The following is a 225726-nucleotide window of genomic DNA, read 5'->3' on the forward strand; positions in this document are numbered from 1 at the left end:
ATGGCACCGTTCGGGTACCTGCCCGTCGACGCCTCGCGGTACTGGTTCATCACGTTCAACACGATCGCGATCGTGCTGGCCGCCTACTTCCTGATCCGGCTGTTCGATTTCGACCACCGCTCGGTGGCGCTGCCCGCGCTGCTGGCGGCGATGTTCTGCACCGAAAGCGTGATCAACACACTGGTTTTCGGCAATATCAACGGCTGCATCCTGCTGGCCGAGGTGCTGTTCTTCCGCTGGCTGCTCGACGGCAAACGCAACCACGAGTGGCTGGCCGGTGCGGCGATCGGGTTGACGCTGGTGGTCAAACCGCTGCTGGCCCCGCTGCTGTTGCTGCCGCTGCTGAACCGGCAGTGGCGCGCGCTCGTCGGCGCCGTCGCGGTGCCGCTGGTGTTCAACGTCGCGGCGTGGCCGCTGATCAGCGACCCGATGAGCTTCTTCACCCGCACCGTGCCCTACATCATGACGACCCGTGACTATTTCAACAGCTCCATCGTCGGCAACGGCACCTACTACGGGTTGCCGACCTGGCTGATGCTGTTGCTGCGCATCGCTTTTGCGGTGATCGCGATCATCTCGCTGTGGCTGCTGTACAAGTACTACCGCACCCGCGACCCCCTGTTCTGGATGGCGACGTCGTCGGGCGTGCTGCTGATCACGTCGTTCCTGGTGCTCTCGCTGGGCCAGGGCTACTACTCGATGATGCTGTTCCCGTTCCTGATGACGGTGGTGCTGAAGAATTCGGTGCTGCGCAACTGGCCGGCGTGGCTGGCGATCTACGGGTTCATGAGCGCGGACCGCTGGCTGCTCGGCCACTGGCCGTCGACCGGGCGGTTCCTCGAGTACATGAAGTTCACCTACGGGTGGAGTTTGATGCTCGTGGTCGTGTTCTCGGTGCTGTACTTCCGCTATCTGGACGCCAAGGCCGAGGGCCGGCTCGACGGCGGCATCGACCCGGTATGGATGACGACGAAGGCGCCGCCCGAGCCGGAGGCGTCGACCGCGCCGGCGAAGCCCACCGCACCGCCGATTAGCTAACCGCGCACCCCGGCGTCGTCAAATCCGGCGCAACCCCGCTTCTTCCTCGTAGGATTGTTTCGCTCGAGGGGAGGCGAGTCCGTGCCGAAGATTCCGGTCGACCCGTCGTCGATCACTGCCGACTGGCTCAGCCAGGCCCTACGCGCCGACGTGCGCACCGCCGACATCGAGCAGATAGCGGTCGGGGTCGGGCTGTTGGGTCGGCTGTTCCGGGTCCGGCTCACCGGCATCGATGTGCCGGAGTCCGTCGTGATCAAGATGCCGACACTCGACGCACGCGCCCGGTCGGTGCTGTGCGAGGACCTGGGGCTGTACCAGCGCGAGATCCGCTTCTACCAGGAGATCGGCCTGTCGAATCCGCTGCGCCCGGCGCGGCCCTACTTCGCGGCGATCGACGAGACGACGCACGATTTCGTGCTGGTCCTCGAAGACGTCGGGCACCGTCGGCGCGCTGATCAGATCACGGGTTGCGCGGCGTCCGACGCGGAGACAGTGATCGACGCGATCGCCGCTCACCACGCTCACTGGTGGAACAGCGACCAGTTGGCCTCCCTGACATGGTTGACGACACTGTGCGAGCCGCCGTTCTCAGGCAGCACCGTGGCCAGTTACCAGGCCTCATGGCCCGAGTTCCTCGGCCGTTTCGGCGACGAGCTCTCGCCCGAGACGCGGGCGTTCGGCGAACGTTTTCTCTCGCTGATGCCGTGGTTGATGGCCGAGATATCGCGTCCCCCAAACACTTTCCTCCACGGCGACTTGCGTCTGGACCAGCTGTTCTTCGCCGCCGAGCCCGGCGATCCGCCGTTGACCGCTCTCGACTGGCAGCTCAGCACGAAGGGACGCGGCGCCTACGACCTCGCCTATTTCATCAGCCAGAGTTTGACGACCGACACACGCCGCGCCTGCGAACGGCAGTTGCTCTCGCGGTACGCCGAACGGCTGGTCGAAGCTGGAATCGATTACGCCCATGAGAAGTTGAGCCGCGACTACCGGCTGGCCACCGCCTGGTGTTTCGCATACCCAGTGCTGGCTGTCGGCCAGATCGACGTCGTCAACGATCGACAGCGCGACCTGCTCCGCGCCATGACGCACAATGCCGCGGCCGCCGCCGAAGACCACGACGCGTTCTCGCTGCGACCGGACTGACGATGACCGAGCACCGCCGAGTCTGCTCCGGCTGCGGCACCGCGAACGAGGAGGATGCACGCTTCTGTGAAGGATGCGGCGCCTCGCTCGCGCAGGTCTGCGCGACGTGCGGAGTCGAGGCACGTGCCACCGCCCGGTTCTGCCGCGCCTGTGGCGCGCCGCTGCAGGCGGGTGCCGCCACCGACGTCTCCGCCACGCCGGTCCGCAAGACCGTCACCGTCCTGTTCGCCGACCTGGCCGGGTCGACGAGCTTCGAAGAGCAGGTGGACGCCGAGACCGCACGTGAGATCATCGGCCGCTACCACGACCTGCTACGCGCAACCGCCGACCGGCACCGGGCCGGCGTGGTCAAGTACATCGGTGACGGGTTCATGGCGGTTTGGGGAGTGCCCGACGTCGGGCCGCACGACGCCGTTCGCGCCGTCGAAGCGGCTGTCGCACTGCAGGAGTCGTTCGTCGACTTCGCCGCCATGGTCAACCGCCGGTACGCCGTAGAGCTGGCGTTGCGAGTGTCGGTCAACACCGGCGAGGTCGTCGTCGGCGCCGACGACGCCGATCTCGTCAGTGATGCGCTCAACGTCGGCGCACGACTGGAGTCGGAGTGCCCGCGGGGGCAGGTCGTCGTCGGCGAGGAGACGTGGCGCGCCACTCGCGGCCGATACCGGTACGAATCACTGGGACGTGTGCAGGTCAAAGGCCGCAGCGCGGCGGTGGCGGTTTACCAGTGCCTCGGGACCGCGGCCGAGGTCACCGACGCCACTCCCCTCGTCGGACGCACCGACGAGATCCGGCGCCTGCAAGCGGTCCTGGACGACGCCGTGACCGGCGGCGGGGCCCGGTTGGTCACCCTCATCGGGGATCCCGGCGTCGGCAAGACGCGGCTCGCGAACGAATTCGGTGCCCGCTCGTCGCATGCGTCGGTGTTGCAGGCCCGGTGCGACACCGAGGGGACGGTGGCACTGGCGCCGCTCGTGGAGATGTTGCGCGGTATCGACCTCCATGTAGCCGTGCCCACGGGCACTCCCGAACGCGACCGGCTACTGCGTGACCTCGACGGATTGACCACCGGTGTCCCCGGCTCGGTCGAGGAGAACTTCTGGGCGCTGCGCCGTTTCGTCGAGGTGTCGGCGACATCGGGCCCCGTCGTACTCGTCCTCGACGACATCCAGTGGGCCGACACGCTGTTGCTCGACTTCATCGAGCACCTGCTGGAATGGGTGCGCGGCGTGCCGGTGCTCGTGCTCGCACTGGCGCGTCCCGAATTGCGGCAGCTGCGGCCCGATCTCGTCACGGCGAGCCGGTGGGTGGCCGAGGCGATCCACCTCGACGGACTCGACGCCGCCGCGACCGCCGAACTCGCCGCCACCGTGCTCGGCGCCAACCGCCTGCCCGACGACCTGCTGCACCGATTACCGGCGTCGACGGGCGGCAACCCGCTTTTCGTCAGGGAGTTCATCGGGATGTTGGCGCACGACGGCGTGCTCGTCGAACAACCGAACGGATGGCGACTCACCATCGACGTGGACGCCATCTCGATACCACCCACCATTCATGCGCTGCTGGCGTCGCGGCTGGAACGGCTCGACACCGTGGATCGGCGGGTCCTCGAAATCGCCTCGGTGGTCGGCAGCGACTTCTCCCCCTCCGCCATTCGCGCCCTGACCACCCTTGACGAGCCAGCGATCAACCTGGCGCTCAACAGGCTTCGCAGGGGCGATCTTGCGCAGCCCAGCGGCAGCTACCTGGGCAACGAGCCGGTGTGGCGGTTTCATCACGTGCTGATCCGCGATGTCGCCTACCGCCGGCTGCTGAAGTCGGAGCGCGCAGAACTGCATCAGCGGCTGGCCGACTGGCTGCGGACCGGCGGCGGCGCGACGTTTGAATCCGACGAACTCATCGCACGCCACCTCGAGGCGGCGCATACCTACCGTGTCGACCTCGGCGAGCCCGCCGACGATCTGGCTCTGCGCGCCGCGCGCTATTACGCCGCGTCGGCCCGGCGCGCACTCGACCGCGACGAGCTGGTGTCGGCGGGCGCGCAGGCGGCTCGGGGAGCGGTACTCGCCGGCGACGACCCGGCGGTGCACGCCGACCTGCTGCTCATCGGGTGTGAGGCGTTCCTGTCTGCCGGCGACGTCGCGTCGGGGACACCGCTGGTCGAGGATTTGGAGCGAATCGCCGGAAACATGTTGCGGCCGTGGGCCATCTGTTATCGCTGCCAGCTGCAGGTTTACACCGAACCCTCCCGCCTGCCGGATGTCGATGCGCGGCTGCAGGAGGCCATCGACGAATTCTCCCGTCGCCAGGATCCAGCGGGTCTGGCCAAGGCGCACCGGGTGCGGGCCAGTGCCCGGTCCCGACTCGGCCGGATCGGTGACTGCGAGGCAGACCTGTTTGAAGCCCTCATCGCCGCGCGGCGCAGTGGAGACCACCGCCAGATCACCGCGGCGCTGGGTGCCGCGCCCAGCGCCGCACTGTGGGGGCCGAGTCCGGTACCCAAGGCGGGCGGCCGCTGTCTCGATGTGGTGCGCATGCAACGGATGACGACGGCCGCACCGTCGCTCGAGGCCACGTCGCTGCGCTGCCTGGCCGTGCTGGAGCTGTTGCGCGGCCGACCCGACAGGGCCCGGTCGATGCTGGCCGACGCCCGTCAGGTGGTGGCCGATCTCGGCCTGCGGCATGGACTGATGGAGACCGAGTTGTTCGCCGGGATCATCGAGTCCATGGACGGCGACCCGGTTGCCGCCGAACCGCATTTCCGCGCCGCGCTGGAAGGACTCGAGGCGTTGGGGGTCGGCGCTGACGCAGGCCAGGCGGCCGCACTGCTGGCCCGCTCGCTACTGGCCCAGGGGCGAGTCGAGGAGGCCGACCGCTACGCGGACATCAGCGAACACCTTGCGGGTCAGAACTTGAAGACGGCAATCGCTTGGCGCGCAGTACGGGCGGAGATCATTTCGGCGCAGGGTAGCCACGACGAGGCCGTCGCGATCGCGCGGGACGCGGCCGAGGTGGCCCGCGGCACCGATCTCATCCTCGACCATGCCGACGCGTGCCTGGCGTTGAGCCGAGTGCTGTCGGCGGCCGGTGATCCCCGCGGAGCAGGCGACGCCCGGGCGGACGCCGAGCGCCTGTATGCGGCGAAGGAGGTGGCCGCCGCCATCTCTCGCCCGGTCGAATCGCTCACGACGGCAGTGGCCGGCACCGGGTCGAGGCTGGCTAGGGCCAACCGCGCAACTGACACCATGGGCGCGGTGGTCGACGCACTGCGGGCCCACGACCTCGAGTCGGCGATGGCCCGGTTCAGCGATCGCATCGTGTTCGATGACCACCGCCGCCTGAGCGGTGATGCGATCGTCGACATGCGCGCGGCGACAGCTCGAGTGCTGCAGCACTACAGCAACTTCGAGTGGGGCGTGCTGGCCGTGCGCGGGGAGCGACTGCAGATGAGCTGGAGCCGCTGGTCCGACGACTCCGGCAACGAGACCACCCACCTGCACATACAGCAGATCGACGTCGGCGACCACATCGTGTACGAGGGCCGCTTCGACGAGGACGACTTCGAGGACGCCTACCGCGAGCTCGATCGCCGGTACTACGCCGGGGAGGGTGCGACGTACGCGCTCAACGGGCTACCAGCCAGCGAGGCTCCGCTACTTATGGCGCACAGTGAGTTCGACCGCCTCGTCGGCGAGCTCAGCGTCCCGGAACTACGCGTGGAGAGCCGGTCCAGCCGGGCTTTCCCCGATCGGACCGGTGCGGATTTGCGCGACAGCCTCGTGGAACTCAACACATTTGTCGCGTCGAAGAAGGCGTGGATGTCGGTGGTGCAGTGGCTTTCGCCGACGGTGACCGTGTCACGCCTGGAACGCGAGGCCGTCGGCGCCGACGGCGAACGCTACACCTGGACGATGCTGCTTGCGACTGAACACCGCGACGGACGGTTCGTCACGATGTGCGAGTTCGACGCCGACGACGAGGAGGGTGCGTTCGCCTACGCCGAGGATCGAGTGCGCGGCGCGTCCACCCGCATGGCCGTCACCAATACGTCGTGCGCGCATATCCCGGAAATCATCGCGGCGTTGCGGGCGCGCGATATCGAGGGCGCACTGGCGGTGTTCGCCGAGGACTTCGTCTACGACGATCGCCGCCGCCTCGGAGGTGACCCGATCGCAGGGCGCGACGGGATGCGCGCGGCCATCGAGCGCGTGTTCGCCCAGTACGCCGACTTCGAATTCCGCGTACTCGCGGTACGTGGCGACCGATTGCACCTAGCGTGGAGCCGCTGGTCGGATGACGACGGTAACGAGGCGATCACCCACTACGTCAACGAGATCGACGAGCGGGGTCGCGTCTGCTATCAGGGCCGTTTCGACGAACACGACTTCGAGGGCGCCTACCGCGAGCTCGAACGCCGGTTCTACGACGGCGAAGGTGCGGCGTTCGCGACCTCGGGCGCGGTCGCGACCGAATACATGGCTGCGTTGATCAACGGTGAAATCGACCGGGCGCTCGGGCACCTCACCACGCCCGACTTCCGCTTGACCAACCATTCGAGAGCCGCATTTCCCGACCCCTCGGTCAGTGATCTGCGGACGAGCTACGCGGACCTCAGCGAGATGGTCGACTCCGCGCGGATGTGGCCGTCGGTCGGACTGTGGCTCTCGGCGAACCTGTGCGTCAGCCGCCTTGAGCAGGAGGCCGTCGGCCGCGACGGCGAACGATATGCGTGGACGTGGATCGCGGTCAGCGAGATCCGCGAGGGCAAGTTCGCGTCGGCATCCCTATTCGATCTCGATGACGAAGAGGCGGCGTTCGCGTACGCCGAGGAACGCACACGCGCGAACGATACTCGCTTGGCGACGACCAATAGGTGCTGCACCAGCGTCGCGACGCTGCAGCGAGCGATGCAGGCGGGCGACCTCGACGGCGGTGTCGCCTGCTACGCGAACCCGTCGGTGTACGCCGACCATCGACGGATACGGGGCGACCCGGTCCGCAACGCCGCGGGCCTGCGCGCCGCTGGCCAACGAATCCTCGCCCAGTACAGCACATTCCAGTGGCGCACCCTCGCCGTACGCGGTGAGACGCTCAGTCTGCAGGCGAGCACGTGGTCCGACAAGGCCGGGAACCGGACGGACTACCTCCATGTCTACGAAGTCGGCGACGACGGACTGTTCGTGTACGAAGGCCGCTTCGACAGCGACGACTTCGAAGCCGCGTACCGGGACCTCGATCGTCGGTTCTATACCGGTGAAGGCGCACCCTACGCGGAGTGCGGCCAGGTGGCGACGGACTGGGTGCTCGCGTTGTCCAACGGTGATTTCGACCAGGCCTTCGGAGACCTGAGTACGCCAGATCTTCGGATCGTCAACAGATCTCATGCGCTTTTCCCCGATCGGTCTGCCGCCGACCTTCGCGCGAGCTTCGAGGAGTTGTCGGCGATGGTCAGCTCGTCGCGATCATGGGTGGCCGCGCTGCGGTGGGTGTCGCCTTCGGTGCTCGTCATTCGCTTGGAACGCGAAGCCACCGGTCACGACGGTGAGGGGTACCGGTGGACGAGGTTGCACGTCTGCCAGTTCCGCGACCTGCGCCTGGCATCGGTCGCCCAGTTCGAGATCGATGACGAGCAGGCCGCATTCGCGTACGCCGCGGAGCAGACGACGGCGCGAGCGAGCCGGCTTCGGGTACAGAACCGAGCCAGCGAGAAAACCGAAGAACTCATGAGAGCGATGGCGGCTCGCGACGTCGATGCGGCGATGGCCTGCACCGCGGCCGGGTACATCTACAACGATCACCGACGACTCGCGGGCGGCCCCGTCGCCGGCGGGGCTGAATTGCGCACCGCCTTGGAGCGGATCCTCGCGCAGTACCAGCAGTCCGAATGGCGGACGCTTGCGGTGCGTGGTGACCGGTTGAGCCTGCACTGGAGCCGCTGGTCCGATGATGCTGGCAACGAGACCGCATACCTGCACCTGTTCGAGATCGACGACGCGGGTCTGTTGTCGTCCGAAAGCCGTTTCGATGAGGACGATTTCAACAGCGCTTACCGGGAACTCACGCGACGCTATTGTGCGGGCGAGGGAGCGGCCGTCGCCGCTGCCACGTCGATTGCGACGGAGGTGATGGTCGCTCTCAACGACGGTGATGTACACCGCGCGTTCGGCGAGCTTCATGACCCCGCGCTACGGGTGACGAATCGGTCCAGTTCCGTGTTCTCAGATCGCACGGTAGCTGAGTTCCGGTCCGCCTTCGAAGGCCTCGCCGAGTTTGTGGTGTCGGTGCGATCGTGGAACTCGCAGGAGCACTGGATTTCTCCAACATGCTGCGTAGCAACCTTCCAGCGCGAGGCGGCCGGGCCTGACGGCGAGCAGTACGCGTGGACGCGACTAGTGGTTGGCGAGTTCGCGGCCGGGCGCTGCTCGGCGTTGTGCGAGTTCGAAATCGATGATGAAGAGGCCGCCTTCGCCTACGCCGAGGAGCGGGTGCGCAGCTCCGCCAGTCGGCTTGAGGTCGCCAACCGAGCAAGTAGCGCCTGGCACAAGGTGGGCCAGGCGATGCAAGCCCACGACCCCTCCGCAGCAGCAGCTTTGTTCGCTGACTGGTACGACTACGACGACCGGTGGAAGATGGCCGCAGAACCCCCCAGCGATGTCTACACGGCATGCGTCCAAATCCTCGACCAGTACTCGTCGTTCGAGGGCGACACCCTGGCGGTGCGCGGTGACACGCTGCAGTTGTCGCGCACCCGGTGGTCCAACGACTCTGGTTACGAGACCCGTTATCTGTATGTGATCGAGACTGACGCCGAAGACCGTATTTGCTACTACGGCCGCTTTGGGGAGGACGACTTCGACGCGGCGTACCGGGAACTGGACCACCGTTTCTACCGCGGCGCGGGTGCCGCGTTCGCGGAGGCGGGTACGACGGTCACGGAGTACGCGGTCGCCCTGAACAACAACGACTACGACCGCGCGCTCGGCGTCCTCAGCACTGCAGACTTCCGCTTGCATGATCGAACGCGGTCAGGCTTCGGGGACCGCTCCGCCGCCGATCTGCGCGTCACCTACGAAGACCTCACGGCGATGATGGAATCCACGCGCATATGGCACTCGTCGATCCACTGGCTGTCGCCGACGGTGGCGATCGGCCGGTTCGAGGGGGAAGCGGTCGGACGCGATGGGAAGCGGCACGCGTGGTCGTTCGTCGATGTGGCCGGAGTTCTTGACGGGCGTCTGGACTGGGCCTGCCAATTCGACCTCGACGACGAGGCGGCGGCCTTCGCGTATGCCGAGCAGCGGGTGCGTGCGGCAGAGGATCGCTAGTAGCGTGGAGTGATGACCATTCCGGCTCCCAAACTGCAGCTGACCGACGACGAGTGGCGCCAGAAGCTGACCCCCGAGGAGTTCCACGTCCTGCGTGAGGCCGGCACCGAGCGCCCGTTCACCGGCGAGTACACCGACACCAAGACCGAGGGCATCTACGAGTGCCGCGCCTGCGGCGCCGAACTGTTCCGCAGCACCGAGAAGTTCGAGTCGCACTGCGGCTGGCCGTCGTTCTTCGACCCCGCGGACTCCGATGCGGTGATCCTGCGGGCCGACGACTCGCTGGGCATGCACCGCGTCGAGGTGCTGTGCGCCAACTGCCACAGCCACCTGGGCCACGTCTTCGAGGGCGAGGGCTACCCCACCCCGACCGACCAGCGCTACTGCATCAACTCGATCTCACTGCGGCTCAAGCCGAACTCCTGACGCGAAGATTGCGAGCAGGGTCGTGATCGGATTCGCATCACGACCCTGAGCGCAATCTTGACGCGAGAGGCAAACTCAGGGCAGCCGGTCGACCAGCTGCTCGGCGCTGATCCGCGGCCCGGTGAAGAACGGCGTCTCCTCGCGCACGTGCCGCCGCGCGTCGGTGGCCCGCAAATCGCGCATCAGGTCCACGATCCGGTGCAGTTCGGGCGCCTCGAACGCCAGGATCCATTCGTAGTCGCCCAGCGCGAACGCCGGCACCGTGTTCGCGCGGACGTCCTTGTAGTCGCGGGCGGCCATGCCGTGCTCGGCCAGCATGCGGCGGCGCTCCTCGTCGGGCAGCAGGTACCAGTCCAGCGACCGCACGAACGGATACACGCAGATGTAGTTGCCCGGTTCCTCACCGGCGAGGAACGCCGGGATGTGGCTCTTGTTGAACTCCGCGGGGCGGTGCAACGCCACGTTGCTCCACACCGGGTCGCTCGCGCGGCCCAGCGTGGTGGTGCGGCGGAAATCGGCGTAGGTCGCCTGCAGCGCCTCGACGTTGTCGGCGTGCGTCCAGATCATGAAGTCGGCGTCGGCGCGCATGCCCGCGATGTCGTACAGGCCGCGGACCACGACCCCGCGCTCCTCCTGCTGCTTGATGAACGTCGCGGTCTCGTCGGCGACCGCCGCACGCTCGTCGCCGAGCTCCCCCGGTCGCACCGAGAACACCGAGAACATCAGGTAGCGGATCGTCGAGTTGAGCGCGTCGAAGTCGAGCTTGGCCATAGCCCTATCGTGCCACGCGGGCGGTCACCAGCGACGCGGCCGCCCTGGTGGCCGCCGCCACACATGCGGGCACGCCGATCCCGTCGAGGAAGGCGCCCGCCACCGCGATCGTCGGCGGCAGTCCGGACCGCAGCTCGCCGATCAGCTCGCCGTGGCCGGGACCGTACTGCGGCATCGCGTCGATCCACCGCTGCACGTGGCAGTCGACCGGTTCGGTGTGCACCCCGAACAGCGTCGCCAGGTCCTCCGCCGCCCAGCCGAGCAGATCCTCGTCGCCGGCGCCGCGAGTCAGGTTGTCGCCGAACCGGCCGAACGACAGCCGCACCAGTTCCACGTTGCCGCGCGGCCCCCACTTGCGCGACGTCAGCGTCACGGCCTTGGCCCGCAGCCGCTGCTCCCCCGACGCGACCAGCACACCGGACTGCTGCGGCAGCGGCGTGCCGCCGGGCAGCGCCAGCGCCACCAGCGCCGTCGACGCCACCGGGATGCGCCGCGCGGCCGCCGCCGTGCGCGGCGCGACGTCGGCGACCATGCGCGCCAGCACCGGCGCAGGCACCGCCAGCACCATTGCGTCGGCGTGGTGGCGGGTCCCTTCGTCGTCGACCAGGTCCCAGCCGGCCGCCGCCCGGGCCACCCGCTCGATGCCGACCTGCACCCACTGCGCCCGAGCCCGGCGGATCAGCTCGTCGACCAGCACCCGGTAACCGCCGTCGACGGCCCCGAACACCGATCCGGTGACCGGCGGCGGCACCGCCTCGCGCACGGCGTCGGTGAGGCTGCGCGCGCCGCGATCCAACGCCCCGGCCAGCGTCGGCACCGCCGAGCGCACCCCGATCGTCGCCGCCGAACCCGCGTACACGCCGGCCAGCAGAGGTTCGACCGATCGGGTGACGACCTGGTCACCGAAGCGGTCGCCGACCAGTTCGGCCACCGACGGGTCCGCACCGTGCCGCCAGCGCAGCGGGCGGTTGCGCTCGTCGTGCATGCGGGCGATCGTCGCGTCGTCGACGAGTCCGGCCAGCGCCGACGGCTGCGCCGGGATCCCCTGCAAGGTGCCCGCCGGCAGCGGGTGCAGCCGGTCCTGGCTGTAGATCAGCGGCCGCGCGCCGGTGGTGCCGACCTGGCGGTTCGCCAGACCCAGCTCGGCCAGCAGCGCCGGCACCTCCGGCCGGCGGGCGACGAACGCCTCCGCGCCGACGTCCATCGCCTGGCCGCCGATGCGTTCGGTGCGCAGCGCGCCGCCGAGCCGGTCGGCCGGGTCGAACAGCGTGATCGAGGCCTGCGGACCGGCCGCGACCCGCAGCCGGTAGGCGGCGACCAGACCGGAGATCCCCCCGCCGACGACGCAGTACGCCGGGCTCATAGCGAGTGCACCAACGTCACCACCTCGGTGATCACGCCGGGATCAGTGCCGGGCAGCACGCCGTGGCCGAGGTTGAACACATGGCCCGCGGCCCCGGCGTCGACGGCGCGCCGGCCGTCCTCGACGACGGCCCGCGCGGCCCGTTCGGCGACCGGGTAGCCGGCCAGCAGCACCACCGGATCGAGGTTGCCCTGCAGCGCGGTGCCGGGCACCACCCGGGTTGCGGCGTCGGCCAGTGCGGTGCGCCAGTCGACGCCGGTGACCGCCGGGGCGCCGTGACCCGACGCGGCCTGCGACATCGCGCCGAGCAGTTCGGCGGTGCCCACCCCGAAGTGCGTCATCGGCACACCGGCGGCGGCCAGCGTCTCGAACACCCGGGTGCTGTGCGGTTGCACGTATTTGCGGTAGTCAGCCAGCGACAGCGTCCCGGCCCACGAGTCGAACACCTGGATCGCGTCGACGCCGGCGTCCACCTGCATCTGCAGGAACCCGATCGTGACGTCGGTCAGCGCGCTCATCAGCGCGTGCCAGGTGTCGGTGTCGCCGAGCATCATCGCCTTGGTGCGCTCGTGGTTGCGGCTGGGGCCGCCCTCCACCAGATACGACGCCAGCGTGAACGGCGCCCCGGCGAACCCGATCAGCGGGACGTCACCGAGCTCGGAGACCAACATGCCGACGGCTTCGGCGACCGGCGCGACCTGTTGCGACTCAAGCGGTTTGACCGCGGCCACGTCGGCGGCCGTGCGGATCGGGTGCTCGATCACCGGGCCGACGTCGGGCACGATGTCGAGCGCGATGCCCGACGCGCGCAACGGCACCACGATGTCGGAGAACAGAATCGCGGCGTCGACACCGTGCCTGCGGATCGGCTGCAGCGTGATCTCGGTGATGAGTTCGGCGTCGAAGCACGCCTGCATCATGGTGTTCTTGGCGCGCAGCTCGCGGTACTCGGGCAGCGAGCGACCGGCCTGCCGCATGAACCACACGGGCACACGACTGGGTTTGCGGCCGCTCGCGGCGGCCAGATACGGCGACTCGGGCAGCTCACGGCGGTTGTTCATCGCTTTCAATGCTGCCATGCGGACGCGCGGGAGCCGCCCTCGCCTCAACCGGACGCGTTGCTCTGACGAATCGGCGCGCCACGCGCACAGACCTGCCCAGATGGGCTAGCGTCAATCGTCGTGACCACCGCCGAACCGGCTCAGTTCCGCGAAGCGGTGGCGGCGATGAATGCCACCACCGTCCGACCGGAAATCGAGCTGGGCCCGATCCGCCCGCCGCAGCGGCTGGCGCCGTTCAGCTATGCGCTGGGCGCCGAGGTCCGCCACCCCGAGACGGCGATCGTGCCGGAACGCTCCGAGGGCGATGCGTTCGGCCGCCTGATCCTGCTGCACGACCCCGAGGGCGCGGAGGCCTGGGACGGCACGATGCGCCTGGTCGCCTACATCCAGGCCGACCTCGACTCCAGCGAGGCCGTCGACCCGCTGCTGCCCGAGGTCGCGTGGAGCTGGCTCGTCGACGCGCTCGCGCAGCGCGAGGAGCACGTCACCGCACTGGGCGGCACGGTCACCGCCACGACCTCCGTGCGCTACGGCGACATCTCGGGGCCCCCGCGGGCGCATCAGCTCGAGCTGCGCGCCTCATGGACGGCGACGACGCTGGACCTCGGGCCCCATGTCGAGGCGTTCTGCGAGGTACTCGAGCACGCCGCCGGGTTGCCGCCGCAGGGCGTCACCGATCTGAGCTCCCGCACCCGCGCCTGACGATGGTCGACCGCGAACCAGCCGACTCGTCCGAGGTGGCCGCCGAACCGAGCGAACCGGCCGAGCCCGACGCCACCCCGCTGCTGGCGCCCCGCGACGGGGTGCCGGACCTGTCGATCAGCGTCAGCGAGATCCGCAGGGCCGCAGAGCTTTTGGCGACCGGGCACGGACCGTTCGCCGTCGACGCCGAGCGGGCGTCGGGGTTCCGGTACTCGAATCGGGCCTACCTCATTCAGATTCGGCGTGACGGCGCGGGTACGGTGCTGATCGACCCGGTCAGCCACGGCGCCGATCCGGTCGCGACGCTGGCGCCGGTCGCCGAGGTGCTCGGCACCGACGAGTGGGTGCTGCACGCCGCCGACCAGGACCTGCCGTGCCTGGCCGAACTCGGCATCCGGCCGCTGCGGCTCTACGACACCGAACTGGCGGGCCGGCTGGCCGGCTACGACAAGGTCAACCTCGCCGCGATGGTGCAACGGCTGCTGGGGCTGCAGTTGATGAAGGGCCACGGCGCCGCGGACTGGTCGCAACGTCCGCTGCCCGACGAGTGGCTCAATTACGCCGCACTCGACGTCGAAGTGCTCATCGACCTGCGCCACGCCATCGCCGGTGTGCTCGAGGAGCAGGGCAAAACCGAATGGGCGGCACAGGAATTCGAGCATCTGCGCACCTTCGAGGCCTCGCCCACCCGGCGGGAAAGGTGGCGGCGCACGTCAGGTATCCACAAGATCCGCGACCCGCGCGCGCTGGCCGCGGTCCGCGAGTTGTGGACCGCCCGCGACCAAATCGCCCAGCGCCGCGACATCGCGCCCGGACGCATCCTGCCCGACGCGGCGATCATCAATGCCGCGACCACCGACCCCGACACCGTCGACAAGCTCACCGCGCTGCCCGTGTTCGGCGGCAACCGCCAGCGGCGCAGCGCCAAGGTGTGGCTGGACGCGCTGGCGCGCGCACGCAGCACCGACGACCCGCCCCGCTCGCAGGAGCCGTCGAACGGTCCCCCGCCGGCGTCGCGGTGGGCCAGGCGCAAGCCCGAGGCCGCTGCCCGGCTGGAGGCGGTCCGCGCCGGGTTGGCCACTGTGTCGCAACGGGTTTCGGTGCCGACGGAGAATCTGATCTCCCCCGACGTGGTGCGCCGGCTGTGCTGGGACTGGGAGCTCCGTGCGGATACCGACGACATCGCGGCCACGGTCGATGAGTTCCTGCGCGACGCGCGGGCGCGGCCCTGGCAGCGGGAGTTGACGGTGCCGGTGCTGGCCGAGGCGCTCAAGCACTGAGCACCTTGTCCACGTGGGCGAAGAAGTGCGTCAGCACCTTATCGGGCGCCTCGAGTTGCGGCCAGTGACCGATGCGGTCCGAGAGCATCACCACATCGGCGTCGGGAATGACCTCGGCGTATCGGCGGGCCATGTGCGCGCCGGAGTTCGGGTCGACCGGGCCGTCGATGAGGCGCATCGGGACCGCCGTCTGCCGCATCGCGCGCACCCACCGGTTGCGGTGGGTGTAGCGGTCGCCGATGAACCGGCCGACCTTGTGCAGCACCTTCTTGCCGTCGTTGTACTCGAGGATCTCGTGGAACCGGTCCATCAGTTCGCGTGACGGTTTGGTGTCGGGGCCGAACATCTCGTTGACCGTGGGTTCGAGGATCCGGCGCGACAGCGGACTGCCTTGAAGCGCGCTCAGCACATCACCCAGCGGGGTGCCCGACATGAGCTTCTGCATCGTCCGCGGCGTGTAAACCTCGTTGAACAGCCCACCGTTGAGCCAGGTGATCGACTCGTAGCGCACCGTCCCGTACGCGTGCTGGCCGAACTCGCTGCGCGCCAACAGTTCCTGGCCCACCGAATCACCGAGATCGTGGGCCAGCAGATGGCAGCGGTCGACCTGCAGGTGGTCGAGCAGCGCCTCGTGCATATCGGCGTGGTCGGGCACCGAGTACCCGTACGCGGACGGTTTGGCCGAAAAGCCCATCCCGATCATGTCGGGGGCAATGACGGTGAAGCGTTCGGTGAGCGCCGGCCAGATCATAGACCAGTCCCACGAGTTGAACGGGTAGCCGTGCACGGCCAGCAGGATCGGTGCAGTGCCCAGCGGCGGCCCGTCGACCCGGTAGAAGATCTCGAAGCCCAGATAGTCGAAGAACTGGCCCGCGGCCTTCCAGCGCTGCAACTCGGCGTCCATCCGCCGCAGCCTACCCGCGGCGGTCAGCCGAACTGGCGCGCCAGAAACGGCGTCGAGTCCGCCAGCGACGCGAGCACGGTGCCGGAGTGGTCTTCGTCGGGATAGACCCGCAGCGTGACGTCCTGATCGTGGGCCGACAGTTGCTCGCTGAACCGCAGCGTGAGATCCGGTGGCACGTCGCGGTCGCGCAGGCCGACGCCGAGGAAGATCGGCCGGTCGTAGCCGTCGGCCGGGATGCCCATGTACGCATCGACGGCCTGCGCGGCGCCGGGTATCGAGGTCAACGGCGCAGTGAAGAAACCCGGGACGGTCGCGTCGGCCAGGGCCGCGGAAAGATCTGCCAGACATTGGGTTTCGGCCTGGTCGGCGGCTCGGCGACCGGCCGGGCTGAGGATGCGGTTCAGGTCGAGGTCGGGGCGCGCCTCGCGCAGCGCGGCGACGATGTAGGCGGTGTAGGCGTTGGCCACCGGGCCGAGCGCCGCCGGCACCGCCATGTCGGGGCCGGCCTGTTTGACGATGGTCTCGACGTGGGCCGGGGTGCCGGTGGCAACCACGCCGCGGTAGTCCAGTCCCGCGCCGGCGCTGAACTCGCTGGCCCACCGCGCGGTCGCGACCGCCGCCGCCCCGCCCTGCGATTGGCCGACGACGGCCCATTTCGGTGACAGCGCCAACCCCATCCGGCGGGCAGCGATGACCGAGTCCACGACGCCGCGTGCCGTGGTGACGCTGTTGAGGTAGCTCATCAGGCCCGGGGTCCCCAGCCCGGCGTAGTCGCTGCCCACCACCGCGTAGCCCTGGTCGAGCCAGTGCGTCAGGTACTCGTTGTCGCGGTCGCTGCGGGCCCGTGCCGACGGTGTGCAGTCGTCCCCGAGGCCGACGGTGCCGTGCGCCCAGGCCACGACGGGCCAACCGCCGGGCGGCGGCGGTGTTTTCGGCGTGAAGACGACCGCCGTGCTGACCGCCGGACGGTCGTGCTGGTCGATGGTGGCGTAGAGGATGCGGTAGGCCGCGCCCGCTCCGGCCACCGACAGCGCGGGATCCAGCGGAACCGATTCGATCAACCCGCCGGGCGCCGGGATCGGCCCGTCATAGTGGCGGACGTCGAGATCCGACCACTGTGGCGCCGCCGCCGACGCCACCGGAATCCCCGCGACCGCGCCCGCCAACAGCAGCGCGGTGAGCAGAATACGAACGACGCCAACCGATTTCATGCGTCAACCCTATCGTTTGCCTGGCGAGCCTCAGCACGCGCCCGCGGTGAACCGCCCCGAAGTGCCCGTGTCCGCGCACGAAACCGCATAGCGTGAGCGGATGGCGGAGCAGGACGAGACCGAACACGAAGAGGACCGGCAACGGTTCGCCGACCGCGTGTTGAGCTTCGCCGAGGACGCGGTCTACTGGGCGATCGCCGTCGTTCTGCTCGCCGGGTCCGTGGCGCTGCTGGTCGCGCAGGTCAACACGATCATCCGCGGCCTCGGCTCGAGCCCCACCAGCACGGTGATGCTCGAGGTGCTCGACGGCCTGCTGCTGATCTTCATCTTCGTCGAACTGCTCTACGCCGTGCGGACCTCGCTGCGCTCACACGAGATCGTCGCCGAACCGTTCCTCATCGTCGGAATCCTGGCGTGCATCAAGGAGATCGTCGTGATGTCCGTCGAGGCCGCCAAACTCGTGCCCAACGGGCCGGAGTTCGCGCGCGCCATCGTGCAGGTCGGCGTGCTCGGCGGCCTGGTGCTGATCCTGACGGTGTCGATCTTCGTGCTGCGGGTGCAGCGCCGCGGCGCCAGCGACGAGGCCGCCGAGGTGGCCGACGAGAACTAGTCCAGGCGCTCGCTGACCTCGGCCTCGGTGACGGCTGCGCCCTGCGCGGCGACCCAGCCGGTGATCTGGCGCGCCACCGTGCGGTCGGTCAGCCCGACCTCGGCGAGCACCTCACCGCGCGACGCCTGCGCGAAGAACTCCTGCGGCAGGCCGACATCGCGGCACGGCACGTCGATCTCCCTGCGCCGCAACGCCGCCGACACCGCCGAGCCGATACCGCCGTTGACGCCGTTGTCCTCGAGCGTGACGACGAGCTTGTGCCCGCGGGCCAGCTCGGCGATCACCTCGGGCACCGGCAGCACCCAGCGCGGGTCGACGACGGTGACGCCGATGCCCTGGTTGCGCAGCAGGTCGGCGATCGACAGCGCCATCGCCGCGAACGGCCCGACCGCGACGATCAGCACGTCGTCGGACAGATCCTCGGCGGGCACGCCGAGCACGTCGACACCGTCGCGGCGCTCCAGCGCCGGGATGTCTTCGCCCACATCGCCCTTCGGGAACCGGATCGCGGTCGGCCCGTCGTTGATCTCGAGCGCCTCGCCGAGTTCCTCACGCAGCCGGGCACCGTCGCGCGGCGCGGCCACCCGCATCCCGGGCACGATGCCCAGCATCGACAGGTCCCACATGCCGTTGTGGCTGGCGCCGTCGGGACCGGTGATACCCGAGCGGTCCAGCACCATCGTCACCGGGAGTTTGTGCAGCGCGACGTCCATCATCAGCTGGTCGAACGCGCGGTTCAGGAACGTCGAGTAGATCGCGACGACGGGATGCAGCCCGCCCATCGCCAGGCCCGCCGCCGACGTCATGGCGTGCTGTTCGGCGATGCCGACGTCGAAGAACCGGTCGGGGAACCGCTGCCGGAACGCGGTCAGGCCGGTCGGCCCGGGCATGGCGGCGGTGATGGCCACCACATCGCGGCGGCGGGCGGCCAGCGCGATCAGCGCCTCGGAGAACGTCGACGTCCAGCCGGGACCCGGCACCGACGTCGCCAGCCCCGTCTCGGGGTCGATGACGCCGCAGGCATGCATCTGGTCGGCCTCGTCGTTCTCGGCGGGCGCGTAGCCCATGCCTTTGCGGGTGACGACGTGCACGATCACCGGCATGTTGAACCCGCGGGCGTGACGCAGCGCGGACTCCACGGCCTGCTCGTCGTGGCCGTCGATCGGCCCGACGTACTTGAGGCCGAGGTCGGTGAACATCACCTGCGGCGACAGGGCGTCCTTGATGCCGGCCTTGATGGAGTGCATGCACTGGTAGCAGAACTCGCCGATGACCGGGACGCCGCGCACCGCCTTGCGGCCCTCTTCGAGGACGCGCTCGTAGCCCGGCTGCAACCGCAGCCCGGCCAGGTGCTCGGCGAACCCGCCGATCGTCGGCGCGTAGCTGCGGCCGTTGTCGTTGACGACGATCACGACCGGGCGTCGCGAAGCGGCGATGTTGTTGAGCGCCTCCCAGCACATGCCGCCGGTGAGCGCACCGTCGCCGACGACGGCGACCACATGCCGGTTGCGGTGCCCGGACAGCTCGAAGGCCTTGGCCAGCCCGTCGGCGTAGGACAGCGCCGCACTGGCGTGGCTGGATTCCACCCAGTCGTGCTCGCTCTCCTCGCGCGACGGATAACCCGACAACCCGCCCTTTTTGCGCAGCGAGCCGAACTCGTGGCTACGCCCGGTCAGCATCTTGTGCACGTAGGACTGATGCCCGGTGTCGAAGATGATCGGGTCGTGCGGCGAGTCGAAGACGCGGTGCAGCGCCAGGGTGAGCTCGACGACGCCGAGGTTGGGGCCGAGATGCCCGCCGGTTGCAGCGACCTTGTGGATCAGGAATTCACGGATCTCGCGCGCCAGATCGCTCAGCTGCGGCTGGCTAAGGTGCTGCAGATCGGCGGGACCGCGGATCTGTTCAAGCATTCCGTCAGTCTACGCAACCCCGTCGTAGTCAGTCCTGCCGAGACTGGTAGATGTCGGGCACACCGTCGTCGTCGGAGTCGGCGGTCTCCTCCTCCCATATGGCCCGGTACTGGCGGTTTCGCAGCCGCAACAGGACAGCCGCCAACGCGGCGGAACACACCGACCCGACCAGGACGCCGATCTTCACGAAATCGTCACGATCGCTGCCCAGCCCGTAGGCGAGGTCGCCGATCAGCAGCGAAACCGTGAACCCGATCCCGGCCAGCATCGAGATGCCGAGCACGTCGACCCAACGAAGCTCGGCGTCGAGGTTGGCGCGGGTCACACCGGCCAACACCCGGGTCGTCGTGAAGATGCCGACCGGTTTTCCGACGATCAACCCGAATACGATGCCCAGCGCGATGGGGTCGGTCAATGCCTCGCCCAGACCCGAGAACCCGCCGATGTTCACGCCTGCGGCGAAGAACGCGAACACCGGAACCGCGATGCCAGCCGAGATCGGTCGGATGCGGTGCTCGAAGTGTTCGGCCAGGCCCGGGCCGGCGTCCGGGCCGCCCGTGGCCTCGGAGCGCTTCACCGGAACCGCGAAGCCGAGCAGCACGCCGGCCACCGTCGCATGCACGCCGGACTCGTGCATCAGCACCCACGTGCAGACCGCCAGCGGGATCAGCAGCCACCAGGAGCGGATGCGGCGCTGCACGCACAGCGTGAACAGCGCCAGCGGGACGAGCATCGACGAGAGCGCAATCACGTTGATCTGTTCGGTGTAGAACACCGCGATCACCAGGACGGCCAGCAGGTCGTCGACCACGGCCAGCGTCAGCAGGAAGATGCGCAGCGCCGACGGCAGATGCGTCGAGATCACCGCCAACACCGCGACCGCGAACGCGATGTCGGTGGCCGTGGGGATCGCCCAACCGCGCAGCGCCCCGTCCCCGACATGGGCAGTCACCGCGGCGAAGATCAGCGCAGGCACGATCATGCCGCCGACGGCGGCTGCGATGGGCAGCGACGCGCGGGCCGGATCGCGCAGGTCACCGGCGACGAATTCGCGTTTGAGTTCCAGCCCGACGACGAAGAAGAAGATGGCCAGCAGGCCGTCGGCCGCCCACGCCCCGACCGTGAGGGTCAGGTGCAGGCCGAAGGGGTCGCCGCCGAGTTCGAGGTCGCGCAGCGCGAAGTAGGCGCCCGACCACGGCGAATTGGCCCAGATCAGCGCGACCGCGGCGGCGACGAGCAGCACCGCGCCGCCGACTGTCTCCCGGCGCAGGACCTCGGCGAGCCGTTTGGTCTCCGGCCAGGAGCCGCGGGTCAGCAGTCGCCGGGTCGGGCGGGGCTCGGTCATCGGTTCTCCCGGTAGGCAGTGTCCATCGAACGCCGACCAGACTTCCCGGCACACCGCGACTGAACCTATCAACGCGACAAGAGACCCGCAGACGATGGCGGCTCGGTTACGTTGACACGACGATGATCATCGAACGTGCCGGCACCGTCGACGCGCCGGTTGCGCGCGTCTGGGAGCGCATCGTCACCCCCGAGGGCATCAACGACGAGATGCGGCCGTGGATGACGATGTCGATGCCGCGCGGCGCCCGCGACCTGACGGTCGACACCGTCCCGGTCGGCACGCCGGTCGGCCGGTGCTGGCTGCGGTTGTTCGGGGTGCTGCCGTTCGACTACGACGACCTGATGATCGCCGAGCTGTGGCCGGGCCGCGGCTTCCACGAGGAGTCGACGATGCTGAGCATGCGGTTGTGGCGCCACGAACGCACGCTCGACCCCGTCGACGAGGCGCGCACGGTGGTGCGCGACCGCCTGACCTTCGAACTGCGTGGCCCGCTGCGAGTGCTGACACCGGTGATCGCGGCGGGCATCGGCGCGCTGTTCAGCCATCGGCAACGACGTCTCGCGCGCCATTTCGGCGGCTGAATCAGATCGCGACGCGGCGCGGCCGGTCCGATCCCGGCCAGACGTACTCCAAGTCGTCGGGAACGTCGGGGAAGAACGTGCGGTAGTGGCCGGGGTCCTTGCGCACCAGCACCGACTGGTGGCTGCGGTGAAACGCCGCGTCGCCCAGCCACGGCGGCAACTCCCCCGCCGCGGCCAGTTCGTCCTGGGTGCGCGGCGTGCCGATACCGATGTTCTGGGTGAGGTCGGTGACCATCGTCGTCGCGCAGGTGTCGGCGTGCCCGAGCAGACACCACGCCGCGCAGATGTCGAGCCCGTAGCGGACCAGCGCCTCCTCGTAGCCGGCCCACATCGCGGCGGCCGGGTGGTGGCGCCACCCATAGCCGGGCACCGTCAGCGCCCGCACCACCTGGATGGCCTCCACCCGCTGCTTGCCGAGGCGTTTCGTGTCCAGCACACGCGCGGTCTCGTCGAACCGCGGGCAGGGCAGGAAGGTCTGCATCCCTTGCGGGATACCCGTTTCTGTCGGAGTCAGCGGCTCAGGATCGCGACGCACTCGACGTGGTGGGTGAGCGGGAACGAGTCGAACACCCGCACCTCCTCGACGTCGTAGCCGTGCTGCCGGTAGAGCCCGACGTCGCGGGCGAACGCCGCGGCCTCACAGCCGATGTGGATCACCCGCGGCACGCCGGCCGCGGCGAGCAGGTCGACCACCTCGCGGCCGGCACCGGTGCGCGGCGGATCGAGCACCGCGACGTCGGCGCGGCGGCGCCGGGTGCTCAGGGCGCGGCGCACCGAGTCGGTGACGACCGACACCCAGCCCAGGTCGGCCAGCGCGGTGCGCGCGGCGCGGGCTGAGCCCCGCGAGGTGTCGACGGTGACGACTTCACCCGTCTCGCCCACCGCATCGGCCAGCACCGCCGCGAAAACCCCTGCGCCGCCGTACAAGTCCCATGCCGTCATGCCCGCGCTGAGCTGCGCCCAGCCGGCCACCAGCTCGCTGTAGACCCGCGCGGCGTCGCGGTGCGCCTGCCAGAACGCGGTGACCGGCACCCGCCAGGTCCGGCCGCCGACGCGCTGGACCGCCTCGTAGTCGCCCTCGATCACCTCGGTGAGCGCCTTGCGCGCGGTCTTGGTGGCCGGCTGCGGACCGGACTGCACGACGTGGCGACGGCCATCGTCGTCGAGCGCGATGTGCAGGTGCGCGCCCGGCGGCCAGGCGCGCGTGTCGAGCTCGTCGAGCATCCCGGCGGGCAACTGCGCGCAGGACAGGTCGGTGACCAGTTCGTCGCTGTGGAAGCGGTGAAACCCGGCCCGCCCGTCGGCGGCGGTGTCCAGCCGGACCCGGGTGCGCCATCCGGTGGCGCCGGTGTCGCCGACGGGTTCGGCGGCGGCGTCGGACTCGTCGCGCCAGTGGTAGCCACCCAACCGCGACAGCTGGTTGGCCACGACTGCGCCCTTGAGCCGGCGCACCGCGTCGGGCGTGGCGAACGCCATGTCGCAGCAACCCGAACCGTGCACGCCGGCGATCGGGCAGAGTGACGGAACGCGGTCCGGCGACGGTTCGACAACCTCGATTGTCTCTGCGTGCCAATAGGATCCGCGGTCGCTGACCACCCGGGCCCGGACGGTCTCGCCGGGCAGCGCGTAGCGCACGAACACCACCCGGCCCTCGTGGCGGGCCACACAGCTGCCGCCGTTGGCGGGCGGCCCGACGGTCAGGGTCAGTTCGGCGGGCTGATCGCTCACTCGAGGAAGCCCCTGCGCGCGTCACCGGGCGCCGACTGCGGCTGCAGCGTCTTGAGCCGCTCCGACGAATTGAGTTGCCACGGAACCGAAGTCACCATGACGTTCGGTTCGAACAGCAGGCGGCCCTTGAGCCGCAGCGCGCTCTGGTTGTGCAGGATCTGCTCCCACCAGTGGCCGACGACGTACTCGGGGATGAACACCGTGACGACGGTGCGCGGGGACTCCTTGCTGATCCGCTTGACGTAATCGAGGACCGGGCGGGTGATCTCGCGGTACGGCGAGGCGATGACCTTGAGCGGGACGCTGATGTCGCTGTTCTCCCACTTGTGCACCAGCGCGCGGGTTTCGCCGTCGTCCACGCTGACGGTGATCGCCTCGAGCGTGTCGGGTCGGGTCGCTCTGGCGTAGGCCAGCGCGCGCATGGTCGGCAGGTGCAGTTTGGACACCAGCACGACGGCGTGGTTACGGCTCGGCAGCACCATGTCGGTTTCCTCGGCGGCCTGCTCCTCGAGTTCGCGCGCCACGGTGTCGTAGTGCTTGCGGATCAACTTCATGATGACGAACATCGCGCCCATCGCCAGGATCGCGATCCACGCTCCGGCAACGAATTTCGTGACGACTACGATGACCAGCACGGTGCCCGTGCACGCGCAGCCGATCGTGTTGATCACCCGTGACCGCACCATCCGGCGCCGGATCACCGGTTCGGTCTCGGTGCGCAGCAACCGCGTCCAGTGCCGCACCATGCCGACCTGGCTGAGCGTGAACGAGACGAACACACCGACGATGTAGAGCTGGATCAGCGCGGTGACCTCGGCGCGGAACGCCACCACGAACGCGATCGCCGCGAGCGCGAGGAACAGGATGCCGTTGGAGAACGCGAGCCGGTCACCGCGCGTGTGCAACTGACGCGGTAGGTACCGGTCCTGCGCGAGGATCGAACCCAGCACCGGGAAACCGTTGAACGCGGTGTTGGCCGCCAGCACCAGGATCAGCGCCGTGACGCCGGCTATGAGGAACAGCCCGATCGTGAAGTCGTGGAACACCGCGTCGGCCAGCTGCGCGATGAGCGTCTTCTGGTGGTAGTCCGCGGGAGCGCCGACCAGCTGCTCGTGCGGCCGCTCGGCGATCTGCACGCCGGTTTCCTTGGCCAGCATGATGATTCCCATGAACAACGTCACCGCGATCAGGCCCAGCAGCGCCAGCGTCGTCGCGGCGTTGCGCGACTTCGGCTTGCGGAACGCCGGCACACCGTTGCTGATGGCCTCCACCCCGGTCAACGCCGCGCTGCCCGACGAAAACGCCCGCGCGACGAGGAACACCAGCGCGAAGCCCAGGATCTCCCCGTGTTCGGAATGCATCTCGAAGCCGGCGGATTCGGCCCGGATCTGTTCGTCGAGCACGAAGATCTGGAAGAACCCCCAGCCCAGCATCGCGAAGATGCCGATCATGAACGCGTAGGTGGGGATCGCGAACGCGATCCCGGATTCGCGGATGCCGCGCAGGTTCATCGACGCCAGCAGCAGGATCGCGATCACCGCGAACAGCACCTTGTGCTGGTTGATGAACGGCACCGCCGACCCGATGTTCGACATCGCCGACGACATCGACACCGCAACGGTGAGCACGTAGTCGACCAGCAGCGCGCTGGCCACCGTCAGTCCCGCGGTCGGGCCCAGATTGGTGGTGACCACCTCGTAGTCGCCGCCGCCGGACGGATAGGCGTGCACGTTCTGCCGGTAGCTCGCGATGACCACCACCATCACCCCGGCCACGGCCAATCCGATCCACGGCGTCATCGAGTACGCGGCCAGACCGGCCACCGACAGCACCAGGAAGATCTCCTCCGGCGCATACGCCACCGAGGACAGCGCGTCGGAGGCGAACACGGGAAGGGCGATGCGTTTCGGCAGCAGCGTGTGCGAAAGCGTGTCGCTGCGGAACGGCCTGCCTAGAACCAACCGCCGCGCGACGGTGGAAAGCTTGGACACGACTGCCAAGAGTAAGCCCGAAGGCAAACAGCCGTCAGAAAGCTGTAGCGTTCCGACTGCGCGGGTTCGACAGAAAGGACCGTGGAGTGCGTGTAGTGGTGATGGGCTGCGGCCGGGTGGGCGCGTCGCTATCGGACAGCTTGGCCCGGATCGGCCACGACGTCGCGGTCATCGACCGGGACAGCACCGCGTTCCACCGGCTCTCGCCGGAGTTTTCCGGCGAGCGGGTCCTCGGGATGGGGTTCGACCGCGACGTGTTGCTGCGGGCGGGCATCGAGGAGGCGGGCGCCTTCGCGGCGGTGTCCTCGGGCGACAACTCCAACATCATCTCGGCGCGGGTCGCCCGCGAGACCTTCGGCGTGGAGCGGGTGGTGGCCCGCATCTACGACGCCAAGCGCGCAGCGGTCTACGAACGGCTGGGCATCCCGACGGTGGCGACCGTGCCGTGGACCACCGACCGCCTGCTCAACGTGTTGACCCGCGAGACCGAGACCGCCAAATGGCGGGACCCCACGGGCAACGTCGGGGTGACCGAACTGGCGATCCACGAATCGTGGGTGGGCCGGCGGATCACCGACCTCGAAGCGGCCACCGGCGGCCGCGTGGCGTTTCTGATCCGGTTCGGCGCCGGCCTGCTGCCCGACCCCAAGACCGTCATCCAGGCCAGCGATCAGGTGTTCCTGGCCGCGATCGCCGGGCACATCGCCGAAGCGCTGGCCATCGCGGCGCTGCCGCCGAGCGAGGACATTGAGAGCTGACATGAAGGTCGCCATCGCCGGGGCCGGCGCCGTCGGCCGCTCCATCGCCCGCGAACTCGTCGACACCCACGACGTCACGCTGCTGGAACGCAACCCCGACCACATCGACGTCGACGCGATCCCCGCCGCGCAGTGGCGGCTCGGCGACGCCTGCGAGCTGACCGTGCTGGAGTCGATCGGGCTCGAGGAGTTCGACGTGGTGATCGCCGCCACCGGCGACGACAAGGTCAACGTCGTGGTCAGCCTGCTGGCCAAGACCGAGTTCGCGGTGTCGCGGGTGGTGGCCCGCGTCAACGACCCGCGCAACGAGTGGCTGTTCGACGAGAACTGGGGTGTGGACGTCGCGGTGTCCACCCCGCGCATGCTGGCCTCCCTGGTCGAGGAGGCCGTCGCGGTCGGAGATCTGGTGCGGCTGATGGAGTTCCGCAAGGGGCAGGCCAACCTCGTGGAGATCACGCTGCCCGACGACACCCCGTGGGGCGGCAAGCCGGTCAAGCGCCTCGAACTGCCCCGCGACTGTGCGCTGGTGACGATCCTGCGGGGGCCGCGGGTCATCGTGCCCGAATCCGATGAACCGCTCGAGGGCGGCGACGAGTTGCTGTTCGTCGCGGTGGCCGAGGTCGAGGACCAGTTGCAGGACCTGCTGCTGCATCCGCAGCAGCGCTGAGGTCAGCGGGCGGCGGCCGGCGGCGGAGTGGCCCGGTCGTGACACCCGGCGACCGACTCGGCCGGTATGCGGGTGACGTCGCACTGCGCGTTGCGGATCCCGACCGCGGCCACCGCACCCGCCGTCGCGAACAGCGCCGCGGTGACCAACGCGCCCTGCCGGAAACCGTCGAAATCGACTCTGCTGCCGACGATCACACCGGTGAACGCCACCGCGATCAGACCGGCGATCCGCGAGATCGCGTTGTTGACCGCCGACCCGACACCGCTCTGTGACGGTTCGACCGCGGCCAGCACGGCCGCCGTCAACGGCGACACGGTGATCGTCAGGCCGAGGCCGAACACCACCAGGCCGGGCAGCAGCTGGGTCCACACATCGACCGGCTCGTGCACCCCCGCCATCAGCACGAAGCCGGCCGCGGCCACCACCGGGCCCACCGCCATGAACAGCCGCGGACCGTGCACACCCGCCAGCGTGCCGAACCAGCGGGCCAGCAGAAACGACAGCACCGGGATCGGCAGCGTCACCAGCCCCGCCTCGGTCGCGCCGAGGCCGACCGTCTCCTGCAGGAACAGCGCCACGATCAGCATGCCGAGCGACACCGCCGCGTACAGGAACACCGTCGCGAGGTTGCCGACCGCGAAGTTGCGCGCGGCGAAGATCTGCAGCGGCATCATCGGGTGCGCGACCCGACGCTCCCACAGCGGGAACGCGGCCAGGCACGCCGCGCCCAGCACCAGTCCCGCGAGCACACCGAGGTGGGCGAAACCGAGCCGCTGGCCCTCGATCAGCGCGTAGACGACGGCGGTGAGACCGACCGCGTTGAGCGTCGCGCCGACCCCGTCGACGCGGCCGTCGCGCCCGGCGCCGCGCTCGTCGGCAGGCAGCCGGGTGGTCAGCGCCAGGGTCACGGCGAGCGGCAGCAGGTTGACCCCGAAGATCCAGCGCCAGTCGAGTGCGTCGACCAGGATCCCGCCCAGCAGGGGGCCGATCACGAACGCGGTCCCGGTCCACGCCGTCCAGGTGCCGATCGCGCGGGCTTGCGCGGCGCCGGTGAATCGGGCGTTGATCATCGCCAGCGAGCTGGGCACCAGGAACGCCGCCCCCACCCCCTGCAGCACGCGCGCGGCGACCAGCACCGCGCCGGTGGGCGCGAGCGCACACAGCACCGAGGCGACCGCGAACACGACCAGGCCCGCGCGCAGCACGGCGAGGCGCCCGAACTGGTCGGACACCGCGCCGGCCACCAGGATCAGCGCGCCCAGCGCCAGCAGGTACCCGTCGAGCACCCACTGCTGAAGCGCGAGACCGGCGTCGAACTCGCGGCTGATCGCCGGCAACGCGAGATTGACCACCGAGCCGTCGAGGAACGCCACGAACGACGCGAGGACCGCGACCGCGATCAGCGGTCGATCGGAGTCCTCAGCGCGCATCCGGCTGGGCCGGGACCTCGTCGGGCGACGCGTCCTGCACCGGCGGCAGCGCGCGCTGCGCCGTGCGGATCGCCAGATAGGTCACCAGCGCGGCGACGGCGGTCAGCGGCCAGCCCATCGCGATGCGCGCCACCCCCAGCCACCCGGTCTGGTCGGCGTCGTAGAGGTGGTGCTGAACGACGAAGCGGGAGGCGAACACCAGCACCCAGACCAGGGTCGCGATGTCGAAGGCCCGCACCGCCTTGCGGACTGCGCGCCAGTCACGGCCGTGGCCGTTGACCCAGCTCCAGACATAACCCACGACCGGGCGGCGGATCAGCACCGAGACGCCGAACACCACCGCCCAGAACAGCGACGTCCAGATGCCGAGCAGGAAGTAGCCCTTGGACTCGCCCATCACGTAGGCGATCAGCGCGCAGATCCCGACGCCGAAGAAACCCGAGATCGCGGGCTGGGCGGACTCGCGGCGGACCAGCCGCCAGATCAGCACGAGCGCCGCCGCACCGAGCGCCGAGATGATGGCCGGCATCAGGCCGGCGAGTTGGGAGACGGGAACGAAGACCAGAACGGGCAGCGACGAATAGATCAGGCCGCTGATGCCGCCCATCTGCTCGAGGACGGCGTTCGCCTTGTGGTTGTTCGGGGTGCCCGGCGCGGATCCGGGGCCGCTCACTTCTGAATCTCGTAGTGCGGGTTGTAAATCGCCTTGGCGCCGGTGTCGAGTTTGCCGACGCGACCGTGCACCTTGAGCGTGCGCCCCGACTCGATGCCGGGGATCCGGCGCTGACCGAGCCACACCAGCATCACGGTGTCGGTGCCGTCGAACAGCTCCGCCTTCACACCGCCCGCGCAGCCCTTGCCGTTGCACTCGACGCTGCGCAGGGTGCCGATCATGGTCACTTCCTGGCCGCGCTGACAATCGATCGCCTTCTGGGCGCCAGTCATGGCGGCTTCGTCGCTGAGCTCTTCGACGTCAAGTTGCTCGGGGTCTTCGGTCAACCGCCGAGTCAGCCGGCGCAGATACCCTTCGGCCGTAGCCATGGCCTCTCCTGACTATCGCAGATCCACCGTGGATCTACCCCAATCAACGCCACGGTAGACCTGTTGGTTCCAAGATGCCACGTGGGGTCACCTCGCCACGCCGGGCCGTTTCGGGCCAAGGCACGATCAAGGCATGACGGTCACTCTGCGCGGCGTCACGACGGTCCTGCTGCCGGGCACCGGGTCCGACGACGACTTCGTCTACCGGGCGTTTTCGGCGGCCCTGCACGCGCACGGCGCCACCGTCGTGACCCCACCGCCCCAACCACACCGGCTCGTCGCCGGCTACCGCGAGGCGCTCGATGAGGCCGCGCGCGGGGGTCCCGTGGCGGTCGGCGGTGTCTCGATCGGCGCGGCGGTCGCCACGGCGTGGGCGCTGGCCCATCCGAGTCGCGCGGTCGGGGTGCTGGCCGCCCTGCCCGCCTGGACCGGATCCCCGCAGTGGGCGCCTGCGGCGGCCGCCGCGCGTCACTCGGCGGAGTTGCTGCGCCGCGACGGGATCGCCGCGGCGACCGCGACGATGCGGGCCTCGAGCCCGCCGTGGCTGGCCGACGAGCTGAGCCGGTCTTGGCTGGGCCAGTGGCCTGCGCTGCCCGACGCGATGGACGAGGCGGCCGGCTACGTCGCTCCGACCCTCGACGAGCTGGGCCGGATGGCGGTCCCGATGGGCATCGCCGGGGCGGTCGACGATCCGGTCCACCCGATCGAGGTCGCCGCCGAATGGGTGGCGGCGGTCCCGCGCGCGGCGCTGCGCACACTCACCCTCGACGAACTGGGCGCCGACCCGGCGGCGCTGGGCGCGGCGTGCGTCGCGGCCCTGCTGGAGGCGTGAGCGTCAGCCGCCGGTGATCGTGCGCAGCTGCTGCATCGCCGACCCCTGCTCGCTGCGACGCGCCGCCGGCTGAGGGGGCGGCGGCTGCTGCAGACCGGCCTGTTGCGCCTGCTGGGCGGCGGCCTGTTCGGCGGCGGCGCGCAGCTGGTTGGCCATCGGTTCGGGCAGTTCAACGGGCAGCGGCGTGCGCACCGGCAGCGGGGTGTCGCCGCGGCGGACGACGGTGTCGGACAACGCTTCTCGCGCCTCCTCGGCGAGCGCGTCGATCTGGTCCTGCGGACCGTTGACTACGCAGCGGAGCATCCAGCGGTAACCGTCGACGCCGATGAACCGCACGACGCCGGGCTGCCCCTGCTGGGCGGCCTGCCCCTGCGGCGCCTGCGCCAGCCCGATGACCTCCCGGCTCCACGGGCCGTCCTGGATCGACACCTGGGCGCCGTCCTTGCGCAGCGAGTCGGCCAGCTCGGTGGCGATCTCGCGCCACAGGCCCGCGGTCTTGGGGGCGGCGTAGGCCGCGATGGTGAACCGCCCGTGCGGCGTGACCACCCAGATGGCGCTCGGCACGCCCTGCTGGCTCAGCTCGACCTGGACCTGACCGGCGGCGGGCAGCGGGATCAGCACCGACCCCAGATCCAGCCGGCCGGTGGCCGCGGCCGCCGCGTCGTCGAAGTCCTCGATGTCGAAGGGACCGTCGAGGTCATCACCCCCGGCGGGATCGACGGCCTGCTCGACCTGGTCCTCGCCGGCCGGTTCGACCCTGTCGTCCTTGTTTCGTCTTCCGAATGCCATCTCACAAACTCGCATGTCCGCCGGAGGAACCGTGGCCGCCATCGCCACGGGTGGTCTCACCCAAGCCTGCCTCGTCGAACGACGTGACCTCGACAAGCTCGGGCAACTCGACCCGCTGAACCAGTAGCTGCGCGATGCGGTCTCCGCGACGCACGACGATCGGTTCGGCGGGATCGAGGTTGATCAGCGCCACCTTGATCTCACCGCGGTAGCCGGCGTCGATCGTCCCTGGGCTGTTGACGATCGAAAGGCCAACGCGGGCAGCCAAACCCGAACGCGGATGGACAAGACCGACCATCTCGTGCGGAATGGCCACCGCGATGCCGGTCGGCACGAGCGCCCGGTGACCGGGCGCCAGCTCGACGTCGAGCGCGCTGTAGAGATCGACACCGGCGTCGCCGTCGTGGGCACGGCTCGGCATCGGCAGATCCGGGTCCAGTCGCACGACCGCCAGAGAGGTGGGCACGACGTCAGAGATTACTCTTGGCCCCGTGACCGACACGCGCGCCACGGCGCAATCCGTGCGCTACCGAGAGCGGCTCTGGGTGCCGTGGTGGTGGTGGCTGCCCGGGATGGGCCTGGCTGCGCTGATCGCGTTCGAGATCACGATGGGCGTGCCGACGCTGCCCGAATGGTTGCCCTACGCGCTGCTGCTGCCCGTTGCGGCCGTCGCGCTGCTGTGGCTGGGCCGCACCGAGGTGCGCGTGGTCGGCGGGGCCGACGACACCGAGCTGTGGGTCGGACCGGCACACCTGCCGGTCGGCGTGGTCTCGCGGTCGGCCGAAGTGCCGCGCACCGCGAAATCGGCCGCATTGGGCCGACAGCTCGACCCGGCGGCCTACGTCGTGCACCGGGCATGGGTGGGCCCGATGGTTCTGCTGGTTCTCGACGATCCCGAGGATCCGACGCCGTACTGGCTGATCAGCTCGCGGCACCCGGATCGGGTGTTGGCCGCGCTACGCAGTTGACCTGACTCAGGCCGCGCAGTCCGAGCAGATCATCATCCCGTTCTTCTCGCTGGCCAGCCGGCTGCGGTGATGTACCAGGAAGCAACTCGAGCAGGTGAATTCGTCGGCCTGCTTGGGAATCACCCGCACCGACAGTTCCTCGCCGGACAGGTCGGCGCCCGGCAATTCGAAGTTCTCGGCGGACTCCGACTCGTCGACGTCGACCACCGCCGACTGGGCCTCGTTACGCCGCGCCTTGAGCTCCTCGAGCGAATCTTCCGAGACGTCGTCCGTCTCGGTGCGCCGCGGGGCGTCGTAATCGGTAGCCATCTTCGTCCCCTCCGGACAACCCTTGTTTGAACCTTGTGCGACAGAGCTTTGTACCAGCGTCGAACGCATCCACCAAATGATTCGTGCCCGTATTGGTACCCGTTCCACTGTGATTTATGTCACAGCTCGTATCCTGCCACCCGAAGAGCCCGGCAGCAGGGGCTTTAGAGTGCATTCCGTGGTCGCGCAAATCACCGAGGGCACGGCGTTCGACAAGCACGGGCGTCCGTTCCGCCGGCGGAACTACCTGCCGGGAGCTTTGCTGTTCGTCGCGCTGTCGGTCGTGACGCTGCTGGTGTGGGTCATCGCCCTCAACCGTCCCGCCGATGTCCCGCAGGCGGTGATCTGCAACCCGCCGCCCGCGCCCGCGGATGCCGCCGCGCCGCCTCCGGCCCTGGGCACGCAGGTGTCGCGCGCCGACATGGTCGAGGTGACGCCGGCCCGGCTCGCCGACACCCGGATCCAGGTGCTCAACGCCAGCGGGCAGGGCGGTCAGGCCGCCGAGGTGGCGGGCGCGCTCAAGGACCTGGGTTTCGCGGAGCCGACGGCGGCCAACGACCCGATCTACACCACCGCCCGCCTGGAGTGCCAGGGCCAGATCCGGTTCGGCGAGGCGGGCCGGGCGGCCGCGGCTGCGGTCTGGCTCGTCGCGCCGTGCGCCGAACTGTTCCAGGACGAACGCCCCGACGACAGCGTCGACCTCGCGCTGGGCACCGACTTCACCGAGCTGAGCAGCAGCGACGACATCGAGGCCGTCCTGGCAAGCCTGCGCCCGGACGCGACCCAGGCCGCCGATCCCGCGCTGCTGTCGAAGGTCCACTCAGGCGTATGCTGACGTAACCCGTTGTAACGCAATCAGTTTCAGCTAGGGAACGCCGGCTGCGCGCAGCAACTCCCCCAGCGCGGCGGCAACTCCCGGCGCCGCGGCGACGATGAAGCCGGGACCGCCCGCCGTGCCCTGACCCGTCGGCAACTGCAGCACCGCGCCGGCCTCGGCGGCGATCAGCGCCCCGGCCGCCCAGTCCCACACGTGCACCCCGTCCTCGTAGTAGGCGTCGAGCTGACCCGCGGCGACCATGCACAGGTCCAGCGCGCAGGATCCGATTCGGCGCAGGTCGCGTACCTCGGGCAGTACTCGGGGAAGGACGGCCGCCTGCCGGGCCCGGTGGTCGCGGTCGTACGAGAAGCCGGTGCCCAGCAGCGATTGCGACAGCTCGACGGCACCGCTGGTGCGCAGCGGCGTGGTGCCGTCGCCGTCGTGCAGATGAGCGCCGTGACCGACGGCCGCCGAGTACAGCGCCCCGGTCGGCACGTTGGCGACCGCACCCGCCACCGACGCACCATCGCGCTGCACGGCCACCGACACCGCATAGGCGTCGAGGCCGTAGACGAAGTTCACCGTGCCGTCGATGGGGTCGAGCACCCAGGTCAGCTCGCCGACTCGGGTGGCGGTGCTGCCGCCCTCCTCCTCGCCGAGCACGTGGTCGTCGGGCCGCAGTGCGGCGAGCCGGTCCCGCAGCAGCCGCTCGGTCTCGGTGTCGACGACCGTGACGGGGTCGGTGGGCGAGCTCTTGGTCCGGACGTCCGACACGCTCGCCGACTCGGGTCCGAAGACCTCGGCGCGGCGGCGACGGGCGAACTCCGCGGCCTCGGTGGCCAGTTGTTCGGCGACCGAGCGGAGCGTGACGGGATCGGCGGTTTCAGACACCCACCCATCGCAACACGTTCGGCCCGCGTTGTCGCGAATAGCTTGCGCGACAGCGCCGCATTGTTTTTCTCGAGCCACTAAGGTGTGGCGCATGACCTGGCCGGACAGTCGGGCCGGAGCTAAGGAGCGCACATGACCGCGACCGATTCACCCGCCGTCGCGCCGGACGCCGGGCAAGGTCAGCGCCGCGGCTTCGGCATCGACGTCGGGGGTAGCGGCATCAAGGGCGGCATCGTCGACCTGGACACCGGGCAGCTGATCGGTGACCGGTTCAAACTGCCCACCCCGCAACCGGCCACGCCGGACGCGGTCGCCAAGACCGTCGCCGCGGTGGCGCGCGAGTTCGGCTGGACCGACAAGCTCGGCGTGACCTATCCCGGCGTGGTGACCGACGGGATCGTGCGCACCGCGGCCAACGTAGACAAGGCGTGGATCGGCGTGAACGCCCGCGACGCGATATCCGCCGAACTGGACGGTCAGCAGGTCACGGTGCTCAACGACGCCGACGCCGCGGGGCTGGCCGAGGAGAAGTTCGGCGCCGGCCGCGACAACACCGGCCTGATCGTGCTGCTGACGTTCGGCACCGGCATCGGCTCGGCGGTCATCCACAACGGGGTGCTGCTGCCGAACACCGAGTTCGGGCACCTCGAGGTCGGCGGCAAAGAGGCCGAACACCGCGCCGCGTCCTCGGTCAAGGAACGCAAGGACTGGAGCTACGACCGGTGGACGGTCGAGGTGACCAAGGTGCTGGTGGCCATCGAGAACGCGATCTGGCCCGACCTGTTCATCGCCGGCGGCGGCATCAGCCGCAAGGCCGACAAGTGGATCCCGCTGCTGAAGAACCGCACGCCGGTGGTGGCCGCGGCGCTGCAGAACACCGCCGGCATCGTCGGCGCCGCGATGGCCTCCGACGTCGACGTCACAGCTACTGCCAAGTAGCCACGCCGACGACCAGCAATTTGCCGCTCGGGGCGGCGCTACCCCACACTGTCGTTACAATGGTCGTCGGCGGCCGCAGCCCGGATAAGCGGAGATCTCAACCGCCAACATTCGATAGCCGACGCTTTTCGATGGCGCACAACCACCCCCGCTTCGCGGTGGGCCCAGCCCGCGATGAGCAGTACCACTAGAAAGGGTGTTCGTGGCAGCGACAAAAGCAAGCCCGGCAACCGACGAGCCGGTGAAGCGCACCGCCACCAAGGCCCCCGCCAAGAAGGCGACCGCAGCCAAGGCCGCCAACGGCACGGCGCCCGCGAAGAAGGCCGCCAAGTCGGCCGCGCCGGCCAAGAAGGCCGCCAAGGCCCCGGCGAAGCGCGCGACCAAGGCGAAGGCGCCCGCGACCCGCGCGAAGAAGGCCACCTCTGCCGATCCGGACGCCACCAAGGCTGAGGGCGACACCGACGAGCTCGACAACGACGACCTCGAAGCCGAGCCCGGCGACGAGCTGGAGGTCGAGGACACCGACATCGACCTGGAGGATCTCGAGGTCGAGGAAGCCGGCGACGACGCCGCCGAGGAGACCGCCGAGGGTGACACCGCGGCCGCCGCCACCGGGGACGCCGCCGCCGAGGACGACGAGATCGCCGAACCGTCCGAGAAGGACAAGGCCTCCGGCGACTTCGTCTGGGACGAGGAGGAATCCGAGGCGCTGCGGCAGGCCCGCAAGGACGCCGAGCTCACCGCGTCCGCCGACTCGGTGCGCGCGTACCTCAAGCAGATCGGCAAGGTGGCGCTGCTCAACGCCGAGGAAGAGGTCGAGCTGGCCAAGCGCATCGAGGCCGGCCTGTACGCCACCCAGCTGATGGCCGAGAAGGCCGCCAAGGGCGAGAAGTTCACCCCGACCGAGCGTCGCGACATGACGTGGATCTGCCGTGACGGCGACCGCGCGAAGAACCACCTGCTGGAGGCCAACCTGCGCCTGGTGGTGTCGCTGGCCAAGCGCTACACCGGTCGTGGGATGGCGTTCCTGGACCTCATCCAGGAAGGCAACCTGGGCCTGATCCGCGCGGTCGAGAAGTTCGACTACACCAAGGGCTACAAGTTCTCGACCTACGCCACCTGGTGGATCCGGCAGGCGATCACCCGTGCGATGGCCGACCAGGCGCGCACCATCCGCATCCCGGTGCACATGGTCGAGGTGATCAACAAGCTCGGCCGCATCCAGCGCGAGCTGCTGCAGGACCTGGGCCGCGAGCCCACTCCTGAAGAGCTGGCCAAGGAGATGGACATCACGCCGGAGAAGGTGCTGGAGATCCAGCAGTACGCGCGTGAGCCGATCTCGCTGGACCAGACCATCGGCGACGAGGGCGACAGCCAGCTCGGCGACTTCATCGAGGACTCCGAGGCCGTGGTGGCCGTCGATGCGGTGAGCTTCACGCTGCTGCAGGACCAGCTGCAGTCGGTGCTCGAGACGCTCTCCGAGCGCGAGGCGGGTGTGGTGCGGCTGCGGTTCGGCCTCACCGACGGTCAGCCGCGCACGCTCGACGAGATCGGCCAGGTATACGGCGTGACCCGCGAGCGCATCCGGCAGATCGAGTCGAAGACGATGTCGAAGTTGCGCCACCCCAGCCGCTCTCAGGTGCTGCGCGACTACCTGGACTGACCGCGAACAGACGCAAAAGTGCCCCTTTGCCCACGCAGAGGGGCACTTTTGCGTCTGCTCGCCATGAGACTGATGAGACGCCTATCTTGCGGTGAGACTGATGTCTCATTATGATCTTGACGTCTTGATCCCGCCGACTCCGGAGCCGATGGTGCCGCTCACCCGCGCCGACATGGACAGAAAGCTCGACGAGCACTTCGCCTACGAGGCGAGTGACGACGTGGAGGGCGTGCTGGACACGCTGGCCGCCGACGTCGAGCACGACGTGGTCGGCGCGCCGACGGGGCCGACCGGCCGCGACGGCGCCCGCGACTTCTACGAGGGCCTGTTCGCCGACCTGTCCGACGGCACCTTCACCACGATCCGCCGGCTCTACGGCGAGGACTTCATCGTCGACGAATCCCATTGGCGGGGAACAGCATCGGGAAAGCCGTTCGGTCTCGACGGGCGGGACCGGCCGCTGGAGTTCCGGCTGCTGCACGTCATGCAGTTCACCGCCGACGGGGACATCGGCCGCGAGAACGTGTGGGTGGACCGCGCCGCGATCATCGCGCAACTCCCCCAGGACTGACCGTGACCACCCGGCCGAACCAGAAGAGCCGCACGCGAAAAGATCTGCTGCAGGCCGCTTCTCGGCTGCTGCGCGAGGGACGCACGCCGACGCTCGAGCAGGTCGCCGAGGAGGCGATGGTCTCACGCGCGACGGCGTACCGGTACTTCCCCAGCGTCGACGCACTGCTCATCGAGGCCCCGCTCGACGACGAACTCCCCGAGCCCGCCGAACTGTTCCGCGACGTCGCCACCACCGATCCGATCGAACGGATGCTCCTCGTGGACGATGCGATGCAGCAACTGATCTCGGCCAACGAGCGTCCCCTGCGGCTGATGCTGGCCCAGTCGCTTCAGCGCGACAGCGGCGAGATACCCGCGCGCCAGAACCGGCGCACCGCGCTCATCGAGGCGGCCCTGGCACCGGCCCGCGGGGACTTCTCCCCCGACGCGCTCGACACCGTGACCGAGGCGCTGGCGGTGTTCATCGGCACCGAGTCCATGGTCGTGTTCAGCGACGTGCTGCGGGTCGACGCCGAGCGGGCCCGCAGCGTCCGCCGGTTCGCGATTCAGGCTCTCATCGAGGCTGCCCGCAAACATTGATCGGCGCGGAACCTGTAGTGTTCCAGGCCGTGCCCGACAAACCCGCAAAAGTTCCGCCGATGCCGGTGGTCCGCGCCGTCAACCGACTCCGTGCCGGATTGCAACGGCTGCACCGCTCCACGGTGCCCAGCAGCGTCGCGATTCTCGAGATGGCCACCGGCGCCTGGACGACCCAGACCATGTACGCCGCCGCGAGACTGGGCCTCGCCGACCAACTGGCGGCCGGGCCCGCCTCGGCTGCCGTGCTCGCCGATCGGGTGGGAGCCCACCCCGATGCGCTCTACCGGCTGATGCGGGCGCTGGCGTCGAACGGGTTACTCACTCACCGCCCCGACGACACGTTCGCCCTGACCAAAGTCGGTGAGGCGCTGCGCTCCGATGCGCCCGAGTCGATGCACGACATGGTGTTGTTCATCGGACACCAGGCCCGCTGGGAGGACTGGGGCAACCTGCTGCACTCGGTGCAGACCGGCGAGCCGTCGGTGCTCAAGCTCCGCGGGATGTCGTATTGGGATTACCTCGAGCAAGACAGCGAACTGGCGCAGGTCTTCAACGACGCGATGACCGCGACGAGCGGGATCACCAACGAGGTCGCGCTGAGCCAGTACGACTTCACGAACTTCAAGCTGATCGTCGACGTGGGCGGCGGCCACGGGTTGCTGCTGTCGACGATCCTGCGCCGAGCGCCGAAGGCGCGCGGTCTGGTCTACGACCTGCCGTCAGTGGTCAGCGGCGCTGACGCGACCTTTGAGGCGGCGGGCCTGGCCGAGCGCTGCTCGGCCGAAGGGGGCTCGTTCTTCGACCGGGTGCCCGGGGGCGGCGACGCCTACGTGCTCAAGAACATCATCCACGACTGGAACGACGACGACTCCGTCAGGATCCTGCGCAACATCCGGACCGCGATCGCGCCCGACGGCAAACTGCTGCTGCTGGAGATGGTGCTGCCCGACCGGGCCGACGCGTTCATCGGCTTCCAGTTGGACCTCGAGATGCTCGTGACCGTCGGCGGCCGCGAGCGCACCCGCGACGACTTCGCGAACTTGTTGCGCCAGGCCGGGTTCCGGCTGGACCGCGTCATCGACACCGTCGCACCCGTCTCGATCATCGAGGCCTCGCCGGCCTGACGGGGCGCTGACACCGGTTCGGACGAACCTGCCCCATTTCGCGGTGATCTTGTAGATCGCGGCGCTAGCGTACGACGCTGTGAGCCTCGTCGCCGAAATACGTGCCCGCCACCGCGTCAACCGTGAACTCAACACAGGCGAACCCGAACTCAAACTCATTCCGCTGCTGGCCGATCCCGAACGGGACTTCCTCGATGTCGGCGCCAATACCGGCGTCTACTCGTTCATGGCGCTCGGGAGGTTCCGCAGGGTGCTTGCCGCAGAGGCACATCCGGGTCTGGTCGGCGGGCTGCGCCGCATGCTCAGAAACGACGATCAGGTGCTCGCCGTGGCGCTGTCCGACGAAGTCGGCAGCACCACGTTGCATGTGCCGGTGCGGCGCGGCCGCGACGTCACCACGCGCTGTTCACTGCAGGCCGATGCCAATCCCGGCTTCTCGCTGCGCACGGTGACGGTGCCGACGACGACCGTCGACCATCTCGGACTGGACCGGCTCGCGCTGATCAAGATCGACGTGGAGGGGCACGAACTGAAGGTGCTGCGCGGCGCGGCACAGACGTTGGCCGCGTCCAAGCCGGTCTGCATCGTCGAATGCGAGGAGCGGCACAACGCCGGCGGCGTCGCGCAGGCGTTCGCGTTCTTCGACGGCCTGGGTTACCGCGGCTACTACCTGCATCGCGGAGTGCTGCACGACGGTGCGGGATTCGACGCCGCCGAACTGCAGCGTCCGGAGAACGCGAAGGCCGTCGGCGGGGGCCGCAGCGCCGACTACGTGAACAACTTCCTGTTCGTGCACCCGGACAACGCCGAGCCCCTGACCCGGATCAGGCGGGGCCTGACCGGGTAGCTACCGCCGCTTGTCGCGCACCTTATAGGTCGAGGGCCACGACTCGCGGGTCTCGTCGCCGGTCAGCGGGATGCCCTTGCTGCCGATCTTGATGTCGTAGGCCTCCTTGCCGGGCCCGACCTCCCGGTTGGCGTGCTCGGTGGCCAGATAGATCAGCTGGTCGATCTCGGCCTCGGCGAACGCGACGAACGACGTCTTGCGCACGATGTCGTCGGCGCCGGCGGCGATCCGGTCCGGCAGCACCCGGGTGGCGAACGCGGCACCGGCCAGCAACGCGAACGGGATGACCCAGTAGCAGACGAACGACAGCGGGGTCCTGGTGTCGAGGATGGTGGCGTCGCCGTACACGATCGGCGGGATCGCCGACGACACCGTCATCCCGCCGAAGGCGCCCACCCAGATCCACGTCAGCAGCGAGGTGACCTTGGCGAACAGTTCGCTCTTGACGACGTGCGCCGGCTGCCCGACTTCCGCGAACTCCCGGATGAACGGCTTGCCGATCAGCACCCCGGTGAGCGCGACCAGGAAAATCCCGGCGTTGCTCAGTGGCTGCATCCACCGCTCAATGACCGCCTGGTCGAGCGTGAACGTCAACACCGTGAGCACCAAAAAGGTTGCCAGGGCGCCGATTTCGAGGACACGGCCCGGACCGCCGCGGACCCGGCCGAGCACGAACGCCGCGACCGCCACGGCGAGTGCGATCAGCACGGCCACGGTGAACGGGACGTTCCCGACGAGCACCCAGTAGACGATCCACGGCGCAAGACCTAACAAAATGCCCACGATTTGTAATTGTAGAGACGCGCGGTGGCGGCTTGTCGGTGATCTAGTTTTGTCCCCATGTCGCAGCGCCGGAACGTGTCGTCGGACTCGCCCTACGAAGAGACGGTCGGCTACTCGCGGGCGGTGCGCACCGGCCCGTTCGTCGCGGTGTCCGGCACGACCGGGGCCGGCGACGACGTCACCAGTCAGGCCCGCGACGCGCTGCGCCGCATCGAGACCGCGCTACGAGACGCGGGCGCGTCGCTGGCGGACGTGGTCCGCACCCGCATGTACGTCACCGACATCTCCCACTGGCGAGACGTCGGCGCCGTGCACGCCGAGGTGTTCGGCAGCATCCGTCCCGCCGCCACGATGGTGGAGGTGTCGGCGCTGATCGCCCCCGGCCTCCTCGTCGAGATCGAGGCGGACGCGTACGTCGCCGAACCTCAGCCCGACAGCGGGGCGAACCGGCCGTCGGCGCCGGGCAGGTAAGAAGTGACGCGGATCACAGCCGCCGTTGGCAAAGGCCCGTACAGATGCGGGAACACCATCTCCGCGGGATCGGTGGGAACACCGGCCTCCCAGCGAATCGGAGAGGACAGTCGTGCGGAGTCGATGCGCAGCAGCACCAGGTCGGTGCGCCCGGCGTAGAGCCGGTTGGCCGGCAGGTGAACCTGCTCGGGCGTCGACAGGTGCACGAAGCCGTTCGCGGTCAGCGAAACGGGGCGATGCTCGCCGTCGGCCAGCGCTGCTCGCCATTCGTCTTTGCTACACAGGTGTACGAGCACCGGCGGTGACGGAGTCATACCGTCAGCCTGCCGGGTCGGCAATTCGGCGTAACGGTGAGACACGACACACCGGTAAACCCCTTGGGAACAACGCCGGAAGCCAAAACGTCTGAGACAGTGGATGCACGCGAACAGTACGGAGGTCGCCATGACAAACGCAACGCTCACCAGTCCCCAGCTGACCCGGGCTGACCGCTGCGACCGTTGCGGCGCCGCGGCCCGCGTACGCGCGAAGCTGCCTTCGGGCGCCGAGTTGCTGTTCTGCCAACACCACGCCAACGAACACGAGGCCAAGCTGATCGAGCTGGCCGCGGTGCTCGAAGTCAGCCCGGTGGAGGCATAGCAGCCCGACACGGCCAGCCGCCCGGCTGGGCGCGGCGCATTCCGTCAGGAATGCTGGACTGGTCATGACCGACCAGTCCCAACCGCTCCCGACGCGGCCGTCGCGGCACCACGTTCGGCACATCGTCAAGAGGACGCTGTCCAAGAGTTGGGACGACTCGATCTTCTCGGAGTCGGCGCAAGCCGCCTTCTGGTCGGCGCTGTCGTTACCGCCGCTGCTGCTGGGAATGCTCGGCAGCCTCGCCTACATCGCGCCGTTGTTCGGCCCGGACACGCTGCCGACGATCCAGGAACAGATCATCGACACCGCGGCGAGGTTCTTCTCGTCCAACGTCGTCACCGAGATCATCGAGCCGACGATCCGCGACATCGTCAAGGGTGCGCGCGGTGAGGTGGTCTCGGTAGGGTTCGTGATCTCGCTGTGGGCCGGGTCCTCGGCGATCTCGGCGTTCGTCGACTCGATCACCGAGGCACACGACCAGACCCCGCTGCGGCACCCGGTGCGCCAACGCTTCTACGCGCTCGGGCTCTACGTGGTGATGCTGGTCGGCGTGATCATCAGCGCGCCGTTCATCGCGCTGGGCCCGCGTAAGGTCGCCGAGTTCATCCCGGACAGCTGGGACCACGTGCTGCAGTTCGGCTACTACCCGGTGTTGATCGTCGGGCTGATCGTGGCGGTCAACGTGCTCTATCGGGTGTCGCTGCCCAAACCGCTGCCCTCGCACCGGCTGCTGTTCGGCTCGGTGCTGGCCACGGTGGTGTTCCTGCTCGCGACGTTCGGGCTGCGGTTCTACCTGACGTGGATCACCGCGACCGGCTACACCTACGGTGCGCTCGCGACGCCGATCGCCTTCCTGCTGTTCGCGTTCTTCCTGGGGTTCGCGATCATGATCGGCGCCGAACTGAACGCGGCGATCCAGGAGGAGTGGCCGGCGGCGGCCACCCACGCCAACCGGTTCCGCTGGTGGCTCAAGGAAAAGGCCGAGACGCGCAACGGCGTCTCGGCCAACCGGACCAGGCCGGTGCCTGCGAGCCCGGCCGCGGACGCGCCCCCGCCGCCCGCGGCCCAGGCCGACAGCGCTACTTCTTGAGCTGTTCGTAGATGCGCTTGCAGTCCGGGCACACCGGGGAGCCGGGCTTGGCCGCCTTGGTCACCGGGAACACCTCGCCGCACAGCGCGACGACGTGCGTGCCCATCACCGCACTCTCGGCGATCTTGTCCTTCTTGACATAGTGGAAGAACTTCGGGGTATCGCTATCGGTCCCGTCGTCGACGCGTTCGTCGGTGTCGGTGCGCTCGATCGTCTGGGTCTGCATGGAGACCATTTTGCCTGTAATAAATCCGACCCGTACAGCGGAGCGACAATGTGGAACAGTGAAGGTATGAAACAAAGCCGTGAGCTGAGTTTCGACGACGAGGGCCGGCCCGTCCTCATCACACGCGCCGCTCCCGCCTACGAGGAACAGCACCGCCAGCGGGTCCGCAAGTACTTGACGCTCATGTCGTTCCGGATCCCGGCGCTCATCCTGGCCGCGATCGCCTACGGCATCTGGCACAACGGGTTGATCTCGCTGGCGATCCTGGTTGTGTCGATCCCGCTGCCGTGGATGGCCGTCCTGATCGCCAACGACCGGCCCCCGCGGCGCCGCGACGAACCGCGCCGCTACGCCGCCGAACATCGCATCCCGTTGTTCCCGACCGCCGAACGCCCGGCGCTGGAAGCCAGGATCGTGCGACCGTCGCAACCCGAGGATCGCGGCCAGGCCGGCGATGTTCCCAGCTGAGACGCCTCTAGCGCTTTTCTAAGGACATTCTCAGGTCGTCGACGAAAAACCGCTGATCAGAACGTGTGAACCGGCGAACTGCTGGGAACTCTTTGAACCTCGTGGGCGTTGTAGCTCATGACAGTTCGACTTGATCAGGAGGCCGTCATGGCAAATGCCACCATTCGCGTCGACCAGGACCTGGACGCTCAGAGTCCGGCCGCTGACCTCGTGCGTGTGTACCTCAATGGCATTGGCAAAACGGCCTTGCTCAACGCAGCGGACGAGGTGGAACTCGCAAAGCGCATCGAGGCCGGGCTTTATGCCCAGCACCTGCTCGACACGCGGAAGCGCTTGGGAGAGAACCGCAAACGTGATCTTGCTGCGGTCGTCCGCGACGGTGAGGCCGCCCGCCGCCACCTGCTGGAGGCCAACCTGCGCCTCGTGGTGTCGCTGGCGAAGCGCTACACCGGCCGCGGCATGCCGCTGCTCGATCTGATCCAGGAGGGCAACCTCGGGCTGATCCGCGCCATGGAAAAGTTCGACTACGCCAAGGGTTTCAAGTTCTCCACCTACGCCACCTGGTGGATCCGGCAGGCGATCACCCGCGGGATGGCCGATCAGAGCCGCACGATCCGGCTCCCGGTGCACCTGGTGGAGCAGGTCAACAAGCTCGCCCGCATCAAGCGCGAGATGCACCAGAACCTCGGCCGCGAGGCCACCGATGAGGAACTGGCCGCCGAGTCGGGCATCCCGGTGGAGAAGATCACCGATCTGCTCGAGCACAGCCGCGACCCGGTGAGCCTGGACATGCCGGTCGGCAGCGACGAGGAGGCCCCGCTGGGCGACTTCATCGAGGACGCCGAGGCGATGTCCGCGGAGAACGCGGTGATCTCCGAGCTCCTGCACACCGACATCCGGCACGTGCTGGCCACGCTCGACGAACGCGAGCAGCAGGTGATCCGCCTGCGGTTCGGCCTGGACGACGGGCAGCCCCGCACGCTCGATCAGATCGGCAAGCTGTTCGGCCTGTCCCGCGAGCGCGTCCGCCAGATCGAACGCGAGGTCATGGCCAAGCTCCGCAACGGTGAACGCGCCGACCGGTTGCGTTCCTACGCCAGCTAGACCCCCCCTTACGATCCCCGCCGGACCCCCCGCCGGCGGGGATCGTGCCGTCTGCGGGGCGCTGTGTCGCCGACGTAACAACGCAGTTCAGGCCCTCGGACCGGTAGACTCGACCTCTGACGGAGGGTTAGCGAATGAATGATCTAGTCGATACCACAGAGATGTACCTGCGGACGATCTACGACCTCGAGGAAGAGGGCGTCGTGCCGCTGCGCGCGCGCATCGCCGAGCGGCTGGATCAAAGCGGTCCCACCGTCAGCCAGACCGTTTCCCGGATGGAGCGCGACGGCCTGCTGCACGTGGCGGGTGACCGCCATCTCGAGCTGACCGACAAGGGCCGCGCGCTGGCCGTGGCCGTCATGCGCAAGCACCGGCTCGCCGAGCGACTGCTCGTCGACGTGATCGGGCTGCCGTGGGAGGAAGTCCACGCCGAGGCGTGTCGCTGGGAGCACGTGATGAGCGAGGACGTCGAACGCCGCCTCGTCCAGGTCCTCAACAACCCGACCACCTCGCCGTTCGGTAACCCCATTCCCGGTCTTTCCGAGCTGGGCCTGATCAGCACCACCGCCGGCGGCGACGCGGTGAACCTGGTGCGCCTGACCGAACTGCCCGCGGGCATGCCGGTCGCGGTGGTGGTCCGGCAGCTGACCGAGCACGTCCAGCGCGACGTCGACCTCATCAGCCGGCTCAAGGACGCCGGCGTGGTGCCCAACGCGCGCGTGACCGTGCAGACCAACGACAACGGCGGGGTGATGATCGTGATCCCCGGCCACGAACAGGTCGAGCTGCCGCACCAGATGGCGCACGCCGTCAAGGTCGAAAAGGTCTGAGCCGCAACGCTATCCAGCCCGGCGTCGGTATCCTCGCCGCGGCGGTAGCCGCACGCCGAGCTGATCGGCCAACCGGTAGCCGGTGGTGGCCAGCTCGCGGATGCGTTCCGGGCGCAACCCCGCCTGCAGGGCGCGGTCCAGCATGCCTGCCATCCGATGCGTGCCGTCACAGCGCAGCGCCGCCTCCAGCGACACCCCGGCCAGCGGGCCGTCACCGCGCGTGTAGGCCGAAAACGCGAGCAGGGTAAGCGCTTCCACCCGCCACGGCTCCGGCAGCCGCCGCGACAACTCGGCCCACAGCGACTCGGCCTGTCCGGCGCTCTCCCCCACCGCCAGCGCGTAGAGCGTGTCGCGCACCTGCAGATCGGTCAGCGCGGTGCCGAGCCGGGCCACATCCTTGTCGGGCAGCGGGTGACCGTCGGCGACGCGGCCCGCCGCCTCGATGGCGGCCTCGATGTCGGCGCGGGCGTCGGCGTCGGACCGGTCCGGCCCGGTGACGTCGATCATGTCGGCGACCGCGGCCGTCCGCGCGGGGTCGGTGACCGCGATGACCTGCTGCAGGTCGGCGCGCCGGGCGTAGAGCCGGCGACCGTCGAGCACCGCGGCCATGGCCAGCGGCGACGCCGACGGATCCTCGATGACACCCCCCTCTCCGCAGCCGTCCGCGCAGCGCCACCGGCCGCCCGCGGCGACCTGGTCGACGACGTGGGCGGCGAGCAGTTCGACACCCCACTCGGCGAGCCGCTCGGCCAGCGTGGCCGCGAGTTCGCGGTGCTCGTCGGCGCACGACGGGCAGTCCAGGCCCCGGTCGTCGACGATGACGCCGATCGCCGAGTCCGGTCCGGCCGCGGCGGCGACCTCGGCGACGTGGTCGATGCAGTCGTCGATGTCGTCGAGCTCGCCGGGCAGGTCGACGCGCATGACGCAGCCCAGCGTGCCGCGGTCGACCGTCAGCAGCACGAGCGAGTTTTCGGGCACGAAGCCCAGGACGGCGGGTAGGGCCGCGATCAGCACGCCGGGCCGGTTGAGCTGGAAGTCAGGTGAGTGCGATGTCGTCATGGGCTGACCTTCCCCGCCCGGTCGGACGGTGACGGCGCGTCGACGGCCCGGGTCGGCGAAGCTGGGGATGAGTTCGCGGTTGGGGATGAATTCACCCCGCGTTGCCGCCGGTCGGCGTGCGAGATCAGCGCAACCGGCGTACACCTTGTTGCTATGGCTTCGATGCTGGAGTACGACCTGGTCGTCATCGGTTCGGGTCCGGGCGGACAGAAGGCCGCGATCGCGGCGGCAAAGCTCGGCAAGACCGTGGCCGTGGTGGAGCGCGGACGGATGCTCGGCGGCGTTTGCGTGAACACCGGGACCATCCCGTCGAAGACGCTCCGCGAGGCCGTCGTCTACCTCACCGGGATGAGCCAGCGTGAGCTGTACGGCGCCAGCTACCGGGTCAAGGAGAAGATCACCCCGGCCGATCTGCTGGCCCGCACCAGCCACGTGATCGGCAAGGAGCAAGACGTCGTGCGCTCCCAGTTGATGCGCAACCGCATCGACCTGATCCAGGGTCACGGCCGGTTCATCGATGCGCACACCGTGCTGGTCGAGGAACCCACCCGCGGTGAGCGCACCACCCTCAGCGGCGAGTACATCGTGATCGCCACCGGCACCAAACCGGCGCGGCCCACCGGGGTGGAGTTCGACGAGGAACGCGTGCTCGACTCCGACGGCATCCTCGACCTCAAGTCCCTGCCGTCGACGATGGTCGTAGTGGGCGCCGGCGTGATCGGCATCGAGTACGCGTCGATGTTCGCCGCGCTGGGCACCAAGGTGACCGTCGTCGAGAAGCGCGAGAACATGCTGGAGTTCTGCGATCCCGAGATCATCGAGGCGCTGAAGTTCCATCTGCGCGACCTGGCGGTGACGTTCCGGTTCGGCGAGGAGGTCACCGCGGTCGACGTCGGCGCCGCGGGCACGGTCACCACCTTGGCCAGCGGCAAGCAGATCCCCGCCGAGACGGTGATGTACTCGGCGGGCCGGCAGGGCCAGACCGATCACCTCGATCTCGCCAACGCGGGCCTGGAAACCGATCCGCGCGGGCGCATCACCGTCGACAGCAACTTCCAGACCAAGGTCGACCACATCTACGCCGTCGGCGATGTCATCGGGTTCCCCGCGCTCGCGGCCACCTCGATGGACCAGGGCAGGCTGGCGGCCTATCACGCGTTCGGCGAGCCCGCCAAGGGCATGACCGACCTACAGCCCATCGGCATCTACTCGATCCCGGAGGTGTCCTACGTGGGCGCCACCGAGGTCGAATTGACCCGCAACGCAATCCCGTACGAGGTCGGCGTGTCGCGGTACCGCGAGCTCGCCAGGGGGCAGATCGCCGGCGACTCCTACGGCATGCTCAAGCTGCTGGTGTCCACCGATGACCTGAAGTTGTTGGGAGTACACATCTTCGGCACCAGCGCGACCGAGATGGTGCACATCGGCCAGGCCGTGATGGGCTGCGGCGGCACCATCGAATATCTCGTCGACGCGGTCTTCAACTACCCCACGTTCTCCGAGGCGTACAAGGTCGCCGCGCTCGACGTGATGAACAAGCTCCGCGCGCTCAGCCAGTTCCGCAGTTAGCCGCATTCGTCGTCGTAGACGGTCGGCGGGTCGTCGGCAGGCCCGCCGGCTTCGGCGCGGTCCCGCAGGCGTGCCACCGCGTCGTCGAACGGCGGTGAGTACGAGGTGTTTTCGTCGCATCCGCCGCCGTTGAGACCACCGACCAGTCCGGTGACCGTCGATCCCATCACCCACGGCGCGCCGGAGAGGCCGTCGGCGAGGCCGCGGCACGGCAGCGACGGGTATCCGTGCGTGGCCGGCGCGGTGCTGGCGGTGCAGGTGATCGGGCCGCCGCCGACACCCGTCTCGTAGCCGGTGACCGTGACGACCGCTCCCGGCGGCGGCGCCGCCCCGAGCCGCAGCCCGCCGCCCGCGAGCTGCGCCAGGGACGGCCCGCCGTCGCGGCTGACCCGCGCGATCGCGAAGTCGGCGTGCGGGTCCTGGTCGTCGGTCCAGCGGGGGTCGAAGTAGACGGCGTCGAGATGCCAGGAGTCGACGTCGCCGGAGTGCTCGTCGTAGCCGGCGACGAAGGTGGCGTCGTCGACACCGGTCAGGCAGTGCGCGGCGGTCAGGATCAGGTTGCCGTCGGCGCCGTCATTTCCGGGCGCCAGCACCGACGCCGTGCAGGTGTGCAACCACGGGGTGCCGGTGAACACCGCGCCCACGGCCGGGTCCGGCGCCGCCTGGTGCGCGCTGGACAGCGACGCCACCACTGGTGTGGTGCGCGCTGCCGGCGCCTGGCAGCCCGCTGTGAGCGCGGCGACGGCAATACTCACCGTCACCGTCCGCGCGGCGGTCGCGAAGCTCATCTGCCGATTTTGCCCGACCGCACCGACCCCCGGCCGGAGCAAACTTTTCGCTCCCGGTGAGCATGGGTAGTCCGGCAACGGGAACGCAACGTGCGCGAGACTAGTTGTGACTGGTAGAAGACAACACTGTCCGGCACCACGGCGAGGAGGCGATTCATGGCTGACGCTGGGAAACCTGAGCATCACTACCAGCCCGAGCAGTCCGGCATGTACGAGCTGGAGTTCCCCGCACCGCAACTGTCGTCGACCGACGGCCGCGGTCCGGTGCTCATCCACGCGCTCGAGGGGTTCTCCGACGCCGGGCACGCGATCCGCCTGGCCGCTCAGCACCTGAAGAACACGCTCGACACGGAGCTGGTGGCGTCGTTCGCCATCGACGAACTACTGGACTACCGCTCGCGCCGGCCGTTGATGACGTTCAAGACCGACCACTTCACCCATTACGAGGATCCCGAGCTCAACCTGTACGCCCTGCGCGACAGCGTCGGCACCCCGTTCCTGCTGCTCGCCGGGCTCGAGCCGGACCTGCGCTGGGAGCGTTTCATCACCGCGGTCCGGCTGCTGGCCGAGCGCCTCGGCGTGCGCCGGGTCGTCGGCCTCGGCACCATCCCGATGGCCGTGCCGCACACCCGGCCCATCACGATGACCGCGCACTCCAACGACAAGGAGCTCATCGCCGATCACCAGCCGTGGGTCGGCGAGGTGCAGGTGCCGGGCAGCGTGTCGAACCTGCTCGAGTTCCGGATGTCGCAGCACGGCCACGAGGTGGTCGGCTTCACCGTGCACGTGCCGCACTACCTGGCGCAGACCGACTACCCCGCCGCCGCCGAGGCGCTGCTGGCCGAGGTGGCCAGGAACGCGTCGCTGCAGATCCCGCTGGACGCGCTGGCGACCGCGGGCGCCGAGGTGCTGGACAAGGTCAATGAGCAAGTCGAGGCCAGCCCCGAGGTTGCGCAGGTGGTGACCGCGCTGGAACGCCAGTACGACGCGTTCGTCTCCGCGCAGGAGAACCGTTCGCTGCTGGCCAGCGACGAGGACCTGCCCAGCGGCGAGGAACTCGGCGCCGAGTTCGAGCGATTCCTGGCTCAGCAGGCCGAGAAGAAGTCCAAGGACCGCCACCAGGACGGCGACGAGACCGGTTAAGGGGCGTCCCGGCCAGCGGTCGCCCAAATAGCGCACCCCGCGGCGGCCAGCTAAGTTGTCGCAATGGCAGCGCGAAAGGCCAATCTGCGGCCGGTCCGGGAACTGACGCCCACGCTGCAGTTCCGCACCATCCACGGTTACCGGCGCGCGTACCGGGTGGCGGGTACGGGACCGGCGATCCTGCTGATCCACGGCATCGGCGACAACTCCACGACCTGGGAGACGGTGCAGTCCAAGCTGGCCCAGCGCTTCACCGTCATCGCACCGGATCTGCTCGGGCACGGCAAATCCGACAAGCCGCGCGCGGACTACTCGGTGGCGGCCTACGCCAACGGGATGCGCGACCTGCTCAGCGTGCTCGACATCGACCACGTCACCGTCGTCGGGCACTCGCTGGGCGGCGGCGTGGCCATGCAGTTCGCCTACCAGTTCCCGCAATTGGTCGACCGGCTGATCCTGGTCGGCGCCGGCGGGGTCACCAAGGACGTCAACATCGCGTTGCGGTTCGCGTCGCTGCCGATGGGCAGCGAGGCGCTCGCTCTGCTCCGGCTGCCGCTGGTGCTGCCCGCCCTACAGCTGATGGGTCGGGTGGCCGGCGGCGCGCTCGGGTCGACCGGGATCGGCCGCGACCTCCCGCAGGCGCTGCGGATCCTGGCCGATCTGCCCGAGCCCACCGCGTCGTCGGCGTTCGCCCGCACGCTGCGTGCGGTGGTGGACTGGCGGGGCCAGGTGGTCACCATGCTCGACCGGTGTTATCTGACGCAATCGGTTCCCGTGCAACTGATCTGGGGCAGCGGAGACTCGGTGATCCCGGTGAGCCACGCCCGCATGGCGCACGCCGCGATGCCCGGCTCGCAACTGGAGATCTTCAACGGCTCCGGGCACTTCCCGTTCCACGACGACCCCGACCGGTTCGTCGAGGTGGTGCAGAAGTTCATCGACTCCACCGAACCCGCGGTCTACGACCAGGAGTACCTGCGCGGTCTGCTGCGCGCCGGGGTCACCGAGGGCGCCATCGCCGGTTCGGTGGACACACGTGCCGCGGTGCTCGATGCGATGGACGCCGACGAGCGCAGCGCGACCTGACGCGGAGCGACCACCGCCTCCTCGACACGACGTAGCATCGGGGCATGCCTATCGACGTGACCGTGCTGCGCGTGTTCACCGACCCCGACGGCAACCACGGGAACCCGCTCGGAGTCGTCGACGCCGACTCCGTCGACCCCGCCGACCGGCAACGCGTCGCCACCGAATTGGGTTACAGCGAAACCATTTTCATCGATCTCCCCGGCACCGGGGCGAACACCGCACACGCGCGGATTTTCACCCCCGCCGTCGAGTTGCCGTTTGCCGGGCACCCCACCGTCGGCGCATCCTGGTGGCTGCGCGAGCAGGGCACGCCGGTGCACACATTGCAGGTTCCGGCGGGCATCGTGCAGGTTCGATACGACGACGACCTCACCTCGGTCAGCGCCCGCGCCGAGTGGGCGCCGGACTTCGCGATCTACGACCTCGCCTCGGTCGCCGATCTCCTCGCCGCCGACCCTGCGGACTACCCCGACGGCATCAACCACTACCTGTGGACGTGGACGGACAAGGAGCAGGGCCAGATCCGATCACGCATGTTCGCGTCCGATCTGGGAGTGCCCGAGGACGAGGCCACCGGTGCTGCCGCCGTGCGGATCACCGACTACCTGAGCCGCGACCTGCACATCGTGCAGGGCAAGGGATCTCACATCTACACCCAGTGGAGCGCGGAAGGTTGGGTTCGTGTCGCCGGTCGCGTGGTCGACGACGGCGTCAAGCAGGTCGACTGATCCGACTAACTGGCGGTGGGCTGGGGCGAATTGCGGTGCGCCCGCAGCGCCTCGATCTCGCGCTCGAAGTCGTCGGCCGAGGTGAAACCCCGATACACCGACGCGAACCGCAGATAGGCCACCTCGTCCAGATCCCGCAGCGGCCCCAGGATCGCCAACCCCACCTCGTGACTGGGCACCTCGGGGCCGGCGGCCCGCACCGCGTCCTCGACCTGCTGGGCCAGCAGGTTCAGCGCGTCATCGTCGACCTGGCGGCCCTGACAGGCGCGGCGCACCCCTTTGATGACCTTCTCGCGGCTGAACGGTTCGGTGACCCCGCTTCGCTTGACGACGGCCAGCACCGCGGTCTCCACGGTCGTGAACCGTCTACCGCACTCCGGGCAGGATCGCCGCCGCCGGATCGCCTGGCCCTCGTCGGTCTCCCGGGAATCGACCACACGCGAATCGGGATGGCGACAGAACGGACAGTGCATCACCGCTCCTTCGCCAGGCCAACAAACGACTACATCAAACGTCTTCGAGCGTACCCGCGCACTGTCCCGCAGGCCCAGAACAGGGCCGATTGGCGCGTAGGCCACCCATTTGTCGGCGAACATCGCTGCGAGGCAAGGCTTTCGAAACTGGGCGCGCCGCGTCAGCCGACCGGCGCGATCAGCGTCTGACCTGCGTCCAGTGCTGCGGTGTCGAGGTGGTTGAGTTCACGGATCTGCTCGACCACCTGACTGACCGGCGCATCCGGCGCGACCCGCTGCGCGACCTGGTGCAGGCTCTCGCCCATCTGTACCTGCACCACGGCGAGACGGTCGGGCGTCGGCGCCGGGTCGGCACCCACCACGCCGCCGAACTGCGCGACGAGCCCCAGCCACACCGTGATTCCCGCCGCGACCAGCGCCAGCAGCACCGTGGTGCCGGGAGTGATCGGCCGCCTGCGGTGCCCCGCCCGCGACATCGTCACGCCGGGACCGCGGTAGCGCAGGGGCGCCCCGCCCGGACGCTGCGACCGGGGCCGCCGGCTCGGTTCGACCCGCCTGCGACGCGGCTGCGCCGCGGGTGCTGCCTGGATTTCCCGGGTGTCGAGGATCGTCATCGTGTTGCCCTTCCGTCCGCTGCTTTCGCTCTTATGTTCGATGATACTCGATCAGGTGTTCGAGTGATAGAACATGTGATCGAACTGTTGCCAAACGATAAAACAGGGCACCGACAAAAAATCCGGCCGCGTTCGCGGCCACCCACCCCACCGCGACACGCCTCGAACAAATGTTTGATTAATGGGCGGCTGCGGGATACATTCGGCGCCATGGACTCCAGCAGCGATACTCCGGACCGCACCGGCGGGGGCCGAACTCTCGACACCGGTCTGACCGAGCGTCAGCGCACCATCCTCGAGGTCATCCGCGCCTCGGTCACCACCCGCGGCTATCCCCCGAGCATCCGGGAGATCGGCGATGCGGTCGGCCTGACGTCGACGTCGTCGGTGGCCCATCAACTCCGCACGCTCGAGCGCAAGGGCTATCTGCGGCGGGACCCGAATCGCCCACGCGCGGTGGATGTCCGCGGCGCAGACGACGCCGCCAACCCGGTCGTCACCACCGACGTCGCGGGTTCGGACGCGTTGCCGGAGCCGACGTTCGTGCCGGTGCTCGGGCGGATCGCCGCCGGCGGCCCGATTCTCGCGGAGGAGGCCGTCGAAGACGTCTTCCCGCTACCGAAAGAACTCGTCGGCGAGGGCTCGCTGTTCCTGCTGAAGGTGGTCGGCGATTCGATGGTCGACGCGGCGATCTGCGACGGGGACTGGGTGGTCGTGCGTCAGCAGAACGTCGCCGACAACGGCGACATCGTCGCCGCGATGATCGACGGCGAGGCGACGGTCAAGACGTTCAAGCGCACCCGCGGACAGGTGTGGCTGATGCCGCACAACCCCGCGTTCGATCCGATTCCCGGGAACGACGCCGCCGTGCTCGGCAAGGTCGTCACCGTGATCCGCAAGATCTAGTCGGCGCGCACGAAACCGTTCGTGCGGGCGAATTCCTCGCTGGAGAACCAGATTTCGGCGTGCGCGTCATCGTAGTCGGCTGAGCCGGGCAGCCAGTACCGGCCCGACTGGGTGTCGGCCTTGATCGGGTAGCCTTCGGGCCCCTCGGCCGCGTCGTCGAGCGACAGCCGGAACGCGGGGCCCGGGATCTCCGGCTTGTCGACCTCGATGCGGGCATGCCGGCCGGTGTCGGTCAACGGATCCCGCTCAGGCGCCGTCGCCTCACCCAGCGTCTGGATCCGGGTCGGCGCGGTGACGATGTCGTCGGGATTGTCGTCGGGGTTGTCCTCGCGGGCGGGCTGTTCCTCGGGCGCCTCGTAGGGGTCGACGACATGCTCGACGGGCTCGTCGGCGGGACCGGACTCGGGTGGCGGCTCCCACGGGCTGCTCGACTCCGGACCCAGCGCCCCGAGGCCTTCGCTGGCGTAGCGGTCGCCGAACAGCGCCGCGGCGTAATCGTCGTTGCTCGACCGCATCTCCTCGACGTCCGGTTCGCGCGCCCCGACGGTGCTGTAGATCCGGTCGACGTCACTGCCGTAGCCGTCGTCGAACCGGTCGTCGTCGAAGCCCGGATGATCGTCGTCGCGGCGCCGGCTGCGCATCGTCGCGAACACGACGAGGCCGACCAGGATGAGCACCGGCACGATCGCCAGCAGCCACCACCAACTCCACCCGAACCCACCCGAGTCGTCGGCGGCGGAGGGTTGCGGTGCGGCCGGCGTATCCGGCAGATGCCGGCCGGGCACCTGCAGATCCGACAACTGGCTCGCGAGGTTGGCCGGCTCGGTGCTGAAATCACCGGTCGCGCGGTCCCACGAGACGACCCCGCCGCTGAACCGCTGGGTGAGCACGCCGTCGCTTTCGGTCTGATCGGCCATCGGCGCGCCGAGCGTTCCCTCCGCTCCGTCGAGCTTGTCCCAGGCCGCCCGCATCGGGCCCCGGACGAGGACCGCACCGTAATCGGGCGTCCAGAAGATCACCGGGTTGTCCTCGGCGGCGAACGTCGACATCCGGCTGGCCTCGCCCGCTCCGCCGGCCTCCTCACCCGAGGTCGGAAAACCGAGGTCGCCCTCGGGTCCGCCGAGGCTCTCGTACTTGGTGAGCACCTGTCCGGTGACGACCCGCGCACCGGTCGCCGGACTGTAGAAGATCTTGCCGCCCGCGAAGTTCTGTCCGAGGCCGTCAGCGCCGATCTTGTACGGCGGTCCCTCGGCCGCGCCGAGCGGGCCCAGCGCTCCGCCGGCGGCGCGGCGGGCGGCGTTGATCGCCGACGTCGGATCGTCGGGCACCTTGAGCCCGGCCAGCTGCCCGGCGAGATCCGGCGGCACGGTGGTGAAGGTCTTCTCGCGGGTGTTGTACGTCAGCTCGCCGCCGGTGAATTTCTGCGTGACGAGATCGCCGCGATAGGACTCGTCGTCCGCGGGCACGCCGAGCACCCCCGAGGAACCGCCGAGCTTGTCCCATGCGGCGTTGATCGGCCCGCGCACGACGCGCGCGCCGGTGTCGGCGGTCCAGAAGATCACCGGCTTGTCGGCGGCGCTGAACGTGGTGTTGAAGCTGCCCGGCGCGCGGCCGGGGCCGTCATCGATGGTGGGGAACCCCAGATCGCTGTCGGCGGGCCCGCCGAGTGATTCGTACTTCTCCAGGATGGCCCCGCGCACGAAATGGGCGCCGGTCTGCGGGGTGAAGAAGATCTTGCCCGCGCTGTAGTTCTGCGCGAACCCGTCACCGGCGCGATACACCTCGCCCTGCTCGGGTCCGAGCGGACCGCCCGCGCCGCCGCTGGCGTCCCATGCCGCAGTGATGGCGGCGTCGGCGTCGGATTCCGGCGTCGCCCCTGCCGCCGGGCTCAACAGCAGGGCTGCCGCACCAGTGAGCAGAGCGGTCGCCATCCGTGCCCACACCGCTGTGCGCCGGGTGGTTTGCCCGATCATTCGTCCTCCCGCGGTCGACGCGAAATTCTCCACAATTTCGCGCCCGTCAACTGTCTGTCAGCAGACGCCGATCACTAACGAACACGCCAATCCTGGGAAGGAAAATACCCGGCCGCGCGTCATCCGCTGGGATCAGCCCCGTTGCGCCGCGACGATTTGAGCAGCTAAACAGCCGGACCGCGGCCCGCGCCGAGTTTGCACGAGAGCGCCGGAATTCGCCCGCGCCACGGCGTATTGACGCGCGCGACCGTAGCCACCGCGCAATTGCCGGGGGTGATCAAAGCAAATTGATTCATTTCTTTTTCGAATGCAATTTTCGCGTCGCCGCCTCCGGAGAGGGCATTGTGTGGGTCGGACCCAGACGGGTGGCTGGCTTAAGATCGCGCCCATGCCCGCCCCCGTCAGCCTGACACACTGGGGCGCGTTCACCGCGACGATGGCCGACGGTGACATCGCCGCGGTCACCGCGCCCGACGACGACGCCGATCCCTCTCCCCTGCTCGGCAACCTGCCGGGCTCCCTGCGGCACCGCTCGCGGATCGCCACGCCCGCCGTGCGGCGCGGGTGGTTGCGCGCGGGCCCGGGCCCGTCCACCCGCCGCGGCGACGACGAGTTCGTCGCGGTGTCCTGGGACGAACTCACCGAGGTGCTGGCGACCGAGCTGCGCCGGGTGGTCGACGCGCACGGCAACGAGGCGATCTTCGGCGGCTCCTACGGGTGGGCCAGCGCGGGCCGCTTCCACCACGCTCAGAGTCAAGTGCACCGCTTCTTGAACTTCCTTGGCGGCTACACGTTTTCGCGTCACTCCTACAGCCTCGGTGCCACCGGCGTGATCATGCCCCGCGTCGTCGGCACGCATGACGACCTGTTCAAGCGGTCCACCTCCTGGGAGGTCATCGTCGAGCACACCGACCTGCTGGTCTGTTTCGGCGGCCTCGCGCTGAAGAACACCGCGATCAATCACGGCGGCACCACCGCACATCCGGCCCGGGATGCGCTGAAGCGATTCCGCGACCGCGGCGGGCGCATCGTGTCGATCTCACCGCTGCGCGACGACGTCGACGGGGACTGCGACTGGCATGCCCCGGTGCCCGGCACCGACGTCGCGATCATGCTCGCGCTGGCCTACGTGCTCGCCACCGAGGACCTCGCCGACCGGAACTTCCTGGCCACCTACTGCACCGGCTACGACCGCTTCGAGCGCTATCTGCTCGGACGCGACGACGGCGTACCCAAGTCGCCGCGGTGGGCGTCGGCGATCTGCGGGCTACCCGCCGACGCGCTGACCGAGCTGGCCAGGCGGATGGCCGCACAGCGCACGATCGTGACGGTCAGTTGGTCTCTGCAGCGGGTGCGCCACGGCGAGCAGGCCCCGTGGATGGGCCTGACCTTGGCGGCGATGCTCGGCCAGATCGGGCTTCCCGGCGGCGGTTTCGGCCACGGCTACGGCTCGATGAACGAACCGGGCCTGCCGCCGCTGCGTTCGGGGCTGCCCCGGCTACCGCAGGGCATCAACCCGGTCCGCAGTTTCATCCCGGTCGCCGCGATCAGCGACCTGCTGCTGCGCCCCGGCGAGGAGTTCGACTACAACGGCCTGCGCCTGAGATATCCCGACATCAAGCTGGTGTACTGGGCCGGCGGCAACCCGTTCCACCACCACCAGAACATCCCCCGGCTGCGGCGCGCGTTGAGTCGAGTCGACACCATCGTCGTGCACGAGCCGTACTGGACCGCGATGGCCAAGCATGCCGACATCGTCGTGCCGTCCACGACAGCCTATGAGCGAGAGGACTACTCGGGCTCGCGCAACGATCCGGTGCTGATGGCGATGCCCCGGCTCGCCGAGCCGTTCGGCCAATCACGGGACGACTACACCACTTTCGCGGCGCTGGCTGAGTACCTCGGATTCGGTGCCCAGTTCACCGAGGGCCGCTCGGCGCGCCAGTGGTTAGCCCATCTGTACGACAAGTGGGCCGCTGAACTCGATTTCGCGGTGCCCACGTTCGAGGACTTCTGGCGTCAGGGCCGGTTGCGGTTGCCCACCGAAGAGGGGCTCACGCTGCTCGCCGACTTCCGCGCCGACCCGGTGACGCATCGGCTGGGCACCCCGAGTGGGCGCATCGAGATCTTCTCGGCCGACATCGACGGTTTCGGCTACGACGACTGCGCGGGACACCCGACGTGGTTCGAGCCCGCCGAGTGGCTCGGCTCACCGCGGGCCGCGGACTATCCCCTGCACCTGCTCGCGAACCAGCCCGCATCGCGGCTGCACGGGCAGCTCGACGACGGGGCGGTGAGCCGGGCGTCGAAGATCCAGGGCCGCGAACCGATTCGCATGCATCCGCAGGATGCCGCCGCGCGCGGACTGACTGCAGGTGAGGTGGTGCGCGTGTACAACGACCGGGGCGCCTGCCTGGCCGGACTGGTGGTCGACGACCGGTTACGGCCGCGGGTGGTGCAACTGGCCACCGGTGCGTGGTTCGATCCCGCGGATCCGTCGGACCCCGATGCGATGTGCGTGCACGGCAACCCGAACGTGCTGACCGACGACGTCGGGACGTCCCGCCTCGCCCACGGCTGCACCGGCGCCCACGTGCTGGTGCAGGTGGAGAAGTTCACGGGCGAGCTACCACCGGTGAGGGCCCACGAGCTGCCCACGGTGAGGTGAGCGCACCCACACTTCGTTTAGCGGATGACAGATTCGGGAATCAGCTCGACCACACCCCGAACCGACAGGGAGGAAGCCCAATGTCGTCGAACAACAGTGGTCCCGAAGAAGCCGTCAAGGGCGTCGTCGAAGGCGTGAAGGGCAAGGCCAAAGAGGTGCTCGGCGCGGTCGCGGGCCGCGACGATCTGTACCGCGAGGGCCAGGCTCAGCAGGACAAGGCCGACGCGCAGCGCAACGCCGCCGAGAAGGAGGCCGAGGCCGAAAGCGCTCGTGCGGCAGCCAAGACCGCCGAGAAGCGGCAGGAAGCCGAACAGCGGTAACCACATCGACCCGAGGGCGCGGAGAACCACGGCTTCCCCGCGCCTTTCGGCTGTCTAGCGCAGCGCGGCGACCATCGCGTCGGCCAGCGCGCTCGGATTGTCGCGGGTGAGCATGTGATTCGCACCCGGGATCAGGCTGGTGCGCACATCGCTGATCAGGCTCTGCGCGCGGTCCATCGCGGCGCGTGGGCCAGTGCGATACACGACTTCATGTTCGCCGATCAGAAGCGTTGTCGGCGCAGCGATCCGGCGAAGCGAGTCGTCGCTGAACACGGTCGGCGGGGTCACCTCAAACCGCAGCGTCCGGCACGACACGAGGCTGGTGACGATCAGGTCCGCGACGGGATCAGTGCCGATGTCCGGTGTTGACGCCATCCACTCGACGAATCGCGTGGCGAGCCCGCGTGAGCGCAACAAGCCGGTGGAGAACATACGGAAAAAGAACTCGGCGGGGATGGGAGCGAGCGTCGCCGCCGGGGCCACCAGGATCAACCGGTTCACCAGTTCCGGCGCCTGTACCGCGAGATTGGTTGCCAGCCAACCCCCGTAGGACATGCCGGCGACAGCCGCATCGTCGATCCGCAACGCGCCGAATACCTGCCGCAGCCACTCGACCAGGTTCGCCGTCCCGCGCGCGGGTCGGGTCAAAGCACTCTTGTTCGGCTCCGTGATCGTGTCGATGCAATAGCACCGGTGCGATGCACTCAGCGGCGCCATCACCGAGTGCCACATGACCGCGGTAGCCGTCGCACCGTGTAACAAGACCAGGGGCGGCGCGGATTCCGGCCCACTGGCGATCACATGGGTGGCGCCGAACCGAGTCTCGACATCGAACTCGTCACAGGGCACGGGCCAGTCGGCCACGATCGCGTCGTACTGGGCGATGAACCGCGCCCGCCCCTGTGGGCTGCGGAACGGATCCAGCTTCGGCATCGCTGAATGCTAGCGCCGCTGCTACTGGAACGTGGCGTACTCGCGCAGGTTGGCCCACAGCGCGACCGGCACCCGCGCCTTGATCCGGGTGCCCTCGGCGGTGTGCTCGACGGCGTCGACGCGTCCATCGGCGTGCACACGGTTGACCAGGTCGCCGCGGTCGTAGGGGATCGTCACATCGACCGTCGTGTCGGTCGGCTCGATCAGTTCGGACATCCGCTGCTGCAGGCGATCGAGTCCGTCACCGGTGCGCGCCGACACGAACACCGCGTCGGGCAGCGCCTGGCGCAACTGAGCCAGCGTCAGCGGGTCGGCGGCGTCGGTCTTGTTGACCACCAACAGTTCCGGCGCGCGGGCGGCGTCGTGATCGGCAATGACCTCGTTGACCACCTGGCGCACCGCGTTGATCTGCGCCAGCGGGTTCGCGTCGGAACCGTCGACCACGTGCACCAAAAGGTCGGCGTCGACGACCTCCTCGAGCGTCGAACGGAACGCCTCCACCAACTGCGTGGGCAGATGCCGGACGAACCCGACCGTGTCGGTGAGCACGAACGGTCTGCCGTCGGCGAATTCGCCTCGCCGCGTTGTCGGTTCGAGGGTGGCGAACAGCGCGTTCTCGACCAGCACCCCGGCCCCGGTGAGCGCGTTGAGCAGGCTCGACTTGCCGGCGTTGGTGTAACCCACGATCGCGATCGACGGCACCTCGCTGCGCCGCCGCCCGCTGCGCTGCGTATCGCGGATCTTCTTCATGTCCTTGATGTCGCGGCGCAGCTTCGACATCCGCTCGCGGATGCGGCGTCGGTCGGTCTCGATCTTGGTCTCACCCGGGCCGCGGGTGCCCACACCGCCGCCGGCGCCACCGGCGCGACCACCGGCCTGCCGGGACATCGACTCGCCCCAGCCGCGCAGCCGCGGCAGCATGTACTCCATCTGGGCCAGGCTGACCTGCGCCTTGCCTTCGCGGCTGGTCGCGTGCTGGGCGAAGATATCGAGGATCAGCGCGGTGCGGTCGATCACCTTGACCTTGACCGCCTTCTCCAGCGCGGTCAGCTGGGCGGGGCTGAGCTCGCCGTCGCAGATGACGGTGTCGGCGCCGGTGGCCTCCACCACCTCGCGCAGCTCGGCGGCCTTACCGGAACCGATGTAGGTCGACGCGTCGGGCTTGTCGCGGCGCTGGATCAGCCCCTCGAGCACCTCGGAGCCGGCGGTCTCGGCGAGCGCGGCGAGTTCGGCCAGGCTCGCTTCGGCGTCGGCGGCGCTGCCTTCGGTCCAAACACCCACGAGCACAACGCGTTCCAGGCGCAGCTGGCGGTATTCGACTTCGGAGACGTCGGCCAGTTCGGTCGACAGACCGGCCACGCGGCGCAACGCCGTGCGGTCTTCGAGGGCGAGTTCACCCGCGCTCGGGGCGTCTCTGACAGGGAATTCGGGATAGGTCATAGGCGAATAAAGATTCGCACGGAGATCACTTTTCATGCACCTCAATTAACGTTGGGCCGCGCTCCACCATTCCTCCGAGATCTCGCCGTGCGCCACCAGTACCGACGGGCCGCGCAGGAAGCTGCTGGCCTCGGTGACCGTGACGTTGACTTCGCCGCCGGGAATCTGCACGTCGAGCGCCCCGGTGGTGGTGCCCGCGAATGCGAGCGCGGCCACCGCAGCGGCGACGGTCCCGGTGCCGCAGGACCGTGTCTCCCCGACACCGCGTTCGTGCACCCGCATGACGACCGCGCCGTCGGCCGGCGCCGTCAGCACCTCCACGTTGACGCCGTCGGGGAACTGCGCGGCGTCGAACGACACCGGCGCGGCGACGTCGAGCGCCGCCAGTTCCTCGAGCGTCAGGTCGGGATCCACGCACGCCAGGTGCGGGTTGCCGACATCGACGCACAGCCCGGCGAACGGCCTGCCGCCGACGACCGCCTCACCGGTGCCGAGCTGGTTGACCTTGCCCATCTCGACCGTGACGACCGCATTGGTGGCGTCCCAGTCGTGCAGCACCACCGGCCGGGGACCGGCCAGCGTGCCCACCACGAACTCGTCGCGGGCCTCCAGCCCGGCGGCGCGCAGGTAGTGCGCGAACACCCGGACGCCGTTACCGCACATCTCGGCGATCGAACCGTCGGCGTTGCGGTAGTCCATGTACCAGTCGTCGGCGCCGACACCTTCGGGCAGCACCTCGAACAGGCCCGCCTGCAGCGCGGCGCCCGCGGTGGTGACCCTCAGCACGCCGTCCGCGCCCAGCCCGCGACGCCGGTCGCAGAGCGCCGACACCGCCGCCGGGGACAGCGTGCGCTCGAAACCGGTGTCGGGCAGCAGCACGAAGTCGTTCTGCGTGCCGTGCCCCTTGGCGAACTCCACCCGTTCAGGGTACGTCGCGCCACACCCGCAGTGTCTGCTCCGCAAGGTCGGCGTCGTCGGCGCCGTCGAGCCAGGTGATGCGGTGGTCACGACGGAACCAGGACCGTTGCCTGCGCACGTAGCGGCGGGTGCCGACGAACGTGGGCTCCCGGGCGGCGGTTCCGTCGCCGCCGGCGTCGAGGTCGGCGAGCACCTGCGCGTAGCCCAGAGCGCGGGCGGCGGTGACCCCGTCGCGCAACCCCGTGGCGATCAGCGCGCGCACCTCGTCGACCAGGCCGTCGTCGAACATCTTGTCGGTGCGCTGGGCCAGGCGCTCATCGAGAAGGTCTGTGGGCCAGTCGATTCCGATGATCGCGGTGTCCCACCTCGGCGCCCCGATGGCCGGGAACGACGCCGCGAACGGCTGCCCGGTCAGCTCGACGACCTCGAGCGCGCGCACGATGCGCCGCCCGTCGGTCGGCAGGATCGACGCGGCGGCGTCGGCGTCGACGCGCGCCAGCTCGGTGTGTAGCGCGGCGACGCCGATCTCGGCGAGCCGCTGCTCCCACTTGGCCCGCACCGCGGGGTCGGTCGCCGGGAACGTCCAATCGTCGAGCAGCGACTGGACGTACATCATGGATCCGCCCACCAGGATCGGCACGGCGCCGCGCGCGGCGATGGCCTCGATGTCGTCGGCGGCCGCCTGCTGATAGCGCGCGACGCTCGCGGTTTCGGTGACGTCGAGGACGTCGAGCTGGTGGTGCGGGACGCCGCGGCGCTCCTCGACGGTGAGTTTCGCGGTGCCGATGTCCATGCCGCGGTACAGCTGCATCGCGTCGGCGTTGACGATCTCCACCCCGACTGCCGAGCTCAACCGGTCGGCGACGTCGAGCGCCAGCGCCGACTTACCCGTCCCGGTCGGCCCGACGATCGCGATCGGTCGCGTCACGGTTTCCACACGCCGGCGAAATATCCCACCCCGTAGGGTGCGCCGCGGTAGAGCTCCTTGGCCGACCGCGGGGTCTCGGCGAGACCCGCCAGCACCTGGTAGGCGACCCGCCCGATGACCGCGCTCGGCAGCCGGGTCAGCGCCGCCGCGTCGCCGGCTGCCAGCGCGTCGTCAAGCGCGGCCTGCACCGGAACCGAGTCCGGCTCGTGCCCGCCGGGCGCCGACGGCGTCAAGGTGTTGAGCCCGTCGGCGATGACGAGCACGCCGACCGGGTCGGTGGCCTCCTCGATTCGCGCCCGCAGTCGCCGGCCGTGCCGCACCGCGGCGTCGGCGTCGTGTCCGGCCGCGTATGCCCGGACCTCGACCGAGGCGTCGGTGCGCGCCGCGCCTCGGACCCAGCCGGCGATCAGCGCGCACAGCGGCAGCGCGCTCGGCTCGCCGGCGGCCCCCGGCGACAGCGTGACGCGTAGATCCACGCCGTAGCCGGCGAACGTGCCGACCGTCTGCGGGCCCGCCTCGATGTCGGCGTCGGCGACGCCGACGGCCACCCAGCGCGGCGGCAACTCGGCAACGGCGGAGACGACCGCGTCGCGCAGATCGGTCAACTCGGCGGCAGCACCGCCGGCGAGCTCGGGCACCAGCACCGGTGGCGACGGGATGAGGGCGATGGCGCTCAGCACTCGTCCACGCTAATCCGCTGTGGCCGTGCGGCTGACGCTGGCCGCCTCCCCGCGCGCGAGCGCGGCCGTCGACACCACCATCACGGCGACGGCGGCGATCAGCGTCAACCATCCGGCCTCGCCGGGACGCAGCGTCTCGCCCAGCACCACGACCCCGAGCGCCGAGGCGACCACGGGCTCGGCCACCGTCATCGTCGGCAGCGAGGCGGTCAGCGAGCCGGACCGGAACGAGAACTGCTGCCATGCCGTGCCCGCCACCGCCACCGCCGCCCACACGTACAGTTCGGGGGTCACCAGCAGCGCCCACAGCCCGTCGTCGAGCCGGTCGACGACCCCTTTGGTCAGCACCGCGAACACGCCCCACAGCGCCCCGGACACCACGGCGAGCAGCACCGCGCTCACCGGGCCCTGCCAGATCCGGGCCCCGACGACGCACAGCAGCAGCGCCGGTGCGAGCACCACGACGACGGCCGTCCAGGCGTCCACGGAGCCGCGCGCGTGGCCTTCGGTCGGGTTACCGACCGTGACGATCACCGCGACCGAAGCGGCCAGCAGCGCCGCCCACGTCCACTGCCACCGGGTCACGCGGCGGTGGGTGAGCCGCGCGTTGATCGGCAGCGCGAACAGCAGCGACGTGACCAGCAGGGCCTGCACCAGCAGCACCGACCCGAGCCCGAGTGCGGCGGCCTGCAGCGCGAACCCGACGGCGGCCACCGCGCTGCCGAGCCACCACTGCCGGTCCCGGAGCAGCCGGGTGAACAGCTGCACGTGCCCGACCGGTTCGGCGGTGACGTCGTGGGCCTGACGCTGGTGGATGACGTCGCCGATCGCGATGAACAGCGCCGCGCCGAGCGCGAACAGCACCGCGAGATCCGCCCTGGCCATCCCCGTCCTCCCCTCGCTTCCCGACGAGCCTAGGCAGGTCATCGGGTGAAGCCGTGCGCACGGTCCCCGGCGACCTGTTTCAATATTTCCGACAGCGAGCAGGCGCCGCGGTGCGCGGCAGGTGCGCGGTGACCCGCGCGGAGGGCACGAGGATACGGACATGACGACCAGCGAGCCAGGAGGCCAGGCCTCCTCGCCCAAACCCGCTCCCCGGCCCGGGCCTGCGCGTCCCGTGCCGCGGCCGGGCCGGCCGGCAGCGGCGGTGGCGGCGCCGCCGTCGAGTGACCCGCACCGGTTCGGCCGGGTCGATCCGGACGGCACGGTGTGGCTGATCACCGGCTCCGGCGAACGGGTCATCGGCTCGTGGCAGGCCGGTGACCCGGAAGCGGCCTACGCCCACTTCGGCAGGCGCTTCGACGATCTGCAGACCGAGGTGGCGCTGATGGAGCGCCGGCTGGAGTCCGGCACCGGCGACGCCCGCAAGATCAAGGCGGCGGCCCAGGCGCTCGCCGAGACGCTGCCGACCGCGCACGTGCTCGGTGACGTCGACGCGATCGCCGAGCGGTTGGCCGCGATCGCCGCGCACGCCGACGAGGCCGCGCACGCCGACAAGGCCAAGCGCGAGGAGTTCCGGGCCGCGCAGACCGCCCGCAAGGAGGCGCTCGCCGCCGAAGCCGAGGATCTCGCCGCCAACGCCACGCAGTGGAAGGCCGCCGGTGACCGGCTGCGCGACATCCTCGAGGAGTGGCGCACGATCACGGGCCTGGACCGCAAGACCGACGATGCGCTGTGGAAGCGCTATTCAGCGGCCCGCGAGCAGTTCAACCGAAGGCGCGGTTCGCATTTCGCCGAGTTGGACCGTGAGCGCGCCGGTGCCCGGCAGGCCAAGGAGGCGTTGTGTGAGCGCGCCGAGGCGCTGTCCGACTCCACCGACTGGGGCCCGACGGGCGTGGCGTTCCGCGACCTGCTCAGCGAGTGGAAGGCGGCCGGGCGCGCCGCCAAGGACGTCGACGACGCGCTGTGGCAGCGGTTCAAGGCCGCCCAGGACAAGTTCTTCGGCGCCCGCAACGCGGCCAACGCCGAGCGCGACGCCGAGTTCCGGGCCAACGCCGAGGCCAAGGAGGCGCTGTTGGCCGAGGCCGAGAAGATCGACACGTCGGATCTGGACGCCGCGCGCGCGGCGCTGCGGGTGATCGGCGACAAGTGGGACGCCATCGGCAAGGTGCCGCGCGAGCGCGCCGCCGATCTGGAGCGGCGGCTGCGGGTCATCGAGAAGAAGGTGCGTGAGGCGCCGACCCGCGGGGTCGACCCGGAGGCGCAGGCCCGCGCCGACCAGTTCCGGGCGCGCGCCGAGCAGTACGAACGTCAGGCGGAGAAGGCCGCCGCCGCGGGCCGCGACAAGGACGCCGCCGATGCCCGCGCCAACGCCGAGCAGTGGCGGCAGTGGGCCGACGCGGCCGCCGAAGCGCTGGGCAAGGGGCGCTGAGCCGACGGGTCAGGTCGCGGGCTTGTCGCCCTCGTCGTCGGGCCCGGCCGGATCACCGGGTTCGGTGAAGCCGTCGAGCAGGCCCTTCTTCTGACCTTCGGCGACGGCGCGGCGGCGCTCCTCCTCGGCGGCCAGTTGCAGCGCGGTGCGCGCCCACACCGCCCGCGCCCAGTGGAACGTCACCAGTGCGACGGCCACCCACGCGACGATCAGCCCGATGCCGGGCCCGGGATACTGGTCGGGCGCCGTCTGCCGCGACCACACCGCGAGCAGGCCCAGCAGCGTCGCCACCGTCGACCCGGCCAGCGCCACCCAGGCCAGCGCCCAGCGCCGGGTCAGCAGCGCCAGCATCGAAAACCCGGTGCCGAACACCAGAGCCAACCAGGTGAAGACCCGCAGCGGCAGCGTCACGCCCTCGCGTACCGCGGCGTCGCTGTAGGTCAGCACGTCGAGCCCGCGGGCGGACCCGGTGTAGGGCAGGATGAACGACACCAGCAGCGCGAACACGCCGATCGCGATGACCAAAGCCCGTGCGCCCGGGTCGATCTCGCGTGCGACGCGACGTTCGGCTGCTTCCAGGTCGCCCTTGAACTGATCGAAACCGTTGTCGGTCATCGCGCGCACCCCGGTGACGCCTCGGTCGCGGCGGGCGCGCCGATGCCGGGCATGCCCAGGCCCACGCCCGTGCGGGGGCGCTGCCCGGCGGCGTGGGCGTCTCCCGCACGCGTCCGGCGGTGGTGGTGCGGAACAGAATCGGCGATCAGATGGTGCGGCGCCGCGCCGGTGACGGTCGTGGTGACGACGTCGCCGGGCCGGATGTCGCGTCCGTCGGGGTTGAAGTGCACGAGGCGGCCGTCGCGGGCGCGGCCCGACATCCGGGCCGTGCTGGCGTCCTTGCGGCCCTCGCCGGTGGCGACCAGCACCTCGACGGTACGGCCCACCTGCGCGCGGTTCTCCTCGAGCGAGATCCGCTCCTGGAGCTCGATCAACCGCTGATAGCGTTCGCCGACAATGGCTTTCGGGATCTGGTCGGCGAGTTCGGCGGCCGGTGTGCCGGGGCGCTTCGAATACTGGAAGGTGAACGCGCTGGCGAACCGCGCCTGCTCGACGACGTCGAGGGTGGCCTGGAAGTCCTCCTCGGTCTCCCCCGGGAAACCGACGATGAGGTCGGTGGTGATGGCCGCGTGCGGTATCGCCGCGCGCACCCGGTCGATGATCCCCAGGAAGCGCTCGGCGCGGTAGGAGCGCCGCATCGAGCGCAGGATGCGGTCGGAGCCGGACTGTAGCGGCATGTGCAGCGTCGGGCAGACATTCGGTGTCTCCGCCATCGCCGCGATCACGTCATCGGTGAACTCGGCGGGGTGCGGCGAGGTGAAGCGCAGCCGCTCCAGACCGTCGATGGTGCCGCAGGCGCGCAACAGCTTGGCGAAGGCGCCGCGGTCGCGTGGCTGTCCGGGATCGGCGAAGGACACGCCGTAGGCGTTGACGTTCTGCCCGAGCAGCGTCACCTCGAGGACACCCTGGTCCACCAGCGACTGCACCTCGGCGAGCACATCGCCCGGCCGGCGGTCGACTTCCTTGCCCCGCAGCGCGGGCACGATGCAGAACGTGCAGGTGTTGTTGCAGCCCACCGACACCGAAACCCAGGCGGCGTAGGCGGATTCACGCGCGGCGGGCAGCGCCGAGGGGAATTCCTGCAGGGCTTCGACGATCTCGACCTGGGCGGCGCGGTTGTGCCGGGCCCGGTCCAGCAGCGCCGGAAGGGAGCCGATGTTGTGGGTGCCGAACACCACGTCGACGTAGGGCGCCTTGCGCAGCACCGCGTCGCGGTCCTTCTGCGCCAGGCACCCGCCGACGGCGATCTGCATGTCGGGTTCGGCCTGCTTGCGCGGCGCCAGGTGGCTGAGGTTGCCGTAGAGCTTGTTGTCGGCGTTCTCGCGCACCGCGCACGTGTTGAACACGACCACGTCGGCGTCCTCGCTGTCGGCGGCCCGCCGGTATCCCGCGGCCTCCAGCAACCCCGCCAGTCGTTCGGAGTCGTGCACGTTCATCTGGCAGCCGTACGTACGGACCTGGTAGGTGCGCGTCGTCGACCGCTCGGGCGAGGACTCGACGGCCGCGCCATGGCGAACGGCATCGTCAGCCGTCGCCGTTCGGGTCACCATCGAAGTCACGGGCACCATCGTACGGACCGGGGTACGGACTGGTCATCGGGGCGATCGGCGCGGATTGCCGAGTTCCGGGCGAGGTCGGCCACTCCTGGGTAAGGTCTCCACCCATGGATGCCAGCGGGACAGATGGGGTCACCGTCGATCCGGCTCAATCAACCGTGCCCATGATCTCGATCAAGGACGTCAACAAGCACTTCGGCGACCTGCATGTGCTCAAGGACATCAACCTCGAAGTCGACCGCGGCCAGGTGATCGTCGTGCTCGGCCCGTCCGGTTCCGGCAAGTCGACGCTGTGCCGCACCATCAACCGGCTCGAACCGATCGATTCGGGCACCATCACCATCGACGGCGAGGCGCTGCCCGAGGAGGGCCGCAAGCTCGCCCAGTTGCGCTCCGACGTCGGGATGGTGTTCCAGTCGTTCAACCTGTTCGCGCACAAGACAATTCTGGAGAACGTCACGCTGGCGCCGATGAAGGTGCGCAAGGCATCGAAGGACAAGGCCCGCGAGACGGCGATGTCGTTGCTGGAGCGGGTCGGTGTGGCCAACCAGGCCGACAAGTACCCGGCGCAGTTGTCCGGCGGCCAGCAGCAGCGCGTCGCGATCGCGCGGTCGCTGGCGATGAGCCCCAAGGTGATGCTCTTCGACGAGCCGACCAGCGCACTGGACCCGGAGATGATCAACGAGGTCCTCAACGTGATGACGTCGTTGGCCAAGGACGGGATGACCATGTTGGTGGTCACCCATGAGATGGGTTTCGCGCGGGGCGCGGCGGACCGCGTGGTGTTCATGGCCGACGGCGCGATCGTCGAGGCGGCCGCGCCGAGCGAATTCTTCACCAACCCGAAGTCCGAGCGGGCCAAGGACTTTCTCGGCAAGATTCTTCATCACTAGACGAAAGGAACTGGAGATGCCATCCATCTCGAAGCGCGTCCTGGGGGCGCTCGCGCTCGTGGTCGCGCTGCCGTTGGCGGCCACCGCGTGCGGCGGAGGCGGTGACAGCGGCGACACGATCGTCATCGGCACCAAGTTCGACCAGCCGGGCCTGGGCCTGAAGAACCCCGACGGCACGATGAGCGGCTTCGACGTGGACGTGGCCAAGTACGTCGCGCAGCAGCTCGGCTATCCCGAGGACAAGATCGAGTGGAAAGAGGCCCCGTCGGGCCAGCGCGAGACGCTGATCCAGAACGATCAGGTCAAGTTCATCGCCGCCACCTACTCGATCACCGACGCGCGCAAGGAGAAGGTCGACTTCGCCGGCCCGTACCTGATCACCGGGCAGAGCCTGCTGGTGCGCTCGGACAACACCGACATCACCGGTGAGGCGTCGCTGCAGAACAACAAGAAACTGTGCTCGGTGTCGGGTTCGACGCCGGCGCAGCGCATCAAGGACAAGTTCCCGGGTGTGCAGCTGCAGCAGTACGACACCTACTCGGCGTGCATCGAGGCGCTCAAGAACGGCGCCATCGACGCGGTGACCACCGACGAGGTGATCCTGGCCGGGTACGCGGCGCAGAGCCCGGGCGCGTTCAAGGTGGTCGGCGGCACGTTCTCCGAGGAGAACTACGGGATCGGGCTGAAGAAGGGCGACACCGAGCTGCTGACGCAGATCAACGACGCGCTGGTCAAGATGGAGCAGGACGGCTCGTGGAAGAAGGCCTGGGACGAGAACCTGGGTCCGGCGGGCATCCCCGCCCCGCAGCCGCCGCAGATCAACCAGAGCTGACGGGCCTCCACCACTTCAGGAGGTGATGTGGAGGTTCTTCCGGGATACACCGTCGGCCAGATCGTCGAGTCGTTCTGGACGACGATCCAGCTGACGGTCTACTCCGCCATCGGGGCGTTGGTGCTCGGCACGGTGCTGGCCGCGATGCGGCTGGCGCCGGTGCCGATGCTCAACTGGCTCGGCACCGCGTACGTCAACGTGGTCCGCAACACGCCGCTGACGCTGATTATTCTGTTCTGCTCGTTCGGGCTGGCGCAGACGATGGGCATCACGCTGGCGAATCAGCAGTCGCTGACGTCGATCGACGACAGCAACTTCCGGCTGGCGGTGCTCGGCCTGGCGGTCTACACCGCGGCGTTCGTGTGCGAGACGGTGCGCTCGGGTGTCAACACCGTGCCGCTGGGCCAGGCCGAAGCGGCACGGTCGCTGGGTCTGACGTTCGGACAGAACCTGCGACTCATCTTGTTGCCGCAGGCTTTTCGTGCGGTGGTCATCCCGCTGGGCTCGGTGTTGATCGCGTTGACGAAGAACACCACGATCGCGTCGGCGATCGGTGTCGCCGAGGCGGCGCTGTTGATGAAGGAGATGATCGAGAACACCGCGGCGATCATGACGGTCGGGGCGATCTTCGCGCTCGGCTTCGTCGTCCTGACGTTGCCGACCGGGCTGTTCTTCAGCTGGCTGGGTAAGCGAATGGCGGTGGCCCGGTGAGCTCGGTCCTGTTCGACACCCCGGGGCCGCGGGCGCGGGCCCGCAACCGGGTGTTCAACGTCGTCACCGCCGTCGTCGTCCTCGTGGTGCTCTGGGTGGTGTACACGCGGCTGGAGGCCAAAGACCAACTGACCGCAGCAAAATGGGAACCGTTCCTGACGCCGAACCTGTGGACGACCTACGTGCTGCCCGGTGTGCAGGGCACGCTGACGGCGGCCGCGGTGTCGATCGTGCTGGCGCTGGTGTTGGGCTTCGTGCTCGGTGTGGGACGGCTGTCGACGCACAACGGGATCCGGTGGGTCTGCGCCGTGCTCGTGGAGTTCCTGCGCGCGGTGCCCGTGCTGATCATGATGTTGTTCGCGTACTCGGTGTACGCGCTCTACGACGTGTTCCCGGGTAAGCATCTGGCGCTGGCCGGTGTCATCACCGGCCTGACCCTGTACAACGGCGCGGTGATCGCCGAGATCGTCCGCGCCGGGGTGCACGCGCTGCCCCGCGGGCAGGCCGAAGCGGCATCGGCGCTGGGCCTGACCTGGGGTCAGACGATGCGCTCGATCCTGTTGCCGCAGGCCATCACATCGATGCTGCCGGTGCTGATCTCGCAGCTGGTGGTGGTGCTCAAGGACTCCGCGATCGGCTACATCATCACGTTCCTCGAGATGGTCCGCCAGGGCGTGCAGATGGGTGCCGCCTACGGCAACCTGCTGCCCGCGCTGATCGTGATCGCGATCCTGATGATCAGCGTGAACTTCGCGCTGTCCTGGTTGGCGACCAGGGTGGAAGCCAGGATGCGTCGGTCCCGCCGCGGGCCGGCGCCGCTGGAGTCCGAGGCCGTCGAGCAGGAAGGCGCGCCCGGCGCGAAAGCGGTTTAGCCTCGCGTGATTTCGGCGCAGTGCTGCAGCAGTTCGGCACCGGGCGGCTGGTAGAACGACAGCACGACATGCTCGCAGCCCATGTTCGCGTACTCGGCGACGGCGGCGAGTTGGGCCTCGACCTGCTCGGGTTGGTCCGGGTGCAGGAACAGCTGGACGCCGCGCCGGATCGATGACGGGTCACGCCCGGCGTCCCGGCACGCTCGATCGAGGTGGTCGCGCGCGGTCGCCCAGTCCTGCGGGGCGGTGCTCGGCATGTTCCACTCGTCGGCGTGGCGCGCGGCGACCGCGAGCATCTTGGGCTGCGACGCGCCCACGACGATCGGCGGGTGCGGCTGCTGCAGCGGTTTCGGGTCGCAGCGTGCGCCGCGCAGCGTGTAGAACCGGCCGTCGAAGTCGACGGTGTCCTCGGTCCACAGCCGGCGGATGACGGTGAGCGCTTCGTCGACCATCGCCACGCGCTCCCCCGGCGACGGGAAGTCGATGCCGTAGCCGCGGTGTTCGTCCTCGTGCCACCCGGCCCCGATTCCGAAGTCCAGCCGTCCACCGCTGATGTGGTCGACGGTGACGGCCATCTTGGCCAGCACCGCGGGGTTGCGGTAGGTGACGCCGCTGACCAGGCAACCCACCCGTGCGCGACGGACCACCACCGCCATCGCCGAAAGGCTGGTCCAGCCTTCGAGAGTCGGTGTCGTCGGGTCCACCAGGCCGTAGAAGTGGTCGTAGTTCCACACGGCGGGGAAGCCGAGTTCGTCGGCGCTGCGCCAGAACCGCTCGAGGACCGGGTAGTCGAAAGTGGGCGCGAGTTTGGCCGAAACCTGCATCGGCGCAATCTACCTCGCGCGCCGGCAGAATTCGCGGTAGCGGCGCGCGGCCGCAACCCACTACGGGACACTGACCGGTGTGCAGATGAGCTATTCCGCGTTGGAGCTGCTACCCGAGTCGACGTTGCGCACCGGGGTGGACCTGATGGTGCGCCTGGTGGAAGCGGCCGGCGCCGTGGTCATCGTGATCGGCGCCCTGGTGGCGATCGTGAAGTTCTTCGCCGCGTTGCTTCGGCGTGACGCCATCGAGTTCTCCTCGGTGCGGTTGACCCTGGGCCGGTTCCTCGCCCTCGGGCTGGAGTTTCAGCTCGCCAGCGACGTGCTGCGGACGGCGATCTCGCCGTCGTTCGAGGAGATCGGAAAACTGGCGGCCATCGCGGCCATCCGCACGGCGTTGAACTACTTCCTGGCCAAGGAGATCGCCGCCGAACAGCGCGCGATCGAACAGCGCGACGCGCCGGCACCGTGATCGGCCTCGACGACCTGTCCTGGGTCATCGCCGCGGCGGGCATCGTGCTGGCCGCGTTGACGGTGGTGGTGCTGCGCCGGCCGCAGCTGGCTCTGCATGTGCTGCTGGACCTGCTGCTGGCTGCGGGCCTGCTGCGGCTCAGCGCCGACGCGTCCTGGCGGTCGATCGCCGTCACCGCCATCGTGATCGCGGTGCGCCACCTGCTCACCCGCGGCCTGCGGCCCGTTACACCCGGCGGCGTTCGCGTTCGTTGGCCAACGCCACCTTGACGACGTCGAACGCCATGGTCTGGCCGTAGCCGCGCCGGGCCAGCATCCCCACCAGCCGGCGTGTCAGCTTCGCGTCGTCGTCATCGGCGAGTTTCTCCCGGCGCAGCTTGTCGGCGACCAGGCGTTCGGCGCGGGCGCGTTCGGCGGCGGGATCGTCGTCGGCGAGGACCGCGTCGATCACGTCGTTGTCGACGCCCTTGGTGCGCAGTTCGGCGATCAGCGCGCGTCGCCCTTTGCCGGCGTTCGCCCGCCGCGACCGCACCCACTGTTCGGCGAAATCGGCGTCATCGATCAGGCCGACCTCAGTGAGCCGGTCGAGCACGCGCTCGCTGACGTCCTCGGGATAGCCGCGCTTGGCCAGGTGAGTGGTCAGCTCTGCGCGGGTGCGTGCCCTCGCGGTGAGCAGCCGCAGACACAGGTTCCGCGCCTGCTCCTCGCGGGAGGCCTCAGAAGTCGACCGGGGCGGGCAGGACTTCGTCATCTGTCACCACGGCGCCGATGCCGAGCTTCTCTTTGATTTTCTTCTCGATCTCGTTGGCCACGTCGGTGTTCTCGAGCAGGAAGTTGCGGGCGTTCTCCTTGCCCTGGCCGAGCTGCTCGCCTTCGTAGGTGAACCACGAGCCGGACTTGCGGATGAAGCCCTGCTCGACACCCATGTCGATCAGCGAGCCCTCCCGGCTGATGCCCTTGCCGTAGAGGATGTCGAACTCGGCCTGCTTGAACGGCGGCGACACCTTGTTCTTGACCACCTTGACCCGCGTGCGGTTACCGACCGCGTCGGTGCCGTCCTTGAGGGTCTCGATGCGCCGAACGTCCATGCGGACCGAGGCGTAGAACTTCAAAGCCTTACCACCCGTTGTCGTTTCGGGCGAGCCGAACATCACGCCGATCTTTTCGCGGAGCTGGTTGATGAAGATCGCGGTGGTGCCCGAGTTGTTCAGCGCGCCGGTCATCTTGCGCAGCGCCTGGCTCATCAGCCGGGCCTGCAGACCGACGTGGCTGTCGCCCATCTCACCCTCGATCTCGGCGCGCGGCACCAGCGCGGCCACCGAGTCGATGACCAGGATGTCCAGTGCCCCGGAGCGGATCAGCATGTCGGCGATCTCCAACGCCTGCTCACCGGTGTCGGGCTGGGACACCAGCAGCGCGTCGGTGTCCACCCCGAGCTTCTTGGCGTACTCGGGGTCCAGCGCGTGCTCGGCGTCGATGAACGCCGCGATGCCGCCGGCGGCTTGCGCGTTGGCGACTGCGTGCAGCGCGACGGTGGTCTTACCCGAGGACTCCGGGCCGTAGATCTCGACGACCCGGCCGCGCGGCAGGCCGCCGATGCCGAGCGCCACGTCCAGGGCGATCGAGCCGGTCGGGATGACCGAGATCGGCTGGCGGACCTCCTCGCCCAGCCGCATCACCGAGCCCTTGCCGAAGTTCTTGTCGATCTGCGCGAGTGCCAGCTCGAGGGCCTTCTCGCGGTCGGGTGCCTGCGCCATGGTGGTCTCCGTCCTTCGGATGTCTAGCTGTTCGGTGATCGGTTTCGATCAGTTGGCCGTGACGCTAGAGGCAGCCACCGACAAGTTCGGGACAAGTCGGCCTGACCAGCATCTAGCCGTCGAACACTGCCCACAGTAACGAACGTGTGTTCGATGGCAAGGAGGCGCGCCGTGTCGGGGGAACGCGAGTCACCACTGATCGCGCGGGACGTCGAAGTCCGCGCACAGTGCCCGCCAGACGTCGCGCGGATCGACACCGTCCTCGATGGCCTGCGCGGCGGTGCGCCCGTCCAGACCCGTCAGCACGTGGTCCACGACCAGCGATGCGCCCCGCGCCGGGCCGAACTGCCCGTCCACGAGTTCGCGGAACTCCGTCAATCGCACGAGCCCAAACTACGCCGACGTCGACACGGCTTCATGGCACACCCGTACCGGATCGTCGACGTCCGCGATGGACGCCCCCGCCCTGCGGGCGGCCTCCCGATATCCGTCGCCGGCCAGCACGGCGCGCACCGCCCGGGCCAGTGCGTCCGCCTCCAGCGGCCGCACCAGTTGCGCACTGCCTTGCCGCACAACACGATTGGCGATCTCCCACTGGTCACCCCCGCCGGGCACCACCACCATCGGCACGCCGGCCAGCAGCGTCTTGGAGACCATGCCGTGTCCCCCGCCGCAGATGACGAGGTCGGCGTGCTCGAGCAGTTCGTCCTGCCTGCCCAGGCCGACCACCGCCCACGGCGGCACCCCGACGTCGGTGCCGCCCAGCCGCGACACCACCACCCGCGATCCGGCCGGCAGCACCTCCCCCGGTGTCAGCGCCGCCAGCGCCACCTCGGCCAACCCGCCGGCGCCGGTCGTCGCGGTCGACGGCGCCACGACCACCACCGGCCCCGCGCCGGCCGGGATCTCGAGCGTTGTCGTGGTCGGTTCGAAGTGCAGCGGTCCCACCACGACCGCCTCCTGCGGCCAGTCCGTGCGCGGCACTTCCAGCGCGGGCAGCGTGGCGATCAGCCGGCGCAGCGGCCCCGGGTCGGTCGCCGGCAGCCCGATCTCGACCCGGGCGTCGGAACGCTGCTGGATGCCTTCGCGCCAGGACCGGGCCGACAGCGCCCGCATCACGGCGTCGCGCAGCCGGCCGCGCAGACCCACCCCCGGCGCCAGCCCGCTGCCGATCGGGGGCAGCCCCTTCGACGGCCGGTACAGCGGGTGCGGGTTCAGCTCCACCCAGGGCAGCCCGAGGAGTTCGGCCGCGAACCCGCCCGCGGTGGTGATCACGTCGGAGACCACCAGATCGGGGGCCAGCTCGCGCAACGGTGGCGCGTTGAGCACCGCCATCCGCGCGCCCCGGCGGTGGATCTTGGCGCCCGCGTCGGCGTCGTCGTCGGTGTCGGCGGGGTCGAGGCCCAGCAGTTCCACCGCGTCCAGCCCGGCGGCGCGCGCGGTGTCGAGCCATTCCGTACCGGTCAGCAGCGTCGCCGAATCACCGTTGGCCAGAAAGCGAAGACCCAACGCGATCGCCGGGAACGCATGTCCGGGATCCGGGCCGGCGACGATCGCGACACGCATTGGGCTACCCTGCCACAGCACGTGGCCACTAGGCTGACCCCATGACCGACCAGGCTTCCGGGGTACATACCGACCTCGACAATGTCCGGGCGGTGGAGACCTTCCTCTACGCCCTGCAGGACCAGGATTTCGACGTCGCCGACACCTTGCTCGCCGACAACGCCGAATGGCAGAACGTCGGCTATCCCACGATCCGCGGTCGCCAACGCATCGTCGGGTTGATGCGCCGTGGCCAGGGCCGCTTCGGATTTGAGGTGAAGATCCACCGGATCGCCGCCGAAGGCAACTCGGTGCTCACCGAACGCACCGACGCGCTGGTGTTCGGCCCGGTGCGACTGCAGTTCTGGGTGTGCGGAACCTTCGAGCTGCATGCCGGGCGAATCACGTTGTGGCGCGACTACTTCGACACCCTGGACTTCCTCAAGGCCACCGTGCGCGGGCTGGCCGCGACGGTGTTCCCGTCGCTGCGTCCCACGATGTAGCTAGGCCCCGCGGACGTGCCCGAGTTCGTCGAACGCCTGCGCCCAGCCGATGAGCCGGTCGGTGGCATTGGACAACTCGTCGCGGTAGCGCTGCTGCCACATCGGTGAGGTGGACGCCGGCCCGGCGTTCGCGGCGGACACCAGTTGCGCTGCGGCCGTGACCATCTCGTTGTACTGACGGGCGCCGTGGTCGAGTTGCGCGGTGAAGGCCTGGATCGTCGGCACCAGATGGGCGCGTGACTGCGGGGCCGATCCGATCGCGCGTTCCATCGAGACCACCTCGTTGGCGGTGGCCGCCATCGTCGCCGCGGTCTGGTTTGCCGCTGCGGCGATTTCGCGGAGTTCGTCGGCGGGCAGCATCCGGCCGCGTTCCATCACACCGAGCAGCGAATGCAGTCCGCGTTCGGACGCCGCCAGCGCGGCCATCGGCTGACGCGCCGCCGATCCCCACGGCGGCAGCCGCCGCCCGGCGCGGGACCGCTGCGGCGGCAACGGTTCACCCTTGAGCCAGCGGTAGCGCAGGAACGTCAGCGTCGCCAAAAACGCCGCCCCCGCCGCGATCGGCGCCGGGATGAACAGCGCCCACCACGGGGTGCTCCATGCCGCCAGCAGCGCCGTCACGCCGATCCAGAACACGCACGAGAACCCGAAGAACACCGTCAGCCGCAGCGCCCACCGCCGCTTGCGCAGCAGCTTGGCCCGCGGATCCGCCGCGGCGCTGAGCTTGGCGGCCAGCACATCCGACCACTCCGCGGCGGTGTCCACCCCGCGCTGCATCAGCGAGCGCCACGCCTCCGGCCGGCTCGTACGCGAACTCATGGCATTCCTCGAAAACTACTGTGACAGCGGATTTTCCGGTGTCGCCTGGGTCGGGTTGGCGGCCGGGGTGGCCGGCGATGCCGCGGCGTTGCCGCCGGCGGGCAGCTGCTCACCGCGCATGGACGCGCGGATCTGCTCCAGCCGGGAGTGCCCGGCCATCTGCACACTGGCCTGCTGAACCTCGAGCATCCGGCCCTGCACCGAGTTCTGCGCCAGCTCGGCCTCGCCCATCGCGTTGGCGTAGCGGCGCTCGATCTTCTGGCGCACCTCGTCGAGGCTGGGCGTGGTGCCCGGGGCGGCCAGTTCGCTCATGGACCGCAGCGAGGAGCTGACCTGCTCCTGCATCTTGGCCTGCTCGAGCTGGCTGAGCAGCTTGGTGCGCTCGGCGATCTTCTGCTGCAGCATCATCGCGTTCTGCTCGACGGCCTTCTTGGCCTGGCCCGCGGCCTGCAGCGCCTGGTCGTGCAGCCCCTTGAGGTCTTCGACGCTCTGCTCGGCGGTCACCAACTGCGCGGCGAACGCCTCGGCGGCGTTGTTGTACTCGGTGGCCTTGGCGGCATCACCGGCCGCGGTGGCCTGGTCGGCCAGCGTCAACGCCTGGCGCACATTGACCTGCAGCTTCTCGATGTCGGCGAGCTGACGGTTCAGCCGCATCTCCAGCTGGCGCTGGTTGCCGATGACCTGCGCGGCCTGCTGGGTCAGCGCCTGGTGCTGACGCTGCGCTTCCTCGATCGCCTGCTGGATCTGCACCTTCGGGTCGGCGTACTCGTCGACCTTGGAGCTGAACAGCGCCATGAGGTACTTCCACGCCTTGACGAACGGATTGGCCATTTGAGTTCACTCCGCCTTCGTGTCTGTCGGTTGTCCCGGCCTCACCGATACCCGGCTCACCGTGCTGCCCAATCTATCGGGTCAGCGTGCCTCACCACACCCACAAGACGGGTCAGGCCACCGCCATCGACACGACCTGCGGGATGACGACCTTGGTCGCGGCGTCGATGTTGGCCGCACCCGCGGCGGCGACAGCAGCGCGCTCCTCGCGTTCCATCTCGTCGCCGGCATCGGAGAGCACCCGCGACAGAGGGATGTCGAGGGCCCCGCAGATCGCGCTGAGCAGTTCGCTCGACGCCTCCTTGCGTCCCCGCTCGACCTCGGAGAGGTAACCGAGGCTGACGCGGGCGGTGTCGGAGACCTCACGCAGCGTGCGCCCCTGGTCGACACGGGCCCGACGCAGCACGTCGCCGATCACCTCGCGAAGCAATGCCGTCATCGTGCTCTCCCTTCCGGGGGGTCAGTTCGGGGCTTTCTAATAGCGCAACGCCGCGCCCCGGCCCGATGGTTCCCGGTGTACCCAGATCGCTGTCAAGCTCACTGTCCAGCGACGGCGGCCCGCAACCGGGCGAGCGCCTCGCCGACCGCGGCGAGGCGGATCTCCCATCGCGATCCGGTCAGCGCGAGCGCGACGACGTCGGTGGTCACCGGGCCGGCGATGCCCAGGAACACCGTGCCGACGGGATGCCCGCCGTGCGGTTCGGGTCCGGCCACCCCGGTCAGGCCGACGCCCCAGGTCGCGGCGCACCGCTGCTGCGCACCGACGGCCAACGCCCGCGCGGTCGGCGCGGCGACCGGGCCCACGTCGTCGAGCACCTCGCGCGGGACGCCCGCCAACGAGACCTTGGTGTCCTCCATATAGGTGACCAGCCCGCCGCGCAGCACTGCGCTGGCACCGGCCACTCCGGCCAGGGTCGCCGCCAGCAGGCCCGCGGTCAGCGATTCCGCGGTGGCGACGGTCTGCCCGCGCACGGTCAGGTCGGCGACCAGCCCGCGGGCGGCGTCATCGACCAGCGGGTCGTCCACGGGAGTCCTTGATCGCCGAGACCACGTAATCGACGCCGGTGACGACGGTCAACGCAACGGCCGCCCACATGATCACCCACGCCGCCGAGAGCCAGGCCCCCGACAGCGGCAGCACGAACAGGCCGATCGCCACGGCCTGCACCAGCGTCTTGAGTTTGCCGCCGCGGCTCGCCGGGATCACCCCGTGCCGCAACACGGCGAACCGCAGCACCGTGATGCCGAGTTCGCGGACCAGGATCACGATGGTGATCCACCACGGCAGCTCGCCGAGCATCGAGAGCCCGATCAGCGCGGCGCCGATGAGCGCCTTGTCGGCGATCGGGTCGGCGAGCGTGCCGAACTCGGTGACCATGCCGTAGCTGCGGGCCAGGGCCCCGTCGAAGCGATCGGTGATGACCGCAACGCAGAACACCACGAATGCCGCTATCCGCCAGAATGTTTCATGGCCGTCACCGACGAAGAGCACGACGAGGAAGACCGGGACCAACGCGAACCGCACGCCGGTGAGGACATTGGCGATGTTCGCTATCCGGGCGCGCGGCACCACCGGATCGATATGAGGTTGGCCCGCCACCGCAACAGAATATCGGTAGACCGAACCGATACTCTCCACCTGTGAGCCCTCAATCCGGCCAGGTCGTCGTGCGGCGCGCGCGAACCACGGATGTTCCCGCAATCAAATCGTTGGTGGACATCTACGCCGGCAAGATCCTGCTGGAGAAAAATCTCGTCACGCTCTACGAGGCCGTGCAGGAGTTCTGGGTCGCCGAAGTCGACGACGAACTGATCGGCTGCGGCGCCCTGCACGTGCTGTGGTCCGATCTCGGTGAGGTCCGTACCGTCGCGGTGCACCCGAAGGTGCGCGGCCAGGGCGTCGGGCACGCGATCGTCGACCGCCTGCTCGACGTCGCCCGCGAGCTGCACCTCGAACGGATCTTCGTGCTCACCTTCGAGGTGGCGTTCTTCAGCAGGCATGGCTTCCGTGAGATCGACGGCACACCAGTCACCGCCGAGGTGTACGAGGAGATGTGCCGCTCCTACGACACCGGTGTCGCCGAGTTCCTCGACCTGTCCTACGTCAAGCCCAACATCCTCGGTAACACGCGAATGCTGCTCACTCTGTAGCGCTCTCACCGCCGTTGGCGTCGGAGCCGCCGCGGATCAACGCCAGCGTCGCCGCCAGCTCGTCGGGTTTGACCAACACCTCGCGCGCCTTCGATCCCTCGGAGGGGCCGACGATGTTGCGGGTTTCCATCAGGTCCATCAACCGGCCTGCCTTGGCGAACCCGACGCGCAACTTGCGCTGCAGCATCGAGGTCGAACCGAACTGGCTGGACACCACGAGTTCGACCGCCTGCAGGAAGACGTCCATGTCGTCGCCGATGTCGGGGTCGACGTCGGTGCGATCGCTGTTGGTCTTGGCGTTGGTGACGCCCTCGGTGTACTCGGGTTCGGCCTGCGCCTTGGTCGCCTCGACGACCGCGCCGATCTCCTCGTCGGTGATGAACGCGCCCTGCAACCGGATCGGCTTGTTCGCACCCATCGGCAGGAACAGCCCGTCGCCCATGCCGATCAGCTTCTCGGCGCCCTGCTGATCCAGGATGACCCGGCTGTCGGTCAGCGAGGACGTGGCGAACGCCAACCTCGACGGCACGTTGGTCTTGATCAGGCCGGTGACGACGTCGACCGAGGGACGCTGCGTCGCCAACACCAGGTGGATGCCTGCGGCACGGGCCTTCTGGGTGATCCGCACGATCGCGTCCTCGACGTCGCGCGGCGCGGTCATCATCAGGTCGGCCAACTCGTCGACGATAGCGATGATGTACGGGTACGGCTTGTACTCGCGCTGACTGCCCAGCGGAGTGGTGATCTCGCCGGAGCGCACCTTCTTGTTGAAGTCGTCGATGTGGCGCACCCGCGACGCCTGCATGTCCTGGTAGCGCTGCTCCATCTCCTCGACCAGCCACGCCAGCGCCGCGGCGGCCTTCTTGGGCTGGGTGATGATCGGCGTGATCAGATGCGGTATGCCCTCGTAGGGCGTCAGTTCCACCATCTTCGGGTCGATCAGGATCATCCTGACCTCCTCCGGGGTGGCCCGCACCAGCAGCGACACCAGCATCGAGTTGACGAAGCTCGACTTACCCGAGCCGGTCGAACCGGCGACCAGCAGGTGCGGCATCTTGGCCAGGTTCGCCGAGATGTATTCGCCCTCAATGTCTTTCCCGAGACCGATCACCAGCGGGTGGTGATCGGCGCGGGTCTCCGGATCGGTGAGCACATCGGCCAGCCGCACCATCTCGCGATCGACGTTGGGCACCTCGATACCGACCGCCGACTTACCCGGGATCGGCGCCAGCATGCGGACGCTCTCGGTGGCCACCGCGTAAGCGATATTGCGTTGCAGCGCAGTGATCTTCTCGACCTTCACACCGGGCCCGAGTTCGACCTCGTAACGGGTGACCGTCGGTCCCCGGGTGCAGCCGGTGACCGCCGCGTCGACCTTGAACTGCTGCAGCACTTCGGTGATCGCCTCGATCATCCGGTCGTTTCCGGCGCTGCGGCGCTTGGGCGGATCACCGGCGATCAGCAGATCCAACGACGGCAGCGTGTAGGGGCCCTCGACCACCCGATCGATCGACAGCGCCTGCGCCTTGGCGGCCTTCTTCTTTCGCGGCTTGGCCTCCGGAACGGTGGGTGCCTCGTCCTCGAGCGGGTAGTTCTCCATCGGCGTGCGCGCGTCGAACGGCGCCGGCGCGTCGCCGGCCGGCCAGGGCTGAGCGGCGTCCCCCGCCGGCAGCGCGTTGTCGTAGTAGCCGTCGGAGAAGTCGTCGGAGTCGGTGATGACGGCGGTGTCCTCGTCGTCGTACTCGTCCTCGTAGTACTCGTCGTCGTAACCGCGTGTGGAGAACATCGCCCGCACGGTCGACGGCACTTCGCGGATCGTCGTACCGGTCACCAGCAGCACCCCGAACAGCACGCCGATGAAGAGCAGCGGCGCGGCGATCCAGGCCGTCAGGCCGTCCGACAGCGGGCCGCCGATCGCGAAACCGATGAACCCCGCGGCGTGCTGGCGGTCCGTGGGGTCCGTCGGCGATCCGGCCCACAGATGCCACAGCCCCAGCGCCGGCAGCGCGATCATCACCGAGCCGAGGATCAACCGCGGCCGCGCCTCGGGATCGGGTTCGGTGCGCATCAGCGTCACCCCGACGCCCGCCAGGGCGATCGGCACCAGCACCACCGCCGAGCCGATCAGGATCCTGACGAAGGTGTCGATCCACGCACCGACGGGCCGCGCCGCGTCGAACCAGGACGACGCGGCCACCACGACCGCCAGACCCAGCAGCGCAAGAGCGAGGCCGTCGCGGCGGTGTCCGGGCTCGAGATCGCGGGCGCGTCCGACGGAGCGGGCGGTGCTTCCCGCTCCCTTGGCCAGCATCAGCCAGCCGGCGCGCACCCCGCGGCCGACGGAGACCCCGGCGGCCGAGACCGGCGACGCGTTCCTGCGGGGCGCCGGCTTGCGACGGGGCGCGCTGCGGCCGCTCGCCCGGGAACCCGCCTTTGACCTGCTCGAACTGGTCCGAGAGCGGGCTGCGGTCTTACTAGGCATGGCTGTCAGACTAGTCGCTTTAGCCCCAAAATCACCATCTGCCACACGGGTCACAGATAGGTATCAATCGTCACCGCCTGGCGGCTTACCGTGCGCTCATGACCCGCCCCGACACCGCAGGCAGCGCCCTGCCCAGCACCACCAAGCTGCTCTGCACCGCCTACGCCGCCATCGCGGTCGCCGCCTTGATCGCGACCTGGAGCCAGAATCTCGCCTACGCCGACCGCGGAATCGGGTTCCTCACCGTCTTCTGGCAGGACACCAAGGTCAACGCGGCGTCACGGTCGATCACCGCGGACATCGCGCTGTTCTTGCTCGCGGGGATCGTGTTCATGGTGTTCGAGGCGCGCAAACACGGGATCCGATTCGTCTGGGTCTACGTCATCGCGTCGTTCTTCACCGCGATCAGCGTGACCTTCCCGCTGTTTCTGTTGGCGCGCGAACTCACGATCCACCGGGAGCAGGCGCCGCGGATCGGCACCGCGGACAAAGTGGGGCTCGCCGTCATGACACTGGGGCTCGCGGCCTTCACCATCTGGGTCGACGTGGCGTGAGACTCCGGTGAGTAGGCTGCACTCGTTCAAGCAGCCACTCACCGAGGAGTTCCGCCCATGCCAGTCGTCGTCGTCGCGACCATGACCGCCAAACCCGAATCCGTCGACCTCGTTCGGGAGGCGTGCAAGACGGCGATCGAAACCGTGCATCAGGAGCCCGGTTGCGAGCTCTACTCCCTGCACGAGTCCGACCGGACGTTCGTGTTCGTCGAGCAGTGGGCCGATGAAGAGGCGCTCAAGACGCACAGCGCCGCGCCGGGCGTGGCGACGCTGTTCGGCACCGTCGGCGAGCACCTCGACGGCGCTCCGGACATCAAGATGCTGAAGCCGGTCGTCGCCGGCGACCCGAGCAAGGGAGCGCTGCGGCCCTGATGGGAGCGCTCGCCGGCAAGGTCGCGTTCATCACCGGCGCCGCGCGCGGGCAGGGTCGCGCCGAAGCCGTCCGGTTGGCCGCCGACGGCGCCGACATCATTGCCGTCGACATCTGCGACCAGATCGCCTCCGTGCCTTACCCGTTGGCGACGCCCGACGATCTGGCGGCGACGGTCAAGCTCGTCGAGGACACCGGCGCGCGCATCGTCGCGCGCCAAGCCGACGTGCGCGAGCAGGACAACCTCGCGGCGGCGTTGCGCGCCGGGCTCGACGAGTTCGGCCGCCTCGACATCGTGGTCGCCAATGCCGGCATCGCGCCGATGCAGTCCGGCGCCGACGGGTGGCGCGACGTCATCGACGTCAACCTCACCGGCGTGTTCCACACGGTGGAGGTGGCCAAAGAGGCGCTGATGGAACACGGCGACGGCGGCTCGATCGTGCTCACCAGCTCGGTGGCCGGCCTCATCGGCGTCGGCAGCGACGACCCGGGTGCGATCGGCTACGTCGCGGCCAAGACCGGGATCGTCGGCCTGATACGGCTGTACGCCAATCTGTTGGCCCCACACAGCATCCGGGTCAACAGCGTGCACCCGGCGGGCGTGGACACCCCGATGATCAACAACGACGCCACCCGCGCCTGGCTGGGCAGCATCGCCGACAAGAGCCCGCAGGAGATGGGCAACGCGCTGCCCGTGCAGGTGCTGCAGCCAGAAGACATCGCCAACGCGGTGGCATGGCTGGTGTCCGACGAGGCGCGGTACCTGACCGGGGTGGCGCTTCCGGTGGACGCGGGATCGGTCAACAAGCGCTGACGGTGTGATGGCCCGGCGAAACCGCGCTGCCCAGACCGCTTTCGGTCCGACCGTGCTCGCGGCGATCGAGCAGAACGAGCCGCCGCGGCGCCGACTCGTCGACGATGACTTGGCCGCCGCCCTGTTACCGCTGCGGTTGCGGGTGCTCGTCGCCGCGACGCGGGTGCCGCCGGTCCGGCACGCGGTGGTGCGTGCGGTTGAGCGCGCGGCGCCCGGGCTGTGGGCGAACATTCTGTGCCGCAGACGATTCACCGACGACCACCTGTCCGCGGTTCTGGCCGAGTCCGACGCGGTGATCATCCTCGGGTCCGGGTTCGACACCCGCGGTTATCATTTGGCGGGCCGGTCCCGGGTTCCCGTGTTCGAGGTCGACCTGCCCGTCAACATCGCGCGCAAGCGGGCCGCGGTGACGCGGGCGCTGGGCACCCCGCCGCCGTCGGTGCGGTACGTACCGATGGACTTCGAACGCGACGACCTCGCAACGACGCTCGCCGAGCACGGCTACCGCGCCGGTCACCGCGCCTTCGTGGTCTGGGAGGGCGTCACGCAGTATTTGACCGCCGATGCGGTGCACGCAACCCTGCGGCAGTTGAGTTCTCTCCCGCCGGGCAGTCGACTGACGTTCAGCTACGTGCAGCGTGACTTCATCGACGGCGCAAACCTTTACGGAGCACCAAGCGCCTACCGCAGATTTCGTGTCAGAAACCAGGTGTGGCACTTCGGCCTCCGCCCCGACGAGGTCGCCGCGTTCATCGGTGGGCACGGTTGGACGCTCGCCGAACAGGCCGGTCCCGACTACCACGTGAACCATTACATCCGGCCGACAGGGCGACGATTGGCCGCGTCGGATCTGGAGTGGACGGCGTACGCGGTGAAAGATTCAGCGAACACGTCAATTCCGTGATGCCGGCCATTCGGGACCGGGAAAAACTCTCGGAGTTACCGGCTCTGACGTGCACATTCTATTTTCGCGCGGAACCATGTAGGGAAATGCCTGATTCCCGGTTTCTCGTCGGCCAGCTAATCTCCGTGTCGCATTCCGACCGGGGAGGGGCACGACATCATGGGGTATGCCAAGTACGTAGGCCGCGTCGGCGCACTCGCGGTGGCGATGGGTGTGGGCGTCGCAGTCGGAAGCACGCCAGGAACCGCGCTCGCCGACGAGGACACGTCGAGTCCGTCCGGGCAGCAGACCGCGCAGACCGATCACAACGACCCGACCCAGCAGCAGCCTGCCGTAGCGCCGTCGCCCGACCCTGACCACGACACGACCGCGCCCGATGCCCCCCCGGTAACAGTCGACGTCTCAGGGGGATTGAACACGTCGATCAACGGCGACGAGGTGGATCCCGAGGCGCCAGAACCGGACGACGAGGAGGTCGCCGAAGAGCCGGCCGATGACAAAACGGCCGGCAAGGACGAACCGCCTGCAACACCGCCTATTACGCCGAGGGCAGCCAAAACCGAGACTCCGCCGCAATCGTCACAGCCCCAACCGTCCGCTGCCCGCACCAGTTTCGCGGCAACCCAGGTCGCCCCGAGCCACGACGCCGCGCCCCCGAAACCTGAAGTCGTACCGAGTGTGAAGTCGGCACCGCTCGCCACGAAGGCTCCGGCGCCCGCTGTCGTCGTCAACACGCCTCCCGCCGCCGCTGCTCCGCCGCCGTCGGTGCCGACGGTGATAGCCCGGTTCGTCGCCGCCGCCCTGTCCCCGTTCGCCAACTCGGGCACGGGAACTCCCGCCGCACCACCGGTGATGTGGGCGGTGCTCGCCTGGGTGCGCCGTGAAGTCAACACGCAGACAAACACTGTGAGCACCCCGCCGGTTCAGCAGACCCTCTCCGGCCAGTCCCTGTCCCTCGCCGCCGCGCCTGCGGCCGCCGCGCCCGCACCGAACCTGCTCGGAGCGGTCGGCGGCGTCGTCAGCGGTACCGTCCAGGTCGTCGGGGACCTGCTCAACGGTCTGCTGCGTGGCCTCACCGGCAACGCCGCCCCGACGATCAACCCGCAACTCGATCCGGCCCACCCGGTGACCGGCGTGATCACCGGCCGGATGAACGCCGTCGACCCGCGCAACGACCCGCTGACCTACAGCGTCGTCAGCGCTCCCACGAAAGGCACACTGTCGCTCGTGACGACAGGCGCGGGCGCCGGGTCGTTCACCTACACACCGAATCCCGCGGCACGGGCGGCGGCTCTGCTGACCCCCGGCATCGATACCGACACCTTCGCGATCAGGGTCAGCGACGCGTTGGGCGGGCCGACCGCCACCATCAATGTCGTTGTGCAGCCGCAGAACCGCCCACCCACCAACGGCGCGTTCGCTGTCACCGGCACGAACGCCGGCACCGGAGTCATCACCGGGAAAGTGACCGCCACCGACCCCGACGGCGACACGCTGAGCTACTCCGGACCCACCAGCACCGCCAAAGCCACCGCCGCGGTCAACCCCACCACCGGCTCGGTGACCTATACCCCCACGCCCGCCGGCCGGCACGCGGCGGCCGCGGGCGGTGCGGCCGCCACCGACACGTTCGACGTCACCGTCGACGACGGCCACGGCGCCACCATCACCGTGCCCGTCTCGGTCACCATCCCCGCGTCGGCCACCACCAACCAGGCGCCGACCAACGGCACCTTCACCCCCACGCAGACCGACCCCGCCACCGGGGTCATCACCACCACCGTCTCCGCGACCGACCCCGACGGCGACCCCCTCACCTACTCCGCCCCCGACAGCACGCCCAACGCCGACGTCTCCATCGACCCGAACACCGGCGTGCTGACCTACACCCCGAACCCCGGGGCCCCACCGGTGACCGAGACCATCGACGTCACCGCCGACGACGGCCACGGCGACACCATCACCGTGCCGGTGACGGTGAGCACCGCGCCGACCGGCGGAACCGTGACCCTGCCCAACGGCACGGCGGCCAGCCCGCAGTGGGTGGCGTTCGACCAGACCGGCACCTACGCCTACGTCGTCAACCAGGGCACCGGGACGGTGTCGGTCATCGACACGGCGACCAAGAACGTCGTCGGCACGCTCAGCACCGGGCAGAATCCCGGCTTCATCGCACGCGGACCCAACAACAAGATCTACGTCACCAACCAGCTCACCGGGACGGTGTCGGTCATCGACCCGGCCACCAACACGGTCACCGGTGCCGTCAACACCGGCGGAAACCCGATGTCGGTGACGTTTCACGGCAACCGCGGCTATGTCGCGACCGGCAACAACGGCAACTCGATCAAGGTCTTCGACCTGACCACCAATCAGGTCGTCGACACCTACACCGCGGGCGCGGGCAGCAGACCGGTCATGGCGCGGGTGACGCCCGACGGGCAGAAGCTCTACGTCACCAACCAGTTGGGCAACACGCTGACCGTGATCGACCTGGACACCAAGGCGGTCGAGAAGACGTTCACGCTGGGCAACCATCCCACGATGATCGAGTTCGACGAGGTCAATAAGTTCGCCTACGTCACAGTCGAATTCGCGAACAAGGTCAGCGTCATCGACACGACCAGCCACACGCTGGTGGCAGACATCGCGGTGGGCCAGACACCGATCGGCATCCAGCTACGGCCGGACAAGAAGCGTGCCTATGTCGTCAACTTCACCGCCAACGGGCCGCAGTTCTCCAATCCCGGCACCGTGTCGGTGGTCGACCTCGATCCCGCCAGCGCCACCTACCGCAAGGTGATCGAGACGATACCGGTCGGCAACGGCCCTGTCGGAGCGACCATCTCGCCGGACGGCCATCAACTGTGGGTGATCAACCAGGCGGGCACCATCTCGATCATCCCGGTGTGACGCCTCAGATCTCGATGACGGTCGGCACGATCATCGGCTGGCGGCGGTAGGTCTCGCCGACCCACTTGCCGACGGCGCGGCGCGCGGCCTGCGCGATGCGGGTGACATCGTTGACCCGTTCGGCGGCAAGCGCTTCGAGCGCCTCCTCGACCTTGCGCGTCGCAGGCTCCAGCGCCTTGGGGTCTTCGCTGAAGCCGCGGGAATGCAGATGCGGGGCGGCCGCCGGTTTGCCGCTCCCCCGCTGGACGATGATGGTGATGCCGATGAAACCCGAAGACAGCGTGAGCCGTTCGCCCACGACGGAGTCCCCGACGTCGCCGGTGATCAACCCGTCGACGAACATCTTGCCGGTCGTCACCGCGCCCGCGATCGACGCGCGGCCGGCCTGCAGATCGACGCTGACGCCATTCTCGGCGAGCACGATGTTGTCCTCCGGCACCCCGGTGCGCGCCGCGAGCGCCGCGTTCGCGCGCAGCATCCGCCAGGTGCCGTGGACGGGCATCACGTTGCGCGGTCGTACGCCGTTGTAGAGGAACAACAGCTCACCGGCGTAGGCGTGGCCCGAAACGTGGACGCGCTCCTGGGCGTTCGTGACGACACGGGCGCCGATCTTCGCCAGCGAGTCGAGGACGCCGAAGATCGCCTCTTCGTTGCCGGGGATCTGCGACGACGACATGATGATCAGGTCGTCCTCGGTGAGCGTGATGCTGCGGTGCTCGCCCCGCGACATCCGCGACAGCGCGGCCATCGGCTCCCCCTGGGTGCCCGTCGTGACGAGGACCACCCGGTCGGGCGGCAGCATCTCCGCGGCGCCGATGTCGATGATGTCGTTGTCGTCGGCGAGGGTGAGGTAGCCGAGTTCCTTGGCGATCCCCATGTTGCGCACCATGGAGCGACCGACGAAGGCCACCTTGCGGCCGAGCGCCACCGCTGCATCGATGATCTGTTGCACCCGACCGACATTGGACGCGAAGCAGGCCACGATGACGCGGCCCTTGGCGCCGCGGATCAACCGGTGCATGTTCGGACCGATCTCGCTCTCCGACGGCCCGACACCGGGGATCTCGGAGTTCGTCGAGTCACACAGGAACAGGTCGACCCCGGCGTCGCCGAGCCGCGACATGCCGGGCAGGTCAGTGGGTTTGCCGTCGGGCGGCGACTGGTCGAGTTTGATGTCACCGGTGTGCAGCACGGTGCCCGCGCCGGTGTGGATGGCGATGGCCAGGCAGCCCGGAATCGAGTGGTTGACCGCGAAGTACTCGCATTCGAACACGCCGTGCCGCGAGCTCTGGCCCTCGTCGACCTCGACGAACACCGGCTTGATGCGGTGTTCGCGGCACTTCTCGCCCACCAGTGCCAGCGTGAACTTCGATCCGACGACCGGGATGTCGGGGCGCAACTTGAGTAGGAACGGGATGGCGCCGATGTGGTCTTCGTGCGCATGGGTCAGCACCAGCGCCTCGACCTCGTCGAGTCGGTCCTGGATCAGGCGCAGGTCGGGCAGGATCAGGTCGACGCCGGGCTCGTCGTGCGTCGGGAACAGCACACCGCAGTCGACAATCAGCAGCCGGCCCAGATGCTCGAAAACGGTCATGTTGCGGCCGATTTCGTTGATCCCGCCAAGCGCGGTGACGCGCAGAGCACCCGGGGCCAGCGGCCCCGGCGGGTTGAGTTCGGAGTCCACTACCGCAGCACCGCGGCCGCTCGCATGTCCGCGGCGAGCGCCTCGAGTTGTGCCGGGCTGGCGGGAATCTGGGGCAACCGCGGGTCACCGACCTCGAATCCCAGGAGCTTGAGCCCCGCCTTGGACAGAGTGACGCCGCCGAGACGCGCCTGCGCGTTGCTCAGCGGCCCGAGCGTGACGTTGATCTTGCGCGCGGTGGCGATGTCGCCGGACTGGAACGCCGACAGCATCTCCCGCAACTGGCTGGCGACCAGATGACCCCACACGCTGACGAAGCCGACCGCGCCCATCGCCAGCCACGGCAGGTTGAGCGAGTCGTCGCCGGAGTAGTAGGCCAGGCCGGTCTCGGCGATGATCTGCCCGCCGCCGTGCAGGTCGGCCTTGGCGTCCTTGACCGCGACGATGTTCGGATGCTCGGCGAGAGTGCGCAGGGTGTCCCATTCGATCGCGATGACCGACCGCGGCGGAATGTCGTAGAGGATGACCGGCAGGTCGGTGGCGTCGGCGATCGCGGTGAAGTGCGCCACCAGACCGGCCTGCGGCGGCCGCGAATAGTACGGCGTCACCGCCAGCAGCCCGTGGGCGCCCTCGGCGGCCGCGCGCCGGGCGGCGTGCACGCTGTGCGCGGTGTCGTAGGTACCGACGCCGGTGACGATCCGGGCCCGGTCGCCGACCGCGTCGAGCACGGTCCGCAGCAGGACGATCTTCTCGTCGTCGGTGGTGGTCGGCGACTCGCCGGTGGTGCCGGAGAGCACCAGACCGTCGCAGCCGGCGTCGACCAGGTGGGTTGCCAAGCGGGCCGCGGCGTCGGTGTCCAACGACCCGTCCGGCTTGAACGGAGTCACCATCGCGGTCAGCACGGTGCCCAACCGGGCCGTCACGTCGAATCCGCTGGTGCTCACGCGGCTCAGATTACCCGCTCAGCCTCACGCTTCGGTCGCCAGAGGGGAGGTTGCGACCTCCGTGCCGTCGGCCAGCGTGACGATCTCGAAGTCGCTGAACACCTGGGGCGCGACGGCGGTCAGTTGCCGCAGGCATTCGATCGCGAGTCGGCGGATCTCGACGTCGGCGTGCTCGCTGGCCCGCACGGCGATGAAGTGCCGCCACGCCCGGTAGTTGCCGGTGACGACGATGCGGGTCTCGGTGGCGTTGGGCAGCACGGCGCGGGCGGCCTGACGGGCCTGTTTGCGCCGCAGCACCGCATTGGGCTGATCGGCGAACTTGGCTTCCAACCGCTCCAGCAGCCGGGTGTAGGCGGCACGGCCGGCGTCTGCGGCCTCGGTGAGGATCTCGGTCAGCTCGGGGTCGTCCTCGATGCCCGGCGGCGCGACGACCTGCGCGTCGTGTTCAGGGACGAAGCGCTGCGACAGCTGCGAGTAGGAGAAGTGCCGATGCCGGATCAGCTCGTGGGTGCAAGACCGGGAGATGCCGGTGATGTAGAACGACACCGACGCGTGCTCGAGGACCGAGAAGTGCCCGACGTCGATGATGTGACGGATGTACGTGGCGTTGGTGGCGGTGCGCGGGTTGGGTTTCGACCAGCTCTGATAGCACGCCCGGCCGGCGAACTCGACCAGCGCGGGGCCGCCGTCGGCGTCGGTGTCCCACGGCACGTCCGGCGGCGCCGAGAACTCGGTCTTGGCGATCATCTGGACGCGCAGCGGCGTGGTCTCGGCCACGGCTCACCCTAACGTGGCGCCCCGGTTTAGCCGGATCGGCCGCGGGGAACAAAGCGGGTCTCACTCGGCGTTACCCAAGCGCCGATCTTTGAGGAGTGTGATCAATGGCCACCGATTACGACGCCCCCCGCGTCAAGGAAACCGACGAGATCGCCGACGAGTCACTCGACGAGCTCGCCGCACGGCGCCGGAACCAGGCCGACGTGGCGGTGCTCGATGTCGATGACGACGGTGACCCGGTCGACTCGATCACCCTTCCCGACGTTGACCTGTCGGGTGAGGAACTGACGGTGCGGGTGATCCCGAAGCAGGCCGACGAGTTCACCTGCTCGAGCTGCTTCCTGGTGCAACACCACAGCAGGCTCGCACTGCAGTCCGGCGACAAGACGATCTGCGCCGACTGCGCTTAGCCGCCGCCGTTACGGGGACCACACCCAGTTCCGCCGCGCGTACAGCGGCCGCAAGCCGGCGCGTCGCAGGTTGTTCAGCGACGGGTTGTCGGCGCCCTCAGCCGGTTTCTCGGCTTCGGCGACGATCCACCGGCATCCCGCCTCGGCCGCCGCGGCGATCCGCGCAGCGATGAGCGCGGTCTGCAGACCCCGGTTCCGGAAGGCGGGAAGCGTGGCTCCCGCGTTCAAGAGGCCGATGGAACCATGGACGAGCAGGTTGCCCGTCGCCACGATCTCGCCGTCGACCCACGCCGCGAACTGGTGGGTGTCCCCTGCTTTCGCGCTCGCGGTGATCATGTCGGACAAGCCGTCGGTGGGCATCCCGAACCCGCGCAACGTCGCCGTCGCCCAGGCCTCGGCGTCGGCCGGACCCACCAGTCCCACCCGGGCGTCGGGCGCGGTCAGCACCGGACCCGGTTGGACGTCGTCGACGGAGCAGCCCAGTTTGTAGATCTCGGCGTCGGGTTTGAACCCGTGGCGCTCGCAGATCCGCGGCCAGTCGTCCGGTAGCACCTCCGGCGCGATCTGCACGACCGCACCGCGACTGCGCTCGGCGCGGTAGAAGTCGATCACGCGATCGATCAGGCCCGGTGTCACGGGTTCGGTGAACCCGAACCCGAGTGCCTTGCTCCAGTAACCGGTTACGTCGTTGCGCACCGACAGCACCACTCCGCCGCCCATCCGGGTGGCGCTGATGCCCAGCGCCGCTGTCGTCGACGACTAGGGCGTGTCTGACAAAGGTTTCAGGTGTTATGCCTGAGGCTTGAGAGATGTCACGGTTTCAGTTGCTCTCCGATGAGCAGTGGTCGTTGATCGAGGACCTGCTACCTGCTCCGACGGGTAAGCCAGGCAGGCCTTTTCGGGATGCTCGGTCAATGGTGGAAGGCATCATCTACCGGTACCGGTGTGGAATCGCCTGGCGTGATGTTCCCGAGGCGTTCGGACCGTGGCAGACGATTTGGACCTGGCATCGCCGGATGAGCGCTGATGGGACCTGGGACGCGGTGCTGACCCGACTGCTCTCGGCAGCCCACGCCGCCGGGATCATCGACTGGTCGGTATCGGTGGACTCCACGATCGCCCGCGCCCATCAACACGGCACGAACCTCACTCGCCACACAGGGGGCTGGGTCGAATTACACGAATCCGCGCATCGAGCCGCCTGACCACGGCATCGGCCGCTCTCGCGGGGGTTTGACCAGCAAGATTCATCATCTCGTCGACGGCCGTGGACGCCCGCTGGTGGTGTTGGTCTCGCCCGGTCAGGCCAACGACGCGCCGGTTTTCGAGCACCTGCTGGCCCATCTGCGGGTACCCCGACTCCGCGGTGGTTCGGCACGAACCCGACCCGACCGAGTGCGCGGCGATAAGGCGTACTCGAGTCGCGCCATCCGCGCTGAGCTGCGTCGTCGCGGGATCGTCGCGGTGATCCCACAACCGTCCGACCAGATCGCCCACCGCCAACGCCGAGGGTCACGCGGTGGACGGCCACCAGCGTTCGATACCGCGGACTACAAGAGCCGCAACGTGATCGAACGAGGCTTCAACACCACCAAGCAGTGGCGCGGCCTGGCGACCCGCTACGACAAACTCGCAGTCGTCTACCGCGGCGCAGCAGTCCTACGGGCCATCACCCTCTGGCTGCCACATTTATCAGACACGCCCTAGGCCGCTGTCTCGAATTGGTACATGACCTCGGCTTCCGCGGTCTCGGTCATCGCCACGGTCAGTCGGTCAGCTGCCATCTCGTCCTCCTCGGTAACGGCACCCGCACAGGTGGGTGCATCACTGACTCAGATGCGCGTGCGGCGCGAAACGTTCGACGGGATCGCGTGCCGGCGGTGAGATGTCGATCACGATCGGGTGCGCGGATGCACCACTCGTAGCTGAACGACGCGCTCCTGCCGGATCGACATCACCCAAGCCAGCGATGGCGGACAGTGCAGCGGATCTTCGGGAGGGTTCACGAAGTCGGCCTCCCAGACCACCACGTCGGTGCCGGCGATGACGTTGGTAAGACGTTGTCGCACACCGCTGTTGAGGTCGCGCTCCATCGCGCCGATCAGATAACCGAACCCCTGCGTCTGCAGTCCCGTGGGCATGGTCACCCGGACGTCGGGGCTCCAGTGCTCCGCCAGGGCGCCCGCGAACTGACCGGCTTCCGCGGCCCGCAGGGTCGACACGGCTTCTCGGCGCCGCGCTTCGGTGCGCTTGCCGACGTCGGGGTGGGCGGCCTCCGCGGTCCGCAGGAGCGACGCGTGCAGGGTGCGCCGCGCCTGGTGCAGCCGGCTCTTGACGGTGCCGACCGGCACCTCCAGGGTGACGGCGATGTCGGAGAGCGAGCGCACGTCGGTGAAATACCGCAGCAGGGTCACCAGCCGCGCCTCGGCCGGCAGGTCGTCGATGGCGTGCCACAGCCAGTCGCGCAGGCAATGGTCGTGCAGGAGTGCTGCGGGATCGAGGGTCAGCTCGGGTGGGTGCAGGGCGGCGACGTCGTCGACGGGCACCGGCTTGTTGCTTCGCAGCTGCATCTTGACCGCGTTGCGCACGACCGCCCGCAGCCAGGGCCCCACCTTCTCGGGTTCGCGCAGATCGGAAAGTCGCCGGACGGCGATGATGGACGCCTCCTGGACGGCGTCGTCTGCGTCGAAGCCCGCACCGAGCATGCCGATCGCGGTCGCGCGCATCGACGCCTGGTGACGTGCCAGCAGCACAGCGAGCGCCTGCCCGTCGCCGGCCTGCGCGGCACGCACCAGATCGCCGTCATCGGGCGCTGTTTCGCCCACCGCGCTGCGCACCGTCCCGAGCGTACGGTCGCTAGCTGTGAACTCGGCGCAGGGTCGGCGCCAGGTCACCGTTGTCGCCGACCGTGACGTCCGCCAGCCCCAGCCAGGACGCCATCGACCGCAGCTCACCCGTCAGCGCCTCGGCTACCCGCGCCGGTTTCTGACCGGGTTCGGTGAACGCGCCGACGACGTGCAGTGCGTCGCTGGTCCGGTCGGCCTTGAGGTCGACCCGGCCGACGAGTTCACCGTCGAGCAGAAATGGCCACACGTAATACCCGTACTGACGCTTCGGCGCCGGCGTGTAGATCTCGATGCGGTACTTGAAGCCCCCGAACAACCGCTCCACCCGCGGCCGGAAGAAGATCAGCGGATCGAACGGGCACAGCAGCGCCGTACCGCGGTCGCGCCGCGGAATCGTCTGCCCCGCACGCAGATACACCGGGCCCTTCCAGCCGTCGACCTCGACCTGCTCGAGCGCGCCGTCGGCGACGAGTTTGGCGATCGCCGGTTTCGCCTGCGCGGGCGACAACCGGAAATAGTCGCGCAGGTCCTGCTCGGTGGCCAGGCCCAGCGCCCCCGCCGCCCGCAGCACCAGTTCGCGCACCGCCTCGGCCTCGTCGACCTCCCGCGCCAGCACCTCCGCCGGCAGCACCCGTTCGGCCAGGTCGTAGTGCCGCGCGAAACCGACCCGCGTCGCCGTTGTGAGCACCCCGGACGCGAACAGCGCCTCGGTCACCCATTTGGTGTCGCTGCGGTCCCACCACGGTCCTTTGCGGCCGCGCTGCTCGGCGCCGAGATACGCCTCGATCTGCCCCGCCGTCGACGGGCCCAGTTCGCTCACCGCGGCGACGACGTCGTCGACGAGCTTGGCGTTCTTCTTGACGATCTCCCTGCCCCACCGACCATGGGTGTACTCACGCATCCGCCAGCGCAGCAGCGGCCAGTCCTCGACGGCCATCAGCGCCGCCTCGTGCGCCCAGTATTCGACGAGGATCCTTGGCGAGCGCGCCGAGTGCCGCCACGCCGACCGGTCTAATACGTCGCGGTCGTAGGGCCCGAGCCGGCTGAACACCGGCGCGTAGTGGGCGCGCACCGACACCGAAACCGAGTCCAGCTGCAGCACCTGGATCCGGGAGATCAGCCGGCGCAGGTGTGCGCGGGTGACCGGGCCCTGCGGCTTGGGCTCGGCGAATCCCTGCGCCGCGACGGCGACGCGTCGTGCTTGATCGGCCGTGAGTCTGGTCGGCACGCCCCCATCCTGCAGGACGGCACCGACAAACCGGGCTACCGCCGGTAGCTGTGGAACCGGTACCGGAGCCCGGACGTGCTGGTGAGCCACTCCCCTGTCTCACCGGACCACGACTCGTCGAGCACCGGGGCCATCACGTCGGCGTCTTCGCGGGGCAGGTCGATCTCGACCTCGGTCACCTCGCACCGCGTCGCGGCCGGCAGCGCCGCCTGATAGATCTGCGCTCCGCCGATCACCCAGGTCGGATCGACGCCGAGCGCGTCGTCGAGCGACGTCACCACCTCCGCGCCGTCGGCGACGTAGTCCGACCGATGGGTGAGCACGATGTTGCGCCGGCCCGGCAGCGGGCGGACCTTGGCGGGCAGCGACTCCCAGGTCAGCCGCCCCATCAGAACCGCGTGACCCAGCGTCAGTTCCTTGAACCGGGTCTGGTCCTCGGGCAGCCGCCACGGGATGCCGCCGCCACGGCCGATGACCCCCGAGGTCGACTGGGCCCAGATCAGCGCGACCTCGGGTCGCGTCGTCATACGGCCACGGGCGCCTTGATCGCCGGGTGCGGGTCGTAGTTGACGATCTGAACGTCTTCGTAGGTGTAGTCGAAGATCGAATCGCGGGGTGCCAGAACAAGTTCCGGGTACGGCCGCGGGTCGCGGGTGAGCTGCAGCTCGACCTGCTCGACGTGGTTGTTGTAGATGTGGCAGTCACCGCCGGTCCAGATGAACTCGCCGACCTGCAGGCCCGCCTGCGCGGCCATCATGTGGGTCAGCAGCGCATAGCTGGCGATGTTGAACGGGACGCCGAGGAACAGGTCGGCGCTGCGCTGGTAGAGCTGACACGACAGCCTGCCGTCGGCGACGTAGAACTGGAAGAACGCGTGGCACGGCGGCAGCGCCATCTGCGGGATCTCGCCGACGTTCCAGGCCGACACGATGTTGCGGCGCGAGTCAGGATCCGCCTTGAGCAGCTGAAGGGCGTTGCTGATCTGGTCGATGTGCTCACCGGACGGGGTCGGCCACGACCGCCACTGCACGCCGTAGACGGGGCCGAGATCGCCTGTCTGCGAGGCCCATTCATCCCAGATCGTGACGCCATGCTCCTGCAGCCAGCGCACGTTCGAGTCGCCGCGCAGAAACCACAGCAGTTCGTAGACGATCGACTTGGTGTGCACCTTCTTGGTGGTGATCAGCGGGAACCCGGCGGTCAGGTCGTAGCGCATCTGATGGCCGAACAGGCTGCGGGTGCCGGTGCCGGTGCGGTCCCATTTGGGCGTGCCTTCCTTGAGGACCAACGCCAGCAGGTTCTCGTAAGGCGTGTCGATCGGCACGTCGGTCAGCTTACTTCCAGCCGGGGCGAGTATAACTGTAGCCATGCCGAGCATCACCGCGACCATCGACACCGCCGACGGCTCCTGCCCCGTCACCCTGCACACCCCGAACGGCACCGGTCCGTGGACCGGCGTCGTGATGTACGTCGACGCCGGCGGCGTCCGCGACACGTTCCAGGAGATGGCGGCGCGGCTGGCCGGCTTCGGCCACGCGGTGCTGCTGCCCGACGTGTACTACCGCCACGGCGACTGGGAGCCGTTCGACATGCGGACCGCGTTCACCGAACCCGCGCAGCGCAAGCGCCTGTTCGGGATGATCTCGTCGATCACGCCCGACATGATGGCCTCCGACGCGCAGGCGTTCTTCGACTTCCTCGCCGGCCGGCCCGAGGTCAAGGGCGACGCGTTCGGCGTGTGCGGCTACTGCATGGGCGGACGCACGTCGGTCATCGTCGCCGGCCGGGTTCCCGACCGGGTGGCCGCCGCCGGCTCGTTCCACGGCGGCGGGCTGGTCACCGACGAGCCGACCAGCCCGCACCTGCTCGCCGAGCACATGAAGGCAACCGTGTACGTCGCAGGCGCCAAGGACGACCACGGCTTCACCGCCGAGCACGCTGAGACCCTTGACAAGGCGCTGACCGCGGCGAACGTCCCCCACACCGTGGAGATCTACCCCGCCGGGCACGGTTTCGCGGTGCCTGACAACGCACCGTATGACCAGGAGGCCGCCGAGCGGCACTGGATCGCGCTGCAGGAGCTCTTCGAGTCCGCGCTACCCAATTGACCCTGACGCGGCGCGCGAGGGCGGGTCGATACGCGACGATGTGCGCATGGAGGACCACGAAGGCGAGCACGGTGACGTCGGCGAACGCATCGACCCCGTACTCGCCCGCAGCTGGCTGCTGGTGAACGGCGCTCAATACGAACGGTTCGGCCCCGCGGTGCGCTCCCGCGCGGACATCGTCGTACTCGACATCGAGGATGCGGTCGCGCCGAAGGACAAGCTCGCCGCCCGCGACAACGTGGTGCGCTGGCTCGCCGAGGGCAACACCGACTGGGTGCGCGTCAACGGCTTCGGCACACCCTGGTGGGCCGACGATCTCGACGCCCTCAAGACGACCTCGGTCGGCGGGATCATGCTGGCGATGGTGGAGTCCGTCGACCACGTCACCGAGACCGCCAAACGCCTGCCCGGCGTTCCGATCGTCGCGCTGGTGGAGACGGCGCGCGGGCTGGAGCGCATCACCGAGATCGCCGCGACGAAGGGCACGTTCCGGCTGGCGTTCGGCATCGGCGACTTCCGCCGTGACACCGGCTTCGGGGACAACCCGACCACGCTGGCCTACGCCCGATCGCGGTTCACCATCGCGGCCAAGGCCGCACACCTGCCCAGCGCGATCGACGGCCCAACAGTCGGGTCGAGCGCGCGCAAACTCAGCGAGGCCACCGCGGTCTCCGCCGAGTTCGGGATGACCGGCAAGATCTGCCTGACCCCGGAGCAGTGCGCCACGGTCAACGAGGGCCTGTCGCCGTCACCCGAGGAAATCGCCTGGGCGAAGGAGTTTTTCACCGAGTTCGAACGCGACGGCGGCGAGATCCGCAACGGCTCGGACCTCCCCCGCATCGCCCGGGCCAACAAGATCCTCGACCTGGCCCGCTCGTACGGCATCGAGGTGTCGGAGTTCGACGACGTCGACGACCCCGCGCACATCCCGGCGCCGTCGGACACCTACCACTACTGAGATCGGTTGCGCGACAACGTCCGCAGCGACCGGATCACCCCGCGAGCGGCATAGATGCCCGCGACGACGCTCAGCAGGATCAACACGACGAACATGACCAGCCAGTTCGTCCGGTCGTGGCTGACGTTCCACCAGACGACGGTGAACAGGATCGCGCACACGAACACGACGATGTCGCGCCAATTGCCCTCATACGACATCGCCGCGATGCGCAGTTCGCGGCTCTTCTCCGTGGTCGAGATCAGATCGTCGATACGCGCGTCGATGCTGGCCCGCAACCGCTCCTTGAGCTCGGGGCGGTCGTCGGGAATGCGCTCGAGCAGGTCGAGATCCTTGGCGATCGTCCCGCGAAAGTCCGGACCGCGCAGGTTGCCCGCAGCCATTCCCAGCAGCGCTCCGCCCGCGACCGGCGCAGCGCCCAAGGCGATTTCGGCTATCCCCGGCATGTCCTCACTCCTCCATCAGCGTCGCGGCCAGTGTGCCGCCGAGCTCGTAGGCGCGGTCCCGCACCCCGGCGTCCACACCCCCGACGACGTCCAGCACGTCGGCCGCCTTGGCCAGCGCCAGCCCCGTCGCAAGCTTTTCTACCGCGCCCACGGCGCCCACGGTGTCGTTATTGCCGTGCACCCACAACCCGTACGGGCGCCCCGCGACGTGGTCGAGGCTCGGGTAGTAGACGGTGTCGAAGAAGTGCTTCAGCGCCCCGCTCATGTATCCGAAGTTGGCGGTGGTGCCGAACAGGTAGCCGTCGGCGTCGAGCATGTCGGGCAGCGTCGCCGCCAGGGCGGGCCGCACGACCACGTCGACACCCGAGATGTCGGGGTCCTTCGCGCCGGCGAGGACGGCCTCGAGCAGTTCACGGGTGCCCGGCGAAGGCGTGTGGTGAACGACCAGCAGGGTCCGGCTCATCGTCGGCCCTCCATCTCGACGGCCTTCTTCATCGCCTCGCGGGCGCGGGTCCGGTCACCGGCGTAGTCGTAGGCGCGGGCCAGGCGGTACCAGCGCTGCCAGTTGTCGGGATCGTGCTCCAGTTCCTCGCGCACGCTGACGAACAGCGCGTCGGCGGCGTCGCGCTGGATCCGGCCCGACGCCATCCGCGGCAGTTCGCTGACGTCGAGTTCCATGCCGTCGGCCTTGGCGATCCGGGCGAGCCGCTGGTGGGCGAGCCCGGCGCGCAGCGTGCTGACCATCGCCCACGCTCCGATCAGCGGCATCGCCAGCAGCGCCAGCCCGAGCCCGATGGCCGCCGGTTCCCCGGTCCCGATGAACGCCATCGCGATCCGGCCGAGCAGCAGGAAGTACACGACCAGCGCCACGCACATGAAGCCGATCAGCAGTTGGATGCGCAGCGCGCGCCCGTCGTCGGACATTAGAGCTCGAGCAGGGGCTCGATGCCGATCGTCAGGCCCGGCCGTTCGGCAACCCGCCGCACCGCCAGCAGGACGCCGGGCACGAACGAGGTGCGGTCGATGCTGTCGTGCCGGATGGTCAGCGTCTCGCCCTGCGTACCGAACAGCACCTCCTGGTGCGCGACGAGCCCGGCCAGGCGGACCGAGTGCACCGGGATGCCGTCGACGTCGGCGCCGCGGGCACCGTCGAGGCTGGTCGAGGTGGCGTCGGGGTTGGGCGGGAGGTCTTTGCGCGCCTCGGCGATGAGCCGGGCCGTGCGGGTCGCCGTCCCGGACGGTGCGTCGGCCTTGTGCGGGTGGTGCAGCTCGATCACCTCGACGGACTCGAAGTATTTGGCGGCCTGCCGCGCGAAGTGCATGGACAGCACCGCGCCGATCGCGAAGTTCGGCGCGATCAGCACCGCCACCCCGGGCTTGGCGTCCACCCAGCGTCGGACCTGCGCCAACCGGTCGTCGGTGAACCCGGTCGTCCCGACGACGGCGTGGATCCCGTTGTCGATGAGGAATTCGAGGTTGCCCATCACGACGTCGGGGTGGGTGAAGTCGATGACGGCCTCGGTGCCGGTGTCGACGAGCCGGCTCAGCGGATCGCCCGCGTCGACCCCGGCGGAGAAGGTGAGATCTTCGGCGGCTTCGACCGCCTCGACCATCGTCGTGCCGACCTTGCCCTTGGCGCCCAGTACTCCGACTCGCATGCGGTCACCCTATGGGATTTCGGCCCCCGGTCGATGATCCGCTCCCCTACCATCGGCGCATGCAAGGCGCGAAAGTTCTGGTCACCGGTGTCACCGGTCAGGTCGCCGCTCCCGTCGCACAGGCACTGGCCGCCGACAACGAGGTGTGGGGTATCGCCCGGTTCACCGACACCGCCGCCCGCGACCGGTTGAGTGAGGCCGGCGTGCGGTGCCACCCCGTCAACATGGCGAGCGGTGAGTTCACCGGTCTGCCTTCGGACTTCGAATACGTCCTGAACTTCGCGGTGGCCAAGAGCGGCCGATGGGACAAGGATCTGGCGGCCAACGCCGAAGCGGCCGGTCTGCTGATGGCGCACTGCCGCGACGCGACGGCGTTCCTGCACTGTTCGTCGGCGGCGGTCTACGACCCGCCCGGCGACGAACCCCGCACCGAGACAACCGCACTCGGCGACAATCACAAGCATCTGTTCCCGACGTATTCGATCTCCAAGATCGCCGGCGAGACCGTCGTGCGGACGTTGGCCCGCGCTCTGGGCGTGCCGACGGTGATCGCCCGGCTCAACGTGCCCTACGGCGACAACGGCGGCTGGCCGTTCTTCCATCTCGAGATGATTCTGGCGGGCACACTGATTCCGGTGCCGCCTGGGGCGCCGGCGCTGTACAACCCGATTCACGAGCGGGACATCGTCGCCTCTGTGCCCAAACTGCTTGCCGCAGCGGATGTTCCAGCGGTGACGCTGAACTGGGCGGGTGATCAGACGATCAGTCTGCAGCAGTGGTGCGACCATCTCGGCGAGCTGGTGGGCCGCAAGCCGGTGTTCGCGGTCGACCCGCAGGCGCTGCGCGGCAACCCGGTCGACGTCTCCCGGCTGCGCGCCGTGGCCCCCGCTACGACCGTGGATTGGCGAGAGGGGTTGCGCGCCATGGCGGTCCGGTTCCACCCGGAGCTGGTCGACGCCTGAGCTACAGCGGTGACGCGCCGCGCATGTGCTCGAAGATCAGCGATGTCTGCGTGCCTGCCACGTCGGCGTCGGAATTGAGGTTCTCGACCACGAAGGACCGCAGGTCATCGGTGTCGCGGGCCGCCACGTGCAGGATGAAGTCGTCGGCGCCGGCGAGGAAGTAGACGTCCATCACCTGCGGCCGCTGCCGGATCTGCTGGATGAAGCTGTGGATCTTGCCGCGCGCGTTGGACTGCAGGCTGACCGAGATCATCGCCTGCAACGGCAAGCCGATCGCGGCCGGGTCGATGTCGGTGTAGAAGCCGCGGATGACGCCGAGGTCCTGAAGCCGGCGCACCCGGCCGTGGCAGGTGGAGGCCGCGATTCCGACCTGTTCGGCCAGGGCGTTGTTGGACAACCGGGCGTCGCGGTGCAGGGCGGTCAGGATGCGCCGGTCCACGTCGTCGAGGGTGACGGGCCGAAAATCCTTCGGCCGGTCGGTCGCACCGACGCCTGTTCGTGAAGAAGCTTCGGGCATAGCGGCTCTCCTGAGAATTTCCGACACATTTGTTGCCACTGTATCGAAGGTTTTTCACACTGATGGCAACAAACACTACGCCAAGGAGCGGTCATGCGCGTCGGCATCCCGACCGAGATCAAGAACAACGAGTTCCGTGTCGCCATCACCCCTGCCGGGGTCGCCGAGTTGGTGCACCGCGGCCACGAGGTCATCATCCAGTCCGGCGCGGGCGACGGCTCGTCGATCTCCGACGCCGACTTCAAGCGCGCAGGCGCGCAGCTCATCAACAGCGCCGACCAGGTGTGGGACGAGGCCGAGCTGCTGCTGAAGGTCAAGGAGCCGATCGAAGCCGAGTACGGCCGCATGCGCGAAGGCCAGACCCTGTTCACCTACCTGCACCTGGCCGCATCCAAGCCGTGCACCGACGCCCTGCTCGCCTCCGGGACCACCTCGATCGCCTACGAGACGGTCCAGACCGCCGATGGCGCCCTGCCGCTGCTGGCCCCGATGAGCGAGGTGGCCGGCCGGCTGTCGGCCCAGGTCGGCGCCTATCACCTGATGCGCAGCCAGGGCGGCCGCGGCGTGCTGATGGGCGGGGTGCCCGGGGTGGCGCCCGCCGACGTCGTCGTCATCGGCGGCGGCACGGCCGGTTACAACGCCGCGCGGGTCGCGGCCGGGATGGGCGCGCACGTCACCGTGTTCGACGTCAGCCTCAACAAGCTGCGCGAGGTCGACGCCGAATTCGGCGGGCGCATCGAGACCCGCTACTCCTCGATCCTCGAACTCGAGGATGCGGTCAAGCGTGCCGACCTGGTGATCGGCGCGGTGCTGGTGCCCGGCGCCAAGGCGCCCAAGCTGGTGACCAACTCGACCGTCGCCCACATGAAGCCCGGGGCGGTGCTCGTCGACATCGCCATCGACCAGGGTGGCTGCTTCGAGGACTCCCGGCCCACCACCCACGACGACCCGACGTTCGCCGTGCACGACACGATCTTCTACTGCGTCGCCAACATGCCTGGCGCCGTGCCGCGCACCTCGACGTTCGCGCTGACCAACGCCACCATGCCGTACGTGCTGAAACTGGCCGACCGGGGCTGGCGCGCGGCGTGCCAGGCCGACGCCGCGCTGGCCAAGGGACTGTCGACGCACGAGGGCGCCCTGCTGTCCGAGCAGGTCGCCAGTGATCTCGAGCTGCCCTTCACCGATCCGGCATCCGTGCTGGTCTAGCGCTTTTCTCCGCGTTTCGGCCCGGCGCCCCTTAAGGGTGCCGGGCCGAAATCATAGGGTTTTGCCCGATTCCTCCGGGGTGTTCGATGCCATACCGTTAGGTCCAGCGGCTGGCGCTCAGGGACAGTCCGGGGGGGATCCAGGAGCGCGTGGGGGGACAGCCGCTCACACCAGAAGCGCCCGGCCACGAGGGGTGGCCGGGCCGCTTGGTGTCTCAGGCCAGCAGCTGCGGCACCAGCAGCGCGGCCACTTCCCCGATCACCGGCCGAAGGCCCGGCGCGTCGGCGTCATCGCCCGCCGTCCGCGTCATCAGCGCCAGCAGCAGCCGCTCACCGCTCGGGCCGTAGGCGATACCCACGTCGTTGGTGGTGGCGTAGTCACCGCTGCCGGTCTTGTCGGCGGTCGTCCAGCCGTCCGGCAACCCCGCCCGCATGCTCGAGGTCTCGTTGGCGCGCATCCATTGCTCCAGCAGCCGGCGCTGCGGCTCGGCCAGCACCGTCCCGGTCAGGATCGCCCGGAATCCGCCACCGATCGCCTCGGGCGAGGTGGTGTCGCGTGGGTCCCCGGGAACGGCGGCGTTTAGTTCGAGCTCCCAGCGGTCCAGCCGCGAACGTTCGTCGCCGATACTGCGGGCGAACGCGGTGATCGCCTGCGGCCCACCGAGAGTCCGCAGCAGCAGGTTGGCCGCGGCGTTGTCGCTGACCTGCACCGCGGCCTGGCACAGCTCGTCGAGGGTCATCTCGCCGCCGACCTGCGTCTGGGTGCGCGGCGAGTTGGCCAGGATGTCGGCGGCGTCGATGAACACCCGCTGGTCCAGGGTCAGCCCGCCGCGTTCCACCAACTGCAGCACGCGTGCGGCGGCGTAGGCCTTGAACGTCGAGCACATCGCGAACGACTCCGCCGCCCGGTGCGCGACGGTGCGCCCGCTGTCGAGGTTGGTCGCGAAGACGCCGATGAGCGCGTTGTGCTCACGCTCGAGATCACGCAGCCGCGAATCGAGCGGAGCCTGGGGCTGGGCGACGGCGGGGGTGATCGGGCATGCCGCGAGGCCGGCGAGCGCAAGGCCGCCCGCCAGGACGCGACGCCGGGACAGTCCAGTCATCGCGCCAAGCCTAGGCGATCAGCCCGCGATCGCTCGAAGCGGCTGGGGCAGCGACCTTTTCGATCTTTGCGGACCGAGGACGGCGCCGCCGAACGGACGGGTCAGCAGCCGGCGCGCGACGCTGTTGACCTCGTCGAGCGTGACCGCGTCGATCTTCTCCAGGGTCTGCTCGATGGTGCGATGCTCGCCGTAATGCAGTTCGCTGCGGCCGATCCGGTTCATCCGGGAGCCGGAGTCCTCGAGGCCGAGCACCAGCCCGCCGCGCAGTGAACCCTTCGCGATGCGCCATTCGGCTTCGGTGATGCCGTCACGAGCCACGGCCTGCAGCACGTCGGTGGTCACCCGCACCACTTCGTCGAACCGCTCGGGCAGGCAACCGGCGTAGACCGACAGCGCGCCGGTGTCGGAGAACGTGTCGACCGTCGAGTACACCGAGTAGGCCAGCCCGCGGGTCTCCCGGATCTCCTGGAAGAGGCGCGAACTCAGCCCGCCGCCGAGCGCGGTGTTGAGCACCGACAGCGCCCACCGGTGATCCCAGTGGCGTCCCGGGGTGCGGACCCCCAGCGTCAGATGCGTCTGCTCGGAGTCCCGGCTGACCAATTCCAGGGTCGGCTGACCGCTCACCCGGCCCGTCCCTTTGCGCGGCGACACCGGGGTGCGCCCGCGCACCAGACGCGGACCGAAGTATTCGCGCGCCAACGCGACCACCTCGTCGTGGTCGATGTTGCCCGCGACCGCGAGAACCATCCGCTCGGGGGTGTAGCGACGCACATGGAAGGAGTGCAGCTGCCCGCGCGTCATCGCCGAGATCGACTCCGCGCTCCCGATCACCGGCCGGCCCACCGGATGGCTGCCGAACATCGCCGACAGGAACACGTCGCCGAGGGTGTCCTCGGGGTCGTCGTCGCGCATCGCAATCTCTTCGAGCACCACGTCGCGTTCGATCTCGACGTCGTCGGTCGCGCACTGCCCGCGCAGCACCACGTCGGCCACCAGGTCGACGGCCAGCTCGAGGTCGGTGTCGAGCACGTGGGCGTAGTAGCAGGTGTGCTCGCGGGCGGTGAACGCGTTCAGTTCACCGCCGACCGCGTCGACGGCCTGCGCGATCTCGACCGCCGAGCGCGTCGGCGTCGACTTGAACAGCAGGTGCTCGAGGAAATGCGCCGCGCCGGCGACACTGGGGCCCTCGTCGCGCGAGCCGACGTTGACCCATACCCCGACCGACGCCGAGTGCACCGACGGCAGATACTCCGTGACGACCCGCAGGCCGCCGGGAAGCACGGTGCGGCGCACGCCGGCCGAGGATCCGGTGCCGCGCTCGGCGCGGCGCAACGCCCTAGCTGCTCGCCGCGGCGGCATCTGCCGGTGCGGTCTCCGAGGTGGCGGCCGCAGCATCGTCCTCGTCGACCAGGATCAGCGAGATCTTGCCGCGGTTGTCGATGTCGGCGATCTCCACGCGCAGCTTGTCGCCGACCTTGACGACGTCCTCCACCTTGGCGATCCGCTTGCCGCGGCCGAGCTTGGAGATGTGCACCAGCCCGTCACGACCGGGCAGCAGCGACACGAACGCACCGAAATCGGTTGTCTTGACCACGGTTCCGAGGAACCGCTCACCGACCTTGGGCAGCTGCGGATTGGCGATCGCGTTGATCTTGTCGATCGCGGCCTGCGCCGAGGGCCCGTCGGTGGCGCCGACGAACACGGTGCCGTCGTCCTCGATCGAGATCGAGGCACCCGTCTCCTCGGTGATCTGGTTGATGATCTTGCCTTTCGGCCCGATCACCTCGCCGATCTTGTCCACCGGCACCTTGATCGTGGTGATCCGCGGCGCGTAGGGGCTCATCTCGTCGGGACCGTCGATCGCCTCGGCCATCACCTCGAGGATGGTCAGCCGGGCGTCCTTGGCCTGCGACAGCGCACCGGCCAGCACCTGCGACGGAATGCCGTCGAGCTTGGTGTCCAGCTGCAGCGCGGTGACGAACTCCTTGGTGCCTGCGACCTTGAAGTCCATGTCGCCGAAGGCATCCTCGGCGCCGAGGATGTCGGTCAGCGCGACGAACCGGCGCTCGGTCTTGCCGTCAACCTCGATGTCGTCGGACACCAGGCCCATCGCGATACCGGCCACCGGCGCCTTCAGCGGCACACCGGCGTTCAGCAGCGCCAGCGTCGACGCGCACACCGAGCCCATCGACGTCGAACCGTTGGAGCTCAGCGCCTCCGACACCTGACGGATCGCGTACGGGAACTCCTCGACGCTGGGCAGCACCGGCACCAGCGCACGCTCGGCCAGCGCTCCGTGGCCGATCTCGCGGCGCTTGGGCGAACCGACGCGGCCGGTCTCACCGGTCGAGTACGGCGGGAAGTTGTAGTGGTGCATGTAGCGCTTGGACGTCTCGGGTCCCAGCGAGTCGATCTGCTGGGCCAGCTTCATCATGTCGAGCGTGGTGACGCCCAGGATCTGGGTCTCGCCGCGCTCGAACAACGCGCTGCCGTGCGCACGCGGGATGACCGCGACCTCGGCGCTCAGCGCGCGGATGTCGGTGATGCCGCGGCCGTCGATGCGGAAGTGGTCGGTCAGGATGCGCTGACGCACAAGCTTTTTGGTCAGCGAGCGGAACGCGGCGCCGACCTCTTTCTCGCGGCCCGCGTACTGCTCGGCGAGCCGCTCGAGCACCTCGGCCTTGATCTCGTCGGTGCGGTCGTTGCGCTCGGTCTTGCCGGCGATGGTCAGCGCCTCCGACAGCGCGTCGGTGGCCACCGAGGAGACCGCGTAGTAGACGTCGTCGCCGTAGTCGGGGAACACCGGGTACTCGCCGACCGGCTTGGCGGCGCGGGCGGCGAGCTCCTGCTGCGCCTCACCGAGCACCTTGATGAACGGCTTGGCGGCCTCGAGGCCCTCGGCCACGACGGCCTCGGTCGGCGCCTGGGCACCCGCGCCGACGAGCTCGACGACGTTCTCGGTGGCCTCGGCCTCGACCATCATGATCGCGACGTCACCGTCTTCGAGGACGCGGCCCGCGACGACCATGTCGAACACGGCGCGCTCGAGCTGCTCGACGGTCGGGAACGCGACCCAGGTGCCGTCGATCAGCGCGACCCGCACGCCGCCGATCGGACCCGAGAACGGCAGGCCGGCCAGCTGGGTGGACATCGACGCGCCGTTGATCGCGAGCACGTCGTACAGATCCTTGGGATCCAGGCTCAGCACGGTGACCACGACCTGGATCTCGTTGCGCAGGCCGTCGACGAACGACGGGCGCAGCGGGCGGTCGATCAGCCGGCAGGTCAGGATCGCGTCGGTGGACGGGCGGCCCTCGCGGCGGAAGAACGAGCCGGGGATGCGGCCCGCGGCGTACATGCGCTCCTCGACGTCGACCGTCAGCGGGAAGAAGTCGAAATGGTCTTTGGGGTTCTTGCTGGCGGACGTCGCGCTCAGCAGCATCGTCTCGTCGTCGAGGTAGGCGACGGCGGAGCCGGCGGCCTGCTGGGCGAGGCGGCCGGTTTCGAAACGGATGGTGCGGGTGCCGAAGCTCCCGTTGTCGATCACGGCGGTCGATTCGTACACGCCGTCTTCAATCTCAACTACAGACATAGGTGTCCGTATGGCCTCTCTGGTTCACTGTTCTGTTTTGCGTCGTCACAGCGTTCGAACCACGGGCCTCGATGGCTACGGCCATCGATCGAAGCTGTCGGCAATCGTTCCGGCAGCCACTACCGAAGACCGTGCGCCCAGGCAGGTCCGGTATGACGCGCGGGAGCGGTGTTCGCGGATCTGCGAGAACCGCACCCTGGTCGTCCGAGCCGTATCGGCAATCGAACTTGTCCATCGTACTCTGCGGCGAGTACGCGACCGAAATCCCGGCGCGCTTGCGCGCGCCGGACGGTGTCAGCGGCGCAGGCCGAGCCGCTCGATCAGCGAGCGGTAGCGCTGCACGTCGACCTGGGCGACGTACTTGAGCAGCCGGCGCCGACGGCCGACCAGTAGCAGCAGGCCGCGCCGCGAATGGTGATCGTGCTTGTGCACCTTCAGGTGCTCGGTGAGGTCGGTGATCCGCTTGGTCAGCAGCGCGACCTGAGCCTCCGGCGAGCCGGTGTCAGTGTCGTGCAGGCCGTACTCGGAAAGGATCGACTTCTTCTGCTCGGCGGTAAGCGCCACGAAACAACTCCATCTATTTCAGTCCGCGGGAACATCTGTCGGCGCGGCCGCCGCGAACTGCAGCACACGCCAGGTCGGCCCGAAGTTTAACAGCGGGCGTCGTGCAGCACGAAATCGCGCGGTGTCAGGGCGACGCCAGGATGGTGCGGGCGTTGTCGGTGTCCACGCCCATCTGGGCGACCAGGTCCTCGATGTTGTCGAACTTCTCCTGGCCGCGCAGGCGGGCCACGAAGTCGACGGCGACGTGCTGGCCGTACAGGTCGGCGGCGGTGTCCAGGACGAACGCCTCGACGGTGCGGGTGCGTCCGGAGAACGTCGGATTGGTGCCCACCGACACCGCGGCCTGGTACCGCTCGCCGGGCACCACACTGCCGGTGACGGGTCCGTGCCCGAGCACGGTGAACCACGCGGCGTACACGCCGTCGGCGGGGATCGCCGAGTACATCGGCGGCGCGACGTTGGCCGTCGGGAAGCCCAGCACCCGGCCGCGGCCGTCGCCGCGGACCACGACGCCTTCGACGCGGTGCGGACGCCCGAGCGCCTCGGCGGCGGCGACCACGTCGCCGGCGTCGACGCAGGACCGGATGTAGGTCGACGAGAAGGTCACGGTGTCGTCGGCGCGGGGATCGGCGACCTCCGACACCAGCGTCATGCCCTCGACGGAGAAGCCGAACCGCTCACCGGCCTTGCGCAGCAGCGACACGTTGCCCGCCGCCTTCTTGCCGAACGTGAAGTTCTCTCCCACCACGACCTCGACCACGTGCAGCCGCTCGACGAGCAGTTCGTGGATGTAGCGCTCGGGGGTCAGCTTCATGAAGTCCGACGTGAACGGCATGACGAGGAAGACGTCGACGCCCATCTCCTCGACCAGTTCGGCGCGCCGGGTGAGCGTGGTCAGCTGGGCCGGATGGTTGCCGGGGAACACGACCTCCATCGGATGCGGGTCGAAGGTCATCAGCACGGTCGGCACACCGCGGGAGCGACCGGCCTTGACCGCGTGGTTGATCAGTTCCTGGTGTCCGCGGTGCACACCGTCGAACACCCCGATCGTGACGACACATCGCCCCCAGTCGGTCGGGATCTCGTCCTGTCCCCGCCAGCGCTGCACGAGGGCAAGCCTACGGCGCGCCGGGGACCGCGCGTGCTGCTGGATGCCCAGATGAGGTGACCATTGCCTAAACTTTGATGTGTGAATCCTGCCGGCGATGCGCGTGACCTGACGACGGTTGCCCAGGACTACCTGAAAGTCATCTGGACCGTCCAGGAATGGTCCCTGGAGAAAGTCAGCACCAAACTGCTGGCCGAGAAGCTCGGCGTGTCGGCGAGCACCGCCTCGGAGTCGATCCGCAAGCTCGCCGACCAGGGGCTGGTCAACCACGAGAAGTACGGTGCGGTCACGCTGACCGAGGCCGGCCGGGCGGCGGCGCTGGCGATGGTGCGCAGGCACCGGCTGATGGAGACGTTCCTGGTCCGCGAGCTCGGTTACAGCTGGGATGAGGTGCACGACGAGGCCGAGGTCCTCGAGCACGCCGTGTCCGACACCATGCTCGACCGCATCGACGCCAAGCTCGGTCATCCGACCCGCGACCCGCACGGTGACCCGATCCCGGCCGCCGACGGCCGGGTGCCCACCCCCGACGCCCGCCAGCTGTCGGTGTGCAGCGACGGGGACACCGGAACGATCGCGCGCATCTCCGACGCCGACCCCGAGATGCTGCGGTACTTCGAAAGCGTGGGCATCAACCTCGACTCCCGACTGCGGGTGCTGGCCCGCCGCGACTTCGCGGGCATGATCTCGGTGTCGATCGAGTCCGCCGAAGGCGACGACACCACCGTGGACCTGGGAAGCCCTGCGGCAGAAGCGATCTGGGTGGTCGCCAGTTAGCCGCGCACTGTCAGGCCGTCCATCAGTAGATCGAGCATGCGGCCCGACTGCTCGCGGGAACCACTGGTCAGCAGGACCCCCAGCATGCTCATGACGATGTCGTCGGCGAGTACGTCGTCGCGCAGAGTGCCGTCGGCGATTCCCGCCTCGAGCAGCGTGCCCACCGCTCCCACAATGCTTTCGCGGGTTTCGTTCGGCTCGACCGCGCCGGCGGTGACGATCGCGCGCAACGAGTCCTCCATCCCCTTCTTGGCGGCGACGAACTCGGCGTAGCGGTCCATCCAGCGCCGCAACGCCACGGCGGGCGGATGGCGTTCCAGCAGCGCCGGCGCCAGCGCCGACACCTCGGCGAGTTCCGTGCGGTAGACCGCCTCGACGAGGGCTTCGCGGGTCGGGAAATGCCGATACAGCGTGCCGATGCCGACTCCGGCGTCTCGCGCGATCGCCTCCAGCGCAACGGCGCCGTTTCCCGCAGCGAACGCGGCGGTCGCGGCAGCCAGAAGACGTTCACGGTTACGCCTGGCATCAGCCCGCTCGACCATAGCGGAGGCCCCTCCGGTTATGTTAGGTTCGGTAAACGGAGGTTCCTCCGCATCAGCGAGTATTTCACAGGGAGCAGATATGACCGACCATGCGCCGACGACCGGCCGAATCGGCGACCACACCGTCGCCCGTGTCGGGTACGGGGCGATGCAACTGGAGGACCGCGTGCCGTTCGACGACGCCGTCGCGGTGTTGCGCCGCGCCGTCGACCGCGGCGTGAACCACATCGACACCGCGTCGTTCTACGCCGACGGCGAGGTCAACCGACGGATACGAAAGGCGTTGGCGCCCTATCCCGACGATCTGGTCATCGTCAGCAAGGTCGGCGCCGCCACCGACACCGGACCGATCCCGTTGCGTCCGGCTCAACGACCCGCCGAACTTCGGGCCGCCGTCGAGGAAGACCTCGAACAGCTTGGGCTGGAACGCATTCCGGTGGTTAACCTGCGGCGCCTCGACCTCGGACCGGGACTGAGCGCACACGGCGATCAGATCGTCGACCTCGACGACCAACTCGCCGAGATGATCGCGCTGCGTGACGAGGGCAAGATCGGCGCAATCGGCGTCAGCGCCGTTCCCGAGGGGGTCGTCCGGCGCGCCCTTCCCGCCGGAATCGTCTGCGTGCAGAACGCCTACAGTCTGCTTGATCGCTCGCAGGAGGCGACGCTCGAGCTCTGTGCGGCCGAAGGCGTTGCCTGGGTGCCGTACTTCCCGCTCGGCTCTGCCCTACCGCTGCTCCCCAGCGTCACCGACAATCCCGAGGTGGTGTCCGTCGCCGGCGAGATCGGCGCGACGCCGGCACAGGTCGGTCTGGCTTGGTTACTGGCGCATTCGCCCAACACCCTGCTGATTCCCGGGACCCGATCGCCGGCACACCTGGACGAGAACATCGCGGTCGGCGCGATGACGTTGCCACCGGAGGCGATTGCGCGTCTCGACGCGGTGCCCTCCGTGCCGCTGCCCTCCGGTGTCGAGGCATTCCTGGACGCAGAAGACTGACAGCTCCTGCGGTTTCAGCGGCTCACAGCGTCGCCGGACGCAGCACGACGACGTTCTTGGTGCGCGACGAACCGTCCGTCAGCAGCGCGATGACGTGTCCGCCCGACGCCGTCGCGGCGTAGGTGCCGTCGATGCCCGCCGGGGCGAGCGGGCGCCCGTGGCGGGTGTCCTCCGCCTCGGCGGGCGTGAGGTCGCGGCGCGGGAACGACATCAGGCAGGCCTCGTCGAGGGTGTAACTCAACTCGGGCGTGTCGGTGAGGCCCTCCAGCGTCCGGGCCTCGTCGAGCCCGAAGCGCCCAACCCGGGTGCGGCGCAACGCGGTCAGGTGCCCGCCGACGCCGAGGGCGGCGCCAACGTCGCGGGCCAGCGCCCGGATGTAGGTGCCGCTGGAGCAGTCGACCACGACGTCCACGTCGACGAGGTCGTCGTGCCTGCGGATGGCGAGCACGTCGAAGCGGTCGATGCGGACACGGCGCGCCGCCAGTTCGACGGTTTGGCCTTCGCGGGCGAGCTTGTAGGCGCGCTGCCCGCCGACCTTGATCGCGCTGACCGCCGACGGGATCTGCTCGATCTCGCCGCGCAGCGCACCGACCGCGCTCTCGATCTGCGCGTCGGTGACTTCGTCCGCCGAAACTGCTTGCAGCACTTCGCCGTCGGCGTCGTCGGTGGATGTCGTCTGCCCCAGCCGCATGGTGGCGGTGTACGTCTTGTCGGTCGCCGTCAGCAGTCCCAGGATCTTGGTGGCCCGCTCGATCCCCACGACCAGCACACCGGTCGCCATCGGGTCCAGCGTCCCGGCGTGGCCGACCTTGCGGGTGCCGAAGATGCGCCGGCAGCGGCCCACCACATCGTGACTTGTCATACCCGCGGGCTTGTCGACGACGACGAGGCCGGGCTCGGTCACAGCACGATCGCCGTCAGCGCGATGCCGTCGCGCACCGACCACCGGCCGGCCAGCGTCTGCAGCGGCGGACCGTGCAGCGCCGCCGGGTCGATGAGGATTCGGGACACGAAACCGCCCGACGTGCCGCTGTCGTCGACACTGAAGACGATGTGGGCGTCCTCGAAGCCCAGCCACCGCCGGGTCAGCGGAAACCACGCCTTGTACGTTGCCTCCTTGGCGCAGAACAAGATCCGGTCCCAATGCAGACCATCGGGCAGCCGGCGCAGTTCGGTGCGCTCGTCGGGCAGGCTGATCGCGTCGAGCACCCCGTTGGGCAGCACGCCGTGCGGTTCGGCGTCGATGCCGACCGACCGCACCTGCTCCGTCCGGCCGACCACCGCGCCGCGGTACCCCTCACAGTGGGTGAGGCTTCCGACGATTCCGTCGGGCCAGCACGGTTCGCCCTTCTCCCCCTTGAGGATCGGCACCGGGGGCAGACCGAGCTCCCCGAGCGCCTGCCGCGCACAGTAGCGAACGGTGATGAACTCGTTGCGCCGCTTGGCCACCGACCGCGCAATCAGCGGCTCCTCCTCCGGCAGCGGAATCAGCTCCGGCGGATCCCGGTAGATCTCGGCGGCCGCGAGTGCAGAATTGGTCGCGGGCAGCACGCCCGACAGCAGCGAGGCGGCGATCGTCATCCCCGCCTCTCCCGGATCCGCTGCTGCATCTTCTCGGCGTTCTCCCGCATCTCCTGGGTGATCTGGAAGTGACCGCCGAACTCGTTGAGGTAGCCGGGCGGGTACTGCGGGTCGGGCAGGATCTGGCGCATCCACCGATACGGCTTGCGGCGCCGCCACTCTCGCGGATAGCCGACCGACACCTCCTCGAAGCGCACGCCGTCGTACCAGGTGGTACGCGGGATGTGCAGATGCCCGTAGACCGAGCAGACGGCGTTGTAGCGGGTGTGCCAGTCGGCGGTCGCGGTGGTGCCGCACCACAGCGAGAACTCCGGATAGAACATCGCCTCGCACGGTTCACGCACCATCGGGAAGTGGTTGACCTGGACGGTCGGCGTCATCCAGTCCAACTCTTCGAGACGTTTCTTCGTGTACGCGACGCGCTCGCGACACCAGGCGTCGCGGGTCGCGTACGGCTCCGCCGACAGCAGGAACTCGTCGGTGCCGACGACGTTGCGCTCCCGCGCGATGGCGAGCCCCTCGGCCTTGGTGGCCGCCCCGGCCGGCAGGAACGAGTAGTCGTAGAGCAGAAACATCGGCACGATGGTCGCCGGGCCGCCCTCCTCGGTCCACACTGGGAACGGGTGCTCGGGCGTGACGATGCCCATATCGTCGCACATGTTGACCAGGTAGTCGTAGCGGGCCTTACCGAAGATCTGCATGGGATCGCGGTTGGTGGTCCACAGTTCGTGGTTGCCCGGGATCCAGATCACCTTGGCGAACCGCTTGCGCAGCAGATCCAGCGCCCAGTGGATCTCGTCGGTGCGTTCGGCGACGTCGCCGGCCACGATCAGCCAGTCGTCGGGTGAGGCCGGATACAGCGATTCGGTCACCGGCTTGTTACCGGTGTGACCCGTGTGTAGGTCGCTGATCGCCCAGAGGGTGGGTCGTCGGCCGTCGCGTGTCACAGCCGACCAGCCTACTTAAGCGCCGACCGCCGGCTCGTCCGGCAACTAGAACAGGTTCTCGTTTCCTCTTCGGATGCTTCGGGCGGCCCGCTACACTCCCGGCAGGGTCGGATCGACTGAGAAGGGGTGTGATGGTCGCCAAGCTGCGCTTGGTCTCGGTGCTGTGCGCGCTGGTCACCGCGGTGATCGTGGTGTGGCAGACGACGCCAACCGGCGTGCCGCACGTCGACTCGGACGACATTCCGATGACGAACGTGACCACGTCGATCAAATGGCCCGTCATCGAGACGACCGACCCGTCGCCGTTCAATCCGTGCAAGCAGATCCCGCTGGACGCGGTGCAGGCGATCGGGCTGGCCTTCACGCCGCCCATCCCCGAGGATCAGCTGCGCTGCAAGTACGACGCGGGCAACTATCAGATGGCCGTCGAGGCGATCGTGTGGCGCACGTTCGAACAGACACTGCCGGCCGATGCCGTCCAACTCGACATCGACGGCCACCGCGCCGCGCAGTGGTGGATCATGAAGCCCACCGACTGGAACAACCGGTGGTGGATCACCTGCATGATCGCGTACGACACCAGTTACGGGGTGCTGCAGCAGTCGCTGTTCTACTCGCCGATCTACTCCGAGCCGGATCCGGACTGCATGCAGACCAACCTGCAGCGCGCGCACGAGCTGATCCCGCACTACGTGTTCTGATGCCTCTCAGAACCTCTGCGTAGCCTCTGTGTGGTGACAGCATCCTCCGTGGCCGCTCCGGCGGCAGTTCCCTCGAAGGCCGGGCAGTTCGCCGGACGCACCCTGGCGCGCCTGCTGCGGCTGCCACCGCACACCTGCGGATTCACCGTGAACCGGGTCCTGGTCCCGATGCGCGACGGTATCGAGTTGCGGGCCGACCACTACGCGCCGGCGACGTCTGAACCGGCAGGCACGCTGCTGGTCCGCTGTCCGTACGGCCGCAAGTTCCCGTTCGCCGCGCTGTACGCCGGCATCTACGCCGCCCGCGGCTACCACGTCGTATTCCAAAGCGTGCGGGGGACATTCGGCTCCGGCGGCGAGTTCGACCCGATGGTCAACGAGATCGCCGACGGTGCCGACACGGTCGCGTGGCTGCGCGAACAGGACTGGTTCACCGGCACGTTCGCCACGATCGGGCTGTCCTATCTCGGGTTCACCCAGTGGACGCTGCTCACCGACCCCCCGCCGGAGATGAAGGCCGCCGTCATCACCGTCGGACCGCACGATCTGAGCGGTCCCCGCTGGGGCACCGGCACTTTCGGGCTCGGCGACTTCCTCGGCTGGAGTCACCTGGTCGCGAACCAGGAAGACCCCAACCGGCTGCGGGCCGTGCTCCGCCAGCTGCGGTCGCGACGGCTCCTCGCCCGCGCCGTGGACAAGCTGCCGGCCGGGGAGGCGGGCCGCGCCTTGCTGGGCGACGGCGCCCCGTGGTGGGAGTCCTGGCTGGAGCACCCGGAGGCCGACGATCCCTTCTGGACCTCGCTCAACAACCGCCGCGCCCTGGACACCACCGAGATTCCGGTGCTGCTCATCGGCGGCTGGCAGGACCTGTTCCTCGAGCAGACGATCGACCAGTATCAGCGGTTGCACGAACGCGGTGTCGACGTCGGGCTGACCGTCGGGCCGTGGACCCACACCCATCTGATGACCAAGGCGGCACCCACCGCGATCCGCGAATCGCTGGACTGGCTCGGCGCCCACCTCGGCGGCGCAAGCAGCAGCCGACGCCAACCGGTGCGGATCTTCGTCAACGGCCGCGGCTGGGCCGAGCTGCCGGAGTGGCCGCCCGCGATGCCCGAGGTGGTGCGTTATCTGCAGCCCGGCGGCCGGCTCGGCGATGCCGTCCCGCCGGAGACCGCGGCGCCGGCGTCCTTCACCTACAACCCGGCCCATCCGACGCCGACGATCGGCGGCCGCCTGCTGTCCCCGGAGGCCGGGTACCGCAAGGACACCAAGCTGGCGCAGCGACCGGATGTGCTGAGCTTCACCGGCGACCGGCTGCCGACCGACCTGTACGTGGTCGGCTCCCCCGTCGTCGAGCTGTCCCATTCCTGCGACAACCCGCACAACGACCTGTTCGTTCGGATCAGCGAGGTCGACGCGAAGGGCCGTTCCCGCAACGTCAGCGACGGATACATCGGCGCGGCACCGGATTCCGGCACCGTGCGGATCGAACTCGACGCCGTCGCACACCGGTTCCGCGCCGGGTCACGCATCCGGGTACTGGTGGCCGGAGGGTCACATCCGCGCTTCGCCCGCAATCTCGGGACGGGCGAACCGCTGGGCACCGGCCGTCGGCTGGTCTCGGCCACCCACAGCGTGCACCTGGGTGACGGCGCGTCGCGGGTGGTGCTGCCCGCTGGACCACAACCGCCGTCGAGCAAATAATTTGGCTGCGCGCAAGCCATTCATAGGAAATGCATAAACTGTGCGCACTAATTGTTGAAGACGCGGCGAAACCGCGAACCGGAAATGGTTCGCGGTTCCGTTCGCCCGGGCTCAGTCGCCGAGCAGGAACAGCGGTGACGACGACGGCCCCCAGATCCGCGGCGGGGACACCGCCGGCGGGACGACCTTGATCGAGACGTGGCCGGGGCGCTGCGTGGTGCTGTTCTGACCGGCGTCGCTGCCGCTCGGAATCGTTGCAGCCAGCGCGGCCGGGGCCGAGGCGATCGTCGCCGCCGCAGCCCCCGTCCCCAGCAGCAGTGCGACTGTGCGCAGTGTGACCTTCATGGTGTGCTCCCTTGTTCTTCCGATTCACACCGGCGGTTTTGCCGAATGCTTTGTCGTACAGAATTCAATTTAGGGAGCAATTGCAGGGTCGTCGCGTTCTTCAAATCGAATTCACAAAGACGCCGTTCAGCAAATGTCGCTGAGTCGCCCTGGCAGGGCCCTAAGTTTCGGCCATTACCATCGCGCAGATCCCGACAGAGAGGCGCTTTCGATGACCACCATGACCGCTGTCGCGACGTACCGCGCGCTTCCGATCGACGACCCCGAGGCACTGCAGGATGTGTCCGTTCCGGTCCCCGACCTCGGACCGCATGACGTGCTGGTCCGCGTCGAGGCGGTTTCGGTCAATCCTGTCGACGTCAAACGCCGGTCCACACTGGCCGATTCGCAGACTCCGGTGATCCTCGGCTTCGATGCGGCGGGCGTGGTCGAAGCCGTCGGCGACGCGGTCAGCACGCTCGCGGTCGGCGACGAGGTCTGGTACGCCGGCGACATCAGCAGGCAGGGCACCAACGCGCAGTTCCACGCCGTCGACGAGCGGATCGCAGCGCGGAAGCCGGCCTCGCTTTCCTACGCCGAGGCGGCGGCGCTGCCCTTGACGACGATCACCGCGTGGGAGGCGTTGTTCGAACGGTTCGGCCTGACCGCGGAGTCCACCGGCGACCTGCTGGTGCTCGGCGCGGCGGGCGGTGTCGGTTCGGTGATGATCCAGTTGGCCAAGGCGCGGACGAAGGTTCGGGTGATCGCCACCGCCAGCCGCGACGACTCCCGACAGTGGGCCCTGCAGATGGGCGCCGACGCGGTCATCGACCATCACGATCTGCGTGCCGGCGCCGCCGACGTCGCGCCGGACGGAATCGACTACGTGTTCTCGCCGCACTCCGCGGGCAATGTGGAGACCTATGCCGCGATCATGCGCCCGTTCGGGCACATCACCGCGATCGACGAGCCGCCGGGCCTGGACCTGTTGCCGCTCAAGGAGAAGAGCATCGCGTGGCACTGGGAGCTGATGTTCACCCGGCCGCTGTTCGGCTACGACCTGGCCGCACAGCAGCGGCTGCTCGCCGATGCTGCGGCCATGGTCGACGACGGGGTTCTGCGGACGACGGTGACCACGACGATCGACGACTTCTCCGCGGCCGGTCTACGCGAGGCGCACCGGCAGGTCGAGTCCGGCCGGATGATCGGCAAGGTCGTAATTTGTCGGTGATCGCGGCTCATCCGACGGCGCGACGCACCCGCGCGGCGACCTCCTCGAGTGAAGCGTCGTCGTGCACCGGCGGCCCCCACTGCGGCGCGACGGGCACCTGCACCCAACTGGTGCAGCCGGCGTAATCCGGTGTGCGGATCAACTCCATCGGGGCGAGCAGGGGGCTGGCCTGCACGACCAGTGCGGTGAGCCGGTGCTTGGGACGAAAATCCAGCCGATCGGCGCGGATCGACTGATCGGTCCAGATATGGAGGGGCGCAATGTCTTCCAGATTGTCGGGCCGGTTGACTTCGATCGCGGCGACGACGGCGGCGCCGCCACGGATCACCACCGCCTCCTCGGTGCTGTCGCGGGCGGCCTCGTCGAGCAGGTCGCGGTGCTCGGCGCGGACACGTTCGGCGTGGCTGTGAGCGACCGTGGGGAACAACAGGAATCGCGACGCCGTCACCGAGAACCGCTTCTCGTGGATACCGCCCTTGCGCAACAGCACGGTCTGCCGCCCGTCGAGCAGCGCGTGGATCGCGGCGCTCCACTCCTTGAGCGCCGGTGAGGTCAGCGTCGCGGTCATCTCACCTTGGCCGCCTCGATACGGGCCCGAACCTCGGCCCTGCGCAGCGGCGGCACCGTCTTGGGGGGTTGGCGGCGCGGCGGCAGCGTTGCCAGCAGCCGTTGCGTGCTCGCGGTGACCTCGGCGACCGCGGCTTCGAAGGCATCGGCGTTGGCGGCCGTCGGGCGGGTGATACCGCTGACCTTGCGGATGTACTGCCGCGCGGCCGCCTCGATCTCCTCGTCGGTGGCCGCGGGCTCGAGGCCGCGCAGCTCCGTGATGTTTCGGCACATATTGCCCACGATAGGTTGATCGGGTGACTGACGACATCCTGCTCATCGACACCCAGGACCGGGTACGCACGCTGACCCTGAACCGGCCGCAGGCACGCAACGCCTTGTCGGCCGAGCTGCGGAAGCGGTTCTACGGTGCGCTCGGCCAGGCGCAGAACGACGATGCCGTCGACGTGGTGATCGTGACCGGCGCCGACCCGGTGTTCTGCGCGGGACTCGACCTCAAGGAACTCGGCGACACCACGGAGCTGCCGGACATCTCGCCCAAATGGCCGCCGATGACCAAGCCGGTGATCGGGGCGATCAACGGCGCAGCGGTCACCGGTGGGCTCGAGATCGCGCTGTACTGCGACATTCTGATCGCCTCCGAGCACGCCCGGTTCGCCGATACGCACGCCCGCGTCGGGCTCCTGCCGACCTGGGGGCTGTCGGTGCGGTTGCCGCAGAAGGTCGGGATCGGCATGGCCCGCCGGATGAGCCTGACCGGCGACTACCTGTCGGCCGAGGACGCGCTGCGGGCCGGGCTGGTCACCGAGGTCGTCGCCCACGAGCAGCTGTTGCCCGCGGCCCGCCAGGTCGCGGCGTCGATCGTGGGTAACAACCAGGCCGCCGTGCAGGCACTGTTGGCGTCGTATCACCGCATCGACGAGGCGCAGACCAACGAGGGGCTGTGGATCGAGGCGGCGTCGGCGCGCGAGTGGATGCGCAGCACCAGCGGTGACGACATCGCGGCCAGCCGCGAAGCCATGCTGCAGCGGGGCCGTTCGCAGGTCCGCTGACACTGGGTGCGCACGCTCGTACGCTGACGAGCGTGAACGAGGCGCATGAGTACTGCGGCAGCGACGAGTGGCGGCAGCTGATCCGCGAGGTGATCCTGCCGTGGGCGATGGGCGAAGCGACCCTCGGCGACGACGTGCTCGAGGTGGGGCCGGGTTACGGCGCCACCACCGACGTGCTCAGCACCACGGCCGCACAGCTGACGTCGGTGGAGATCGACGACGAGCTGGCGGCCATGCTGCGCGAGCGGTTCGCGGCCACGCCGTCGGTGCAGATCGTGCACGGGGATGCGACCCGGCTCAGCTTCCCCGACGGAAGGTTCACCGGCGCAGCATGTTTCACGATGCTGCACCACGTCCCGACCGTCGAGCTGCAAGACCGGCTCTTCACCGAGGTCGCCCGTGTGCTGCGGCCGGGGCCGCGCTGATCGCCAGCGACAGCCTCGGCAGCGACGAACTCGCCGTCGCGCACGAGGGCGACACCTACAACCCGATCGATCCGGCCACGCTGCCCGCCCGGTTGACCGCCGCCGGCTTCACCGACATCGCGGTGAAGACAACCGAATACGGCTGGGCGGCAGTGGCTCGCGCCCGGACCCCGGATCGGACCCCGCTGTGACGGGACCCGATCCGGGTCGCGATCAATCGCGTCAGGCCTCGCCGTCGCCTGCGCCGCCCGCCGGCCCGTCGGAAGTGGACGTCTGCGAGTCGCTTTCGCCGGCCTGACCCGCGGGCGCGTCGCTGCCGTCGGCCGGCGTGATCACCGCACCCGGGGTCGTTGCGAAATCTCCGGCGGTCTCGTCATCGACCGGATCCTCATCGCCGGGTTGCGTTGTGCCCATTCCGGTCTCACCGGGTTCGGCCTTCAAGCTGACCCGCACGAGATTGGGTTCGGCGTCTCCTTCGTCAACCTCGGGTGTCGAAACCTCCGCGACCACGGGTTCGGCCGCCGGTTCCTGGGCAACCGGGGCAGGCGCAGCGTCTGCCGTGGGTTCCTCCTCGGCTTCTGCCACGACGTCCACGGTCACGGTCAGGTCAGGCTCCGACTTCAGCGGTGAGTCGCTCACGAGCGCCGTATCGGGAGCCGACGTGCTCTGACGTGCACTGGTCGTGGGCGACGCGATCGCCTGGGCCAGGCTCTTGATCGCGTCCATCACGGCGCCGACCGCGGAGATGCCGAACGGGCCGCCGATCAAGCCGGCCATCGGGAAGTCACCGGGGGCCATGATGCCGTTGAGGAACGCGTCGGTGATCTTGGCCGGAGCGTTGAGTAGAGCGCTGACCAGCGAGATGGGATCGGCACCCATCACGGCGTCCACGATGTCTTCGAGCGAGGCCGCCGTCGCGACCCCGGCCGAGTTCAGCGGGCCGAGAATCCCGTTCAGCAGCACGCTCGGCAGGACAGACGGAACGCGGTCGATGAAGTTCGCGATGTTCCGCAGCGGCTGGGACGCGACGCCCGTCGGGTCGATGATGTTGGCGAGGTCCTTGAACGGCTGAGAGAGCACCCCGGCGATCGGGAACCCGGCCATGATCACCGGAAGACCGATCAGCACGCCGAGACTCGCGAATGTCGTCACGCCCTGCGCGAACTCGCCGCTGGCGAACTGGTCGATCATCTGACGAACCGTCGCGGGCACACCGAACGGGTCGGCGGGATCCATCACCGCGCCCAGCTGGTCGACAACCGATTGGAGGGCGTCGGCGAGGATCCCGACCGACTCGAGCTGGTTGACGATGAACTGTTCGAACATCGCCGGGACGCTGTTCGGATCCGCGGGGTTCATCTGGCCGAGTCGCGCGACGAGCGCCTGCGCGACGGCCGGGAGGTTCGTCGCCATGCCGAGCTGATTGGCCAGGACCTGCCGGAGCAGCGGTGCAGGGTCGGCCAGCCACCGCTGCCCCACCGTGTTGACGTTCGACAGCGACGTCTCGATGACGCGGGCCCATTCCTCGACAGGGTTCGTCATCGCCGACAGTGCAAACGCCGGCGATGACGCATGGACCGCGGGAAGCGGTATCTCCGGTGCGGACGGGGCGATCGGACTGACCGCGATGGCGCTAGCACTCACCAGCGCCACACCCGCAGTCAAATAGGACCGCGAAGCAACGTGCATGGTTTCTCCTCCAGTGTCGGTGAACTCGGGCCGCCGAAACTTACTGACAAGTAGGTTCGCCTGTCAGCCGTTTTCGAAAGCTTGGCAAACCACGGCTGACCGGCTATCCGCGTCCGGCAAAGTCCGGTTGACCAGCAGCTTCAGCGGCAATGAGGCTCCGAATTTCTGCCTACGCGCGACCACCGCCGTCCGCCCGAGATATCTCGACCGCGCTTCCTGGCAATTTGCTGAAACTGTAAGTTGGCTTAGGTTACCGAACCGTAGGGTCGCGCTTTTCGACGGTTGGCGTTAGCGAGCGACTTTCCTGGCTCCGCCGCGGCGGTGGGGTTGCGCCCCGCCGACGGATCCGCCGCAGCCCGTGCCCGTAGCTACCGCAACGCGGCCTCTAGCAAATACTTGACAGAGCTGGTCAATTTGTAAAGTCGACGGAATCCGTAGCCCTCGAAAACTTTTCTGGAGAAAAGTGTCAGCGCGACGGGTGCATGCCGCTCTTACCTGTGACCGCCACCCAACCGGGGTGGCCGCACAGACAGAGACAGCCATGACCACCTTCCAGACCGATCCGACACCCAGACCGTCGCCGCAGGTTGGTCGTCCAGCCCGCTGGGCGGCCCCGACCACGATTTCCTCCTCGACGATCCCGCTGAGCTGACACCGGTCGCGGACACCGACTCCACCCGGTCGGTGTCCCGGCACGCGCTCATCGCCGCTGCCCTGGCGTTCGGCATCGGCGGCGGCGCCGCATTGGGCCTGATGGTCACCGACTTCGGCCCGGGTGACCCGACCCCGGTCACCGAGTCGCCGCGGCCGGCGGTGCTGATCACTCCCGAGGTTCCCGCGATGACGCTCGCGCCTGCTCCGACGGTTCCTCCGGTTGACGTCGCGGCACCGTCGGTCCTGCCGTCCGCACCGGCGCGGAGCACCGTCGTCGCGGTGCCGACGCCGCAGGCACCGGCTCCTCAGGCGCCCGCCGATGACGTCGCGCCGCCCCCGGCGGACGACGCGCCGGCACCCCAACCGGAAGACCCGGCCCCGCAGCCGCCGGTGTTCGATGATCTGCCCTTCGAACTGCCCACGCCGCCGATTCCCGAACCGCCGGTGTTCGATCCGGATCTGCCGCTGGCACCGGCTCCGGTGCCGAACCCTGATCCGTTCCCGCTGCCGGATCTCGACCTCACCGCCAAGCCATAACACGACGCGTGGAAAGACGTCATGACCGCAATATTCGACCCGGACATCCTCGGCCCGGCCGACAGCGATGCGGAGCTGACCCGAGCGGCCGTCTCCGGCGACAAGCGAGCGTTCGCCATGATCTATGACCGTTACTCGAACCGGCTCTACGACTTCTGCGTCGGCATGCTCGGCGACCGCGACGGCGCGGCCGACTGTGTGCAGGATGTGTTCTGCACCGCGGCAACGCAATTGCCGCGGTTGCGCGATCCCGACAAGTTGCGGCCGTGGCTGTATTCCATCGCCCGCAACGAGGCGTTGCGGCGGATCCGCGACCAGCGCCGCGAGACGCCCACCGATGATCTGCCCGATACGGCGTCGGGCGATGCGGGACCCGAGGCGTTGGCCGCGCGGCTGGAGTTGGCCGACCTGATCGCCGACGCGGCCGGGGGGCTGTCCGACCGCGACCGGTCCGTTCTCGAACTGGCTTTCCGGCACGGCCTGAGCGGCCCGGACCTGGCCGCCGTCCTCGGGGTCACGCCGGCGACCGCCAACACGATCGTGCACCGGCTGCGCCAGAACATCGAGCGCTCCCTCGGCGCGCTGCTGGTGTCGCGGCGGGTCCGGGCCGACGGCGGCTGCGCCGAGCTCCGCGCGATCCTCGACGGCTGGGACGGAACTTTCAATGTGCTGATGCGCAAACGGATCTCGCGGCACATCGAATCCTGCGCGACGTGTGATGAGCAGCGGCGGCGCCTCGCCAGCCCCGCTGCGTTGCTGGGCGCCGCCCCGGTGTTCATCCCGGCGCCGGCGTGGCTGCGTGACCAGACCCTGCGCGAGGTCCAACTGACCTCGTCGACTGCGACGGTTCACCCGATAACTGCCCGCGCCGACGAGGGCCGAAGCTCGGTGCTGCCGGTCGCGGTGTTCGTCATCGCGCTGATCGCCGCGCTCGGCACCGTCGCGCTCTGGGCGACCTCGCCGACGACGACCGTGCCGGCACCGATCGAGGCGGGCCAGACGATGGCCCCGCCCGCCCCGGTGCACGTGGTTCCGGCGCCGGTAACGCCGGGTGTCACCGCTGCCCCGGTGACACCCGGGCAGGGGGCAACGGTTGCGCCGCCTGCGGTCACGGAGCTGACCACGGCACCCGTCGCGCCGTCGTCGCCGTCGGTGACCGCGCCGCCTCCGGTCACCTCGCCGGCGCCGCCACCGTCCTGGCTCCCGCTGCCGGACCCGCCGCGGTGGCCGCAGTTTCCGCAGTGGCCGGATGGGTCCGGCCCTGATCCCGGCGATCCAAGCGATCCCCGCGGTACGTTCACCGGCCCGTCGGACCTCGGCAGCCTCCCTCCCGCGGACCCGCCGCCCGTCGGCTGACATCAACCAACAACCGAAAGGACCTGTGTGATGAACGAATTCATCTTGGAACTGCTTCTGCTGCTGCCCGCCCTGTGCCTGTTCGCCGTGAGGATCGCGATGCACATCGGGCGGGATGCACAGGAAATCGCTTCGATCATGGAGGAGGCGGCGCCCTCGGAGGAGAAATACACTTCGGTGTGGCACGACCCGGGCACCGGCTCCGCGCATGGCGACACCTACTTCCTCACCGACAATCGCGTCGCGCCGGACTGACGGCGGTCGGGCGATGTCAGAACAGCAAACGTGCCGAATACGCGCACACCCGGCGCCTACTGCGTACTCTGTGGTACGGCGATGGGGATCGCAATGACCGCAGTACCGCAGTGGCACGTCGAGGATATGCGCACAACCGATGCCGAACTCGTGCGCGGCAGTATGTCCGGCGATCGGGCGGCCTTCGCCGCCATCTACGACCGCTACGCCGACCGCCTCCACGACTTCTGCGTCGGGATGTTGCGTGACCTCGACGGCGCAGCCGACTGCGTGCAGGAGACGTTCTGCATCGCCGCGACCCGGCTGCCGCAGCTGAGGGACCCGGACAGGCTGCGGCCCTGGCTGTATTCGATCGCCCGCAACGAAGCGTTGCGTCGGCTGCGAGAGCTGCGCCGCGAAACACCGTCCGACGAACTACCCGACCATGAATCCGACGACGCCGATGCCGAGACCCTCTCAGCCCGAACCGAACTCGCCAACCTGATCGCAGAGGCCGCCGGCGGGCTGTCGGATCGCGACCGGGCGGTGCTGGACCTCACCTTCCGGCACGGTCTCGACGGCCCCGAACTCGCCGAGGCACTGGGAGTCAGCCGCGCCAGCGCCAACACGATGGTTTCGCGGTTGCGTCAGACAGTCGAGCGTTCCCTCGGCGCGCTCCTGGTCTCACGCCGCGCGCAGAAGAACAACCAGGGGTGTGCAGAGCTGCGTGGAATCCTGGCGTCGTGGGACGGCCAGTTCACCGTGCTCATGCGCAAACGGATCTCCCGACACATCGAGTCCTGCGCCGTGTGCGACGAGGAACGACGCCGGCTCGTCAGTCCGACCGCCCTGCTGGCGGCGGCGCCGGTGATGATCCCGGCACCCAAGTGGTTGCGCGACAAGACAATGCACGACATCGACCTCGTCAGCCACGACACCGCGATGGCCAACGGCGCCGACCGTTCCACCGACGTGCGCGGGGCCCGCGCGGACCGCAGGCGAATGATGGTGGCGGCGTTGCTGATCGCCGAATTGGCGGCGGCGACCGCGCTGCTGATCGCCTACATCAACTCGTCGGCGACCCCCGTCTCCCCCGCTGAGGTGAGTCAAACCGCGACGCCCGACCCGCCGAGCGCGCCGCCCCCGCTACCGCCGCCTCCGCCGGCACCGCCGCCACGCGATGAGCCGACCCCGCGGTCAGCCCCGCCACCGCAGCCGCCTCCGTCGATCGTCGTCGTTCCGCCGCCGGTCCCCGAGGCGGATGTGCCGCCGGCCGAAGAGCCGCCCGCCACGCCGGCGGCTCCCTCCACCAAGCCGCCGATGTCGTTCAGCCCGACGGCGGTGGTGACCCCGGCGCCGCCACCGGATTCCGACGGCGGCGGCAACCGGCGCTCGAGCCGGGCCGGCGCTCCGTAAATCGATTCGCGAAAAAGTGTCAGCGTAGGGCGGGTTGTCGGCTCTTACCTGTGACAGCGACCAACGCGGCCGCAGGTAATCGACAGGAGCACCATGAACACCGCCCCCACCGTCAAGAAGCTGATCACCGTGACGGCCGTCGCCGCCACGGTCGCGTTGGCCGGAGTCGGCTGCACGGCCGTCACTGCCGGGACCGCCATGCCGGACCGGGACGTCGCCGCGGTGTCGGACACCGCGTGCCGTGACGTCGACGCCCCCAAGGTGGAGATCGCGGCCGCGAATACCGCCGAACCGCAACTGCGCATCCCGCAGCCCGAGGGGTGGACGACAACCACCGATCCCGAAGCGGCGCCGGACATCCGCTTCACCCAGACGTTCGAACTCTCCGAGGACGAGTCGCCGCACGTCGTTGTGGTCGCCGTGTCGGAGGTGGCGAACATCAGCGCCGAGGCGTTGCTGGACAAGGGCAGCGCCGACATCGTGGCGCTGCTCGAGGAGGACGGGCTGTCCCTGGACGGGGCGGTGGAGGACCACACCGTCTGTGGCCTACCCGCCCGGACGCTCTCCTGGGAAGACACCCGAATCAGCGAGGACGCCCCGGCCGGCGACGAGCCCGCTCCCGCCGCCGCCCTCCAGGTGGTGGCGAAGGGCGGCGGCCGGACCTATCACGTCCTGCTCATGATCGGCGGCGAGTACGACAACCCGACCTATCAGCGCGACGCCGAGGCGATCCTGGCCGGGTTCGAGGTGCTGCCGGCCAACTCCAGGATCTGACCGCGATCAGTGGGTGCCTGGGATCAGCCAGCGGCCCGAGAAGGCGCGCCACCCGACGAACACCAGGCGCAGCACCATGAACGTCGACAGCCCCGACCAGATGCCGAGGAGCCCCCAGCCGAACACCAGCGACAGCCAGATCAGCGGCAGGAAGCCCAGCAGGGCGCTCGCCAGCGTCGCGTTGCGCATGAACTTCGCGTCGCCGGCGCCGAGCAGCACCCCGTCGAGCGCGAAAACGATTCCGGCGACCGGCAATTGGGCCACCAGGAACCACCACGGCACGCCGATCGCGTCGAGCACAGACCGGTCGTCGGTGAACACGCTGGGGAACACCGACGCACCGACCGCGAACACCGTCGCCAGCACCATCGACGCCAGCGTCGAGAAGATCGTCACCCGCCACGCGACCGACTTGGCGTGGGTCAACTGGCCGGCGCCCAACGCCGCGCCCACCAGCGACTGCGCGGCGATCGCCAACGAATCCAGCACCAGCGCAAGGAAATTCCACAGCTGCAGCACCACCTGGTGGGCGGCGACGGCAGCGGCGCCGAAGCGGGCGGCGACCGCTCCGGCGGAGACAAAGCAGGCCTGGAACGCCAGCGTGCGCACCACCAGATCGCGGCCCATCACGATCTGCGCACGCAGCACCTCGGGCTGAATCCGCAACGGCGCCCGCTCGATCACCAGCGCGCGCACGAACAACACCGCGGCCAGCCACTGCCCCACCAGGTTCGCGACCGCCGAGCCGACCAGCTCGAGCCGCGGCATCCCCAGCCATCCGTACACCAACAGCGGGCACAGCACCGCCGACACCGCGAACCCGAACACCACGTAGCGCAGCGGACGCACGGTGTCTTGCACCCCGCGCATCCACCCGTTGCCCGCCGCCGAGACCAGAATCGCCGGCACGCCCAGGACCGCGACCCGCACCCACGGCAGTGCCTCGTCGGCGATGTCTCCGCCGGCCGCCAGCGCCGACACCAACGGCACCGCCGCTGCCTGCACCGCGGCCACGATCAAGACCCCCAGCCCGAGCGCCAGCCAGGTGGCCTGCACTCCTTCGCCGACCGCGGAGGTGCGGTCCCCGGCGCCGTAGAACCGCGCCGAGCGCGCCGTCGTGCCGTAGGACAGAAAGGTCATCTGCGAGCTGACGGTGCTGAGCACCAGCCCGCCGATCGCCAGGCCGGCCAGCGCGAGCGCGCCGAGGCGCCCGACCACGGCGAGGTCGAACAGCAGATAGATCGGTTCGGCGGCCAGCACGCCGAGGGCGGGCAGCGCGAGCCCGGCGATCCGGCGGCCGGTGACGGGCGGTGCGGCGCTGTCGTGCGGTTCAGCCAAGGCGCCCGCTGACTCCGTCAGCCAAGAGCGGTGCGCAGCGCGGTCACCACGTCGTCGGCGGAGCCGGTGGCCGAGTATCCGGCGGCCAGCCGGTGCCCGCCGCCGCCGAATCCGCTCGCGATCGGCGACAGGTCGAACGACTTCGCCCGCATCGACACCGACCAGTGCCCCGGCTCGATCTCCTTGAACACCGCGGCCACTTCGGCCTGCTGGGTGGTGCGCACGATGTCGACGATGCTCTCGACCTCCTCGGGCCGGGCCTTCGCCCATTCCGGATGATCGACCACCGCGTAGACCAGCCCGCGGCCGTCGACAGCGTCGGGCACCAGGTGCGCCGACGCCAGCACCCGCGACAGCATCGGCAACCAGGCGAACGGGTGGGTGTCGAGCAGCGTGCGGCTGATGGCCGCGTTGTCGACTCCGAGTTCGACCAGCCGCGCCGCGAGCCGGTGCGCGCGCGGCGTGGCCCAGCGGAACGAGCCGGTGTCGGTGGTCAGCCCCGCGTACAGGCAGTGCGCGACGCCGATGTCGATCGGCTTGCCCCACGCGTCGAGGAGGTCGGCCACCAGCATCGTGGTCGAATCGGCCGACGCGTCGACGTAGTTCGCGGTGCCGAACAGCTGGTTCGAGGCGTGGTGGTCGATCACCAGCACCTCGCGCGGCGGTTCGGCGAGCTCGCGCAGGGCGCCCAGCCGGTTCACGCTCGGGATGTCGACGGTGACGACGAGGTCGGCCTCACGCCGCATCTCGGCGGGATCGACGAGCAGGTGCCCGCCGGGTAGCGACTGCAACGACTCGGGCAGCGACGCCGGCGCGGCGAAGCTGACCTGGACGCTCTTGCCGGCCTGATCGAGCACCAACCCGAGCGCCAACCCGGCGCCGATGGTGTCGGCGTCGGGATAGACATGGCAGACGACGCTGACCGAGGCGGCCGACGAGAGCAGGCTCGCAGCACCCTGGGCGTCGACCCGGTCGCCCAGTTCCAGGGCTTCAGTCGTCTTGTCTATCGCGGTCACCGATGTCCTCAGAGTCGTCAAGCCCCCCAGAGCTTTCACCCTCACTGACACGGTACGGGTCCGCATCCCCCGCGTGCTTGGCGCCTGCGCGGACTCTCGCCAAATCCTCATCCGCGGCGCGCGCCCGGGCGAGCAGCTCCTCCATCTTGACGGCGGCGTCGGGCACGGTGTCGCGCTCGAACGCCAACGTCGGGGTGAACCGCACGCCCAGGCTGGCCCCAGCCTTCGACCGGAGCACGCCCTTCGCCTTCTCGAGCGCGGCTGCGGCGCCCTCGTAATCGGGTTCGTCGGACAGCGACGACCCCATCACCGTGTAGTACAGCGTCGCGTCGTGCAGATCGTTGGTGACCTTGGCGTCGGTGATCGTCACACCGGCCAGCCGCGGATCCTTGATCTCGTACTCGATCGCCGACGCCACGATGGTGGAGATGCGCTTGGCCAGCCGCTTCGCCCGTGCGGGGTCAGCCATGTCAGATTGCCTTCTTCACTGCGTTCATCAGGCGGCTAGGTCCGTGCCTTCTCGACCAGCTCGTACGTCTCGATGACGTCGCCTTCCTTGATGTCGGAGTACGTCAGGGTCAGACCGCACTCGTAGCCCTCGCGGACCTCGGTGACGTCGTCCTTCTCCCGACGCAGCGACGACACCGTGAGGTTCTCGGCCACCACGACGTTGTCACGCAGCAACCGCGCCTTGGCGTTGCGCCGCATGATCCCGGACTGCACGAGGCAGCCGGCGATGTTGCCGACCTTCGACGACCGGAAGATCGCCCGGATCTCGGCCCGGCCGAGTTCCTTCTCCTCGTAGATCGGCTTGAGCATGCCCTTGAGCGCCGCTTCGATCTCGTCGATCGCCTGGTAGATGATCGAGTAGTAGCGGATCTCCACACCCTCGCGGTTGGCCAGCTCGGTGGCCTTGCCCTCCGCGCGGACGTTGAAGCCGATGATGATCGCATCCGACGCCGACGCCAGGTTGACGTTGGTCTCGGTGACGCCGCCGACGCCGCGGTCGATGACCCGCAGTTCGACCTCGTCGTCGACCTGGATGCCCAGCAGGGCCTCCTCGAGCGCCTCGACCGTACCGGCGTTGTCGCCCTTGAGGATCAGGTTCAGCTGGCTGGTTTCCTTCAGCGCCGAATCCAGGTCCTCCAGGCTGATCCGCTTGCGGCTGCGGGCGGCCAGCGCGTTGCGCTTGCGCGCGCTGCGCCGGTCGGCGATCTGGCGGGCGATGCGGTCCTCGTCGACGACGAGGAAGTTGTCACCGGCACCGGGCACCGACGTGAAGCCGATGACCTGCACCGGCCGCGACGGCAGCGCCTCCTCGACGTCCTCGCCGTGCTCGTCGACCATGCGGCGGACGCGGCCGTAGGCGTCGCCGGCCACCACCGAGTCGCCGACCCGCAGCGTGCCGCGCTGGATGAGCACGGTCGCCACCGGCCCGCGGCCGCGGTCGAGGTGCGCCTCGATCGCGACACCCTGGGCCTCCATGTCGGGGTTGGCCCGCAGGTCCAGCGACGCGTCGGCGGTCAGCACGACCGCCTCCAGCAGCGCCTCGATGTTGGTGCCCTGCTTGGCGGAGATGTCGACGAACATCGTCTCGCCGCCGTACTCCTCGGGCACCAGGCCGTATTCGGTGAGCTGCCCGCGGATCTTCGACGGGTCGGCGCCTTCCTTGTCGATCTTGTTGACCGCCACCACGATCGGCACGTCGGCAGCCTGCGCGTGGTTGACCGCCTCCACCGTCTGCGGCATCACACCGTCGTCGGCGGCGACCACCAGGATCGCGATGTCGGTGGCCTTCGCGCCGCGGGCACGCATGGCGGTGAACGCCTCGTGACCCGGGGTGTCGATGAAGGTGATCGGGCGCTCGTTGCCGTCGAGGTCGACGGTCACCTGGTAGGCACCGATGTGCTGGGTGATGCCGCCGGCCTCGCCCTCGCGGACGGTGGCGTTGCGGATCGTGTCCAGCAGTCGGGTCTTGCCGTGGTCGACGTGACCCATGACGGTGACCACCGGCGGGCGGAACTCGAGGTCGTCCTCGTCGCCCTCGTCCTCGCCGTAGGTCAGGTCAAACGACTGCAGCAGCTCGCGGTCCTCGTCCTCCGGCGAGACGACCTGAACCTTGTAGTTCATCTCGCTGCCGAGCAGTTCGAGGGTGTCGTCGCCGACGGACTGCGTGGCCGTCACCATCTCACCGAGGTTGAACAGCGCCTGCACCAGCGAGGCGGGGTTCGCGTCGATCTTCTCGGCGAAGTCCGACAGCGATGCGCCGCGGGCCAACCGGATGGTCTCGCCGTTGCCGTGCGGCAACCGCACGCCACCGACGACCGGGGCCTGCATGTTCTCGTATTCGGCCCTTTTCGCGCGCTTCGACTTGCGACCGCGCTTGGGTGCACCGCCGGGACGGCCGAACGCACCCGCGGCACCGCCGCGCTGGCCCGGACGGCCACCGCCGCCGGGACGACCGCGATAGCCGCCGCCACCAGCGGGAGCGCCACCACCGGCGCCGCCGCCGCGGTAGTTACCGCCGCCGCCACCGCCACCGGGACCACCGGGACGGCCGCCGCCGGCACCGGGACCGCGGCCGCCAGGACCGGGACGCGGACCGCCGGGACGCCCCATGGCGCCGGGGCGCGCACCGGGCGGGCGCGGCGGCATGTTGCCGGGTGACGCGCCGCCGGGGCGCGGGGCGCCGGGACGCGGCGCGCCGGGGCGAGGAGCCTGCGGACGGGGCATCGGCCGGTCCACCGGCTGCTGCGACGAGAACGGGTTGTTGCCGACCCTGGGCGCGCGCGGCGCCGGCTTCGGCGCGCTCGGCGACGGGCCGGGCCGCGGGCCTGGTGTCGGTCCGGGACGGGCCGCCGGTGCGGCGGGCGCGGCAGGAGGAGCGGCCGCGGCGGGCGGGGGCGCCGCCGGCGTGGCCTGGGGAGCCGGAGCCGCCGGCTTGGGCGCCGGGGGTGCCGGTTCGGGTGCCTTGGGAGTCGCGGCGGGGGCCTTGGCGGCCGCGGCGGCCGGCGACGGGCCCGCCGGTGCGGCCGGAGCCGGAGCCGACGCGCCGTTACCTGCGGATTTGGCCTTCTCGGGGGCAGCCTTGCCGCCGCCGAACGACTCGCGCAACCGCCGCGCGACCGGGGCCTCCACCGTGGAGGACGCGGATTTGACGAATTCGCCCTGTTCGCTCAGACGAGCGAGAACTTCCTTACTGGTGACACCGAGTTCCTTGGCCAACTCGTGTACACGGGCCTTACCTGCCACTACATCTCCATCTCTAGAGGCGTCAGCGGTGGTAGGCGCCGCGCCTCGGTTTAGCTATGACGCATGGTCATCGGGACTTCACGGTGTGCTCATGTTCTTCGCTACCTGTTCTGTTGCAGTGGGGCCGGGCATGTCCGCACTGTGGTCAGTGCCGACGTACTCGATCACCGCGGATACGTCCGGTGAACCGGTGATGCGCAACGCTCGACCGAATGCTCGCCGCCGGATGGCCGCTTCGAGGCACTGAGGGGTGGGATGCAACCATGCGCCCCGCCCCGGCAGCTTTCCCGCTGGGTCAACGGTCACGGCCCTGAGAGGATTCCCAGCTCCGTCGACGTTGTCGACAGCGACTACCCGAAGCAATTCGACGGCCAGCTCTCGTTTCCGACAACCCACGCAGGTCCGCACCGGTCCGACAGGTCCGTCGGGGCTGCGTCGTTGCGCTGAAGCCGAAGTCTCGCGCTGGATCACCGCTGAGTCTACCGTCACCGTCGCTCGTATTTGAAATGGCTGTGCTGGTCGGCGTGGGAAGCGCCGCCGGCGTCGCGCCCGGCGTGGCTCCCCCGCTGCGCTACCGGTCGTGTACCGCGCCGCGCGCGGCCCCGTGACCGGTTCCGCCACGCTCCGCGCCGGTGTCCGCGCCCCCCTCCGCGGGGCTGGCGTCGCTGCGGATGTCGATGCGCCAACCGGTGAGCCGGGCGGCCAGCCGGGCGTTCTGCCCCTCCTTGCCGATCGCCAGCGACAGCTGGAAGTCGGGCACCACCACCCGCGCGGCGCGGGCGGCCTCGTCGATGACCGTCACCGAGACCACCTTCGCCGGCGACAGCGCGTTGGCGACGAACTTGGCCGGGTCGGGGTCGTAGTCGATGATGTCGATCTTCTCCCCTGACAGCTCGCTCATCACGTTGCGCACCCGCTGACCCATCGGGCCGATGCAGGCGCCCTTGGCGTTGAGCCCGGGCACCCGCGAGGTGACCGCGATCTTCGAGCGGTGCCCGGCCTCGCGGGCGACCGCGACGATGTCGACGGAGCCTTCGGCGATCTCGGGCACCTCCAACGAGAACAGCTTGCGCACCAGGTTGGGATGCGTGCGCGACAGTGTGATCAGCGGCTCCCGGGCACCGCGGGTGACGCCGACGACGTAGCAGCGCAACCGGTCGCCGTGTTCGTAACGCTCGCCGGGCACCTGCTCGGCGGCGGGGATGACGCCCTCCGATCCCTTGGTCTCGCTGCCCATCCGGACCACCACGAGACCGCGGGCATTGGCGCGGGCGTCGCGCTGGATCACCCCGCCGACGATGTCGCCTTCGCGGGCCGAGAACTCGCCGTAGGTCTTCTCGTTCTCCGCGTCGCGGAACCGCTGCAACATCACCTGGCGCGCGGTGGTGGCGGCGACGCGACCGAATCCCTCTGGGGTGTCGTCCCACTCGGTGATGACGTTGCCGTCCTCGTCGACCTCGGCGGCCATCACCTTGACCTCGCCGGTCTTGCGGTCGATCTCGATGCGGGCCTCGGCGGTGTGCCCCTCGGTGTGCCGATAGGCGGTCAGCAGCGCCGATTTGATGGTCTCGACGAGTTCGCCGACCGGGATGCCCCGGTCCACCTCGATGGCGTGCAGTGCTGCCATGTCGATGTTCATGCGTCAATCCCCCTTCCCGGATTGGCCGACCAGCTCCAGCTCTCGCGGATTGGGAGGCGAAAATTCAACTTGCACAACGGCTTTGACAATGCCGTCCAGCGGAATCTCGCGGACGGTGAACGCGCGCCCTTCGCGGACCACCAAACGCACGGTGGCGCCGACGGTTTCGCCGATGCGGCCGGTCAGCTGGGTACCGTCGGACAGTGTCAGCTCGACTTTGCGGCCCCGCGCGCGGCGGTAGTGCTTCTCGGTGGTCAACGGGCGGTCCACGCCCGGCGAGGTGACTTCCAGGACATAGGGCGCGGCCTGGGCGTCGACCGCGTCGAGCGCCGCCGACGCCGACCGGGACAGTTCGGCGATCGTGTCGAGGTCCAGGCCCTCGTCGCCGTCGGCGACGACCGTGATGCGCGGCGGGCGCGCGGCGGCGTCGATGACCACGTCTTCGATGTCGTAACCCGCGCGCGCGAAATCACCGCTGAGTAGCTCGATTACCTCCGTCTGCGACGGCAATCCCGCAGAACGCTCCGTCACGGCGAGCTCCTCGTCTTGAGTTGTCCGGACACGATTCCCCACGGCAACAACCTGGGCACCAACCTGGAACCGACACCCCACGATACGCCAGGACGACGGTCGCAATCGCCAAACGAGCACCCGACGTGCACATCGCCGCTAATGGCAAGATATGCCTCGTGCCGAGCCCCCCGCCGACCCTCAGCAGGCGACGCGTGTTGGCTTCGGCGGCGGTATTGGCCCTGGTCGGAACCGTTTCGGCGGCGTGTGGCACCCCGCCGCAACCGCCTGAGGTCGACGAGCTCGCCGCCCAGCTCGAGCGGGCCCGAACCGACAGTCAGCTGGCCACCGATGCCGCCGCCGAGGAACGCGGCCCGGTCGCGCAGGCGTTGACCGCCATCGCCGCCGAGCGGGCGGCCCACGCCCAGGCGCTGTCGGACGAGCTGGTCCGGCTGCGCGGCGACGCCGCCCCGACCACGACAGCGACGAGCACCACGGCCGAGGTGGCCAAGGCCCCCACCGTCGCGGACGCCGCCAACGCGCTGCGGGCCTCGGCCGACAGCGCGGCCGAACTGGCCGCCAAATTGTCGGGTTACCGGGCGGGTCTGCTGGCCTCGATCGCCGCCGCCTGCACCGCCGCCTACACCGTGGCCCTGCCCGCGCCGAGGAAGCCGCGATGACGTCGCCGGAACCATCGACACCGACCCGCCCGTCCGATCCGGCCGACGGCGCCCTCTACGACGCGATCGCCGTCGAGCACGCGACCATCTACGGATACGGGATCGTCTCGGCGCACTCGAATCCCGAAGACAACTACCTGGTGTCGAAATCCATGGCCGAGCACCGCGACCGACGTGAGGCCGGGCTGGCCAAGCTCGAGGAACGCTCGATCGCGGGACCGTTGCCGGCAGCGGGTTACCAGTTGCCGATGCAGGTCGACACCCCGACCGACGCCGCCAAGCTCGCGGTGCGCATGGAGGAGGACGCGGCCGTGGCTTGGCGTGCCGTGGTCGAGCAGGCCACCACTGAGCAGGACCGCGCGTTCGGCGTCGCGGCGTTGACGCAGTGCGCGGTCGCGGCCGCGCGGTGGACGCAGGTGCTGGGCACCAAACCGGTGACCGTCGCGTTCCCCGGCGGTAATGAGTAGCCGCACTCAGGACGCGGTCTCGGCCGGCACGTCGTAGCGCTCGACGTACCCGCTGAACCGGTCCCGGATCCGGTCCGCGTGCAGTCCGTAGTCCTCGAGTCGGTAGCGGTGGGCGCCGAAGCGGCCGCGGGGATGTGCGTCGACGTAGTCGCAGATGGCCCGGCGCGCCTGCGGCGAGAGGTCCCGGCCGCAGTCGGCGTAGATCCGCTCGACGGTGCCCACCGGGTTGGTGACCAGATCGGCGTACTGCACGTCGATGATCGCCCGGCCCGGATTCGCGCGGCGGAACGCCTCGATCCGGTCGATCGACGTTTCCAGCATCCCGGTCCAGTGTTCGGCGATGTAGGTGGTGTGGTCGGCGTCGCTGAAGGTCCCGGTCAGGGTGGACAGCAGGCTGCACGCCGACGCGCACAGCACGACGGGGTCGCGGTGCAGGACGACGAGATGGGCGTCGGGATAGACGGCGGTCAACGCGTCCAGCGCGATCGCGTGCTGCGGGCTCTTCAGCGTCCAGTGTCCGCGTGCGCCGTTGCTCTGCAGCACCTGTAGCACCTGCCGGTGATAGGCGTACGCCGAGCGGTGGTCGGCGCCGAGCAGCCAGTCGCTGTAGCTCGGCACGTTCGCGATGGCCTCCCAGGTCAGGCTCTTGAAGTCCTGCCCCAGCAGGGTCAGGCATTCGGTGGGCCCCGCGGCGTCCTCGTGGTGGACCACCTTGATCTTCGGGTTCAGCGATTCGAGCATGTCGATGGCCGCAGCAGCGGCGTCGACCCGCGGGCCCGTCCGCAGTGTCTCAGCAGACGCCGGCGGCACGCTGTCGGCGGCTTCCCAGCGCAGCAGTGACCGGTTGGCAGGATCCTGGTCGAACAGTTCGCTGATGAATGTCGTTCCGGCGCGGAACAATCCGACGACCACCAGCGGCGCCTCGATGGTCTCTGCCGCGGCTGCGGGATGACGACGGAGCCAGTCGGTCACCTTCAGCCGGTTGGCCAGTCCGCCGATCATGTTCTGCTCCACGGCCATCACACCGAGGTCGTTGAGCTGCGCTTCCGTGCCGGCCGACGCGCACAGCGCGGTGAGCCCGTCGTAGAAGTCGGACGGCCCGAAGTCGTCCAGCCCGGCGAGATCGGCGGCGCCGGCCATGATCTCGTCGGCATCGAAGGTCGCCATGTTATTCGTGCCCGATCGCGACGACCGTGCGCCCGGTCGTGCGCCGGTTCTGGTGGGCGTGCAGGGCGTCGGCCACCTCATCCATCGTGATCCGGCGCCCGATCACGGGCCGGATCGCCCCGGAGGCGACGAAATCGCACAGTGCGCGGTGTACCTCGCGGCCTACCTCGGCGGGGAAGAAGTTGAGCCCGAATCTGCGGAATTCCTTGGGCAGTTCGCCGTAGGCGAGGATCACCCCGAGCACCGAGATGTTGGCCATCGACGCCTTGCGCAGTGGGCGCCCGGTCAGGCCGGACTGCGGATCGTCGTTGAACCCGACGGGCAGATATCGGCCCTCCCGGGCCAGGCATGTCCAGATCTCCTCTGTGCGTTGCCCTCCGACCACGTCGAACGCGACATCGGCGCCGTGTCCGTCCGTGTGGGCGAGGACGGCGTCGAACAGGTCGGCGGCGGTGTGGTCGATGCCCGTCGCGCCGAGTTCCTCGCAGACACGCACCTTTTCGGCGCCCCCGGCGACGGCGAGGACGTCGGCGCCCAGGGCGACACCGAGTTGGATGGCCGCCGTGCCGACCGCGCTGGCGCCGCCGACGACCAGCAGTCGCTCCCCCGCCGACAGCCGCGCCCGCCGGCACAGCGCGAGATAGCCGACGTGAAACGGCAGGGTGAATGCGGCGGCCTCGGCGTCGTCGAGTTCGGGCGGCGCCTCGAACACCGACGCCGCCGGCGCGATCGCGCACTCGGCGATCCCGCCGAGAGACTGTTTGGTCATCGCGACGACACGGCGGCCGAGCCACTCGTCGGCGCCGTCACCGGCGCGGTCGACGACGCCGCAAACGTCCATGCCGATCGTGAACGGCGGCTCACCCATGACGCTGGCGACGGTGCCCCGACACCTGGCGATGTCACCGAAGTTCAGCGAGGCCGCGGTCACCGCGATGCGAACCTCGCCAGGGCCGACGTCGGGTTCCGGAACATTTTGCACGGCAAGCACTTCGGTGGGTTCGCCGTGGCGCATGACCTGAACTGCCCTCAACGCTGAGACCCCCCGACCGCGCGGACCCTCCGGCAGCGGTAACGGTAGTAAGCAGGTCTGCTTATGTCAACGGCGCGTTCATCGCGGCGGTCGCCATGGCGATGAGGTTCTGCACGAAGGGCTCGTAGTCCAGTTGCGGACGGCTGCGGCGCCCTCGACGCTCCAGCAGCCGGGCGCGGTCGGCGATGGCGCGCAGGATGAACATCACCAGCAGCGAGAACCGTTCGGTCCGCAGGGCGTCGTCGAGGTGTTGCGTTCGCGCCGTGAGCAATTCGTAGACGTCGTGGCCGCCGGTACGGGTGAGCACCGCCTGCAGCTCGGCACTGTAGGACGCCATGTCCTCACCGGTCAGCTCGGCGATGATGAGCAGACAACAGCGTCCCCGCCATCCGCTGTCGGCCAGTTCCGCGGCGGGCCGGACGATCGCTTCCAGGACCGGGGCCAGCTCGTCGTCGCGGGTGGCCAGCGCGACGTCGAGCAGGTCGCGTTCGCGGCGCGCGAGGAAGTCGGCGTGCCGGTCGATCACCGCGCACAGGATGCCGTCGCGGGAGCCGAAGTGGTAGCGCAGCGCGGCGCGGTTGCGTTGTCCGGCCTGCCGGGTGATGTCGATCAACGACGCGTTGAACACCCCGTCGCGGGCGAAGGCGCGGGCCGCGCAGTCGAGCAGCTTGTCGCGGGTCTTCGACGCGTCCGGCGGCACGGTCGGAGTACCGCTACCGCAGGTTCGTGGCGATCTCGGCGGCCGCCCCGTCGACGGGGATCTCGCGCTTGTCGCCGGTGAACCGGTTGCGCAGTTCCACCACGCCGTCGGCCCAACCGCGGCCGACGACCACCACCCACGGCACACCGAGCAGTTCGGCGTCCTTGAATTTCACCCCCGGCGAGGCGGTGCGGTCGTCGAGCAGCACCTCGAACCCGTCGCGGTCGAGCGTCGCGGCCAACTCCTCGGCTCCGCTGCGCGCGGCCGCGTCCTTGTTCGCGATCACCACGTGGACGTCGAACGGCGCCACCGACGCCGGCCAGCGCAGCCCGAGTTCGTCGTGCTGTTGTTCGGCGATGACCGCGGCCAGCCGCGACACCCCGATGCCGTACGAGCCCATGGTCAGGCGCACCGGCTTGCCGTTCTCGCCGAGCACGTCGACCTCGAATGCGTCGGTGTACTTGCGGCCCAGCTGGAAGATGTGGCCGATCTCGATGCCGCGGGCGCTGACCAGCGGCCCGGCCCCGTCCGGCGACGGGTCACCGTCGCGGACCTGGGCGGCCTCGATCGTGCCGTCGGCGACGAAGTCGCGCCCCGCGACGAGGCCGACCACGTGCTTGCCGGGCTCGTCGGCGCCGGTGATCCACGCGGTGCCGTCGACCACCCGCGGGTCGACGAGATAGCGGACACCGTTGGCCAGCAACGCTTTCGGACCGATGTAGCCCTTGGCGAGGAACGGGTGCCGGGCGAAGTCGGCGTCGTCGAGCAGCGCGTACTCGGCCGGTTCCAGCGCCGCTTCCAGCCGTTTGTCGTCGACCTCGCGGTCACCGGGCACGCCGATGCCCAGCAGCTCCCAGTCGCCGCCGGGCAGGCGGGTCTTGAGCATCACGTTCTTGAGGGTGTCGGCGGCGGTGACGGTGCGATCGAGCGTGGCGTTGGCCCAGTCGACGAGCGTGGCGATGGTCGGGGTGCCGGGGGTGTCGTAGACCTTGGCTTCGGGCTGGCCCTCGATCGGCAGCGGGTCGGGCACCGCCGTCGTCACCGCCTCGACGTTGGCGGCGTATCCGGACTCCAGGCAGCGCACGAACGTGTCCTCGCCGATGTCGCTTTCGGCGAGGAACTCCTCGGACGCGCTGCCGCCCATGGCGCCGGACACCGCCGAGACGATGACGTAGCGGACCCCGAGACGGTCGAAGATCCGTTGGTAGGCGTCGCGGTGCTTGGCGTAGGCCGCGCGCAGGCCGTCGTCGTCGACATCGAACGAATACGAGTCCTTCATGACGAACTCGCGCCCGCGCAGGATGCCGGCGCGCGGCCGGGCCTCGTCGCGGTACTTGGTCTGGATCTGGAACAGCAGCAGCGGAAAGTCCTTGTAGCTGCTGTACTCCCCCTTCACGGTGAGCGTGAAGAGCTCCTCGTGGGTGGGCCCGAGCAGATAGTCGTTGCGGCGGCGGTCCTGCAGGCGGAACAGGTTGTCGCCGTACTCGGTCCAGCGGTTGGTCGCCTCGTAGGGCGCACGCGGCAGCAGCGCCGGGAACAGGATCTCCTGGCCGCCGATGCCGGTCATCTCCTCGCGCACGACGTTCTCGATCTTGCGCAACACCCGCAGCCCCAGCGGCAGCCAGCTGTACAGGCCGGGTCCGACCGGGCGAACGTAGCCGGCGCGGATCAGCAGTTTGTGGCTGGGCACTTCGGCGTCGGCCGGGTCGTCACGCAGGGTGCGCAGGAACAGCTCCGACATGCGGGTGATCACAGCCGACAACCTTACTGATACCGCGTACGGCGCCTACAGTTCACCGGCCTCGACCGCTTCACGGGTGTGCTGCGCGGTCGCGATCTGGCGTGCCGAGAAGCCGATCCAGAACGCCGCGATCCCGACGATCACCGCGACGCCGGCCACCCACAGCAGCGAGTAGGTGTAGCCGTGGCCGAGGGCGTCGAGCTGGGCCGGGGTCATGTCCTTGACCGGGCCGGTGGTGCCGCCCAGATACAGCGTGCGCGACGTCTGCACCGCCTGGATGACGACGAGCACCAGGGGGCCGCCGAGGTTCTGCACCATCAGCGTGATCGACGACACCGGGCCGATCTCGCCCGGCCCGACCCCGGCGATCGCGCACAGCGGCAGGATCACCGCGATGGCACCGATGCCGAAGCCGCCGACCACGATCGGCGCGAACAGGTCTGGGAAGTACGGGATGTTGCGGTCCAGCGTCGAGCCGTAGAGCATCGCGCCGAGCACGAACAGCCCGCCGCCCAGGATCAGCCAGCGCGGGGCGACGTGCGGCGCGAGCCGGGCCGCCACCGCGGTGCCCACCCCGAACGCGAGCGCGAACGGGATGAAGCAGATCCCGGCCCGCAGCGCGGAGTAGCCGAGCACGTCCTGGACCAGCAGTCCGATCATCACGGTCAGCGTCAGCAGCACCCCGCCGGCGAGGAACAGCGCGACGAACGTCATCACCCGGTTGCGGTTGTCGAACACCGAGAACGGCACGATCGGGTGCTGGGCGGTGCGCTCGACGAGCAGGAAGCTGATGAAGAAGATCGCCGCGGCGACGGCGGCGCCGATCACCAGCGGGTCGACCCAGCCGCGCGGCGGGCCCTGCGTGAAGACCAGCACGGCTGCCGAACAGCCCAGCGTCGCCAGCAGCGCGCCGGTGACGTCGAGTTTGAGCCGCTCGTGGTGGGTTTCGGCGAGCTTGAACACCGCGATCGCGATGATCGCGATGCCGATCGGCACGTTGATCAGGAACGCCAGCCGCCACGAGATGACGGTGAGCGCGCCGCCGAGCACGAGCCCGAGCACCGACCCGATGCCCTGCATGGCCGCGGAGATCGCCAAGGCCCGGTTGCGCGCCTGCCCGACGGCGTACGTCGTCGCGATCAGCGCCAGCCCCGTCGGTGCGGCGACGGCCGCCCCGGTGCCCTGGACCGCGCGCGCGACGATCAGCGTGGTGGGGTCGGTCGCCAGCCCGCACACCAGCGAGGCGATCGTGAACACCCCGACACCGGACAGGAACGCGCGCTTGTGCCCGATCGCGTCGCCGACGCGGCCGCCGAGCAGCAGCAGCCCGCCGAACGCCAGGACGTAGGCGGTGATCACCCAGCTCTTGCTGGCGTCGGTAAGCCCGAGATCGGCCTGCATCCGCGGCAGCGCGACGATGACGATGGTGCCGTCGAGCGTCGACATCAGCTGCATACCGGTGATCGCGATGATCGCCGGGCCCAGCACCGACTTGGCGAGGGGTTGCACGGGCGGCGTGGGGCGGTCCATCGACGCCGAGTCCGAATGAGACTCCGGGGAACCACCTGCCGCAGACATGGATTGCCAGCCTACAGAGTGTGGTTTGGGTGTAGTTGGATGCGCGAGGCGCCACCAACTACACCGAAATCACAACTCTCCGGAGTCGATCGCGTCCTTGACTTCCTGCGCGTGCGCCACCTGCGATGCGGTGTAGCCGATGAACAGCGACACGCAGCCGACGATCACCGCGACGGCGGCGACCCACAGCAGGCCATAGGTGTAGCCCTGGTCGAGGGCGTGCAGCTGCGGGCCGCTCATGTCGCTGACCGGTCCGGTGGTACCGCCCAGATACAGCGTGCGCGAGGTGATCACGGCCTGGATGATCGCGAGCACGACGGGACCGCCGAGGTTCTGCAGCATGAGCGCGATCGCCGACACCGGGCCGATCTGGTCGAAGCCCACCCCCGCGATCGCCGAGAGCATCAGCGGCACCACGATCATCCCGATGCCCATACCACCGATCGTGATGGGCAGCACCAGGTTCGGGAAGTACGGGATGTTGGCGTCCAGCGTGGAGCCGTAGATCATCGCGCCGAGCACCAGCACACCGCCGGCGATCACCAGCAGCCGCGGCGGGAACATCTGCACCAGCTGCGACGACAGCCCCAGCCCGATGCCGAGGGCGATCACGAACGGGATGAAGCCGATACCGGCGCGCAGCGGGCTGTAACCCATGATGTCCTGCACGTACAGGCCGATCAGCACGGTCAGCGTGAACATCACGCCGCCGGCCAGGAAGACCGCCGCGAACGTCGCCACCCGGTTGCGGTCCTTGAACAGGTCGAACGGCATCACCGGGTTGGCGGCAGTGCGCTCGACGTAGAGGAACGCCAACAGAGCAATGCAGGCGACGAGGCCGGAACCGAGTGTCAGCGGCGACAGCCAGCCCTGCTCGGGGCCCATCGAGAAGCCGAACACCGCGGCGGTGCAACCCAGCGTGGCCAGCAGCGCGCCGGTGGCGTCGAGCTTGAGCCGCTCGCGATGCGTCTCGCGCAGCGTCTTGCGGGCCAGGTGGATCATCAGCAGCCCGATCGGGACGTTGATCAGGAAGGCCCAGCGCCAGGACACCTCGGTCAGTGCGCCGCCGACGATCAGGCCCATCACCGAGCCGATACCGGTCATCGCCGCGAAGATCGCGGTGGCGGCGTTGCGGGCGGGCCCCTTCGGGAAGGTGGTGGCGATCAGCGCCAGCGCTGTCGGCGACGCGATCGCCGCGCCGACGCCCTGCAGCAGCCGCGCGATGACCAGCGTGGCCTCGTTCCAGGCCAGCCCACAGAGCACCGAGGCGATGGTGAACAGCGCGACGCCGACGATGAAGGTGCGCTTGCGCCCGATCGTGTCGCCGAGGCGACCGCCGAGCAGCATCAGGCCGCCGAACGTCAGCACATAGGCCGTGATGACCCAGCTGCGGCCGGCGTCGGACAGGCTGAGCTCGTCCTGAATCTTAGGAAGCGCGACGATGGCGACAGTGCTGTCCATGGTCGCGAGCAGCTGCATGCCGCCGATCGCGATGACCGCGGCGATGAACCGCCGCGACGGCAGCCACGCCGGGTACCTGCCCGTTCGCTCTGCCGCAGACTGATGCACGTGCACCGGTAGCGCCCGATTTGCCCCGCCCTCGGCGTCACGGCGCATGGCTGCACGCTCTGCGTCATTGAGAGCCGTCATACGGGTTACCTTACAGTAATCTTAAGAATCCTTTAACCGCCGAAAGCTGCCACGGGGCCGATCACGATGATCGCGGGCGGGCGGATTCCGTCCTCCCTGATGCGCTGCGCGACGTCGGTCAGCGATGCCCGCAAAGTGCGTTCGGTGGCCGTCGTGCCGTGCTGCACGACGAGCACCGGAGTATCCGCAGGTCGGCCGCCGTCCAGGAGTACACGGGCGAACAGTTCGATGCGCTCGACGGCCATCAGCAACACGATGGTTCCGGACAGCGCGGCCAGCGCATCCCAATTCACTAACGATTCGGGGTGGTCCGGCGCCACATGGCCGCTCACCACCACGAATTCGTGCGTGACGTGGCGATGTGTGACGGGCACGCCCGCGAGCGCAGGCACCCCTATGGCGCTGGTCACACCCGGCACAACCGTCACGGGAACACCAGCATCGGCGCACGCGATGACCTCTTCGTAGCCGCGCGCGAACACGAACGGGTCCCCACCCTTGAGCCGGACGACGAACTTGCCCGCGCGGGCGCGGTCGATCAGCACGTTGTTGATCGCGTCCTGCGCCATCGCCCGGCCGTAGGGAATCTTCGAGGCGTCGATCACCTCGACGTGCGGCGGCAGTTCGGCCAGCAGTTCCTGGGGCGCGAGCCGGTCGGCGACAACGACGTCGGCCCGGGCGAGCAGCCGCCGGCCGCGGACCGTGATCAGTTCGGGGTCACCGGGGCCGCCGCCGACGAGGGCCACCCCGCTGGCGACCGCGTCCGGCGTGTCGGCAGTGATGACGCCTTGCTGCAGGGCTTCGTGGATGGCCGAGCGGATGGCCGCCGAGCGCCGGTGCTCCCCGCCGGCGAGGACGCCGACCGACAGCCCTTCGTACTCGAATGTGGCCGGGGTCACCGCGGTGCCGTCGCGGGCCACGTCGGCGCGCACACAGAAGATGCGGCGGCGTTCGGCCTCGGCGACGATCGCGGCGTTGACGGCCGGGTCGTCGGTGGCCGCGATGGCGTACCAGGCGTCCTCGAGGTCGCCGTCGCGAAACTCCCGAAGCTGCAGGCTGATTCCGTCCATCGCCTCGACGACCGGGGTGGCCTCACGGGCGATGACGTGCACGTCGGCCCCGTTGGCCACCAGCAGCGGGAGCCGCCGCTGGGCGACGCTGCCGCCGCCCACGACCACGACCCGCTTGCCGGTCAGCCGCAGGCCGACCAGGTAGGCGTCGTCGGTGCTCATGCTCACCGGGTGAGCTTAGAGGTTGCCGCCGCTGGTGCTGAACCGCGACTCCGCCGCGGCCACGAACCGCGCGATCGCCCTGGGGTGTGCGGCGGGGTGGGTGTGCAGGTACCCCGCGTGCACTCCCCCGTCGACCGCGCCGTCGCGCCGGCCGCCGACGTTCCCGCCGGCGAACACCCACGCCGGGGCGTAACTGTCGGCGAAAGAAACTGCGGTGCGGTGAAATTCGTGGCCCATCACCCGGTCACCCACGGCGTGCAGCGGTGAGTCGCTGACGACGACGGCCTCGCGGTAGCCCAGCGTGAGGCGGTCGGTGAAGCGCGCGGAGCCCTTCAGCACCCCGCACATCGGGTGGCCGTCGAGGTCGTCGAGCAGGTAGGTCAGCCCCGCACATTCGGCGTGCACCGGCGCTCCGGTGGCCGCCAGTGCTCGGATCTGCGCGCGCACCGGTTCGTTGGCCGACAACTCGGCGACGAACTCCTCGGGGAAACCTCCGGGTACGACGAGGGCGGCGGTGTCGGCGGGCAACTCGTCGGTGAGCGGGTCGAAGTCGACGACGTCGGCGCCCGCGGCGGTGAGCAGTTCGCGGTGCTCGCGGTAGCCGAATGTGAACGCCTTGCCCGCGCCGAGCGCGACCGTCGCGCGACCGCCGCCGTCCGTCGCCGCCTCGGCGGACCAGGGTTCGGCGGCCACCCGGCTGTCGGCCAGCGCGGCGAGCGCGACGAGGTCGACGTGGCGACCGACGAGCGCGGTCATCGCCTCGACCGCAGCACGGGCGCGCTCGCCGTGCTCGGTCGCGGTGACCAAGCCCAGATGCCGTGCCGGAACGGATAACTCGTCGGCCCGCGGGATCGCGCCAAGGACGGATACACCGGCGTGTTCGCAGGCCTGCCGCAGCACCTCCTCGTGCCGCGGGGAGCCGACGCGGTTGAGGATCACCCCGGCGACGCGCACCGAGGTGTCGAACGTCGAAAACCCGTGCAGCAGAGCGGCGATGCTGTGGCTCTGCCCGCGGGCGTCGACCACCATGACGACCGGCGCGCCGAGCAGCCGCGCCACGTGCGCGGTCGACCCGAACGCGGTGCCCGCCGAGCCCTCGGCGATGCGGCCGTCGAACATGCCCATCACGCCTTCGATGACGGCGATGTCGGCGTCGCGGCTGCCGTGCCGGTACAGCGGCCCGATCAGCGACTCGCCCTGCAACACCGGGTCGAGGTTGCGGCCGGGCCGGTGCGTCGCGAGGGCGTGATAACCGGGGTCGATGTAGTCAGGGCCGACCTTGAACGGCGCGACGGTCCGGCCCGCCCGGCGCAGCGCGCCCATGAGACCCGTTGCAACGGTGGTCTTTCCGCTGCCGGAAGCCGGCGCGGCGATCACCACACCGGGCGCCGACCTGCTCACCACTCAATGCCCTTCTGGCCTTTGCGGCCGGCGTCCATCGGGTGTTTGACCTTCGTCATCTCGGTCACCAGGTCGGCCGCGTCGAGCAGCGCCTGCGGGGCGTCGCGGCCGGTGATCACCACATGCTGGGTGCCGGGGCGCCCGGCGAGCGTGGCGATCACCTCGTCGACGTCGATCCATCCCCACTTCAGCGGGTAGGTGAACTCGTCGAGCACGTAGAAGTCGTGTCGCTGCTCGGCGAGCCGGCGCGTGATCTCCGCCCAGCCTTCGGCGGCGGCTGCAGCGTGGTCGACTTCGTCACCGTGCTTGCGCGACCAGGACCAGCCCGAGCCCATCTTGTGCCACTGCACCGGCCCGCCGACGCCGTGTTCGTCGTGCAGCCTGCCCAGTTCGCGGAACGCCGCCTCCTCGCCGACCTTCCACTTCGCGCTCTTGACGAACTGGAACACGCCGATGTCGAAGCCCTGGTTCCACGCCCGCAGCGCCATGCCGAACGCCGCGGTGGACTTGCCCTTGCCGGCGCCGGTGTGCACGGCGAGCAGCGGGGCGTTGCGGCGCGCGCGGGTGGTCAAGCCGTCGTCGGGGATGGTGAGCGGTTGGCCCTGCGGCATCGGTGACTCCTCGTCAGGCGGCGGTGCGGACGACGTCGGTCAGGCTGTCGGCGCGCAGCTGGGCCAGCCGCACCGCCGGGGCGCCCAGCTGCCGGGCCAGCTCCTCGGCCAACCCCAGTCGCACATAGGACGTTTCACAGTCGACGACCACCGCCGCGGCGCCTTCGGCGACCAGCCGCGCGGCGGCTTCGCGGGTGCGGCCCAACGGATTCGGGCCGCCGGTGGCGCGCCCGTCGGTGAGCACCACCACCAGGCTGCGGCGTGCTCGGTCGCGCGCCTTTTCCCGCACCACGACGTCGCGGGCCGTCAGCAGGCCCTGCGCCAGCGGCGTCTTGCCGCCGGTGGCGAAGCGCGCCAGCCGCCGCGACGCGATGTGCACCGACGACGTCGGCGGCAGCAGCAGCTGGGCCTCCTGCTGACGGAACGTCACCACGGCCACCTTGTCGCGGCGTTGGTAGGCGTCGCGCAGCAGCGACAGCGTCGCGCCGCTGACCGCCGACATCCGGTCGCGCGCGGCCATCGACCCCGACGCGTCGACGACGAAGATCACCAGGTTGCCCTCGCGGCCCTCGCGAACCGCACGGCGCACGTCGCCGGGTTGCGGCCGCGGCACTCCCGGCACCCGCTGGCGCTCGACCGCGGCGAGCAGCGTGCCGAACACGTGGACCCCGTATCCGGGTTCGGCGCCGGAGCTCGCCGCGATGGTCTTGCCGGTGCGGTTGCGCGCCCGTGAGCGACGGCCCGGCGCACCCTCGCCGACCCCGGGCACCACCAGCGATCGCGTGCGAAACGTCGCCGACGGCGCCGCGCTGGGCCGCGAGCCGCCGCCTGAATTCTGTTGCGAAGAAGCTGTTTCCGATTCGCTTTCCGACGACGAGGATCCGCCGCCGGGCGGGTCGGGTTCCGGTTCGTGGTCCTGGTCGGCGGCCTCGCCCGCTTCGGCCATCGCGTCGTCCAACTGGCCAGGGTCCAACCCCGGATCGTCGAAGGGATCGCGACGGCGGCGGTGCGGCAGCGCGAGTTCGGCGGCGACCCTGACGTCCTCCTCGGTCACGGTGTCCGCGCCGCGCCAGGCCGCGTGCGCCACGGCCGTCCGGGCGACGACGAGGTCGGCGCGCATCCCGTCGACGTCGAACGCCGCACACAAGGCGGCGATCCGCCGTAACTCCTTGTCCGGCAACACCACCGAGTCGACCGAGGCGCGCGCCGCGGCGATCCGCCGGGCCAGCTCGGCGTCGGCGTCGGCGTGGCGACCCACGAACGCGTCGGGGTCGGACTCGAACTCCATGCGCTGCCGGATCACCTCGACGCGCACGTCCACATCGCGCGAGGCGCGCACATCGACGGTCAACCCGAACCGGTCGAGCAACTGCGGACGCAGCTCGCCCTCTTCGGGATTCATCGTGCCGATCAGCACGAAGCGGGCGTCGTGGCTGTGCGAGACGCCGTCGCGTTCCACGTGCACCCGGCCCATCGCCGCGGCGTCGAGCAGCACATCGACGAGATGGTCGTGCAACAGGTTGACCTCGTCGACGTAGAGCACACCGTTGTGGGCGCGCGCCAGCAGTCCCGGCGAGAACGCATGTTCGCCGTCGCGCAGCACCTTCTGCAGGTCCAGCGAGCCGACCACCCGGTCCTCGGTCGCGCCGATCGGCAACTCGACGAGACGGCCGTCGCCGATGGCCTCGAGCACCCGGGCCAGGCCGCGCACGGCCGTCGACTTCGCGGTGCCCTTCTCCCCGCGGATCAGCACGCCGCCGATGTCGGGCCGGATCGCGCACAGCACCAGCGCCAGCCGCAGTTGGTCGTGTCCGACGAGGGCGCTGAACGGATAGGTCACGGCTTCAGCATAGGGACGTGCGGAATGCCGTCCTCCAGGAACTCCTCACCGTCGCGGACGAAGCCCAACCGGGCGTACATGTCGGCCAGGTAGGTCTGCGCGTCGATTCGGCACGGGTAGTCGCCGACCTCGGCCAGCGCGGCCTGCAGCAGTCGGGTGCTGTGCCCGTGCCCGCGGGCCTCGCGCTGGGTGCAGACCCGGCCGATGCGGAACTCCTTCTGCCCGCCCGGATGTTCCTCCATCAACCGCAGTGTGCAGATGACCTCGCCGGCAGGCGTTTCCAGCCAGAAATGACGGGTCTCGGCGAGCAGGTCGCGGCCGTCGAGTTCCGGGTACGGCGTGGCCTGTTCGACGACGAACACCTCGACCCGCAGCTTGAGCAGTTCGTACAGCGTCGCGGCGTCGAGGTCCTTGGCCCAGCTGCGCCGCAGCATCACCGTCATTCCACGGCCACCGTGGCGTGCTCCTCGAGCCGTAGCACCCGCGACCCCCAGGCCCACACCTCGTCGAACAGCGCGGGCTCGGCGGACAGTTCGACGTTGAGCGACGGCACCATCTCCTTGAGCTTAGGCAGCCACGCCTGATAGCGCTGGCCGAAGCAGCGCTGCATCACGTCGAGCATCGCCGGTACCGCCGTCGACGCGCCCGGTGACGCGCCGAGCAGGCCCGCGATCGTGCCGTCGCCGGCGGCCAGCACCGTGGTACCGAAATCCAGCACGCCTTTGCCCTTGGCGCCGCAGATGACCTGCACGCGTTGGCCGGCGACGTTCAGCTCCCAGTCGGATTCGGTTGCTCTGGGGGCGAATTCACGCAGTGCGCCGATCCGTTCGGCGTCCGAGAGCATCAGCTGGCCGATCAGGTACTTCAGCAAGCCGAACTGGGTGAGCGCGACGTTGGCCATCGACGCGACGTTGTTCAGCGTGATCGACTCGGGCAGGTCCAGGATGTCGCCCTGCTTGAGGAACTTCGGCGACCACCCGGCGAACGGGCCGAACAGCAGCCAGGACTTGCCGTTGATGACGCGGGCGTCCAGATGGGGAACCGACATCGGCGGTGCGCCCACCGGCGGCTGGCCGTACACCTTGGCCCGGTGCGCCGCGGTCAGCGCCGACACGTTGGTGCGCAGGAACTTGCCGCTGACCGGGAAGCCGCCGAAGCCCTTGGCCTCCTTCATGCCCGCCTTCTGCAGCAGGTTCAGCGCCCCGCCGCCGGCGCCGACGAACACGAACTTCGCGCGCAGCTTGCTGGTCTGCCCGGTGCGCAGGTTGGCCAGCTTCAGCGTCCAGGTGCCGTCGGACTCCTGGCGCAGGTCGCGCACCTCGTGGCCGAACCGGGTGGTCATCCCGCGCTGGGCGACGTAGCCGATGAGTTGGCGCGACAACGCACCGAAGTCGACGTCGGTGCCGTGCTGCGACCAGTTCAGTGCCACCGGGTGGGCGAAGTCGCGCCGCTCGGCCATCAGCGGCAGCCGGCGGGCGAACTCGGTCTCGTCGTCGATGTACTCCATGCCCGCGAACAGCGGGTTGGGCGAGAGCGTGTCGTAGCGGCGCCGCAGGTACTTCACGTTGTCGGCGCCGTGCACGAAACTCACGTGCGGGATCGGGTTGACGAAGCTGCGCGGGTCGGTGATGACCCCGTTCTCCACGGCGTACGCCCAGAACTGGCGGGTCACCTGGAACTGCTCGTTGACGCGCACGGCCTTGCTGATGTCGATGGAGCCGTCGGGCTTCTGCGGCGTGTAGTTGAGTTCGCACAGCGCCGAATGTCCTGTGCCGGCGTTGTTCCACGCGTCGCTGCTCTCGGCGGCCGCGGCGTCAAGGCGTTCGACGAGGGTGATCGACCAATCCGGCTCCAGCAGCCGCAGCAGGGTGCCCAGCGTGCCGCTCATGATGCCCGCGCCGACGAGCACCACGTCCGTCGTCGTTGTGTTCTCAGACACTGACAATCACTTCCTCCGACAGGGCCGATGACGAAGCACAGGTTAGCCCGCACGGCCCTTTTCCAATCCCCTCGCTTGACCTGGTCGCGGACTACTGTTGCGGGGGTGCCGGAGTGGAAGGCTGACGTGCTGCCCGGATATCGGCAGCACACGATGGCGCTGGGGGCGGACCCGGACGGGGAGGGCGACCTGGTCGCCACGCTGGTGCGCCGCGGTGACCCCGACCCGTCGGCCGCTCGCGCGGTGCTGCTGGTGCACGGTTTCACCGACTACTTCTTCAACACCGATCTCGCCGACCACCTCGCGGCCCGCGGCTTCGCCTTCTACGCCATCGACCTGCACAAATGTGGACGGTCGTGGCGGGAGGGGCAGACCCCGCACTTCACCACCGACCTGGCCCGCTACGACGTGGAGCTGGGCCGGGCGCTCGACGTGATCGCCGAGGAGTCCCCGGCCGATGTGCTGGTGTACGGGCATTCGGCGGGCGGGCTGATCGTGTCGCTGTGGCTGGACCGGCTGCGCAGCCGCGGCCTGACCCGCCGCCGCCGGGTGACGGGTTTGGTGCTCAACAGCCCGTGGCTGGACCTGCAGGGCCCGGCGCTGCTGCGTGCGGCGCCGACGACCGCGGCGATCGGCGCGGCGTCGCGGTTCCGCAACCGGCTGGTGGTGCGGACGCCGACGCCGGGCGGCTACGGCACCACCTTGCACCGCGACTACCACGGCGACTTCGACTACGACCTGCGGTGGAAGCCGATCGGCGGTTTTCCGGTGACGCTGGGGTGGATCCGCGCGATCCGGCGCGGCCACGCCAAACTGCACCGCGGGCTCGACGTCGGCGTGCCGAACCTCATTCTGCGCTCGGACCGCAGCGTGCGTGAGGCGAACAATCCGGACGCGATCCAGCGCGGCGACGCGGTGCTCGACGTCCGGCAGATCGCGCGCTGGGCCGGCTGCATCGGCAACCGCACCACGGTCGTGCCGATCGTCGACGCCAAACACGACGTCTTCCTGTCGTTGCCCGAGCCGCGCCGGGCGGCCTACCGAGAACTGGACGGCTGGTTGGACTGGTACATGCGCGAGACATCCGACGCCGCCCACTCACAAGGAGGTTGAGCCCGTGGCCCACTTCGACATCGCGATCATCGGAACCGGTTCCGGCAACTCGATTCTCGACGAGCGCTACACCGACAAGAAGATCGCGATCTGCGAGCAGAGTGTGTTCGGCGGTACCTGTCTCAACGTCGGCTGCATCCCGACGAAGATGTTCGTCTACGCCGCGGGCATCGCCGACGATGTCCGAAACGCCGCGCGCTACGGGGTCGACGCCCACATCGACGCGGTGCGCTGGCCCGACATCGTCTCGCGGGTGTTCGGGCGGATCGATCCGCTGGCGCTCGGCGGTGAGAACTACCGGCGGGCTTCGCCGAACGTGGAGGTGTTCTCCAGCCACACCCGGTTCCGGCCGTCGACTGCCGACGGCCGCCACGCGCTGCGCACCGACGACGGCGACGAGTTCACCGCCGACCAGGTCGTCATCGCGGCCGGTTCGCGGGTGACCGTTCCCGAAGCGGTGACCGAATGCGGTGTGCCGTACCACACCAGCGACACCATCATGCGGATCACCGAGGTGCCCGAGCACATCATCATCGTCGGCGGCGGATACGTCGCCTGCGAGTTCGCCCACGTCTTCTCGGCGCTGGGCAGCCGGGTGACACTGCTGATCCGCGGCGCCACGCTGCTGCGCGGCCACGACGACGACATCGCGATGCGCTTCACCGACCTGGCTTCCAAGAAGTGGGAGGTCCGCAACCATCACGAACTCGCCGACGCCCGCAAGGTCGGTGACGGTGTCGAAATCACCTGTCAGGACGGGTCGAAACTGCGCGGCGACGTGCTGTTGGTGGCGACCGGACGCGTCCCCAACGGCGATCAGCTCGACGCCCATCATGCGGGTGTGAAAGTCACCGCGAGCGGGCAGGTTGTCGTCGACGAGTTCCAACGGACAACGGCGCGGGGCATTTTCGCGCTCGGTGACGTGTCGTCGGACTTCCAGCTCAAGCACGTCGCCAACCACGAGGCCCGGGTCGTCAAGCACAACCTGCTGCAGGACTGGGACGACACCGAGGCGATGATGCCCGCCAACCACCGCCATGTGCCGTCGGCGGTGTTCACCGATCCGCAGATCGCCACCGTCGGGTTGACCGAGAACCAGGCGCGGGCACAGGGATACCGGATCAAGGTCAAGATCCAGGATTACAGCGACGTGGCCTACGGCTGGGCGATGGAGGACACCGTCGGGATCGCGAAGCTCATCGTCGACGACGACACCGGCCTGCTGCTCGGCGCGCACATCATGGGCCATCAGGCCTCGTCGCTGATTCAGCCGGTCATCCAGGCGATGGCGTTCGACCTGCCCGCGCAGGAGATGGCCCGCGGCCAGTACTGGATCCATCCGGCGCTGCCCGAGGTCATCGAGAACGCGCTGTTGGCGCTGTGCGGCGAGCCGCCCTGGCCGCCCTCCCGGCGGCACTAACCGCGCTGGACCTCGAACCCCCACGGCAGTTCGAGCCGGTGTGCGGCAAGCAGATCGGCGTCGGACAGGATGTCGGCGATCGGACCGTCGGCCACCACCGTGCCGCTGTCCATCACGACCGCGCGGTCACACAGTTGGGCGGCATACGGCAGGTCGTGGGTGACGATCAGCATGGTGGCGTCGAGCTTGCTCAGCGTCTCGGCCAGCTCCCGGCGGGCGACGGGGTCGAGGTTGGCCGACGGTTCGTCGAGTACGAGAATCGCGGGCGCGCATGCCAGCACGGTCGCCAGCGCGGCGCGGCGGCGTTGTCCGGCCGACAGGTGGGTGGGGCTGCGGTCGGCTTGCTCGGTGAGCGACACGGTGGCCAGCGCCTCGCGGACCCGGGCGGCCAGTTCCTCGCCGCGCAGGCCGAAGTTCGCCGGACCGAACGCCACGTCCTGCGCGACGGTCGGCATGAACAACTGGTCGTCGGGGTCCTGGAAGACCAGCCCGACGGACCTGCGTACATCGCGTAACGTCTTGCGGCCCACGGTGATCCCGTTGACCTGCACGGTGCCCGAGGTCGCAGTGAGCACCCCGTTCAGATGCAGCATCAGCGTGGTCTTGCCTGCGCCGTTGGGGCCCAGTACCGCGACCCGCTCCCCTGATTCCACCGTCAGGTCCACACCGTCGAGTGCCACATGCCCGTCCGGGTAGACGTGGCGCAGCGCCTGCACCGTGATCGCGGTCATCGCAGCACCCACGCCGTCGCCGCGACCACGACGGCGGCCGCCGCCGGGGTCATCACCGTCACCCACTGCGCCGCGACGGCCCGCGGTGGCGCACCGATCACCGCGAGATCCGGTGCGCGGCCGTCGAACCCGCGGGACAGCATCGCGAGGTACACGCGCTCACCGCGCTCGTAGGACCGTAGGAACAGCGCGCCGATCCCCTTGGCGATCGCCCCTGCCTGGTGCAGCGCGCGCGGTGAGTCGCCGCGCGAGATGCGGGCCATCCGCATCCGGCCGGCCTCGGCGCTGAGCAGGTCGATGTAGCGGATCATCAGCACCAGCACCGAGGTCGCCACCGCGGGCACGCCCAGCCGGCCCAGCGCGGTGGGCAGTTCGGTGGTCGACGTGGTCGCCGCGACGGTCAGCGCGGCCGCCACACCGAGGGTGCCCTTGACCACGATGCCCCACGCCGCCCACAGCCCGGATACCGAAAGCGCAACTCCGGCAACGTCGATGCGCTCACCGCCCTCGACGAACGGCAGCAACACGGCCAGCACCACGAACGGCGCCTCGATCAGCATGCGCGGCAGGATCCACCGCAGCGGAATCCGCGCCATCCGCCACACGCCCAGGATGATCACGGCGTAGACGGCGAACGGCCAGAACATCTCTCGCGGGGTGGCGACGACCGCGAGCACGAAGACGACCAGGCAGGCGATCTTGACCTCGGCCGGCGCACGGTGCACGGTGGAGTCGTCGTGCCGGTACAGCGGGTGGGCGCCCGCACCCATGGCTAGGTGCGGCTTTCGCCGGCGTCGGTCTTGCGGGTGCGCGCGATCAACCAGAACGCGGATCCGGCCACCACGACAGTGGCGAGCACGCCGATGATGCCTGCGACCCCGCCGGTGCCGTCGCGGCCTGCGACCGCGTAGTCGGCCAACGGGCTTGCCGCCAAACCGTGTTCGTCGGCGTGCTGAGCGATGCAGTCACCGGTCAGCTGTTCGCCGTCGGGGGTCTCCACCACGTCGCAACCACGCAGCGTCGTCGAATCCAGGCCGTCGGGGCTGGCGCTCGCGAAGTACGACACCACCCCGGCGATGAGCAGGGTGGCGACGGCGAAGGCCGCCCAGAATCGCCAGTGCGACCTCATACCGCGACCTCCTGACGGCTGCGTCGCAACAGGTACACCAGATCGGGCCGCGCCCGCGCGACGGCCATCACGGTGATCGCGGTGATCAGCCCCTCGCCGATCCCGATCAGCGCGTGGGTGCCGAGCATGTAGCCCGTGACCGCGCCGATCGACGTCGGGGCGGCACCGCCGATGGCGTATTCGAGCACGAATCCCATTGCCGCACAGACGGTGCCGATGAGGGCGGCGATGAACGCGATGGTGCCGAGCCCGGCGACCGGGACGTCGCCGCGCCTGCGGGCGACGGCGTACAGGAGCACCGCCGTGGCGTACCCGGCCGCCAGGCCGATGACCGCCATGTTGACGATGTTGGTGCCCAGTGCGGTGACGCCGCCGTCGGCGAACAGCAGCGACTGGACGACGAGCACGATCGCGATGCACAGCGCGCCGGTGTAGGGGCCGACGAGGATCGCGGCGAGCGCGCCGCCGAGCAGGTGGCCGCTGACCCCGGGCAGGATCGGGAAGTTGACCATCTGGACGGCGAAGATGAACGCGGCGACGAGGCCGGCCAGCGGGACGGTGCGTTCGTCGAGTTCGTTTCGCGCCTTGGCCGCGCAGAACGCCACGGCGAGCGCCGCGAGGACTCCGAAGATCAGGGAGGTCGGGGCGTTGACGATGCCGTCGCTCATGTGCATCGCGACATAGTGGTTGACCACGAACGCGAGCCTAGAACCCCAGTCGACACCTGTCTAGCTGAACAGATGTGCATGTGTAGCGACTTCGGTGTCGCCGGTTGCGCTGGGCGCGACCGACGACACCGAAATCGCGTGTCAGCGCTTGGTGGCGGTCACCAACAGGTACTCGGCGTCCCAGTGCGACCGGCCCGGCTCGCCGCGGTCCCAGCCCTGCAGGAAGGCCAGGAAGTCGGCGTCGAGCGCGGCCACCCGGTCGGCGTCGCCCGCGTTGAAGGTGTACGCCGCGATGGTGGGCCCGTAGTTGCGCTTCCAGTATTCGCGGAACTCGACCGGGGTGTCGCTGTGGTCGAGGCGCACTGTCTGCCTGCGCATGGTGAGGTCGGCCACCCGGTCGCCGAACAGGCCGCGGACGTGATCCTCGTCGCCCCACAGCGGCGCCGGGCTGGCGCCGGGCGGTGGCGGCGGCGCGTAGGGCTTCATGGTGGCGAACAAGTTGCCGATGAAGCCCTGCGGCGTCCAGTTGACCATGCCGATGGTCCCGCCGGGACGGGTCACCCGCACCAGCTCGTCGGCCGCGGCCTGATGGTGCGGGGCGAACATCGCGCCGACGCAGGACATCACCACATCGAAGCTGTTGTCCGCGAACGGGAGTGCTTCCGCGTCGGCCTCTGCCCACTCCAGTTCGACGCCGCGCTCGGCGGCGATCCGCCGCCCGGCGTCGAACAGCTCCGGGGTGAGGTCACTGGCCGTGACGACGGCGCCGAGCTCGGCGGCGGGGATGGCGGCGTTACCCGAGCCGGCGGCGACGTCGAGGACGTGGTCGCCGGCCCGGACCGCGCAGCCCTTGACGAGCTCGGGCCCGAGCGACGGGATCAGTTCGGCCGCGACGGCCGGGTAGTCGCCCGACGCCCACAGCGCGCGGTGTTTGGCCTTGAGGGCCCGGTCGGCGTCGAGATTTGTTGCGGTCATGGTGACCTCCTTCGGGTGTTGTGTGTGATGTTCAGCGTGTGCGCCGGAGCTTCGGCGCTCGTTCGGTGTGGATGAAATGGGCAGTTCAGCGGTGTTATCCGTCGGCGCCGTCGGTGCCGTTGCCACCGGTGGTCTTGGTGCCTGTCCCGCCGGCGCCACCGGTCCCGCCCTGACCGCCCGCGCCGCCGTCGCCCCCGTTGCCGCCACCGCCGCCGTAGCCGTTGGCGACGGGCGCCGACGCGGTGCCGCCCTGTCCGCCTGCGCCGCCGTCCGAGCCGAGGCCGCCGTCGCCGCCGCGGCCGGCCTGCCCGCCGTAGGCCGATCCGCCCGTGCTGAAGCCCTTGCCGCCGGCGCCGCCCTTGCCGCCACCGCCGCCGAACGTCCCGCCGTGACCGCCCTGACCGCCGGCGCCCGCGTAGGTGACGTCCTTGGTGCCGGACGCGACTCCTCCCCCGCCGCCGTGCCCGCCGGAACCTGATGCGATGGCGTCGCCGCCGGCGCCGCCGTTTCCACCGACTCCGGCGCCGTCGTTGCTGAGCGAGTAACCGCCCTCGCCGCCGTTGCCGCCGGCGCCGAACACCGCCGTCCCGCCGTCGCCGGCGTCGCCGCCGAACGCGCTGCCTTTCGGTGTGGCGGCGACGCCTCCTCGTCCGCCGTGCCCGCCGTCCCCGAAGACGCCTGCGGCTCCGCCGTTTCCGCCCTTGCCGCCGGTCGCGTTGCCGGACTGCGCGTCGGCGGTACCGCCCATTCCGCCGTTGCCGCCCTTCTGCCCGGCCAGCCCGTCGCCGCCGCGCCCGCCGTTGCCGAACAGCAGACCGCCTCGGCCGCCGTCCTGGCCCGGTGCGCCCGGGGCGCCGTTGCCGATCAGCAGGCCGCCGTTCTCGCCCGGTTCGTCACCGTTGCTGATGAACACCCCGATCAGCGCGGCCACGGCGTCGTTTCCGGGGACCGGCTGCAGGGTCGACGACGGTCCGCGGTCCGGGTCGGTCCCGGCATCTCGTGTCACGGCGAGGCGCGGCGAGTGCCGGTTCGCGGTCGACCGGATCACCGGCCGATTCGCCGTCGTAGCTAGCGCCGGCGACGCCGGCGACGACGAAACCAGCTGTGGTGCAACGACGATGCTCGCTGTCTGCGGGAGGTAGGCGATTGGCGGCCGTCCGGCGTCCCGCGGCACCGTGGTCACCGCGGGAGGCGTTGCCGCGGAATGCGACAGGAGCACTGCGGGCGCTGCCGCCGTCGGCAGGGACGACGGCACGGGCGCCGGCGCCGCGACCGGTGCGGCCGACGGGACGACAACGCCGCCGACGCCGAGCGCGATCGCGAGGGCGCCGATGTGGCCGATGGCTGAGTAGCGGTTCATGGTCAACTCCGGGGTCGAGGGGCCGTCGTTGTCGTTCGGCCCGGTTGGTGTGATGACTCGACCCTTCAGCGCGACCGTGTCGCAGTCCTGACGGATTTCTGAAATGCGCAGCTCAGAGGCGTCGCAGCACGTCGCGGGCATGCAGGACGGCCTGTACCCCGGTCACCGGCGCACCGTCGTGCTGCACGTCGAGCGGCGACTGCCGGCCGGCGCCGATCAGCGCCCGGTGCAACAGCAGCGCGTCGTCCCGGGCGCCGACGCGCATCAGGAACCGGGTGATGTAGCGCAGGTTGAGCCACTGTTGGCTCCAGTCGCCCACGCGGTCCCAATGATCGAGCACGACGAGGAAATCCGCAGCCGCGGTGGTGGTTTCGCTGTGCACACCGCGCGTCGCCGCCGCCTCCATCAGCGCGATGCCGTGCCACCAGAAGTTGCGCACCGACGCGGCGAGGTCGGCGGCTTCGTCGAACAACTGCAGCGCCGCACCCGGATCGGACTTCTTGAGCACCAGACCCAGTGCGTAGCGCGCCATCGACTGCGCGGTCGGGTTACCGGTTCGGTCGGCGATCACCATCGCCTCTTGCGCCGCCTCGCGACCGGCCTCCGGTGTGCGCAGCGCGGCCTGGCAGATCGCGACGTAGAACAGCGTCCACACCAGCCGGATCGGATCGTCGACGCCGCGGGCGTGCTCGGTCTCGTGTTCGTAGTGCGCCAGCGCGGTGGCGGGATCCCCCTCGTAGAGCGCGACATCGGCGAGCACGTCGCCTGGGTAGGCGACGCGTCCGTTGCCGCGGCCGGGTCGGCGTCCGGCGGCGAGCGCGGCCAGCGTGCGCGCGCCCGCCTGGTCGCCGCGGTTCCATGCGCCCCTGGCGGCGAACCCGACGGCCGCCGGGTACAGCGGATGTTCGGGGTCGGCCACCTCGATGACCCGCTCCGCCCACCCGGACGCCTCGAAACCGATACGCAAATGGACGAATTCGGGCAGCGAGGTCACCAACCGCAGCGCGGAGTCCACGTCGCCGGTGGCCATCGCGTGCTCGAAGGCCGCCCGCAGGTTGGCGTAGTCCGGCAGCGCGCGCTCGACCCACGCCTGCTCGTCGGGTGTGTGCATGCCCGCGGCGGCGCGCTGCGCCAGCTCGGTGAAGTAGGCCATGTGCCGATCGGCGATGTCGTCGTCGGCGGCCGCGAGCCGTTCCCGCCCATAGGCGCGCAGTGTCTCCAGCACGAGATAGCGGGTCCGCTCGACACCGCCCCGCACGGCGACCATCGACTTGTCGACCAGACCGGCGAGCAGCTCGACGGTGTCCTCCTCCGTTGCACCCGGCTCGCCGCAAACGCCGTGCACCGCCTCCAGGTCGAAGCCGCCGGCGAAGACCGAAAGCCGGGCCCGCAGCGCCTGTTCCGGTTCGGCGAGCAGCCGGAAGGACCAGTCGATCGTCGCGGTGAGGCTCTGCTGGCGCGGCAGTGCTCCGCGGGCGCCGCCGCGGAGCAAGCGGAGCCCGTCGAGCCGGCGGGCGAGGTCGAGGCTGCTCATCACGCGAATCCTGGCCGCTGCCAATTCGATTGCCAACGGCAGGCCGTCCAGTTGCCGGCAGATCTCCGCCACCGCGCCGACGGGCTCGCTGTCCAGGTCGAAATCCGGGCGGCCCGCGCGGGCGCGGTCGGCGAAGAGCACTTCCGCGTCGCCGGCGTCCAGCGGCGGCACCGCGAACAGCCGTTCGCCGTCGACGCCGAGCGCCTCCCTGCTGGTGGCCAGCACATTGACCCGCGGGCAGTGTGTGACGATGCGCTCGACGAGGGCGGCGGCCGCGTCGAGGACGTGTTCGCAGTTGTCGACGATGAGCAGCAGTTCCCGCGAACCGAGGTATTCGATCACGGTGGAGTCGATGTCCAGGCCCTGACGTTGCTGCAGCCGGAGCGCGGCGGCCACCGCATGCCCCACCGCGGCACCGTCGTCGAGAGGGGCCAGTTCGCACAACGCGGCACCGTCGCAGAACCGCTCGATCTCCCGGCTCGCGACCTCGACCGCCAGCCGGGTCTTGCCGACGCCGCCGACACCGGTCAGCGTCAACAACGGGCCGCCGCCGAGGGCGGCACCGATCGCGGACAGCTCGGCCTGGCGGCCGACGAACGTGGTCGGCCTGCGCGGCAGTACGGGCGGCCGGCGGGCGTCCGAGAAATCCGGCGCAGGTGTGGCCGCGACGGCGGGCTCGCCGTCGAGGATCTGCTGATGAACCGCGCGAAGCGTCGGGCTCGGGTCCACACCGAGTTCCCCGACGAGCCGGTCACGCGTGCGCCGGAAGGTGTCGAGCGCCTGGGCCTGCTGCCCGCAGCGGTACTGCGCGAGCATCAGCTGGGCGGCGAGGCGTTCGTCGAGCGGGTGCGCGTGGTGCGCGGCGATCAGGTCGGCGATGATCTGGGCGTGCCGCCCGGCCTTCAGGGCCGCGTCGTTGCGGTCCAACGTGACCGAGAACCGTTCGACCTCAAGGGAATTGCGCACCTCGACGATCCACGGTGTGTCGAGGGCAGCGAACGGTTCACCCCGCCACAGCGCCAGCGCGTCGTCGAGCAGCGCGGTCGCGAGCGCAGGGTCGGTGGCGTCGCGAGCGCCGGCGGCCAGGCTGCGGAAGCGGTGCAGGTCGATGGCGGTCTCGTCCGCCGACATCTGGTAGCCGCCGGCCTGCCGCACTATCCGCACACCGTCGACGTCGGCGAACAGCGTGCGGAGCCGAGACATGTAGGCCGCGAGGGCGTTACGCGCATTGTGCGGCGGGTCGGCGGCCCACACGCGGTCGATCAGCACATCGGTGGGTACCGTGCGGTTGACGTCGACGGCCATGGCGACCAGCACGCAGCGCTGCCGGACGTGACCGATCTCGAGGCGGCGTCCGTCCAGCCAGGCCTCGACATCGCCGAGCAGTCGGAACTCCACACCCACGGCGTCTAGCTTTCCCCAGGTTGCGAGCGCGCGTGCAGGCTCTACCGGGCCAGCGCCAACGCCTGCGCTCCCGACAGCACCTGCGCGCCGTCCGGTGTCTCGGCGGCCGGCGCACCGGGTGTCTGGTGGCCGGCCGCCTGGATCGCCCGGTGCAGCGCCGCGGCATCGGCGTCGGCGCCCAGCCGCTCGAGCAACAGCGCGACGTACTTCATCGTCTGCCAGTGCTGCGCACCCGTGCCGGATCCCGCCTTCTCCCAGTGGTCGAGGATCTCGGCGAGTTCGGGCGCGACGGACGTCGGCTCGGCGTGCATGGCGCGGGTCCCGGCAGCCTCCATGCGCGCGATGCCGGTCAGCCAGTTGTTCTGCACGGGAGCGGCGTGCCCGACGGCGTCCGCGAAGTACTGCAGCGCGCGGTCGGGGTCGGCGGGCCTGACCGCCCGGCCCATGGCGCAGCAGCCCATCGCCAGCGTGCTCGGATTGCCGGTGGCAGCGGCGGCTTCGCTCGCCTGCCGCGCGGCGGCCAACCCGGCTTCGGGCGTGCCGAGGGCGTCGAAGGCGATGGTGACCTGGTAGAGCACCCATACCAGCCGCGACCGGTTGCCGGTGGCGCGGGCCGCGTCGACCTCGGCTTGGTAGTGGGCCAGCGCGACGGCCGGCCGGCCCTCGGAGAACGCGATATCGGCCAGCACATCGGCCGGGTAGCCGAGGTAGGTGTGCCCCGCCGCAGGCACCAGCCCGTCGGCGCGTTCGGCCAGTTCCCCCGCGCGGGCGAACTGCCCCAGCACCCAGGCCTTGCGGGCCGCCACGCCGATGACCTCCGCGTAGAGCGGGTGGTCGCGGTCGGCGATGTCGATCGCGCGGTCCGTCCAGTCTGTGGAGGTGTAGCCGACGCGCATCTGCATCAGTTCACCCATCGACGCGACCAGGCGCATGGCGGAGTCGACATCGCCGTCGCCGACCACGCGCTCGAAGGCGGTGCGCAGGTTCTCGGTGTCCGGGGAGGCGATGGTCGCCCCGGCGTCGGGCGCGAGCCGCGCGATCCACATCGCTTCGTCGGGTCCGTGCATCGCCGCGTGGCCGCGCTCGACGATGTCGACGAAGTACCGGGCGTGGCGCTTCTCGTAGGTGTCCTGTAAACCCTTGTCCCGCAGCCGCTCCCGACCGTAAGCACGTAGCGTCTCGAGCACCGCGTACCGCGTACCGCGTAAGCAGCGCGCCGCCGCGGATCACCACCATGGATTTGTCGACGAGGCACGTCAACAATTCGAGCGTGTCGTCCTCGGTGGCGTCGGGCTCGGCGCACACCCCGTGCACCGCTTCGAGGTCGAAGGAGCCCGCGAACACCGACAACCGTTCGAACAGCGCCTGTTCGGCCTCGGCGAGCAGGCGGTACGCCCAGTCGATGGTGGCCGCGACGCTCTGCTGGCGGGGATGCGCCCCGCGCGCGTTCCCGCTGAGCAGCCGCAGCCCGTCCAGCCTCCGCGCGATGTCGAGGCTGTTCATCACGCGGGTGCGGGCGGCCGCGAGTTCGATGGCCAGCGGCAGCCCGTCGAGTCGCCGGCAGATCTCGGCGATGGCGCCGACGGGCTCGGCGTCCGGGTCGAATTCGGGCCGCCCGGCGCGGGCGCGGGCGGTGAACAGTGCGGCAGCCTCCCGCTCGCGCAGCGGCCGCACCGGCAGGACCCGTTCACCGTCGATCGACAACGGCTCACGGCTGGTGGCGAGCAACGTCACCGCGGGGCATTCGCGGGCGATCCGCTCGATCAGCGAGGCGGCGTCATCGAGCACGTGCTCGCAATTGTCGATGAGCAGCAACATGTTCCGGTTACGGAGGTGCTCAACCGCGGTACCCGCCACGCCCAGCCCCGGTTTCTCGTGCACACCGAGCGCGGCGGCGACCGCGCTGCTCACCGCCGCGCCGTCGGAGACCGGTGCCAGTTCGCAGAACACGGCGCCGCGCTCGAAGCCGTCCTGACAGCGCTCCGCGGCTTCCAATGCGAGCCGGGTCTTTCCGACGCCGCCGACGCCGGTGAGGGTGATGACGTGGTCTGCTCGCACGGCCGCCGCCGCGGCCGCCACCTCGTCGGCGCGGCCGATGAAGCTGGTGAGCCTGCGCGGCAGACTCCCAGCGCGGGCGGGCGGCGGTGGCCTCGACGGCGGGACCGGATCGGCGGGCTCGCTGTCGAGGATCTGCTGGTGTACCGCGCGCAGCGCCGGTCCGGGATCGACACCCAACTCGTCGACCAGACGCTCCCGCATACGCCGGTAGGTCTCGAGCGCGGCGGCCTGTCTGCCGCAGCGGAATTGGGTCAGCATCAGCTGTCCGGCGAGGCGCTCGTCGAGCGGGTGCGACTGCAGGGCGGCTTCCACCTCGCCGAGGATCTCGGTGTGGCGGCCGGCGCGCAGCGCCGCGTCGTTGCGGTCGAGGAAAATCGAGAGATGTTCGGCGGCAATGGCGTTGCGCATGTCATCGAACCACGGGGTGGCGATGCCCGCGAACGGCTCACCGCATCCCACCGTGAGCGCCTGCTGGTACAGCGCCAGCGCCTCGTCCGGATCGCCGGCGGTGCGCGCGGCCGCGGCGAGGCGCCGGAACCGCAATAGGTCGACGGCGTCCTCGTTTGCGACGAGGGTGTACCCGGCGGGACCTCTCCCGATCTCGACGCCGCCGCCGGCCAGCAGCGTGCGCAGCCGCGACAGGTATCCAGCGACCGCGTTGCGGGCACGGGCCGGCGGCCGGTCCGCCCAGACCCGGTCGATCAACTGCTCGACGGAGACGGGCCGGTTGACGTCGACGACGAGCGCGGCGAGCACGCACCGCTGCCGGGCATGCCCGATCTCGAGGCGGCGCCCGTCCACCTCGGCACTCACCTCGCCGAACACCCGAAACTGCATCGGTACACAGCGTGAACCAACCGGCTTCGACATGCGCGGCAAACGCGCCGACTTCGTCGGAGTGCCGGCGCGCCGAACGACCGCGGCCTGCGAGGGGTAGGCCGCGGTCGTCGGGGTTGCGGTGGTTATCCCACGCCGCCGTTCTGGCCGTTGGTGCCGTTCGTGCTGCCCGGACTCTTGCCGCTGCCGGTGCCTCCTGTGCCGCCGGTGCCGGGGGTGTTCCCGCCGGGTCCGGCGTCGCCGCCGTCGCCGCCGTTGCCGCCCTTGCCGGTCGCCTTGTTGGTCGCGGAGGTGGCCGAACCGCCGTCGCCGCCGTTGCCGCCCGACGAGCCGGGACCGCCCTGGCCGCCGTCACCGCCTGTGCCGCCCTGGGCCGGACCGTTCACCGAGGTGGAGCTGCCACCCTTACCGCCGGATCCGCCTGCGCCGCCGAACGTTCCGCCGTCGCCGCCGTTTCCGCCGCCGTTGCCGTTGGCGTCGCCGTTGTCGTCGGCACTGGCGCCGCCGGAATCGCCGCCGTTGCCGCCGTTGCCCGCGTTCGCGACACCGTCGGCGCTGGCCGCGTCTCCGCCGGCGCCGCCGCTGCCTCCGGCGCCGCTCAAACCGCCGGCGCCGCCGTTGCCTCCGGTCCCACCGGTGGCGGTGCCGTCGGTGATCGCCAATCCGCCGTCACCGCCCTTGCCGCCGTTGCCCGAGACCAGACCGCCTTTTCCTCCTACGCCACCGTTGCCTCCGGTCGCCCCGCCGGTCGCCAGCACACCGCCGCCGTGGCCACCCGCGCCGCCGTTGCCGAACAGCCCGGCGTTGCCGCCTTTGCCGCCGGCCCCGCCGGTACCCGGTGAACCGGAGATCACGCTGCCGCCGTCACCGCCCGCGCCGCCGTTGCCGAACAACCCGCCGTCACCGCCGTTGCCGCCGGCCTGGCCGAACCCGCCGGCGCCGCCTTTGCCGCCGTTGCCGAACAGCAGGCCGCCGCGGCCGCCGTTCTGGCCCGGACCGCCGTCGGCGCCGTTGCCGACGAGCAGCCCTCCGTTCTCGCCGGGTTCGTCGCCGTTGCCGATGAACACCCCGACGACCGCGGCGACGAGGTTGTCACCGGCGACGGGCGCCAGGCCCGCGGGACCGCCATTGCCGGTCATCGTGGGCGCACTTGCAGCGGCGATGACGCGATGCTCCAGCGCCGACGCAGTGGTGCGCGGGGCCGTCCGGGTGCGGGTCGCCCGCCCCTCACCCGGGATTGCGCGCTGCTGGGGCGTCGCGAACACGACGAACGAGGAAGGCAACGAAAATGGCCCGGCCGTGTCACCGGCGTATGCCGTGGTCCCGCCGGAGGCGACGACGCGCAGTGGCGCGGGCGGCAACGCGGCCGGGATGGTCCGGGCCGGCGCCGCGTGGGCGGCGGTCGCCGCGGGGACGGCCGTCAGGGCGACGGTCTCTGGGGTGTCGACGGGCAGGGATGTCAGTGCGACGCCGACGCCGAGCGCTACGGCCAGGGCACCGACGCGTCCGACGTATCGACTGCGGACAAGCCGCTGGGAATCGGTCATTGCGGTCTCCAATGTGTGGCCCGACTTTCGGGATGATCAAGACGAGCTCACAGTGGACCCAGCGGATGAAACGACGGTTCGGCGGCGATGAAATCCGCAGGTCAGGACGCTAAAAGCGGGATCTACCCGTGGCGCGCACCGATCCAGTGCAGCAGGTCGTGCACGATCTCGTCGTCGAGCCGGTAGCTCACCGCGCGCCCGACCCGCGTCGAGCTGACCCAGCCCTGCTGCCGCAGCACTCGAAGCGCTTGAGAGACAGCGTTTTCCGAGCGGCCCAGCGCGGCGGCGAGGTCGCCGACGCAGATCCCCGGGGCACGGTGCAGGCACAGCAGGATCTCGAGCCGGTTGGGGTCCGAGAGCAGATCGAAGCGCAGCGTCCACACGGCGCTGTCGACCTCGGCGAGCGCCGACGACGCGCGCTTGACCAGCGCCTGGTTGCCGGGCTGTTCCACGACGTCGAATCTAGTCCAGCTGTCGGGCCCAGTCGACGACGTGGGTACCGCCGTGGGCACCCGGGGATTCGTGTGGTCACGGCGTCACCGCATGCGCGGCGTGCCGCCCGCCGCTTGGTGAGGATTGACGTAATCCGAGCTCACGAACGGATTGCGCTCTCGGGCAACATGGTTGAGCATCACGTCTCGGGCAGCCGGACATGTTGGTACGACACCGTTGATGTCCGTAGCCCGGTGCAATGGAGTGTGGCCGTCAGGCCGCGTCGTTTCTCGGGGGTGCGGGTCCGCCCGGTTCTGCGGCGGCGTCCACTGTCGCCGCGGCCTCGGGGTGCGCGTCGCCGATCTCTTGGTCGCCGTCGCGCTCTACCAATACCGCGGTGGCTACTTCTGCGTCGTCGACGGACTCGAGATCGGGCCCGGCGTGGCCCTCTGCGGTGTCCTGCCCAGCTTCGTCGGCGCTCATATCGATGTCCTCGGTGGGCACTGTGAAGTCGGGCTTGGCGCCGCCGTGTTCGATGGTGTGGGCGGGTTTAGAGCGTGGCTCATGGTCGACGGCTTCGGTGTCGTCGGCGGGCTCGGAGTCCGGTTCCGCCGCATCGATTTCGGCGTCGTCGACCGGAACTGTGGTGTCCTGCTCAGCGTCACCTTCGTTGTCGCCCAACGGCTTTGCGGTCGGGGGTTTGATGTCGTCGATGGTGATCGGGCCGACGGGTGCTTCATCGTCGTTGTCGGGTTGGAGGAGTCGTTCGGGGTCGGGTGGCCCGGAGGGGTTGCACCTCCGGGCTCCCTCAGAACCGGGCGTGACAGTCTCCCGTCACCCGGCTCCCATCATCTTGATCTTCAGCGGGGCCGTGACCTGGCTCCAGTGGGCGAACAGCCGAGGATAGTGTGCAACAGCACGGGCCCAGGCTTTACTGGCCTTCCGGTAGCCGCGGTAACGTCGATATTTCTTGCGGATCCAGCGCAGCAGGTAGGCGTTGATGCGCCCAAGGAAGGGGTTTAGCGCTGTGGAGTAAAAGGCTCCGTAGTAGCGCATCCACCCCCGGACGACCGGATTGATCATCCGAGCCAACTCAACGAAGGACAGATCGGTGCGACGGTGCAACTTCCATCGGCGCAGCACCTGCCCCATCTTCTTCAAGGCGTCGGGGCTGACCGCAGGAAGAAACGAGGTGAATACCACTCCGTTTCGATTGCGTGCCCCGCGAGCGCGAAACATGTAACCCAGAAACGTAAACGACGTGTGCTCAGCAGAGCCGCGCCGGTTGGCGTCCTGGCAGTACACGATCCGGGTCTTGTCCGGATGCAGGCGCAGCCCGACAGATTCCAGCCTGGTTGCGATCGCCGCCTGCACCTGGTGAGCTTGCCGCTCACTGGTGCAGTGCACGACCGCGTCATCGGCATACCGCTCGAACGGGACCGACGGAAATTCCCGACGCATCCACATATCGAACGCGTAGTGCAGAAACAGGTTCGCCAACACCGGGGAAACCGCCGACCCTTGCGGGGTGCCACGATCTCGCTGGTGCAGGGTGCCATCGGGCTGCTGCAGTGGTGCGGCAAGCCACCGCTTCACATACAGCAGCACCCATGATTGGTCGGTGTGTGCGGCCACTGCTTTGATGACCAGATCCCAGGGCACACTGTCGAAGAACTTCGCCACGTCCAGATCGATGACCCAGTCGTAGCTCCAACAGCGTTGCCGACAGGCCCCAACCGCGTCGAGGGCCGACCGGTTCGGTCGATAGCCGTAGGAGTCTGGATGAAAGATCGGTTCGACCTGCTCTTCCAGCCGTATGGCCACCACCGTCTGGGCGATCCTGTCCGCGACCGTGGGCACTCCTAGCACCCTGGTCCCGCCGCCATGTGGCTTGGGGATCTCCACCGCCTTCACCGGTGGGGGAAAGTAGGACCCCGAGGCCATCCGATTCCAGATCTTGTAGAGGTTGCTCTTTAGATCAGCCTCGAATGCCTGCAGATCCACACCATCGACTCCCGGTGCACCCTTGTTCGCCTTGACCTTCTCGTAGGCCCTCCAGATTTCCCACTTCGAAACTTCGAACGGTTTCGCTGATGATTTCAGCGTGCTCATACAGCTCCTCCCCGAGACGATTCCCCGGGTTGACCGGACAAACAGCCACAGATGACCCGGCCCCTTCGCTCCACCCCCATTACAGGGGCTTCCTCACTACTACGAGCCGGTCCGCCAGCGCGCCGCGCAACGGTACTCACACCGGGCCATGGCCCGGCTACTCCCTCTCGCTGGGGAATCCGGTTACATCCCAACCGAACTCATTCAGCAGTGTCGTGACGCGCCTTCCCACGTTTCCTGCAAGAGCCGCAGACCAGGCTCATGCCGCCTCAATGCCGGACACCACCTGGCCAGAATCGGGACACCCGCCAAGCCTTGCTCCCGCCGCCCACCACACGGCCGCGGTTTCGATGTCACTCCAAACTATGACGACACATCAACAGCGGTTCGGGGTCACTCATCTTCCTGGTCCCCACCTGACACCTCCTGGGGGTGCCTTTTCCACATCGCTCACCACGACGGTCTTCAGCCAACGCAGCATGTGGTGGTTTGAAGTCTCCGCCCGACCGACGACTCCGAAGGGCCAACCTTCATCTCTTGCAGAACACCGAATCACACAGTCTCGCTACCTACATCGAGCCTCCGATCCTCGTTCGTGGCACACGCGATGGTAGTAGTTGATGCGGTTTTGGCCGGTGTCGAGGTGTTCTGGCGGATACCACTCGGTGTCGTGGTGTTCGGTGATACGGGTGCTCCAGCCGCCGTCGTCGTCGACGGCGCGGTTGTCAGCACCGCAGGCCAGGGTGAGGTCATCGACATTGGTGTTGCCGCCTTTGGCCCAGTCCTTGGCGGCGTGGTGGACCTGGCTGCCGTAAGCACCCACGGTGCAACCCGGTTTGGTGCACCCGCCGTAGCGGGAGATCAGCATGATCCGCTGTGCCGGAGAAGCCACCCGCTTGGACCGGTACAGATTCAGCGCGGATCCGGTGGCGCGGTCGAACACCGCCAGGTAGTGGTTGGCGTGAGCGGCCATCCGGACCACGTCGTCGATCGGCACGATCGTGCCCCCGCCGGTGGTGCCGACCCCGGCGTGGGATTCGAGATCCTGCAGAGTGGTGCGGACGATGATCGACACCGGCAGCCCGTTGAGCTGACCCAACTCCCCACCCATCAGCACGATGCGCCCGGCGGCGATGAACGCGTCATGGCGGCGCTGAGCCGGACTGCGGTGATCGTTGTCGATCTGCTCCTGACTCGGGGTGCCCGAGGTGCACGGCACGGGGTCGTCGGGATTACACATCCCCGGGGCGGCCAGTCTGGCCAAGATCACCTCCCACGTCGCCCACGCCTCCGGCGTCAACCGCGCCCGCAGATCGACCATCCCGTCCTCGCCCTGCGGGGACACCGTCACCGATCGCTGCCGGGCGCGTTCCACGTCGGTGGGCTCGGGGCCGTCCTGATCGATCATCAGCAATAGTTGATTGGCGCAGTCGGTGAGCTCTTTGGGCCCGGCTTTCACCGCCATGCGCACCAGATCAAGCTCGAATCTCTCCCGGGTGGCGGTATCGACCCAGCCGGGCAGCTTGCGCACCGATTTACGAACGATCTCGACATGCTCGGGCGTGATCAACCCGTGCGCCTGGGCGATGGCGGTGGCTTGCAGCAGTGGGGGCAGCGCCGGCCCGGTCAACGCCTGACGCGGGGCAAGATGTTCGGCTTCGGCCAGGCGCCGGTTCGCCTCGGTCGTCGACAGCCGCCACCGCACGGTCAGAACTTCTCTCCACGACTTGGCACCCATCTGCTGCGGCGTGGTCTCGGTGCGCAGCCGCGCCAACAACCGATGCCCCAGCGCCGGCAGCTGACACGACACCGTCTCGAAGTCATCGAGAGCGGCCACCAGCTCAGGCGCATCCAAAAGGTCGAGATCGCAGGCGCTCAGCGCGTCGACGGCCGCCCGCACCGCGGCCATCGCGTCCGACACCTCGCACCCCGCCATATTTCGAACATACATTCGAACACCGACAAAAACGGATGCACGGTCCTTCGACTGCCCTGCTAGGGCGTGTCTGACAAATGTTTCGGGTGTTTCGGTTGAGACTTAGGGCATGTCGCGGTTTCAGCTGCTCACCGATGCTCAATGGTCATTGATCGAAGACCTTCTACCTGTCCGAACAGGTAAGAAGGGCAGGCCTTTTCGGGATGCCCGCTCGATGGTCGAGGGGATCATTTATCGATACCGGTGCGGGATCGCCTGGCGAGACGTGCCCGAGGTATTCGGACCGTGGCAGACGATCTGGACCTGGCACCGACGGCTGAGCGCCGAGGGCACCTGGGACATGGTGCTGGCTCGGTTGCTGGCCGCCGCCGACGAGGCCGGGATCATCGACTGGGCGGTGTCGGTGGATTCCACGATCGCCCGCGCTCACCAACATGCCACGAACATCACCCGTGACACAGGGGGCTGGGTCGAATTACACAAATCTGGCGAGCGAGCCGCCTGACCACGGCATTGGTCGCTCGCGCGGCGGGTTGACCAGCAAGATCCATCACCTCGTCGACGGGCACGGCCGACCGTTGGTGGTGCTCGTGAGCGCCGGCCAGGCAGGCGACGGACCGGTCCTGGAGCATTTGCTCGCCCACCTCAAAGTTGAGCGCTGCGGGCCTGGGCGGCCCCGCACCCGGCCCGATCGCCTGCGCGGAGATAAGGCCTATTCCAGCCGAGCGACCCGGCAGCGGCTGCGCCGACGAGGGATCGTTGCCGTCATTCCCGAACCGTCCGATCAGATCGGCCACCGTAAACGTCGGGGCACCCACGGCGGCCGACCGCCAGCATTCGACGCCGAGGACTACAAGGGCCGCAACGTTGTTGAACGAGGATTCAGCGTCACCAAGCAGTGGCGTGGTCTGGCCACCCGCTACGACAAACTCGCCATCGTCTACCGGGGCGCAGCAGTCCTACGGGCCATCACACTCTGGCTACCGCATTTATCAGACACGCCCTAGTCGAGAAAGCCGTGCAGCAGCGCGGCCGAACCTTCGACGTGGGCGCGCATCGCCTCGGCGGCACCATCGGCGTCGCCGGCCAAAATCGCCAACACGATGGCCTCGTGTTGTTCGTCGGAGTGCGCGATGTTGCGGGGCAGCAACGGGATCTGGTCCAGCAGCGCGTTGAGCCGCATCCGGTTCTCGGCGAGCAGCGGTACCAGCGACGGCGACCCGGCCGCCTCGGCGATCGCCAAATGCAGCCGGGAGTCCAATCGCCGGTAGTCATCGTCGGGCGCCGAGTCGCGCACGTCGGCGAGCCGTGACCACAGCCGCTCGCGCTCGGCCGCGGTCAGAGTGCGCCGCGCCGCCATGTGCGCGGCGCCGACCTCGAGGATCTCGCGCAGCCGCAGCGCATCGTCGATCTCGTCGCGGGTGACGCGGCCCGTATCGCCGGTGTGCCTGGGCAGTTCGTCGGCCAGGAACGTGCCGCCGTAGCGGCCGCGCCGCGACACCAGATAACCCGCATCCGACAGCGACTTGATCGCCTCGCGGACGGTGTCGCGGCTGACCCCGAGGCGGGCGGCGAGTTCGCGCTCCGGGGGCAGACTCTGGCCCGGCGCCAGCACCCCGAGCCGGATCGTCTGCAACAGCCGGCCGACGGTGTCTTCGAACGCGTTCCCCGGCCGCACCGGGCGCAGCAGCGCCTCGGCGGCCGCCTCGGTCTGCCCTTCCAGTGGTGCGTCGGGGTCCGCGGTCATGGTCTAGAGCGGAGTGACGTAGTGCCCGCTGATGCCGCCATCGACCAGGAAGCTCGACGCGGTGATGAACGACGCGTCGTCGCTGGCCAGAAACGCCACCGCGGCCGCGAGCTCCTCGGGTTCGGCGAACCGGCCGACCGGCACGTGCACCAGCCGGCGGGCGGCCCGCTCGGGGTCCTTGGCGAACAACTCCTGCAGCAGCGGTGTGTTGACCGGCCCGGGGCACAGCGCGTTGACCCGGATCCCCTGCCGCGCGTACTGCACGCCGAGTTCGCGCGACATCGCAAGCACCCCACCCTTGGATGCGGTGTAGGAGATCTGTGAGGTCGCCGAGCCCATCACCGCGACGAACGATGCGGTGTTGATGATCGAGCCCTTCTGGTTGGGCACCATGTGGCGCAGCGCAGCCTTGCAGCAGAAGAACACCGATTTGAGGTTGATGTCCTGCACCCGCTGCCACGCGTCGATGCCGGTGTTCTCGATCAGATCGTCCTCGGGCGGGCTGATGCCCGCGTTGTTGAACGCGATGTCGACCGAGCCGTGCGTCTCGGCGGCGGTGTCGAAGAGGCGGTCGACGGCCACCTGGTCGGAGACGTCGACCTGGACGAAGGTCGCGTTGAGGTCGTCGGCGACGGTCTTGCCGGTTTCCGGGTCGATGTCGCCGATGACGATGGTCGCGCCCTCGGCGCGCATCCGCTTGGCGGTGGCCAGCCCGATACCGCTGGCCCCGCCGGTGATCACGGCCACCTTGTCCGCGAGTCGTTGCGTCAGATCCATCAAACCTCCTGCACGGCAAAGAAAACATTCTTGGTCTCGGTGAAGGACAGCGGCGCGTCGGGCCCGAGTTCGCGGCCCAGCCCGGACTGCTTGAAGCCGCCGAACGGTGTGTTGTAGCGGACCGAGGAATGCGAATTGACCGACAGGTTGCCCGATTCCAGCGCCCGCGACACCCGCACGGCCCGGGACAGGTTCTCGGTCCAGATCGATCCGGACAGGCCGTAGGGGGTGTCGTTGGCCAGCGCGATCGCGTCGGCCTCGTCGTCGAACGGCAGCACCGTAACCACCGGGCCGAAGATCTCCTCGCGCACGGTTCGGTCGGTGCGCTGCGGGGTCAGCACGGTCGGCGGGAACCAGTATCCGGCGCCCGAGGGAGCCGAACCCCGGAACGCCACCGGAGCGTCGTCGGGCACGAACGATGCCACCGAGTCGAAGTGCGCCCGCGACACCAGCGGACCCATCTCGGTGTCCTTGGCCCGCGGGTCGCCGACGACCACGCCCTTGACAGCCGGCTCGAACAACTCCATGAACCGGTCATAGACGTTGCGCTGCACGAGAATCCGGCTGCGCGCGCAGCAGTCCTGGCCCGCATTGTCGAACACCCCGTAGGGGGCGGTGGCGGCCGCCTGCTCCAGATCGCAGTCGTCGAACACGATGTTGGCGCTCTTGCCGCCCAGTTCGAGGGTGACGCGCTTGACCTGTTTGGCGGCACCGGCCATCACCCGGGTCCCGACCTCGGTGGATCCGGTGAACACGATCTTGCGCACGTCGGGATGGCTGACGAATCGCTCGCCGACCACCGACCCGCGGCCCGGCAGCACCTGGAACAGGTCGGCGGGCAGTCCGGCCTCGACGGCCAACTCGCCCAACCGGATCGTGGTCAGCGGGGTCCACTCTGCGGGCTTGAGCACGACGGCGTTCCCCGCCGCCAGCGCGGGCGCGAACCCCCACGACGCGATCGTCATCGGGAAGTTCCACGGGGTGATCACCCCGACGACGCCGAGCGGCTCGTTGAACGTGACATCGAACCCACCCGCGACCGGAATCTGCTTGCCCGACAGACGTTCCGGTGTCGCGGAGTAGAACTGCAGCACGTCGCGCACATGGCCGGCCTCCCATTCGGCGTTGCCGATCGGGTGCCCGGAGTTGGCGACCTCGAGCGCGGCCAACTCGTCGATGTGCGCGTCCACCGCCGCCGCGAAGGCGCGCAGCGCTGCGGCGCGGGCGGCAGGCGCCTGGCGCGCCCACTCGCGCTGCGCCACCTTGGCTTTGGCGACGGCGTCGTCCACACCCGCTTCGTCGGTGTGCTCGACGGTGGTCAGCACCTCCTCGGTCGCGGGGTTGATGACCTCGGTCACGCGTTCACCCGTCCTTTCGCATGGGCTCCGGTGGAATAGGTGCGGGCCGCGTCGACGACGGCGGCGAACAACCGCAGGTCGTCCAGCCGCTCCTCGGGATGCCACTGCACGCCGAGAATGAACTGCTCGCCCGGCACCTCGACGCCCTCGATGACACCGTCGTCGTCCTGGGCGCTGATCACCAGGCCGGATCCGAGCTGGTCGACGGCCTGGTGGTGGTAGCACTGCGCATCCGAGGTCTCGCCGATCAACGCGGCCAGCCGGGTGCCCGCCACGGTGCGCACGGTCGAGGTGGTGAACACCGCGTTGCCCTGCTGGTGGCGGGTATGGCCGATGACATCGGGCAGGTGCTGGTGCAGGGTTCCGCCCAGCGCGACGTTGAGAACCTGTGCGCCGCGGCAGATTCCGAGCAGCGGCAGGCCGCGCCGGATCGCACCGCGCACCAGCGCGAGCTCGAAGTCGTCGCGGCTGCGGTTGTCGGGGTTGGCCTCGTTGGTGGCCGGGTGCGGGTCCTGACCGTAGTTGTCGGGCAGCACATCCGGGCCTCCGGTGACGATCAGCCCGTCCAGACCGTCGAGCAACCGGTCGGCGATCTCGTCGTCGACCGGCTGCGGCGGAAGCAGTGTCGCGATCCCGCCGGCCAACTCGACGCCCTCGAAGTAGATGGCGGGCAGGAAGCTGGCCCGCACGTCCCACACGCCGGTCTGGGCCTGCTGCAGGTACGTCGTCAACCCGACGACGGGCCGCGCCTTGCTAGAGCCGCTCAAAGCCTCGAATCCTTTCCCAGTCCGTCACCGCGGCGTTGAACGCGTCGAGTTCGACGCGCGCGTTGTTGAGGTAGTGCTCGACGACCTCGTCACCGAACGCCGCGCGCGCCACCTCGGACTGCTCGAACCGCGCGGCCGCCTCGGCCAGCGTGGTCGGCAGCCGCTCGGCGCCGCTGGTATAGGCGTTGCCCTGCATGGCTTCGGGCAATTCCAGCTCGTGCTCGATGCCGTACAGGCCGCCGGCGATCAACGCCGACACCGCGAGGTACTGGTTGACGTCGCCGCCCGGCGCACGGTTCTCCATCCGCATGCCGTGGCCGTGGCCCACCACCCGCAGCGCGCACGTGCGGTTGTCCAGCCCCCACGCGATCGCCGTCGGCGCGAAGCTGCCCTCGGCGAACCGCTTGTAAGAGTTGATATTCGGCGCGTAGAACAGGGTCAGCTCGCGCATCGTGGCCAGCTGGCCGGCCACGAAGCTGCGGAACATCGGCGACATGCCCTGTGGATCGTCGTCGTCGGCGAACACGGCCGAGCCGTCGGAACCGCGCAGCGAGATGTGGATGTGGCAGCTGTTGCCCTCGCGCTCATCGAATTTCGCCATGAACGTCAGACTCTTGCCGTGCTGGTCGGCGATCTCCTTGGCGCCGTTCTTGTAGATCGTGTGGTTGTCACACGTGACGAGCGCGTGGTCGTAGCGGAACGCGATCTCCTGCTGGCCGAGGTTGCACTCCCCCTTGACGCCTTCGCAGTACATCCCGGCACCGGTCATGCCCAGCCGGATGTCGCGCAGCAGCGGTTCCATCCTCGTGGACGCCAGCATCGCGTAGTCGATGTTGTAGTCCGTCGCCGCGGTCAGCCCGCGATAGCCCTTGGCCCAGGCCTCGCGGTAACCGTCGTCGAAAACCATGAACTCCAGTTCGGTCCCGGCATAGGGCACCAGGTCGCGCTCGGCGAGCCGGTCGATCTGGCGGGTGAGGATGCTGCGCGGCGCGACGCCGACGGGCCGGCCGTCGGTGAACGACAAATCGGCCATCACCATTGCCGTGCCGGGCAGCCACGGCAGCAGCCGCAACGTGGAGAAGTCCGGCGTCATCACCATGTCGCCGTAGCCGGTCTCCCAGCTCGACATCGCATAACCGGCGACGGTGTTCATGTCGACGTCGACGGCCAGCAGGTAGTTGCAACACTCCGCGCCGTGCGCGGCGACCTCTTCGACGAACAACCGCGCGGAGACCCGCTTGCCGGTCAGCCGGCCCTGCATGTCGCAGAACGCGAGGATGACGGTGTCGACCTCACCGGCGGCGACCAGCCGCTCGAGGTCGGCCTCGGCCAGCATGCCCGATGGAACGCTCATCAGCAGGTGCGCCCTTTCCTCGCGGATGACGGGAATGTCGAGTAGTCAACCATTGGCAGCGGTCCGTCTCGGCACTAGTCGCGGAGTTTTACACATTTGTCACTCCCAAAGGTAGGACACCAGACCTTTGGCGAGTTTATTCTCCGTATGCCTCACGACTGCGAGAAGGAGCGAACCCATGGCTCAGGGCAATGCGCAGGACAAGATGAAGAGTTCGGGCGGCGTCACCTACAGCCAGGCGGGCGAGGGCTACTTCGAGAAGCGGCAACTCAAGCGGACCGCCGGCTTCTGGGGTCTGTGGGGCATCGGCGTCGCGGCGGTCATCTCCGGCGACTTCTCCGGCTGGAACTTCGGCATCGGCGAGGCCGGCTGGGGTGGTCTGGCGATCGCCTCCGTCGTCATCGTGATCATGTACTTCGGCATGCTGTTCTCGATCGGCGAGATGTCGGCGGCGATGCCGCACACCGGCGGCGCGTACTCCTTCGCCCGCGCGGCGATGGGCCCGTGGGGCGGGTTCGTCACCGGCTTCGCCGAGACCATCGAGTACGTCTTCACCACCGCGGTCATCGTGTTCTTCTCGGCCAGCTACGCCGACGCGGTGACCAGCGACCTGTTCAACCTGAGCATGCCCGCGTGGGTGTGGTGGATCATCCTCTACGCGATCTTCGTGGGGCTGAACTCGTGGGGCGCGGAGATCTCGTTCAAGTTCGCGCTCGTCGTCGCGATCATCTCGATCGGCATCCTCGTGCTCTTCGGCGTGCTCGCCATCGTCAACGGCGCCGTCGACTTCTCCAAGCTGTTCGACATCCCCGCCGACCCGGAGGTGGCGGGCTCGTCGACGTTCCTGCCGTCGGGTTGGCTCGCGATCGTGTTCGCGATGCCGTTCGCGATGTGGTTCTTCCTCGGCATCGAGGAACTGCCGCTGGCGGCCGAGGAGGCCCATGAACCGGCCCGCGACATCCCCAGGGCCGGCATCTGGGGCCTGCTCACGCTGATCGGCTGCGGTGCGATCGTGTTCTTCCTCAACCCCGCCGTGACCGGGTCGGCCGCCCTCGGCGCGTCCGACGAGCCCCTGCTCGACGGGTTCCGCGCGTTCCTGCCGCAGAACCTGGCCGCCGTGCTGTCGGCGTTCGCGCTGATCGGCCTGCTCGCCAGCCTGCAGGGCATCATGTACGCCTACGGCCGCAACATGTACTCGCTCAGCCGCGCCGGCTACTACCCGAAATCGTTGTCGCTCACCGGCTCCCGGCAGACGCCGTATGTCGCGTTGCTTGCCGGCGCGGTGATCGGCTTCGTCGCCCTGCTGATCGTCAACGCCAACGAGGGCGCGGGCGCGGTGGTGCTCAACATCGCGGTGTGGGGCGCGGTCCTGGCCTACGGGCTGCAGATGATCTCGTTCCTGCTGCTGCGCCGCAAGTTCCCCAACGCCCGGCGGCCGTGGGTCAGCCCGACCGGCAACGCCGGAGCCATCGTCGCCCTCGTCATCGCCGCGGTGACCTTCGTCGGCGTGCTGGTCAACCCGACCTACCGCCCCGCCGTCATCGCGATCGTCATCTTCTACATCGTCGGCTTGCTGGTGTTCGGGTTCTACGGCAGGCACCGCCTGGTGCTCTCGCCCGAGGAGGAGTACGCGGTCACCGGCGGCCTGCACGGGTTCGACCCGGAGGCCGAGGGGCTCGGCGGGACCATCGAGGACGAGATCCTCAAAGGCCATACCGACTGACCCGGAACCCCCGCGTGAGCAGCGCGAAGTAGAGCCAGGTCACACCCGCCCCACGTTTCATCAGTTGACACAGGGGTAAAGTCCAAGGCGTGTGTGGAGCCACCGGCGAGGTGCGTCTCGACGGCCTGACGCCTGACATCGCAGCGGTCTCGGCGATGGCCGAGGCGATGACCCCGAGGGGCCCGGACTCAGCGGGCGCGTGGTCACAGGGCAGGGTCGCGCTCGGACACCGTCGCCTGAAAATCATCGACCTGACAGAAGCGGGCGGTCAGCCCATGCTCGACTCCGAGCTGGGGCTCGCCGTCGCATGGAACGGCTGCATCTACAACTACAAGCAGCTGCGCCGCGAACTGAGCGAGGCCGGTTACCGGTTCTTCTCGCACAGCGACACCGAGGTGCTACTCAAGGCGTACCACCACTGGGGCGACCGGTTCGTCGAACGCCTCTACGGCATGTTCGCGTTCGCGATCGTCGAGCGCGACAGCGGCCGGGTGCTGCTGGGCCGTGACCGGCTCGGCATCAAGCCGCTGTATCTGACCGAGACCCCGCAGCGGATCCGGTTCGCTTCGTCGCTACCCGCGCTGCTGGCCGGCGGCGACGTCGACACCCGCATCGACTCGGTCGCGCTGCACCACTACATGACGTTCCACTCCGTCGTTCCCGCGCCGCGCACCATCCTGCGCGGAGTGAGCAAGGTGCCGCCGGCGTCGCTGGTGGCCATCGAACCCGACGGCCGCCGCATCACCTCCACCTACTGGGAGCCCGACTTCACCCGCCGCGAGGACCGCGCCGACTGGTCCGAACGCGATTGGGAGGACGCCGTTCTCGAGTCGCTGCGGGTCGCGGTCGACCGCAGGCTGGTCGCCGACGTGCCGGTCGGCTGCCTGCTGTCCGGCGGCGTGGACTCCAGCCTGATCGTGGGGCTGCTGGCCGAGGCCGGACAGCACGGCCTGAAGACCTTCTCCATCGGCTTCGAGTCTGTCGGCGGGGTCGCCGGCGACGAGTTCAAGTACTCCGACATCGTCGCCGAACGGTTCGGCACCGACCACCACCAGATTCGCATCGGCACCGACCGGATGCTGCCCGCGCTCGACGGCGCGATCGGCGCGATGAGCGAGCCGATGGTCAGCCATGACTGCGTGGCCTTCTATCTGCTCAGCCAGGAAGTCGCCAAACACGTCAAGGTGGTGCAGTCCGGTCAGGGCGCCGACGAGGTGTTCGCCGGCTACCACTGGTATCCGCCGCTCAGCGAACCGGACGCCGGTGACGTCGACGGGGCGGTCGCCCGCTACCGCAAGGCGTTCTTCGACCGCGACCGCGCCGGATACGACGCGTTGATCTCGCCGTCGTACACCGTCGACGGCGACCCGAGCCTGGACTTCGTCACCGAGCACTTCGCGCGGGCGGGCGCCGCGACCGGCGTCGACCGCGGGCTGCGCCTCGACAGCACGGTGATGCTGGTCGACGACCCGGTCAAGCGCGTGGACAACATGACAATGGCATGGGGGCTGGAGGGCCGGGTGCCGTTCCTCGACCACGAACTCGTCGAACTGGCCGCCACCTGCCCGCCCGAGCTCAAGATCGCCCACGAAGGCAAGGGCGTGCTGAAACAGGCTGCGCGGCAAGTTATCCCGTCTGAGGTCATCGACCGGCCGAAGGGATACTTCCCGGTGCCCGCGCTGACCCATCTGGAGGGCCCGTACCTCGACATGGTGCGTGACGCGCTGTACGCGCCGGCCGCCAAGGAGCGCGGCCTGTTCCGGCCCGAGGCGGTCGACCGGTTGCTCGCCGATCCCAACGGCCGGCTCACCCCGCTGCGCGGCAACGAGTTGTGGCAACTGGCGCTGCTCGAACTGTGGTTGCAGCGGCACGGGGTGACGGGTCCCGCGGCATGACCACCATCGACCCCGACCACACCGAAGCCATCACACTCGGCCTGCACGACGCGTCGCCGCAGCACCTCGTCGACAAGATGGCCGACGACGTCGTCATCGAGATGGGTTGGGGCCGGCTGATTTTCGGTCAGACCTTCGCCGAGCCGGAGACGTTGGCCGAGGTGCTGCGCCAGGAGAGCCTTGGCAGGCGCGACATCTGCATGTACGCGCGCGAGCCGCACGTGCTGGTCTCGATGGCACCCGCCGAACTGTTCATCGACCCCAGCCACACCTACCGGCTGCGGTTCACCGAGGACGACCCGTCGGCGCCGGCGCCGACCGGCTTCTCGGTCCGCGCGCTCGGCAGCGCCGAGGACGCCGACGAGATGAACCGCGTCTACGTGCGGTGCGGGATGGTGCCCGCGCCCGTCGAGGCGTTGTGGCAGAACCATCTCGAGCAAGATGCTGTCGACTACCTGGTCGCGGTGCGCGACGACGACGGCAGCGTCGTCGGCACCGTCACCGGTGTCGACCACGCACGGTTGTTCAGCGACCCGGAGAACGGGTCGAGCCTGTGGACACTGGCCGTCGACCCCACCACCAGCCTGCCCGGCGTCGGGGCCGCGCTCACCCGCGCGCTGGCCGCCATCTACCGCGACCGCGGCCGCTCCTACATGGATCTGTCGGTGAGCCACGACAACGCCGCCGCGATCTCGCTGTACGAGAAGCTGGGCTTCGAGCGGGTCCCGGTGATGGCCGTCAAGCGCAAGAACGCGATCAACGAGCCGCTGTTCACCCATCCGCCCGAGACGGTCGAGGATCTCAACCCGTACGCGCGCATCATCGCCGACGAAGCCATGCGGCGCGGGATCTGGGTGGAGGTGCTCGACGCCGAGGCCGGCGAGATGCGACTGTCGCACGGCGGTCGCACGGTGATCACCCGGGAGTCGTTGTCGGAGTTCACCTCTGCGGTGGCGATGGCACGGTGTGACGACAAGCGGCTGACCCGCCGGCTGGTCGCCGAGGCCGGGATCGTCGTGCCCAAGGGCCGGTTGGCGACGTTCGATGAGCAGGACCACGCATTCCTCGACGAGGTCGGCGACGTGGTGGTCAAACCCACCCGCGGCGAGCAGGGCAAGGGCATCACGGTCGGGGTCAGCGGCCCCGAGGAGCTCGACGCCGCGCTGGCCCGCGCCCGCGAAGAGCACCCGCACGTGCTGATCGAACAGCGCGCCCCGGGTGACGATCTGCGGCTGGTCGTGATCGACGGCAAGGTGGTGGCGGCCGCGCTGCGCAGGCCTGCCGAGATCGTCGGCACCGGCCACCACACCATCCGCGAACTGATCGAGACGCAGAGCCGGCGGCGCGCGGCGGCCACCGGCGGCGAATCCCGCATCCCGATCGACGCGGTCACCGAATCCACCGTCGCCGAGGCGGGCTGGTCGTTCGACGACGTGCTGCCCGAGGGTCAGCGGCTGCGGGTGCGCCGCACCGCGAACCTGCACCAGGGCGGCACCATCCACGACGTGACCGCGAAGGTGAACCCGCACCTGTGCGAGGTGGCGGTGAAGTCGGCCGAAGCCATCGGCATCCCGGTGACGGGGATCGACCTGCTGGTGCCCGACGTCACCGGCCAGGACTATGTCTTCATCGAGGCCAACGAGCGGCCCGGGCTGGCCAACCACGAGCCGCAGCCGACGGCAAAAGCGTTCGTCGACTTCCTGTTTCCCGGCAGCCCTGCGCTCCCCCAGGCGTGGACGCCGGAAGAGGCGGTGAACTGAGTCACCAGGTGCTGGTGCGCATCACGATCTCGGCGGCCAGTTGCGCGGTGGACTCCTGCGCGTTGCGGCGGCCGAGCAGGTCGACCATCCGGTAGTCGCCGTACACGAACTGCTGGCTGGCCCTGGCGACCGCGCGGGCGGCCGGGTTGCTGACCAGCGCGGTGGTGTTCATCTCGACCGGCGGGCAGTGTTCGTCGCGGACCACGCCGGCGGCGTCGGCCACCCGCGGATGCCCGCGGTCGATCACGACCAGCCCGATGAACCGGTCCAGCCGGGTCGCGGCGAGTTCCCACGCCAGTTCCCCACCGATGCGGTCGCCGACCAGCAGCGCCCACTTGATCTCGAGCGCGTCGAGGACAGAGACGACCGACTTCGCGGTCAGCCGGGGGTCGGGCGGCACCACGACGGTGCGCAGCGATGCGGTGTGCAGTCGTTGGCAGACCGGGGTGTAGGCCGCGGGCGACTGATGGGCCGCGCCGAGCAGCACGACGACCGAACCCTTGTCGGGACCCGCGACGTCGACGGGCACGGTGATTCCCTCGACCGTGACCGTGGTGGATGGCATTGGGCCACGCTACAGGCGTTGATCGCGCGCCGGAGTCGTTTCGCGGTCAGTGAACGCGGTGTTCACGCCGCCGCGAGGCGGTCGGCCTGCTTGGCGGTGATGTCCAGAAAGGTCTGCGGCAGCGTGCCTTTGACGCTGATCGACGGGTTCGGGGTGGGAAACGCGATGCCGTAGACCGCCATGGCGCCGATGTTCTCGAACGAGAAGTAGACGCTGTTGTCGGCACCGTCGAGCCGCATCGTCTGCTGGTAGACCAGCGCGTCGCGGCGCGGCGTGTCGAGCCGTGTGGTGGTCATCGGGATGCCCGGTGAGGACGGGTCGAAGAAGGTCTCGAATTGTGCGCACCGCTCGGCGGTGGCCGCCAGCGCGTCGAGGTCCAGGTTCCAGGTCAGCACCGTCATCACGATGCGCGCCCCGTCGAAGCCGACGACGTACTCCGCGGCGCTGCCGGGTCCGCGTTCGGCGGAGTCGGCGATCACCCGGGTCAGCCCGTCGGAGCAGCCCGGCGGTTTGGACAACATGGCGGGCGGACCGCCTCCTTCGCCCTGTCCCGGTTCGCGGACCACCCGGTCGAACTGCACGCCGGGAGGCAGATCGGCGGCGGTGAGGACCGCTCGTTCCAGGCGGGCGCCCGGCCAGGTCGCGGTGCCGGTGACCGCGGGGGCGCATCCGCTCACCGCGACCGCCAGCACGGCGACCGCCGCGAACCGCCCGATCATCTGCTCAGGCTACCGATCTGCCCTGCCGAACGTGGGTTACCGTCACGCCTCGAGCGCCGATCGCGTGCGGGTAACCCACGTTCGGCGCCTCGGCGGGCGGGGGTCAGCGGCAGGTGTAGCCACCGTCGACCGGCAGGCAGACGCCCGTGATCATCGCCGCGTCGTCGCTCAGCAGGAACACGATCGGCCCGGCGATCTCCTCTTCGGTCGCCCACCGGCCCAGCGGCATCTGCGCCAAAAACGGCGGGCCGACGTCGGGACGGCCCCAGTGCGATGCCGACATCTCGGTCATCACGACGGTCGGGTTGACGCTGTTGACCCGGATGTTGTGCGGGCCGAGTTCGAGTGCGCTCACCCGGGTGATGTTGTCCACCGCGGCTTTCGACGAGCCGTATGAGATGTGTCCGGGCAGCGCCACCAGGCTCGCCTGACTCGAGACGTTGACGATCGCGCCGCCGCCGCGGCCGATCATGGCCGGCGCGACGTGCTTGATGACGAGCAGGCTGCCCCGCGCGTTGATGCTGATGACCTTGTCGAACACCGCGATGTCGGTGTCCTGCGGCGTCGCGATCTCCCCGCCGAACCCGCCGCAGTTGACCACCCCGTCGAGCGCCAGACCCGATACGGCGTCGCGGATGTCGTCCTCGGAGGTCAGGTCGAACGGCACCGGGCGGGCACCGGTCTCGTCGGCCAGCGCGCTCAGGCCATCGACGTTGCGCCCGCCGGCGTAGACGGTCGCGCCGTCGGCGACGAGCCTGCGCACCGTCGCCGCGCCGATGCCGCCGGTCGCACCGGTGACCAGGATCGTCTTACCGGTGAAATCAGCCACGCCTCATCATCACACGCGGTCCGATAGCCTGCCCCCGTGACCGGCTCCGTGCGTATCGATGTCGACGGTCTGCTGCTCGACTGCGACGGCGTACTCGTCGACTCGCATGACGCGGCGGCGATCGCCTGGAACCGATGGGCCACCCACTGGGCGCCCGGCTTCGACTTTCACCGCGACATCGAGCACGGCAGACGGATCAGCGACCTGGTCGCCGAATTGATCGGCGACACAAGCCAAGTCGAGGTCGCGGCGGCCGAACTCAAACAGCTCGAACTGGACACCGCCACCGACGTCCGGCCGATCCCCGGCGCGCGCGAACTGCTGGCGGCCTGTCCTCCCGGACGCTGGGCCGTGGTGACGTCGGGCAACCGGGCGCTGGCCACCGCCCGCATGGCCTCGGCGGGCCTGCCGCCCGCGCCGGTGCTGGTGACCGGTGAGGACGTCGACAACGGCAAGCCGTTTCCCGACCCGTATCTGCTCGCCGCGCAACGCCTGCAGATCCCACCTGAGCGATGCGCGGTCTTCGAGGACGCGCCGGCCGGTATCGCGTCGGCCCGCGAAGCGGGGGTGCCCACGATCGTCGGTGTCGGCGCTGCGGCCGCGCCCGTCACCCTCGCCGTCGCCGACCTGCGCGCGGTGCGGTTCGACGGCGCCCGCCTCGAGATCGCGCGCGACGCACTGCTGCCACAGACCGGCGAGTAGCGTCGGAAACCATGCAGATCCCCACCCGGATGCGCCGCGTCGTGGTCTCGTCGGGGTCCATCGACGTGGTCGACTCCCCCACCCCGATGCCCGGTCCCGGGGAGGTGCTCGTGCACTCGGTGGTCTCCGGCGTGTGTGGTTCGGACACCCACGCGGCGCACGGCAGGCACCCGTTCATCGCGCTGCCGTACCACCCCGGTCACGAGGTCGTCGGCGTCGTCGCCGCACGGGGTGACGGCGTCGACACCGTCGAGGTCGGCGCGCGGGTGACCGTCGAACCCGACCTGCCGTGCTGGCAGTGCAAGCAGTGCCGCCGCGGCGCCGAGAACCTGTGTGAGAACCTGCGTTTCTTCGGCTGCGGCTATGAGCAGGGCGGCATGGCCGACTACTTCACCATCCCCGCCGACCGGGTCCACGTCGTTCCCGACGAGCTCGACTACCGCGCCGCGGCGCTGATCGAGCCGCTGTCCACCCCGGTGCACGCCGTACGCCTCGCCGGCGATGTGCGCGGGCAGGCCGTGGTGATCCTCGGGGCAGGCACGATCGGACTCCTCGTGCTGGCCGTCGTGCGCGCGCACGGTGCGCGCCGCGTCGTGATCACCGATCCGCTGCCCGCCAAACGCGAGCGTGCCCTGCGCCTCGGCGCCGATGTGGCGCTCGACGCGGGTTCGGCCGACGGGGTGACGCAGGCTCGGGCAGCCCTCGGCGAGAGCGCCGACTTCGTATTCGACTGCGTGGCAATCGAATCGACGATGCGGGCCGCCATCGGGATGGCGAGCAAGGGCGGCACGGTCGTGGTGCTGGGGGTGCCGACGGGCGACGTCGCTGTCCCGCTGGCCCTCGTCCAGGATCACCAGATCCGGATCCAGGGCAGCGCGACGTATCTGCCGCGCGACTACGAGGAGTCGATCCGCCTGCTCACCGCCGGTGCGGTGCGCGTCGACGAGATCGTCACCGCCGAGGTGCCCATGGCCCGGGCCGCCGACGCGTACGCGTTGTCATCGGGTGGCGATCACGTCAAGGTGCTCGTGGGCATCGACGAGCAGGTGCTGGCGACCGTCAGCTGAGCGGAATGTCGGCCCGCACCGGCGCGATCGACACTGCGCGGTCCGGGTCGGGCACACCGAGCAGCGTGCCCTCGTGTTCGACGGCGGTGGCGCCGAACCGCAGAGCGTTGGCGAACGCCTCCACACTCGACGCGCCCGTATGCGCCGCGGCCAGCCAGCCGGCCAGCACTGCGTCGCCGGCGCCGACCGTGTTGACCACCCGCCGCACCGGCGCGCTGCCGTGCAGCGGGTCGGGCAGGTCCGCGTCGATCAGCACCGCACCGTCGGCGCCGAGGCTGACGAGCACGGTCCGCACGCCGTGCGTGCGCAGCTGATGGGCGGCCTCGGTCACGTCGCCGAGCGTCCGCAGCGACCGCCCGGTCACCTCGGCGAGTTCCTCGGCGTTCGGCTTCACCAGATCCGGCACGACGGCACCGGCCAGCGCCTCCGCCAGCGGTGCGCCCGAGCAGTCGAGCGCGACGCGGCACCCCGCCGACTTGGCCTCGTCGACGGCCGCGGCCAGCCGTGGCGGCGTGAAGCCGGCGGGCAGGCTGCCCGACCACACCACCCAGTCGCCGGCGCCCGACAGCGCCGTCGCGCACAGCGCCTCGACTTCGGCGGGTGACAGCCGGGGCCCCGGTTCGTTGACCTTGGTGGTCCGTCCGTCGGCCTCGACCAGCGTGATGTTCGAGCGCAGCGCGCCCGCGATCGGCACGTCGGCATGGTCGAGGCCGAGATCGTCGAGCAGCGCTACGATCTCGTCGCCGGTGCCGCCGCCGACGGGCAGCACCGCGCGCACGGGGACACCGACGCCGTGCAGGCCCAGCGCGACGTTGACGCCCTTGCCGCTGGGCTCGACCATCGTCGATGTGGCGCGGTTGACTACGCCCGCGACGAACCGCGGCAGGTGCAGCGTGCGGTCCAGGCTCGGATTGGCGGTGACGGTGGTGATCACTCGGCCACCTCCACGGTCACCCCGAGGGCGGTGAGACGGTCGCGGTGTGCGGCGCTCACGGTGGCATCGGTGACCAGGACGTCGACGTCGTCGAGGTCGGCGTGCCTGGCCAGGCTCTCGCGGCCGAATTTCGTTGCGTCGACGAGAAACACGCGTTGCCGGGCAGCGGCGAGCATCGCGTGTTTGACGTGCGCCTCGTCGGTGTCGGGGGTGGTGAGTCCGCGGTCGAAGGACAGCGCGTTGGTGCCCAGGAACGCCACGTCGAGGTTGACGCCGGCCAGCGCCGCGACGGTCAGCGGGCCGACCGCGGCGCCGGTTTCGGGTCGCACGCGCCCGCCCAGGCTGACGACGGCGACACCCCGCTGCAGCAGCACCGACGTCAGCGGCAACGCGTTGGTGTAGACGACGAGATCGCGGTCGGCGGGCAGTATTTCGGCCAACCGCAGCGTGGTCGAGCCGGCGTCGAGCAGCAGCGAACCGCCGTCGGGGACCAGGCTCAGGGCGCGGCGGGCGATCGCCTCCTTCTGCGCGGCGCGCTCGGTTCGGGTGCCGACGGCCGGTTCGTCGCTCTGCCGCTGCTGCGGTACCGCGCCGCCGTGCACGCGGCGCAGCAGGCCGCGCGCCTCGAGGTGGGCGAGGTCCTTGCGGATGCTCTCGGCGCTGACACCGAAATGCCGGGCCAGCTCGGCGCTTTCGACGCGACGCCGGGTGGCCAGCATCCGGAGCACCTCGGCGTGCCGCTCATCGGCGAACCACGTCCGCCCCGGCGTGGTCACGGGCCGACCAGGTGGTCGTCGCGTCCGAGCGCGCCGGTGGCCCGCGCGGCGAGCGTGGCGGCGCCCAACGTCCCGGCCTCGTCGAGGCTCGACACCCGCAGCGCGGGGAACCGAGCGCGCTTGGCGCGCATCACCTCTGCGCTGTGGCGCCATCCGCCGGTGACGACGACGCCGACCGCGGGTCCGACGACGTCGTCCATCGCGCGGTGCAGCGCCATGGCCTCGTCGGCGGCCGCGGCGACCACGGCCTTCCACACCTCCCCCGGCCCGACTCCGCCGGCGATGCCGCCGAGGGTCAGCGCGTCGGTGCCCAGACCGCCGACGATGACCCGCCCGTGCGGTGCGTGCTCGGCCGCGGCGTCGAGTGCGGCCAGGCCCCCTCCAGGCCCGCCGGACACGCCGAGCATCTCCAGCGCGCGACTCTGCGCGAGCCCGCCCTCGGTGCCGCCGAGCAACGTCCAGTGGTCGGGTTCGATGCTGGGATCGGTGGTGATGCCCGCGGCCGCGAGCCGCGCTGTCTGGCCGCGGCCAGGCATGTGAGAAACCGTGCGCACCAATGCTTCCGCGGTGCCCGACGAGTCGAGCTCGTAGCCGGGTGCCGTCGCGCGGGCACCGAGCGCCGCTGCCTGATGGTCGTGGCCGGCGAGGGTGAGCAGCGCTCCACGCAGCAGCGGACCCGCCTCGTCGGCGGTGATGCGGCCGACCGGATCCCCGGCGGCCACGAGCGGCGGCATGAGCGCGCGGGTCGCGCCCGACCACGCGAGCGCGTCGTCCCACCAGTCGCGCCGCGCGACGTCGAGCCAACCGGTGCGCCCGGCCAACGACAGCTCGATGACCGGGTCCACACCGAGACGGCGGACCACCCAGCCGCCGACGTCGAACCGTTTAGTCGCCGACCGCGCGGCCGGTTCGTGGGTGCGCAGCCAGCGGTGCTTGGTGAGCGAGAACTGGCCGCGCGCAGGCTTTCCGGCCACACCGCCGAACGCGTCGGCGCCGATGTCCGCGACGAGACGAGCCACCTCGTCGCCGTCGCGGTCGTCGTGCCAGGCGATCACGGGCGCCACGGGCCGCTCGTGCGCGTCGGTCAGCACACCGGACTCGCCCATGCTCGTGATGCCGACCGCGGCCACCGGCACCTGCGCGGCCGTCGCCGCGTCACGCAGCGCGGTCAGCGCGCTGCGCCACAGGACATCCGCGTCGGTCTGCGTGCCCTGCGGTCCCACATCCCACGGCATGGCGGCGCGACCGGTGCCCAGCACCGTACCGTCGTCGGCGTAGACGACAGCCTTGCTCGACGTGGTGCCGACGTCGAGGCCGGCGAAGGCAGGCATCGCGCTCCTCGGTGCATGCGATTCGGTGGCATTGCGGTGTTGGGTTTGCATGGATATGGTTGCGTCTGATTGGAAACGCGTCAAGTAGGAGCGACATGCCGCTGGCCCCCACCGCCGCCCTTCTCGACAGCGCCCGGTCGCGCGGCGTCGGTGTCGCGGCCTTCAACGTGATCACGCTGGAACATGCCGAAGGCATCCTCGCCGGCGCCGAACGCGTCGGCGAACAGGTGATCCTGCAGGTCAGCGAGAACAGCGTGGCGTTCCACGGTGGGGTCGCCCCACTGGCCGCCGCGCTCAAGGTCCTGGCCGCCGAGGCGGCCGTGCCGGTCGGCCTGCACCTCGACCACGTCGAGACGGCCGCGCTGTGGGAGGCCGCCGCCGCCACAGGTTTCTCCTCGGTGATGGTCGACGCGGGCGCGCTGCCGTACGACCGCAACGTCGACATCACCGCCGACGCCACCCGCCGGCTGCACGCCCAGGGCTTGGCGGTGGAGGCCGAACTCGGCTACGTCGGCGGCAAGGACACCCATGTCGCCAGCGCGCACGCGCCGGGCGTGCGCACCGACCCGCAGCAGGCGGCCGAGTTCGTCGCCGCGACCCGGGTGGACGCGCTGGCGGTCGCGGTGGGCAGCTCACACGCGATGACCGACCGGACCGCGCAGCTCGACCTCGACCTGATCGCGGCGCTACGCGACGCATTGCCGATTCCGCTTGTGCTGCACGGATCTTCGGGCGTTCCCGATGACACGCTGCGCGCAGCCGTCGGCGCAGGAATCGTCAAGGTCAACATCGGCACGGCGCTCAACGTCGCCTACACCGGCGCGGTGCGGGCGGCGCTCAGCGACGGGGTGGACCCCCGCAAGCCGCTGGCCGCCGCCCGCGACGCGGTCGCCGACGTGGTCTCACATCTGATCGAATTGGTCGCTGCCGCTTAGCATTGCGACTTGTAGGCCGCCGCTCCGCCTTCGCCGTCGAGGTTGTCCTGGGTGATGATGGTGAAGCCGGTCTGCACCTTCTTGGTGTTCTCGCCGCCCTCGAGCGCGGTGACCGCCTCGTCGACGCCGAACTTGCCGATCAGACCCGGGTCCTGGGCGACGAGGGCCTGCACGGTGCCCTCCCGCAGCGCCTGGATCTGGTTGGGGCCGGCGTCGAACCCGACCACCTGCACCTGACCGCTCTTGCCCGCCTGCCGCACGCCGGTCGCCGAGCCCTCGGCCGAGAACAGGTTGGTGGCGAAGACGCCGACGAGGTCGGGGTCCTTCTGCAACTGCGCGCCGATCAGTTGCGCGGCCGTCGCCGGATCGTTGTGGCTGTACTGCACGCCGACGTAGGTGAACTTGCTGTCCTCCTTGACCGCGTCCTCGAATCCCTTGGCGCGGGCATCGGTTGTCGAGACGCCCGGGTCGATGTTCATCACCATCACCTTGCCGCCCTCGGGGCGCAATTTCTTGATGGCCTCGAACGCCGCGCGGCCGCCGCCCTCGTTGTCGCTGGCGATCTCGGACACCGCATACGACGGGTCGTTGGTGGTGGTGTCGACGAGCACCACCTTGATGCCCGCCGCGGCCGCCTGCTGCAGCGGCTGCTGCATCGCCTGCACATCGGTCGGCGCCACCAGCAGCGCGTCGGGCCGGCCGGCCACGATCGAGTCGAGGATCGGCTTCTGCAGCGTCGGGTCGAACTTCTGCGGTCCCTGTGTGGAGACCTTCACGCCCAGCTTCGCCGCCTCTTCCTGGGCGCCGCACTGCATGGTGATGTAGAACTGGCCGCCGGATACGCCCTGCAGGAACTGAATGTTGTACTCCTGGCTGGCTTTCGCCGGCGCGGTGACGGTGGTCGCGGCGGCCGCCTGCTGCGCGCCGTCGGCACCCTCTCCCGACTCCGAGCCCGACGATTCGGGTTTGGACGAGGTGCAGGACGACAGCGTGAGGACCGCGACCCCCAACGTTCCCGCGACCGTCATCACGCGTTTACGGTTCACTGGCGTTCCTTTCGTTGCGTTCTGCGTTTGACGAAACTTCGGGACCGCGCGCCGCGCAGCGCGGCCGCACGGCGGGACTGGTCGACGTACACAGCGGCGATGAGGACCGTGCCCACCGCCACGCCCTGCCAGAACGGCTGGACGCCGATGATGACGAACCCGGACTGCAGCACGGCGGGGATGAACAGGCCGACGACGGTGCCGAAGATGCTGCCCTCGCCGCCGAAGATCGACGTCCCGCCGATCACCACCGCCGCGATCACGTTGAGGTTGGTCAGCGACTGCCCGGCGATCGTCGTGGTGCCGAACTGCGCGAGCGTGAGGATCGCGCCGATGCCGGCGAGCGTGCCCGCCAGCGCGTAGACGAGCACGAGGTGCCGGGTCACCTTGATGCCGGTGCGGCGCGCGGCTTCCTCGTTCGAGCCGATCGCGTAGGTGTAGCGGCCGAATCTTGTCTTGTGCAACAGTATTCCGCCGAGCACGACGATCACCAGCGCGACGAACGGCAGGCCCGGGATGCCGAGGATCTTGGTGTAGGCGCTGAAGTCAGTCAGTTCGGTGGGCACCGAGCGGATGTCGATGCCGCCGGTCAGGACCTGCGCCAGTCCGAGCGCCACCGACAGCGTGCCCAGAGTCACGATCAGCGCGGGCACCTTCGCGACCGCGACCAGGATGCCGTTCACGACGCCCCACACCGTCCCGCCGAGCACCGCAGCGATCAGGCCGACGGCGGCGACGCCGGGGCCCGCGCCGCCCATCGCCTCCATCACCTTCGCCGCCACCACCGAGGCGAACACCAGCACCGAACCGACCGACAGGTCGATCCCCGAGGTGATGATGACGAACGTCATGCCGACGCCGAGCACCGCCCAGACCGCGACGTTCTGCGAGATCAGCGAGAAGTTGCCGGTGGACAGGAAGCGGTCGCCGGCGAGCACGGTGAAGCACGCACAGATGACGATCAGCACGCCGAGGATCCAGAACGCCTGTAATCCGCTGATGCGCTTGAGGAACGACTCCGCCGGGTCGTCGGCGCCGTCGCTCACGACCGCTTTCTCGAGGGTGCTCATGCCGCGCCGTCCCGCGAGTCCAGCGCGCCGGTCATCGCGCCGACGAGTTCCTCGACGGTGGTCTGCGCCGCGGTGAAGGTGGCCACCCGCCGGCCCAGCCGCAGCACCTGGATGCTGTCGCACACCTCGAGTACGTGCGGCATCGAGTGGCTGATGAACACCACCGCAATCCCCTTGTCGCGCACCCGTTTGATCGACTCGAGCACGTTGGCGGTCTGCACGACGCCCAACGCCGCGGTGGGCTCGTCGAGGATCAGCACCTTCCTCGCCCACGCCATCGCCCTGGCGATCGCGATGCCTTGGCGCTGGCCGCCCGACATCGATCGGACCGGCGAATTCAACGACCGCACGGTCGCACCGAGGTCACGGAACGACTCGGCAGCCCGGCGCCGCATCTCCTTCTCGTCCATGAAGCCCAACCGCCCGAGGATGCCCTTGCGGGCGATCTCCCTGCCCAGGAACACGTTCTGCACCGGGTTCAGGTGCGGCGCCAGCGCCAGATCCTGATACACCACCTCGATGCCGAGGTCCTCTGCCTGGCGCGGCTCGGACAGGCGCACCCGCTTGCCCTCGAAGTAGATCTCGCCCTCGTCCAGGTCGAGGTTGCCCGACAGCGCCTTGATGAGCGTCGACTTGCCCGCGCCGTTGTCGCCGATGAGGCCGACGACCTCGCCGGCGGTCACGTCGAAGTCGGCGCCGTCGAGCGCACGCACGTGGCCGAAGCTGCGGGACAGGCCGCGCGCGTGCAGCAGTGCGGTCATGTCGTCCTTTCCTGCGGGTTCGTGAGGGACGGAGGCCAGGTGTCGCCCGGCCGGCAGACGAGCAGGCGCGCATCGCCTTCGGTGTGCCAGGGGCCCGAGGAGGCGGGCACCACGAGGGTGTTGCCTGCCGTCACCGCGACGGGCTCGCCCTCTGCGGGCACCACCGACCCCTCGCCCGCCAGCACCACCGCGACGGCGAAGCCCGCGTCAAGTTCGGCGCGCGGGCCGAGCAGGTCCATGTGGAAGAAATCCGCGGCTTCGGCGGGCAGCACCGGTGTCACTCCGGTCGCGTCGGCGTCGGTATGGCGCAGCAGGTCGCCGACGTCGTCGACGGGGGCGCTGTCCACCGCCGAGAGCGCGACGTCGCGGTCCAGGCCGAGGAACACCTCGTCGTCGGATGCGGAGGTGTTCACGCGCTCGAGCAGGATCGACTGGTCGGTGGGCTCCTGCGCCTCGACGAGCAGCACGCCACGGCCGATCGCGTGCGGGGTGCCGCCGGGGACCAGCACCCCGTCGCCGGGCCGCACCGGTATCCGGTGCATCAGCGCGAGCAGGCCCTCGGTGTCCTGCGCGGCGACCAGGTCCGAGAGCCGTTGCGGGTCAACGGTTTCGCGCCAGCCCGCCCACACCGCGGCGTCACCGTCGGCGCGCAGGATGTACCAGGCCTCGGTTTTGCCGTAGGGGCAGCCGAGGTGACGGCACGCGAATTCGCGCGTTGGGTGCACATGCACGGGCAGCCGCTGTCCGGCGTCGAGCAGTTTCACCAGCACGCCGGTGTCGCCGGGCGCGCCGTCGTCGCGACCGAGCCAGCCGCGGGGGTCGCGTTCGACGGCCTCGCGCAGCAGCGTGCCGTCGGCCAGCGTCGCTGGGCCCAGCGCGGGTTCCCCGAACCGTGACACGGTGGCGCCGATCCACTCCTCCGGGGAGCGCTCACCGACCGGCGGCAGTCCGCGCCAGTCGGCCAGCACCGGCCCACCGACATACCAGTGCGGAATGACGTTCGGGGGCAGCAGTTGCGGGTGGACGGTCACTCGTGCGGCACCTCCTGTCTGTTACCTGCGTCACGCCGGACAGTACGCCACATCGCCCGCTATGTCACCGGTGTCAGACAATTCGGCGTACCGAGATGACATCGGTGACATACTGGCGGCGGTTCGAGCGAGGAGGGACGGTCGATGACCACGATGCGCGACGTCGCCGACCGTGCCGGCGTGAGCGCAAAGACCGTGTCCCGGGTCATCAACAACGACCGCTACGTCTCGGCGGACGTCCGCGAACGCGTCGAGCGCGCGATCGACGAACTGCAGTACGTCCCGAACATGCTGGCCGTCACGTTCCGAGCCGGGCGCGACGCCGCCATCGGGGTCGCGGTGCCCGGCGTCGCCGACCCGTTCTTCGCCGGCATCATCGACGCCGTCGAACGCGAAGCCAGCAAGCGCAATGTCGCCGTCATCGTGACCAGCGTGGGCTGGGAGCCGACGCACGAACAGCGGTCGTTGGAGGCGGTGCTCAAGCGTCAGGTCGCCGGCATGATCATCTGCCCGGTCGGCCGCGACATGTCCTATCTGCGGCCGTGGCTCAAGCGCACACCGCTGGTGTTCGTCGACCGCGAGCCGGGTCGCCTGACCGCCGACGCGGTGGTGCAGGACGACGTCGGCGGCGGCCGCGACGGGACCCGTCACCTGATCGCGCACGGACACCGCCGCATCGCGTTCATGGGCGACGACACCGTGACCGGGCTGCTGCGGCTCGAAGGCTGGCGCCAGGCGCTCGATGAGGCCGGACTCGTCGAAGGCCCGGTGCACATCGGCGCCGTCGACGTCGACACGGTGTCGGCCGCCCTGCGCCGCGCGCTCGACGCGCCCGATCCGCCGACCGCGGTGTTCTCCTCCAACGCCCGGTGCACGATCGCGCTCGTGACGGCGTTACAGGCGTTGCGCCGCAAGGACATCGCGCTGATCGGCTTCGGCGACTTCCCCACCGCGGCCGCGCTTCGGCCCGCGATCACCGTGGTCCACCAGGACGGTGACGCGATGGGCCGCTTCGCCGCCGACCGGTTGTTCACCCGCCTCGACGCGCCGACCCGGCGGCTGCGGCGACGCACGGTGTTGCCGGTGTCGCTGGTGACCCGCACGTCGTGCGCGATGCCCGGCGAGCGGGTGCGCGCGGGGCACGAACCCTAGATCGCGCTGACGATCGTCGGCCGCGTCGGCGGTCCGCCCTCGATCAACGCCAGCAGCGCGTCGACATCGAGGTGGCCCGCGAGCAGGTCGGCCATGGTGTCGAGCTGCGCGTCGCGGCGGGCGCCGACGTCGATGTCGTCGGCCACCACGAAACCGGGCGGCGCCACCTCGGCGAGCCAGTGCCGGCGCACGTCGTCGTTGTCGAGCAGGCCGTGCCAGTGGGTGCCGTACACCCCGTCACGGCGCAACCCGACGCCCAGCCAGTCGTCGGCCGCTGTGCGGGTGAGCCGGCCGTGGTGAATCTCGTAGCCGCGCAACCCATCTGTGTGCCGGCGCAGCGTCTTGTCGGCCGCGAACGCGATGTCGGCGTCGAGCAGTCCGAGGCCGGTCACGCGGCCCGCCGCCGACTCGACGGTGTCGTCGATGTGGCGGCACAGCATCTGGAACCCGCCGCAGATGCCCAGCACCGCCCGGCCGCGGGCGGCGTGCGCGGCCACGGCGTCGGCCAGTCCGCGTTCGCGCAGCCACGCCAGGTCGGCGACGGTGGCCTTGCTGCCGGGGAGCACCACGACGTCGGCGTCGGCCAGGTCGGCGGGGTCGGTGACCCAGCGCACCAGCACACCGGGTTCGCAGGCCAGCGCCTCGACGTCGGTGGAGTTGGAGATGCGCGGCAACCGCACCGCGGCGATGTGCAGCCACCGCTGCCCGCGCGGCGGGGCGGGATCACCGACGACGCGATGGGCCAGCACGGACACGGAATCCTCGGTGTCGAGCCATAATCCGTCGGCGTACGGGATGACGCCGTAGGTCGGCCGGCCGGTCAGCGCCTGCAGTTGGTCGAGTCCGGGCGCCAGTAGCGCCGGGTCACCGCGGAACTTGTTGACGATGAACCCGCTGATGAGCCGCTGGTCGTCGGGTTCGAGCACCGCGACGGTGCCGAACAGGTGCGCCAGCAGTCCGCCGCGGTCGATGTCGCCGACGACGACCACCGGCAGCTCCGCAGCGCGCGCCAGACCCATGTTCGCGAGGTCGGTGGCGCGTAGGTTGATCTCGGCGGGAGACCCGGCACCCTCACAGATGACGACGTCGAATTCGCTTCGCAGAGCGCGCAGTTCGTCGGCGACGACCTTCGCGAGGTGTTCGCGGTGGGTGAAGTAGTCCCCGGCGCGTACGGTGCCCGCGACGCGGCCGTGCACCACCAGCTGCGAGGTGCGGTCGCTGCCGGGTTTGAGCAGGATCGGGTTGAAGCGGGTGTGCGGGGCCAGTCCGGCAGCGCGGGCCTGCATCTCCTGCGCCCGGCCGATCTCCCCGCCGTCGACGGTGACCGCGGAGTTGTTCGACATGTTCTGCGCCTTGAACGGCGCGACGCGAATGCCCTTGCGCGCCAACAACCGGCACAGCCCGGCGACGACCATCGACTTACCGGCATCGGACGTCGTACCGGCAATCAGCAGCGCGCCGCCGGCCGGGCTCACAGCTGGGTGAGGATCTCGGCGCCGTCGTCGGTGACCACCAGCGTGTGCTCGAACTGTGCGGTCCACTTCTTGTCGACGGTGGCGACGGTCCAGCCGTCGTCCCAGATCTCGTAGTCGAGTCCGCCGAGGTTGATCATCGGCTCGATGGTGAACGTCATACCGGGCTCGAGCACGGTCTCGACGGCGGGCTGGTCGTAGTGCAGCACCACCAGGCCGTTGTGGAAGGTGGTGCCGATGCCGTGGCCGGTGAAGTCGCGAACCACGTTGTAGCCGAACCGGTTCGCATACGACTCGATGACCCGGCCGACCACCGACAGCTGGCGGCCCGGTTTGACGGCCTTGATCGCGCGCATGGTGGCCTCGTGGGTGCGCTCGACGAGCAGCCGGTGCTCCTCGGACACGTTGCCGGCGAGGAACGTCGCGTTCGTGTCGCCGTGCACCCCCTCGATGTAGGCGGTGACGTCGATGTTGACGATGTCACCGTCCTCGACCACGGTCGAGTCCGGGATGCCGTGGCAGATGATCTCGTTCAGCGAGGTGCAGCAGGACTTCGGAAAACCCTTGTAGCCCAACGTCGACGGATAGGCGCCGTGGTCGACCATGTAGTCGTGTGCGATGCGGTCGAGCTCGTCGGTGGTGACGCCGGGCGCGACGGCCTTACCGGCCTCGGCGAGCGCCCCGGCCGCGATCCGGCCCGCGACCCGCATCTTCTCGATCACCTCGGGCGACTGCACCCAGGGCTCGGTGCCCTCCTTGACCGTCGGTTTCCACGCGTACTCCGGCCGCGGAATCGAGTTGGGCACCGGCAGCGTCGGGGACACGACGCCGGGGCGAAGAGCGGTACGAACAGGCATAACCCCAGCGTAGTCGAGGATCAGCGGCGGTCGAACGGGCCGAGCCGCCAGCCCCGCCGCGGGCCGCGGATGTCCACCGAACCACAAACGACCTTGCCGGTCAGGATCACGTGCGGATTGCCCTCGGCGGGGGCGTCGCGGCGATGGTCGTGCGCACTGCCGACGACGACCTCCACGTCGTCGATCGACGCACTCGCCCCCTCGGGCAGCCGCAACTCCAGCCCGCCGAACTTCAGGTCGAGCTCCACCACCACCATCGGGCCGGCGAACCGCGCCTTGGTCAGGTCCAGGTCGACCGACCCCATCCGGCGGTGCAGCGCCAGCCGACTCGGCACCGTCCACTCCCCGTGCCGCTTGAGCGAGCCGAGCACGCCGCGCAGTTCGACCCGGTCGGCGGCCGAGGTGACGATCGCGCCGGGCCCCGGCAGGTCACCGACCAAGGCGTCGAGGTCGGAGTGCAACCGCGCCCGCGCCACCGCCGCCGAGCGCTCCTCGAACTCGTCGATGTCGATCAACCCGAGCGCGACGGCGTTGTGCAGCCGCCGCAGCGTGCCGTTGCGGTCGGCGTCGGAGACGCGCATCGCGTCGTGATTGGTATCGGTCATGGCCGACTACCAGGCTACTCAAGCCAGGTAGTCGGGTGGCAGACCGTCGAACATGCCCTTGAGCATGCGCACCGCGTACTCCGAGGAGCCGCCGCCGACGATCAACGCCGAGAACGCCATGTCGCCGCGGTAGCCCGCGAACCACGAGTGCGACCCGCCCGCGAACTCCGCCTCACCGGTCTTGCCGCGCACATCCCCGGCGCCCAGCAGATCCTTGGCGGTGCCGTTGGTGACGACCAGCCGCATCATCGGCCGCAGCCCGTCGAGAATCTTCGGATCGATCGGCGGCTGGTCACCCTCCACCCGGGTCTGCCTGCCCTCGATCAGTTGCGGCACAGGCGTTTTCCCGGCGGCGACGGTCGCGGCGGCCAACGCCATGCCGAACGGGCTGGCCAGCACCTTGCCCTGCCCGAAACCGTCCTCGGTGCGCTCGGCCAGGTCGACGGTCGGCGGCACCGAACCGGTGACGGTCGTGAGCCCCTCGACCTCGTAGTCGGTGCCGAGGCCATACTGCGCGGCCGCCGTCGTCAGTCCACGCGGCGGCATCCGGCTGGCGAGTTCGGCGAAGGTGGTGTTGCACGAACTGGCGAACGCCCGCGACATCGGCACCGTGCCGAGGTCGAAACCGCCGTAGTTCGGCACCGCGCGGTGGCCGATGTCCATCGTGCCCGGGCACGGCAGCAGCGTGTTCGGCGTGGCCATGTCGCGTTCGATGGCCGCGCCCGCGGTCACCATCTTGAACGTCGACCCCGGCGGGTAGAGCCCGGTCGTGGCGATCAGCCCCTCGGCGTCGGCGGACGCGTTCTGCGCGACGGCCAGGATCTCGCCGGTCGACGGCTTGATCACCACGATCATCGCCTTCTTGCCGGTGAAGTTGACCGCATTCTGTGCGGCGGTCTGCACCGCCCGGTCGAGGCTGATCCGCACGGCGGGGGCGGGCACGCCGGGCACCTCGTTGAGCACGTCGACGTCGACGCCGTTCTGGTTGACGGTGACGATCCGCCAACCGGGGTCACCGTCGAGTTCACCGGCGACCGACTTCTTCACCTCGTTGACGATCGCGGGGGCGAACCGGTCGTCGGTGGGCAGCAGTTCGGCCATCGGCGTAACGACCACCCCCGGCAGCGCCCCGATCGCGGGGCTCACCCGGTCGTGATCGTCCTTGCGCAGCGTGACCAGGTTCAGCGGCTGCTTCGACGAGCTGGCCTGCTCCGCCAGCCGCTGCGGATCCCAGGTGTTGTCGAACGGGCGCAGCGTGTCGACGACGGCCCGCGCGGTCTGCATCAGCGCGCCGCCCGCCGCCTGCGCGTCGAGCGAGTAGCGATACAGGTAACCGGGCGCGAGCACCGGCGTGCCACCGCGTTCGATGACCGACGCCCGCGGCGGCGCGTCGGCGCGCAGCGCGAACGTCTGGTTCTCGCCGAGCCGCGGGTGCAGGTTCGTCGCGCTCCACCGCACCTCCCAACGGCCCTCGTCGCGGACCATGTTGAGCTGACCGTCGTAGGTCCAGGTCCGCCCCTTGGGCAGATGCCAGGTGTAGCGGTAGGTGACGCTGCCGGTGTCCAGGGCGTACTTGGAGCCGAGGATCTGCGCGTCGAGGTGGGTGGCCTGCAGGCCGGCCCACGCACCGTTGAGGTCCTCTCGCGCATCGGCGGGCCGGTCGCTGAGGTCGGCCGCGCCGGTGGTGTCCCCGGTGGCCAGCGCAGCGAGGAACTTCTCGGCGGTCGGCTCGGGCCCCGCGGGTTTGGGCGTACACGCGTTGAGCGACAGGGCGAGTGCGCCGACCGCGAGCAGCGCCGCCAGACGTGATGCTGAAGTTGCCATTGGGGCAGATGTTACGAAGTCGAGACCTGCAATCCCGGGAGGCGCACCGACTCTCTTCGCGCCGAACGTTGATTACCGCGCGAGAAATCGCCGCGAAATTGTCGAGCGGTAATCAACGTTCGCGGAATCTGGTGAGGTCAGGAGCTCGCCGCGGGAGCGCGGACCACCAGCGGCGCCGCCGGGAAGTACGCCGCCATCTCCGAGCGCGACTTGCGCAGCGCCGCGGTGCCGTACCCCTGCTTGCGGTACGCCGGGTGAATCCAGATGCGCACATTCACCTCCCCGGCGACCAGATCGCCGAACACCATGCCGACCTTCTCCGAGCCCTGCACCGCGACCAGCCAGGCCGCCTCCTCGGCGTCCACGCGCGCCAGGCCCGCGCGGATCTCGTCGTCGAGGTCGCCGGCCGGGGCACCCGACCCGTCACCGGCCTGCGGCACGTCCTCGGTGCGGGCGGCGAAGATGTCGCGGTCCGCGTCGGCGCTGAACGGCCGCAACACCATCGCGTCGGCCGACCGGGCCGGCTCGCCCATCGTGAAGCTGAGCTGGTTGTTGAGATCCTCGAGTTCGGCGGCGATGCGCCGGCGCGCGACCTTGGTCAGCCGGTCGAACGACAACCGCAGCACCGCCTCGGCGGCCTGGTGCGAGGAGCCCAACATCCCGGCGATCGCCTCGATGGCGGCGTCGTAGTCCTCGGCATCGACGATCACGTCGAGCAGTTCGTGCCGCCGCTCGAGCGCGCGAACCATCGTGTCGGCGATTTCCCTGCGGGCGATTGTGCGTTCGTCGTCGGCCATGACGCGAGCGTAGGACAGCCGGCCGGACCGGTTCCGTCAGTCCAGCAGAACGGTGGCGAAGGTTCCCACCTGTTGGAAGCCCACGCGGGCGTAGGTGGCCCGCGCGACGGTGTTGAAGTCGTTGACGTACAGGCTCGCGGTGCGACCCGAGCGCACCACGGCCGCCGCCAGCGTCGCCGTGCCCGACATGCCCAGGCCGCGGCCGCGCCAGTCGGGGTGCACCCACACGCCCTGGATCTGGCCGACGGTCGGCGACTGCGAGCCCACCTCGGCCTTGAAGACCACCTCGCCGCGCTCGAAGCGGGCCCAGGCCCGGCCGGCGGCGATCAGCCCGGCGACACGCCGCCGGTAGCCGCGGCCGCCGTCACCGAGCCGCGGGTCGATGCCGACCTCGCCGATGAACATGTCGATCGAGGCGACCAGGTAGGCGTCGAGCTCGTCGGCGCGCACCGGGCGCACCGCAGGGTCGATCGCACAGATCGGCGCGGTGCTCAGCGCCATCAGGGGTTGCTGTTCACGCACGTCGCGGGCGGTGCCCCAGGCGTGCTCGAGGCGCTGCCACATCGGCATGACCAGCTCCGCGCGCCCGACCAGCGACGAGCAGCGGCGCGCGGTGCTCATCGCCTTGTCGGCGAACGCCTGCAGATCGGGGGCCTCACCGCGCAACGGGATCAGGTTCGCCCCGGCGTAGCACAGAGATTCGGTCGGCCGGCGCCGCGTCCACAGTTCACCGCCGATGGCCGACGGCTCGATGCCGTGTTCGGCGACCCGGCAGGCGACCATGCAGGAGCCGACGGGATCCTCGTCGAGCACGCGCATCACCGCGCCGACGTCGCGCACCACGGACACCCGTCGTTCGTCGGCGTGACGGAACAGCGGCGGAGCCGACATGGAAACTCTTTCTGACCGACGCTCACCCAGTGGCTGGGATCACATTCAGCTTACGGTGACAACCGGTGTGCCGCTGGCATCTGTTCCGGCCTCGTCCATTTCGGAGGCCAACCGCATCGCCTCTTCGATCAGCGTCTCGACGATCTGGGCCTCGGGGACGGTCTTGATGACCTCACCCTTGACGAAGATCTGGCCCTTGCCGTTGCCGGAGGCCACGCCGAGGTCGGCTTCGCGGGCCTCCCCCGGCCCGTTGACGACGCAGCCCATCACCGCGACGCGCAGCGGCACCTCCATGCCTTCCAGGCCGGCGGTCACCTCGTTGGCCAACGTGTAGACGTCGACCTGCGCGCGCCCGCACGACGGGCACGACACGATCTCCAGCCCGCGGGGCCGCAGGTTCAGCGACTCGAGGATCTGGTTGCCCACCTTGACCTCTTCGGCCGGCGGCGCGGACAGCGAGACGCGGATGGTGTCGCCGATGCCCTTGGACAGCAGCGCACCGAACGCGACCGCCGACTTGATCGTGCCCTGGAACGCCGGCCCGGCCTCGGTAACGCCGAGGTGCAGCGGGTAGTCGCACTGCGCGGCCAGCTGCTCGTAGGCGGCGACCATGATCACCGGGTCGTTGTGCTTGACGCTGATCTTGATGTCGCCGAAGCCGTGCTCCTCGAACAGCGAGGCCTCCCACAGCGCCGACTCGACGAGCGCCTCCGGGGTGGCCTTGCCGTACTTCTCCATGAACCGCTTGTCGAGCGATCCGGCGTTGACGCCGATGCGGATCGGGATGCCCGCGTCACCGGCGGCCTTGGCAACTTCCTTGACCCGGCCGTCGAACTCCTTGATGTTGCCCGGATTTACCCGCACCGCGGCGCAGCCCGCGTCGATCGCGGCGAAGATGTACTTCGGTTGGAAGTGGATGTCGGCGATCACCGGGATCTTCGACTTCTTCGCGATGGCGGGCAGCGCGTCGGCGTCCTCCTGGCGCGGGCAGGCCACCCGCACGATGTCGCAGCCCGACGCGGTCAGCTCGGCGATCTGCTGCAGCGTCGCGTTGATGTCGTGGGTCTTGGTGGTGCACATGGACTGCACCGCGATGGGGTGGTCGCTGCCGATGCCGACGTCGCCCACCATCAGCTGGCGGGTCTTGCGCCGCGGGGCGAGCACGGGCGCCGGGGCGGCCGGCATGCCCAGTCCGATTTGGCTTCCCGTTGTGCCTGGGAGGGCCATCATTACTCCTATTGGAAAGGTCTGATCGGGTTGATGAAGTCGGCGGTCACGGTCACGGCCATGTAGCCGACCACGACGATGAGGATCACGTACGTGGCGGGCATCAGCTTGAGGTAGTTGACCGGACCCGCGGCCACCATGCCGCGCGCCGAGCGGATCATATTGCGGATTTTCTCGTAGAACGCGATCGCGATGTGGCCGCCGTCGAACGGCAGCAGCGGGATCAGGTTGACCGCGCCGAGCACGAAGTTCAACTGCGCCAAGAAGAACCAGAACGCCACCCACAGGCCCTGGTCGACCGCGTCGCCGCCGATGATGCTGGCGCCGACGACGCTGATCGGCGTCTCCGGGTCACGCTCCTCGCCGCCGATGGAACGCACCAGCGCGCCCATCTTGGTCGGGATCTTGGCCAGCGACTTGCCGAGTTCGACGGCGAGATCGCCGGTGAACGCGAAGGTTCCGGGCACCGCCGAGAGCGCGTTGTACTGCGTCGGGCCGAACTGGGCGGCGGTGATGCCGACCGTGCCGACCGGAACCGGTTCGGCGGCTTGATCTTTGGCGCCCTCAGCGACGTAGCGCTGGGCCGGGATGACGTCGACGACGGTGGTGAACTCGCGCCCGTCGCGCTCCACGGTGAACGGGGTGGGGCCGTCGAGTTTGCGTACGGCGTCGACCATTTCGTCGAAGTTGGCCACCGACGTGTCGCCGACCTTGACGACGGTGTCGCCGGCTTCGATGCCGGCGGCCGCGGCCGGTGACGGAGCCAGGCAGTCACCGAGCTTGCCCTGGCTGACCTCCGACTTCACGCACGACGTCTCGCCGACGATCGCGGTGGTCGGCGGGTGCAGGTTGGGCAGCCCCCACACCACCGCGATGCCGTAGATCAGCACCAGGCCGATGACGAAGTTCATGCCGGGCCCGGCCGCCAACACGGCGGCCCGCTTCCACGTCTTCTGCTTGTACATCGCGCGGTCGCGCTCGTCGGGGGCGAGTTCCTCGACCGCGGTCATGCCCGCGATGTCGCAGAACCCGCCGAGCGGGATCGCCTTGACGCCGTACTCGGTGCGGTCACCCTGCTTGTTCGCCCGCCACGTCGACCACAGCGTCGGCCCGAAGCCGACGAAGTAGCGGCGCACCTTCATCCCGGTGGCACGCGCCACCCACATGTGCCCGCACTCGTGCAACGCGACTGACACCAGGATGGCCAGTGCGAACAGCACGACGCCGATGACCCACATCATTTGGTGGTGACTACCTCCCGCTCGACCGCGCGCGATGCGCGGTCACGCGCCCACTGCTGGGCCTCAAGTACGTCATCCACGGTAGCTGGTTCGGCGGCCCACTGGTCGGCAGCGCGCAGGACCTCGTCGATTGTGCGCACGATGGACGGGAACCGGATCCGGCCGTCCAGGAACGCCGCGGCGGCCTCCTCGTTGGCGGCGTTGTAGACCGCGGTCAGGCAACCGCCGCCTTCACCGGCCCGGCGGGCCAGCGCGACCGCGGGGAACACCGCGTCGTCGAGCGGTTCGAATGTCCAGGTGGACGCCGTGGCGAAATCGCAGGCGGCCGCCGCCGCGGGGACCCGGTCCGGCCAGCCGAGGGCCAGCGCGATCGGCAGCTTCATGTCCGGCGGGCTGGCCTGCGCCAGCGTGGAGCCGTCGGTGAACGTGACCATCGAGTGCACGATCGACTGCGGGTGCACCACCACGTCGATGCGGTCGTAGGGCACGCCGAACAGCAGGTGGGTCTCGATCAGCTCCAGGCCCTTGTTGACCAGCGACGCCGAGTTGAGCGTGTTCATCGGCCCCATCGACCAGGTGGGATGCGCGCCGGCCTGCTCGGGGGTCGCGGATTCGAGTCGCTCGGCGCTCCAGCCGCGGAACGGGCCGCCGGAGGCGGTCAGCACGATGCGGGCGACCTCGGCGGCGGTGCCGCCGCGCAGGCACTGCGCCATCGCGGAGTGCTCTGAGTCGACCGGCACGATCTGGCCCGGCGCGGCCGCCTTGAGCACCAGCGGACCGCCGGCCACCAACGATTCTTTGTTGGCGAGCGCAAGCCGGGCGCCGGTGGCCAGTGCGGCCAGCGTCGGTTCGAGCCCGAGCGCGCCGACGAGCGCGTTGAGCACGACGTCGGCCTCCGTGTCCTGCACGAGCCGGGTGACGGCGTCGGGACCGGCGTAGGCGACGTCGCCGATGCGCGCAGCGGCGGCCTCATCGGCGACGGCGATGTTCGTCACACCGGTCGCGGCTCGCTGGCGCGCCAGCAGTTCGGGGTTGCCGCCGCCCGCGGCCAGGCCGACGACCTCGAAGCGGTCGGGGTTGGCGGCGATGACGTCGAGCGCCTGGGTCCCGATCGACCCGGTGCTGCCGAGGATCAGTACGCGCCGACGACCGTCGCTTCCGGCGGGAACGTTCACCGAACCATTGTGCCGCCTGCGACGGCCGATCCCTCAATCGACGGCGAGTGTGACGCAAATCTGACGCGATCCATCCGCGCATCGCGTGCCGCCGAATCCCCGGTGTCACACAGCAAAGGACGGGCGAGCCGTCCGCGACAAGGGAGCAGCGCATGAATATCGAGTTCCGCAAGGCAGTTTCGGCCGCGGGTCTGGCGGCCGCGGCAGTGCTGACCATCTCGGCGTGTTCGAACGACGCCACGAGCCCGACGGCCTCGGCCCAGACCGGTTCGAGCGCCACCAGCGCCGCGCCGGCCCCGATGGAGCAGCCGGTGCAGCCGGCGGGTCCGGTCGGCCCCGGCTGCGCGGACTACGCGGCCCAGAACCCGAGCGGCCCGGGCTCGGTGGCGGGCATGGCGATGGACCCGGTGACCGTCGCCGCCTCCAACAACCCGATGCTGACCACGCTGACCTCGGCGTTGTCGGGCAAGCTCAATCCGAACGTCAACCTCGTCGAGACGCTCGACAGCGGTGAGTTCACGGTGTTCGCGCCGACCGACGCCGCGTTCGCCAAGATCGACCCGGCGACCATCGAGCAGCTCAAGACCGATTCGGCGCTGCTCACCAACATCCTGACCTACCACGTGGTGCCCGGTCAGGCCGATCCGGCGCAGGTCGTCGGCACCCACAAGACCGTGCAGGGCGCCGACGTCAACGTCACCGGCGGCGGTGAGGCCATCAAGGTCGACGACGCCAACGTGGTGTGCGGTGGGGTCCGCACCGCCAACGCGACGGTGTACCTGATCGACACGGTCCTGATGCCCTGATCTCTCCGCCGAGCAGACGCAGAACTGTCCTTCGGGCAGTTCTGCGTCTGCTCGCGCGATTCAGGGCGTGTCGAGCTGGGTGAGCAGGCCGTGCAGGTCGAGCTGCCCGCGGTGCGACACCAGCAGGTCGCCCTGGAACCGGTCGATGTGGATCCCCGCGACCGACACCGTGGCGCCGGTCGGGGCGCGGCCCCGGAACTCGCCGCTGTGGGTTCCGGTGAACCGGAACCGCGAGATGCCGTGCGACCCGTCGACCAGCAGCTCCTCGATGACGTGCCGGCCGTCGGGAAATCCGCGGGTGAACTCCTCGAGATGCGAGCGCCACTGCGGCCAGTCCGTCGGTCCCCCACTGCCGACCTCGACGACCAGCCGCGACGACACCAGCTGTTCGACCGTGGACCAGTCCCGCCGATCGACCGACGTGTACAGGCAGTTCACCAGGTCGCGGACCTCGTCTCCGGAAAGGCTCATGCCCGATTCTGACGTCTTCATGACCGCGGCACCCACCGAAACCTCACGCTGTTTCCCTATCGCGATTTGCGGGCAGCACAATGCCATGCCCACATTGCTGTGGTTCCGGCGCGACCTGCGGTTGCGCGATCTGCCCGCACTGCTCGACGCGGCCGCCGCCGACGGCGAGGTGCTGGCCTGCTTCGTGCTCGACCCCCGGCTGGAGGCGTCCTCGGGTGCGCGTCGGCTGCAGTATCTCTACGACGCACTGCGGGCGCTGCGCGACAGCCTCGACGGCCGGTTACTGGTGACCCGCGGCCGCCCCGAGCAGCGCATCCCGCAGCTGGTGAAGAAGTGCGGCGCGTCGGCGGTGCACGTCTCCGCGGACTTCACGCCGTTCGGGCGTCGCCGCGACGAGGCGGTGCTGAGCGCGCTCGGCGACGTGCCGCTGCACGCCTCGGGTTCGCCGTATCTCGTCTCCCCCGGACGGATCACCAAACCCGACGGGACCCCGTACAAGGTGTTCAGCCCGTTCTTCTCGGCCTGGCGTCAGCACGGCTGGCCCAAACCGGCGGCCTCGGGGGCCGAGTCGGCGCGCTGGATCGATCCCGCGGATGTCGGCGGCGGGATCGACATCCCGGATGCGGGCGCCGAACTCGACCTGCCCGCTGGTGAGGCGGCCGCGACCGATCAGTGGAAAGTGTTCGTGGCCAACGATCTTCACGGTTACGCCGACGACCGCAACCGCCCCGACCTCGATGTCACCAGCCGGATGTCGGCGCACCTGAAATTCGGCACCATCCATCCGCGTACGATGGCCGTCGACCTCGGCCGCGGCACGGGTGCGCAGGCGTATCTGCGAGAGTTGGCTTTTCGCGATTTCTACGCGTCGGTGCTGGGCGAGTGGCCGCACAGCGTGTGGTGGAACTGGAACCGGTCCTTCGACGACATGCCGACCGACGACGACGCCGCGGCCCAGGACCGGTTCGAGGCCTGGAAGCAGGGCCGCACCGGCTTTCCCATCGTCGATGCCGGTATGCGCCAGTTGGCCCAGACCGGCTGGATGCACAACCGGGTCCGGATGATCGTGGCCTCGTTTCTGGTCAAGGACCTGCACCTGCCGTGGCAGTGGGGTGCGCGCTGGTTCCTCGATCAACTGGTCGACGGCGACATGGCCAACAATCAACACGGCTGGCAGTGGGTGGCGGGCACCGGCACCGACGCCGCCCCGTTCTTCCGGGTGTTCAACCCGGCCACGCAGGGCGCGAAGTTCGACCCCGACGGCACCTATGTGCGGCGCTGGGTGCCCGAGGTCGACGACGACAGCTATCCGGCGCCGATCGTCGACCACGCGGCCGAACGCAAGGAGGCGCTGCGCCGCTACTCGGCGATCACTTGATGATCTGGCCGCCGTCGACCGGCAACGCCACCCCGGTGACGTAGCGGCCCGAGTCGCCGCACAGGTAGACCATGGCGTCGCTGATCGCCTCGGGCTCCACGGGCGGGATGGCCAGCAGCGGCTGCTGCGACGCGCTGAACGACGGGTGCTCGCCGGACCACTCGGCCAGCGCCTCATTGTAGATCATCGGCGTGGCCACGCCGCCGGGGTGCACCGTGTTGACACGAATATTCTTCTCCGCCAAGCCTCTTGCGAAGTGCCGCATCACGCCGATCACGCCGTGCTTGGCGACGGTGTAGCCGGCCGCGCCGTGGTTCATCGTGCCGAAGTCGACGGTGACGGGCTTGAACCCGGCCGCCGAGCTGGTGATCACGATGGCTCCGCCGTCGCCGTGCGCGAGCAGCGCAGGCAACGTGGCGATGATCGTGTAATAGACGCCGTTGAGCATCACGTTGACCGCGTCGACGAACGCGCTGAGCTCGCCGCCCTGGCTGCCCGCGGCCGGCAGGATCCCGGCGTTGGCGAGCACGAAGTCGATGCGGCCCAGTTCGGCGACGCCGTGCGCGACGATCTCCTGCAGCCGCGCGAGGTCGCGCACGTCGCCGTGCTCGGCGACGATCCGGCGACCGGTCTTCTCGACGAGGTTCACGGTCTCGTCGAGATCCTCCGGGGTCGCCATCGGATAGGCGACGCTGCCGATCTGGTCGCACAAATCCACCGCGATGATGTCGGCGCCTTCTTCGGCGAACCGCACCGCGTGCGCCCGACCCTGACCCCGCGCCGCGCCCGTGATGAACGCGACCTTGCCCTCGAACTGCTTAGCCATGGGGCCTCACCCTACGGATGGCTGATCGCCGCGCTGACCGGCTGTGCCAGAATGTCGGCAGTAGCGAGCCGGATCGTGAGGAGTAGCCGTGGCCAACACCGAGGTGCAGCGACACACCGGGGTCGACGTCGAAGAGGTGCCGTCCGCGGAGTGGGGCTGGTCGTACCACAGCCCCAAGGTGTTCCACATCGGCGGACTGCTGGCGGCGGCGTTCCTGCTGTTCATGATCCACGGCAACCACACCGGCCGCGTCGAGGACCTGTTCCTGATCGGTTTCGCGGTGATCATCGTCGCGTTCGTCGGCCGCGACTGGTGGCTGCGCCGGCGCGGTTGGATCCGCTAGCACCCGCGGTCAGACCGTCGCCAGCCGCCGGACCTCGGCGCGCAGGTCGAACAGCGTCTCGGTGGCGCTGACGCTTCCGGTCAGCTCGGCGGCGGCCAGCGCGCGGGCCTTGAACGCCCGCGCCGCAACACTCAACTGGTGCGGGCTCGGATCGATCCGCCCACGCAGACCATCGGGCAGGTCCACGCCCCAGGCCATGACTTCGACGTCGCCGCGCCGGGCCGTCTCGAACGCGTAGGCGCGCACGCGGGCGTCCTCGCGCAACAGCGTCGCGCTGACGGCCAGCGCGCCGTCGGTCGGCGCCGAGAACAATTCGTCGGTGATCGACCCGGCCGGATCGGCGCCCAGGATCGTCAGTGCGCGCGCATCCCGGCAGCCGTCCACGCGGACCGTCACGTCCCACCCCGCGCAGGCCCGGTCGAACAGCCACCCGCCGGCCAGCCCGACCACATCGGCGAGGTCGGCGGCCAGCACGGTCAGCTGGTGCCGGTTGACCCGGCCGTCACGGTCACCGTCGGTCAACACGACGTCATCGGTAGAGGATCGAGTTGCCATGTGGTCCCATCCGATCTGTGCGCGACGCCGGTCGCGAGCTGCCGACGCTTCCCCTAGAGCGTGACACTCGGATGAAGATCTGTAAAGGTACGGTTTGGCCACGAACCGCCGCGGTCAGCGTGCGAGCGGCAGTGCCGAGCGGATCTCGGCGAACGCGGCCAGCAGGGCGTCGGTCGCCTCGTGCGGGTCCTCGAGCGTACGGTCGTCGGTCAGCACCGAGATGGCCAGCTGGTCGACGTAACTCCACACCGTGATGTTCATTCCGCGGCCGGTGACGACGGGACCGACCGAGTAGATCTCGTTGACCACGCCGCCGGCGATGTGGCCACGTTCGCGCGGCCCCACGACGTTGGAGATCGTCAGGTTCATCACCGCCCCGGACTCCATCCGGGCGGCCTGCATGCGGAAGAACCCCGGCGCCAACGCCGGCGGCAGATACGCCATCCAGGCCGGCAGCACCGTCGGCCCGAGCAGGCGATGGTTCTCCTTGGCGACCCCGGTGGCCACCGCGGTCACCCGAACCCGCTCGAGCGGGTCGTCGATGTGCACCGGCAGCGACGGCAACATGTACGTGAACTCGTTGCCGGTCAACCGATCTCGCGACGGGTTGGTGCAGACCGGAACGCCGGCGATCAACGGGGCGTCGGCCCGGCCGTCGTAGCGCAGCAGCAGCGTCCGCAACGCGCCGGCCGCCGTCGCCAGCACGATGTCGTTGAGCGTGACCCCCAGCCGGTTCGCGGTCTCCTTCACCTCGGGCAGCGACAACGGCGCGGTGGCGAAGCGCCGGCCCGGCGAGACCACATGGTTGAGGAAGGTCCGCGGCGGGGCGAAGCTGCGCGCCAGGTCGGGATGGCGGCCGCGCTCGCCGGCGCGCCTGCGCACCCGTGCCACCCCGGCGCCGGTCTCGGCGAGCAGCCGCGGCAGCCGGCGGACGAGGTCGGCGTGGTCCCGGCCGGCGGCCGCGAGCAGCTGTGAGCGCGACCCCGCGCCGCCGAGCGGTGCGGGCGGCGACGGCTCCCCCGGTGCGAGCGCCTTGGCCAGTTGGTTGGCCGACGCCACACCGTCGGCGAGCACGTGGTGCACCTTGTGACGACCGCGATGCGGCCGTCGGCGAGGCCCTCCACGACGTACATCTCCCACAGCGGCCGGCGCCGGTCCAGCGGCGTGCTCGCGATCTCGCCGACGAGCGCGTCGAGTTCGCGACGGCCGCCGGGGGCGTCGACGCGGGCGCGACGCACGTGGTAGTCAAGGTCGAGATCGGGGTCCTCGCACCACATCGGGTGATGCAGCCGCAGCGGGATGTCGACGAGCCGGTAGCGCAGCGCCGACAGCGCCATCAGCCGCGGATAGGCGACCCGCCGGAACATGTCGAAGCTGTAGCCGTCGACGCCGGAGACGTCGAGGATGCCGACTTTGAGTGTGTGCATGTGGATTTCGGGCGTCTCGCTGTACAGCATCAGGGCGTCGACACCGTTGAGTCGTTTCATCGTCCCCCTTCGCGTCGCTCAGACGTCTTCCCGAATCCGCCGATTCTCATGCCCGTTCGTCGAAGACACGACGTCGTCGCCGAAATTTGTAAAGCTGGCGATATGAGCCTCGTCGCGGCCCGTGGACCGCTCAGCAACCAACCCGCCGGCTGGTTCAGCCCGCCGCTTCCCGCAGACGTGGTGTTCGTCGAACCGCACCCGCGGCGGGTGCAGGGGCTGCGCGACGGGCGCGCGGTGATCGACACCGAGCGGGCGCTGCTGGTGCACCGCCGCGACCACCCGCTGAGCTACGCGTTCCCCGCCGACGAGGCAGCCGGTCTGCCGGGCGAACCCGTCGCCGAGGCGCCGGGATACGTGCACGTGCCGTGGGACGCCGTCGACACCTGGCTGGAGGAGGGTCGCGAACTCGTGCACTACCCGCCCAACCCCTACCACCGGGTCGACTGCCGGCCGACCGACCGGGCGCTGCGGGTCACGGTGGCGGGTCAGTCGCTGGTCGACACCACCGACACCGTGATCGTGTTCGAGACCTCCCTCGACGCGCGCCTCTACGTCAACCCCGCCCATGTCCGCACCGACCTGCTTCGGCCCTCGGCGACCACCAGTTACTGCAACTACAAGGGCTATGCGACGTACTGGTCGGCGACGGTCGGCGACACCGTGGTCGAGGACGTCGCCTGGAGCTACCCGGACCCGCCGCCCGAGACGCTGCCGATCGCAGGGTTCTTCAGCTTCGACGCGGACCGGGCGCAGGTCATGGCGGACCTACCCGGCCGTCGGTGATCAAACTTTGACGATCAGGCTTTGGCGATCACCGTCTCGCCGAACCGCTCGATCGTGTCCAGCACGTGCGTGAGGCTGTCGCCGGGCAGCCCGACCTGGACCCAGGTCACGCCGATGCGCTCCAGCTTCTCCAGACCGGCCAGGTACGCGTCGGCGTCGAAGTCCTCGCCGCCGGGGGTGCCGCCGTCGGGGTTGGTGAACGTGACATCGATGGCCGAGAAGTCGCGGCCGGCCTCGTCGAAGCGGCGGCGCAGGTCCTCGATGCCGGCGGTGAGGCGCTCGACGTCCATGGTCGCGGTGCGCGCCGTCTGCGCCAGCAGCGCGGGAGCGGGGAACGGGCACCAGCCGTCGCCGAACGCGACGACGCGCTTGCGGGCGGCCGCGGTGTTGCCGCCGATCCAGATCGGCGGGTGCGGATCGCTGACCGGCCGCGGATGGGCCGTGATGCCGCTCGCGGTGAAATGTCTTCCCTCGTACGAGAAGTCGTCGGTGGTCCAGATGCCGCAGATGACTTCGAGCGCCTCTTCGAACAGCGCTGCCCGCTCCTCGAAGTCGACTCCGAGCGCGGCGAATTCGCGTTTGAGATAACCGACGCCGACACCGAGGGTGAACCGGCCGTCCGACAGCAGGTCCAGTGTCGCGCCGGCCTTGGCGACGACGAACGGGTTGCGGTACGGCAGCACCACGATGTTGGGGATCAGGCGCAGCGTCGACGTCTTGGCCGCCGCGTACCCCATCGCCACGAACGGATCGACCGCGTCGTGACCGCCGGCCTCCAGCCAGCGCTGGGTCGGCGCGGGGTGGTCGGTGAAGCCGAAGCCGTGGAAACCCGCCGCCTCGGCCGCCGCCGCGACCGTCGCGATGCCGGTACCGGTGACGAGGTCAGGGTTGTAGGGATGCGTGTGCATCGGGTGGGTGAAGGTGAACCGCATATCAGGGCTGCCCCGTTCAGAATGTTCTTCTCATTATCCGAGAATGTCGTTACCATGCGGACCGCGGAAAGTACAGGGCTCCGACTCGGAAGGACGAGATGAGCAGACCCGAGATCGGCGTGTACCTCCCCCAGATGGGGTTCACCTACGAGCAGATGCTGCACCGCACCCGGCGCTGCGCGGACCTCGGCATCGACTCGGTGTGGCTCTACGACCACCTGTACGGACCGGGCGCGCCGGACTACCCGTCGCTGGAGGCCTGGACGCTGGCCACCGCACTGCTCAGCAACACCGAGCGCATCCACATCGGACACATGGTGCTGTGCAATCAGTTCCGCCATCCGGCCGTGCTGGCCAAGATGGCCACGACGCTGGACCAGATCGCGCCCGGCCGCCTGCGACTCGGCATCGGCAGCGGGTCGCTCGAGGACGAGCACCAGCGCGCCGGCCTGCCGTGGGGCACGTTCCGCGAGCGGTCGGAGCGGCTCGGCGAGACGCTGCAGATCCTGGCGCAGGCCTTCGCCGAGGAGCGGATCGACTTCACCGGCAGGCACTTTCAGGTCCGCGATTTCCCCGTCAAGCCGGGACCGGTGCGGCGGCCGCCGATCGTCGTCGGCGGTGTCGGCGAGAAGTACACCTTGCCGCTGGTCGCCCGCTACGCCGACGTGTGGAACGTACCCACCTACGCGCTCGGCGAACTGCGGCAGAAGGTGTCGGTACTGCGCTCACTGTGCGACGACGCCGGCCGCGACCCGTCGACGATCGTGCTCTCGGTCGAGGCGGTGATGGCACTGGCGCCCAATGACCGCACGCTCCCGCAGGTCCGCCAACTGGCCGAAAAGCGGTTCGGGCTACCGGCATTCGGGCTGCACGATGGCGGCCTGATCGGCACGCCGCCGGCGATCGTCGACCGTCTCGGCGAACTGACCGAGCTGGGCTTCGGCCAGATCGTGCTGTTCACGCACGACCGCGGCTCCGAAGAGACCCTCGAACTGCTGGCCACCGAGGTCATCGCGCGACTCTAGGCCGGGCGCTTGGCAGGCGGTGAATAGTTCGGCCGGCCCAGGCCCAGCACGTGCTGGGCGATCATGTTGCGGAACACCTCGAGCGTGCCGCCGTAGATCCCGGTGGGCCCGGCGAGCCGGAACAGGTACTCCGCCGCCCCGTCGTCGGCGGCGCCCTCGGTGCCGACCGGCAGGCTGGCCGCGGGGCCGAGCAGGTCCATCAGATCGGGCGTGACGTCGCGCATGGTCTGGGCGATCGCGACGCGCCCGAACATCTCCGGGCTGCTGGCGGCTGCCTCCATCCGGGCGATCGCGCGGCCGAGCCGGTACCGCACCGAGTCGTCGCGGCGCGCCACCGCGGCCGCCCGGTCGACCGCCTCGCCGAGCAGCAGCAGGTGCTCGGTCATGGTGGCGAGCTTCTGCAGGCCCTGGTCGTCGCGTTCGATGGTGCCGTGTTCGGCGTTGAGGGCGTCGCGCAGCACCGTCCAGCCGCCGTTGACCTCGCCGACGCGGTACTTGTCGGGCACCCGCACGTCGCTGTAGTAGGTGATGTTGGTGCGGTCGCCGTCGACCGTGCGGATCGGCTGGATCTCGACGCCGGGGCTGTCGAGCGGGACCAGCAGCATCGTCAGGCTCTGGTGTTTGGGCGCCTCAGGGTCGGTGTTGGTGATCAGGAAGACGAACTGCGCGTTGTGCGCGTTCGACGTGAACATCTTGGCGCCGTTGACAACCCAGTGGTCGCCGTCGCGCACGGCCCGGGTCTTGCAGGTGGCGACGTCGGAGCCGCCCTCGGGTTCGGTGTAGCCCAGGCACAACCGGACGCGGCCCGCCAGCACACCGGGCAGTATCTCGTCGAGCAGTTCCGGTGAGGCGAACCGCTGCAGGCAGCGTGCGACCATCACGGTGGTGGGCCAGTGGAACCACGGGGTGTGCGCCCGCCCGATCTCGAGTTCCCAGATGCGCCTGCGGACGACGCTGAACCCGCCGTCGGCCTCGGCGTTGAAGTCGGCCGCCAGATAGCCGGCCTCCCCGAGCGCGAGATGCACACTCTCGTCGAAGTTCTCGCCGGTTTCACTGTCCCGCGCGATCACCTCGTCGGTCACCACGCGAGCCAGGAACTCGCGCACCTCGCGCTGAAACGCCTGATCGTCCTCGCTCAACTGCACGCGGGAGAAGTCCATCTGGACACCGTGACACTATTGCGGTTAGTTGTAAAGGCCAACATGTAGCGACAGTTAGGGAAGGCAGCACCTTGGGCATCGTCACCACCAGTTCGGAAACCGCGTTCCCCCATGCCGCGGAGACGATCTACGACTTCGTCACCAATCCGGCGAACTGGCCCAAGACCTACCCCACGAGCGCGAACATCGGTGGGCTGCCGGACTCGTTGCCGCTCAAGGTCGGCGACACCTGGACCGAGACCGGTCCCGACGGTGACCGCGTGTTCACCTGGCACCTCGCGATCGCGATGCGCCCCACCCTGTGGGTGTTCAACTCGGTCGGCCGACTCGGGCACGACCGCGACGGCAACGGCGGGATGGGTGGGCGCATCACCGTGCAGTACCACTTCACCCGCCCCGGCCGGGACGTCACGCTGTTCACCCGGACGATGACGGTGGAGGCGCCGAAGGACGAGCCACTGCCCGACGGCTTCTTCCGCGCGGTGAATCCGGCCCACATCGACCAGTACCACCGAGCGATCGCGCGCGAACTCGGCTGACGTCGCGCACGGCCGCAGGCGTTCCCCCACGAACCGAGAGGCCTCGCCCGCACCGCGGACGGTGAACCAGTCGGTGCGGGTGACGTGGCCGCGCAGGTACGCCAGGTGTACCGCAACCTGGCCACCGCGTTGCAGTCCGTCGGCGCCACGTTTGACGACGTCGCGAAACAGACTGTCTACGTGGTGGATTGGTCCAAGAGCAATCTGCCCAGCTGCTCGACGGGGCTCGAACAGGCGACCACGGAACTGGGCATCACCGCGGTTCGCGACTAGGTGCCCCGGATCGGTGCCACCACGTGGTTCTGGAGGTGGTCGAACACCACGTCGGTGCGCACGCCGGCGACTTCTCGGCGTTTCGTGACCGAGTCCAGCACGAAATCCCGCAGCGCCTCGGTGGACGGCACGGCGACGTGCACGAGCAGGTCTTCGGTGCCGGTCGTGACGAACACCTGCAACGTCTGCGGTAGCTGCACCACGAAGTCGCGGAACTCCTGGATGACCTGACGCGACTGCGGGCGCAACCGCACGGTGACCATCGCCTGCACCGGCCTGCCCAGTTTCGCGAGATCGACGCTGGCGTGCACCCCGGTCAGCACCCCGCGGGCCCGCAACGCCCGCACCCGCTCCAGTGCCGTCGACGGTGCGACGCCGAGGTCCGCGGCGAGGTCGCGGTTGCTGCGCCGACCATCTGCCTGCAGTGCCGCGACGATCGCCGTATCAAGTTCGTCCACGCCGCCTCCCGCCTCTCGCTGACCGAATTATATTCGGCTGATCAACGCATACAAGAGATTTGTGCGTAGCTTCGAGGCTCATGACCGAGCAAATGCTGCATCTGCCCGCCCACACCCCGACCATCACCACCAAGATCGCAGTGATCGTGCGCGACGACCTGCCGACATGGCAGAAGCTCAACATGACCGCGTTTCTGGCCAGCGGCATCGCTGCCAACGCGCCGGACTCCATCGGGGACCCCTACCGCGACGCCGACGGCACCCGCTACACCCCGATGTTCGGCCAACCGGTCATGGTGTTCAGCGCCGACGCCGACCGGATGACGCGCACCCTCAACCGGGCGCTGGCGCGCGGGGTGGTTCCCGCCGTGTTCACCGCCGAACTGTTCACCACGGGACACGACGAGGCGAACCGCGCCGTGGTCGCCGCCCGGGGGCGCGACGACATCGACCCGGTCGGCTTGGCGGTGCGGGCCGACCGCAAGACCATCGACAAGATCGTCGACGGTCTGCGCCTGCACCGCTGAGGTCACACAGGGTGCAGCGCCCGGCGCAGCGCGGCGCCCTGCAACTCGAACAGCCGCCTGCTGGTCTCCCACTCGGGCAGCAGCGAGTCGAACCCGTGACACGTGCCCGGGAAGACGTGCAGTTCGGTGGCGACGCCGGCGCGCATCAACCGCACCGCGTAGTCGATCGCCTCGTCACGCAGCGGGTCGAGCTCCGAACAACTGACGAAAGCCGGTGGCAGACCGCTCAAATCGTCGGCGCGAGCGGGGACGGCCTCGCCCGTGGCGGCGTTCGACCCGAGGTAGTGGCGCCACATCAGTTCGGCCGCCGTACGGTCGAAACCGGGGGTCGTCGTGAACTCCTCCTTCGACGGCGTCGGCCGGTCATCGAGCACCGGTTGATGCAGCAGCTGGAACACCACCGGCGTGCGCTGAGCGAGTCCGGCGGCCAGCGCGGCGCCGGCGCTGCTGCCCGCGACCGCTATTCTGGCGGCGTCCACCCCGAGCTCTGCCGCGTTGCCGACCACCCACTGCAGCACAGCGAACGCGTCGTCGGCCGCCGCGGGGTACGGGTGTTCCGGTGCCAACCGGTAGCCGACCGAGATCACCGTGCAGGCTGCGCGACGCGCCAGCTCGACGCACTGGAGATGATCGGTGTCGAGGTTACCCAGAACGAAAGCGCCTGCGTGGCAATAGATCACCGCCGGGGCGGGTGCCGGACCGCCGCGGTAGATCCGCACCGGAACGTCGCCCGCGTCGCGGTTCTCGAACTCCATGCCCACGGTGCTGACCGCGGCCGCCGTCTCGGCGCGTCGCTGGTTCAGCGAGTCACGGACCACCCCGAGCACGCCCGGTGACAGATCGGTGCGCGCCTCGACGAATCCCCGCAGTGCGGGGTCGAGACGGCGCTGGATCGTCATGGCTCAGCGATTCTCGGCCGCCTGCATCGCACCCGCACCGACGGCGCCGGGTGCCGGAGCGCTGAAGGTGTAGTCCGAGGCCCGGAACCGCCGCGTCATCCGCCAGAACGCCCCGGCGCTGCGCGGCCACTGCGTCACCACGCGACCGTTGGCGGCGCGAAAGTAGTTGCTGCACCGGGTCAGCCACACCGTCCCGGTCATCCACCTGTCGATCTTGGCGAGGAATGCCGCCATCACCTGCGGCCGCACCGCGATATAGGACCGGCCGCGGCGACGCATGTGTGCCAGCGCCCGCACGATGTAGTGGGCCTGCGCCTCGAGCATGAACAGCACGCTATTGGAGCCGACGTTGGTGTTGGGCCCGTACAGCATGAAAAAGTTCGGGAACCCGGGCACCGCCATGCCGAGGTAGGCGTGCGCGCCGTCGCGCCAGGTGTCCCGCAGCGACACCCCGTGCTCGCCGACGACGTCTATCTGGCCGAGGTAGTCGGCGGCGGCGTAGCCCGTCGCGCACAACACCACGTCGACGTCCAGTTCGGTGCCGTCCTCGGTGACCAGCGTCCGGCCCCGCAGCGCACGCGCCGGGCTGGCGATCACTTGGACGTGCGGTTTGGTCAGGGTCGCGAGATAGTCGCCGGCGAACACCAGGCGTTTGCACCCCAGCGGATGATCCGGGGTGAGCCTGCGCCGCAGCTCCTCGTCGGTGACCGTGCTCTCGAGGACCTTCAGCGCGATGTCTTTGAACTCTTTGGTCTTGTCGCTGCCGTGCTCGATCACCGAGATGTTGGACTCGCTGCGCAGCCACAGCCGCGTCCGGTACACCTTCTTGGCCAACGGGATGTGCCGGAACATCCACCGCTCTCGCGGGGTGTACGGCCGGTCGGGCTTGGGCAGGATCCACGTCGGTGAGCGCTGCACGGAGTACACGGTTTCGGCGACCTTGGCGACCTCCGGGAGCAGTTGCGCCGCAGTGGATCCCGTACCCAGCACCGCCACCCGCCTACCGGTGAGGTCGACGGTGTGGTCCCAGCGCGCCGTGTGCATCACGGTGCCGGTGAACGGCTCCTCCTCGACCAGTTCGGGCATCACGGGCCGGGTGAACAGTCCGATGGCCGACACCACGACGTCGAACCGATACTGGTTGCCGCCGCTGCTGCCGAGCACCCAGGCGTCGCCGTCCCAGCGCGCCGAGGTTATCTCGGTGTTCAACTTCAGGTGCGGCTCCAGGCGGTGGCGGCGCGCGCAGCGTTCGAAGTACTCGAGGATCTCGGGCTGCCCCGACCACAACCGCGACCAGTCCGCGTTCAGCTCGAATGAGTACGAGTAGAGGTGCGACTTCACATCGCAGGCCAGCCCCGGATAGGTGTTGATGCGCCAAGTCCCGCCGACGCCGTCCTCGCGGTCGAAGATCGTGAAATCTCGGAATCCGGCCTTGTGCAGAAAGATTCCCAACGCCAGGCCGCCGGGACCGGCGCCGATGATCCCGACCGACAGGTTCTTCCGGGCACTCATCCGATTCGCAGGCACTGTCCTCCGTCCACGACGAGTTCGGTGCCGGTGATGAACGACGCGTGATCGGACACCAGGTAGGCGACGGCGTCGGCCACTTCCATCGGCTGCCCGAGGCGACCGAACGTCGCCGCCAGCCGGCCCTGGGTGGCGTCGTCGAGCATCGGCGTCGCGATCGGGCCGGGGAACACCGCGTTGACGCGGATACCCAGCGGCGCCAATTCGGCGGCGGTGATCTGGGTCAGCCCCCGCAGCGCCCACTTCGACGAACCGTAGGCGGCGTGGTTCGGGAACGGGCGCATCGCACCGGTGCTGCAGGTGTTGACGATCGCGGCGCCGTCGACCTGACGCAGGTGCGCCAGCGCGGCCTGGGTTCCGAGGAACGGCCCCAAACAGTTCACCCGCCAACTGTTTTCGAACCCCGCCGCCGTCTCGTCGGCCAGCGAAGCGCGGTGCAGCACCCCGGCGTTGTTCACCAGCGCCGTCACCGGGCCGAACCGGTCGGCGACGGTGGTCAGCGCCGCCGCCCACTGCTCGGCCGACGTCACGTCCAATTCGACGGCCAGCACGCCGTCGTCGGCGAGTTCGGCGACCCCGGCCGCCAGTTCGTCGGCACGCACATCGCACGCGGCGACGCGAAACCCGTCGGCCGACAGGCGGCGCACGATCGCGGCCCCCTGGCCGCGGGCTGCGCCCGTCACCAATGCAACCCGGTCGCTCATTGCGCCTCCCGCAGGATCTCGGCGGCGCCGCGGCGTAGGGCCTGCGACTCCGAGCCCAGCGTGAGCATGCGGAAACCCAGTTCCGCCATGGCTTTCCCCGGTGCGCCCGCGCCGGCGTGGATTCCCGCGACCAGTCCGGCTTTCACCGCCGCGGCCTGGATCCGCGAGATCGCGTCGAGCACAGCGGGCGCGGTCCATGCCTCGGCCGGCGAATGCCCGAGTGATATCGCCAGGTCGGCGGGCCCGGCGTAGAGGCCGGCCAGTCCGGGGACCGCGCAGATCTCGTCGAGCGCGGCCAATCCCTGTGCGCTTTCGATCATCACGAACACGCTCGTACGGGCCTCGTGTTCGGCCGGATCGTGGCCGAGGTCGGCGCGTAGCGGGCCGTAACTGCGCACGCCGGCGGGCGCGTACCGGGTCGCGGCCACCGCGGCAGCGGCCTGTGCTCCCGATTCGACCATCGCCACGATCACCGCGTCGGCGCCGGCGTCGAGCACCCGCCCGATCGGCGCCGGGTCCACCGACGCCACCCGGACCGCGGTCGCGATCGGGACGTGTTCGAGGCGGCGCAACAGCAGCGCGACGTCGGCGTCGTCGAGATAGCCGTGTTGGATGTCGAATCCGACGTAGTCGTATCCGGCGCGGGCAAATTCCTCGGGCCCGAGGATCGTCGGGCCGACGATCCAGCCGCCCCACAGCCGCTCCCTGGTGGCCAGCGCGTCCTGCAGTCGGCTCGCACTCACGCGACGATCGCGATCTTGACGCGGTCGGGCACGGGCCGGCAAGCGAGGTCGAACGCCGCCTGCGCCTCGCCGACACCGAACGTGTGGGTGACGTAGGCGGGCAGCAGGTCCGGGTGCTGCCGCGCGAATTCCCCTGCGGCGGACAGCATCCGCCGACGCTCGAGGGTGACGCCCGATTTGAGGGTCAGGTTGTTGCGCAGCATGGTCCGCATGCTGATCGGATAGCTGTCGTCGTCGGGCACCCCGAAGTAGAACACCGTGCCGCCCGGCGCTGCGGCCTCGACCGCGTGTCCGAGGGTGGCGACCTGATGGCCCACCGCTTCGATCACCACGTCGGGCCGGTCGCCGGGTGCCAGGTGGCTGACCCAGCGGTCGCTGGTGGCCCGCACGACCTCATCGACTCCGAACCTGCCGGCGATCGCCGACCGGTCCACCGGATCGACGCCCGTCACCCGACGGGCGCCGAAAGCCTGCGCCACATAGGAGAACAACAAGCCGATCGACCCCTGACCGATCACCGCGACGTGCAGACCCGCCAGCGGGGGTAGTTGTTCGACCGCGTAGAGCACGCAGGCCAGCGGTTGCAGCGCGACGGCATGCGCCGGGCCGAGGTTGCGGTCACAGGACGCCAGCCCGTCACCGCCGGCAACGACCTGCTGCATCAGCCCGTCGAATCCGGACGCCCACCCGACCACCAGGTCCCCCACCGCATGTGCGTCGTGCCGGCTGGCGATCACCTCCCCGGCGATCTCGTGGATCGGGAAGCCGGGCAGTTCGGCGGCGCTGGGGCCGCGGTCGCCGGGGATCTTGCCGCGCACACCGCGAAACGGCGGCAGGTCGGATCCGCACACACCGGCGGCGCAGAAATTCAGCAGCACCTGGCCGTCGGTCAGGGGCCCGGGCGACGGAACATCGCACTTCTCGAAGGTGTACGGCGCGATCAGCCGGTAGGCCCACACGTCACACCTCCACCGGGACGCTGTTCCAGCCCCACTGGAAGCTCGACGGGGGGCGCGACGCGGACTCCGCGTCGACGCGCCACTCGGGAACCCTGCTGAGCCATTCGGTCACCATGATGGTGATCTCCAGCCGCGCGAGGTGGACGCCGAGGCAGAAGTGCTGTCCGCGACCGAATGCCAGCAGCCGTTCGATGCGCCGGTCCCAGACGAAACGCTCCGGTTCCGGATACTCGCGCTCGTCGCGGTTGGCCGAAGCGAGCAGGGTGATGATGCGCTGCCCCGGCTGAATCGCGGTGTCGTGCAGCGTAAACGGCTTACGCACGGTGCGGGCGAACCACTGCGCGGGGGCGCAGAAGCGGATCATCTCCTCGCGCGCCGCGGGCACCGTCGCGTCGAGGTCGGCGCGCACGGCGGCCAGCTGGTCGGGGTGTTGCCCCAACTCCCACAGGCCGTGCGCGACGATCTTCGGCACGGTCTCGGTGCCGCCGATGAAGATGCCGAGCAGCTGGGTGGCGGCCTCGACGTCGTTCAGTGCCGACCCGTCGGGCAGCCGGTAGCCGACGAGGTTGTCGACGATCGGGTTGGTCCCCGGCTGCTCGCGGGCACGCGTGATGAGCGGGATGAGGTACTCGAGGTAACCCGGCCGGGCGTTGGCGACCTCGACGCCGCTGCCCGGCTGCGCCAGGCTGCCCGCGTTGACGGTGCCCAGCACGTCGGCGGCCAGTTCGACTGGCAGGCCGAGCAGTTCGCAGACCATCGATGCGGCGACGATACCGCCGTAGTCCTGGGTCAGGTCGAAGGTGCCGCGCGGCAGGAGTTCGTCGAGGCGTTCGTTGGCCAGCTGCCGGATCCGTTCGGCCAGCCCGGCGACCGACCGCGGCCGAAATGGCGCCGACGTGCACCGGCGGACGGTGTCGTAGACCGGCGCGTCGAAGTTCGCGTGGAACGGCATCGGGTGCAGCGCCGGGTCCGGCACCGGCCCGTCGTTGCGGGAAGCCAGAACCGTTGCGGCGGGCAGGGTTCCCTCCGAGGCGACGAAGGTGCCGTCGTTGATCTGCAACACGCGCCAGACGTCCTCGAACCGCGACAGCGCGTAGGTGTCCCACTCGTCGATGTAGTACACCGGGTGGTGATCGCGCAGCGTGCGGTAGTACGGCAGCGGGTCGGCCATCACCGCCGGATCGAACGGATCATAGGAGAACGCCTGCAGCGTCGCGGGATTCATCGCAGCGGAGACGGGGGTAGGGCCTGCAGGATCGAGTCCTCCCAACCGTCGCGCAGCGCGGGCGCGACGCTCATCCAGGTGACGATCTCGGCCGGCGGGCTGTCTTTCCAGGACGGGTAGTGCTCGGCGAAGCAGTCCCAGTCACCATCGAGCGCCCAGTAGTGGATCACCTCGTTGAACCGGAACGTGGTGATGAACGAACCGAGCCAGCGCTTGCCGGTGCGCTCCGACCACGGTACGTAGAGCCGTTCGAGTTCGCGGATGTAGTCGTCCTGGCGTCCGGGTTTGGTCTGCATGATCTCCTGGATCACCAGCCCGGCACCAAATCCGGCGTCCTGCAACTGCTCCAGGGTCCTGTTGAACTTGCCGGCGTACATGATGCGTCCCTCACCGGAGGCGCCGATCTCCGACAGGTAGGTCGACCATCGCGCAGCGGCCGCCGCGTGGCTGCCACCGAGGGCCTGCGCCTTTCCGATTCGCGCGTAGTCGGCGAACCGGTCGATCTCCCAGATGATCGTGACCTGCGGCCAGTGGCCGTTGTACGGCGTGGTCTCCCACATCGCGAACAGGCGCGCGCCGAGGTCGGCCATCATCGGTGCATAGATGTCACTGAACGCCTCGGTGAAGCGGTCGGACCGCCCGGAACCCAGCGCGATCGTCTCGTGCAGGTAGAGCAGGGTGTGGCCGTAGTACTTCTTCATGATCTGCACCCGGTTGACAGTGGCACCCTGCGAGCGTGACACTTGTCGCGTGTTTTGTAAAGGTGTGAGGACAACGGCCGGATGCCGCTGACCGCGCTGGCGAACGGTTTCTGTTTCGGTGAGGGACCGCGCTGGTTCGAAGGGCTGCTGTGGTTCTCCGACATGCTCGGCGAGGCGGTGCACACCGTCGACCTGGGCGGCGACATGAGCACGCTGCCGCTGGCCGGTCACGCGCCCGCCGGCCTGGGTTTCCGGCCCGACGGCTCGCTGCTGATCTCCTCCACCGAACGGCGACAGGTGCTGCGCTACGACGGCGAGTCCGTCACCGTGGTGGCCGATCTCGCGGCGCTGGTCCCGGCGAGCCTGGGCGACATGGTGGTCGACGCCGCCGGCCGCGCATACGTGGGTTCGCAGGCCCGCCAGGGCGGCGTGATCGTGCGGATCGACCCCGACGACACGGTCACCGTCGTCGCCGAGGACCTCGACTTCCCCAACGGCATGGCCATCACGCCCGACGGGGCCACGCTGATCGTCGCCGAGTCCACCGCGCGGCGGTTGTCGGCCTTCACCGTCGGACCCGACGCAGGGCTGACCGACCGCCGGGTCTTCGCCGACGGGCTGGACGGGCCGCCCGACGGGATCTGCCTGGACGCCGAGGGCGGTGTGTGGGCCGCGATGACGCTGACCTACCAGTTCGAGCGCATCACCGAGGGCGGCCGGGTCACCGACCGCATCGACCTCGGTGGGCGCACCGCGATCGCCTGCGCCCTCGGCGGTCCCGAGCGGCGCACGTTGTTTCTTCTGTCCAGCACCGACGCCTACCCGCAGCGACTGGTCGGGACGAAACTGTCCCGCCTCGACGCGACGACCGTCGACATTCCAGGAGCAGGCCTGCCATGAGCGACTCGTACTACGAACTCGTCGACGCCGCCGATCCGCTCGGTGAGCGGTTCCGTGCGAGCGACCTCGTGCGCAGCACCTGGTCGGCCACCATCCAGCAGGGCGCGCCGGTGTCGGCGTTGTTGGCCCGCGCGCTCGAGAGGTGCGAAGCGCGCGACGACACGCGGCTGAGCCGGGTGCTGATCGACCTGCTCGGCGGCGTCCCCGCCGAGGGCGACCTGTGGCTGCGATCGCGAATCGAGCGCCCCGGCAAGCAGATCGAGCTCGTCGGCGCCGAACTGCTCGCGCCGGGCCGCGACGGTGAGCCTCGCCCGGTCGCACGGGCCAGCGGGTGGCGGCTCAAGACCGTCGACACCCGTCCCGTCGTACGCACCTCCGAGGCCCCGCTCCGACCGCTCGCCGAGGCGAAAAGCCGTGACATGAAGAAGGATTGGGACCGCAACTACGTGCACAGTGTCGACTGGCGGTGGTTGACGAAACCGTTGTGCGAGGGTCCCGGCGAGTCGTGGATCCGCCCGGAGGTCGACCTGGTCAAGGGCGAGACGATGACGCCGCTGGAACGGTTGTTCGCGGTCGCCGACGACGCCAACGGCATCGGCACCAAACTCGACATCCGCAAGTGGACGTTCATGAACACCGATCTCGTCGTGCACGTGCACCGGATCCCCGACGGGCAGTGGATCGGCGTGCGCGCCGAAACCGACTATGGGCCCGACGGTATCGGCACGACCGTCGGCACGCTGTTCGACGAACAGGGTGCGGTCGCCGCGATCCAGCAGTCGGTGCTGGTGCGCCCGATGCCGGGTCGATAGTCAGCCGACGCAGGCACCGGTGGGCACCGGCTGGGTGGCGCCAACACCGTTCATCATCAGCCCGAAGACCTGTTTGGCGGTCAGTACGAAACCGGCGTCCGGGTCGTCGACGCCCGCCCCGAAGCTGATCCCGAGCACCCGGCGATCCATGTCGATCAGCGGTCCACCCGAATCGCCTTGCCGGATGGGCCCTCTGATGGAGTAGACCTCGCGGGTCACCGTCTTGGTGCGGTAGATGTCCGGGCCCTGCAGTTCGATGACGTCGCGGATCCGGGCCGGGGTCGCGGTGAACGGGCCACCGCCGGGGTAGCCGAGGACCAGCGCGTCGGTGCCGGTGTCGGCCGGCTTGTCGGCCAGCCCCAGCGGCGGCGCGGCCAGCTCGGGCACGTCGAGCACCGCGATGTCCATGTCCGGGTCGAACAC

225 protein-coding genes and 2 pseudogenes (2 of these 227 only partly in view) are annotated in these 225726 nt (G+C 69.5%); 86 read left to right on the forward strand and 141 right to left on the reverse strand.

Annotated features, from left to right (window positions below):
• The 4 genes from aftC to msrB all read left to right on the forward strand — a co-directional run.
• On the forward strand, window positions 1-1038 hold the 3' portion of the coding sequence (aftC, locus tag BLW81_RS23225; RefSeq protein ID WP_083409220.1) for an arabinofuranan 3-O-arabinosyltransferase. The gene continues 294 nt to the left of window position 1, outside the view; 1038 of the gene's 1332 nt are visible here — the last part of the coding sequence; its start codon lies beyond the left edge, outside the window; it ends in the stop codon at window positions 1036-1038.
• 81 nt (window positions 1039-1119) lie between these two features.
• A complete protein-coding gene (locus BLW81_RS23230; RefSeq protein ID WP_083409221.1) occupies window positions 1120-2184 on the forward strand; it encodes an oxidoreductase family protein in 1065 nt (354 codons plus the stop codon).
• Window positions 2185-2186: 2 nt separating this feature from the next.
• A complete protein-coding gene (locus tag BLW81_RS23235) occupies window positions 2187-9506 on the forward strand; it encodes a nuclear transport factor 2 family protein (protein WP_083409222.1) in 7320 nt (2439 codons plus the stop codon).
• 12 nt (window positions 9507-9518) lie between these two features.
• Window positions 9519-9932, forward strand: a complete 414-nt coding sequence (msrB, locus tag BLW81_RS23240) for a peptide-methionine (R)-S-oxide reductase MsrB (protein ID WP_083409223.1) — start codon at window positions 9519-9521, stop codon at window positions 9930-9932.
• A 75-nt stretch (window positions 9933-10007) separates the two neighbouring features.
• Here the strand turns inward: msrB and hemQ are convergent, their stop codons facing one another.
• The 3 genes from hemQ to hemE are packed head-to-tail and all read right to left on the reverse strand — an operon-like array spanning window position 10008 to window position 13127.
• Window positions 10008-10703: a hydrogen peroxide-dependent heme synthase gene (gene hemQ / locus BLW81_RS23245; RefSeq protein WP_083409224.1), complete on the reverse strand. Its 696-nt coding sequence runs from the start codon at window positions 10701-10703 to the stop codon at window positions 10008-10010.
• A gap of 4 nt (window positions 10704-10707) precedes the next feature.
• Window positions 10708-12066, reverse strand: coding sequence for a protoporphyrinogen oxidase (locus BLW81_RS23250; protein ID WP_083409225.1), 1359 nt, complete (start codon window positions 12064-12066; stop codon window positions 10708-10710).
• Window positions 12063-13127 (reverse strand): uroporphyrinogen decarboxylase, encoded by a 1065-nt coding sequence (gene hemE, locus BLW81_RS23255; protein ID WP_083409226.1) that lies wholly within the window; start codon window positions 13125-13127, stop codon window positions 12063-12065. The genes BLW81_RS23250 and hemE overlap by 4 nt, the downstream gene beginning before the upstream one ends.
• A 120-nt stretch (window positions 13128-13247) precedes the next feature.
• Between hemE and BLW81_RS23260 the strand changes: the two genes are divergently transcribed.
• Both BLW81_RS23260 and BLW81_RS23265 read left to right on the forward strand, forming a co-directional pair.
• Entirely contained in the window at window positions 13248-13829 is a 582-nt protein-coding gene (locus tag BLW81_RS23260; RefSeq protein WP_069416234.1) for a DUF3000 domain-containing protein, read from the forward strand.
• A 2-nt stretch (window positions 13830-13831) separates the two neighbouring features.
• A complete protein-coding gene (locus BLW81_RS23265) occupies window positions 13832-15109 on the forward strand; it encodes an HRDC domain-containing protein (RefSeq protein ID WP_083409227.1) in 1278 nt (425 codons plus the stop codon).
• Here BLW81_RS23265 and BLW81_RS23270 read toward each other — a convergent pair.
• Complete coding sequence (locus BLW81_RS23270; RefSeq protein ID WP_083409228.1) at window positions 15099-16013, reverse strand: alpha/beta fold hydrolase; 915 nt, start codon at window positions 16011-16013, stop codon at window positions 15099-15101. The two genes, BLW81_RS23265 and BLW81_RS23270, sit on opposite strands and share 11 nt — an antisense overlap.
• Before the next feature lie 23 nt (window positions 16014-16036).
• Complete coding sequence (locus tag BLW81_RS23275) at window positions 16037-17224, reverse strand: prolyl oligopeptidase family serine peptidase (protein ID WP_083409229.1); 1188 nt, start codon at window positions 17222-17224, stop codon at window positions 16037-16039.
• A gap of 100 nt (window positions 17225-17324) precedes the next feature.
• On the opposite strand from BLW81_RS23275, the gene BLW81_RS23280 reads away from it, so the two are divergent.
• Complete coding sequence (locus BLW81_RS23280; protein ID WP_083409230.1) at window positions 17325-17834, forward strand: phosphate-starvation-inducible PsiE family protein; 510 nt, start codon at window positions 17325-17327, stop codon at window positions 17832-17834.
• Here BLW81_RS23280 and dxs read toward each other — a convergent pair.
• Together dxs and nhaA are read right to left on the reverse strand one after the other, a co-directional pair.
• Window positions 17831-19744 carry a 1-deoxy-D-xylulose-5-phosphate synthase gene (dxs, locus tag BLW81_RS23285; protein ID WP_083409231.1) on the reverse strand — a complete coding sequence of 638 codons (1914 nt, stop codon included), beginning with the start codon at window positions 19742-19744 and terminating at the stop codon, window positions 17831-17833. The two genes, BLW81_RS23280 and dxs, sit on opposite strands and share 4 nt — an antisense overlap.
• 28 nt (window positions 19745-19772) lie before the next feature.
• Window positions 19773-21089 carry a Na+/H+ antiporter NhaA gene (gene nhaA, locus BLW81_RS23290; RefSeq protein ID WP_083409232.1) on the reverse strand — a complete coding sequence of 439 codons (1317 nt, stop codon included), beginning with the start codon at window positions 21087-21089 and terminating at the stop codon, window positions 19773-19775.
• A 122-nt stretch (window positions 21090-21211) separates the two neighbouring features.
• Here nhaA and BLW81_RS23295 point away from each other — a divergent pair, with 122 nt between their 5' ends.
• Window positions 21212-21673: an Rv1443c family protein gene (locus BLW81_RS23295; RefSeq protein ID WP_083409233.1), complete on the forward strand. Its 462-nt coding sequence runs from the start codon at window positions 21212-21214 to the stop codon at window positions 21671-21673.
• Window position 21674: 1 nt separating this feature from the next.
• On the opposite strand, the gene BLW81_RS23300 is transcribed toward BLW81_RS23295, so the two are convergent.
• The 3 genes from BLW81_RS23300 to BLW81_RS23310 are packed head-to-tail and all read right to left on the reverse strand — an operon-like array spanning window position 21675 to window position 25401.
• Window positions 21675-22154: an MSMEG_6728 family protein gene (locus BLW81_RS23300; RefSeq protein ID WP_083409234.1), complete on the reverse strand. Its 480-nt coding sequence runs from the start codon at window positions 22152-22154 to the stop codon at window positions 21675-21677.
• Between the two features lie 29 nt (window positions 22155-22183).
• Complete coding sequence (locus tag BLW81_RS23305; RefSeq protein WP_083409235.1) at window positions 22184-23401, reverse strand: class I SAM-dependent RNA methyltransferase; 1218 nt, start codon at window positions 23399-23401, stop codon at window positions 22184-22186.
• Window positions 23398-25401: an APC family permease gene (locus tag BLW81_RS23310; RefSeq protein WP_197680336.1), complete on the reverse strand. Its 2004-nt coding sequence runs from the start codon at window positions 25399-25401 to the stop codon at window positions 23398-23400. Before BLW81_RS23310 ends, BLW81_RS23305 begins: the two co-directional genes overlap by 4 nt.
• A gap of 77 nt (window positions 25402-25478) precedes the next feature.
• On the opposite strand from BLW81_RS23310, the gene BLW81_RS23315 reads away from it, so the two are divergent.
• Together BLW81_RS23315 and BLW81_RS23320 are read left to right on the forward strand one after the other, a co-directional pair.
• Window positions 25479-26150, forward strand: coding sequence for a potassium channel family protein (locus BLW81_RS23315; protein ID WP_083409237.1), 672 nt, complete (start codon window positions 25479-25481; stop codon window positions 26148-26150).
• Window position 26151: 1 nt separating this feature from the next.
• A complete protein-coding gene (locus BLW81_RS23320; RefSeq protein ID WP_083409238.1) occupies window positions 26152-26817 on the forward strand; it encodes a potassium channel family protein in 666 nt (221 codons plus the stop codon).
• Window positions 26818-26819: 2 nt separating this feature from the next.
• Here the strand turns inward: BLW81_RS23320 and BLW81_RS23325 are convergent, their stop codons facing one another.
• From BLW81_RS23325 to BLW81_RS23335, 3 genes are read right to left on the reverse strand one after another with little or no spacing between them, the layout of a single operon-like run.
• A complete protein-coding gene (locus tag BLW81_RS23325; RefSeq protein WP_083409239.1) occupies window positions 26820-28250 on the reverse strand; it encodes an MFS transporter in 1431 nt (476 codons plus the stop codon).
• Window positions 28240-28923: a DUF3159 domain-containing protein gene (locus tag BLW81_RS23330; RefSeq protein WP_235632073.1), complete on the reverse strand. Its 684-nt coding sequence runs from the start codon at window positions 28921-28923 to the stop codon at window positions 28240-28242. Before BLW81_RS23330 ends, BLW81_RS23325 begins: the two co-directional genes overlap by 11 nt.
• Window positions 28920-29291 (reverse strand): OB-fold nucleic acid binding domain-containing protein, encoded by a 372-nt coding sequence (locus BLW81_RS23335; RefSeq protein ID WP_083409240.1) that lies wholly within the window; start codon window positions 29289-29291, stop codon window positions 28920-28922. Before BLW81_RS23335 ends, BLW81_RS23330 begins: the two co-directional genes overlap by 4 nt.
• A gap of 133 nt (window positions 29292-29424) precedes the next feature.
• On the opposite strand from BLW81_RS23335, the gene BLW81_RS23340 reads away from it, so the two are divergent.
• Window positions 29425-30123, forward strand: a complete 699-nt coding sequence (locus tag BLW81_RS23340; RefSeq protein WP_083409241.1) for a serine aminopeptidase domain-containing protein — start codon at window positions 29425-29427, stop codon at window positions 30121-30123.
• A 3-nt stretch (window positions 30124-30126) separates the two neighbouring features.
• Here BLW81_RS23340 and BLW81_RS23345 read toward each other — a convergent pair whose 3' ends face one another.
• Together BLW81_RS23345 and dut are read right to left on the reverse strand one after the other, a co-directional pair.
• The gene (locus tag BLW81_RS23345) at window positions 30127-30912 is read right to left on the reverse strand and encodes a DUF3710 domain-containing protein (RefSeq protein WP_083409242.1); all 786 of its coding nucleotides are present in this window, start codon (window positions 30910-30912) and stop codon (window positions 30127-30129) included.
• A gap of 1 nt (window position 30913) precedes the next feature.
• Window positions 30914-31378 (reverse strand): dUTP diphosphatase, encoded by a 465-nt coding sequence (dut, locus tag BLW81_RS23350; protein WP_083409243.1) that lies wholly within the window; start codon window positions 31376-31378, stop codon window positions 30914-30916.
• Between the two features lie 25 nt (window positions 31379-31403).
• Between dut and BLW81_RS23355 the strand changes: the two genes are divergently transcribed.
• On the forward strand, window positions 31404-31880 hold the full coding sequence (locus BLW81_RS23355) for a DUF3093 domain-containing protein (protein WP_083409244.1): 477 nt from the start codon (window positions 31404-31406) through the stop codon (window positions 31878-31880).
• 6 nt (window positions 31881-31886) lie between these two features.
• Here the strand turns inward: BLW81_RS23355 and BLW81_RS23360 are convergent, their stop codons facing one another.
• Complete coding sequence (locus tag BLW81_RS23360) at window positions 31887-32189, reverse strand: DUF4193 domain-containing protein (protein WP_069416252.1); 303 nt, start codon at window positions 32187-32189, stop codon at window positions 31887-31889.
• Window positions 32190-32367: 178 nt separating this feature from the next.
• Here BLW81_RS23360 and cei point away from each other — a divergent pair, with 178 nt between their 5' ends.
• On the forward strand, window positions 32368-33024 hold the full coding sequence (gene cei, locus BLW81_RS23365; RefSeq protein ID WP_083409245.1) for an envelope integrity protein Cei: 657 nt from the start codon (window positions 32368-32370) through the stop codon (window positions 33022-33024).
• Between the two features lie 30 nt (window positions 33025-33054).
• Here the strand turns inward: cei and BLW81_RS23370 are convergent, their stop codons facing one another.
• Complete coding sequence (locus BLW81_RS23370) at window positions 33055-33897, reverse strand: inositol monophosphatase family protein (protein WP_235632074.1); 843 nt, start codon at window positions 33895-33897, stop codon at window positions 33055-33057.
• Between the two features lie 132 nt (window positions 33898-34029).
• Here BLW81_RS23370 and ppgK point away from each other — a divergent pair, with 132 nt between their 5' ends.
• The 6 genes from ppgK (at window position 34030) to BLW81_RS23400 (ending at window position 39622) form a co-directional block, all read left to right on the forward strand.
• Window positions 34030-34836: a polyphosphate--glucose phosphotransferase gene (gene ppgK / locus BLW81_RS23375; protein ID WP_083409247.1), complete on the forward strand. Its 807-nt coding sequence runs from the start codon at window positions 34030-34032 to the stop codon at window positions 34834-34836.
• A gap of 202 nt (window positions 34837-35038) precedes the next feature.
• A complete protein-coding gene (locus tag BLW81_RS23380) occupies window positions 35039-36499 on the forward strand; it encodes an RNA polymerase sigma factor (RefSeq protein ID WP_083410764.1) in 1461 nt (486 codons plus the stop codon).
• A gap of 100 nt (window positions 36500-36599) precedes the next feature.
• A complete protein-coding gene (locus BLW81_RS23385) occupies window positions 36600-37070 on the forward strand; it encodes an ester cyclase (protein WP_235632075.1) in 471 nt (156 codons plus the stop codon).
• A gap of 2 nt (window positions 37071-37072) precedes the next feature.
• Window positions 37073-37651, forward strand: a complete 579-nt coding sequence (locus BLW81_RS23390; protein WP_157897810.1) for a TetR/AcrR family transcriptional regulator — start codon at window positions 37073-37075, stop codon at window positions 37649-37651.
• A 29-nt stretch (window positions 37652-37680) separates the two neighbouring features.
• Complete coding sequence (locus BLW81_RS23395; RefSeq protein ID WP_456093738.1) at window positions 37681-38775, forward strand: methyltransferase; 1095 nt, start codon at window positions 37681-37683, stop codon at window positions 38773-38775.
• Between the two features lie 79 nt (window positions 38776-38854).
• Window positions 38855-39622, forward strand: coding sequence for an FkbM family methyltransferase (locus BLW81_RS23400; protein ID WP_083409248.1), 768 nt, complete (start codon window positions 38855-38857; stop codon window positions 39620-39622).
• Here the strand turns inward: BLW81_RS23400 and BLW81_RS23405 are convergent, their stop codons facing one another.
• Complete coding sequence (locus BLW81_RS23405) at window positions 39623-40405, reverse strand: hypothetical protein (protein ID WP_083409249.1); 783 nt, start codon at window positions 40403-40405, stop codon at window positions 39623-39625.
• 57 nt (window positions 40406-40462) lie between these two features.
• Here BLW81_RS23405 and BLW81_RS23410 point away from each other — a divergent pair, with 57 nt between their 5' ends.
• Window positions 40463-40876: a RidA family protein gene (locus tag BLW81_RS23410; RefSeq protein WP_083409250.1), complete on the forward strand. Its 414-nt coding sequence runs from the start codon at window positions 40463-40465 to the stop codon at window positions 40874-40876.
• Here the strand turns inward: BLW81_RS23410 and BLW81_RS23415 are convergent.
• On the reverse strand, window positions 40831-41190 hold the full coding sequence (locus BLW81_RS23415; RefSeq protein WP_083409251.1) for a DUF952 domain-containing protein: 360 nt from the start codon (window positions 41188-41190) through the stop codon (window positions 40831-40833). The genes BLW81_RS23410 and BLW81_RS23415 overlap by 46 nt on opposite strands.
• A gap of 130 nt (window positions 41191-41320) precedes the next feature.
• Between BLW81_RS23415 and BLW81_RS23420 the strand changes: the two genes are divergently transcribed.
• Both BLW81_RS23420 and BLW81_RS23425 read left to right on the forward strand, forming a co-directional pair.
• Window positions 41321-41515 carry a DUF7455 domain-containing protein gene (locus BLW81_RS23420; RefSeq protein ID WP_083410768.1) on the forward strand — a complete coding sequence of 65 codons (195 nt, stop codon included), beginning with the start codon at window positions 41321-41323 and terminating at the stop codon, window positions 41513-41515.
• Window positions 41516-41579: 64 nt separating this feature from the next.
• On the forward strand, window positions 41580-42605 hold the full coding sequence (locus tag BLW81_RS23425; RefSeq protein ID WP_083409252.1) for a YihY/virulence factor BrkB family protein: 1026 nt from the start codon (window positions 41580-41582) through the stop codon (window positions 42603-42605).
• Here the strand turns inward: BLW81_RS23425 and BLW81_RS23430 are convergent.
• A complete protein-coding gene (locus BLW81_RS23430; RefSeq protein WP_083410769.1) occupies window positions 42595-42831 on the reverse strand; it encodes a DUF3039 domain-containing protein in 237 nt (78 codons plus the stop codon). The two genes, BLW81_RS23425 and BLW81_RS23430, sit on opposite strands and share 11 nt — an antisense overlap.
• Before the next feature lie 66 nt (window positions 42832-42897).
• Here BLW81_RS23430 and BLW81_RS23435 point away from each other — a divergent pair, with 66 nt between their 5' ends.
• From BLW81_RS23435 to BLW81_RS23445, 3 genes are all read left to right on the forward strand, one after another.
• Window positions 42898-43299 (forward strand): DUF3099 domain-containing protein, encoded by a 402-nt coding sequence (locus BLW81_RS23435; protein WP_083409253.1) that lies wholly within the window; start codon window positions 42898-42900, stop codon window positions 43297-43299.
• A gap of 147 nt (window positions 43300-43446) precedes the next feature.
• On the forward strand, window positions 43447-44403 hold the full coding sequence (gene sigB / locus BLW81_RS23440) for a sigma-70 family RNA polymerase sigma factor SigB (protein ID WP_083409254.1): 957 nt from the start codon (window positions 43447-43449) through the stop codon (window positions 44401-44403).
• A gap of 134 nt (window positions 44404-44537) precedes the next feature.
• Window positions 44538-45233 carry an iron-dependent transcriptional repressor DtxR gene (locus BLW81_RS23445; RefSeq protein WP_083409255.1) on the forward strand — a complete coding sequence of 232 codons (696 nt, stop codon included), beginning with the start codon at window positions 44538-44540 and terminating at the stop codon, window positions 45231-45233.
• Window positions 45234-45242: 9 nt separating this feature from the next.
• Here the strand turns inward: BLW81_RS23445 and BLW81_RS23450 are convergent, their stop codons facing one another.
• The gene (locus tag BLW81_RS23450; protein WP_083409256.1) at window positions 45243-46292 is read right to left on the reverse strand and encodes a DUF4192 domain-containing protein; all 1050 of its coding nucleotides are present in this window, start codon (window positions 46290-46292) and stop codon (window positions 45243-45245) included.
• Between the two features lie 162 nt (window positions 46293-46454).
• Here BLW81_RS23450 and sthA point away from each other — a divergent pair, with 162 nt between their 5' ends.
• Window positions 46455-47861, forward strand: coding sequence for a Si-specific NAD(P)(+) transhydrogenase (sthA, locus tag BLW81_RS23455; RefSeq protein ID WP_157897992.1), 1407 nt, complete (start codon window positions 46455-46457; stop codon window positions 47859-47861).
• Here the strand turns inward: sthA and BLW81_RS23460 are convergent.
• Complete coding sequence (locus BLW81_RS23460) at window positions 47858-48649, reverse strand: trypsin-like serine peptidase (protein ID WP_083409258.1); 792 nt, start codon at window positions 48647-48649, stop codon at window positions 47858-47860. The two genes, sthA and BLW81_RS23460, sit on opposite strands and share 4 nt — an antisense overlap.
• A 156-nt stretch (window positions 48650-48805) precedes the next feature.
• On the opposite strand from BLW81_RS23460, the gene BLW81_RS23465 reads away from it, so the two are divergent.
• The 3 genes from BLW81_RS23465 to BLW81_RS23475 all read left to right on the forward strand — a co-directional run bounded on the left by BLW81_RS23465 (window position 48806) and on the right by BLW81_RS23475 (window position 51609).
• Window positions 48806-49792 carry a proteasome assembly chaperone family protein gene (locus BLW81_RS23465; protein WP_083409259.1) on the forward strand — a complete coding sequence of 329 codons (987 nt, stop codon included), beginning with the start codon at window positions 48806-48808 and terminating at the stop codon, window positions 49790-49792.
• Window positions 49793-49855: 63 nt separating this feature from the next.
• Window positions 49856-50878, forward strand: coding sequence for an alpha/beta fold hydrolase (locus BLW81_RS23470; RefSeq protein ID WP_083409260.1), 1023 nt, complete (start codon window positions 49856-49858; stop codon window positions 50876-50878).
• A 44-nt stretch (window positions 50879-50922) separates the two neighbouring features.
• The gene (locus tag BLW81_RS23475; protein WP_083409261.1) at window positions 50923-51609 is read left to right on the forward strand and encodes a PhzF family protein; all 687 of its coding nucleotides are present in this window, start codon (window positions 50923-50925) and stop codon (window positions 51607-51609) included.
• Between the two features lie 5 nt (window positions 51610-51614).
• Here the strand turns inward: BLW81_RS23475 and nrdR are convergent, their stop codons facing one another.
• Window positions 51615-52082, reverse strand: coding sequence for a transcriptional regulator NrdR (gene nrdR, locus BLW81_RS23480; protein WP_083409262.1), 468 nt, complete (start codon window positions 52080-52082; stop codon window positions 51615-51617).
• Between the two features lie 161 nt (window positions 52083-52243).
• Window positions 52244-52696 (reverse strand): LysM peptidoglycan-binding domain-containing protein, encoded by a 453-nt coding sequence (locus tag BLW81_RS23485; RefSeq protein WP_083409263.1) that lies wholly within the window; start codon window positions 52694-52696, stop codon window positions 52244-52246.
• Between the two features lie 210 nt (window positions 52697-52906).
• Here BLW81_RS23485 and lexA point away from each other — a divergent pair, with 210 nt between their 5' ends.
• Window positions 52907-53602, forward strand: coding sequence for a transcriptional repressor LexA (gene lexA / locus BLW81_RS23490; RefSeq protein WP_083409264.1), 696 nt, complete (start codon window positions 52907-52909; stop codon window positions 53600-53602).
• Here lexA and BLW81_RS23495 read toward each other — a convergent pair.
• Window positions 53599-55575: a sunset domain-containing protein gene (locus tag BLW81_RS23495; RefSeq protein ID WP_157897811.1), complete on the reverse strand. Its 1977-nt coding sequence runs from the start codon at window positions 55573-55575 to the stop codon at window positions 53599-53601. The genes lexA and BLW81_RS23495 overlap by 4 nt on opposite strands.
• Window positions 55576-55963: 388 nt before the next feature.
• Here BLW81_RS23495 and BLW81_RS23500 point away from each other — a divergent pair, with 388 nt between their 5' ends.
• Together BLW81_RS23500 and mbp1 are read left to right on the forward strand one after the other, a co-directional pair.
• The gene (locus BLW81_RS23500; protein WP_083409265.1) at window positions 55964-58243 is read left to right on the forward strand and encodes a molybdopterin guanine dinucleotide-containing S/N-oxide reductase; all 2280 of its coding nucleotides are present in this window, start codon (window positions 55964-55966) and stop codon (window positions 58241-58243) included.
• Window positions 58244-58323: 80 nt separating this feature from the next.
• Window positions 58324-58563, forward strand: a complete 240-nt coding sequence (gene mbp1, locus BLW81_RS23505) for a microaggregate-binding protein 1 (protein WP_083409266.1) — start codon at window positions 58324-58326, stop codon at window positions 58561-58563.
• Window positions 58564-58617: 54 nt separating this feature from the next.
• Here the strand turns inward: mbp1 and BLW81_RS23510 are convergent, their stop codons facing one another.
• Genes BLW81_RS23510 through BLW81_RS23535 form a run of 6 tightly spaced genes read right to left on the reverse strand, consistent with a single transcriptional unit; the run spans window position 58618 to window position 64347 of the window.
• Entirely contained in the window at window positions 58618-59496 is an 879-nt protein-coding gene (locus BLW81_RS23510; protein ID WP_083409267.1) for an alpha/beta fold hydrolase, read from the reverse strand.
• A gap of 21 nt (window positions 59497-59517) precedes the next feature.
• Window positions 59518-60936, reverse strand: coding sequence for a GTPase HflX (gene hflX, locus BLW81_RS23515; protein ID WP_157897812.1), 1419 nt, complete (start codon window positions 60934-60936; stop codon window positions 59518-59520).
• 45 nt (window positions 60937-60981) lie between these two features.
• On the reverse strand, window positions 60982-61854 hold the full coding sequence (dapF, locus tag BLW81_RS23520; protein WP_083409269.1) for a diaminopimelate epimerase: 873 nt from the start codon (window positions 61852-61854) through the stop codon (window positions 60982-60984).
• A gap of 4 nt (window positions 61855-61858) precedes the next feature.
• Window positions 61859-62782 (reverse strand): tRNA (adenosine(37)-N6)-dimethylallyltransferase MiaA, encoded by a 924-nt coding sequence (gene miaA / locus BLW81_RS23525; RefSeq protein WP_083409270.1) that lies wholly within the window; start codon window positions 62780-62782, stop codon window positions 61859-61861.
• Entirely contained in the window at window positions 62779-63462 is a 684-nt protein-coding gene (locus BLW81_RS23530) for a class III extradiol ring-cleavage dioxygenase family protein (protein WP_083409271.1), read from the reverse strand. The genes miaA and BLW81_RS23530 overlap by 4 nt, the downstream gene beginning before the upstream one ends.
• 9 nt (window positions 63463-63471) lie before the next feature.
• Window positions 63472-64347 carry a DMT family transporter gene (locus BLW81_RS23535; RefSeq protein WP_083409272.1) on the reverse strand — a complete coding sequence of 292 codons (876 nt, stop codon included), beginning with the start codon at window positions 64345-64347 and terminating at the stop codon, window positions 63472-63474.
• 160 nt (window positions 64348-64507) lie between these two features.
• Between BLW81_RS23535 and BLW81_RS23540 the strand changes: the two genes are divergently transcribed.
• Window positions 64508-65833 carry a DUF349 domain-containing protein gene (locus BLW81_RS23540; RefSeq protein ID WP_083409273.1) on the forward strand — a complete coding sequence of 442 codons (1326 nt, stop codon included), beginning with the start codon at window positions 64508-64510 and terminating at the stop codon, window positions 65831-65833.
• 9 nt (window positions 65834-65842) lie between these two features.
• On the opposite strand, the gene BLW81_RS23545 is transcribed toward BLW81_RS23540, so the two are convergent.
• Together BLW81_RS23545 and miaB are read right to left on the reverse strand one after the other, a co-directional pair.
• A complete protein-coding gene (locus BLW81_RS23545; protein WP_157897814.1) occupies window positions 65843-66448 on the reverse strand; it encodes an Rv2732c family membrane protein in 606 nt (201 codons plus the stop codon).
• On the reverse strand, window positions 66445-67998 hold the full coding sequence (miaB, locus tag BLW81_RS23550; protein ID WP_083410771.1) for a tRNA (N6-isopentenyl adenosine(37)-C2)-methylthiotransferase MiaB: 1554 nt from the start codon (window positions 67996-67998) through the stop codon (window positions 66445-66447). The genes BLW81_RS23545 and miaB overlap by 4 nt, the downstream gene beginning before the upstream one ends.
• 170 nt (window positions 67999-68168) lie before the next feature.
• Here miaB and BLW81_RS23555 point away from each other — a divergent pair, with 170 nt between their 5' ends.
• Genes BLW81_RS23555 through BLW81_RS23570 form a run of 4 tightly spaced genes read left to right on the forward strand, consistent with a single transcriptional unit; the run spans window position 68169 to window position 71312 of the window.
• Window positions 68169-68897, forward strand: coding sequence for an amino acid ABC transporter ATP-binding protein (locus tag BLW81_RS23555; RefSeq protein ID WP_083409275.1), 729 nt, complete (start codon window positions 68169-68171; stop codon window positions 68895-68897).
• A 16-nt stretch (window positions 68898-68913) separates the two neighbouring features.
• Complete coding sequence (locus BLW81_RS23560; protein ID WP_083409276.1) at window positions 68914-69729, forward strand: glutamate ABC transporter substrate-binding protein; 816 nt, start codon at window positions 68914-68916, stop codon at window positions 69727-69729.
• A gap of 27 nt (window positions 69730-69756) precedes the next feature.
• Window positions 69757-70440: an amino acid ABC transporter permease gene (locus tag BLW81_RS23565; protein WP_083409277.1), complete on the forward strand. Its 684-nt coding sequence runs from the start codon at window positions 69757-69759 to the stop codon at window positions 70438-70440.
• Window positions 70437-71312 (forward strand): amino acid ABC transporter permease, encoded by an 876-nt coding sequence (locus BLW81_RS23570; RefSeq protein ID WP_083409278.1) that lies wholly within the window; start codon window positions 70437-70439, stop codon window positions 71310-71312. Before BLW81_RS23565 ends, BLW81_RS23570 begins: the two co-directional genes overlap by 4 nt.
• Here the strand turns inward: BLW81_RS23570 and BLW81_RS23575 are convergent.
• Complete coding sequence (locus tag BLW81_RS23575) at window positions 71309-72136, reverse strand: TIGR03560 family F420-dependent LLM class oxidoreductase (RefSeq protein WP_083409279.1); 828 nt, start codon at window positions 72134-72136, stop codon at window positions 71309-71311. The genes BLW81_RS23570 and BLW81_RS23575 overlap by 4 nt on opposite strands.
• An 85-nt stretch (window positions 72137-72221) precedes the next feature.
• On the opposite strand from BLW81_RS23575, the gene BLW81_RS23580 reads away from it, so the two are divergent.
• Both BLW81_RS23580 and BLW81_RS23585 read left to right on the forward strand, forming a co-directional pair.
• Window positions 72222-72605, forward strand: a complete 384-nt coding sequence (locus BLW81_RS23580; RefSeq protein ID WP_083410772.1) for a DUF1622 domain-containing protein — start codon at window positions 72222-72224, stop codon at window positions 72603-72605.
• Window positions 72602-72874, forward strand: coding sequence for a hypothetical protein (locus BLW81_RS23585; protein WP_235632076.1), 273 nt, complete (start codon window positions 72602-72604; stop codon window positions 72872-72874). The genes BLW81_RS23580 and BLW81_RS23585 overlap by 4 nt, the downstream gene beginning before the upstream one ends.
• On the opposite strand, the gene recX is transcribed toward BLW81_RS23585, so the two are convergent.
• The 4 genes from recX to BLW81_RS23605 form a co-directional block, all read right to left on the reverse strand.
• A complete protein-coding gene (gene recX / locus BLW81_RS23590; RefSeq protein ID WP_083409280.1) occupies window positions 72831-73355 on the reverse strand; it encodes a recombination regulator RecX in 525 nt (174 codons plus the stop codon). The two genes, BLW81_RS23585 and recX, sit on opposite strands and share 44 nt — an antisense overlap.
• The gene (gene recA, locus BLW81_RS23595; RefSeq protein WP_083409281.1) at window positions 73321-74361 is read right to left on the reverse strand and encodes a recombinase RecA; all 1041 of its coding nucleotides are present in this window, start codon (window positions 74359-74361) and stop codon (window positions 73321-73323) included. The genes recX and recA overlap by 35 nt, the downstream gene beginning before the upstream one ends.
• Before the next feature lie 189 nt (window positions 74362-74550).
• Complete coding sequence (locus tag BLW81_RS23600) at window positions 74551-74745, reverse strand: DUF3046 domain-containing protein (RefSeq protein WP_083409282.1); 195 nt, start codon at window positions 74743-74745, stop codon at window positions 74551-74553.
• Between the two features lie 9 nt (window positions 74746-74754).
• Window positions 74755-75927: a glycosyltransferase gene (locus BLW81_RS23605; RefSeq protein WP_083409283.1), complete on the reverse strand. Its 1173-nt coding sequence runs from the start codon at window positions 75925-75927 to the stop codon at window positions 74755-74757.
• 41 nt (window positions 75928-75968) lie between these two features.
• Here BLW81_RS23605 and BLW81_RS23610 point away from each other — a divergent pair, with 41 nt between their 5' ends.
• Window positions 75969-76409 (forward strand): limonene-1,2-epoxide hydrolase family protein, encoded by a 441-nt coding sequence (locus BLW81_RS23610; RefSeq protein ID WP_083409284.1) that lies wholly within the window; start codon window positions 75969-75971, stop codon window positions 76407-76409.
• Here the strand turns inward: BLW81_RS23610 and pspM are convergent, their stop codons facing one another.
• The 5 genes from pspM to pgsA form a co-directional block, all read right to left on the reverse strand.
• Window positions 76410-77228, reverse strand: coding sequence for a phage shock envelope stress response protein PspM (gene pspM / locus BLW81_RS23615; RefSeq protein WP_083409285.1), 819 nt, complete (start codon window positions 77226-77228; stop codon window positions 76410-76412).
• 15 nt (window positions 77229-77243) lie between these two features.
• Complete coding sequence (pspA, locus tag BLW81_RS23620) at window positions 77244-78059, reverse strand: phage shock protein PspA (RefSeq protein ID WP_083409286.1); 816 nt, start codon at window positions 78057-78059, stop codon at window positions 77244-77246.
• Between the two features lie 112 nt (window positions 78060-78171).
• The gene (clgR, locus tag BLW81_RS23625; RefSeq protein WP_083409287.1) at window positions 78172-78498 is read right to left on the reverse strand and encodes a transcriptional regulator ClgR; all 327 of its coding nucleotides are present in this window, start codon (window positions 78496-78498) and stop codon (window positions 78172-78174) included.
• A gap of 98 nt (window positions 78499-78596) precedes the next feature.
• Entirely contained in the window at window positions 78597-79085 is a 489-nt protein-coding gene (locus tag BLW81_RS23630; RefSeq protein WP_083409288.1) for a CinA family protein, read from the reverse strand.
• On the reverse strand, window positions 79063-79659 hold the full coding sequence (gene pgsA / locus BLW81_RS23635; RefSeq protein ID WP_083409289.1) for a CDP-diacylglycerol--glycerol-3-phosphate 3-phosphatidyltransferase: 597 nt from the start codon (window positions 79657-79659) through the stop codon (window positions 79063-79065). The genes BLW81_RS23630 and pgsA overlap by 23 nt, the downstream gene beginning before the upstream one ends.
• Before the next feature lie 68 nt (window positions 79660-79727).
• Between pgsA and BLW81_RS23640 the strand changes: the two genes are divergently transcribed.
• Window positions 79728-80210, forward strand: a complete 483-nt coding sequence (locus tag BLW81_RS23640) for an amino-acid N-acetyltransferase (RefSeq protein WP_083410774.1) — start codon at window positions 79728-79730, stop codon at window positions 80208-80210.
• Here BLW81_RS23640 and BLW81_RS23645 read toward each other — a convergent pair.
• Entirely contained in the window at window positions 80200-82692 is a 2493-nt protein-coding gene (locus BLW81_RS23645) for an FtsK/SpoIIIE family DNA translocase (RefSeq protein WP_157897816.1), read from the reverse strand. The two genes, BLW81_RS23640 and BLW81_RS23645, sit on opposite strands and share 11 nt — an antisense overlap.
• Window positions 82693-82790: 98 nt before the next feature.
• Between BLW81_RS23645 and BLW81_RS23650 the strand changes: the two genes are divergently transcribed.
• The 5 genes from BLW81_RS23650 (at window position 82791) to BLW81_RS23670 (ending at window position 88247) form a co-directional block, all read left to right on the forward strand.
• Window positions 82791-83246, forward strand: a complete 456-nt coding sequence (locus BLW81_RS23650) for a DUF2834 domain-containing protein (protein ID WP_083409291.1) — start codon at window positions 82791-82793, stop codon at window positions 83244-83246.
• 57 nt (window positions 83247-83303) lie between these two features.
• Complete coding sequence (locus BLW81_RS23655; RefSeq protein ID WP_083409292.1) at window positions 83304-83618, forward strand: putative quinol monooxygenase; 315 nt, start codon at window positions 83304-83306, stop codon at window positions 83616-83618.
• Window positions 83618-84430, forward strand: a complete 813-nt coding sequence (locus BLW81_RS23660) for a mycofactocin-coupled SDR family oxidoreductase (RefSeq protein WP_083409293.1) — start codon at window positions 83618-83620, stop codon at window positions 84428-84430. Before BLW81_RS23655 ends, BLW81_RS23660 begins: the two co-directional genes overlap by 1 nt.
• Window positions 84431-84437: 7 nt before the next feature.
• Window positions 84438-85334 carry an SAM-dependent methyltransferase gene (locus BLW81_RS23665; RefSeq protein ID WP_083409294.1) on the forward strand — a complete coding sequence of 299 codons (897 nt, stop codon included), beginning with the start codon at window positions 84438-84440 and terminating at the stop codon, window positions 85332-85334.
• Window positions 85335-85493: 159 nt separating this feature from the next.
• A complete protein-coding gene (locus BLW81_RS23670) occupies window positions 85494-88247 on the forward strand; it encodes a YVTN family beta-propeller repeat protein (RefSeq protein WP_083409295.1) in 2754 nt (917 codons plus the stop codon).
• Between the two features lie 4 nt (window positions 88248-88251).
• Here BLW81_RS23670 and BLW81_RS23675 read toward each other — a convergent pair whose 3' ends face one another.
• The 3 genes from BLW81_RS23675 to thyX form a co-directional block, all read right to left on the reverse strand.
• The gene (locus BLW81_RS23675) at window positions 88252-89931 is read right to left on the reverse strand and encodes a ribonuclease J (protein ID WP_083409296.1); all 1680 of its coding nucleotides are present in this window, start codon (window positions 89929-89931) and stop codon (window positions 88252-88254) included.
• Window positions 89931-90779: a 4-hydroxy-tetrahydrodipicolinate synthase gene (dapA, locus tag BLW81_RS23680; protein WP_235632348.1), complete on the reverse strand. Its 849-nt coding sequence runs from the start codon at window positions 90777-90779 to the stop codon at window positions 89931-89933. Before dapA ends, BLW81_RS23675 begins: the two co-directional genes overlap by 1 nt.
• 78 nt (window positions 90780-90857) lie before the next feature.
• On the reverse strand, window positions 90858-91610 hold the full coding sequence (gene thyX / locus BLW81_RS23685) for an FAD-dependent thymidylate synthase (protein ID WP_083409298.1): 753 nt from the start codon (window positions 91608-91610) through the stop codon (window positions 90858-90860).
• Between the two features lie 104 nt (window positions 91611-91714).
• Between thyX and BLW81_RS23690 the strand changes: the two genes are divergently transcribed.
• Window positions 91715-92020 (forward strand): DUF4193 domain-containing protein, encoded by a 306-nt coding sequence (locus tag BLW81_RS23690; protein ID WP_083409299.1) that lies wholly within the window; start codon window positions 91715-91717, stop codon window positions 92018-92020.
• Between the two features lie 9 nt (window positions 92021-92029).
• Here the strand turns inward: BLW81_RS23690 and BLW81_RS23695 are convergent, their stop codons facing one another.
• Window positions 92030-92740 (reverse strand): GNAT family N-acetyltransferase, encoded by a 711-nt coding sequence (locus tag BLW81_RS23695; RefSeq protein ID WP_083409300.1) that lies wholly within the window; start codon window positions 92738-92740, stop codon window positions 92030-92032.
• Window positions 92741-92829: 89 nt separating this feature from the next.
• On the opposite strand from BLW81_RS23695, the gene BLW81_RS23700 reads away from it, so the two are divergent.
• Window positions 92830-93727 (forward strand): IS5 family transposase gene (locus BLW81_RS23700; protein ID WP_407662274.1). Its coding sequence is split into 2 segments (ribosomal slippage): window positions 92830-93176 and window positions 93175-93727, totalling 900 coding nucleotides; the frame shifts between segments, so codons are not numbered across the junction.
• 185 nt (window positions 93728-93912) lie between these two features.
• Here BLW81_RS23700 and BLW81_RS23705 read toward each other — a convergent pair.
• From BLW81_RS23705 to BLW81_RS23720, 4 genes are read right to left on the reverse strand one after another with little or no spacing between them, the layout of a single operon-like run.
• Entirely contained in the window at window positions 93913-94857 is a 945-nt protein-coding gene (locus BLW81_RS23705; protein ID WP_197680337.1) for an RNA polymerase sigma factor, read from the reverse strand.
• Between the two features lie 19 nt (window positions 94858-94876).
• Window positions 94877-96094 carry a winged helix-turn-helix domain-containing protein gene (locus tag BLW81_RS23710; protein WP_083409301.1) on the reverse strand — a complete coding sequence of 406 codons (1218 nt, stop codon included), beginning with the start codon at window positions 96092-96094 and terminating at the stop codon, window positions 94877-94879.
• 35 nt (window positions 96095-96129) lie between these two features.
• Window positions 96130-96621, reverse strand: a complete 492-nt coding sequence (locus BLW81_RS23715; RefSeq protein ID WP_083409302.1) for a dihydrofolate reductase — start codon at window positions 96619-96621, stop codon at window positions 96130-96132.
• A complete protein-coding gene (locus tag BLW81_RS23720; protein WP_083409303.1) occupies window positions 96618-97418 on the reverse strand; it encodes a thymidylate synthase in 801 nt (266 codons plus the stop codon). Before BLW81_RS23720 ends, BLW81_RS23715 begins: the two co-directional genes overlap by 4 nt.
• 43 nt (window positions 97419-97461) lie before the next feature.
• Between BLW81_RS23720 and BLW81_RS23725 the strand changes: the two genes are divergently transcribed.
• Together BLW81_RS23725 and BLW81_RS23730 are read left to right on the forward strand one after the other, a co-directional pair.
• A complete protein-coding gene (locus BLW81_RS23725; RefSeq protein ID WP_083409304.1) occupies window positions 97462-98202 on the forward strand; it encodes a dienelactone hydrolase family protein in 741 nt (246 codons plus the stop codon).
• Window positions 98203-98248: 46 nt separating this feature from the next.
• Entirely contained in the window at window positions 98249-99160 is a 912-nt protein-coding gene (locus BLW81_RS23730) for an HpcH/HpaI aldolase/citrate lyase family protein (RefSeq protein WP_083409305.1), read from the forward strand.
• Here the strand turns inward: BLW81_RS23730 and BLW81_RS23735 are convergent.
• From BLW81_RS23735 to dapB, 4 genes are read right to left on the reverse strand one after another with little or no spacing between them, the layout of a single operon-like run.
• Entirely contained in the window at window positions 99154-99606 is a 453-nt protein-coding gene (locus BLW81_RS23735) for a hypothetical protein (protein WP_083409306.1), read from the reverse strand. The two genes, BLW81_RS23730 and BLW81_RS23735, sit on opposite strands and share 7 nt — an antisense overlap.
• Before the next feature lie 4 nt (window positions 99607-99610).
• Complete coding sequence (locus tag BLW81_RS23740; protein ID WP_083409307.1) at window positions 99611-100069, reverse strand: flavodoxin family protein; 459 nt, start codon at window positions 100067-100069, stop codon at window positions 99611-99613.
• Window positions 100066-100530: a tetratricopeptide repeat protein gene (locus BLW81_RS23745; protein WP_083409308.1), complete on the reverse strand. Its 465-nt coding sequence runs from the start codon at window positions 100528-100530 to the stop codon at window positions 100066-100068. Before BLW81_RS23745 ends, BLW81_RS23740 begins: the two co-directional genes overlap by 4 nt.
• On the reverse strand, window positions 100530-101264 hold the full coding sequence (gene dapB, locus BLW81_RS23750; RefSeq protein WP_083409309.1) for a 4-hydroxy-tetrahydrodipicolinate reductase: 735 nt from the start codon (window positions 101262-101264) through the stop codon (window positions 100530-100532). The genes BLW81_RS23745 and dapB overlap by 1 nt, the downstream gene beginning before the upstream one ends.
• A 59-nt stretch (window positions 101265-101323) precedes the next feature.
• On the opposite strand from dapB, the gene BLW81_RS23755 reads away from it, so the two are divergent.
• Window positions 101324-102226, forward strand: coding sequence for an NAD-dependent epimerase/dehydratase family protein (locus BLW81_RS23755; protein ID WP_083409310.1), 903 nt, complete (start codon window positions 101324-101326; stop codon window positions 102224-102226).
• Between the two features lies 1 nt (window position 102227).
• On the opposite strand, the gene BLW81_RS23760 is transcribed toward BLW81_RS23755, so the two are convergent.
• Window positions 102228-102743, reverse strand: coding sequence for an HTH-type transcriptional regulator AldR (locus BLW81_RS23760; RefSeq protein ID WP_083409311.1), 516 nt, complete (start codon window positions 102741-102743; stop codon window positions 102228-102230).
• A gap of 93 nt (window positions 102744-102836) precedes the next feature.
• On the opposite strand from BLW81_RS23760, the gene ald reads away from it, so the two are divergent.
• Entirely contained in the window at window positions 102837-103952 is a 1116-nt protein-coding gene (ald, locus tag BLW81_RS23765; RefSeq protein ID WP_083409312.1) for an alanine dehydrogenase, read from the forward strand.
• Window positions 103953-104166: 214 nt separating this feature from the next.
• On the opposite strand, the gene bla is transcribed toward ald, so the two are convergent.
• The 5 genes from bla to BLW81_RS23790 all read right to left on the reverse strand — a co-directional run bounded on the left by bla (window position 104167) and on the right by BLW81_RS23790 (window position 110318).
• Entirely contained in the window at window positions 104167-105054 is an 888-nt protein-coding gene (gene bla / locus BLW81_RS23770) for a class A beta-lactamase (RefSeq protein ID WP_083409313.1), read from the reverse strand.
• Window positions 105055-105072: 18 nt separating this feature from the next.
• Window positions 105073-106413: a M16 family metallopeptidase gene (locus BLW81_RS23775; RefSeq protein WP_083409314.1), complete on the reverse strand. Its 1341-nt coding sequence runs from the start codon at window positions 106411-106413 to the stop codon at window positions 105073-105075.
• Complete coding sequence (locus BLW81_RS23780; RefSeq protein WP_083409315.1) at window positions 106391-108646, reverse strand: polyribonucleotide nucleotidyltransferase; 2256 nt, start codon at window positions 108644-108646, stop codon at window positions 106391-106393. Before BLW81_RS23780 ends, BLW81_RS23775 begins: the two co-directional genes overlap by 23 nt.
• Before the next feature lie 294 nt (window positions 108647-108940).
• Window positions 108941-109210 carry a 30S ribosomal protein S15 gene (rpsO, locus tag BLW81_RS23785; protein WP_067224957.1) on the reverse strand — a complete coding sequence of 90 codons (270 nt, stop codon included), beginning with the start codon at window positions 109208-109210 and terminating at the stop codon, window positions 108941-108943.
• 124 nt (window positions 109211-109334) lie between these two features.
• Window positions 109335-110318, reverse strand: coding sequence for a bifunctional riboflavin kinase/FAD synthetase (locus tag BLW81_RS23790; RefSeq protein ID WP_083409316.1), 984 nt, complete (start codon window positions 110316-110318; stop codon window positions 109335-109337).
• Between the two features lie 81 nt (window positions 110319-110399).
• Here BLW81_RS23790 and mntR point away from each other — a divergent pair, with 81 nt between their 5' ends.
• Window positions 110400-111095: a manganese-binding transcriptional regulator MntR gene (gene mntR / locus BLW81_RS23795; protein ID WP_083409317.1), complete on the forward strand. Its 696-nt coding sequence runs from the start codon at window positions 110400-110402 to the stop codon at window positions 111093-111095.
• On the opposite strand, the gene BLW81_RS23800 is transcribed toward mntR, so the two are convergent.
• The gene (locus BLW81_RS23800) at window positions 111092-111637 is read right to left on the reverse strand and encodes a TetR/AcrR family transcriptional regulator (RefSeq protein ID WP_083409318.1); all 546 of its coding nucleotides are present in this window, start codon (window positions 111635-111637) and stop codon (window positions 111092-111094) included. The two genes, mntR and BLW81_RS23800, sit on opposite strands and share 4 nt — an antisense overlap.
• A gap of 79 nt (window positions 111638-111716) precedes the next feature.
• Between BLW81_RS23800 and BLW81_RS23805 the strand changes: the two genes are divergently transcribed.
• On the forward strand, window positions 111717-112637 hold the full coding sequence (locus BLW81_RS23805) for an aldo/keto reductase (RefSeq protein ID WP_083409319.1): 921 nt from the start codon (window positions 111717-111719) through the stop codon (window positions 112635-112637).
• Between the two features lie 22 nt (window positions 112638-112659).
• Here the strand turns inward: BLW81_RS23805 and truB are convergent, their stop codons facing one another.
• The 3 genes from truB to BLW81_RS23820 are packed head-to-tail and all read right to left on the reverse strand — an operon-like array spanning window position 112660 to window position 115165.
• Window positions 112660-113541 (reverse strand): tRNA pseudouridine(55) synthase TruB, encoded by an 882-nt coding sequence (truB, locus tag BLW81_RS23810; RefSeq protein WP_083409320.1) that lies wholly within the window; start codon window positions 113539-113541, stop codon window positions 112660-112662.
• Window positions 113538-114218, reverse strand: a complete 681-nt coding sequence (pptT, locus tag BLW81_RS23815; protein WP_083409321.1) for a 4'-phosphopantetheinyl transferase PptT — start codon at window positions 114216-114218, stop codon at window positions 113538-113540. The genes truB and pptT overlap by 4 nt, the downstream gene beginning before the upstream one ends.
• Window positions 114215-115165, reverse strand: coding sequence for an ACP phosphodiesterase PptH (locus BLW81_RS23820; RefSeq protein WP_083409322.1), 951 nt, complete (start codon window positions 115163-115165; stop codon window positions 114215-114217). Before BLW81_RS23820 ends, pptT begins: the two co-directional genes overlap by 4 nt.
• A 131-nt stretch (window positions 115166-115296) precedes the next feature.
• Between BLW81_RS23820 and BLW81_RS23825 the strand changes: the two genes are divergently transcribed.
• Together BLW81_RS23825 and BLW81_RS23830 are read left to right on the forward strand one after the other, a co-directional pair.
• Window positions 115297-115866, forward strand: coding sequence for a DUF3558 domain-containing protein (locus tag BLW81_RS23825; protein WP_083409323.1), 570 nt, complete (start codon window positions 115297-115299; stop codon window positions 115864-115866).
• 33 nt (window positions 115867-115899) lie between these two features.
• Window positions 115900-117573 (forward strand): CocE/NonD family hydrolase, encoded by a 1674-nt coding sequence (locus BLW81_RS23830; RefSeq protein ID WP_083409324.1) that lies wholly within the window; start codon window positions 115900-115902, stop codon window positions 117571-117573.
• 111 nt (window positions 117574-117684) lie between these two features.
• Here BLW81_RS23830 and BLW81_RS23835 read toward each other — a convergent pair whose 3' ends face one another.
• Window positions 117685-117918, reverse strand: a complete 234-nt coding sequence (locus BLW81_RS23835; RefSeq protein WP_083409325.1) for a hypothetical protein — start codon at window positions 117916-117918, stop codon at window positions 117685-117687.
• Between the two features lie 211 nt (window positions 117919-118129).
• Here BLW81_RS23835 and BLW81_RS23840 point away from each other — a divergent pair, with 211 nt between their 5' ends.
• Window positions 118130-119128 carry a zinc-binding alcohol dehydrogenase family protein gene (locus BLW81_RS23840; protein WP_083409326.1) on the forward strand — a complete coding sequence of 333 codons (999 nt, stop codon included), beginning with the start codon at window positions 118130-118132 and terminating at the stop codon, window positions 119126-119128.
• A gap of 7 nt (window positions 119129-119135) precedes the next feature.
• On the opposite strand, the gene BLW81_RS23845 is transcribed toward BLW81_RS23840, so the two are convergent.
• Together BLW81_RS23845 and BLW81_RS23850 are read right to left on the reverse strand one after the other, a co-directional pair.
• Window positions 119136-119696 (reverse strand): DUF1802 family protein, encoded by a 561-nt coding sequence (locus BLW81_RS23845; protein WP_083409327.1) that lies wholly within the window; start codon window positions 119694-119696, stop codon window positions 119136-119138.
• Entirely contained in the window at window positions 119693-119968 is a 276-nt protein-coding gene (locus BLW81_RS23850; RefSeq protein WP_083409328.1) for a DUF2277 domain-containing protein, read from the reverse strand. The genes BLW81_RS23845 and BLW81_RS23850 overlap by 4 nt, the downstream gene beginning before the upstream one ends.
• Window positions 119969-119991: 23 nt before the next feature.
• Between BLW81_RS23850 and BLW81_RS23855 the strand changes: the two genes are divergently transcribed.
• Both BLW81_RS23855 and BLW81_RS23860 read left to right on the forward strand, forming a co-directional pair.
• Window positions 119992-120747, forward strand: a complete 756-nt coding sequence (locus BLW81_RS23855) for an enoyl-CoA hydratase (protein ID WP_083409329.1) — start codon at window positions 119992-119994, stop codon at window positions 120745-120747.
• 32 nt (window positions 120748-120779) lie between these two features.
• Window positions 120780-121172: a class I SAM-dependent methyltransferase gene (locus BLW81_RS23860; protein WP_322788773.1), complete on the forward strand. Its 393-nt coding sequence runs from the start codon at window positions 120780-120782 to the stop codon at window positions 121170-121172.
• A 222-nt stretch (window positions 121173-121394) separates the two neighbouring features.
• Here BLW81_RS23860 and BLW81_RS23865 read toward each other — a convergent pair whose 3' ends face one another.
• The gene (locus BLW81_RS23865; RefSeq protein WP_157897818.1) at window positions 121395-122714 is read right to left on the reverse strand and encodes a hypothetical protein; all 1320 of its coding nucleotides are present in this window, start codon (window positions 122712-122714) and stop codon (window positions 121395-121397) included.
• A gap of 831 nt (window positions 122715-123545) precedes the next feature.
• Here BLW81_RS23865 and BLW81_RS23870 point away from each other — a divergent pair.
• From BLW81_RS23870 to BLW81_RS23890, 5 genes are all read left to right on the forward strand, one after another.
• Window positions 123546-124052 carry a hypothetical protein gene (locus BLW81_RS23870; RefSeq protein WP_083409331.1) on the forward strand — a complete coding sequence of 169 codons (507 nt, stop codon included), beginning with the start codon at window positions 123546-123548 and terminating at the stop codon, window positions 124050-124052.
• 21 nt (window positions 124053-124073) lie between these two features.
• Window positions 124074-125408: an RNA polymerase sigma factor gene (locus BLW81_RS30060; RefSeq protein WP_235632077.1), complete on the forward strand. Its 1335-nt coding sequence runs from the start codon at window positions 124074-124076 to the stop codon at window positions 125406-125408.
• Between the two features lie 30 nt (window positions 125409-125438).
• Complete coding sequence (locus BLW81_RS23880) at window positions 125439-125663, forward strand: hypothetical protein (protein WP_083409332.1); 225 nt, start codon at window positions 125439-125441, stop codon at window positions 125661-125663.
• A gap of 93 nt (window positions 125664-125756) precedes the next feature.
• A complete protein-coding gene (locus BLW81_RS30180) occupies window positions 125757-127058 on the forward strand; it encodes an RNA polymerase sigma factor (protein ID WP_197680338.1) in 1302 nt (433 codons plus the stop codon).
• 93 nt (window positions 127059-127151) lie between these two features.
• On the forward strand, window positions 127152-127832 hold the full coding sequence (locus BLW81_RS23890) for an LpqN/LpqT family lipoprotein (RefSeq protein WP_083409333.1): 681 nt from the start codon (window positions 127152-127154) through the stop codon (window positions 127830-127832).
• 6 nt (window positions 127833-127838) lie between these two features.
• Here BLW81_RS23890 and BLW81_RS23895 read toward each other — a convergent pair whose 3' ends face one another.
• From BLW81_RS23895 to rimP, 7 genes are all read right to left on the reverse strand, one after another.
• Window positions 127839-129170: an MATE family efflux transporter gene (locus BLW81_RS23895; protein WP_157897819.1), complete on the reverse strand. Its 1332-nt coding sequence runs from the start codon at window positions 129168-129170 to the stop codon at window positions 127839-127841.
• A gap of 17 nt (window positions 129171-129187) precedes the next feature.
• A complete protein-coding gene (locus tag BLW81_RS23900; RefSeq protein WP_083409334.1) occupies window positions 129188-130186 on the reverse strand; it encodes a DHH family phosphoesterase in 999 nt (332 codons plus the stop codon).
• The gene (rbfA, locus tag BLW81_RS23905; RefSeq protein ID WP_083409335.1) at window positions 130161-130655 is read right to left on the reverse strand and encodes a 30S ribosome-binding factor RbfA; all 495 of its coding nucleotides are present in this window, start codon (window positions 130653-130655) and stop codon (window positions 130161-130163) included. The genes BLW81_RS23900 and rbfA overlap by 26 nt, the downstream gene beginning before the upstream one ends.
• Before the next feature lie 35 nt (window positions 130656-130690).
• Window positions 130691-133438: a translation initiation factor IF-2 gene (infB, locus tag BLW81_RS23910; RefSeq protein WP_083409336.1), complete on the reverse strand. Its 2748-nt coding sequence runs from the start codon at window positions 133436-133438 to the stop codon at window positions 130691-130693.
• Window positions 133439-133516: 78 nt separating this feature from the next.
• Window positions 133517-134059 carry a YlxR family protein gene (locus BLW81_RS23915; RefSeq protein ID WP_407662285.1) on the reverse strand — a complete coding sequence of 181 codons (543 nt, stop codon included), beginning with the start codon at window positions 134057-134059 and terminating at the stop codon, window positions 133517-133519.
• Window positions 134010-135077 (reverse strand): transcription termination factor NusA, encoded by a 1068-nt coding sequence (nusA, locus tag BLW81_RS23920; RefSeq protein WP_083409338.1) that lies wholly within the window; start codon window positions 135075-135077, stop codon window positions 134010-134012. Before nusA ends, BLW81_RS23915 begins: the two co-directional genes overlap by 50 nt.
• A 3-nt stretch (window positions 135078-135080) precedes the next feature.
• Window positions 135081-135608 carry a ribosome maturation factor RimP gene (rimP, locus tag BLW81_RS23925; RefSeq protein WP_083409339.1) on the reverse strand — a complete coding sequence of 176 codons (528 nt, stop codon included), beginning with the start codon at window positions 135606-135608 and terminating at the stop codon, window positions 135081-135083.
• A gap of 158 nt (window positions 135609-135766) precedes the next feature.
• Between rimP and BLW81_RS23930 the strand changes: the two genes are divergently transcribed.
• Window positions 135767-136267 carry a hypothetical protein gene (locus tag BLW81_RS23930; protein ID WP_083409340.1) on the forward strand — a complete coding sequence of 167 codons (501 nt, stop codon included), beginning with the start codon at window positions 135767-135769 and terminating at the stop codon, window positions 136265-136267.
• The gene (locus BLW81_RS23935; RefSeq protein WP_083409341.1) at window positions 136264-136734 is read left to right on the forward strand and encodes a ferritin-like domain-containing protein; all 471 of its coding nucleotides are present in this window, start codon (window positions 136264-136266) and stop codon (window positions 136732-136734) included. The genes BLW81_RS23930 and BLW81_RS23935 overlap by 4 nt, the downstream gene beginning before the upstream one ends.
• Window positions 136735-136740: 6 nt before the next feature.
• Here the strand turns inward: BLW81_RS23935 and BLW81_RS23940 are convergent, their stop codons facing one another.
• The 12 genes from BLW81_RS23940 to mqo form a co-directional block, all read right to left on the reverse strand.
• Complete coding sequence (locus BLW81_RS23940; protein ID WP_173839668.1) at window positions 136741-137901, reverse strand: sulfotransferase family protein; 1161 nt, start codon at window positions 137899-137901, stop codon at window positions 136741-136743.
• A gap of 1 nt (window position 137902) precedes the next feature.
• Window positions 137903-138883: a zinc-binding dehydrogenase gene (locus BLW81_RS23945; RefSeq protein ID WP_235632078.1), complete on the reverse strand. Its 981-nt coding sequence runs from the start codon at window positions 138881-138883 to the stop codon at window positions 137903-137905.
• Between the two features lie 112 nt (window positions 138884-138995).
• Entirely contained in the window at window positions 138996-139634 is a 639-nt protein-coding gene (locus BLW81_RS23950) for a TetR/AcrR family transcriptional regulator (protein WP_083409344.1), read from the reverse strand.
• A 13-nt stretch (window positions 139635-139647) separates the two neighbouring features.
• Window positions 139648-141387 carry a proline--tRNA ligase gene (locus tag BLW81_RS23955; protein WP_083409345.1) on the reverse strand — a complete coding sequence of 580 codons (1740 nt, stop codon included), beginning with the start codon at window positions 141385-141387 and terminating at the stop codon, window positions 139648-139650.
• Between the two features lie 33 nt (window positions 141388-141420).
• Window positions 141421-142953, reverse strand: coding sequence for an MFS transporter (locus BLW81_RS23960; protein ID WP_083409346.1), 1533 nt, complete (start codon window positions 142951-142953; stop codon window positions 141421-141423).
• A 69-nt stretch (window positions 142954-143022) separates the two neighbouring features.
• Entirely contained in the window at window positions 143023-144570 is a 1548-nt protein-coding gene (locus BLW81_RS23965; protein ID WP_407662355.1) for an MFS transporter, read from the reverse strand.
• A gap of 65 nt (window positions 144571-144635) precedes the next feature.
• A complete protein-coding gene (cobA, locus tag BLW81_RS23970) occupies window positions 144636-145835 on the reverse strand; it encodes a uroporphyrinogen-III C-methyltransferase (RefSeq protein WP_083409348.1) in 1200 nt (399 codons plus the stop codon).
• 15 nt (window positions 145836-145850) lie between these two features.
• Window positions 145851-147236: a cobyrinic acid a,c-diamide synthase CobB gene (locus BLW81_RS23975; protein WP_083410777.1), complete on the reverse strand. Its 1386-nt coding sequence runs from the start codon at window positions 147234-147236 to the stop codon at window positions 145851-145853.
• The gene (gene cobO, locus BLW81_RS23980; protein ID WP_083409349.1) at window positions 147233-147847 is read right to left on the reverse strand and encodes a cob(I)yrinic acid a,c-diamide adenosyltransferase; all 615 of its coding nucleotides are present in this window, start codon (window positions 147845-147847) and stop codon (window positions 147233-147235) included. The genes BLW81_RS23975 and cobO overlap by 4 nt, the downstream gene beginning before the upstream one ends.
• Window positions 147848-147860: 13 nt before the next feature.
• Complete coding sequence (locus tag BLW81_RS23985; protein ID WP_083409350.1) at window positions 147861-149687, reverse strand: magnesium chelatase subunit D family protein; 1827 nt, start codon at window positions 149685-149687, stop codon at window positions 147861-147863.
• The gene (locus tag BLW81_RS23990) at window positions 149684-150130 is read right to left on the reverse strand and encodes a GNAT family N-acetyltransferase (RefSeq protein WP_083409351.1); all 447 of its coding nucleotides are present in this window, start codon (window positions 150128-150130) and stop codon (window positions 149684-149686) included. The genes BLW81_RS23985 and BLW81_RS23990 overlap by 4 nt, the downstream gene beginning before the upstream one ends.
• A complete protein-coding gene (gene mqo, locus BLW81_RS23995) occupies window positions 150127-151626 on the reverse strand; it encodes a malate dehydrogenase (quinone) (RefSeq protein WP_157897821.1) in 1500 nt (499 codons plus the stop codon). Before mqo ends, BLW81_RS23990 begins: the two co-directional genes overlap by 4 nt.
• Before the next feature lie 153 nt (window positions 151627-151779).
• On the opposite strand from mqo, the gene BLW81_RS24000 reads away from it, so the two are divergent.
• Entirely contained in the window at window positions 151780-152739 is a 960-nt protein-coding gene (locus tag BLW81_RS24000) for an alpha/beta hydrolase (protein ID WP_407662356.1), read from the forward strand.
• 4 nt (window positions 152740-152743) lie between these two features.
• On the forward strand, window positions 152744-154159 hold the full coding sequence (gene mtr, locus BLW81_RS24005; RefSeq protein WP_083409354.1) for a mycothione reductase: 1416 nt from the start codon (window positions 152744-152746) through the stop codon (window positions 154157-154159).
• Here the strand turns inward: mtr and BLW81_RS24010 are convergent.
• From BLW81_RS24010 to BLW81_RS24070, 13 genes are all read right to left on the reverse strand, one after another.
• Window positions 154156-154890: an energy-coupling factor ABC transporter ATP-binding protein gene (locus BLW81_RS24010; protein ID WP_083410778.1), complete on the reverse strand. Its 735-nt coding sequence runs from the start codon at window positions 154888-154890 to the stop codon at window positions 154156-154158. The genes mtr and BLW81_RS24010 overlap by 4 nt on opposite strands.
• The gene (cbiQ, locus tag BLW81_RS24015) at window positions 154887-155660 is read right to left on the reverse strand and encodes a cobalt ECF transporter T component CbiQ (protein WP_083409355.1); all 774 of its coding nucleotides are present in this window, start codon (window positions 155658-155660) and stop codon (window positions 154887-154889) included. The genes BLW81_RS24010 and cbiQ overlap by 4 nt, the downstream gene beginning before the upstream one ends.
• Window positions 155661-155662: 2 nt before the next feature.
• Window positions 155663-156019, reverse strand: coding sequence for a PDGLE domain-containing protein (locus BLW81_RS24020; RefSeq protein ID WP_083409356.1), 357 nt, complete (start codon window positions 156017-156019; stop codon window positions 155663-155665).
• The gene (locus tag BLW81_RS24025) at window positions 156016-156693 is read right to left on the reverse strand and encodes an energy-coupling factor ABC transporter permease (RefSeq protein ID WP_083410779.1); all 678 of its coding nucleotides are present in this window, start codon (window positions 156691-156693) and stop codon (window positions 156016-156018) included. Before BLW81_RS24025 ends, BLW81_RS24020 begins: the two co-directional genes overlap by 4 nt.
• A gap of 135 nt (window positions 156694-156828) precedes the next feature.
• The gene (locus BLW81_RS24030) at window positions 156829-157662 is read right to left on the reverse strand and encodes a class I SAM-dependent methyltransferase (RefSeq protein ID WP_083409357.1); all 834 of its coding nucleotides are present in this window, start codon (window positions 157660-157662) and stop codon (window positions 156829-156831) included.
• A 94-nt stretch (window positions 157663-157756) separates the two neighbouring features.
• Window positions 157757-159022 (reverse strand): hypothetical protein, encoded by a 1266-nt coding sequence (locus BLW81_RS24035; protein ID WP_157897822.1) that lies wholly within the window; start codon window positions 159020-159022, stop codon window positions 157757-157759.
• A gap of 112 nt (window positions 159023-159134) precedes the next feature.
• Window positions 159135-161960 (reverse strand): ATP-binding protein, encoded by a 2826-nt coding sequence (locus tag BLW81_RS24040; RefSeq protein ID WP_083409359.1) that lies wholly within the window; start codon window positions 161958-161960, stop codon window positions 159135-159137.
• Window positions 161961-162866: 906 nt separating this feature from the next.
• The gene (locus BLW81_RS24045; protein WP_235632079.1) at window positions 162867-164855 is read right to left on the reverse strand and encodes an AfsR/SARP family transcriptional regulator; all 1989 of its coding nucleotides are present in this window, start codon (window positions 164853-164855) and stop codon (window positions 162867-162869) included.
• A gap of 125 nt (window positions 164856-164980) precedes the next feature.
• Window positions 164981-166402 (reverse strand): hypothetical protein, encoded by a 1422-nt coding sequence (locus BLW81_RS30185; protein WP_083409360.1) that lies wholly within the window; start codon window positions 166400-166402, stop codon window positions 164981-164983.
• A 122-nt stretch (window positions 166403-166524) separates the two neighbouring features.
• Window positions 166525-166854, reverse strand: coding sequence for an ArsR/SmtB family transcription factor (locus tag BLW81_RS24055; protein WP_083409361.1), 330 nt, complete (start codon window positions 166852-166854; stop codon window positions 166525-166527).
• Window positions 166855-167107: 253 nt separating this feature from the next.
• Window positions 167108-167515 carry a hypothetical protein gene (locus BLW81_RS24060; RefSeq protein WP_083409362.1) on the reverse strand — a complete coding sequence of 136 codons (408 nt, stop codon included), beginning with the start codon at window positions 167513-167515 and terminating at the stop codon, window positions 167108-167110.
• A gap of 153 nt (window positions 167516-167668) precedes the next feature.
• On the reverse strand, window positions 167669-168946 hold the full coding sequence (ltrA, locus tag BLW81_RS24065) for a group II intron reverse transcriptase/maturase (RefSeq protein WP_083406851.1): 1278 nt from the start codon (window positions 168944-168946) through the stop codon (window positions 167669-167671).
• A gap of 565 nt (window positions 168947-169511) precedes the next feature.
• Window positions 169512-170897 carry an HNH endonuclease signature motif containing protein gene (locus BLW81_RS24070; RefSeq protein ID WP_083409363.1) on the reverse strand — a complete coding sequence of 462 codons (1386 nt, stop codon included), beginning with the start codon at window positions 170895-170897 and terminating at the stop codon, window positions 169512-169514.
• A gap of 94 nt (window positions 170898-170991) precedes the next feature.
• On the opposite strand from BLW81_RS24070, the gene BLW81_RS24075 reads away from it, so the two are divergent.
• Window positions 170992-171889, forward strand: a protein-coding gene (locus BLW81_RS24075; RefSeq protein ID WP_407662286.1) for an IS5 family transposase whose coding sequence is annotated in 2 segments (ribosomal slippage) — window positions 170992-171338 and window positions 171337-171889 — 900 coding nt in all. Because the reading frame shifts where the segments join, the coding sequence is not laid out codon by codon here.
• Here the strand turns inward: BLW81_RS24075 and BLW81_RS24080 are convergent.
• From BLW81_RS24080 to BLW81_RS24100, 5 genes are read right to left on the reverse strand one after another with little or no spacing between them, the layout of a single operon-like run.
• On the reverse strand, window positions 171886-172629 hold the full coding sequence (locus BLW81_RS24080; RefSeq protein WP_083409364.1) for a FadR/GntR family transcriptional regulator: 744 nt from the start codon (window positions 172627-172629) through the stop codon (window positions 171886-171888). The two genes, BLW81_RS24075 and BLW81_RS24080, sit on opposite strands and share 4 nt — an antisense overlap.
• Window positions 172630-172632: 3 nt before the next feature.
• A complete protein-coding gene (locus BLW81_RS24085; RefSeq protein WP_173839670.1) occupies window positions 172633-173409 on the reverse strand; it encodes a 3-oxoacyl-ACP reductase in 777 nt (258 codons plus the stop codon).
• Entirely contained in the window at window positions 173406-174764 is a 1359-nt protein-coding gene (locus tag BLW81_RS24090) for an aldehyde dehydrogenase family protein (RefSeq protein ID WP_083409366.1), read from the reverse strand. The genes BLW81_RS24085 and BLW81_RS24090 overlap by 4 nt, the downstream gene beginning before the upstream one ends.
• A complete protein-coding gene (locus tag BLW81_RS24095) occupies window positions 174761-175531 on the reverse strand; it encodes a gamma-glutamyl-gamma-aminobutyrate hydrolase family protein (protein WP_083409367.1) in 771 nt (256 codons plus the stop codon). The genes BLW81_RS24090 and BLW81_RS24095 overlap by 4 nt, the downstream gene beginning before the upstream one ends.
• Window positions 175518-176885 carry a glutamine synthetase family protein gene (locus BLW81_RS24100; protein WP_083409368.1) on the reverse strand — a complete coding sequence of 456 codons (1368 nt, stop codon included), beginning with the start codon at window positions 176883-176885 and terminating at the stop codon, window positions 175518-175520. Before BLW81_RS24100 ends, BLW81_RS24095 begins: the two co-directional genes overlap by 14 nt.
• A gap of 178 nt (window positions 176886-177063) precedes the next feature.
• Here BLW81_RS24100 and BLW81_RS24105 point away from each other — a divergent pair, with 178 nt between their 5' ends.
• The 3 genes from BLW81_RS24105 (at window position 177064) to ngg (ending at window position 182263) form a co-directional block, all read left to right on the forward strand.
• On the forward strand, window positions 177064-178608 hold the full coding sequence (locus tag BLW81_RS24105) for an amino acid permease (RefSeq protein ID WP_083409369.1): 1545 nt from the start codon (window positions 177064-177066) through the stop codon (window positions 178606-178608).
• A gap of 89 nt (window positions 178609-178697) precedes the next feature.
• Entirely contained in the window at window positions 178698-180503 is a 1806-nt protein-coding gene (locus tag BLW81_RS24110) for an N-acetylglutaminylglutamine amidotransferase (protein WP_083409370.1), read from the forward strand.
• Window positions 180500-182263, forward strand: a complete 1764-nt coding sequence (gene ngg, locus BLW81_RS24115; RefSeq protein ID WP_083409371.1) for an N-acetylglutaminylglutamine synthetase — start codon at window positions 180500-180502, stop codon at window positions 182261-182263. The genes BLW81_RS24110 and ngg overlap by 4 nt, the downstream gene beginning before the upstream one ends.
• Window position 182264: 1 nt before the next feature.
• On the opposite strand, the gene BLW81_RS24120 is transcribed toward ngg, so the two are convergent.
• The 3 genes from BLW81_RS24120 to BLW81_RS24130 form a co-directional block, all read right to left on the reverse strand.
• Window positions 182265-182828: an alpha/beta fold hydrolase gene (locus BLW81_RS24120; protein ID WP_083409372.1), complete on the reverse strand. Its 564-nt coding sequence runs from the start codon at window positions 182826-182828 to the stop codon at window positions 182265-182267.
• A 62-nt stretch (window positions 182829-182890) separates the two neighbouring features.
• The gene (locus BLW81_RS24125) at window positions 182891-183547 is read right to left on the reverse strand and encodes a hypothetical protein (protein WP_083409373.1); all 657 of its coding nucleotides are present in this window, start codon (window positions 183545-183547) and stop codon (window positions 182891-182893) included.
• Between the two features lie 103 nt (window positions 183548-183650).
• The gene (locus tag BLW81_RS24130; protein WP_083409374.1) at window positions 183651-184376 is read right to left on the reverse strand and encodes an SDR family oxidoreductase; all 726 of its coding nucleotides are present in this window, start codon (window positions 184374-184376) and stop codon (window positions 183651-183653) included.
• A gap of 36 nt (window positions 184377-184412) precedes the next feature.
• Here BLW81_RS24130 and BLW81_RS24135 point away from each other — a divergent pair, with 36 nt between their 5' ends.
• Window positions 184413-185078, forward strand: a complete 666-nt coding sequence (locus tag BLW81_RS24135; protein WP_083409375.1) for an HAD-IA family hydrolase — start codon at window positions 184413-184415, stop codon at window positions 185076-185078.
• Window positions 185079-185089: 11 nt separating this feature from the next.
• Window positions 185090-186145 carry a zinc-dependent alcohol dehydrogenase gene (locus tag BLW81_RS24140; protein WP_197680339.1) on the forward strand — a complete coding sequence of 352 codons (1056 nt, stop codon included), beginning with the start codon at window positions 185090-185092 and terminating at the stop codon, window positions 186143-186145.
• Here BLW81_RS24140 and BLW81_RS24145 read toward each other — a convergent pair.
• Genes BLW81_RS24145 through BLW81_RS24155 form a run of 3 tightly spaced genes read right to left on the reverse strand, consistent with a single transcriptional unit; the run spans window position 186138 to window position 189186 of the window.
• Complete coding sequence (locus tag BLW81_RS24145; protein WP_083409376.1) at window positions 186138-187079, reverse strand: 1-phosphofructokinase family hexose kinase; 942 nt, start codon at window positions 187077-187079, stop codon at window positions 186138-186140. The genes BLW81_RS24140 and BLW81_RS24145 overlap by 8 nt on opposite strands.
• Window positions 187076-187855 carry a DeoR/GlpR family DNA-binding transcription regulator gene (locus tag BLW81_RS24150; protein ID WP_083409377.1) on the reverse strand — a complete coding sequence of 260 codons (780 nt, stop codon included), beginning with the start codon at window positions 187853-187855 and terminating at the stop codon, window positions 187076-187078. The genes BLW81_RS24145 and BLW81_RS24150 overlap by 4 nt, the downstream gene beginning before the upstream one ends.
• Window positions 187852-189186, reverse strand: coding sequence for an FGGY family carbohydrate kinase (locus BLW81_RS24155; protein WP_083409378.1), 1335 nt, complete (start codon window positions 189184-189186; stop codon window positions 187852-187854). The genes BLW81_RS24150 and BLW81_RS24155 overlap by 4 nt, the downstream gene beginning before the upstream one ends.
• A 95-nt stretch (window positions 189187-189281) precedes the next feature.
• On the opposite strand from BLW81_RS24155, the gene BLW81_RS24160 reads away from it, so the two are divergent.
• Window positions 189282-190121: a class II fructose-bisphosphate aldolase gene (locus tag BLW81_RS24160; RefSeq protein ID WP_083409379.1), complete on the forward strand. Its 840-nt coding sequence runs from the start codon at window positions 189282-189284 to the stop codon at window positions 190119-190121.
• Here the strand turns inward: BLW81_RS24160 and BLW81_RS24165 are convergent.
• From BLW81_RS24165 to BLW81_RS24180, 4 genes are read right to left on the reverse strand one after another with little or no spacing between them, the layout of a single operon-like run.
• On the reverse strand, window positions 190118-191167 hold the full coding sequence (locus tag BLW81_RS24165) for an ABC transporter substrate-binding protein (RefSeq protein ID WP_083409380.1): 1050 nt from the start codon (window positions 191165-191167) through the stop codon (window positions 190118-190120). The genes BLW81_RS24160 and BLW81_RS24165 overlap by 4 nt on opposite strands.
• Window positions 191164-192237: an ABC transporter permease gene (locus tag BLW81_RS24170; protein WP_083409381.1), complete on the reverse strand. Its 1074-nt coding sequence runs from the start codon at window positions 192235-192237 to the stop codon at window positions 191164-191166. Before BLW81_RS24170 ends, BLW81_RS24165 begins: the two co-directional genes overlap by 4 nt.
• Entirely contained in the window at window positions 192234-192998 is a 765-nt protein-coding gene (locus tag BLW81_RS24175; protein ID WP_083409382.1) for an ATP-binding cassette domain-containing protein, read from the reverse strand. Before BLW81_RS24175 ends, BLW81_RS24170 begins: the two co-directional genes overlap by 4 nt.
• Window positions 192995-194029, reverse strand: coding sequence for a class I mannose-6-phosphate isomerase (locus tag BLW81_RS24180; RefSeq protein WP_083409383.1), 1035 nt, complete (start codon window positions 194027-194029; stop codon window positions 192995-192997). The genes BLW81_RS24175 and BLW81_RS24180 overlap by 4 nt, the downstream gene beginning before the upstream one ends.
• Window positions 194030-194173: 144 nt before the next feature.
• On the opposite strand from BLW81_RS24180, the gene BLW81_RS24185 reads away from it, so the two are divergent.
• Window positions 194174-195181: a LacI family DNA-binding transcriptional regulator gene (locus tag BLW81_RS24185; protein ID WP_083409384.1), complete on the forward strand. Its 1008-nt coding sequence runs from the start codon at window positions 194174-194176 to the stop codon at window positions 195179-195181.
• Here the strand turns inward: BLW81_RS24185 and BLW81_RS24190 are convergent.
• From BLW81_RS24190 to dxr, 9 genes are all read right to left on the reverse strand, one after another.
• The gene (locus tag BLW81_RS24190; protein ID WP_173839671.1) at window positions 195178-196656 is read right to left on the reverse strand and encodes a cobyric acid synthase; all 1479 of its coding nucleotides are present in this window, start codon (window positions 196654-196656) and stop codon (window positions 195178-195180) included. The two genes, BLW81_RS24185 and BLW81_RS24190, sit on opposite strands and share 4 nt — an antisense overlap.
• Complete coding sequence (gene map / locus BLW81_RS24195) at window positions 196653-197510, reverse strand: type I methionyl aminopeptidase (protein ID WP_083409386.1); 858 nt, start codon at window positions 197508-197510, stop codon at window positions 196653-196655. Before map ends, BLW81_RS24190 begins: the two co-directional genes overlap by 4 nt.
• 20 nt (window positions 197511-197530) lie before the next feature.
• Window positions 197531-198115 (reverse strand): DUF1707 SHOCT-like domain-containing protein, encoded by a 585-nt coding sequence (locus BLW81_RS24200; protein ID WP_083409387.1) that lies wholly within the window; start codon window positions 198113-198115, stop codon window positions 197531-197533.
• A gap of 18 nt (window positions 198116-198133) precedes the next feature.
• Window positions 198134-199939 carry a penicillin-binding transpeptidase domain-containing protein gene (locus BLW81_RS24205; protein WP_083409388.1) on the reverse strand — a complete coding sequence of 602 codons (1806 nt, stop codon included), beginning with the start codon at window positions 199937-199939 and terminating at the stop codon, window positions 198134-198136.
• A gap of 137 nt (window positions 199940-200076) precedes the next feature.
• Entirely contained in the window at window positions 200077-200736 is a 660-nt protein-coding gene (locus tag BLW81_RS24210) for a GNAT family N-acetyltransferase (protein WP_083409389.1), read from the reverse strand.
• 36 nt (window positions 200737-200772) lie between these two features.
• Window positions 200773-201627 (reverse strand): GNAT family N-acetyltransferase, encoded by an 855-nt coding sequence (locus BLW81_RS24215; RefSeq protein WP_083409390.1) that lies wholly within the window; start codon window positions 201625-201627, stop codon window positions 200773-200775.
• A 45-nt stretch (window positions 201628-201672) separates the two neighbouring features.
• Window positions 201673-202812, reverse strand: a complete 1140-nt coding sequence (ispG, locus tag BLW81_RS24220; RefSeq protein WP_235632080.1) for a flavodoxin-dependent (E)-4-hydroxy-3-methylbut-2-enyl-diphosphate synthase — start codon at window positions 202810-202812, stop codon at window positions 201673-201675.
• Window positions 202813-202862: 50 nt separating this feature from the next.
• The gene (locus BLW81_RS24225; protein WP_083409391.1) at window positions 202863-204095 is read right to left on the reverse strand and encodes a M50 family metallopeptidase; all 1233 of its coding nucleotides are present in this window, start codon (window positions 204093-204095) and stop codon (window positions 202863-202865) included.
• Entirely contained in the window at window positions 204092-205270 is a 1179-nt protein-coding gene (gene dxr / locus BLW81_RS24230; protein ID WP_083409392.1) for a 1-deoxy-D-xylulose-5-phosphate reductoisomerase, read from the reverse strand. Before dxr ends, BLW81_RS24225 begins: the two co-directional genes overlap by 4 nt.
• A gap of 152 nt (window positions 205271-205422) precedes the next feature.
• Between dxr and BLW81_RS24235 the strand changes: the two genes are divergently transcribed.
• Entirely contained in the window at window positions 205423-206076 is a 654-nt protein-coding gene (locus BLW81_RS24235) for a fasciclin domain-containing protein (protein WP_083409393.1), read from the forward strand.
• 60 nt (window positions 206077-206136) lie between these two features.
• On the opposite strand, the gene BLW81_RS24240 is transcribed toward BLW81_RS24235, so the two are convergent.
• Entirely contained in the window at window positions 206137-206547 is a 411-nt protein-coding gene (locus BLW81_RS24240; RefSeq protein WP_083409394.1) for an ester cyclase, read from the reverse strand.
• An 85-nt stretch (window positions 206548-206632) separates the two neighbouring features.
• Between BLW81_RS24240 and BLW81_RS24245 the strand changes: the two genes are divergently transcribed.
• Window positions 206633-207925: a cryptochrome/photolyase family protein gene (locus tag BLW81_RS24245; RefSeq protein ID WP_083409395.1), complete on the forward strand. Its 1293-nt coding sequence runs from the start codon at window positions 206633-206635 to the stop codon at window positions 207923-207925.
• Here BLW81_RS24245 and BLW81_RS24250 read toward each other — a convergent pair.
• Window positions 207918-208751, reverse strand: a complete 834-nt coding sequence (locus BLW81_RS24250; RefSeq protein ID WP_083409396.1) for a mycofactocin-coupled SDR family oxidoreductase — start codon at window positions 208749-208751, stop codon at window positions 207918-207920. The two genes, BLW81_RS24245 and BLW81_RS24250, sit on opposite strands and share 8 nt — an antisense overlap.
• Window positions 208752-208839: 88 nt before the next feature.
• Between BLW81_RS24250 and BLW81_RS24255 the strand changes: the two genes are divergently transcribed.
• Entirely contained in the window at window positions 208840-209094 is a 255-nt protein-coding gene (locus tag BLW81_RS24255) for a DUF2631 domain-containing protein (protein ID WP_083409397.1), read from the forward strand.
• A gap of 9 nt (window positions 209095-209103) precedes the next feature.
• Here the strand turns inward: BLW81_RS24255 and BLW81_RS24260 are convergent, their stop codons facing one another.
• Both BLW81_RS24260 and BLW81_RS24265 read right to left on the reverse strand, forming a co-directional pair.
• Entirely contained in the window at window positions 209104-209649 is a 546-nt protein-coding gene (locus BLW81_RS24260) for a hypothetical protein (RefSeq protein WP_220096826.1), read from the reverse strand.
• Window positions 209650-209763: 114 nt separating this feature from the next.
• Window positions 209764-211136, reverse strand: a pseudogene (locus tag BLW81_RS24265) (WS/DGAT/MGAT family O-acyltransferase).
• 102 nt (window positions 211137-211238) lie between these two features.
• Between BLW81_RS24265 and BLW81_RS24270 the strand changes: the two are divergent.
• On the forward strand, window positions 211239-211919 hold the full coding sequence (locus BLW81_RS24270) for a DUF427 domain-containing protein (RefSeq protein WP_083409399.1): 681 nt from the start codon (window positions 211239-211241) through the stop codon (window positions 211917-211919).
• A gap of 14 nt (window positions 211920-211933) precedes the next feature.
• On the opposite strand, the gene BLW81_RS24275 is transcribed toward BLW81_RS24270, so the two are convergent.
• Window positions 211934-212851 (reverse strand): LLM class F420-dependent oxidoreductase, encoded by a 918-nt coding sequence (locus BLW81_RS24275; protein WP_083409400.1) that lies wholly within the window; start codon window positions 212849-212851, stop codon window positions 211934-211936.
• A 98-nt stretch (window positions 212852-212949) separates the two neighbouring features.
• Between BLW81_RS24275 and BLW81_RS24280 the strand changes: the two genes are divergently transcribed.
• Window positions 212950-213876 (forward strand): LLM class flavin-dependent oxidoreductase, encoded by a 927-nt coding sequence (locus BLW81_RS24280; RefSeq protein ID WP_083409401.1) that lies wholly within the window; start codon window positions 212950-212952, stop codon window positions 213874-213876.
• On the opposite strand, the gene BLW81_RS24285 is transcribed toward BLW81_RS24280, so the two are convergent.
• Entirely contained in the window at window positions 213873-215036 is a 1164-nt protein-coding gene (locus BLW81_RS24285; RefSeq protein WP_083409402.1) for an acyl-CoA dehydrogenase family protein, read from the reverse strand. The two genes, BLW81_RS24280 and BLW81_RS24285, sit on opposite strands and share 4 nt — an antisense overlap.
• Before the next feature lie 71 nt (window positions 215037-215107).
• On the opposite strand from BLW81_RS24285, the gene BLW81_RS24290 reads away from it, so the two are divergent.
• Both BLW81_RS24290 and BLW81_RS24295 read left to right on the forward strand, forming a co-directional pair.
• Window positions 215108-215575, forward strand: coding sequence for a polyketide cyclase (locus BLW81_RS24290; protein WP_083409403.1), 468 nt, complete (start codon window positions 215108-215110; stop codon window positions 215573-215575).
• Window positions 215576-215641: 66 nt separating this feature from the next.
• Window positions 215642-215848 (forward strand): annotated as a pseudogene (locus BLW81_RS24295) (RidA family protein); the annotation flags it as partial.
• Here the strand turns inward: BLW81_RS24295 and BLW81_RS24300 are convergent.
• Window positions 215845-216306 (reverse strand): Lrp/AsnC family transcriptional regulator, encoded by a 462-nt coding sequence (locus BLW81_RS24300; protein ID WP_083409405.1) that lies wholly within the window; start codon window positions 216304-216306, stop codon window positions 215845-215847. The pseudogene BLW81_RS24295 and the gene BLW81_RS24300 overlap by 4 nt on opposite strands.
• Window positions 216307-216386: 80 nt before the next feature.
• Between BLW81_RS24300 and BLW81_RS24305 the strand changes: the two genes are divergently transcribed.
• Window positions 216387-216833, forward strand: a complete 447-nt coding sequence (locus BLW81_RS24305; RefSeq protein ID WP_235632081.1) for a PTH2-like family protein — start codon at window positions 216387-216389, stop codon at window positions 216831-216833.
• 2 nt (window positions 216834-216835) lie between these two features.
• Here the strand turns inward: BLW81_RS24305 and BLW81_RS24310 are convergent, their stop codons facing one another.
• The 7 genes from BLW81_RS24310 to BLW81_RS24340 are packed head-to-tail and all read right to left on the reverse strand — an operon-like array spanning window position 216836 to window position 223591.
• Complete coding sequence (locus BLW81_RS24310; protein ID WP_083409406.1) at window positions 216836-217732, reverse strand: alpha/beta hydrolase; 897 nt, start codon at window positions 217730-217732, stop codon at window positions 216836-216838.
• Between the two features lie 3 nt (window positions 217733-217735).
• A complete protein-coding gene (locus BLW81_RS24315) occupies window positions 217736-219244 on the reverse strand; it encodes a flavin-containing monooxygenase (RefSeq protein ID WP_083409407.1) in 1509 nt (502 codons plus the stop codon).
• A complete protein-coding gene (locus BLW81_RS24320; protein WP_083409408.1) occupies window positions 219241-219963 on the reverse strand; it encodes an SDR family NAD(P)-dependent oxidoreductase in 723 nt (240 codons plus the stop codon). The genes BLW81_RS24315 and BLW81_RS24320 overlap by 4 nt, the downstream gene beginning before the upstream one ends.
• A complete protein-coding gene (locus tag BLW81_RS24325) occupies window positions 219960-220706 on the reverse strand; it encodes an HpcH/HpaI aldolase family protein (RefSeq protein ID WP_083409409.1) in 747 nt (248 codons plus the stop codon). Before BLW81_RS24325 ends, BLW81_RS24320 begins: the two co-directional genes overlap by 4 nt.
• A complete protein-coding gene (locus BLW81_RS24330; RefSeq protein WP_083409410.1) occupies window positions 220703-221665 on the reverse strand; it encodes a zinc-binding dehydrogenase in 963 nt (320 codons plus the stop codon). Before BLW81_RS24330 ends, BLW81_RS24325 begins: the two co-directional genes overlap by 4 nt.
• Before the next feature lies 1 nt (window position 221666).
• Window positions 221667-222890: a cytochrome P450 gene (locus BLW81_RS24335; protein WP_083409411.1), complete on the reverse strand. Its 1224-nt coding sequence runs from the start codon at window positions 222888-222890 to the stop codon at window positions 221667-221669.
• Window positions 222887-223591 (reverse strand): NIPSNAP family protein, encoded by a 705-nt coding sequence (locus tag BLW81_RS24340; RefSeq protein WP_083410783.1) that lies wholly within the window; start codon window positions 223589-223591, stop codon window positions 222887-222889. The genes BLW81_RS24335 and BLW81_RS24340 overlap by 4 nt, the downstream gene beginning before the upstream one ends.
• 81 nt (window positions 223592-223672) lie before the next feature.
• On the opposite strand from BLW81_RS24340, the gene BLW81_RS24345 reads away from it, so the two are divergent.
• Together BLW81_RS24345 and BLW81_RS24350 are read left to right on the forward strand one after the other, a co-directional pair.
• Window positions 223673-224491, forward strand: coding sequence for an SMP-30/gluconolactonase/LRE family protein (locus tag BLW81_RS24345; protein ID WP_083409412.1), 819 nt, complete (start codon window positions 223673-223675; stop codon window positions 224489-224491).
• On the forward strand, window positions 224488-225303 hold the full coding sequence (locus tag BLW81_RS24350; RefSeq protein ID WP_083409413.1) for a thioesterase family protein: 816 nt from the start codon (window positions 224488-224490) through the stop codon (window positions 225301-225303). Before BLW81_RS24345 ends, BLW81_RS24350 begins: the two co-directional genes overlap by 4 nt.
• Here BLW81_RS24350 and BLW81_RS24355 read toward each other — a convergent pair whose 3' ends face one another.
• A protein-coding gene (locus BLW81_RS24355) for a MarP family serine protease (RefSeq protein ID WP_083409414.1) crosses the window boundary here: on the reverse strand, window positions 225304-225726 show its 3' portion. It continues 342 nt past the right edge of the window; the window shows 423 of its 765 coding nt (coding positions 343-765); its start codon lies beyond the right edge, outside the window — the gene reads right to left on this strand; its stop codon occupies window positions 225304-225306.

This window comes from Mycolicibacterium rutilum (assembly GCF_900108565.1).
GTDB classification, from domain to species: Bacteria; Actinomycetota; Actinomycetes; order Mycobacteriales; family Mycobacteriaceae; genus Mycobacterium; species Mycobacterium rutilum.

Excerpts from the sequence above, each read along its gene's own strand:
- BLW81_RS23655 (WP_083409292.1), top strand. The coding sequence starts at position 83,304 with ATGCCAGTCGTCGTCGTCGCGACCATGACCGCCAAACCCGAATCCGTC.
- BLW81_RS24155 (WP_083409378.1), bottom strand. The coding sequence starts at position 189,186 with ATGCCTGCCTTCGCCGGCCTCGACGTCGGCACCACGTCGAGCAAGGCT.
- BLW81_RS23465 (WP_083409259.1), top strand. The coding sequence starts at position 48,806 with ATGGCTGACGCTGGGAAACCTGAGCATCACTACCAGCCCGAGCAGTCC.
- BLW81_RS23265 (WP_083409227.1), top strand. The coding sequence starts at position 13,832 with ATGGTCGACCGCGAACCAGCCGACTCGTCCGAGGTGGCCGCCGAACCG.
- BLW81_RS23725 (WP_083409304.1), top strand. The coding sequence starts at position 97,462 with ATGCCGAGCATCACCGCGACCATCGACACCGCCGACGGCTCCTGCCCC.
- BLW81_RS23660 (WP_083409293.1), top strand. The coding sequence starts at position 83,618 with ATGGGAGCGCTCGCCGGCAAGGTCGCGTTCATCACCGGCGCCGCGCGC.
- BLW81_RS23800 (WP_083409318.1), bottom strand. The coding sequence starts at position 111,637 with ATGGTCGAGCGGGCTGATGCCAGGCGTAACCGTGAACGTCTTCTGGCT.
- BLW81_RS23500 (WP_083409265.1), top strand. The coding sequence starts at position 55,964 with ATGCCCGCCCCCGTCAGCCTGACACACTGGGGCGCGTTCACCGCGACG.
- BLW81_RS23965 (WP_407662355.1), bottom strand. The coding sequence starts at position 144,570 with ATGCGCCGTGACGCCGAGGGCGGGGCAAATCGGGCGCTACCGGTGCAC.
- ald (WP_083409312.1), top strand. The coding sequence starts at position 102,837 with ATGCGCGTCGGCATCCCGACCGAGATCAAGAACAACGAGTTCCGTGTC.
- BLW81_RS24250 (WP_083409396.1), bottom strand. The coding sequence starts at position 208,751 with ATGGCTAAGCAGTTCGAGGGCAAGGTCGCGTTCATCACGGGCGCGGCG.
- BLW81_RS23450 (WP_083409256.1), bottom strand. The coding sequence starts at position 46,292 with ATGACGACATCGCACTCACCTGACTTCCAGCTCAACCGGCCCGGCGTG.
- dxs (WP_083409231.1), bottom strand. The coding sequence starts at position 19,744 with ATGCTTGAACAGATCCGCGGTCCCGCCGATCTGCAGCACCTTAGCCAG.
- recX (WP_083409280.1), bottom strand. The coding sequence starts at position 73,355 with ATGACGAAGTCCTGCCCGCCCCGGTCGACTTCTGAGGCCTCCCGCGAG.
- BLW81_RS23745 (WP_083409308.1), bottom strand. The coding sequence starts at position 100,530 with ATGTCCGACGACGGGCGCGCGCTGCGCATCCAACTGCTGATCGGCTTC.
- BLW81_RS23575 (WP_083409279.1), bottom strand. The coding sequence starts at position 72,136 with ATGCAGGTTTCGGCCAAACTCGCGCCCACTTTCGACTACCCGGTCCTC.
- BLW81_RS24185 (WP_083409384.1), top strand. The coding sequence starts at position 194,174 with ATGACCACGATGCGCGACGTCGCCGACCGTGCCGGCGTGAGCGCAAAG.
- dapA (WP_235632348.1), bottom strand. The coding sequence starts at position 90,779 with ATGGTGACTCCGTTCAAGCCGGACGGGTCGTTGGACACCGACGCCGCG.
- cbiQ (WP_083409355.1), bottom strand. The coding sequence starts at position 155,660 with ATGGGTGCGGGCGCCCACCCGCTGTACCGGCACGACGACTCCACCGTG.
- BLW81_RS23645 (WP_157897816.1), bottom strand. The coding sequence starts at position 82,692 with ATGCCTAGTAAGACCGCAGCCCGCTCTCGGACCAGTTCGAGCAGGTCA.
- msrB (WP_083409223.1), top strand. The coding sequence starts at position 9,519 with ATGACCATTCCGGCTCCCAAACTGCAGCTGACCGACGACGAGTGGCGC.
- BLW81_RS24280 (WP_083409401.1), top strand. The coding sequence starts at position 212,950 with ATGAGCAGACCCGAGATCGGCGTGTACCTCCCCCAGATGGGGTTCACC.
- hemQ (WP_083409224.1), bottom strand. The coding sequence starts at position 10,703 with ATGGCCAAGCTCGACTTCGACGCGCTCAACTCGACGATCCGCTACCTG.
- BLW81_RS23435 (WP_083409253.1), top strand. The coding sequence starts at position 42,898 with ATGAAACAAAGCCGTGAGCTGAGTTTCGACGACGAGGGCCGGCCCGTC.
- BLW81_RS23335 (WP_083409240.1), bottom strand. The coding sequence starts at position 29,291 with ATGGCTACGGCCGAAGGGTATCTGCGCCGGCTGACTCGGCGGTTGACC.
- BLW81_RS24125 (WP_083409373.1), bottom strand. The coding sequence starts at position 183,547 with ATGATCGGGCGGTTCGCGGCGGTCGCCGTGCTGGCGGTCGCGGTGAGC.
- bla (WP_083409313.1), bottom strand. The coding sequence starts at position 105,054 with ATGACTGGACTGTCCCGGCGTCGCGTCCTGGCGGGCGGCCTTGCGCTC.
- BLW81_RS24045 (WP_235632079.1), bottom strand. The coding sequence starts at position 164,855 with ATGCAGTTTCGGGTGTTCGGCGAGGTGAGTGCCGAGGTGGACGGGCGC.
- BLW81_RS23235 (WP_083409222.1), top strand. The coding sequence starts at position 2,187 with ATGACCGAGCACCGCCGAGTCTGCTCCGGCTGCGGCACCGCGAACGAG.
- BLW81_RS23780 (WP_083409315.1), bottom strand. The coding sequence starts at position 108,646 with ATGTCTGTAGTTGAGATTGAAGACGGCGTGTACGAATCGACCGCCGTG.
- BLW81_RS24020 (WP_083409356.1), bottom strand. The coding sequence starts at position 156,019 with ATGAGGTCGCACTGGCGATTCTGGGCGGCCTTCGCCGTCGCCACCCTG.
- BLW81_RS24035 (WP_157897822.1), bottom strand. The coding sequence starts at position 159,022 with ATGAACCGCTACTCAGCCATCGGCCACATCGGCGCCCTCGCGATCGCG.
- BLW81_RS23295 (WP_083409233.1), top strand. The coding sequence starts at position 21,212 with ATGATCATCGAACGTGCCGGCACCGTCGACGCGCCGGTTGCGCGCGTC.
- nusA (WP_083409338.1), bottom strand. The coding sequence starts at position 135,077 with ATGAACATCGACATGGCAGCACTGCACGCCATCGAGGTGGACCGGGGC.
- BLW81_RS24350 (WP_083409413.1), top strand. The coding sequence starts at position 224,488 with ATGAGCGACTCGTACTACGAACTCGTCGACGCCGCCGATCCGCTCGGT.
- BLW81_RS23510 (WP_083409267.1), bottom strand. The coding sequence starts at position 59,496 with ATGCCGAAGCTGGATCCGTTCCGCAGCCCACAGGGGCGGGCGCGGTTC.
- BLW81_RS23420 (WP_083410768.1), top strand. The coding sequence starts at position 41,321 with ATGACAAACGCAACGCTCACCAGTCCCCAGCTGACCCGGGCTGACCGC.
- cobO (WP_083409349.1), bottom strand. The coding sequence starts at position 147,847 with ATGCCGCAGGGCCAACCGCTCACCATCCCCGACGACGGCTTGACCACC.
- BLW81_RS23280 (WP_083409230.1), top strand. The coding sequence starts at position 17,325 with ATGGCGGAGCAGGACGAGACCGAACACGAAGAGGACCGGCAACGGTTC.
- BLW81_RS23890 (WP_083409333.1), top strand. The coding sequence starts at position 127,152 with ATGAACACCGCCCCCACCGTCAAGAAGCTGATCACCGTGACGGCCGTC.
- BLW81_RS23940 (WP_173839668.1), bottom strand. The coding sequence starts at position 137,901 with ATGGCGACCTTCGATGCCGACGAGATCATGGCCGGCGCCGCCGATCTC.
- BLW81_RS23775 (WP_083409314.1), bottom strand. The coding sequence starts at position 106,413 with ATGCCGCCGCGGCGAGCAGCTAGGGCGTTGCGCCGCGCCGAGCGCGGC.
- BLW81_RS23730 (WP_083409305.1), top strand. The coding sequence starts at position 98,249 with ATGGAGGACCACGAAGGCGAGCACGGTGACGTCGGCGAACGCATCGAC.
- BLW81_RS23990 (WP_083409351.1), bottom strand. The coding sequence starts at position 150,130 with ATGACGGTGATGCTGCGGCGCAGCTGGGCCAAGGACCTCGACGCCGCG.
- BLW81_RS23540 (WP_083409273.1), top strand. The coding sequence starts at position 64,508 with ATGACGACCAGCGAGCCAGGAGGCCAGGCCTCCTCGCCCAAACCCGCT.
- BLW81_RS23385 (WP_235632075.1), top strand. The coding sequence starts at position 36,600 with ATGTCTCATTATGATCTTGACGTCTTGATCCCGCCGACTCCGGAGCCG.
- BLW81_RS24170 (WP_083409381.1), bottom strand. The coding sequence starts at position 192,237 with ATGAGCACCCTCGAGAAAGCGGTCGTGAGCGACGGCGCCGACGACCCG.
- BLW81_RS23845 (WP_083409327.1), bottom strand. The coding sequence starts at position 119,696 with ATGACCGCGACGCTGACCTCACCGGCGCTCAAGGAGTGGAGCGCCGCG.
- BLW81_RS23865 (WP_157897818.1), bottom strand. The coding sequence starts at position 122,714 with ATGACGAACCCTGTCGAGGAATGGGCCCGCGTCATCGAGACGTCGCTG.
- BLW81_RS23835 (WP_083409325.1), bottom strand. The coding sequence starts at position 117,918 with ATGAAGGTCACACTGCGCACAGTCGCACTGCTGCTGGGGACGGGGGCT.
- BLW81_RS24140 (WP_197680339.1), top strand. The coding sequence starts at position 185,090 with ATGCAGATCCCCACCCGGATGCGCCGCGTCGTGGTCTCGTCGGGGTCC.
- BLW81_RS23650 (WP_083409291.1), top strand. The coding sequence starts at position 82,791 with ATGACCCGCCCCGACACCGCAGGCAGCGCCCTGCCCAGCACCACCAAG.
- BLW81_RS24305 (WP_235632081.1), top strand. The coding sequence starts at position 216,387 with ATGACCGAGCAAATGCTGCATCTGCCCGCCCACACCCCGACCATCACC.
- BLW81_RS24100 (WP_083409368.1), bottom strand. The coding sequence starts at position 176,885 with ATGAGCGTTCCATCGGGCATGCTGGCCGAGGCCGACCTCGAGCGGCTG.
- BLW81_RS23270 (WP_083409228.1), bottom strand. The coding sequence starts at position 16,013 with ATGGACGCCGAGTTGCAGCGCTGGAAGGCCGCGGGCCAGTTCTTCGAC.
- nhaA (WP_083409232.1), bottom strand. The coding sequence starts at position 21,089 with ATGACCGAGCCCCGCCCGACCCGGCGACTGCTGACCCGCGGCTCCTGG.
- BLW81_RS30180 (WP_197680338.1), top strand. The coding sequence starts at position 125,757 with ATGACCGCAGTACCGCAGTGGCACGTCGAGGATATGCGCACAACCGAT.
- BLW81_RS24270 (WP_083409399.1), top strand. The coding sequence starts at position 211,239 with ATGAGCCTCGTCGCGGCCCGTGGACCGCTCAGCAACCAACCCGCCGGC.
- BLW81_RS23560 (WP_083409276.1), top strand. The coding sequence starts at position 68,914 with ATGCCATCCATCTCGAAGCGCGTCCTGGGGGCGCTCGCGCTCGTGGTC.
- BLW81_RS24215 (WP_083409390.1), bottom strand. The coding sequence starts at position 201,627 with ATGTCGGCTCCGCCGCTGTTCCGTCACGCCGACGAACGACGGGTGTCC.
- BLW81_RS23605 (WP_083409283.1), bottom strand. The coding sequence starts at position 75,927 with ATGCGTGTCGCGATCGTCGCCGGCCCGGATCCCGGACATGCGTTCCCG.
- ngg (WP_083409371.1), top strand. The coding sequence starts at position 180,500 with ATGACCACCATCGACCCCGACCACACCGAAGCCATCACACTCGGCCTG.
- BLW81_RS24025 (WP_083410779.1), bottom strand. The coding sequence starts at position 156,693 with ATGCACATGAGCGACGGCATCGTCAACGCCCCGACCTCCCTGATCTTC.
- BLW81_RS23425 (WP_083409252.1), top strand. The coding sequence starts at position 41,580 with ATGACCGACCAGTCCCAACCGCTCCCGACGCGGCCGTCGCGGCACCAC.
- BLW81_RS23415 (WP_083409251.1), bottom strand. The coding sequence starts at position 41,190 with ATGACTCCGTCACCGCCGGTGCTCGTACACCTGTGTAGCAAAGACGAA.
- clgR (WP_083409287.1), bottom strand. The coding sequence starts at position 78,498 with ATGACGGCATTGCTTCGCGAGGTGATCGGCGACGTGCTGCGTCGGGCC.
- BLW81_RS24205 (WP_083409388.1), bottom strand. The coding sequence starts at position 199,939 with ATGGCAACTTCAGCATCACGTCTGGCGGCGCTGCTCGCGGTCGGCGCA.
- BLW81_RS24320 (WP_083409408.1), bottom strand. The coding sequence starts at position 219,963 with ATGAGCGACCGGGTTGCATTGGTGACGGGCGCAGCCCGCGGCCAGGGG.
- BLW81_RS23935 (WP_083409341.1), top strand. The coding sequence starts at position 136,264 with ATGACGTCGCCGGAACCATCGACACCGACCCGCCCGTCCGATCCGGCC.
- pspA (WP_083409286.1), bottom strand. The coding sequence starts at position 78,059 with ATGGCCAATCCGTTCGTCAAGGCGTGGAAGTACCTCATGGCGCTGTTC.
- BLW81_RS23430 (WP_083410769.1), bottom strand. The coding sequence starts at position 42,831 with ATGCAGACCCAGACGATCGAGCGCACCGACACCGACGAACGCGTCGAC.
- BLW81_RS24285 (WP_083409402.1), bottom strand. The coding sequence starts at position 215,036 with ATGGACTTCTCCCGCGTGCAGTTGAGCGAGGACGATCAGGCGTTTCAG.
- BLW81_RS23340 (WP_083409241.1), top strand. The coding sequence starts at position 29,425 with ATGACGGTCACTCTGCGCGGCGTCACGACGGTCCTGCTGCCGGGCACC.
- BLW81_RS24235 (WP_083409393.1), top strand. The coding sequence starts at position 205,423 with ATGAATATCGAGTTCCGCAAGGCAGTTTCGGCCGCGGGTCTGGCGGCC.
- BLW81_RS23735 (WP_083409306.1), bottom strand. The coding sequence starts at position 99,606 with ATGCCGGGGATAGCCGAAATCGCCTTGGGCGCTGCGCCGGTCGCGGGC.
- BLW81_RS23670 (WP_083409295.1), top strand. The coding sequence starts at position 85,494 with ATGGGGTATGCCAAGTACGTAGGCCGCGTCGGCGCACTCGCGGTGGCG.
- BLW81_RS23250 (WP_083409225.1), bottom strand. The coding sequence starts at position 12,066 with ATGAGCCCGGCGTACTGCGTCGTCGGCGGGGGGATCTCCGGTCTGGTC.
- BLW81_RS30060 (WP_235632077.1), top strand. The coding sequence starts at position 124,074 with ATGACCGCAATATTCGACCCGGACATCCTCGGCCCGGCCGACAGCGAT.
- BLW81_RS23470 (WP_083409260.1), top strand. The coding sequence starts at position 49,856 with ATGGCAGCGCGAAAGGCCAATCTGCGGCCGGTCCGGGAACTGACGCCC.
- BLW81_RS24120 (WP_083409372.1), bottom strand. The coding sequence starts at position 182,828 with ATGCCATCCACCACGGTCACGGTCGAGGGAATCACCGTGCCCGTCGAC.
- BLW81_RS23545 (WP_157897814.1), bottom strand. The coding sequence starts at position 66,448 with ATGACCGACAACGGTTTCGATCAGTTCAAGGGCGACCTGGAAGCAGCC.
- rbfA (WP_083409335.1), bottom strand. The coding sequence starts at position 130,655 with ATGGCTGACCCCGCACGGGCGAAGCGGCTGGCCAAGCGCATCTCCACC.
- BLW81_RS23665 (WP_083409294.1), top strand. The coding sequence starts at position 84,438 with ATGGCCCGGCGAAACCGCGCTGCCCAGACCGCTTTCGGTCCGACCGTG.
- BLW81_RS24000 (WP_407662356.1), top strand. The coding sequence starts at position 151,780 with ATGGCGCTGGGGGCGGACCCGGACGGGGAGGGCGACCTGGTCGCCACG.
- BLW81_RS23345 (WP_083409242.1), bottom strand. The coding sequence starts at position 30,912 with ATGGCATTCGGAAGACGAAACAAGGACGACAGGGTCGAACCGGCCGGC.
- BLW81_RS24245 (WP_083409395.1), top strand. The coding sequence starts at position 206,633 with ATGCCCACATTGCTGTGGTTCCGGCGCGACCTGCGGTTGCGCGATCTG.
- BLW81_RS24030 (WP_083409357.1), bottom strand. The coding sequence starts at position 157,662 with ATGACCGCAACAAATCTCGACGCCGACCGGGCCCTCAAGGCCAAACAC.
- BLW81_RS24260 (WP_220096826.1), bottom strand. The coding sequence starts at position 209,649 with ATGGCAACTCGATCCTCTACCGATGACGTCGTGTTGACCGACGGTGAC.
- BLW81_RS23960 (WP_083409346.1), bottom strand. The coding sequence starts at position 142,953 with ATGTCTGCGGCAGGTGGTTCCCCGGAGTCTCATTCGGACTCGGCGTCG.
- BLW81_RS23300 (WP_083409234.1), bottom strand. The coding sequence starts at position 22,154 with ATGCAGACCTTCCTGCCCTGCCCGCGGTTCGACGAGACCGCGCGTGTG.
- BLW81_RS24275 (WP_083409400.1), bottom strand. The coding sequence starts at position 212,851 with ATGCGGTTCACCTTCACCCACCCGATGCACACGCATCCCTACAACCCT.
- BLW81_RS23715 (WP_083409302.1), bottom strand. The coding sequence starts at position 96,621 with ATGACGACGCGACCCGAGGTCGCGCTGATCTGGGCCCAGTCGACCTCG.
- cobA (WP_083409348.1), bottom strand. The coding sequence starts at position 145,835 with ATGAGCACCGACGACGCCTACCTGGTCGGCCTGCGGCTGACCGGCAAG.
- BLW81_RS23610 (WP_083409284.1), top strand. The coding sequence starts at position 75,969 with ATGACCGACCAGGCTTCCGGGGTACATACCGACCTCGACAATGTCCGG.
- lexA (WP_083409264.1), top strand. The coding sequence starts at position 52,907 with ATGGACTCCAGCAGCGATACTCCGGACCGCACCGGCGGGGGCCGAACT.
- BLW81_RS23840 (WP_083409326.1), top strand. The coding sequence starts at position 118,130 with ATGACCACCATGACCGCTGTCGCGACGTACCGCGCGCTTCCGATCGAC.
- pptT (WP_083409321.1), bottom strand. The coding sequence starts at position 114,218 with ATGACGATCGCCGCCTCGCTGCTGTCGGGCGTGCTGCCCGCGACCAAT.
- BLW81_RS23695 (WP_083409300.1), bottom strand. The coding sequence starts at position 92,740 with ATGGGCGGCGGAGTGGTGCTGTCGGTGCGCAACGACGTAACCGGTTAC.
- BLW81_RS23460 (WP_083409258.1), bottom strand. The coding sequence starts at position 48,649 with ATGAGCTTCGCGACCGCCGCGCGGACGGTGACGGTGAGTATTGCCGTC.
- nrdR (WP_083409262.1), bottom strand. The coding sequence starts at position 52,082 with ATGCACTGTCCGTTCTGTCGCCATCCCGATTCGCGTGTGGTCGATTCC.
- BLW81_RS30185 (WP_083409360.1), bottom strand. The coding sequence starts at position 166,402 with ATGACCGATTCCCAGCGGCTTGTCCGCAGTCGATACGTCGGACGCGTC.
- BLW81_RS24310 (WP_083409406.1), bottom strand. The coding sequence starts at position 217,732 with ATGACGATCCAGCGCCGTCTCGACCCCGCACTGCGGGGATTCGTCGAG.
- sigB (WP_083409254.1), top strand. The coding sequence starts at position 43,447 with ATGGCAAATGCCACCATTCGCGTCGACCAGGACCTGGACGCTCAGAGT.
- BLW81_RS24340 (WP_083410783.1), bottom strand. The coding sequence starts at position 223,591 with ATGAAGAAGTACTACGGCCACACCCTGCTCTACCTGCACGAGACGATC.
- BLW81_RS23325 (WP_083409239.1), bottom strand. The coding sequence starts at position 28,250 with ATGCGCGCTGAGGACTCCGATCGACCGCTGATCGCGGTCGCGGTCCTC.
- BLW81_RS23825 (WP_083409323.1), top strand. The coding sequence starts at position 115,297 with ATGGTCGCCAAGCTGCGCTTGGTCTCGGTGCTGTGCGCGCTGGTCACC.
- BLW81_RS23690 (WP_083409299.1), top strand. The coding sequence starts at position 91,715 with ATGGCCACCGATTACGACGCCCCCCGCGTCAAGGAAACCGACGAGATC.
- BLW81_RS23475 (WP_083409261.1), top strand. The coding sequence starts at position 50,923 with ATGCCTATCGACGTGACCGTGCTGCGCGTGTTCACCGACCCCGACGGC.
- sthA (WP_157897992.1), top strand. The coding sequence starts at position 46,455 with ATGCTGGAGTACGACCTGGTCGTCATCGGTTCGGGTCCGGGCGGACAG.
- BLW81_RS23805 (WP_083409319.1), top strand. The coding sequence starts at position 111,717 with ATGACCGACCATGCGCCGACGACCGGCCGAATCGGCGACCACACCGTC.
- BLW81_RS23320 (WP_083409238.1), top strand. The coding sequence starts at position 26,152 with ATGAAGGTCGCCATCGCCGGGGCCGGCGCCGTCGGCCGCTCCATCGCC.
- recA (WP_083409281.1), bottom strand. The coding sequence starts at position 74,361 with ATGGCGCAGGCACCCGACCGCGAGAAGGCCCTCGAGCTGGCACTCGCG.
- BLW81_RS23275 (WP_083409229.1), bottom strand. The coding sequence starts at position 17,224 with ATGAAATCGGTTGGCGTCGTTCGTATTCTGCTCACCGCGCTGCTGTTG.
- BLW81_RS23535 (WP_083409272.1), bottom strand. The coding sequence starts at position 64,347 with ATGGCCAGGGCGGATCTCGCGGTGCTGTTCGCGCTCGGCGCGGCGCTG.
- BLW81_RS23555 (WP_083409275.1), top strand. The coding sequence starts at position 68,169 with ATGATCTCGATCAAGGACGTCAACAAGCACTTCGGCGACCTGCATGTG.
- hemE (WP_083409226.1), bottom strand. The coding sequence starts at position 13,127 with ATGAACAACCGCCGTGAGCTGCCCGAGTCGCCGTATCTGGCCGCCGCG.
- BLW81_RS23485 (WP_083409263.1), bottom strand. The coding sequence starts at position 52,696 with ATGACGATCCTCGACACCCGGGAAATCCAGGCAGCACCCGCGGCGCAG.
- BLW81_RS24175 (WP_083409382.1), bottom strand. The coding sequence starts at position 192,998 with ATGACCGCACTGCTGCACGCGCGCGGCCTGTCCCGCAGCTTCGGCCAC.
- hflX (WP_157897812.1), bottom strand. The coding sequence starts at position 60,936 with ATGACCTATCCCGAATTCCCTGTCAGAGACGCCCCGAGCGCGGGTGAA.
- BLW81_RS23360 (WP_069416252.1), bottom strand. The coding sequence starts at position 32,189 with ATGGCTACCGATTACGACGCCCCGCGGCGCACCGAGACGGACGACGTC.
- BLW81_RS23445 (WP_083409255.1), top strand. The coding sequence starts at position 44,538 with ATGAATGATCTAGTCGATACCACAGAGATGTACCTGCGGACGATCTAC.
- pspM (WP_083409285.1), bottom strand. The coding sequence starts at position 77,228 with ATGAGTTCGCGTACGAGCCGGCCGGAGGCGTGGCGCTCGCTGATGCAG.
- BLW81_RS23495 (WP_157897811.1), bottom strand. The coding sequence starts at position 55,575 with ATGATCGGGCAAACCACCCGGCGCACAGCGGTGTGGGCACGGATGGCG.
- ispG (WP_235632080.1), bottom strand. The coding sequence starts at position 202,812 with ATGCCGGCCGCCCCGGCGCCCGTGCTCGCCCCGCGGCGCAAGACCCGC.
- BLW81_RS24105 (WP_083409369.1), top strand. The coding sequence starts at position 177,064 with ATGGCTCAGGGCAATGCGCAGGACAAGATGAAGAGTTCGGGCGGCGTC.
- BLW81_RS24345 (WP_083409412.1), top strand. The coding sequence starts at position 223,673 with ATGCCGCTGACCGCGCTGGCGAACGGTTTCTGTTTCGGTGAGGGACCG.
- mbp1 (WP_083409266.1), top strand. The coding sequence starts at position 58,324 with ATGTCGTCGAACAACAGTGGTCCCGAAGAAGCCGTCAAGGGCGTCGTC.
- ppgK (WP_083409247.1), top strand. The coding sequence starts at position 34,030 with ATGACCGCGACCGATTCACCCGCCGTCGCGCCGGACGCCGGGCAAGGT.
- BLW81_RS23880 (WP_083409332.1), top strand. The coding sequence starts at position 125,439 with ATGAACGAATTCATCTTGGAACTGCTTCTGCTGCTGCCCGCCCTGTGC.
- BLW81_RS23580 (WP_083410772.1), top strand. The coding sequence starts at position 72,222 with ATGAGCTATTCCGCGTTGGAGCTGCTACCCGAGTCGACGTTGCGCACC.
- dapB (WP_083409309.1), bottom strand. The coding sequence starts at position 101,264 with ATGCGAGTCGGAGTACTGGGCGCCAAGGGCAAGGTCGGCACGACGATG.
- BLW81_RS23740 (WP_083409307.1), bottom strand. The coding sequence starts at position 100,069 with ATGAGCCGGACCCTGCTGGTCGTTCACCACACGCCTTCGCCGGGCACC.
- BLW81_RS24080 (WP_083409364.1), bottom strand. The coding sequence starts at position 172,629 with ATGACCGCGGACCCCGACGCACCACTGGAAGGGCAGACCGAGGCGGCC.
- BLW81_RS24210 (WP_083409389.1), bottom strand. The coding sequence starts at position 200,736 with ATGGCCGACGACGAACGCACAATCGCCCGCAGGGAAATCGCCGACACG.
- BLW81_RS23850 (WP_083409328.1), bottom strand. The coding sequence starts at position 119,968 with ATGTGCCGAAACATCACGGAGCTGCGCGGCCTCGAGCCCGCGGCCACC.
- map (WP_083409386.1), bottom strand. The coding sequence starts at position 197,510 with ATGCCTGTTCGTACCGCTCTTCGCCCCGGCGTCGTGTCCCCGACGCTG.
- ltrA (WP_083406851.1), bottom strand. The coding sequence starts at position 168,946 with ATGAGCACGCTGAAATCATCAGCGAAACCGTTCGAAGTTTCGAAGTGG.
- BLW81_RS24010 (WP_083410778.1), bottom strand. The coding sequence starts at position 154,890 with ATGACCGCGATCACGGTGCAGGCGCTGCGCCACGTCTACCCGGACGGG.
- BLW81_RS24070 (WP_083409363.1), bottom strand. The coding sequence starts at position 170,897 with ATGTATGTTCGAAATATGGCGGGGTGCGAGGTGTCGGACGCGATGGCC.
- BLW81_RS24225 (WP_083409391.1), bottom strand. The coding sequence starts at position 204,095 with ATGATGTGGGTCATCGGCGTCGTGCTGTTCGCACTGGCCATCCTGGTG.
- BLW81_RS24160 (WP_083409379.1), top strand. The coding sequence starts at position 189,282 with ATGCCGCTGGCCCCCACCGCCGCCCTTCTCGACAGCGCCCGGTCGCGC.
- BLW81_RS24335 (WP_083409411.1), bottom strand. The coding sequence starts at position 222,890 with ATGAATCCCGCGACGCTGCAGGCGTTCTCCTATGATCCGTTCGATCCG.
- BLW81_RS24200 (WP_083409387.1), bottom strand. The coding sequence starts at position 198,115 with ATGACCGATACCAATCACGACGCGATGCGCGTCTCCGACGCCGACCGC.
- BLW81_RS24315 (WP_083409407.1), bottom strand. The coding sequence starts at position 219,244 with ATGAGTGCCCGGAAGAACCTGTCGGTCGGGATCATCGGCGCCGGTCCC.
- BLW81_RS23755 (WP_083409310.1), top strand. The coding sequence starts at position 101,324 with ATGCAAGGCGCGAAAGTTCTGGTCACCGGTGTCACCGGTCAGGTCGCC.
- BLW81_RS23410 (WP_083409250.1), top strand. The coding sequence starts at position 40,463 with ATGTCGCAGCGCCGGAACGTGTCGTCGGACTCGCCCTACGAAGAGACG.
- BLW81_RS23760 (WP_083409311.1), bottom strand. The coding sequence starts at position 102,743 with ATGCCCGAAGCTTCTTCACGAACAGGCGTCGGTGCGACCGACCGGCCG.
- miaB (WP_083410771.1), bottom strand. The coding sequence starts at position 67,998 with ATGGTGACCCGAACGGCGACGGCTGACGATGCCGTTCGCCATGGCGCG.
- BLW81_RS24240 (WP_083409394.1), bottom strand. The coding sequence starts at position 206,547 with ATGAGCCTTTCCGGAGACGAGGTCCGCGACCTGGTGAACTGCCTGTAC.